Origin of the sequence: Paenibacillus sp. SN-8-1 (assembly GCF_050995535.1) — a bacterium.
Lineage (GTDB): Bacteria > Bacillota > Bacilli > Paenibacillales > Paenibacillaceae > Fontibacillus.
Genome location: NZ_CP194782.1, coordinates 3,567,672 through 3,798,357 on the forward strand (window position 1 = coordinate 3,567,672; position 230,686 = coordinate 3,798,357).

The 230,686-nt window shown below is 48.7% G+C and carries 218 protein-coding genes, 18 tRNA genes, 3 rRNA genes, 4 riboswitches and 1 other annotated feature (2 of these 244 only partly in view); of the genes, 61 read left to right on the forward strand and 178 right to left on the reverse strand.

Translation table 11 applies throughout. The features are described from left to right. The 11 genes from ACRRNK_RS17460 to ACRRNK_RS17510 all read right to left on the reverse strand — a co-directional run. Positions 1–193, reverse strand: the beginning of a protein-coding gene (locus ACRRNK_RS17460) for a glycosyltransferase family 4 protein (protein ID WP_433943948.1). Its footprint begins 842 nt before the window's first position; only the first 193 of its 1,035 coding nucleotides appear in the window; the start codon lies at positions 191–193; its stop codon lies beyond the left edge, outside the window. After that, positions 190–912, reverse strand: a complete 723-nt coding sequence (locus tag ACRRNK_RS17465; protein ID WP_433943949.1) for a glycosyltransferase — start codon at positions 910–912, stop codon at positions 190–192. The genes ACRRNK_RS17460 and ACRRNK_RS17465 overlap by 4 nt, the downstream gene beginning before the upstream one ends. Positions 913–948: 36 nt before the next feature. After that, entirely contained in the window at positions 949–1,536 is a 588-nt protein-coding gene (locus ACRRNK_RS17470) for a class I SAM-dependent methyltransferase (RefSeq protein WP_433943950.1), read from the reverse strand. Between the two features lie 51 nt (positions 1,537–1,587). Further along, complete coding sequence (locus ACRRNK_RS17475; RefSeq protein WP_433946934.1) at positions 1,588–2,304, reverse strand: glycosyltransferase; 717 nt, start codon at positions 2,302–2,304, stop codon at positions 1,588–1,590. Then, on the reverse strand, positions 2,301–3,212 hold the full coding sequence (locus ACRRNK_RS17480; RefSeq protein ID WP_433943951.1) for an NAD-dependent epimerase/dehydratase family protein: 912 nt from the start codon (positions 3,210–3,212) through the stop codon (positions 2,301–2,303). The genes ACRRNK_RS17475 and ACRRNK_RS17480 overlap by 4 nt, the downstream gene beginning before the upstream one ends. Then, on the reverse strand, positions 3,199–4,035 hold the full coding sequence (locus ACRRNK_RS17485; RefSeq protein WP_433943952.1) for a dTDP-4-dehydrorhamnose reductase family protein: 837 nt from the start codon (positions 4,033–4,035) through the stop codon (positions 3,199–3,201). Before ACRRNK_RS17485 ends, ACRRNK_RS17480 begins: the two co-directional genes overlap by 14 nt. Continuing rightward, positions 4,032–5,018, reverse strand: coding sequence for a polysaccharide biosynthesis protein (locus ACRRNK_RS17490; protein ID WP_433943953.1), 987 nt, complete (start codon positions 5,016–5,018; stop codon positions 4,032–4,034). The genes ACRRNK_RS17485 and ACRRNK_RS17490 overlap by 4 nt, the downstream gene beginning before the upstream one ends. Next, positions 5,011–6,102, reverse strand: a complete 1,092-nt coding sequence (gene wecB / locus ACRRNK_RS17495; RefSeq protein WP_433943954.1) for a non-hydrolyzing UDP-N-acetylglucosamine 2-epimerase — start codon at positions 6,100–6,102, stop codon at positions 5,011–5,013. Before wecB ends, ACRRNK_RS17490 begins: the two co-directional genes overlap by 8 nt. 103 nt (positions 6,103–6,205) lie before the next feature. Further along, the gene (locus ACRRNK_RS17500; RefSeq protein WP_433943955.1) at positions 6,206–7,744 is read right to left on the reverse strand and encodes a glycosyltransferase family 4 protein; all 1,539 of its coding nucleotides are present in this window, start codon (positions 7,742–7,744) and stop codon (positions 6,206–6,208) included. 68 nt (positions 7,745–7,812) lie between these two features. After that, positions 7,813–8,949, reverse strand: a complete 1,137-nt coding sequence (locus ACRRNK_RS17505) for a CgeB family protein (RefSeq protein ID WP_433943956.1) — start codon at positions 8,947–8,949, stop codon at positions 7,813–7,815. Positions 8,950–9,005: 56 nt separating this feature from the next. Beyond that, positions 9,006–10,100 carry a CgeB family protein gene (locus tag ACRRNK_RS17510; protein ID WP_433943957.1) on the reverse strand — a complete coding sequence of 365 codons (1,095 nt, stop codon included), beginning with the start codon at positions 10,098–10,100 and terminating at the stop codon, positions 9,006–9,008. Between the two features lie 91 nt (positions 10,101–10,191). Between ACRRNK_RS17510 and ACRRNK_RS17515 the strand changes: the two genes are divergently transcribed. The 3 genes from ACRRNK_RS17515 to ACRRNK_RS17525 all read left to right on the forward strand — a co-directional run bounded on the left by ACRRNK_RS17515 (position 10,192) and on the right by ACRRNK_RS17525 (position 11,496). After that, on the forward strand, positions 10,192–10,440 hold the full coding sequence (locus ACRRNK_RS17515; RefSeq protein ID WP_433943958.1) for a hypothetical protein: 249 nt from the start codon (positions 10,192–10,194) through the stop codon (positions 10,438–10,440). 419 nt (positions 10,441–10,859) lie between these two features. Continuing rightward, the gene (locus ACRRNK_RS17520; protein ID WP_433943959.1) at positions 10,860–11,273 is read left to right on the forward strand and encodes a hypothetical protein; all 414 of its coding nucleotides are present in this window, start codon (positions 10,860–10,862) and stop codon (positions 11,271–11,273) included. 1 nt (position 11,274) lies between these two features. Beyond that, positions 11,275–11,496 (forward strand): type II toxin-antitoxin system HicA family toxin, encoded by a 222-nt coding sequence (locus ACRRNK_RS17525; RefSeq protein WP_433943960.1) that lies wholly within the window; start codon positions 11,275–11,277, stop codon positions 11,494–11,496. Between the two features lie 252 nt (positions 11,497–11,748). Here ACRRNK_RS17525 and ACRRNK_RS17530 read toward each other — a convergent pair whose 3' ends face one another. From ACRRNK_RS17530 to ACRRNK_RS17580, 11 genes are all read right to left on the reverse strand, one after another. Next, positions 11,749–12,141 carry a Yae1 family protein gene (locus ACRRNK_RS17530; RefSeq protein WP_433943961.1) on the reverse strand — a complete coding sequence of 131 codons (393 nt, stop codon included), beginning with the start codon at positions 12,139–12,141 and terminating at the stop codon, positions 11,749–11,751. After that, entirely contained in the window at positions 12,141–12,446 is a 306-nt protein-coding gene (locus ACRRNK_RS17535) for a hypothetical protein (protein WP_433943962.1), read from the reverse strand. Before ACRRNK_RS17535 ends, ACRRNK_RS17530 begins: the two co-directional genes overlap by 1 nt. After that, entirely contained in the window at positions 12,443–12,793 is a 351-nt protein-coding gene (locus ACRRNK_RS17540; RefSeq protein ID WP_433943963.1) for a restriction endonuclease subunit S, read from the reverse strand. Before ACRRNK_RS17540 ends, ACRRNK_RS17535 begins: the two co-directional genes overlap by 4 nt. A 24-nt stretch (positions 12,794–12,817) precedes the next feature. Next, positions 12,818–13,105 carry a nucleoside-diphosphate sugar epimerase gene (locus ACRRNK_RS17545; protein ID WP_433943964.1) on the reverse strand — a complete coding sequence of 96 codons (288 nt, stop codon included), beginning with the start codon at positions 13,103–13,105 and terminating at the stop codon, positions 12,818–12,820. A 122-nt stretch (positions 13,106–13,227) separates the two neighbouring features. After that, a complete protein-coding gene (locus ACRRNK_RS17550) occupies positions 13,228–14,622 on the reverse strand; it encodes a glycosyltransferase family 2 protein (RefSeq protein ID WP_433943965.1) in 1,395 nt (464 codons plus the stop codon). Between the two features lie 201 nt (positions 14,623–14,823). Beyond that, on the reverse strand, positions 14,824–15,813 hold the full coding sequence (gene rfbB / locus ACRRNK_RS17555; protein WP_433943966.1) for a dTDP-glucose 4,6-dehydratase: 990 nt from the start codon (positions 15,811–15,813) through the stop codon (positions 14,824–14,826). Beyond that, entirely contained in the window at positions 15,810–16,541 is a 732-nt protein-coding gene (locus ACRRNK_RS17560; RefSeq protein WP_433943967.1) for a sugar phosphate nucleotidyltransferase, read from the reverse strand. The genes rfbB and ACRRNK_RS17560 overlap by 4 nt, the downstream gene beginning before the upstream one ends. A gap of 30 nt (positions 16,542–16,571) precedes the next feature. Next, positions 16,572–17,312: a glycosyltransferase family 2 protein gene (locus ACRRNK_RS17565; protein ID WP_433943968.1), complete on the reverse strand. Its 741-nt coding sequence runs from the start codon at positions 17,310–17,312 to the stop codon at positions 16,572–16,574. Further along, positions 17,309–18,427: a glycosyltransferase family 2 protein gene (locus tag ACRRNK_RS17570; RefSeq protein WP_433943969.1), complete on the reverse strand. Its 1,119-nt coding sequence runs from the start codon at positions 18,425–18,427 to the stop codon at positions 17,309–17,311. Before ACRRNK_RS17570 ends, ACRRNK_RS17565 begins: the two co-directional genes overlap by 4 nt. Beyond that, on the reverse strand, positions 18,424–19,251 hold the full coding sequence (locus ACRRNK_RS17575; protein ID WP_433943970.1) for a glycosyltransferase family 2 protein: 828 nt from the start codon (positions 19,249–19,251) through the stop codon (positions 18,424–18,426). Before ACRRNK_RS17575 ends, ACRRNK_RS17570 begins: the two co-directional genes overlap by 4 nt. A 228-nt stretch (positions 19,252–19,479) precedes the next feature. Beyond that, positions 19,480–20,658, reverse strand: a complete 1,179-nt coding sequence (locus ACRRNK_RS17580) for a glycosyltransferase family 4 protein (protein WP_433943971.1) — start codon at positions 20,656–20,658, stop codon at positions 19,480–19,482. Between the two features lie 186 nt (positions 20,659–20,844). On the opposite strand from ACRRNK_RS17580, the gene ACRRNK_RS17585 reads away from it, so the two are divergent. Next, positions 20,845–21,933 (forward strand): YheC/YheD family protein, encoded by a 1,089-nt coding sequence (locus tag ACRRNK_RS17585; protein WP_433943972.1) that lies wholly within the window; start codon positions 20,845–20,847, stop codon positions 21,931–21,933. Positions 21,934–22,053: 120 nt separating this feature from the next. Here ACRRNK_RS17585 and ACRRNK_RS17590 read toward each other — a convergent pair whose 3' ends face one another. Next, the gene (locus ACRRNK_RS17590; RefSeq protein WP_433943973.1) at positions 22,054–22,725 is read right to left on the reverse strand and encodes a VOC family protein; all 672 of its coding nucleotides are present in this window, start codon (positions 22,723–22,725) and stop codon (positions 22,054–22,056) included. A 206-nt stretch (positions 22,726–22,931) separates the two neighbouring features. Then, positions 22,932–23,010, forward strand: a riboswitch (cyclic di-GMP riboswitch). A gap of 36 nt (positions 23,011–23,046) precedes the next feature. Here ACRRNK_RS17590 and sda point away from each other — a divergent pair. After that, positions 23,047–23,211 carry a sporulation histidine kinase inhibitor Sda gene (gene sda, locus ACRRNK_RS17595; protein ID WP_433943974.1) on the forward strand — a complete coding sequence of 55 codons (165 nt, stop codon included), beginning with the start codon at positions 23,047–23,049 and terminating at the stop codon, positions 23,209–23,211. On the opposite strand, the gene ACRRNK_RS17600 is transcribed toward sda, so the two are convergent. Next, complete coding sequence (locus ACRRNK_RS17600) at positions 23,203–23,625, reverse strand: PH domain-containing protein (protein WP_433943975.1); 423 nt, start codon at positions 23,623–23,625, stop codon at positions 23,203–23,205. The two genes, sda and ACRRNK_RS17600, sit on opposite strands and share 9 nt — an antisense overlap. A 325-nt stretch (positions 23,626–23,950) precedes the next feature. On the opposite strand from ACRRNK_RS17600, the gene asd reads away from it, so the two are divergent. Continuing rightward, a complete protein-coding gene (gene asd / locus ACRRNK_RS17605; RefSeq protein ID WP_433943976.1) occupies positions 23,951–24,739 on the forward strand; it encodes an archaetidylserine decarboxylase in 789 nt (262 codons plus the stop codon). A 56-nt stretch (positions 24,740–24,795) separates the two neighbouring features. Here the strand turns inward: asd and ACRRNK_RS17610 are convergent, their stop codons facing one another. The 3 genes from ACRRNK_RS17610 to ACRRNK_RS17620 form a co-directional block, all read right to left on the reverse strand. Further along, positions 24,796–27,228 carry a family 43 glycosylhydrolase gene (locus ACRRNK_RS17610; RefSeq protein WP_433943977.1) on the reverse strand — a complete coding sequence of 811 codons (2,433 nt, stop codon included), beginning with the start codon at positions 27,226–27,228 and terminating at the stop codon, positions 24,796–24,798. A 536-nt stretch (positions 27,229–27,764) separates the two neighbouring features. Next, complete coding sequence (locus ACRRNK_RS17615; RefSeq protein WP_433943978.1) at positions 27,765–28,550, reverse strand: helix-turn-helix domain-containing protein; 786 nt, start codon at positions 28,548–28,550, stop codon at positions 27,765–27,767. A gap of 184 nt (positions 28,551–28,734) precedes the next feature. Then, positions 28,735–30,297, reverse strand: a complete 1,563-nt coding sequence (locus ACRRNK_RS17620; protein WP_433943979.1) for a PLP-dependent aminotransferase family protein — start codon at positions 30,295–30,297, stop codon at positions 28,735–28,737. Positions 30,298–30,449: 152 nt separating this feature from the next. On the opposite strand from ACRRNK_RS17620, the gene ACRRNK_RS17625 reads away from it, so the two are divergent. From ACRRNK_RS17625 to ACRRNK_RS17635, 3 genes are all read left to right on the forward strand, one after another. After that, positions 30,450–31,067 carry a pyridoxamine 5'-phosphate oxidase family protein gene (locus ACRRNK_RS17625; protein WP_433943980.1) on the forward strand — a complete coding sequence of 206 codons (618 nt, stop codon included), beginning with the start codon at positions 30,450–30,452 and terminating at the stop codon, positions 31,065–31,067. 103 nt (positions 31,068–31,170) lie between these two features. Further along, complete coding sequence (locus ACRRNK_RS17630) at positions 31,171–32,469, forward strand: aminotransferase class I/II-fold pyridoxal phosphate-dependent enzyme (protein WP_433946935.1); 1,299 nt, start codon at positions 31,171–31,173, stop codon at positions 32,467–32,469. Positions 32,470–32,562: 93 nt separating this feature from the next. Then, entirely contained in the window at positions 32,563–32,685 is a 123-nt protein-coding gene (locus tag ACRRNK_RS17635; RefSeq protein ID WP_433943981.1) for a YjcZ family sporulation protein, read from the forward strand. 90 nt (positions 32,686–32,775) lie between these two features. On the opposite strand, the gene ACRRNK_RS17640 is transcribed toward ACRRNK_RS17635, so the two are convergent. The 7 genes from ACRRNK_RS17640 to ACRRNK_RS17670 form a co-directional block, all read right to left on the reverse strand. Beyond that, positions 32,776–33,990, reverse strand: coding sequence for an ABC transporter permease (locus ACRRNK_RS17640; protein WP_433943982.1), 1,215 nt, complete (start codon positions 33,988–33,990; stop codon positions 32,776–32,778). 4 nt (positions 33,991–33,994) lie between these two features. Further along, positions 33,995–34,741: an ABC transporter ATP-binding protein gene (locus tag ACRRNK_RS17645; RefSeq protein ID WP_433943983.1), complete on the reverse strand. Its 747-nt coding sequence runs from the start codon at positions 34,739–34,741 to the stop codon at positions 33,995–33,997. Between the two features lie 49 nt (positions 34,742–34,790). Further along, on the reverse strand, positions 34,791–36,167 hold the full coding sequence (locus ACRRNK_RS17650; RefSeq protein WP_433943984.1) for a DEAD/DEAH box helicase: 1,377 nt from the start codon (positions 36,165–36,167) through the stop codon (positions 34,791–34,793). A 190-nt stretch (positions 36,168–36,357) separates the two neighbouring features. Beyond that, positions 36,358–37,479, reverse strand: coding sequence for an IS200/IS605 family element RNA-guided endonuclease TnpB (gene tnpB / locus ACRRNK_RS17655; RefSeq protein WP_433943985.1), 1,122 nt, complete (start codon positions 37,477–37,479; stop codon positions 36,358–36,360). Between the two features lie 204 nt (positions 37,480–37,683). Then, a complete protein-coding gene (locus ACRRNK_RS17660) occupies positions 37,684–39,888 on the reverse strand; it encodes a methyl-accepting chemotaxis protein (protein WP_433943986.1) in 2,205 nt (734 codons plus the stop codon). Between the two features lie 255 nt (positions 39,889–40,143). Then, on the reverse strand, positions 40,144–40,941 hold the full coding sequence (locus ACRRNK_RS17665) for an SDR family NAD(P)-dependent oxidoreductase (protein WP_433943987.1): 798 nt from the start codon (positions 40,939–40,941) through the stop codon (positions 40,144–40,146). A 62-nt stretch (positions 40,942–41,003) separates the two neighbouring features. Further along, positions 41,004–41,462 (reverse strand): chemotaxis protein CheX, encoded by a 459-nt coding sequence (locus ACRRNK_RS17670; protein WP_433943988.1) that lies wholly within the window; start codon positions 41,460–41,462, stop codon positions 41,004–41,006. A gap of 266 nt (positions 41,463–41,728) precedes the next feature. Between ACRRNK_RS17670 and ACRRNK_RS17675 the strand changes: the two genes are divergently transcribed. Continuing rightward, on the forward strand, positions 41,729–42,631 hold the full coding sequence (locus tag ACRRNK_RS17675) for a LysR family transcriptional regulator (protein WP_433943989.1): 903 nt from the start codon (positions 41,729–41,731) through the stop codon (positions 42,629–42,631). A 36-nt stretch (positions 42,632–42,667) separates the two neighbouring features. Continuing rightward, positions 42,668–43,477, forward strand: coding sequence for a histidinol-phosphatase (locus tag ACRRNK_RS17680; RefSeq protein WP_433943990.1), 810 nt, complete (start codon positions 42,668–42,670; stop codon positions 43,475–43,477). A gap of 212 nt (positions 43,478–43,689) precedes the next feature. On the opposite strand, the gene ACRRNK_RS17685 is transcribed toward ACRRNK_RS17680, so the two are convergent. The 5 genes from ACRRNK_RS17685 to ACRRNK_RS17705 all read right to left on the reverse strand — a co-directional run bounded on the left by ACRRNK_RS17685 (position 43,690) and on the right by ACRRNK_RS17705 (position 48,393). Continuing rightward, positions 43,690–44,235, reverse strand: a complete 546-nt coding sequence (locus ACRRNK_RS17685; protein ID WP_433943991.1) for a GNAT family N-acetyltransferase — start codon at positions 44,233–44,235, stop codon at positions 43,690–43,692. A gap of 20 nt (positions 44,236–44,255) precedes the next feature. Then, positions 44,256–44,951, reverse strand: coding sequence for an ion channel (locus ACRRNK_RS17690; RefSeq protein ID WP_433943992.1), 696 nt, complete (start codon positions 44,949–44,951; stop codon positions 44,256–44,258). A 226-nt stretch (positions 44,952–45,177) separates the two neighbouring features. Next, positions 45,178–45,939 (reverse strand): succinate dehydrogenase iron-sulfur subunit, encoded by a 762-nt coding sequence (gene sdhB, locus ACRRNK_RS17695; protein WP_433943993.1) that lies wholly within the window; start codon positions 45,937–45,939, stop codon positions 45,178–45,180. Between the two features lie 19 nt (positions 45,940–45,958). After that, on the reverse strand, positions 45,959–47,701 hold the full coding sequence (gene sdhA / locus ACRRNK_RS17700; protein WP_433943994.1) for a succinate dehydrogenase flavoprotein subunit: 1,743 nt from the start codon (positions 47,699–47,701) through the stop codon (positions 45,959–45,961). Between the two features lie 20 nt (positions 47,702–47,721). After that, positions 47,722–48,393: a succinate dehydrogenase cytochrome b558 subunit gene (locus ACRRNK_RS17705; RefSeq protein ID WP_433943995.1), complete on the reverse strand. Its 672-nt coding sequence runs from the start codon at positions 48,391–48,393 to the stop codon at positions 47,722–47,724. A 234-nt stretch (positions 48,394–48,627) separates the two neighbouring features. On the opposite strand from ACRRNK_RS17705, the gene ACRRNK_RS17710 reads away from it, so the two are divergent. Continuing rightward, a complete protein-coding gene (locus ACRRNK_RS17710) occupies positions 48,628–49,530 on the forward strand; it encodes a LysR family transcriptional regulator (protein ID WP_433943996.1) in 903 nt (300 codons plus the stop codon). A gap of 34 nt (positions 49,531–49,564) precedes the next feature. Here ACRRNK_RS17710 and ACRRNK_RS17715 read toward each other — a convergent pair whose 3' ends face one another. Both ACRRNK_RS17715 and ACRRNK_RS17720 read right to left on the reverse strand, forming a co-directional pair. Continuing rightward, entirely contained in the window at positions 49,565–50,233 is a 669-nt protein-coding gene (locus ACRRNK_RS17715; RefSeq protein ID WP_433943997.1) for a potassium channel family protein, read from the reverse strand. Between the two features lie 18 nt (positions 50,234–50,251). Beyond that, positions 50,252–51,595, reverse strand: a complete 1,344-nt coding sequence (locus ACRRNK_RS17720) for a TrkH family potassium uptake protein (protein WP_433943998.1) — start codon at positions 51,593–51,595, stop codon at positions 50,252–50,254. A gap of 104 nt (positions 51,596–51,699) precedes the next feature. Here ACRRNK_RS17720 and ACRRNK_RS17725 point away from each other — a divergent pair, with 104 nt between their 5' ends. Next, positions 51,700–53,391 (forward strand): CPBP family intramembrane glutamic endopeptidase, encoded by a 1,692-nt coding sequence (locus ACRRNK_RS17725; RefSeq protein ID WP_433943999.1) that lies wholly within the window; start codon positions 51,700–51,702, stop codon positions 53,389–53,391. A gap of 42 nt (positions 53,392–53,433) precedes the next feature. Here the strand turns inward: ACRRNK_RS17725 and ACRRNK_RS17730 are convergent, their stop codons facing one another. The 3 genes from ACRRNK_RS17730 to trxA all read right to left on the reverse strand — a co-directional run bounded on the left by ACRRNK_RS17730 (position 53,434) and on the right by trxA (position 56,658). Further along, the gene (locus tag ACRRNK_RS17730; RefSeq protein ID WP_433944000.1) at positions 53,434–53,664 is read right to left on the reverse strand and encodes a hypothetical protein; all 231 of its coding nucleotides are present in this window, start codon (positions 53,662–53,664) and stop codon (positions 53,434–53,436) included. A gap of 433 nt (positions 53,665–54,097) precedes the next feature. After that, a complete protein-coding gene (uvrC, locus tag ACRRNK_RS17735) occupies positions 54,098–56,221 on the reverse strand; it encodes an excinuclease ABC subunit UvrC (protein ID WP_433944001.1) in 2,124 nt (707 codons plus the stop codon). A gap of 125 nt (positions 56,222–56,346) precedes the next feature. Then, a complete protein-coding gene (gene trxA, locus ACRRNK_RS17740; protein ID WP_251376098.1) occupies positions 56,347–56,658 on the reverse strand; it encodes a thioredoxin in 312 nt (103 codons plus the stop codon). A gap of 263 nt (positions 56,659–56,921) precedes the next feature. Between trxA and ACRRNK_RS17745 the strand changes: the two genes are divergently transcribed. Next, positions 56,922–57,077 carry a YqzM family protein gene (locus ACRRNK_RS17745; protein WP_127200150.1) on the forward strand — a complete coding sequence of 52 codons (156 nt, stop codon included), beginning with the start codon at positions 56,922–56,924 and terminating at the stop codon, positions 57,075–57,077. 131 nt (positions 57,078–57,208) lie between these two features. On the opposite strand, the gene ACRRNK_RS17750 is transcribed toward ACRRNK_RS17745, so the two are convergent. The 4 genes from ACRRNK_RS17750 to ACRRNK_RS17765 form a co-directional block, all read right to left on the reverse strand. Then, complete coding sequence (locus tag ACRRNK_RS17750; RefSeq protein ID WP_433944002.1) at positions 57,209–58,603, reverse strand: VPS10 domain-containing protein; 1,395 nt, start codon at positions 58,601–58,603, stop codon at positions 57,209–57,211. 232 nt (positions 58,604–58,835) lie between these two features. After that, complete coding sequence (dnaI, locus tag ACRRNK_RS17755; RefSeq protein ID WP_433944003.1) at positions 58,836–59,795, reverse strand: primosomal protein DnaI; 960 nt, start codon at positions 59,793–59,795, stop codon at positions 58,836–58,838. Positions 59,796–59,825: 30 nt separating this feature from the next. Beyond that, entirely contained in the window at positions 59,826–61,352 is a 1,527-nt protein-coding gene (locus ACRRNK_RS17760; RefSeq protein WP_433944004.1) for a helicase DnaB, read from the reverse strand. 145 nt (positions 61,353–61,497) lie between these two features. Further along, on the reverse strand, positions 61,498–62,700 hold the full coding sequence (locus tag ACRRNK_RS17765; protein ID WP_433944005.1) for a helix-turn-helix domain-containing protein: 1,203 nt from the start codon (positions 62,698–62,700) through the stop codon (positions 61,498–61,500). A gap of 178 nt (positions 62,701–62,878) precedes the next feature. On the opposite strand from ACRRNK_RS17765, the gene ACRRNK_RS17770 reads away from it, so the two are divergent. After that, the gene (locus tag ACRRNK_RS17770; RefSeq protein ID WP_433944006.1) at positions 62,879–64,207 is read left to right on the forward strand and encodes an MFS transporter; all 1,329 of its coding nucleotides are present in this window, start codon (positions 62,879–62,881) and stop codon (positions 64,205–64,207) included. 182 nt (positions 64,208–64,389) lie between these two features. Here the strand turns inward: ACRRNK_RS17770 and ACRRNK_RS17775 are convergent, their stop codons facing one another. Next, on the reverse strand, positions 64,390–64,683 hold the full coding sequence (locus tag ACRRNK_RS17775) for a YuiB family protein (RefSeq protein WP_433946936.1): 294 nt from the start codon (positions 64,681–64,683) through the stop codon (positions 64,390–64,392). A gap of 163 nt (positions 64,684–64,846) precedes the next feature. On the opposite strand from ACRRNK_RS17775, the gene hemQ reads away from it, so the two are divergent. Further along, positions 64,847–65,593 carry a hydrogen peroxide-dependent heme synthase gene (gene hemQ / locus ACRRNK_RS17780; RefSeq protein WP_433944007.1) on the forward strand — a complete coding sequence of 249 codons (747 nt, stop codon included), beginning with the start codon at positions 64,847–64,849 and terminating at the stop codon, positions 65,591–65,593. A gap of 106 nt (positions 65,594–65,699) precedes the next feature. Here the strand turns inward: hemQ and ACRRNK_RS17785 are convergent, their stop codons facing one another. Next, positions 65,700–65,957 carry a hypothetical protein gene (locus tag ACRRNK_RS17785; RefSeq protein ID WP_127200138.1) on the reverse strand — a complete coding sequence of 86 codons (258 nt, stop codon included), beginning with the start codon at positions 65,955–65,957 and terminating at the stop codon, positions 65,700–65,702. Between the two features lies 1 nt (position 65,958). Next, entirely contained in the window at positions 65,959–67,152 is a 1,194-nt protein-coding gene (locus ACRRNK_RS17790) for an NAD(P)/FAD-dependent oxidoreductase (protein ID WP_433944008.1), read from the reverse strand. Between the two features lie 400 nt (positions 67,153–67,552). Here ACRRNK_RS17790 and ACRRNK_RS17795 point away from each other — a divergent pair, with 400 nt between their 5' ends. Further along, complete coding sequence (locus ACRRNK_RS17795; RefSeq protein ID WP_433944009.1) at positions 67,553–68,554, forward strand: NAD(P)/FAD-dependent oxidoreductase; 1,002 nt, start codon at positions 67,553–67,555, stop codon at positions 68,552–68,554. 305 nt (positions 68,555–68,859) lie between these two features. Here ACRRNK_RS17795 and ACRRNK_RS17800 read toward each other — a convergent pair whose 3' ends face one another. Together ACRRNK_RS17800 and ACRRNK_RS17805 are read right to left on the reverse strand one after the other, a co-directional pair. Continuing rightward, on the reverse strand, positions 68,860–69,003 hold the full coding sequence (locus tag ACRRNK_RS17800; RefSeq protein WP_433944010.1) for a sporulation histidine kinase inhibitor Sda: 144 nt from the start codon (positions 69,001–69,003) through the stop codon (positions 68,860–68,862). Positions 69,004–69,307: 304 nt separating this feature from the next. Beyond that, positions 69,308–69,970, reverse strand: a complete 663-nt coding sequence (locus ACRRNK_RS17805; RefSeq protein ID WP_433944011.1) for a YheC/YheD family protein — start codon at positions 69,968–69,970, stop codon at positions 69,308–69,310. Between the two features lie 229 nt (positions 69,971–70,199). Between ACRRNK_RS17805 and ACRRNK_RS17810 the strand changes: the two genes are divergently transcribed. The 6 genes from ACRRNK_RS17810 to ACRRNK_RS17835 all read left to right on the forward strand — a co-directional run bounded on the left by ACRRNK_RS17810 (position 70,200) and on the right by ACRRNK_RS17835 (position 75,595). Then, positions 70,200–70,400, forward strand: coding sequence for a hypothetical protein (locus ACRRNK_RS17810; protein WP_433944012.1), 201 nt, complete (start codon positions 70,200–70,202; stop codon positions 70,398–70,400). Positions 70,401–70,439: 39 nt separating this feature from the next. Continuing rightward, positions 70,440–70,658 carry a hypothetical protein gene (locus ACRRNK_RS17815; protein ID WP_433944013.1) on the forward strand — a complete coding sequence of 73 codons (219 nt, stop codon included), beginning with the start codon at positions 70,440–70,442 and terminating at the stop codon, positions 70,656–70,658. A gap of 301 nt (positions 70,659–70,959) precedes the next feature. Continuing rightward, the gene (locus ACRRNK_RS17820) at positions 70,960–71,622 is read left to right on the forward strand and encodes a response regulator transcription factor (RefSeq protein ID WP_433944014.1); all 663 of its coding nucleotides are present in this window, start codon (positions 70,960–70,962) and stop codon (positions 71,620–71,622) included. 136 nt (positions 71,623–71,758) lie between these two features. After that, the gene (locus ACRRNK_RS17825) at positions 71,759–72,478 is read left to right on the forward strand and encodes a hypothetical protein (protein WP_433944015.1); all 720 of its coding nucleotides are present in this window, start codon (positions 71,759–71,761) and stop codon (positions 72,476–72,478) included. 54 nt (positions 72,479–72,532) lie between these two features. Further along, a complete protein-coding gene (locus ACRRNK_RS17830) occupies positions 72,533–74,080 on the forward strand; it encodes a sensor histidine kinase (RefSeq protein ID WP_433944016.1) in 1,548 nt (515 codons plus the stop codon). 174 nt (positions 74,081–74,254) lie between these two features. Next, a complete protein-coding gene (locus tag ACRRNK_RS17835; RefSeq protein ID WP_433944017.1) occupies positions 74,255–75,595 on the forward strand; it encodes an MFS transporter in 1,341 nt (446 codons plus the stop codon). Between the two features lie 223 nt (positions 75,596–75,818). Here ACRRNK_RS17835 and ACRRNK_RS17840 read toward each other — a convergent pair whose 3' ends face one another. Then, complete coding sequence (locus ACRRNK_RS17840; protein WP_433944018.1) at positions 75,819–76,178, reverse strand: HesB/IscA family protein; 360 nt, start codon at positions 76,176–76,178, stop codon at positions 75,819–75,821. 321 nt (positions 76,179–76,499) lie between these two features. Between ACRRNK_RS17840 and mqnE the strand changes: the two genes are divergently transcribed. Both mqnE and ACRRNK_RS17850 read left to right on the forward strand, forming a co-directional pair. After that, positions 76,500–77,606 (forward strand): aminofutalosine synthase MqnE, encoded by a 1,107-nt coding sequence (gene mqnE, locus ACRRNK_RS17845; protein WP_433944019.1) that lies wholly within the window; start codon positions 76,500–76,502, stop codon positions 77,604–77,606. A gap of 42 nt (positions 77,607–77,648) precedes the next feature. Further along, on the forward strand, positions 77,649–78,710 hold the full coding sequence (locus tag ACRRNK_RS17850) for an NAD(P)/FAD-dependent oxidoreductase (protein ID WP_433944020.1): 1,062 nt from the start codon (positions 77,649–77,651) through the stop codon (positions 78,708–78,710). Between the two features lie 140 nt (positions 78,711–78,850). On the opposite strand, the gene ACRRNK_RS17855 is transcribed toward ACRRNK_RS17850, so the two are convergent. After that, the gene (locus tag ACRRNK_RS17855) at positions 78,851–79,723 is read right to left on the reverse strand and encodes a helix-turn-helix domain-containing protein (RefSeq protein ID WP_433944021.1); all 873 of its coding nucleotides are present in this window, start codon (positions 79,721–79,723) and stop codon (positions 78,851–78,853) included. Positions 79,724–79,967: 244 nt separating this feature from the next. Here ACRRNK_RS17855 and ACRRNK_RS17860 point away from each other — a divergent pair, with 244 nt between their 5' ends. After that, entirely contained in the window at positions 79,968–81,947 is a 1,980-nt protein-coding gene (locus ACRRNK_RS17860; protein WP_433944022.1) for a glycoside hydrolase family 127 protein, read from the forward strand. Between the two features lie 93 nt (positions 81,948–82,040). Here the strand turns inward: ACRRNK_RS17860 and ACRRNK_RS17865 are convergent, their stop codons facing one another. Beyond that, the gene (locus ACRRNK_RS17865) at positions 82,041–82,295 is read right to left on the reverse strand and encodes a YuzB family protein (RefSeq protein ID WP_433944023.1); all 255 of its coding nucleotides are present in this window, start codon (positions 82,293–82,295) and stop codon (positions 82,041–82,043) included. An 80-nt stretch (positions 82,296–82,375) separates the two neighbouring features. Between ACRRNK_RS17865 and ACRRNK_RS17870 the strand changes: the two genes are divergently transcribed. Continuing rightward, positions 82,376–82,621, forward strand: coding sequence for a NifU family protein (locus ACRRNK_RS17870; protein ID WP_068620113.1), 246 nt, complete (start codon positions 82,376–82,378; stop codon positions 82,619–82,621). A 133-nt stretch (positions 82,622–82,754) separates the two neighbouring features. Here the strand turns inward: ACRRNK_RS17870 and ACRRNK_RS17875 are convergent, their stop codons facing one another. From ACRRNK_RS17875 to ACRRNK_RS17910, 8 genes are all read right to left on the reverse strand, one after another. Then, positions 82,755–83,531: an SDR family oxidoreductase gene (locus ACRRNK_RS17875; protein WP_433944024.1), complete on the reverse strand. Its 777-nt coding sequence runs from the start codon at positions 83,529–83,531 to the stop codon at positions 82,755–82,757. Positions 83,532–83,971: 440 nt separating this feature from the next. Continuing rightward, entirely contained in the window at positions 83,972–84,832 is an 861-nt protein-coding gene (locus ACRRNK_RS17880; RefSeq protein WP_433944025.1) for a MetQ/NlpA family ABC transporter substrate-binding protein, read from the reverse strand. Positions 84,833–84,892: 60 nt separating this feature from the next. Then, positions 84,893–85,561 (reverse strand): methionine ABC transporter permease, encoded by a 669-nt coding sequence (locus ACRRNK_RS17885; protein ID WP_433944026.1) that lies wholly within the window; start codon positions 85,559–85,561, stop codon positions 84,893–84,895. Then, entirely contained in the window at positions 85,561–86,577 is a 1,017-nt protein-coding gene (locus ACRRNK_RS17890) for a methionine ABC transporter ATP-binding protein (protein ID WP_433944027.1), read from the reverse strand. The genes ACRRNK_RS17885 and ACRRNK_RS17890 overlap by 1 nt, the downstream gene beginning before the upstream one ends. Before the next feature lie 79 nt (positions 86,578–86,656). Next, positions 86,657–86,815: riboswitch (SAM riboswitch) on the reverse strand. Between the two features lie 90 nt (positions 86,816–86,905). After that, positions 86,906–87,637 carry a Cthe_2314 family HEPN domain-containing protein gene (locus ACRRNK_RS17895; RefSeq protein ID WP_433944028.1) on the reverse strand — a complete coding sequence of 244 codons (732 nt, stop codon included), beginning with the start codon at positions 87,635–87,637 and terminating at the stop codon, positions 86,906–86,908. 26 nt (positions 87,638–87,663) lie between these two features. Next, entirely contained in the window at positions 87,664–89,430 is a 1,767-nt protein-coding gene (locus ACRRNK_RS17900) for a UbiD family decarboxylase (RefSeq protein ID WP_433944029.1), read from the reverse strand. Positions 89,431–89,561: 131 nt separating this feature from the next. Next, positions 89,562–90,491: a COX15/CtaA family protein gene (locus tag ACRRNK_RS17905; RefSeq protein WP_433944030.1), complete on the reverse strand. Its 930-nt coding sequence runs from the start codon at positions 90,489–90,491 to the stop codon at positions 89,562–89,564. Between the two features lie 167 nt (positions 90,492–90,658). Beyond that, on the reverse strand, positions 90,659–91,024 hold the full coding sequence (locus tag ACRRNK_RS17910; RefSeq protein ID WP_433944031.1) for a thioredoxin family protein: 366 nt from the start codon (positions 91,022–91,024) through the stop codon (positions 90,659–90,661). A 163-nt stretch (positions 91,025–91,187) separates the two neighbouring features. On the opposite strand from ACRRNK_RS17910, the gene ACRRNK_RS17915 reads away from it, so the two are divergent. Beyond that, entirely contained in the window at positions 91,188–92,561 is a 1,374-nt protein-coding gene (locus tag ACRRNK_RS17915) for a DUF2515 family protein (protein WP_433944032.1), read from the forward strand. Here the strand turns inward: ACRRNK_RS17915 and ACRRNK_RS17920 are convergent. The 7 genes from ACRRNK_RS17920 to ACRRNK_RS17950 form a co-directional block, all read right to left on the reverse strand. Beyond that, on the reverse strand, positions 92,558–94,189 hold the full coding sequence (locus ACRRNK_RS17920; RefSeq protein WP_433944033.1) for a putative polysaccharide biosynthesis protein: 1,632 nt from the start codon (positions 94,187–94,189) through the stop codon (positions 92,558–92,560). The genes ACRRNK_RS17915 and ACRRNK_RS17920 overlap by 4 nt on opposite strands. A 47-nt stretch (positions 94,190–94,236) precedes the next feature. Further along, positions 94,237–94,716, reverse strand: coding sequence for a DUF456 domain-containing protein (locus tag ACRRNK_RS17925; protein WP_433944034.1), 480 nt, complete (start codon positions 94,714–94,716; stop codon positions 94,237–94,239). A gap of 7 nt (positions 94,717–94,723) precedes the next feature. Next, positions 94,724–95,467, reverse strand: coding sequence for a Cof-type HAD-IIB family hydrolase (locus ACRRNK_RS17930; protein ID WP_433944035.1), 744 nt, complete (start codon positions 95,465–95,467; stop codon positions 94,724–94,726). 748 nt (positions 95,468–96,215) lie between these two features. Beyond that, positions 96,216–98,309, reverse strand: coding sequence for a peptidoglycan D,D-transpeptidase FtsI family protein (locus tag ACRRNK_RS17935; RefSeq protein ID WP_433944036.1), 2,094 nt, complete (start codon positions 98,307–98,309; stop codon positions 96,216–96,218). A 144-nt stretch (positions 98,310–98,453) separates the two neighbouring features. Further along, positions 98,454–100,556, reverse strand: a complete 2,103-nt coding sequence (locus tag ACRRNK_RS17940; protein WP_433944037.1) for a peptidoglycan D,D-transpeptidase FtsI family protein — start codon at positions 100,554–100,556, stop codon at positions 98,454–98,456. Positions 100,557–100,647: 91 nt separating this feature from the next. Then, positions 100,648–101,736, reverse strand: a complete 1,089-nt coding sequence (locus ACRRNK_RS17945) for a transglutaminase domain-containing protein (RefSeq protein ID WP_433946937.1) — start codon at positions 101,734–101,736, stop codon at positions 100,648–100,650. Between the two features lie 110 nt (positions 101,737–101,846). Next, the gene (locus ACRRNK_RS17950; protein WP_433944038.1) at positions 101,847–102,287 is read right to left on the reverse strand and encodes a hypothetical protein; all 441 of its coding nucleotides are present in this window, start codon (positions 102,285–102,287) and stop codon (positions 101,847–101,849) included. Positions 102,288–102,641: 354 nt separating this feature from the next. Here ACRRNK_RS17950 and ACRRNK_RS17955 point away from each other — a divergent pair, with 354 nt between their 5' ends. Together ACRRNK_RS17955 and ACRRNK_RS17960 are read left to right on the forward strand one after the other, a co-directional pair. Continuing rightward, positions 102,642–103,814 carry an MFS transporter gene (locus tag ACRRNK_RS17955; protein ID WP_433944039.1) on the forward strand — a complete coding sequence of 391 codons (1,173 nt, stop codon included), beginning with the start codon at positions 102,642–102,644 and terminating at the stop codon, positions 103,812–103,814. A 351-nt stretch (positions 103,815–104,165) separates the two neighbouring features. After that, positions 104,166–104,510 (forward strand): toprim domain-containing protein, encoded by a 345-nt coding sequence (locus ACRRNK_RS17960; RefSeq protein WP_433946938.1) that lies wholly within the window; start codon positions 104,166–104,168, stop codon positions 104,508–104,510. A 30-nt stretch (positions 104,511–104,540) separates the two neighbouring features. Here the strand turns inward: ACRRNK_RS17960 and ACRRNK_RS17965 are convergent, their stop codons facing one another. From ACRRNK_RS17965 to trpS, 3 genes are all read right to left on the reverse strand, one after another. Then, the gene (locus ACRRNK_RS17965) at positions 104,541–105,134 is read right to left on the reverse strand and encodes an SCO family protein (RefSeq protein WP_433944040.1); all 594 of its coding nucleotides are present in this window, start codon (positions 105,132–105,134) and stop codon (positions 104,541–104,543) included. An 86-nt stretch (positions 105,135–105,220) separates the two neighbouring features. Beyond that, a complete protein-coding gene (cyoE, locus tag ACRRNK_RS17970) occupies positions 105,221–106,111 on the reverse strand; it encodes a heme o synthase (protein ID WP_433946939.1) in 891 nt (296 codons plus the stop codon). A 282-nt stretch (positions 106,112–106,393) separates the two neighbouring features. Then, entirely contained in the window at positions 106,394–107,386 is a 993-nt protein-coding gene (trpS, locus tag ACRRNK_RS17975) for a tryptophan--tRNA ligase (RefSeq protein ID WP_433944041.1), read from the reverse strand. 75 nt (positions 107,387–107,461) lie between these two features. Beyond that, positions 107,462–107,706, reverse strand: a binding site (T-box leader). A 134-nt stretch (positions 107,707–107,840) separates the two neighbouring features. On the opposite strand from trpS, the gene ACRRNK_RS17980 reads away from it, so the two are divergent. The 4 genes from ACRRNK_RS17980 to ACRRNK_RS17995 all read left to right on the forward strand — a co-directional run bounded on the left by ACRRNK_RS17980 (position 107,841) and on the right by ACRRNK_RS17995 (position 110,912). Continuing rightward, the gene (locus ACRRNK_RS17980) at positions 107,841–108,809 is read left to right on the forward strand and encodes an aldose 1-epimerase (RefSeq protein WP_433944042.1); all 969 of its coding nucleotides are present in this window, start codon (positions 107,841–107,843) and stop codon (positions 108,807–108,809) included. Between the two features lie 182 nt (positions 108,810–108,991). Beyond that, positions 108,992–109,231, forward strand: coding sequence for an alpha/beta-type small acid-soluble spore protein (locus ACRRNK_RS17985; protein WP_127200107.1), 240 nt, complete (start codon positions 108,992–108,994; stop codon positions 109,229–109,231). Between the two features lie 118 nt (positions 109,232–109,349). Further along, complete coding sequence (locus ACRRNK_RS17990) at positions 109,350–109,643, forward strand: ArsR/SmtB family transcription factor (protein ID WP_433944043.1); 294 nt, start codon at positions 109,350–109,352, stop codon at positions 109,641–109,643. A gap of 123 nt (positions 109,644–109,766) precedes the next feature. Beyond that, positions 109,767–110,912 (forward strand): MFS transporter, encoded by a 1,146-nt coding sequence (locus ACRRNK_RS17995; protein WP_433946940.1) that lies wholly within the window; start codon positions 109,767–109,769, stop codon positions 110,910–110,912. 105 nt (positions 110,913–111,017) lie between these two features. Here the strand turns inward: ACRRNK_RS17995 and ACRRNK_RS18000 are convergent, their stop codons facing one another. Together ACRRNK_RS18000 and ACRRNK_RS18005 are read right to left on the reverse strand one after the other, a co-directional pair. Further along, positions 111,018–111,425, reverse strand: coding sequence for an O-methyltransferase (locus tag ACRRNK_RS18000; protein ID WP_433946941.1), 408 nt, complete (start codon positions 111,423–111,425; stop codon positions 111,018–111,020). 238 nt (positions 111,426–111,663) lie between these two features. Next, positions 111,664–113,466 (reverse strand): M3 family oligoendopeptidase, encoded by a 1,803-nt coding sequence (locus ACRRNK_RS18005; RefSeq protein ID WP_433944044.1) that lies wholly within the window; start codon positions 113,464–113,466, stop codon positions 111,664–111,666. A gap of 91 nt (positions 113,467–113,557) precedes the next feature. Here ACRRNK_RS18005 and ACRRNK_RS18010 point away from each other — a divergent pair, with 91 nt between their 5' ends. After that, positions 113,558–113,719, forward strand: a complete 162-nt coding sequence (locus ACRRNK_RS18010) for a YycC family protein (RefSeq protein WP_433944045.1) — start codon at positions 113,558–113,560, stop codon at positions 113,717–113,719. Beyond that, a complete protein-coding gene (locus ACRRNK_RS18015) occupies positions 113,716–113,949 on the forward strand; it encodes a hypothetical protein (protein WP_433944046.1) in 234 nt (77 codons plus the stop codon). The genes ACRRNK_RS18010 and ACRRNK_RS18015 overlap by 4 nt, the downstream gene beginning before the upstream one ends. Before the next feature lie 82 nt (positions 113,950–114,031). Here ACRRNK_RS18015 and ACRRNK_RS18020 read toward each other — a convergent pair whose 3' ends face one another. Together ACRRNK_RS18020 and ACRRNK_RS18025 are read right to left on the reverse strand one after the other, a co-directional pair. Next, entirely contained in the window at positions 114,032–114,730 is a 699-nt protein-coding gene (locus tag ACRRNK_RS18020) for a DUF2225 domain-containing protein (RefSeq protein ID WP_433944047.1), read from the reverse strand. A gap of 29 nt (positions 114,731–114,759) precedes the next feature. Then, the gene (locus ACRRNK_RS18025) at positions 114,760–115,146 is read right to left on the reverse strand and encodes a globin (RefSeq protein WP_433944048.1); all 387 of its coding nucleotides are present in this window, start codon (positions 115,144–115,146) and stop codon (positions 114,760–114,762) included. Between the two features lie 473 nt (positions 115,147–115,619). On the opposite strand from ACRRNK_RS18025, the gene ylbJ reads away from it, so the two are divergent. The 4 genes from ylbJ to ACRRNK_RS18045 all read left to right on the forward strand — a co-directional run bounded on the left by ylbJ (position 115,620) and on the right by ACRRNK_RS18045 (position 120,582). Continuing rightward, positions 115,620–116,849, forward strand: a complete 1,230-nt coding sequence (gene ylbJ, locus ACRRNK_RS18030; RefSeq protein WP_433944049.1) for a sporulation integral membrane protein YlbJ — start codon at positions 115,620–115,622, stop codon at positions 116,847–116,849. A gap of 73 nt (positions 116,850–116,922) precedes the next feature. Beyond that, positions 116,923–117,726, forward strand: coding sequence for an NAD kinase (locus tag ACRRNK_RS18035; protein ID WP_433944050.1), 804 nt, complete (start codon positions 116,923–116,925; stop codon positions 117,724–117,726). Positions 117,727–117,910: 184 nt separating this feature from the next. Further along, positions 117,911–119,083 carry a stalk domain-containing protein gene (locus ACRRNK_RS18040; RefSeq protein WP_433944051.1) on the forward strand — a complete coding sequence of 391 codons (1,173 nt, stop codon included), beginning with the start codon at positions 117,911–117,913 and terminating at the stop codon, positions 119,081–119,083. A gap of 26 nt (positions 119,084–119,109) precedes the next feature. Further along, on the forward strand, positions 119,110–120,582 hold the full coding sequence (locus ACRRNK_RS18045) for a S41 family peptidase (protein ID WP_433944052.1): 1,473 nt from the start codon (positions 119,110–119,112) through the stop codon (positions 120,580–120,582). A 28-nt stretch (positions 120,583–120,610) separates the two neighbouring features. Here ACRRNK_RS18045 and ACRRNK_RS18050 read toward each other — a convergent pair whose 3' ends face one another. Both ACRRNK_RS18050 and lipA read right to left on the reverse strand, forming a co-directional pair. Beyond that, on the reverse strand, positions 120,611–121,147 hold the full coding sequence (locus tag ACRRNK_RS18050) for a YutD family protein (protein WP_433944053.1): 537 nt from the start codon (positions 121,145–121,147) through the stop codon (positions 120,611–120,613). 24 nt (positions 121,148–121,171) lie between these two features. Continuing rightward, positions 121,172–122,101 carry a lipoyl synthase gene (gene lipA, locus ACRRNK_RS18055; RefSeq protein WP_433944054.1) on the reverse strand — a complete coding sequence of 310 codons (930 nt, stop codon included), beginning with the start codon at positions 122,099–122,101 and terminating at the stop codon, positions 121,172–121,174. Between the two features lie 163 nt (positions 122,102–122,264). On the opposite strand from lipA, the gene ACRRNK_RS18060 reads away from it, so the two are divergent. Further along, on the forward strand, positions 122,265–123,293 hold the full coding sequence (locus ACRRNK_RS18060) for a M23 family metallopeptidase (RefSeq protein WP_433946942.1): 1,029 nt from the start codon (positions 122,265–122,267) through the stop codon (positions 123,291–123,293). A gap of 405 nt (positions 123,294–123,698) precedes the next feature. On the opposite strand, the gene yunB is transcribed toward ACRRNK_RS18060, so the two are convergent. Further along, a complete protein-coding gene (gene yunB / locus ACRRNK_RS18065) occupies positions 123,699–124,424 on the reverse strand; it encodes a sporulation protein YunB (RefSeq protein WP_433944055.1) in 726 nt (241 codons plus the stop codon). Between the two features lie 418 nt (positions 124,425–124,842). On the opposite strand from yunB, the gene ACRRNK_RS18070 reads away from it, so the two are divergent. Continuing rightward, positions 124,843–128,880, forward strand: coding sequence for a family 14 glycosylhydrolase (locus tag ACRRNK_RS18070; RefSeq protein ID WP_433944056.1), 4,038 nt, complete (start codon positions 124,843–124,845; stop codon positions 128,878–128,880). A gap of 153 nt (positions 128,881–129,033) precedes the next feature. Here the strand turns inward: ACRRNK_RS18070 and ACRRNK_RS18075 are convergent, their stop codons facing one another. The 5 genes from ACRRNK_RS18075 to ACRRNK_RS18095 form a co-directional block, all read right to left on the reverse strand. Beyond that, positions 129,034–130,200 (reverse strand): phosphoribosylaminoimidazolecarboxamide formyltransferase, encoded by a 1,167-nt coding sequence (locus ACRRNK_RS18075; RefSeq protein WP_433944057.1) that lies wholly within the window; start codon positions 130,198–130,200, stop codon positions 129,034–129,036. Positions 130,201–130,252: 52 nt separating this feature from the next. Further along, positions 130,253–130,335, reverse strand: a riboswitch (ZMP/ZTP riboswitch). 83 nt (positions 130,336–130,418) lie between these two features. Next, positions 130,419–131,021 carry a DedA family protein gene (locus ACRRNK_RS18080; RefSeq protein ID WP_433944058.1) on the reverse strand — a complete coding sequence of 201 codons (603 nt, stop codon included), beginning with the start codon at positions 131,019–131,021 and terminating at the stop codon, positions 130,419–130,421. A 164-nt stretch (positions 131,022–131,185) separates the two neighbouring features. After that, the gene (locus tag ACRRNK_RS18085; RefSeq protein WP_433944059.1) at positions 131,186–131,632 is read right to left on the reverse strand and encodes a hypothetical protein; all 447 of its coding nucleotides are present in this window, start codon (positions 131,630–131,632) and stop codon (positions 131,186–131,188) included. A gap of 34 nt (positions 131,633–131,666) precedes the next feature. After that, positions 131,667–132,464, reverse strand: coding sequence for a TrmH family RNA methyltransferase (locus tag ACRRNK_RS18090; RefSeq protein ID WP_433944060.1), 798 nt, complete (start codon positions 132,462–132,464; stop codon positions 131,667–131,669). 17 nt (positions 132,465–132,481) lie between these two features. Further along, entirely contained in the window at positions 132,482–133,147 is a 666-nt protein-coding gene (locus tag ACRRNK_RS18095) for a potassium channel family protein (protein ID WP_127200089.1), read from the reverse strand. 141 nt (positions 133,148–133,288) lie between these two features. Here ACRRNK_RS18095 and sspI point away from each other — a divergent pair, with 141 nt between their 5' ends. Next, complete coding sequence (sspI, locus tag ACRRNK_RS18100; protein ID WP_433944061.1) at positions 133,289–133,522, forward strand: small acid-soluble spore protein SspI; 234 nt, start codon at positions 133,289–133,291, stop codon at positions 133,520–133,522. Positions 133,523–133,635: 113 nt separating this feature from the next. Here sspI and ACRRNK_RS18105 read toward each other — a convergent pair whose 3' ends face one another. The 33 genes from ACRRNK_RS18105 to ACRRNK_RS18265 form a co-directional block, all read right to left on the reverse strand. Further along, positions 133,636–135,219 carry a peptide chain release factor 3 gene (locus ACRRNK_RS18105; RefSeq protein WP_433944062.1) on the reverse strand — a complete coding sequence of 528 codons (1,584 nt, stop codon included), beginning with the start codon at positions 135,217–135,219 and terminating at the stop codon, positions 133,636–133,638. Between the two features lie 149 nt (positions 135,220–135,368). Continuing rightward, the gene (gene zwf, locus ACRRNK_RS18110; RefSeq protein ID WP_433944063.1) at positions 135,369–136,922 is read right to left on the reverse strand and encodes a glucose-6-phosphate dehydrogenase; all 1,554 of its coding nucleotides are present in this window, start codon (positions 136,920–136,922) and stop codon (positions 135,369–135,371) included. Between the two features lie 178 nt (positions 136,923–137,100). Next, on the reverse strand, positions 137,101–137,880 hold the full coding sequence (locus ACRRNK_RS18115) for a hypothetical protein (RefSeq protein WP_433944064.1): 780 nt from the start codon (positions 137,878–137,880) through the stop codon (positions 137,101–137,103). A gap of 132 nt (positions 137,881–138,012) precedes the next feature. After that, on the reverse strand, positions 138,013–138,663 hold the full coding sequence (locus tag ACRRNK_RS18120; RefSeq protein WP_433946943.1) for a response regulator: 651 nt from the start codon (positions 138,661–138,663) through the stop codon (positions 138,013–138,015). Then, a complete protein-coding gene (locus ACRRNK_RS18125; RefSeq protein WP_433944065.1) occupies positions 138,641–139,720 on the reverse strand; it encodes a histidine kinase in 1,080 nt (359 codons plus the stop codon). The genes ACRRNK_RS18120 and ACRRNK_RS18125 overlap by 23 nt, the downstream gene beginning before the upstream one ends. Positions 139,721–139,738: 18 nt before the next feature. Then, on the reverse strand, positions 139,739–140,389 hold the full coding sequence (liaF, locus tag ACRRNK_RS18130; protein ID WP_433944066.1) for a cell wall-active antibiotics response protein LiaF: 651 nt from the start codon (positions 140,387–140,389) through the stop codon (positions 139,739–139,741). A 144-nt stretch (positions 140,390–140,533) separates the two neighbouring features. Beyond that, positions 140,534–141,241, reverse strand: a complete 708-nt coding sequence (locus ACRRNK_RS18135) for a PspA/IM30 family protein (protein ID WP_433944067.1) — start codon at positions 141,239–141,241, stop codon at positions 140,534–140,536. Between the two features lie 2 nt (positions 141,242–141,243). Next, positions 141,244–141,798, reverse strand: coding sequence for a PspC domain-containing protein (locus ACRRNK_RS18140; protein ID WP_433944068.1), 555 nt, complete (start codon positions 141,796–141,798; stop codon positions 141,244–141,246). A gap of 5 nt (positions 141,799–141,803) precedes the next feature. Beyond that, positions 141,804–142,478 (reverse strand): PspA/IM30 family protein, encoded by a 675-nt coding sequence (locus tag ACRRNK_RS18145; RefSeq protein WP_433944069.1) that lies wholly within the window; start codon positions 142,476–142,478, stop codon positions 141,804–141,806. 39 nt (positions 142,479–142,517) lie between these two features. After that, the gene (locus tag ACRRNK_RS18150; RefSeq protein ID WP_433944070.1) at positions 142,518–142,817 is read right to left on the reverse strand and encodes a LiaF transmembrane domain-containing protein; all 300 of its coding nucleotides are present in this window, start codon (positions 142,815–142,817) and stop codon (positions 142,518–142,520) included. 506 nt (positions 142,818–143,323) lie between these two features. Further along, a complete protein-coding gene (locus ACRRNK_RS18155; protein ID WP_433944071.1) occupies positions 143,324–145,738 on the reverse strand; it encodes a YcdB/YcdC domain-containing protein in 2,415 nt (804 codons plus the stop codon). Positions 145,739–145,875: 137 nt separating this feature from the next. Next, positions 145,876–145,955 (reverse strand) — tRNA-Leu (locus ACRRNK_RS18160). Between the two features lie 37 nt (positions 145,956–145,992). Continuing rightward, a tRNA-Arg gene (locus tag ACRRNK_RS18165) sits at positions 145,993–146,069 on the reverse strand. Between the two features lie 41 nt (positions 146,070–146,110). Then, positions 146,111–146,184 (reverse strand) — tRNA-Cys (locus ACRRNK_RS18170). A 5-nt stretch (positions 146,185–146,189) separates the two neighbouring features. Further along, positions 146,190–146,264, reverse strand: a tRNA-Gly gene (locus ACRRNK_RS18175). 8 nt (positions 146,265–146,272) lie between these two features. Further along, positions 146,273–146,347: transfer RNA gene (locus ACRRNK_RS18180), tRNA-Gln, on the reverse strand. Positions 146,348–146,359: 12 nt separating this feature from the next. Further along, positions 146,360–146,435, reverse strand: a tRNA-His gene (locus ACRRNK_RS18185). Between the two features lie 24 nt (positions 146,436–146,459). Then, positions 146,460–146,533, reverse strand: a tRNA-Trp gene (locus tag ACRRNK_RS18190). A 6-nt stretch (positions 146,534–146,539) separates the two neighbouring features. Beyond that, positions 146,540–146,624: transfer RNA gene (locus ACRRNK_RS18195), tRNA-Tyr, on the reverse strand. A gap of 6 nt (positions 146,625–146,630) precedes the next feature. Then, positions 146,631–146,706 (reverse strand) — tRNA-Thr (locus ACRRNK_RS18200). A 17-nt stretch (positions 146,707–146,723) separates the two neighbouring features. Continuing rightward, a tRNA-Phe gene (locus ACRRNK_RS18205) sits at positions 146,724–146,799 on the reverse strand. A gap of 39 nt (positions 146,800–146,838) precedes the next feature. Continuing rightward, positions 146,839–146,915, reverse strand: a tRNA-Asp gene (locus ACRRNK_RS18210). Positions 146,916–146,931: 16 nt separating this feature from the next. Beyond that, a tRNA-Met gene (locus ACRRNK_RS18215) sits at positions 146,932–147,005 on the reverse strand. 14 nt (positions 147,006–147,019) lie between these two features. Then, positions 147,020–147,095: transfer RNA gene (locus tag ACRRNK_RS18220), tRNA-Val, on the reverse strand. 178 nt (positions 147,096–147,273) lie between these two features. Further along, positions 147,274–147,348, reverse strand: a tRNA-Glu gene (locus ACRRNK_RS18225). 12 nt (positions 147,349–147,360) lie between these two features. Further along, a tRNA-Ser gene (locus ACRRNK_RS18230) sits at positions 147,361–147,452 on the reverse strand. A gap of 3 nt (positions 147,453–147,455) precedes the next feature. After that, positions 147,456–147,531, reverse strand: a tRNA-Asn gene (locus tag ACRRNK_RS18235). Between the two features lie 90 nt (positions 147,532–147,621). Beyond that, positions 147,622–150,551: ribosomal RNA gene (locus ACRRNK_RS18240) — 23S ribosomal RNA — on the reverse strand. Positions 150,552–150,781: 230 nt separating this feature from the next. Beyond that, positions 150,782–150,857 (reverse strand) — tRNA-Ala (locus ACRRNK_RS18245). A gap of 22 nt (positions 150,858–150,879) precedes the next feature. Then, positions 150,880–150,956, reverse strand: a tRNA-Ile gene (locus ACRRNK_RS18250). Between the two features lie 32 nt (positions 150,957–150,988). Continuing rightward, positions 150,989–151,105: ribosomal RNA gene (rrf, locus tag ACRRNK_RS18255) — 5S ribosomal RNA — on the reverse strand. Positions 151,106–151,280: 175 nt separating this feature from the next. Then, positions 151,281–152,833: ribosomal RNA gene (locus ACRRNK_RS18260) — 16S ribosomal RNA — on the reverse strand. The 16S, 23S and 5S rRNA genes sit together here with 18 tRNA genes alongside, the layout of an rRNA operon. Before the next feature lie 334 nt (positions 152,834–153,167). After that, positions 153,168–154,022, reverse strand: coding sequence for a nucleotidyltransferase-like protein (locus tag ACRRNK_RS18265; RefSeq protein ID WP_433944072.1), 855 nt, complete (start codon positions 154,020–154,022; stop codon positions 153,168–153,170). A 148-nt stretch (positions 154,023–154,170) separates the two neighbouring features. On the opposite strand from ACRRNK_RS18265, the gene ACRRNK_RS18270 reads away from it, so the two are divergent. Further along, positions 154,171–154,557, forward strand: a complete 387-nt coding sequence (locus ACRRNK_RS18270) for a DUF2614 family zinc ribbon-containing protein (RefSeq protein WP_433944073.1) — start codon at positions 154,171–154,173, stop codon at positions 154,555–154,557. Positions 154,558–154,658: 101 nt separating this feature from the next. Here the strand turns inward: ACRRNK_RS18270 and ACRRNK_RS18275 are convergent, their stop codons facing one another. The 12 genes from ACRRNK_RS18275 to ACRRNK_RS18330 all read right to left on the reverse strand — a co-directional run bounded on the left by ACRRNK_RS18275 (position 154,659) and on the right by ACRRNK_RS18330 (position 165,837). Continuing rightward, the gene (locus ACRRNK_RS18275; RefSeq protein ID WP_433946944.1) at positions 154,659–156,389 is read right to left on the reverse strand and encodes a glycosyl hydrolase family 18 protein; all 1,731 of its coding nucleotides are present in this window, start codon (positions 156,387–156,389) and stop codon (positions 154,659–154,661) included. Between the two features lie 91 nt (positions 156,390–156,480). Further along, positions 156,481–156,906, reverse strand: a complete 426-nt coding sequence (gene perR / locus ACRRNK_RS18280) for a peroxide-responsive transcriptional repressor PerR (RefSeq protein WP_433944074.1) — start codon at positions 156,904–156,906, stop codon at positions 156,481–156,483. Between the two features lie 121 nt (positions 156,907–157,027). Then, entirely contained in the window at positions 157,028–158,836 is a 1,809-nt protein-coding gene (locus ACRRNK_RS18285; RefSeq protein ID WP_433944075.1) for a DUF4097 family beta strand repeat-containing protein, read from the reverse strand. 189 nt (positions 158,837–159,025) lie between these two features. Further along, a complete protein-coding gene (locus ACRRNK_RS18290; RefSeq protein ID WP_433944076.1) occupies positions 159,026–159,484 on the reverse strand; it encodes a GNAT family N-acetyltransferase in 459 nt (152 codons plus the stop codon). 1 nt (position 159,485) lies between these two features. Further along, a complete protein-coding gene (gene gatB, locus ACRRNK_RS18295; RefSeq protein ID WP_433944077.1) occupies positions 159,486–160,925 on the reverse strand; it encodes an Asp-tRNA(Asn)/Glu-tRNA(Gln) amidotransferase subunit GatB in 1,440 nt (479 codons plus the stop codon). Positions 160,926–160,949: 24 nt separating this feature from the next. Continuing rightward, on the reverse strand, positions 160,950–162,404 hold the full coding sequence (gene gatA, locus ACRRNK_RS18300) for an Asp-tRNA(Asn)/Glu-tRNA(Gln) amidotransferase subunit GatA (protein WP_433944078.1): 1,455 nt from the start codon (positions 162,402–162,404) through the stop codon (positions 160,950–160,952). Positions 162,405–162,431: 27 nt separating this feature from the next. Next, positions 162,432–162,719: an Asp-tRNA(Asn)/Glu-tRNA(Gln) amidotransferase subunit GatC gene (gene gatC, locus ACRRNK_RS18305; RefSeq protein ID WP_433944079.1), complete on the reverse strand. Its 288-nt coding sequence runs from the start codon at positions 162,717–162,719 to the stop codon at positions 162,432–162,434. 199 nt (positions 162,720–162,918) lie between these two features. Further along, positions 162,919–163,302, reverse strand: a complete 384-nt coding sequence (locus ACRRNK_RS18310; protein ID WP_433944080.1) for an ATPase — start codon at positions 163,300–163,302, stop codon at positions 162,919–162,921. A 108-nt stretch (positions 163,303–163,410) separates the two neighbouring features. After that, on the reverse strand, positions 163,411–163,605 hold the full coding sequence (locus ACRRNK_RS18315) for a hypothetical protein (RefSeq protein WP_433944081.1): 195 nt from the start codon (positions 163,603–163,605) through the stop codon (positions 163,411–163,413). 412 nt (positions 163,606–164,017) lie between these two features. Then, positions 164,018–164,644 (reverse strand): MBL fold metallo-hydrolase, encoded by a 627-nt coding sequence (locus ACRRNK_RS18320; protein ID WP_433944082.1) that lies wholly within the window; start codon positions 164,642–164,644, stop codon positions 164,018–164,020. A 3-nt stretch (positions 164,645–164,647) separates the two neighbouring features. Continuing rightward, positions 164,648–165,217: a thioredoxin family protein gene (locus ACRRNK_RS18325; protein ID WP_433946945.1), complete on the reverse strand. Its 570-nt coding sequence runs from the start codon at positions 165,215–165,217 to the stop codon at positions 164,648–164,650. A 2-nt stretch (positions 165,218–165,219) separates the two neighbouring features. Beyond that, on the reverse strand, positions 165,220–165,837 hold the full coding sequence (locus ACRRNK_RS18330) for a DedA family protein (protein WP_433944083.1): 618 nt from the start codon (positions 165,835–165,837) through the stop codon (positions 165,220–165,222). Between the two features lie 137 nt (positions 165,838–165,974). Between ACRRNK_RS18330 and ACRRNK_RS18335 the strand changes: the two genes are divergently transcribed. After that, a complete protein-coding gene (locus tag ACRRNK_RS18335; RefSeq protein WP_433944084.1) occupies positions 165,975–166,286 on the forward strand; it encodes a dehydrogenase in 312 nt (103 codons plus the stop codon). On the opposite strand, the gene ACRRNK_RS18340 is transcribed toward ACRRNK_RS18335, so the two are convergent. The 5 genes from ACRRNK_RS18340 to yyaC all read right to left on the reverse strand — a co-directional run bounded on the left by ACRRNK_RS18340 (position 166,227) and on the right by yyaC (position 172,443). Further along, positions 166,227–168,716 carry a hypothetical protein gene (locus ACRRNK_RS18340; RefSeq protein ID WP_433944085.1) on the reverse strand — a complete coding sequence of 830 codons (2,490 nt, stop codon included), beginning with the start codon at positions 168,714–168,716 and terminating at the stop codon, positions 166,227–166,229. The genes ACRRNK_RS18335 and ACRRNK_RS18340 overlap by 60 nt on opposite strands. Positions 168,717–168,951: 235 nt before the next feature. Next, positions 168,952–170,130, reverse strand: a complete 1,179-nt coding sequence (locus tag ACRRNK_RS18345; protein WP_433944086.1) for a class I SAM-dependent methyltransferase — start codon at positions 170,128–170,130, stop codon at positions 168,952–168,954. A gap of 45 nt (positions 170,131–170,175) precedes the next feature. Further along, entirely contained in the window at positions 170,176–170,826 is a 651-nt protein-coding gene (locus ACRRNK_RS18350; RefSeq protein ID WP_433944087.1) for a DUF6483 family protein, read from the reverse strand. A 194-nt stretch (positions 170,827–171,020) separates the two neighbouring features. After that, positions 171,021–171,812 carry an alpha/beta fold hydrolase gene (locus tag ACRRNK_RS18355; RefSeq protein ID WP_433944088.1) on the reverse strand — a complete coding sequence of 264 codons (792 nt, stop codon included), beginning with the start codon at positions 171,810–171,812 and terminating at the stop codon, positions 171,021–171,023. A gap of 46 nt (positions 171,813–171,858) precedes the next feature. Next, positions 171,859–172,443, reverse strand: a complete 585-nt coding sequence (gene yyaC, locus ACRRNK_RS18360; RefSeq protein WP_433944089.1) for a spore protease YyaC — start codon at positions 172,441–172,443, stop codon at positions 171,859–171,861. Positions 172,444–172,558: 115 nt separating this feature from the next. On the opposite strand from yyaC, the gene ACRRNK_RS18365 reads away from it, so the two are divergent. Then, positions 172,559–172,780: a DUF1128 domain-containing protein gene (locus ACRRNK_RS18365; RefSeq protein WP_433944090.1), complete on the forward strand. Its 222-nt coding sequence runs from the start codon at positions 172,559–172,561 to the stop codon at positions 172,778–172,780. Positions 172,781–172,877: 97 nt separating this feature from the next. On the opposite strand, the gene ACRRNK_RS18370 is transcribed toward ACRRNK_RS18365, so the two are convergent. Together ACRRNK_RS18370 and ACRRNK_RS18375 are read right to left on the reverse strand one after the other, a co-directional pair. After that, complete coding sequence (locus ACRRNK_RS18370; RefSeq protein ID WP_433944091.1) at positions 172,878–173,597, reverse strand: pirin family protein; 720 nt, start codon at positions 173,595–173,597, stop codon at positions 172,878–172,880. Positions 173,598–173,799: 202 nt separating this feature from the next. After that, positions 173,800–174,810: an asparaginase gene (locus tag ACRRNK_RS18375; RefSeq protein WP_433944092.1), complete on the reverse strand. Its 1,011-nt coding sequence runs from the start codon at positions 174,808–174,810 to the stop codon at positions 173,800–173,802. A 223-nt stretch (positions 174,811–175,033) separates the two neighbouring features. On the opposite strand from ACRRNK_RS18375, the gene ACRRNK_RS18380 reads away from it, so the two are divergent. The 3 genes from ACRRNK_RS18380 (at position 175,034) to ACRRNK_RS18390 (ending at position 176,185) form a co-directional block, all read left to right on the forward strand. Next, positions 175,034–175,516: a YtxH domain-containing protein gene (locus ACRRNK_RS18380; protein ID WP_433944093.1), complete on the forward strand. Its 483-nt coding sequence runs from the start codon at positions 175,034–175,036 to the stop codon at positions 175,514–175,516. Positions 175,517–175,607: 91 nt separating this feature from the next. Then, complete coding sequence (locus ACRRNK_RS18385) at positions 175,608–175,931, forward strand: DUF5665 domain-containing protein (protein WP_433944094.1); 324 nt, start codon at positions 175,608–175,610, stop codon at positions 175,929–175,931. 29 nt (positions 175,932–175,960) lie between these two features. Then, a complete protein-coding gene (locus tag ACRRNK_RS18390) occupies positions 175,961–176,185 on the forward strand; it encodes a hypothetical protein (RefSeq protein WP_433944095.1) in 225 nt (74 codons plus the stop codon). Positions 176,186–176,258: 73 nt separating this feature from the next. Here the strand turns inward: ACRRNK_RS18390 and ACRRNK_RS18395 are convergent, their stop codons facing one another. The 11 genes from ACRRNK_RS18395 to ACRRNK_RS18445 all read right to left on the reverse strand — a co-directional run bounded on the left by ACRRNK_RS18395 (position 176,259) and on the right by ACRRNK_RS18445 (position 188,274). Continuing rightward, a complete protein-coding gene (locus ACRRNK_RS18395) occupies positions 176,259–177,230 on the reverse strand; it encodes a magnesium transporter CorA family protein (protein WP_433944096.1) in 972 nt (323 codons plus the stop codon). A gap of 106 nt (positions 177,231–177,336) precedes the next feature. Next, positions 177,337–178,107, reverse strand: coding sequence for a sigma-70 family RNA polymerase sigma factor (locus ACRRNK_RS18400; RefSeq protein WP_433944097.1), 771 nt, complete (start codon positions 178,105–178,107; stop codon positions 177,337–177,339). Continuing rightward, a complete protein-coding gene (gene rsbW / locus ACRRNK_RS18405; protein ID WP_433944098.1) occupies positions 178,104–178,556 on the reverse strand; it encodes an anti-sigma B factor RsbW in 453 nt (150 codons plus the stop codon). Before rsbW ends, ACRRNK_RS18400 begins: the two co-directional genes overlap by 4 nt. Before the next feature lie 18 nt (positions 178,557–178,574). Further along, positions 178,575–178,913 (reverse strand): STAS domain-containing protein, encoded by a 339-nt coding sequence (locus ACRRNK_RS18410; protein ID WP_433944099.1) that lies wholly within the window; start codon positions 178,911–178,913, stop codon positions 178,575–178,577. Positions 178,914–179,057: 144 nt separating this feature from the next. Further along, positions 179,058–180,728: a response regulator gene (locus ACRRNK_RS18415; RefSeq protein ID WP_433944100.1), complete on the reverse strand. Its 1,671-nt coding sequence runs from the start codon at positions 180,726–180,728 to the stop codon at positions 179,058–179,060. A 28-nt stretch (positions 180,729–180,756) separates the two neighbouring features. Continuing rightward, the gene (locus ACRRNK_RS18420; RefSeq protein WP_433946946.1) at positions 180,757–181,629 is read right to left on the reverse strand and encodes a CheR family methyltransferase; all 873 of its coding nucleotides are present in this window, start codon (positions 181,627–181,629) and stop codon (positions 180,757–180,759) included. 73 nt (positions 181,630–181,702) lie between these two features. Further along, a complete protein-coding gene (locus ACRRNK_RS18425) occupies positions 181,703–185,362 on the reverse strand; it encodes a response regulator (RefSeq protein ID WP_433944101.1) in 3,660 nt (1,219 codons plus the stop codon). Next, a complete protein-coding gene (locus ACRRNK_RS18430; RefSeq protein ID WP_433944102.1) occupies positions 185,346–186,527 on the reverse strand; it encodes a PP2C family protein-serine/threonine phosphatase in 1,182 nt (393 codons plus the stop codon). Before ACRRNK_RS18430 ends, ACRRNK_RS18425 begins: the two co-directional genes overlap by 17 nt. Before the next feature lie 227 nt (positions 186,528–186,754). Then, positions 186,755–187,096 (reverse strand): general stress protein, encoded by a 342-nt coding sequence (locus ACRRNK_RS18435; RefSeq protein WP_433944103.1) that lies wholly within the window; start codon positions 187,094–187,096, stop codon positions 186,755–186,757. Positions 187,097–187,203: 107 nt separating this feature from the next. Beyond that, on the reverse strand, positions 187,204–187,740 hold the full coding sequence (locus ACRRNK_RS18440; RefSeq protein WP_433944104.1) for a hypothetical protein: 537 nt from the start codon (positions 187,738–187,740) through the stop codon (positions 187,204–187,206). A gap of 36 nt (positions 187,741–187,776) precedes the next feature. After that, entirely contained in the window at positions 187,777–188,274 is a 498-nt protein-coding gene (locus tag ACRRNK_RS18445; RefSeq protein WP_433944105.1) for a DUF948 domain-containing protein, read from the reverse strand. Positions 188,275–188,524: 250 nt separating this feature from the next. Between ACRRNK_RS18445 and ACRRNK_RS18450 the strand changes: the two genes are divergently transcribed. Next, on the forward strand, positions 188,525–188,698 hold the full coding sequence (locus ACRRNK_RS18450; protein WP_433944106.1) for a DUF1328 domain-containing protein: 174 nt from the start codon (positions 188,525–188,527) through the stop codon (positions 188,696–188,698). Positions 188,699–189,001: 303 nt separating this feature from the next. On the opposite strand, the gene ACRRNK_RS18455 is transcribed toward ACRRNK_RS18450, so the two are convergent. Beyond that, on the reverse strand, positions 189,002–189,562 hold the full coding sequence (locus ACRRNK_RS18455; protein ID WP_433944107.1) for a hypothetical protein: 561 nt from the start codon (positions 189,560–189,562) through the stop codon (positions 189,002–189,004). Positions 189,563–189,716: 154 nt separating this feature from the next. On the opposite strand from ACRRNK_RS18455, the gene ACRRNK_RS18460 reads away from it, so the two are divergent. Beyond that, complete coding sequence (locus ACRRNK_RS18460) at positions 189,717–190,085, forward strand: hypothetical protein (RefSeq protein ID WP_433944108.1); 369 nt, start codon at positions 189,717–189,719, stop codon at positions 190,083–190,085. A gap of 232 nt (positions 190,086–190,317) precedes the next feature. On the opposite strand, the gene ACRRNK_RS18465 is transcribed toward ACRRNK_RS18460, so the two are convergent. Both ACRRNK_RS18465 and ACRRNK_RS18470 read right to left on the reverse strand, forming a co-directional pair. Continuing rightward, on the reverse strand, positions 190,318–191,115 hold the full coding sequence (locus ACRRNK_RS18465; RefSeq protein WP_433944109.1) for a C40 family peptidase: 798 nt from the start codon (positions 191,113–191,115) through the stop codon (positions 190,318–190,320). A 238-nt stretch (positions 191,116–191,353) separates the two neighbouring features. After that, positions 191,354–192,307, reverse strand: a complete 954-nt coding sequence (locus ACRRNK_RS18470) for a cation diffusion facilitator family transporter (protein WP_433944110.1) — start codon at positions 192,305–192,307, stop codon at positions 191,354–191,356. Positions 192,308–192,382: 75 nt separating this feature from the next. On the opposite strand from ACRRNK_RS18470, the gene ACRRNK_RS18475 reads away from it, so the two are divergent. Then, positions 192,383–192,571, forward strand: a complete 189-nt coding sequence (locus tag ACRRNK_RS18475) for a hypothetical protein (protein WP_433944111.1) — start codon at positions 192,383–192,385, stop codon at positions 192,569–192,571. A 53-nt stretch (positions 192,572–192,624) separates the two neighbouring features. Here the strand turns inward: ACRRNK_RS18475 and ACRRNK_RS18480 are convergent, their stop codons facing one another. Together ACRRNK_RS18480 and ACRRNK_RS18485 are read right to left on the reverse strand one after the other, a co-directional pair. Further along, positions 192,625–194,259: an ABC-F family ATP-binding cassette domain-containing protein gene (locus tag ACRRNK_RS18480; protein ID WP_433944112.1), complete on the reverse strand. Its 1,635-nt coding sequence runs from the start codon at positions 194,257–194,259 to the stop codon at positions 192,625–192,627. 133 nt (positions 194,260–194,392) lie between these two features. Then, positions 194,393–195,373, reverse strand: coding sequence for an MBL fold metallo-hydrolase (locus ACRRNK_RS18485; protein ID WP_433944113.1), 981 nt, complete (start codon positions 195,371–195,373; stop codon positions 194,393–194,395). Positions 195,374–195,819: 446 nt separating this feature from the next. Between ACRRNK_RS18485 and ACRRNK_RS18490 the strand changes: the two genes are divergently transcribed. Both ACRRNK_RS18490 and ACRRNK_RS18495 read left to right on the forward strand, forming a co-directional pair. Next, positions 195,820–196,965: a virulence factor gene (locus ACRRNK_RS18490; protein ID WP_433944114.1), complete on the forward strand. Its 1,146-nt coding sequence runs from the start codon at positions 195,820–195,822 to the stop codon at positions 196,963–196,965. 135 nt (positions 196,966–197,100) lie between these two features. Further along, a riboswitch (Lysine riboswitch) is annotated at positions 197,101–197,297 on the forward strand. 107 nt (positions 197,298–197,404) lie between these two features. Continuing rightward, a complete protein-coding gene (locus tag ACRRNK_RS18495; RefSeq protein WP_433944115.1) occupies positions 197,405–198,868 on the forward strand; it encodes an amino acid permease in 1,464 nt (487 codons plus the stop codon). A 226-nt stretch (positions 198,869–199,094) separates the two neighbouring features. Here the strand turns inward: ACRRNK_RS18495 and ACRRNK_RS18500 are convergent, their stop codons facing one another. Continuing rightward, positions 199,095–200,222 (reverse strand): transglutaminase domain-containing protein, encoded by a 1,128-nt coding sequence (locus ACRRNK_RS18500; RefSeq protein WP_433944116.1) that lies wholly within the window; start codon positions 200,220–200,222, stop codon positions 199,095–199,097. Positions 200,223–200,516: 294 nt separating this feature from the next. Between ACRRNK_RS18500 and ACRRNK_RS18505 the strand changes: the two genes are divergently transcribed. Then, positions 200,517–200,714: a hypothetical protein gene (locus tag ACRRNK_RS18505; RefSeq protein ID WP_433944117.1), complete on the forward strand. Its 198-nt coding sequence runs from the start codon at positions 200,517–200,519 to the stop codon at positions 200,712–200,714. A 190-nt stretch (positions 200,715–200,904) separates the two neighbouring features. Here ACRRNK_RS18505 and ACRRNK_RS18510 read toward each other — a convergent pair whose 3' ends face one another. The 15 genes from ACRRNK_RS18510 to ACRRNK_RS18580 form a co-directional block, all read right to left on the reverse strand. Beyond that, on the reverse strand, positions 200,905–201,138 hold the full coding sequence (locus ACRRNK_RS18510; RefSeq protein ID WP_433944118.1) for a glutaredoxin family protein: 234 nt from the start codon (positions 201,136–201,138) through the stop codon (positions 200,905–200,907). 44 nt (positions 201,139–201,182) lie between these two features. Next, positions 201,183–202,124: a thioredoxin-disulfide reductase gene (trxB, locus tag ACRRNK_RS18515; RefSeq protein WP_433944119.1), complete on the reverse strand. Its 942-nt coding sequence runs from the start codon at positions 202,122–202,124 to the stop codon at positions 201,183–201,185. 174 nt (positions 202,125–202,298) lie between these two features. Then, complete coding sequence (locus tag ACRRNK_RS18520) at positions 202,299–204,242, reverse strand: heavy metal translocating P-type ATPase (protein ID WP_433944120.1); 1,944 nt, start codon at positions 204,240–204,242, stop codon at positions 202,299–202,301. A 469-nt stretch (positions 204,243–204,711) separates the two neighbouring features. Continuing rightward, positions 204,712–205,626 (reverse strand): fumarylacetoacetate hydrolase family protein, encoded by a 915-nt coding sequence (locus ACRRNK_RS18525; protein WP_433944121.1) that lies wholly within the window; start codon positions 205,624–205,626, stop codon positions 204,712–204,714. Between the two features lie 343 nt (positions 205,627–205,969). After that, a complete protein-coding gene (locus ACRRNK_RS18530; protein WP_433944122.1) occupies positions 205,970–207,262 on the reverse strand; it encodes a homocysteine synthase in 1,293 nt (430 codons plus the stop codon). A 116-nt stretch (positions 207,263–207,378) separates the two neighbouring features. After that, positions 207,379–209,433, reverse strand: a complete 2,055-nt coding sequence (locus tag ACRRNK_RS18535; RefSeq protein ID WP_433944123.1) for an ABC transporter ATP-binding protein — start codon at positions 209,431–209,433, stop codon at positions 207,379–207,381. 72 nt (positions 209,434–209,505) lie between these two features. Beyond that, entirely contained in the window at positions 209,506–210,390 is an 885-nt protein-coding gene (locus ACRRNK_RS18540; protein ID WP_433944124.1) for an ABC transporter permease, read from the reverse strand. After that, positions 210,391–211,332 carry an ABC transporter permease gene (locus ACRRNK_RS18545; protein ID WP_433944125.1) on the reverse strand — a complete coding sequence of 314 codons (942 nt, stop codon included), beginning with the start codon at positions 211,330–211,332 and terminating at the stop codon, positions 210,391–210,393. Between the two features lie 20 nt (positions 211,333–211,352). After that, positions 211,353–213,002 carry an ABC transporter substrate-binding protein gene (locus ACRRNK_RS18550; protein WP_433944126.1) on the reverse strand — a complete coding sequence of 550 codons (1,650 nt, stop codon included), beginning with the start codon at positions 213,000–213,002 and terminating at the stop codon, positions 211,353–211,355. Between the two features lie 61 nt (positions 213,003–213,063). After that, positions 213,064–213,558 (reverse strand): DinB family protein, encoded by a 495-nt coding sequence (locus ACRRNK_RS18555; protein ID WP_433944127.1) that lies wholly within the window; start codon positions 213,556–213,558, stop codon positions 213,064–213,066. A gap of 211 nt (positions 213,559–213,769) precedes the next feature. Continuing rightward, positions 213,770–214,834: an LLM class flavin-dependent oxidoreductase gene (locus tag ACRRNK_RS18560; protein WP_433944128.1), complete on the reverse strand. Its 1,065-nt coding sequence runs from the start codon at positions 214,832–214,834 to the stop codon at positions 213,770–213,772. Positions 214,835–214,856: 22 nt separating this feature from the next. Continuing rightward, a complete protein-coding gene (locus ACRRNK_RS18565; protein WP_433944129.1) occupies positions 214,857–215,024 on the reverse strand; it encodes a hypothetical protein in 168 nt (55 codons plus the stop codon). Between the two features lie 70 nt (positions 215,025–215,094). Further along, positions 215,095–216,378, reverse strand: a complete 1,284-nt coding sequence (locus ACRRNK_RS18570; protein ID WP_433944130.1) for a M20 metallopeptidase family protein — start codon at positions 216,376–216,378, stop codon at positions 215,095–215,097. Then, positions 216,378–217,706, reverse strand: coding sequence for an LLM class flavin-dependent oxidoreductase (locus ACRRNK_RS18575; RefSeq protein WP_433944131.1), 1,329 nt, complete (start codon positions 217,704–217,706; stop codon positions 216,378–216,380). Before ACRRNK_RS18575 ends, ACRRNK_RS18570 begins: the two co-directional genes overlap by 1 nt. A gap of 153 nt (positions 217,707–217,859) precedes the next feature. Next, a complete protein-coding gene (locus ACRRNK_RS18580; protein WP_433944132.1) occupies positions 217,860–218,741 on the reverse strand; it encodes a LysR family transcriptional regulator in 882 nt (293 codons plus the stop codon). 214 nt (positions 218,742–218,955) lie between these two features. Here ACRRNK_RS18580 and ACRRNK_RS18585 point away from each other — a divergent pair, with 214 nt between their 5' ends. After that, the gene (locus ACRRNK_RS18585; protein WP_433944133.1) at positions 218,956–219,636 is read left to right on the forward strand and encodes a GGDEF domain-containing protein; all 681 of its coding nucleotides are present in this window, start codon (positions 218,956–218,958) and stop codon (positions 219,634–219,636) included. A 78-nt stretch (positions 219,637–219,714) separates the two neighbouring features. On the opposite strand, the gene ACRRNK_RS18590 is transcribed toward ACRRNK_RS18585, so the two are convergent. From ACRRNK_RS18590 to ACRRNK_RS18625, 8 genes are read right to left on the reverse strand one after another with little or no spacing between them, the layout of a single operon-like run. After that, entirely contained in the window at positions 219,715–219,993 is a 279-nt protein-coding gene (locus ACRRNK_RS18590; RefSeq protein ID WP_433944134.1) for a hypothetical protein, read from the reverse strand. A 3-nt stretch (positions 219,994–219,996) separates the two neighbouring features. Beyond that, on the reverse strand, positions 219,997–220,314 hold the full coding sequence (locus ACRRNK_RS18595; RefSeq protein ID WP_433944135.1) for a hypothetical protein: 318 nt from the start codon (positions 220,312–220,314) through the stop codon (positions 219,997–219,999). Between the two features lie 28 nt (positions 220,315–220,342). Further along, positions 220,343–221,857: a nitrate/nitrite transporter gene (locus ACRRNK_RS18600; RefSeq protein ID WP_433944136.1), complete on the reverse strand. Its 1,515-nt coding sequence runs from the start codon at positions 221,855–221,857 to the stop codon at positions 220,343–220,345. Continuing rightward, positions 221,854–222,042, reverse strand: a complete 189-nt coding sequence (locus tag ACRRNK_RS18605) for a hypothetical protein (RefSeq protein ID WP_433944137.1) — start codon at positions 222,040–222,042, stop codon at positions 221,854–221,856. The genes ACRRNK_RS18600 and ACRRNK_RS18605 overlap by 4 nt, the downstream gene beginning before the upstream one ends. Then, on the reverse strand, positions 222,032–222,601 hold the full coding sequence (locus tag ACRRNK_RS18610; protein ID WP_433944138.1) for a Rieske 2Fe-2S domain-containing protein: 570 nt from the start codon (positions 222,599–222,601) through the stop codon (positions 222,032–222,034). Before ACRRNK_RS18610 ends, ACRRNK_RS18605 begins: the two co-directional genes overlap by 11 nt. A gap of 34 nt (positions 222,602–222,635) precedes the next feature. Continuing rightward, positions 222,636–223,199: a 4Fe-4S dicluster domain-containing protein gene (locus ACRRNK_RS18615; protein WP_251378754.1), complete on the reverse strand. Its 564-nt coding sequence runs from the start codon at positions 223,197–223,199 to the stop codon at positions 222,636–222,638. Continuing rightward, the gene (locus ACRRNK_RS18620; protein WP_433944139.1) at positions 223,199–225,421 is read right to left on the reverse strand and encodes a molybdopterin oxidoreductase family protein; all 2,223 of its coding nucleotides are present in this window, start codon (positions 225,419–225,421) and stop codon (positions 223,199–223,201) included. Before ACRRNK_RS18620 ends, ACRRNK_RS18615 begins: the two co-directional genes overlap by 1 nt. Beyond that, positions 225,408–226,448: a hypothetical protein gene (locus tag ACRRNK_RS18625; RefSeq protein ID WP_433944140.1), complete on the reverse strand. Its 1,041-nt coding sequence runs from the start codon at positions 226,446–226,448 to the stop codon at positions 225,408–225,410. Before ACRRNK_RS18625 ends, ACRRNK_RS18620 begins: the two co-directional genes overlap by 14 nt. 465 nt (positions 226,449–226,913) lie before the next feature. On the opposite strand from ACRRNK_RS18625, the gene ACRRNK_RS18630 reads away from it, so the two are divergent. From ACRRNK_RS18630 to ACRRNK_RS18650, 5 genes are all read left to right on the forward strand, one after another. Then, the gene (locus tag ACRRNK_RS18630) at positions 226,914–227,375 is read left to right on the forward strand and encodes a GAF domain-containing protein (RefSeq protein WP_433944141.1); all 462 of its coding nucleotides are present in this window, start codon (positions 226,914–226,916) and stop codon (positions 227,373–227,375) included. Positions 227,376–227,443: 68 nt separating this feature from the next. Further along, positions 227,444–228,097 carry a response regulator transcription factor gene (locus ACRRNK_RS18635; RefSeq protein WP_433944142.1) on the forward strand — a complete coding sequence of 218 codons (654 nt, stop codon included), beginning with the start codon at positions 227,444–227,446 and terminating at the stop codon, positions 228,095–228,097. After that, positions 228,090–229,220, forward strand: coding sequence for a PAS domain-containing sensor histidine kinase (locus ACRRNK_RS18640; RefSeq protein WP_433944143.1), 1,131 nt, complete (start codon positions 228,090–228,092; stop codon positions 229,218–229,220). The genes ACRRNK_RS18635 and ACRRNK_RS18640 overlap by 8 nt, the downstream gene beginning before the upstream one ends. Before the next feature lie 194 nt (positions 229,221–229,414). Continuing rightward, a complete protein-coding gene (locus tag ACRRNK_RS18645; protein ID WP_433944144.1) occupies positions 229,415–230,308 on the forward strand; it encodes an ABC transporter ATP-binding protein in 894 nt (297 codons plus the stop codon). Continuing rightward, positions 230,308–230,686: the 5' portion of an ABC transporter permease gene (locus ACRRNK_RS18650; RefSeq protein WP_433944145.1), read on the forward strand. The gene runs 362 nt beyond the window's last position; only the first 379 of its 741 coding nucleotides appear in the window; it begins with the start codon at positions 230,308–230,310; its stop codon lies beyond the right edge, outside the window. The genes ACRRNK_RS18645 and ACRRNK_RS18650 overlap by 1 nt, the downstream gene beginning before the upstream one ends.

Here is a 230,686-nt window from a genome sequence, read left to right on the forward strand (position 1 = left end):
GAAAGTCCTCTGCGTACAGGTCCATATTCCCCGTCTGAATGATGTGAGAACGAACCTCATACTCTACAACGCCCTGTTTGGGCATAACAATCGTCACTTCATGACCAAGACCAATAAGTCCGTTCGTAATCTCAGCCAGCATTCGCTGAGCCCCGCCATGACATAGCGTTACAATTGGAAAAGTAAATTTCATCCCTGGCCCCTCTCTTTCTCAATCAAGGTTCGCAGGGAATTCCCATACTTGCTCTGTATGACCAGCATATCCTGCTGAATCTCATCCCAGTGGTTCAGTGTCCCCATTGTTCCATGTACCCGATATTCAAGCAGACTTTCATCCAGATAGTGAAAATCGAAATGCTGCAGCAGCCGAAGCCATAGATCATAGTCATGGGTATAGCGGCGCTGTTCATCAAACATCCCAATGCGTTCAAAAATATACATATGCAGCATGACACTGCAGCCATTTATAGGACACCCGCTAAGCAGGGTCTCATAGAATTCCTTCTTGGTAGTATAGTTGGCGTGAATTTCCCCCGTCCGTCCTCCTGCTGCATTAATATAATAATAGGCTGTGTGGCTCGCAATCGAACCAACCTTGTTCATGAAGGCAAGCTGCCGCTCGACTTTCTCAGGAACATAGCGGTCATCTGCGCTGAGCCATGCGAAGTATTGTCCTGTGGACTTCGCGATGCCATAATTCAAGGCGCTGGCAGTGCCCCCGTTGGGCTTATAAAAATAGCGGATCTTGTCTTTATAAGGTTCCAACAAATGCTGGTACTGCGTGGATCCATCATCCACAACGATAACTTCGATATTTTTGTAGGTCTGAGCAAGTGCGCTAGCGATGGCCTGATCGATATATTCGCAGTTATAAAATGGGATCACGATCGACACTTTAGGTTGAGCACTCATGTCATAGCACCACTTTCCCGCTTTGTTTTACTGATATTAGTCCTTACCCTTCATCAGCTTCCAAGCAAAGATCGCATCGACAGGCGGATGATCCACCCCATAAGCCTCCACAAATGAGGGGTTCTCCGCATGATGAAAGTTCTTAAATACTTTCACGTTATATCCGAGCTGGAGCAATTCGCCGCTCTCCCAGCCGCTATAATGCTTTTGATATTGCTCCCCACTTAGCCCATAGTTATCTACACCCTCCTGAGGGAAGAAACCACGCGGCGTGAAGACAATAACCTGATCTCTTGCAATATTCTCCGCATCCTTCAGAACCTTAAGCCCATCCTCTTTCGTAAAATGCTCCAGCGAGTCTATGAGCGTCACTGCGGAAATGGAGCGCGGCATGAACAGTTCACCTATTCGTCTGGCATCTGCATGAATCGGAATAGCGCGGCGCGGAAGATGGATCAGGTGCTCCAGATAGGCTCTGTGGATATCCACTCCGATGATGATTTTGCTGTCGTAATGATCCCACATGGCACCGATCCCGCAGCCGATATCCAGTACGCTGTCAGCGAACTTCAGCCGCTCCCGGAGTGCCGATATAAAGCGGGGTTCCTCGGTTTCTTCATACATACACTTTCCCCCTTCGACTCGGTCCGTCATCCACAACTGAAGAATCAGAATTTAGGCTGGCGTAACAGAAATAAGATTTCTAAGCTGCTCTGAATAACGGGAACGGACAATCTCTATTTCCCCGGCAATAGCCGCACTATGACGAACCGTACCCATACCGGTGTGCCAGCGGTACGCAGTCAGATTCTCATTCAAATAAGGCAGCGATAATCCCGCCAGCACAGCCCGCATCCAGAACTCATAATCGTGTGTGTAGGTCAGACTTTCATCAAATAGACCGATCTGCCCGAATAAACTCCGGCGGGCCATCACGGTACACCCATTAACCGGATTGCTGTTAAGGAAGCTGATGTACAGCTGAAGTGGAGTAAGTGGATCGCCCCCTGCCCCGTGGCGGGTTACCACTCCATTTTGATTAATATAATTGAAGTTCGTAAATGAGATGGAAGCCCCCGTCTGCTTCATGAACTGGACCTGATGCTTGATTTTATTTTTGTAAAATAAATCATCCGAGCTGAGCCAGGCAATATACTCTCCCGATGCATGCTGAATTCCGTGATTCAGGGCGGTTGCCGTGCCCCCGTTGGCTTTGCCTAAATAATAGACACTCTTCATGTAGGGCTTGATCAGCTTCGTATAGCTTGTAGAACCGTCATCCACCACAATAATTTCGATATTGTCATAGGTTTGCTTCAGGGCACTCTTAATCGCCTGCCCAATATAAGGGCAATTATAAAAGGGAATCAGAATGGATACCTTTGGATTCACAGCCACTCAGCCCTTTCCGCCCGAAAATAGTCCAGGATATCGCCCAGGGACTGTCTCCAGGCATATTCCGGCTTCCATCCCAGTTCCCATAAACGCTGAGGCTGAACAGCTTCATCAGCACCGCTTCCCGGTGCATCTCCAGCTACAATAGCCACGTCCGCAGTCGATAAAGAGGTATAAAGCTCTGCAACTTCGCCAAGTCTGCGCTCTTGGCCTGAGCATACCGGGGTAACACTCCCGGTCTCCCCATGTTGAAGAAGCACCTCGTAGGCTGCAACGGCGTCCCGGACATCAAGAAAGTCTCGGCGTTCCTCAGCCGAGGAAAGGCGAAAAGGCTTCTGCTGTTCTCCCTGCTCCGCGTTCACGATATACTTGGCGAGCAGCGCACATATACCGGTGGATGGGCCTGGTCCTATCAGATTGCCCGGTTCGGCAACCAGCACGTCCTGATGGAACAGCTTCCCCCAGGACAAAGCAGCAGCCTCTTGTATTGATTTGCTAAGTGCATAAGGATGTGTGGGAGCCAGCGGCTGGCTAAGTTCGAACTTGAGCCGTGAACCGGCAACAAGGACACGGCTTGAACAACCTGATTCCCGAAGTGCTTGAAGCAGATACAAGCTTCCCATAATATTGCTCTCCATATATAGCAAGGGTTCTCCCCAGGATTCCGGCACTGAGTTCTTGCCGCCCAAGTGCAGAACATACCTGGGATTAGCCTTCTTGACCAGCTGCCAGACCTGCTCCTTGCTGGTAAGATCACAGGAGATATATTCCACGCCCGGCTCACCATGTCTAGCCGAATTACGGACGGCGGCAATGACATGATAGCCTTTGGCTACAAAGTAACGACAGGCATGACGGCCGGTAAATCCGGCCGCGCCTGTGATAAGCACATTAATTTGGCTCATAACGACTCATCCATTCTGCAAGCTCCCGCAGCATCACAGGATAAGCGGGAAGCTTAAATTTGACGTCAGGTCGGGTAGATATCAGAGTTCGGTCTAATATAGGCTCATCGGCAGGGATAATACGAATATCCGACTTGTTCCAAGTCTCCTGGAACATCTGCAGCAGCTCATACTTGCTGACGATATCCGGATGGGCCAGATGAATAAGACCGGAGAGCTCCGAATCTAGTGAGGCATCTATAACTTTTGCCAATTGAAGCGTGGTCACTCCGTTCCACAGCACATGCCGGTAGCCTGATACGTCTCCAGCCTGATTCAGGAACCATCCGAGAAGACCAATACCCGAGGGGCGAATCTCCGGCCCGATGATCGAGGTACGGATCGTCAGATGCCCTTCGCTCCGAATCTCTCCCAGCGCCTTGGTTATGGCGTAAGAGGAAGTGCCGTCGGGTTCATCCTCCTCCGTGTATTTGCCGCGGGTGCCCAGGAAGACACAGTCTGTACTGATATGAATCAGCCGGGCGTCTATGGAATCAGCCGCGCGCCACAGCCGATGAGGCAGGAAGCCATTGACGTGGTAAGCCCCGATTTTGTCAGTCTCCGCAGCCTGGTTCAGTACCCCTACTGCATTAATAATGACATTCGGACGGACAATCTCCACCGCCTTCTCTACGGTGGTCAAGTCGTTCACATCCAGGATGAGACCCTGCGGATCCTGCGGGTTCCGGGTTGTATAGAACACCTGATGCTTGCCCTGCTCTTTGAAGTAGCGGACCAGCAGGTGACCGGCCATCCCGCTTCCGCCAAATATGAGCAGCTTCATGACAAGAAGCCTCCCCGTATGAGGATGTCCTTAATCTCCTCTTTGGTCATAAGATTCTTCTCGGAGCTGAAGCTTGAGAAGGATACCTTCGGAGAGTGCTGGTAATACTCTTTCAAATTCGGAATGTTCAGCGTAGGGAGTATCACCAGATATTCTTCGTCGTAGACAACGGTGGTCTGGCTTTCGAAGTCACTCATAAGGATTTCGTGAATCTTCTCACCAGGACGAATTCCTGTTTCAATGATCTCTACATTCTCCTTGCCAGAGGCTTCAATCAGCACCTCGGCAAGATCGACAATTTTGCATGTCGGCATAGTCATCACAAATATTTCTCCGCCAAGGCTCTGAGCTGAAGCTTTGAACAGAAGCTTGATCGCATCAGGCAGGGTAAGAAAGAACCGGGTCATATTCAGATCCGTAATTCTAACCTGTCTCTTCTGCTCAATCTGGTTCATGAATAAATGAACGACACTGCCGTTCGTTCCAAGCACATTGCCGCCTCTGACACAGACGAACTTGGTCCGTGTGGGAAGCAGGTTCGCATAGACAATAAGCTTCTCCCCGATAGCCTTGGTCATCCCATAGAAATTGGACGGATTGGCCGCCTTGTCGGTTGAAATATAGATTACTTTCTTCACGTCATTATCCATCGCGGCATCAATCACATTCTGAGTACCAATGACATTCGTCTTCAGCGCTTCATAGGGCTGGTCTTCACAGACAGGTACATGCTTCAGCGCCGCCAAATGGAATACGTAATCGACATTTTTGCAGGCTGCTGTCAGCGCCTCCTTGTCCCTGATATCACCGATACGGAAAGTCAGACGATCATCTTCAAAGGCACGGCTCATGGCTACCTGGGTCGATTCGCTTCTGGAGTATATAATAATCTCTTTGGGCTGCTGTGGGAGCAGCTGCCTGATCAACTCATACCCCCAAGAGCCGGTCCCGCCTGTGACTAATATGACTTGATTATTAAACATGCTGTTTCCCTCCAAGCAAGAATTTAACTACCTTCTCCGAAACGTGATCTGCCAAATAACCTTCAGGGCATTCCCAATTGCAGTCCATTTCCGTCATTAGCCTTACAGAATCCGCAATGCGGTCCGCATTCAGTCCAGAGATAATATTACTGCCGCAGTCGACAGTCTCGGGACGTTCCGTTGTCCTGCGGAGCGTCACTGTCGGCACATGCATAATGCAGCACTCTTCCTGCACCGTACCGCTGTCTGTCAATGCGCACAGGGTGTGCCGCTCCAAATGAACAAAATCAAAGAATCCGAACGGCTCATGAAATTCAACAAGTGGATTCATCTGCAGCGTGAAGTCCTTCTCTATACGGGACTTTGTCCGGGGATGCAGACTGCAGATTAACCGGCGGCCGTAGTTTTCCGCTACCTTATTAAGGCCCTTCATAATCTCAAGCAGATGCTCCGGACGGTCCACATTCTCAGCCCGGTGAGTTGTAACCAGGAAATAGTCCCCAGGCTCAACATCCAGCCTCTTCAAAATATCACTGCCTAATATTCGATCTTCATAGTGCTTCATGACTTCGTAGATGGGATTGCCGGTCAGCACGATCCGGTTGCTGGGCACTCCCTCCTGTATTAAATGCCGCTTGCTTTGCTCGGTATAGGGCATGTTAATTGTCGAAATGGCATCAATAACCTTACGGTTCTTTTCTTCGGGTACATCCAGATCAAAGCATCGGTTGCCTGCTTCCATATGCACGACTGGAATTCCCATGCGCTCAGCCAATATTGCACACAGAGCACTATTCGTATCTCCAAGCAGCAGCACCTTATCGGGCTTCTCCTTCTCAAGGATCGCTTCGGCTTGCAGGAACATGGCCGAGAGCTGTCCGCCAAGGGAAGCCTGCCGATCCTGCAGCACATAATCAGGAGAACGCAGACCGAGCTGGGTGAAGAAAATTTCGCTCAGGCTGGAGGTAAAGTTCTGACCCGTGTGCACCAAGACATGCTTGTCGGCATATCGGTCGAGCATAGGAATAATCAGACTCAACCGAATGATTTCAGGACGAGTTCCCAAAATCGTCATAATCCTCATGTGCTCAGCTCCTTTTCCATTATTTTGAGCTCATAGAGGCGAGAGCAGCTTAAATAGATACACCCTACGGACGATTCACAGCACCCTCGCCGTTCCTGCTGAATCAGGCCGTCTTCCTGGACCGCTTCTTACGTTTATGAGTGCTGGACAGACTTTTCAGTCTACCTCTTGGGCGCTTGTTAGCCGACTTTATCGACCGACCCGCCCTGGATTTTCTCTTGTGGGTCTCTCTCTTGGAAGCCCTCTTCCGCCTTGCCCGCAATACTCTGCCCTTCCCTTCGTGTCTTCGGCGGGGCCCCAGCTTACGGTGCTTTCTCTTCCTGTGCCTGCGCGTAGCTTTAGCTGCATTTCTCGATTTCCCTGCTCCAGCATGATTTGGCTCTGCGGCTTTCGCAGCTGCTGGCCTAACCGAGATACAGCGCAGACCATTCACACTTTCCTCAAGCCCAATAAGATCTGGATGCTGCAGGGACCACTGAATCAACAGCTGCCTGAGTCTCTCTTCATAAGCTTGAGGTCCAAAAACCTCATTCACCCGCTGCAGATTCATAGCAGCCGTTCCAGCTGCAAGCGCTGAATCACCAAGCAGGAGATTTACTTTATCAGCCAGGTCAAGGGTATTCCCGGGTTCTGCCAGCAAATACCCTGAACCCGCTGTCTCCAGAATTTCCCGAAGTCCTCCTGAAGCATAGGCAACCACCGGCTTCCCATAGGTCATAGCCTCGAGTGCCGTTAACCCAAACCCTTCTGGCATGAGACTGGGCACAACCACAATGTCCATCGCACAATAGGCAGCCTCGACCCATTCCTCGAAGACTACGAAGGTAAAGCGATCCTTATGATTAGATACGTTCACTTTGGATAGACATCTGGCGTAGAACTCCTGATCTATAATCCTTCCAATCACGAGGAAATGAGTATTTTTATCGCTCCCACATAAGGACAGCGCCATATCAATGAAATGCTCCAAGCCCTTTTCCTGTGTCAAAAAAGAAGAAATATAGCCGATCAAACGCTGATCTGGTCGCAGCCCGAGCTCGGCCCGCTTACCTTCGCGAATCTGCTCCCACTGCTGTGGATGAACCGATTCCGGATCCCAGGAGGGAAATAGAATCCCCACTTTGTTGGCTGCAGCTGTTCCGCGAAATACGGAGACCGAGGATTCGGAAATGCCCGTAATCCACATGCTGATCTTATCAATCAGGCTTACAGCAAGCGGGGTGAATTCATTAATGACCATGGCCTCTGTAATGTTCCAGATTACCGGGATACCGAGAGAGGATGCTGCCATGGCAGGAAGAATATTTACGCAGGTATTGGTCAGAACAAAGTCAGGCTGCTCACCACGTATCATTTCGGCCAATCTCTGAATTCCAAGACTGTTTCTGAGCCGCTCCGCTTCTTTTTCCAAATTGGCTGACGGGGTATACATTTCATGAAGCAGTGAATAAGCGTGTATCTTTGTTCTTAATCCAAGTTGTTTGGCCCGCTTGGTCAGCTGCCCCTCCTGCGGGGCAACGAGAACACATTCAAAGTAAGGGGACAGTTTTTGGCAAAGTAGTAGCAGCAGCTTCTCTGCACCCGTAATACTTCGGGTGTTGCTCACATGTGAGAACAGCAGCAGCTTCGCTTTATTTCCCATCGCAATAGGTTCACCTTCGCTTAACCGAAGAGGAACGGTTCACCTCCGTCTATACCTGAAGTTCATTTTCAGCCGAAAATAATGCTCAGCATTTCATTGATCCGGTGAGAGTAGGTATGTTCCGCATAAGTTCTCTCGAGTCCTCTTAGAGCAATATCACGCCGCTCCTTCTCATGGGTTAAATAGAAATCTACCTTCTCCAGCAGCTCCTGCGGAGATTCATAGGTCTCAATCTCCACACCCGGCGTATAGAAGCGGGCAAGATCCGCTCTCTGGTCAATGAGCTGTAGTGTTCCGCTGGCTGAAATTTCAAAGGTTCTCGGGTTAGGCGAGTTGGCCGGCAGCTTCACGGCATTGTTATTTATCGTATCGTCATCATGAGCACGGTGAAGATTGATGACGATTTTCGAACCGCTGTAGACTTCTGCCGTCTCCTGAGGTCCCATCCATTTGCCAAGCTCAATACGGTCCGCATATAGAGGGTATTCGGGCAGACGATCCCACCAGATTCCGTTGATCCCGAGCCCTCGCTCCATCAGACTTCCAAGGATGGGAGTCAAGAAATTGATCCGGTTCCAGTAGCCTGAACCTATGAAGCTGATCTCACGGCGGATGGCTGACATCGTGCGAACCGGCTTATAGTGCTCCGTGAAAGCCCCAAACGGCAGGTAATGTACATTCGGGCAGCCAACCTGCCGGTAAAATGCCACACAGTTGAGCTCGAGTGTAAATACATAATCATAGTGGGGGGTGAGATGAACGGTGATGTCAGTGTAGTAAGGATCATCGGTTAACCAGACAGCCGTCTTCACTCCCATCGCCTTAATTGCCTCTACCTCTTCCACCCTCAAATCCATTCCATCCAGCGAAAGGAGAAGATCTGGAGCATGCTGATCTGCCAGCTGAGCAACAGCCTGACGAGGATCGGTTACAATCACTTCGGCGGTAAGTGAACGAAGCGTCGCAATCACAGCTTCATCAATTGGCGAGTAAGGAAATCCCTTACCTGAAGCCACGTACAGAACACGGATGTTCCGCAAAGGAAATGAAGTTCGGTACCGGTTCACGATAACGTCCGCACGGCCCCGTAGGTACCCCTCGTCGTAACCGTCCTGCAGACCCGTGGCTCTTCCCCGGCTTCTCGGATCTGTTCCGAGATCAGCAGGGACACGCAGCGCTGCGGTCTTCACCTGTTGTCTCAACATATCTTCACTCCTAAACCAGTATTGTGCTGCTTAGTAATTGTGCCAGGTGCCCCTGTTCAAGAAGGCACCGCTGCAGCGAGTAGCCTACTGATACGATCCCTGAAAGTATGATGCTTGCGAGTCGTCCAGAGCGATCGCCAGGCCATGGTAATCCGCTCCTGCTCGTGCTCCAGATAGTAGGTGATTTTGTCCTGAAGCTCTTGCTTGCTGGAAAATGTCTCGATATCATACCCGGGGCGGTAATACTTTGTCAGATCTTCACGAATGTCAGTAATCTGAAATGCTCCGCAAGCACTAATCTCATACGTGCGGGGATTGATAGAGCGGCCAGCCAAGTTTCTGCTGTTTCGGTTATCCTGTCCCGCCTGGGTTGGCCGGTGGATGTTAATGACAATCTTGGCTCCATTGTAATAACGGACAGTCTCCTCCGGATCAATCCAGCCATGCTGTACACAAGAGGCAAGCTTCTCCATGTTGCTCAGCCGATCCCAGAAGCCGCCCGCAATGAGCACTCTTTTGCCTTCGAGGAAAGAAGCCATACTGTCAAATAACTCGACTCTGTTCCAAAAGGCGTTACCAATGAAACAAATATCATACTGATACTGCGGCTGAACCGGCTGTGGTCTGAACAGATCTGTACTGGCTGCAAGCGGGAGATAATGGACATTCCGGCAACCGATCTCCTTGTACAGTGTTACTCCTGCGAGTTCGTGCGTAAAAACTTCATCGTAATGCAGTGCTAGTGATACTGTATCGTCGGATAAATACGGATCATCCACGAACCAGACTGCTGTCCGAATTCCCATCGCCCGGAGCTCATCGATATGCGCGGCGTGCTCTGGAGGAAATACATGAAGTCCATTCATCACAAGCACGAGGTCCGGACGTACCCATGCAGCCTGTGCCAGCATTTCGGCAGCCTGGGTTACGATACACGCTGCAGCAACTTCTTCCAGCGCACTTATAACTCCCCGGTCTATGGCATCAAATCCCTGCTGCACATACATCACCCGCAGATTACATACCTCCGGTGCTCCCACTGGTATTTGTCCAAGTACAGCCTGACAGCCTCCGAGACGATAACCTTCCCAATAACCGGGAGAGTTGCCATTACGCCGATCAGCTTCGAGCAGAGTCCTCACGGCACTCATCCTATCTGTCTTGGTTTAATGATCCTTATACATATATGCACCGGGGTCACGTGCATCATGGACGACTACCCTTGGAGGGTAAAATTGGCGGGTGTCTAGGTCGCTGCGGCTCCCGGATCATCCCTTCGATCGCTGTTGTCCCCGGATTCCCTTGATTGAGATGGATGCGGCTGGAATCCGGGGACAAAGGCGAACGCTCCGCTTCTACGGGACGATTCCGGGCTCCTCCGCTGCATCGTGCGGACTTCTAGGCTCGATTGCTCTAGTTGGCTCGGGCGGACTATTACTTCCTAGCGGACTAGGCAGCTCAGGCGGGTCTCTCTGTGCGGCGGGATTATAGGCAGAGAGTTACTACGTTGGAGGAACGGCTCCTCTTCTCTTTCCAGCGGGGAAGTTGGGGGACGGTCCATTGAGCTATTCTGCTCAACCGACCTGTGACTGTAGGTAATTCATGAAAGCCCCACTGCTTTATGCGAATCAATATGCTCGATATGCTTGGTTGCACTATACCTAACAAAAGCAATTATAGGATTCCGTCGAATGAGGAAGTTGCTGCAAGTAACGTTCGTGACTTAAACTTTTCCCTAATCAACAGCTGAACGCTGAACGTTAGGACTGGATTAAAATTTATTTTTTAGGATTAATTAAGAAAAAATAAGGATATTAATAAGACATACGGAATAGTACATAATGTACAGAGTGTACACTCTGTACATGTCATGAGATACGTGATACGATAGGAGGCGAGGAGGTATGTTCATGCAGACGTTATTGGCCACAGAGGTTCGGGCAAATATGGGTTCCTTTATTGACACTGTGGTACGTGAGAAGCCTCAAGCTATTCGTCGGAACAGAGATGTGATTGTGGCAACATCACAAAGCCATATGAAGTTCCTTTTAGAGGCATATGAGTTGAATTTCGAATACGAACAAGATGAGGATGACAGATTTTTTGGCAGCCTCGAGGAGATTGATTTTATAGTAGCTGACGGTGCTACATTGGAAGAGCTTAAAGAAAATTTAGCGTACCAGTTAATTGAATATTCTAAAGACTATACCGAGGACTTTCAGAAATATTTCGCTGCCCCTAACACGAAAAAACACGCACCATACGTGCTCCGAGTCTCTCTCCAAGACGACGTGGAATCCGTAGTCGCACTTTTACACGGTTAAAATGCCGAGTTGGAAAGACCAGGAAAGATGGTTGAACAAGAATGGTTGGACAATGGTGAGAAACACCGGACGTGATATCATCTACGAAAAAACCAATCCAGATGGAAGCATTAGACGAACAGCAGTCTCCAAGGGCACGGGAGAAATCGGTAAGGGGCTTTTTAGAACGATATTGAAGAAACAATTGGGAATCGATAAAGATGAATGGGATCGTTTGAAATAAGGACTACGAGCTTTGGTGGACTTCTCGTCCAGCAAGGCTTTTTTTACGGTGCGAGGGGACGAGAGTCCCATCGCCGGGAGCTTCTTCTCCCGGGAACGGCCCTTTCTTTTCCTCAAGAGGTTAAAGAGACACAGGTATGAGCTAGTCTGACTCACATCTTATTGCAGGGCAATAAGAAAGAGACTGGCGGAGAGGTGGGTCTCCTATCAGTCTCTTGGGGATTGGATGGTTATTAGGGGCTGTGGCTGGGAATTAACGATTCGGGTCGCTGTAAGCGAGCCGGTGGCCGTCCTCGAAGCCCTGGGCGAATCCGGCATTGAAGCCTTCCTGGTAAGTTTCGCTATAGCCCTGTTGATATTCACTCACGGGGTCCTCTACTGCTGGAGCTGCTGCGGGAATCACTCGCTGAAGATCTTCCAGACGGCGAAGCCTCTTTTTGCGCCGGGAGCTTCTACGCTTTAGCAATTTGCGCTTCAGCGATTTGTGTTTTAAGACGCTTCTGCGTGTCCGGCGGGCTGTCGATCTGCTTGGACGGACACGTTTGACTCCATGTCTGCGCAGCTTGCGCGAGCGGATTCTAGTTCTCCTCGACACGAGAAGCCTTCTGCTGCGGCGGGCTGCCGAACGCTTTTTCCTTGCTGCCATTAAAATTCCTCCTGTTCTCCCCGGGCTGCATATGCTGCATGATCTAGAGCTTCATTGATCCACGGCGTTGTAGGAGTTCCATAATATTGGCGATTCAGCCTCACGCCGGTCAGCATTTGGGCCATCGCGCTCTGATAATTGGTGAGTATTCTTATGTTCTCATACAGCTGCTTAGACACTGCTTCAGACTGCTCTGTTACATCCGCGATACTGTCCAGAATCCGGGCAAGAGCTTCCTGGCTCCTCACCAGAGATTGAACCAGCTGCAGCTTAATCTCATGCTCGGATGAGCTAGGAGCAATCATTTTTCCATATCCCCAAGATCAAAACCACCGCCTCCGAACATGCCCCCCATACCACCACCGGAGCTATTCGAATCTTCTTGAGGCGCAAGCACCGCTTTCAAGTTGCTGCTTAACCCGGTCTGAAGCTTCGTAATTCCCTCAAGCACCTCGATGATTTGCTCATGAATAGATAGCGGACTCATGAGCTGCTTCTCATGTTCGTCAAAGCTGTGACCATGCAAATGATTCAGCGTCCAGTTCCGCACCTTCTCCGCTTCCACAGCCTTCGCTTCAAGCATCAACGCCACATTCCACTGGATTTTGGCTGAAGCATCCAGCATATTCAAATAGGCTTGATTCCGGCTCATATCATCGACCCCGCTTTGGTCATTCTATTCTTCATCTTCCACGCTCATTTCTTTGATCACGAGGCCCAAATTTTCCGCAAGAGCCTCCTGAAGATCAGCCATAGCGCTTAAGTATGAAACCATATTTTTGTTCACCCGTCCCGCATTCTCCATCAACCCGTCTATCCCGTCAAAGGACGGCTCTGAATCAGGCAAGTCGTGCACAATCTGAGCCATCCGGACGGCGACCTGTCTCTCAGCATCAATAACCCGTGCCATCTGCTGATGGGAGTGGGACATATGAACAATAAGATCCGTGATTTTCTGCTCCACTCTATTTCCCCCCTGCCGGCTGCCTTCCGAGCTGCCCGGTATTCTTTTCTAGTTCAACATATGCGAGAGCAAAAAGGTCCGTTCCAATTAGGAATATTCCTTACAATAGATTGCATCGTAAATTATAAATGATCTGCCGTCAGGCAATTTCGGGGCAATATAGGAAGGCCCTCCTGTAAATTCCGAATCTCCTCCGGCACTTCGTCCAGAAACTGTCCGGTTAATCCCCAGCTGTCCGCCGCATAACCGGTAATGAATTCCCTATATTTATTCTGCTGAACCTGAACCAGCCGCCCATCCGGTAGACGGTACAGGACCTCTTCATATCCTTCCTTCTGCAATTTACCGGGGCCAAGTCTCAATCTCAGTTCCTCAGCCCGAATCGGTCTTCCCATTACAAGCTGCCTTAAATCCAGCATAGATACCTGAACCGGGACCGGTAATCCATCCATTTGTGGTATATAGTTGACCACGGGCCGCTTGATCCCATGCTCCAGCCAATAGCTCCTTCCCTTCGAATCGCTTACCAGGATATGAGCCGGAAAGTAATCCGTCGACTTCATTGCCGGGTTCAGCATTCCACGACTACTTAGAGTATGCAGCCACTTATGTGGATCTCCCCATTTGTCCAATAACTCTCGGCGGTTCTCATCATTGACATGATCTTGCTCGAGGCTATCTGCTACACCAGTTGGATTCGTCACATGATGAATGAAGGTGTCTTCTGCAATGAACATTACCCGTCCAAGATAACGGAGGCGTATCATCCAATCCTCGTTCCCCGCTTTTTGGCTGTAACCCTCATCGAAATATCCGATCTTCTCCAGAAACTCCCGCTTCATCAACACACAAAAGCTTGCAAGCCGATCCGTAGGTGCCCAGCGCCGGCCTCCCATCTGGTTATACCCAGCGGCGAAACTCCACATTTCAGATACAGTGCTGTAAGAAACCTTCATCCCCTGCGGTCCTTCAATATGGTTCGTAACCGGGCCGACCGCTCCGATATCCGGCCTGCTCTCCAGACACAGGAGCATGTTATTCAGCCAATGCTTCGTAACCAGCGTGCGCGGGTGAAGCCATACCACATTTTGCCCTTTGGACATCATGAGTCCTGTATTCACCGCTCTGGCAAATCCCAGATTAGCCTGGTGGACGCCAACCCGAATACGTCCCCCACGTCTGCGGAGAACTTCTACCGTTCCATCGGTGGAAGCATTGTCTACAACGATAATCTCATAAGGCATCGGCGTATTTGCCTCTATACTATCTATACAATTCATCAACAGCTCCCGGCTGTTAAAGGTCGGTATTATGATGCTGGTCCCTTCAAATCTACTTGCGAAAGTTTCCTGCCCCAATCTAACTCCCTGCTCATACCCGGCCTTCCACCCCCGGCTGAATTGCTTGCGGTGACGCGGACCCGATGCGGATTTGGGAGGTATGGATGCAGTTACATGCTTTGACACCCTTACTTTGTGTCCTGCCATACTCGGCTTGGTTCTGACTCTGTGCGGCATAGGGTGGCCCTCCTTAAGGTAAGCGCTGTACAACCTTGGCAGCTAACTTCCCTGATTAAATATCAAGCGCCCTGAAAGAACAATAATAAGGAGGAGATGCCTTCCGGCTCTGCCTCCCCATCCTTAACACCTCCGAAAAAAACTTATATAAGATGCAGTTAGAAAAATGACATGCAGCGGAGGCGTAATTTCTGTTTACCGTCATAATCCCCCGCGGTATTCCCCGCTTTCAATCCTGCGGATCCATTCTTCTGACTGAACATACCAACTTACCGTACTCTTCAGACCCTCTGCCAGATAGATCTCCGGCTCCCATCCTAGCTCCGCCTGAATCTTGGAGGGATCTATCGCATACCGTCTGTCATGTCCCAGCCGATCTGTTACAAATTCCAGCAGACCAAGCGGCTTGCCCAGCAAATTCAGAATATGTTCAGCCAGCTTCAGGTTGCTCATCTCGTTATGCCCGCCAATATTGTATACCTCTCCCGGATTTCCCTGATGAAGCGCCAGATCAATGGCCCTGCAATGGTCTGTGACATGAAGCCAATCCCGGACATTCTTCCCGTCGCCGAATATAGGAATCCTCTGGTTCTTAAGAGCCCTTGTAATAATCGTTGGAATTAGCTTCTCCGGGAACTGACGCGGACCATAATTATTGGAGCAGCGGGTAATGATTACAGGCAGCCCATAGGTATGATAATATGACCGGGCTATAAGATCAGAACCCGCCTTGCTTGCAGCGTAAGGACTGTTCGGAGCAAGTGGAGATTGTTCCGTGAAGAATCCATCATCACCGAGAGTTCCATACACTTCGTCTGTTGACACATGAATGAACTTCTTCACATGATGTCTTCGGGCTTCTTCGAGCAGATTCAGAGTCCCTATCACATTAGTCTGGGCAAACAAATCAGGAGTCCGAATACTCCGGTCTACGTGCGATTCGGCAGCGAAATGTACAACCCCATCGATTTGATCCGCAAATGCCTGGCTTATCTGTTCCACAGACCTGATATCTCCCCGAATCCAGCGATAACTTGGATTATTACGGAAGGATTCCGTATTATCCGGATTTCCGGCATAGGTCGCCGCGTCGAGATTAACAATGTGAAGGAAATGGTATTTCCCAAGCATATACTCAATAAAATGACTTCCTATGAAGCCGAGTCCTCCTGTAACAAGCAGACGAGTCACGGCTGAACCCCCTTCATCTGCTGGCCAGCTTCTTCCAAAGATTCGAACGTTCCCGCATCTCCCCACCATTTTTGCAGGATATCAAATTCAAGCTTGCCCTGCCGGGCATATACATTGTTCACATCCGTAATCTCCAGTTCTCCCCGGCTTGATGGAGTTATGCCGCCAATAGCCTCGAAGACCGTATCATCGTACATATAAATTCCTGTAACGCAGTATCTTGACTTGGGATCCGCGGGCTTCTCCTCAATATACGAGATCAATCGGTCATCATGCTCGTTGAACACAGGCACCCCGTATCTTCTTGGATCATCGACCTGCTTAAGCAGCACCCGCGCGCTTCCATAAGGCTGCTGTAAGAACCTGTTTACAAATGGGGTCAAATCATCTAGGAATAGATTATCTCCTAGCAGCACGACAAATTTCTCCCCTGGCGTAATATAACCTCGCGCCAAATCCAGAGCCTCGGCTATTCCCCCGGCAGCCTCTTGTATTTTGTAAGTAAGGCTTACACCCAGTGCCTCTCCGCCTCCAAAATATTCTGTATATAAACCAGCCGACTGTTTTCCGATGACGATGAGAATATTGGTAATGCCTGCCTGGCGGAGTCGGTCAATAGCGTAGCTCACCATCGGTTGCTTGCCCACGGGGAGCAGATGCTTGTTGATAAGACGGGTCAGCGGATTAAGCCTGGTCCCTGTCCCGCCCGCCAAAATCACGCCTTTCATGAACCCTCCTCCTTCGTCACGAATTAATTATTATATAAATATAAGGGGATCTACGCCCCACTTCTCTATGAACAGCTGTCTCCCTCTGCTGACAATATCAGTCCATCCCTCTGGATGATCTGCCTTAAAGCTGGCACTGCCTTCATGATGTATGAAAGCATCGCCACAGATCAGCAGCCTGTATCCGTGGGCTCTTGTCCGATAGCAATAATCATCGTCTTCATAGTGACCCGGACTGAACCTCTCATCCAGCTGTCCCACCACTTCGAATGTGCTTCGCTTCATCAAGAAGCAAAGACCCACAAGACGCATGGATTCCTGCCATTTCGCCGGGTCAGGCAGGTTGTAAGCAGCCGCGAACTTATAGAATTCTTCCGGTCCGCTGTAGCTGCACTCCACCTGCTGTTTGCCGCTGGCATAATTAGTAACCGGGCCTACAATTCCGATATTTTCGGCACTATAGAGTGCCGCTAGTAGATTGGAGAGCCAGCTAGGCCCAACAAGGCAATCATTGTTAAGGAGCATAAGCTGCTCCCCGCTTGCAATAGACAGCCCTCTGTTACAGGCCGCCGGGAACCCCTCATTCGAGGGCAAGGAAATGAAGGTCAATCTCTCCCGCACGCAGTATTCTGCTGTCCCATCATTCGAACCGTTATCTACAACGATGATCTCATAGGGATCAACAGTATGCTTGCGGATCGACTCTATGCATGGAGACAGCAGGTGGAGACCGTTATAGGTTGGAATGATGATACTCGTTAACCTGTTCATACGGAATTCCTCGCTTTAGCCAGCTCGGCCCGCCCTTGAGCGGTTAGTCCCAGACGGGTCCCTCCTCTGCTCATCGCTTCACCGAGTGCTTCTACATGATCGCCCAGAATCATTCTTGATACCCTATTGCCATTTCCGCTATTTCCTGCTCTTATACGATTGTGCTTGATTACATCCACAGCCGAAGGAGCTGTAACTATCAATCCATGCTGAATGGCCAAGGCTTGGGCCTTGGGCGGCACAGCCAGGGCAGCCGTACCTATGGTCTGAATAGCCCGTCTTGAAAGAGCATGAGGAACCGCGGTTAGAGAATTGGCCTTAAGGTCCGGCCTGCCCAGGACAAGATTGAGAAATGACTTGCTGCGTGTGACTTCATCCTGCTTGGAGAAGACAGGAAGCTGAGGAGTGATATTGTTCAGGGCCAGATCAGCCCCCTGATCCACCTCATAGATGAATGCGGCAAGTTCCTCTGCCGGAATGACCAGGTCCCCGTCTGTGAATAGCAGAATATCTCCTTTGGCAGCGGCCGCCCCCAAAGATCGTCCCACATCATGACCTAGACGCTCTGGGAAATGTACCAGCGTGACTCCCTTATGCTTACGGACTTCCGCAAAGCTTCCATCCCTGCATCCATTAAGAACAACTATGATCTCGCAGAGGGGCAGCTTCGCAAGCTCAGACAATACAGCCGAGATTGTCTGAGCTTCATTGCATACCGTGACTACGGCTGAGGTGCTTCTACGAACTGGAACCGGGATACCGGGACGTACATTCCGGGATATGGATGTATATCCTTTACAGTACGCTTTTATTATAGGAATCACACGGGGGAATTGCGCGCCTGTTAATCCGGACCCGGTATGCCATGCAGTGTACGTCATTTGCATATGTTCATCACTTCGTTGTTCCCGAGGGGCAGCAGCAGCCTGAGCCATTCCGGCCCGATAGGCTTTAAGTTCAAGCCTGCTGTAGGCAGCTAGCCGCTTACTTGGAGCTCTTCTTCGTGTACGTTGTCTGGCCGCGAAGCGGGCCCGCGCAGCCTTTCTGGATCTTCGCTGCCCGGGTCTGCGGTAACCCATTTGTCTTCTCCGGTATCCTGTCCGCCTCCTTCTCATCGGAGTCTCCCCCGCTGACGGCCCAAATCGCCATAGCCAGCACGTGGACCCAGCTTGTCAACTAACCAGCGTATGGCTTCCAAATGATCCCCTGCCACAAGAGAAGTAAGTGAGTCGGTACCCTGAATTTGAGGTCTCCGTGCATTTAAGCGCCCTACAGGAACCGGATGAACCGGCTTTATATCAAGTCCCAAAGTCACCGCCATCGCTTGAGCAAGCGGGGGAATTTCCAACGCAGAAAAGCCGAGAGTCTCCACAGCGCGGCGGCTTATCGCATGTGGAACAGCGGTCATCGATGCCCCTTTGAGATCAGGACGTGAAAGAAGAGCGTTCAATGTATGTTTGGCCAAAACTACAGGATGAGCATCCTTACGCCCCACAGGACCGCTGTAATCATTGAGCGCCACATCCGCTCCAGATAATACGGCTTCAACAAAGGGTCTAAGATCCCGTGCGGGAATTACCATATCCGCATCAATGAAGAGAAGGACCTTGCCCCTAGCCGCCTCAGCACCAACACGTCTTCCCACATCATGTCCGAGCGGATAAGGATAGTAAAGGAGCCGGGCACCATGCTTTCCCGCAATCTCCGCAGTTCCATCAGCCGAGCCGTTGGCAACAACGATGATTTCACTGCTCGGATGCACCCGAGCTGCTTCTCGTATTACACCTGCAATGGTACGTCGTTCATTCATCGCGGGAATAATGATGGACACCAGCGGCTGTGGATCATTAACGACATGCCAGATGCGCTTAGTTCTTGTTTTCAATCGTGAACCCCGGCGGCTTCTGTTCATGATCGCTGTCTTCCGCCTGCTCTCCATGGTCATCCACCTCCCTGTGACTGAATTGTTCCATGGAATATACCTTAGCTTATGTCACACCGAACATCTTGTAACGGCAAACGTACAATTGCTGTAGACTGCATTTTAGGGCAAATTGCTGAGGATGATTGTCCTTGCTAGCAAATCAATTCTCCCAATATACAGTCAAAAGGCTGATCGGACCCAGTAAGTGGTGTCCAATCAGCCTTTTGACCTTAGTAAATAAGATTAAACGCTCCAGCTGTGTATCGCCTTTGGCAGCCCGGCACGCATCAGATCTGCCCACCGCACCGCGCAATGCTGCCATCTGAACTCGCTTCTGGCGAGTTCTCTTCCCGCCAGCCCGAGCCTTTGTTTCAGCTGTTCATCTCCAAGTATACGCAGGACACTTTCCGCAAGAGCTTCATTCGCACATCCCTTAGGCAGCAGTATACCCGATTTCTCATGCTGTACAATTTCAGGGATCCCCCCTATCTCTGAAGCAATAACCGGTACCGCCGAAGCCATGGCTTCCAGATTGACCAAGCCGAAGGCCTCATCCTCAAGGGACGGAACAACCACAACATCAGCCAGATTATATAAATCTGCGACATGCGGATAAGGTACATAAGAAAGGAACGAGACATGCCCGCTCATCGGCTCAGCCAGCTTCCTCAAGCTTCTCACATAAGCCGTATCACGGTTCACTCCGTAGAAGGCACTTCCTACTATGAGGGCAAGTGCGCTCTTCTCCTGATCCACAATTCCTGGCAGCGCTGCCAGCAGCCGGTGAATTCCCTTTCCGTGAAGCAGGCGGCCAACAAAAAGGATGATTTTACGGTTCTCCCAGCCATAATCGGATAACCTAGCACGTCTTTGCGCCTCACCAGCAGGTGTCCAGCGCGGGGTGAAGTCTTCCAGACTGACACCCAGCGGATTAACATGCAACGGAGTTCTCAGCTTAGGGAATCGGCGCAGAACCTCCTCACGCAGATACCAGCTGTTCACAATAATTCCGTCTACACTCCCCAGCATCAGACGCGCCTTGCTCTCTGGAAGACAAGATGGGCTGATAAAGGTCGTGGAGTGAAGTGTAAGATTAACCCGGATATGAGGCAAATGCCTCTTCAGCCCATAAGCAATTGCAGGGCGGTTATGCACATCGGCCGTGTCCGGCATCCAGTTCTTCAGATGACGCAGAATGCCGGGCAAATATGCGGCACCTCCTGGAATACGGTAGCAGGGCACTGTCCCGAGCATGCCCTTGGCCGGCAGGTGGCCTCCCGATCTGCTGAATACCCGTATATCGAACCCATCGGGTACAAGGGGCATCGTCTTCTCAATGACGCGCTCTACGGAACTGCTTCGCCCTGAAGGAATGACAAATACCCCCGGCGTAATTACGGCCACCTTTTGCTGAACTGACAACTTAAGTCCCTCCCCTATCCGGTTTCACATTCTCAATATATTGGGAGAAGTGAGCAGGTGTGACACAGTCCCAAAACAGGCTTCTGTCGCGGCACAGTCGTCCACTCCTTTTAAGAGTCTATACATAGACTGACATAAGACACTATTCGAACAGGGAATCACCGAAGATGAAGAGGAGGACCGGGCATGAGCTATAGATATGTGGGTATTCTGCTTAATGCTGCGATGTACCGCGGGGTACCTAGGCGAAAAACCGGACAGGAATCACTCTCGAACTATGAAAAAGCGGCAGCAGAATTCGGCTTGATCCCTGTGTTTATCCATATCGGCGATATCAATATCCGCAAGGGCCGAACAGCTGCCTACATTTATCAAAACCATCAATATGAGCAGGTGTCCATGCCCATACCTGATGTCATTCATAACCGCGCTATATTTCAGGAAATTTCCGCCCAGCGGAAAATCGAGGCCCTCATCTCCAAAGGCATAGATGTATTCAACGTGAATAATCGTTATGGCAAAGATGTCATACACCGTCTGCTGTCAGCCGACCCCTTCCTTAGAAGCAGCCTGCCCGATACAGCCGTGTTCTCCTACCCAGCCCTTCGCCGCTTCATGGAAATTCATGACGATCTGATTCTTAAGCCATGCCGGGGTACAGTCGGAAGAGGGATCATGCGATTACATCGTGAAAAGTCCGGGTGGAGAATCACTTATCCCTCATCTATACGTAAGCCAACATGGATTCAGCACAAGCTTAGGAGAGGCGAGCTTCCTTCTTATGTACAACAATATCTGCTCCAGGTTCCCTATCTAATTCAGGAACGGATTCCTCTCGCCGAAAGCAAAGGCCGCTCCTTCGACTTTCGTGTTTCAGTACAGCGGGGAATGACAGGGGATTGGGCTGTAACCGGCATGTTCGCCAAAAAGTCTCCGCCTGGTATGTTCATCTCGAATCTTGCGGGAGGTGGGAAAGCTTGCCCCGTACCTGAGCTTCTTTCCGAGGTCATGACCTCTTCCCAAGCCTCTCTAGTTATAGATCAAGTGGAGCATTTATCCTTAACCATAGCTGGTTACTTATCTCTGAAGCTTCCGCTTCTTGCCGATCTCGGTCTCGATATTGGAGTAACTGAGGATGGCAGAATCTATTTCATCGAATGCAACGGACGTGATCAGCGGTACGGCTTCAGCAAGGCCGGAATGAACGATACCTGGAAGGCATCCTATCGTGAACCTATGGCTTTCGCCTGGTATTTGTATAACCGCCGGGAATGAATGATTATTCGGTGCCTTGTCCTCACAGGAATATTATGCTCGGCAACAAAAAAGACGTGAGCCCTTAAAGGGACTGCACGTCTTTTTATCATGTATATCTGTGTCTTGAATCCACATTAATCAGGACTTGATGACATAACCTTCGTCAATTATGAATTCATTTCCTGTTCTGCCATCAGAAATATCAATGGTAACTGGAAAATACTTTGCAGCCTTATCCGAAGCGAACCAGATTCTCCCCACAGCCGCAAGGATGAACAGCCCTTCTTCGTCACCCAATGGAGTGAATGTCGGCCCTGACGACTTATACACCTGAAGATCATACTTATCTCTTAGGACTTCGCTTACCGCTATTACATCTTGAGCGGGAAGACCTATTTCGCTTATATTCTTAATATCCGCAGCTGTAAAAAGGGTCGCATCCTCATCCTTTAAATCATGCCTGGCGATGAATTCAACGATATTCCCCACAGAATCATAGAAGTAAATCGAATCGGAATTCCAACTCTCGCTATGCTCTATCTCATGCCCATTGGCCGAATGAACGGATATCCCCTTTTGCTTCAACCAGTTCAGCGCCTGCTCACATTTCCGCTCAGGAATGTTAAACGCAAAATGATAGTACGGAGACTCGCTTTGATCGGAACGTGTAAAAGTAAGTATCGACTCGCCTATCTTCAGCGAGATGACATCCTCCGATTCTTGTAGAACCGCCTGTTCAAGCACTTCATGATAAAATGATCTAACGGCTTCGATCGAACCAGTCAGCAGCTTCACCTCTCTAATTCGCATGACTGTACCTCCGTTTTCTCTATTTTTTCTATCTTGATCATAGTCTTCTGGATCCATATGCACTGTAGACTCATATCCGAACTGAAATGTACAACAGACAGCCTACATGATCTCTCTGGAACTGACTGAATTTTAGTATTCTTATCATAGTTCCTAATTCTCAATATTTTGCTGTCCAAATCCGATAAACTATATAAAATAATGTCTGTTCGAAAACGCAAACTTACTGAGAGGTAAGGACGCAAAGCCACAGGCCAGAACTAAAGTGGCGGCTGGGTTGCCGAAAACAGCAATTACCTTACTAAAAGGAGAATTTGCTGTATGATCAATGAACTGGGTCTATCACAAATGAGCTATGAAACCTTAATTAAAGCATACCAAAATGCTCTTAGGCTTGGGCTGAATCAAGAGTTCCTTCAACTGCTTGAAGAGGAGATTGAACGAAGAAATACGCGCAAAGAAAGCGATCCATCCACATCACTTTAATTGCAAGTGCGGACACCGCTGCTTGAGTTCTCTCAGAAAAATTTCCTGATCCAAGGGAGAGATTTGGATATACTCATATTTGTCATAACGAATTTCAATACGGTGAATTGAAGTTGCTGTACTGGCCGCCCTTGAGCGAATAGGCTTGGCTATACTAATACTTCCGAGAGGAATTGATTTGGTAGCTGGGCCGGTACGTATAAACAAATCGTTCTCACCAATGATGTAGTACGTAGATATCCATAACCAAGCTATTAATCCCGCCACCGAAATACAGAGCAGGAACAGTAAGACTCCGCCAATCAGGCTCAATCCTCCTACAAATGCAGGAGACAGGGCACTGCCAATGAGGATGATAATACTGGACCAAATGACGATAGATAGAAAGGGATCTCTTCGGGTCTGAAATTTCATATACAAGGTCCTCCTTAGCAATAGCAGATGCTGAAGCTGCCAACTCCTTGGCTTTGTTTCCCCCTGCCTCACCTGCGTCTTCCATGTTCTGAAATTTAAATTTATACACCTCTAAGTTAACCCCAATGCTATTTCCACGATTTCAAGTCTTCTTCTCTCACCTGCTATATAAGTTGAACTTAAGAAATTCCCCGCCCCCAACATACACTATTTTCCATATGGTATTCAAGTATCTCTGGATCAAAATACGGGTTATAGGTTGATTTCAAGCAGGTTCTATGTCAATATAAGCTTTGTCTTATCTGTTTGTAAGGAGGATGCCCCCATGGCAAAAAAAGTGATGAGGCTGATGACCGAGCTTTCCTCCCGGAAATGGATCTCTCAAATCATGGGACACTTTTCCCATTCCGGATTCAGCCGTCACATCATTCCCACATTTGCGAAAACCTACAATATTCCGCTGCACGAAGCGGAGAAAGATATTAGTGAATACCGATCCCTGAATGAATTCTTCTCCCGCCGCCTGAAAGCGGGGATGCGTCCGATTCCTGATGCTCCAGATGCCCTGATCAGTCCCGTGGATGGCCTGATTACCGGTATGGGACCTGTCAATGCAGGCCTAATCCCAGGCGTTAAGGGCCAAGACTATTCACTGGCTGAGCTTCTGGGCCATTCTCCGCATATGGAGACCTATAAGAATGGGTACTTCTTCGTTCTCTATCTGAGCCCGACTAACTATCATCGTATTCATGCTCCGGTTACGGGACAGAAAGTAGAGAGCGAGCACCTGAAAGGCCGGGTATATCCGGTCAATGATTTTGGACTGACCCATATGAAGGGCGTTCTGAGCCGGAATGAACGGCTGATTACCTACATCTCCCATGAACTGGGTGAGGTGGCCGTTGTTAAGGTCGGGGCCATGAATGTCAGCAGCATCAAATATACAGACGACACCGCCAGCTCCTGGAATCGTGGAGATGACATGGCTTATTTCGAATTTGGATCCACGGTTGTCCTGTTGACGGAGAATGGAACCTTCGAGCCTTTGCCTGATCTGGCCATCGGCACTCCCGTGAAGCTGGGCACATTGCTGGGAAGATTCTACCGGAATTAGAGAACCGAATATAGAAGCACAATGAGCAGCCTCAGAAGAGACTGCTCATTTCTTTTTTATTTCTCAGACAATGTACTGATCTCCTGCTCAGTCAGGGCCTTGTTATAGAACTGAATATCATCCAGACGTCCTCCGAAGTAAGCATCCGCCGCAAACCGGCTTTTACCGAGATAGGCTTCCACTGCCTTTAGCTCCTTAGGGTTAAAGCTCATACCCGTATTCGTGGCCACGAGCTTGCCGTTCACATACAGCTTGCCTGTATTACCCTCCAGGGTCACCGCCACATGACTCCATTCATTCTTGGGTAGGGGCGTGGCTGACAGCAGGCTCTGATCGATGCCCTGCTCATGAATGGTGAATTGAAGAACGCCGCTGTATTGCGACGGAGTAAGGAACATGAAGGAATTCATCCCATTTCCGATATCGAAAATACGCTGCCAGTCACTTCCTCCCGCCCAATTCACCCATGCGGCGAAGGTAAAATCCTCTGCGTCGGCAAGAGCGCCAGACAGCTGAACATAACCGTCCTTACCGCCAAAGTTAAGGGAACCGCCCCTTGCCTCATTCACACTCTGTGCATCCCAGCTTACTCCACCGTTCAGCTTACCCTGATAATGATTTGGGGAGCTGTCCTGAATGAGACTGCCCTTATCTTCGTCCAAGGAATAACTGGCTACCAGCGGACCTTTACTTTGCTGAAGCACCACTACCTGCACGTTTTTCACTTCCCTTGCCTTGCCTTTGGTTATAACAGCCTTCAAGGTGACCGTGGCATTCCCGGATCCAGCAGCAGGGCGGTTCACAGTCCCGTTCGCGGATACAACCTCAGGAGCCGAGGAGGTCCAGGAAATCACGGAGCCTTCCGCCCCTGATACAGGAAGAGCAAGATCATTATAGATGCCGCTGGTATCACCCAGATTAAGATCCTTTTGTACAGCCTCTACAATTTGCTTGTCACTCCGGTTCATGATCCGGCTGCCCCAGATCGACTCCCCCTTGTTCGATAGAGCGCTGAAAGTGAGCACATTCTGCTGATTATCCGGATTCCACTGATAGGTAAATACACCACTGTATTGAACTCCGTCTACCGTAATTTCTGCCTTATTGCTGCCGGTTATCTTCCATTTGCCGGTGACATCACCGGTAATTCCACCTTTCTTATCCAGTACAATGGAGACCGATTCCTTAATTACCGAGGTGATCTCTTTTCCATGATTGATAAACTTGTATTCCCCCGCGATATCATTCTTGTTGATTGGCTTCGCGGTCATCTTATCGCTCACATCTCCAGCATACCGATACGGGGCTACTACCGGCCAACCGTTCGCATTCATATACATTTCATGGACGCGAATCTCGTGCTCCTCTCCTCTGCTGGGGAATCGCGAGTGAAAGATCAGGTAGTACTTCCCCGTCTTGCTGTCATAATAGGCCGAATTATGCCCCGGTGAGACATAGCCGGTACCTATTCCCTGTCCAGGATCGCCGAGGTCTCGTTTGAACAGGTAATTCCCCATCAGCTTGACCCCGTAAGGTTCAACCGATCTGTCATCAAAGAGCGGCAGACTTGGATTCGCCTTCGCTTGAAGCATGTCATTCCCGTCAGCGTCCAGGAAAGGACCATCTGGTGTTCTCGAGCGGGCTACGCGCATATTGTAACCACCGTTCGCATCCAGGCCGCCAAATGACAGGAATAAGTAATAATAGTCCGTCTCCGGACTGTAGAGCATATAAGGTCCTTCAATGCGGCTGTGATTGCCTCCGGTCAGCTTTTTGCCATAACCCTGATCCGGCAAAGGCTTGCCGGTCGAGGGATCCATTCTAAGGATGAAGATCCCCCCCGAATAGGAGCCATACACCATCCACAGCTTCCCGGTTTTATCGAAGAAGACATCCGAATCAACGACATTAGGATGCTTGGTCGCATCATAAATCGTTCCATCCGCACCTGTCTCGCCCCACATGCCTGATTTCAGAATAATGCCGAGGTCTTTATATGGCCCCTCCACGTTATCCGCTACGGCCACACCCAGGGCCGAACGGGGAGAATCCCCTTTACAGGCGTTGTAATACATATAGAATTTCCCGTCTGCAAGCTGGATCACATCCGGTGCCCACAGCGTGTCCGATTGTGCCCAGGAAAGGGTATCCTTGAGCTCCTCTGTCACGTTAGGGATTAGCTTATTGCCATCTTTCACCCCGGACGCGATCATGTCCCATTTCATGAAATCCTTGGTTTTGGCTGCGGCCAAATGAGATCCAAATACGTAAAAGGTGTCTCCCACCTTGATCACAGAAGGATCGTGTACAGATGCCTCCTGAAAGACTGGGGCCTCGGATAGCTTCTTCGCCGTATTCTCGGCAGACACCTCCGCTGCCACCGCTTGTGACGAATTCATAAGTCCCGCCCCCGGTTCTAGAACAGCAGCGGTTAATAGGACGGCCATACCTGCGGTCATGGTTAATTTACGTACACTCTTTTTCTTCATGTTGTTCTCCTTTCATTTGGAAGACGATTTTTTGTAAACCCTTACATTTGTTCTTACAAAAAAACTTGTTGCTCTTGCCATTTGAGGATGCCACACAATAGAGCGATTTTTATTTATTTCATATAAAACTAAATAAGTTTATAGTTTATCGTAAATAGTATCTATTTTCGTCGTTTTATTGTCAATGGTTTATATTTATTTTACATTTATATAAAGTAAATATTTATACTTGGAGATCTACACACAAAAAAAGACTGCCGGGTATCCCCGAGGCAGCCTCTTGACAGCACTAAGTGCCGAATATGTGATTGACTTGACATACTTAAGTATTAGAACCAGAACTCTTCACGTTCAGCAGCTGGCCGAACCCGGCGCATACGATTCCGAAAAATGCTGCAACCTTGAGAAAAGCCTCCTCTGCTGCGCACCCGCCGTCTTCTGCTCATAAGTGACACCTCCTCCCTTCTATATAAATTTAACATAAATAACCATTACCCCGCCACCGTTCTCTTGAAACAGGCCTTACAAAATAAAATTTACCGGATCTCCGAGGGACTCTTGCCCGTATACTGTTTGAACTGGCGGCTGAAGAAGAAAATATCCCGGTAGCCAAGCGCATCAGCCACTTCGGTCACGTTCATACCCGCATGCAGCAGAAGATGCTGCGCACGGTCAATTCTGCACTTGATAATATAGGATTGAACGGAAGCCCCCGTCAGCTCCTTGAACTTGATCGAGAAGTATCTGGCTGAGAGACCAGCTCTAGCAGCCAGATCTTCAACCCGATGAGGCAGACCAGGATGCTGAAGCACATAGTTAGCTACCTCGTGAATGACCTCTGTCAGCTGATTGCTGACCTTTCTCTCCACGGGCTCCTCCCGTTCCTGCCGAAGCAGATAGATCATCAGCTGCTTCAGAATCAAGCGGGCCTCCTCCTCGGCCGCATAGGCCTTGATTAGAAAGAGCCGTACATAACGGGACAGCATATATTCGAAATCGAGTGTATCTTCCAGTACCCGGTAAGCTCCAGGCACCTCGGATACAGGCTCGTCAACATCAAAATGAATGTAAGTCAGCACCAATGGCTTTTGCGGATTATGCGTTGCACTAGTATGATCGCCCGGGCGGAACAGGAAGCAGCTTCCCCGGCTAACCGGAATCTGACGACCGTTCAGTACCACAGTCCCCTCGCCGCTCCATACATAGAACAAATCGTAATTCTCCAGCGGTTTCTCCCGCTTCTGCCATTTCCAGCCGGGCTCACAGACGATTTTGGCAAAGGCAGGCTTCAGCACAAATGAAGACGTAGAAGCGTGAAGCATGACATTCCCCCTCTGAATAATGACATTCTCTTGCTTATTAATTATATCTTGCTTACAACTTGCTATATATAAGACACAATTGAAATATTCCAGTTCGTGCTTACAGTCGTAACTACGGGGAATGCTTGGGTGTCCCCTCCGTTACTCCTTGCTTACATGTTATTTTTTTAACTGCGTCTTATATTTAATTATACCTTGTATTGAGCTTTTCTTGTACAAGCCTCCAGGATTTCATTAACCGCCGAATCCCCTCGGCAATCTCATCGATCTGCAAATGGGCAAAGGAGAAGCAGGCCGCGGGTTGAGACGGGGTCAGCCCGTAAGTGCGGGCATCTCTGAACATAACGCCGTTCTGGACGGAAAGCTCGCACAGCTGCTGGAATTCCTCCTCAGAGCGGCGCCACTGCGCATAGATATGCAGCCCGGCATCCGCGGGCAGCACACGGAACAGCTTATGCATCTCACCCGCAGACAGGAGGCTGCACAGCGCATCATACCTTGCGTGGTAGATTCTCCGCATACGGCGAAGATGCCGGTCATACTCGCCCCGAGTCATGAACCGGGCGAGTGCCCGCTGCTCCAGCGCTCCCGGCGGGGTCGGCTCATACAGCGCCTTGGCGCAGCGCATCGGCGTGATCAGACCCGGCGGCAGCACGGCATAGCCGATTCGCAGCGAAGCAAACATCGTATTCGTGAACGAGCCGACGTAGACAACCCGCTCGTCCTTGTCGAGCGCCTTGAGCGGCTCAAGCGGCCGCCCGCCCCAGCGGAACTCGCTGTCATAATCATCCTCGATGATGACAGCATCCTTCCGGCGGGCCCAGGCCAGCAGCTCCTGCCGCCGCGGCGAAGACAATACGGCGCCGGTCGGGAACTGCCGGCCCGGCGTAACGAAGAGCAGCCGCGCCGGCCAGTCCTGCGGCACAATGCCGCTGCCGTCAAGGGCAGCCGGCAGCGGCCTGCCGCCGCAGGCGCGAACGGCCTTGACGATCCCGTGATAGCCGGGATCTTCCACCACGGCCGGCTCTCCTTCCCCCAGCAGCAGCTGGGTCAGGAGAGCAATGGCCTGCATGGAGCCGCTGAAGAGGCAGATTTGCGCAGGCTCCGCGGTAATGCCGCGGCTCCTGCGCAAATGACCAGCTATCGCGGCCCGCAGGCTTTCATCCCCGAACGGATCGCCGGGGATGAGAGCCGCCTCGCTTGCCGCCGCTTCCCTGCCGGCAAAGGCAAGCGCGCTTCTCCACTCGGCATGCGGGAAATGCCGCATGTCCCCTCCGCCTTCCGCAAAGGAGAGATGGCCAGGCCGCCGCTTCCCGCGTCTGTTATCCGTTTCCTTTGCGGCTGCCTCGCCATTTCTCCATCCCCCCGGCTGGCTTAAATCCGGTATCCTATCATTATCCCGTATATCCGAGTGCCAATCCAGCATTCGCTGACCCCATGCCGATAACGGCAGCTCAGCCTGAGCGGCAGTTCTCTCCGTCTCCTCCGTAATTAAAGGAGCCACATAAGTACCCCGGCCTATTTCTGGCAGCACATATCCTTCGGCAAGCAGCATATCGTATGCCTGGGATACACTGCCTCTGGATATCCCATACAGCTGCGCTAGTTCACGGCTTGAGGGCAGTCTCGCCCCACCGGGCAGCGTCCCCTCTCGAATAGCTGATCGAAGTGCGTGATAAAGTGCCAAATATTTGTAGCGGTACTGCTGCAGGCAGGCTTCCCAGGGGAGTATCAAATCCAAGGTCATCAGCCTTTCTATATCTAGAATGAATTCAGTATTCCTAAATGGACCAATAAATTTAATGTAAATTGGTTCTTTTTATATGTCAATTTCAGTTTTATGCTGAGTATCAACATAAAGCAGTGCCTGCCAATCTATTTACTTAAGGGGGATTTCAGATGAGACGGAAAGAATTCACAGTAACCGAGGAGCAGGAAATCGAACAATTCCTGTTCTCGCAGAGCTTTGGTTTTCTGGGGACAACCGACCAGGACGGGTGGAGCCGGGTCACCCCGCTTAATTTTGCCTACGGACAAGGTGTCTTCTATTTTCACGGGAGTCTGGCTGGTGAGAAGATGAAACATCTGAAAGCCGATAACCGGGTCAGCTTCACGGTGGCGGAGGAATTCGCACGGATCCCTTCCTATTACACCGATCCGGTTAAGGCTTGTCCGGCCACAGCCTTTTTCAAGAGTGTGATGGTGAAAGGCAGAGCCGAGAAGATCACAGATCTCGCCGAGAAGGCTGAGGCCCTGACGTTATTTATGAAGAAGCTGCAGCCCGAAGGAGGATATACTCAAATTGATGCGGAAGACCCGGCGTATGCCGGGGAGCTTAAAGCGGTATCTGTTGTGCGAATCGTCCCTGAGCAAATAACCGCCAAATTCAAATTCGGGCAAAATATGACCCAGGATAAGCGAAACCAGATCACACAAGGTCTCATGGAGCGCAACCAGGGCAAAGATATGGAGACGGTGCGCTTGATGACACAATTTTGTCCTTTTCATACGGAATAAGTGCCTTTTTAGTCCGTGACGGTTCCGTGGATAGGATGTTATAATGTTAGGCAGTAAAAACCGGAACTATGGAATCCAAACAGACTGGAAGGATGAAAGCGCGATGAACCCACTTGCCGAACAGTTAAACGAGAATATTAAAGCTGGTAATGCCAATGTGTACGAGGTGCTCTCGACACTTGGAAGAGAAATCTATTTTCCCAAGGAAGGAATCCTGAGTCAATCGGCTGAAGCCACAGCGAATGCCAAGAAATATAATGCGACCATCGGGATTGCAACCGAGAACGGCGGCCCGATGCACCTGGGCGTATTTCAGGAATCGCTGTCTGCATTTAATCCAAAAGACCTGTATCCTTATGCTCCTCCGGCTGGTAAGCCAGAGCTTCGCAAGGTATGGCGCAGCAAGATGCTGCAGGAGAATCCTTCTCTGGAAGGAAAGAGCTTCGGGAATCCTGTTGTAACGAACGCTCTCACGCACGGACTCAGCATAGTCGCGGATCTCTTCGTGGGTGAAGGCGACGCGGTGATCTACCCGGACAAGAACTGGGAGAACTACGAATTGACTTTCGGGATCCGCCGTCACGGTCATATCGTGAACTACCCGCTTTTTACAGAGCAGATGACCTTTAACAGTGCTGGTCTGCGTGAGGCCCTGCTGGCACAGAAGGATAAAGGCAAGGCGATCGTGATTCTGAACTTCCCTAACAACCCTACTGGCTATACTCCTGGGGAAGCTGAGGGTAAGGAAATTGTAGACGCACTATATGAAGCTGCTGAGGCCGGCATCAATCTGGTTGTCGTGACTGACGATGCTTACTTTGGATTGTTCTTTGAAGATTCCATGCATGAATCCTTGTTCGGCAAGCTAGCGGGTCTTCATCCGCGCATCCTTCCTGTCAAAATTGACGGAGCAACCAAGGAAGAATACGTTTGGGGCTTCCGCGTTGGCTTCATTACTTTCGCTTCTGACAATCAGGAGGTGCTCTCCTCGCTGGAACAGAAGACACTCGGAATTATCCGGGCGACCATTTCAAGCGGCGCTCATCCTTCCCAGACTTTTGTTCTTGAAGCACTTAAGTCTCCTGAGTTCGAATCACAGAAGGAAGAGAAATTCGCGGTGATGAAAGGACGCGCCAACAAAGTCAAGTCCCTGCTTGACAGCGGCAAGTACGGTGAGGTCTGGGATTATTATCCGTTCAACTCGGGTTACTTCATGTGCCTTAAGCTGAAGGATGTCTCTGCCGAAGCCCTCCGCCAGCATCTGATTCATCAATATGGTGTCGGCACCATTGCTCTAGGAGACCATGATCTCCGGGTGGCCTTCTCTTGTATCGCAGAAGAGAATCTGGAGGAACTGTTCGACCTCATCTATCAGGCTGTCCAAGACCTCCGGCAATCCTAAGCAATATCCAGGCACCGGCCCAAGCACAGAACCCATCCCTGTCATAATATACCGTGTATCTACACATTAGCACAGGGAAAGGGGATTACTTTCATGGGTGAAGTTAAAGAAGCAAGAGGCGGTTACGGCGGAATTGGTGGTGGATTCACAAGCACAGGTGCAATCTTAGTCCTGTTCATCCTGCTTGTTATCATCAGCCGTACCATTCTCTTCTAAAATAAGCTCGGAGATCAAGAAAGGCAGCCTCTCTCAGTATGATACTGAGGGAGGCTGCCTTTTTGTATTCCAAAAATATATCTTCGGTCATCAATCTTCTTCTTCCATCCTCCAGCTGCGAGCAAACCGGCCTCTAAGCAGAACCACCAAAATAATCCCGGCTGCCAGACTGAACAAGAGCATCATTGGCTGGGTGTATCCAAGCACAAGCATAGGCAGCCACATTATTACAGCCAGGGCAGTTTGAACCCGGAACATAAGGCGCAAGGCTGCATCAATAGGGGCCCCCTCTGGTACCGGATAGAATGAGGCTGCCGGAGAATCACGATGATATTGCCGAAGCGTACTAAGCTGCATGCCTGCCGCGAACAGGAAGAACAGGTAAATGATCGGTCCCCAGAGTGAATTGCCCGTCCACCACACCAGCACCATCGAGAGCAGGGTCAATCTGATAATAATGCCCAGGAGCTCACTGCGTACGAAGGTCTTGATGAGCAAATAACGGAAGGAAGCTTCTTGTCCCCACGTGACCGTGTTCCCGACACCGGACAACCAGCGGCGGGTGTGTACCTTCTGCCCTTCTGCCGGTACATCAACGAACCAGCCAAGCAGGAGCATCACCCGCGAAGCCTGTGACTTCTCCGTCGCAATAAGCGTCTCCCACGGAACTTGATGCTTAACGACCAATCGTAGGGATAATACATAATTGATCCCTACCAGAATGGTGAAGAGTGTGCTTCGAAGAGGTGACTGCCAAATCCACGCCGCAAGCATAAGAATAACGAGACACCAGCGCAGAAGGCGGTATCCGCTTCTGGCGCGGGCGGAGCTCATTCGCAGCTCCTGCCAGGCGCCATAAGAGCTGATAATTTTTAGAACAACAAGCACAAGTGCCAACAGCCAGAGCGGCTTAGGGTCCGGGCTGCTGCGAACATACAGCGGCCACACTGCGATAAGAAGGATGAAGAGCCCGATCAGCTTATAAATTACCCCGCTCCGGTAAGCCGGGGTGAGATAAGGCTTCATCCTGTATTCCTGAGGCAGCAGGAAAGTAAGATCCGCGGGCTGCAGATACGTTCTGAAGCTGGCATACACGGTGAGCGGAGCAAGCAGAATTAACATAATCCAGCGGATCGGGAGGTCAGGTGGTATATGCTTCAGGAATGAGGTATACCAGGCAGCAAAGGCAATGAACAGGATAAAGGTGAGTACGGCCACACCGCTCTGCACGACATAAGGGAAGTACGGGACGATCTTCCCCCAGAAGGCCGCTTTCCGGCGGCTGCGCAGTGTTCTTAAATCCATAGCCTTACTCGCCGCCCTTCACTAGAGCATAGAAGATATTTTCCAGCGATGCTCCCGGTGCGTTCGCTTGCTGCGCAATCTCGCTCAGCGTCCCCTGTGCAACTACGGCTCCCCGGTGAAGAACTATGAATCTGTCGCAATAATTCTCAATCGTTGACAGAATATGAGAGCTGAGCAGAATCGATGCGCCGCTATGTTTCATCTCTAGCATAAAGTCAAGCAGTGAGCGAATTCCCAGCGGATCAAGCCCGAGAAAAGGCTCATCGATGACATAGAGCGGCGGACGAGCCACGAATGCACTCATAATCATTACCTTCTGCTTCATCCCTTTGGATAAATGCATGGACAGGCTGTCTGCTTTCTCCCTCATATGAAACAGATCCAAGAGCCTCTCCGAACGCTCGCGGTAAGCTTCCGGCTCAACGCCATAAGCCCGGGCCGTGAACTCCAAATGCTCACGAACCGTCAATTCCTCATAGAGGAGCGGTGATTCAGGCACGAAAGCGAGTGAAGACTGGTAGCTCTGCGGCGATTCATCTCTTGTCTTGCCCTGCACCAGGACTACACCCTTATGAGGTGCCATTAGACCAAGAATATGCTTCATTGTCGTACTCTTCCCTGCTCCGTTCAGACCGATCAGACCGACCATTTCACCCGGCTTCACATCAAAGTTGATATTGTGAAGTACCGGCTTGCCAAGGCTGTAGCCTCCGCTAAGCTCCTCAATCTGCAGTACAGGTGTTTGTTCCATGCACAGCTCCCCCTTTACCTAATCAATTCAATTGCCGAACAAGGAATCCCTACGAGCGGGGCGGTTGTTTATCCTTGAGCCACTTGGGAGCGCCTTTATTCTTGCGGTCCCGATGACGGTCCAGCTTCCGTTCGCTGGTAGGCGATTCACTACGGTTAGCTTTTGCTGCTCCGCCTGCTTTGCGGCTGATTGAACCATTCTTGTCCTTGTTGTCATAACCACCTGCCGGTCTGCCGCCACGTTCTGTGCGCGGTCTTCCGGCAGAACTTGTTCTTGCTGCTCCAGCTTCGCGAGGCTCAACGATGCGTCCACCATAAAGGGCGCGCTGGATAAACTCTATGCCAAGCTCCTTCGAGAACTTGCGGATGATAAATTCCTCACGTGGGGTAACAAGAGAGACAGCAAGCCCCTTGCGCCCCATTCTCCCTGTCCGTCCGGAGCGGTGCACATAATGATCTGCATCCATCGGCGGGTCATAGTTGACGATGAGGCCTAGATCCTCAATATCAAGTCCCCTGGCGGCTACATCACTAGCAATGAGCAGCCGGATACTGCCTTCACGGAATCGCCGAAGCACCAGGCTTCTTGTTGTCTTGTCCGCATCGCCGTACAAGGCTTGTGCATGAAGACCTACGAAGTTCATTTTGGCTTCAACTTCACCGATGTCTTGGGTATTGTTAACAAACACGATAGCCTTTGGGGCGTTATAGGTACGAACGATACGCCGCAGCGTATCAATTTTCTCCCGTTCCTCAGTGACAAAATACACATGCTCCAGCGTCTTGGACGTACGCTGTTCAGGTTCGATTCCGATCTCCGCCGGCTCCTTCATCTCCCGGTAGGCTAAGCTTCTGATCTCCGGGCTTACCGTCGCCGATAAGAAGAGAAGCTGCCGATCCCGCAGTGCTGCCCGGATAATATGCTCCACATCCCCTGAGCCGCCAAGCTGAAACACCTGGTCTACTTCATCCACGACCAGGGTTTTAACCTCATGCATCTTCAGCTTCTTCACTGCCAGCAATTCCTTAATCCGTCCAGGCGTTCCTACAACAAGCTGCGGATGAAGCTTCAGCTTCTCAATTTGCCGTCCAATCGCCGCTCCGCCAATCAGAGCCTGCGCGTGGATGCCGAGCGGTTCACCATAGCGCTGACTTTCCCGCAGAATTTGCATAGCCAGCTCTTGGGTTGGCGCAAGAATCAGAGCTTGAAGCGATTTGACAGAGGGATCGATTCGCTGCAGTATGGGCAGCAGATAAGCCAAGGTCTTCCCGGTACCGGTCTGTGACTGGGCGAGTACGTCCCTGCCTTCAAGAATAGCTGGAATCGTCTGGGCTTGTACCGGAGAAGGCTCTGTGATCCCAAAATCGGCCAGCCCCGCGGTTAATGCTTCATTTACGCCGATCGAGGGAAATGTATTTATTGTCATGTAAGTATCATCCTTTATGATTAAAGTCATTTAAGCATTATGCATTCACCGAAATGCGCGATATTTCCATTATATGCGAAACCCTCGATACCAACAAATCAAGATATTTGAACTACTCACACTTAACACCCTACGGGTCGTTTGAAGTGGGAGATTCCTAAGTACGAAAGCCTATCGGCTTTTAATTTGATTAGGCTATCCCCGTAGTCCCTACGGTTAGAAGTCTTATAGCTTCATTTTTAAGATTCTGTCCTGCGTTAATATCCCTGTCGTGATGTGCTCTACAAGAAGGGCAATCCCATTCACGAAGGTTTCGATGTTTAACGTCTTTGTTTTTATAGCCGCAGCACGAACACAATTGAGAACTAGCGAAGGTTTTAGATACAGCAATCACTTGCTTACCATACCATTTTGCCTTGTATTCTAACATCTTGTGGAATTGCGACCATGACACCTCACTAATGGCTTTGGCTAACTTAGGATTCTTCAACATGTTCGTGACTTGCAATGTCTCAATGCCAATGACATCGTGGTTTTTGATGATATCCGTAGAGATTTTTTGCAAGTAGTCTGTTCTTGTATGGGTGATCCATTCGTGGAGTCTTGCAACCTTGATCCGCTGTTTGTTCCAATTTGAACCACCCTTCGTACGTCTGGAAAGAATACGTTGTGCTTTTGCTAGTTTCCCTTCGAGTGTACGAAACCATTTCGGGTTAGAGAATACCTCTGCTGTACTCAGGATAGCAAAGTCCTTCAGCCCAACGTCAACACCAACAGAAGAACCTGTTTTTTCTAATGATTGCACTTTTGTTTCTGCAAGAATAGAAATGAAGTACTTTCCGCTGGGATTACGCCTAACGGTTGCGTTAAGAATACGCCCTTCTACTTCACGACTTTTAGCAAAGCGAACAAGACCCAGTTTAGGCAATTTAATTTTGTTGCCTACAACGGCAATATTTCCGTTTGTTTCCTTTGTTGTGTATGACTGCACTGGATTTTTTTTAGACTTGAAGCGAGGTGCATGGTTCTGCTTTTTAAAGAATCGTGTATACGAATCGGCAAGGTTTTTCAGTGAGGATTGAAGGGCAATGCTGTCCACTTCTTTTAGCCAGACTAATTCTTTCTTTAACTGTGTCAATTCAACAGAACATGAATGGTAAGTTAATCCTTTTCCTGTTTCTTTGAAGATATCCGTCCATTGTGCTAAAAAACGATTAAATACAAAACGACTACACCCAAATGTTTTAGCAATTAGGAGTTCCTGTTCTTTCGTTGGATAGATACGAAATTTGTATGCTTTGTTGACTAACAATACGTTTCACCTCACTATCACCAGAACCTACGTTCTCATTATACCATGTTCAGGTAATTTTTGGCTATTACCAACCGACATTCATCCCCTCCCTACTCATTAGGCTTCGCCCTCCACATTCCTTGAGGAAGGGGTATTCTGTCGGAAGGTCGATAAAAAAACCGACTTCACTACGGAAATCGGTCATTCGAATAATTTAAATGTTCACCCCGCCCTATTCTCTCTGAGCTGGAATTGGTTCACGAGCTGCAGCAGCGAGCTTGTAATGGATTCCACATTTCCAGTTGTGCTCCTTACTTGCTGCATGTCCCTGCTAAGGAGCTGAACCGTATCCTCCACCTCCGTAGAGATCTTTCGGTTCTCTATGCTGACTGCAGCGATCTTCTCCATTAAGCTGACCATTTCATCCACAACCCGAGTCTTCATGGAGTCAGAGGCTCCTGCCAGCTGAAGAATCTGTGCAGCTGTAGCTACAAGCTGCGTTCCTTCTTCAACGACCCGGGTGCCTTCCTCCATCGTCTGGAACGACTCTTCCGCTTTCTCATCAATCCGTTTCAATGTCTCGCTAATACTTGCAGTGGAACGACTTGTCAGCTCCGCAAGCTTGCGAATCTCTCCAGCTACCACGGCAAATCCCCTTCCGTGTTCTCCCACTCTAGCCGCCTCAATCGATGCATTAAGCGAGAGAAGATTCGTCTGGGTTGAAATTTCCTCAATCACCTTCAGCATGCCGGCAATTTCTTTGGTCGTCTCGGCAAAATTACGCAGGGTGCGGTTCGTCTCTTCTACCTTGAGATGAATATGCTGCATCTTGTCCCCGATTCGGACAACCTCGTTCTGAGCGACTGCGATTTGTTCCGAAGCCTGCTGCTCCAGCTCCTTCAGGGTACCACTCATATGTAAGGATACATCCTTGGCCATATCGATATCCGCCAGCTGCTGCCGGATGCCTCTGAGCATATCATCGACTTTAGTACCAGCTGCATCTGTCGATTGTCCGGTCGAAGCTGCCGAAGCATGCAGCAGACGCTGACTCAGTCTCACATCGTCAGCCGCACGCCTGATGTGAAGCATAATTCCCTCAAGACTATCGATCATGTTATTTATCCATTTTGCCAATTCCCCGGTCTCGTCTTGCGGAAAGCTGCCGATATCCAGTCGTTTCGTCAAGTCCCCTTTACCCTCTGCGTTAATCCGGATAAATCGGTTCAGTCTTCTGAGATGTGAAGCTGCTTGCAATGTTTGTCTGCGCTCAATCCAATACACCCCTGAAGCGCCATACAGCACGTTCATGACTAAGAATGCGGCCGCCGTAATCAAAGGATTAGTGACTCCTCCAAGAAGAAAGGACATCAGCACATTCATGAGTGCAAAGCCTGTGATCAACCACAGATGCATCACCTTTACTTTCCAATGCAGACTGCGGACCCGATACACCTCCTCCAGATCCCCTTCACACATCATTCCCCACAAATCTGGACAATGGGGTAACTTGAAGGTAATGCCTTTACCGATTACCGGGATGTGCCTGTAATCCGAATAGCCTGGAAATTCTACGAACAGATTACTGCCATTTGCGATGGTTCCCGCAACCCCCGGATGAAGCTCACCGGTTGCAGGGTCCACAAAGACGAGTTCCAATTCGGTATGGTTCTGTACCTGAACTACCCCGAACTCGGTCCTTACGCCCTCTTTCAGATTGTCTCCATGTGTAAAGGTGAAATCCTCAAATCTACTGCGGGAAAGGGCAGTCCCAGGTTCAATATTCCTGTGCAGCTCAGGCCTCGCCATAAATAAATAGTTATCACCTGAATCGGGATAGACGTGTCCGGATTCACGCTGGATCAGGTCCCCAAGAACATCATTCGGTACCCGCCCGCACAACACACCAAGCAGAGTACTGCCTTCCATCATAGGGTGCATGAACATAAGTGTCATTTCATCATGGAACCGAGATGTACTTGGACCTATCTGAAGAGTAACCGGATCTGCATACGGGCCAACCAAGCATTTGTCTCCATGGCTTACACGATGGTATGCTTCGGACATTACGCTATGGACAAGCATACTTTTGCCTACATTATTACTGTATGTAGAGATAATCACTTCTCCGCTTGAATCAATCAGGCTAATCTCCGAGAAGTCCTCAGCTCGTCTATTGCACGAGGCGAATAATCCTTCAAGATGATGAACAGTTCCCGATTCTTTCTCCGGAAAGCCAGCAGCTTTAAGTTGATCTTCAAGCCTCGTTAAATGTCCCCAATAATCGTTAGCCCAAGTTTCAAGCAAGTCTCTTCGAGTAGAGGCGATTCCTTCAAAAATTTCTTCAACGTCCTCTTTAATCCCCTTATTAATCTGGTAGGAGAACCAAAGTGGCAATCCTTTTCTGAATCCAAGCCAATCGAACATGTAAATCCCCCTCTCCAATACATAACACAACATGTTATATAACTTAACAAATCTATTATTGATTCATTGTACCCTAAGAAATGGAATTACACAATGAATTTGTAGGTATTTTCACCCAATAAATTATAAAGACTAGGGATTAAGATCCAGTGACACCGATAATAACCGGAGAGAGACAATCACAGCCTTTCTTTTCTTATATAATCAAAAAAAGGCCTCCCACTCCATGCTGAGGAGTAAGAAGACCTGGAATTCTCATTTTTTATTTAAAAGTTTATAGCTAAGCCTGTCTGCCAAGCGGGGAAACAATTGATACAACTTGGTGCCAATACCTGCGAACCACGGCAGATCTACTTCCGCTTTACGCTTCTCAATCACCGAGACGATAGCTGATGCTACCTTCTCCGGCTTCATCATGAACCATTTCACATTCTTCACATAGGCGCCACCTGGATCCGCAAGATCAAAGAAAGGTGTGTCGATCGGACCCGGATTAACCGTGGATACCGTAATTCCGTATTCCTTCAATTCCTGTCTCAAAGCGTTGCTGAATCCTAGAACCGCATGCTTGGTAGCTGTATAAGCTGTGGATTTGGAAGTACCCAGCTTACCCGCCATAGAAGCAATATTCACAATTTGGCCAGTGCCCGCTTCCTTCATGGAAGGCAGTACGGCTTTGGTACACCGAACGATCCCCATATAGTTCACATTCATCATATCCGCAAATGCCTGGACAGGCATTTCATCACAATACTCAAATAAGCCATAACCGGCATTATTCAGAAGCACATCAATCCGTCCGTAGGAATCGAAGATCTTCTTGAATACCCTGGCCACGTCGTCGTCACGGCTGACATCCAGTGGAATAATCTCATACCGGCCCTGTAGTGAAGCACCCACTAGCTCAAGCTTGTCCACTGAACGAGCAGTTAGAATTACGATGGCTCCACGTTCTGACAGCAGCCTTGAAGTCAAGGCTCCTATTCCGCTTGACGCACCCGTCACAACAATTACCTTATCTCTCAACAAGATACACCCGCATCCTTTCCCCATTCGGCGGTCTATCTCCGGATCTGGAACCCCCTGTTCCCTACGCCGCCGTAACTGGTTCTATTCTACGAGATCATGACTTGAATATCCAGTTCACCAACACCATTAATGGTAAGTGGGATGAACAGAACCTTGGAGGATGCATTATCGGCACTGTCATTTGATTTAATGATTTTAGGTGGCGTAATGTCTACTGTGAAACCTTGATTTGAAAGTATAGTACTCGCGTTACCACTGATCATATTGCCAAGCTCTGAAATGGCGCTTGTCCCCATTTCATCCATCTCTGTGATCACAAATCCGCCCATCATGAGAGAAACGATTCTTAAAGCAACATCCTCCTGCAATCCGAAGAGCACATTACCGCTAAGCTGTCCCGTCATGCCGACTTGAATCCATATGTGGTTATCAATATGAACAACATCCTTAATTCCAAGACTTCCAGCGGAAGGTGAAATTTGGATCACTTGTTCAAGTACAAGTTTCGCGGATTCTAAAAAAGGATTGATCACTTCTGCCTTCACATAAATGCGCCCCTTTGCTCTGGGAAGTCCTGTTTTCACAACAATAGTCCCATCTTTTGGTTAGTTAATATTATACTTTATTCCTAGAAATAAATCATTACAAATTCATAAATACAAATCCTGCGGATGGAAGAGATTAATACATGAGCACATGACCTTGTGATACATTGCCCTGATGAAATGAATAGCCTATAATTATTAGGAAAAGATTACATTTCTATGATACGGATCAAGCAAGTGTGTTCGAGCATTAAGGAGGAGTCCAGGTGAACATAAGTCAATTGGAGACGCTCATCACCATCTCCAAAACAAAGAGTTTTCGCAAGGCCGGTGAGCTTCTGAATTTGACCCAGCCTGCAGTATCAGCTCAAATCAAGAGTCTTGAGGACGAATTTAAAACGGTCCTCGTCAATAGGAATCAGCCCGTCACTTTAACAGACCGGGGTCAGGTGTTTCTGCAGCATTCTGAACGGATTGTTGATATTGTGGAAGAATTGAAGCAAAAGCTCTCCGATATGGAACATATTCCGCAGGGCCACATCGTGCTCGGTACTACCACATCGATTGCGATTCAGATTCTGCCTCGTATCCTTTCCTATTTCCAGGATCAATTCCCGCTAATCAAGACAAGCATTCAGTCCATGCCATCTTCCCAAATTTATCAGAACGTGGAGAACGGGCTTGTGGATGTAGGAATCGGTTATTTAATCGAGCGAAATCCGCAAATTCATGCCTCAGCGCTGTACTATGATACCTTCGAACTCGTTGTCTCCCCTCTTCATCCATTGGCGCAGGCAAGGAACCCCGTTCTGAAGGATCTGCAAGGTGTACCCTTGATTCTTCTCTCACCGGATACCGTTGGACGCAGATTTGTGGAGGATGTATTCAAGCAGCATAATATCGAGCCTAATGTAGTGATGGAGCTTTCTAGCAGTGAGGAAGTCAAGCGGATGGTGGAAATCAACCTGGGTGCCGCGATTATCTCCAAGCAGTCCATTTCCCGCGAGCTTCGGCTTGGCACACTACGCATTGTTCCTATCATCGAGCTTGAGGTTACCCACCCGGTGGGCGTCATCTATAAATCCAGTCGCTATATCAATTCGGCCATGCAGCAATTTCTTAACGATCTAAAAGGAATGCCTGAGACTCATTTCATCAGTTCAGAGTAAACAACCACTTGGCCCATTGAAAGGAGTATACAACTTATGAAATTCGATCTGCACACTCATCATTTTCGGTGCGGCCATGCCGACGGAAATATTCGGGATTATATCGAGGCCGGGATTGCCGCAGGCCTTCAGGTCATTGGCATTAGCGATCATACACCTTATTTCGGGAGTCCTGAGGAGCAGCCTTTTCCCCGGATTGCAATGGCCAAACAAGAATTTGTTAACTATGTGAATGAAGTGCTTGCACTAAAGACCGAGTATGAGGGGAAGATCGACGTTCTACTGGGGATTGAATCTGATTTTTTCCCGGAGCATGCAGAGACTTATCGCCAGGTTCTTAATTCCTACCCGTTTGATTATATTATCGGCTCGGTTCATAGCACATTTAATAGCAGCATCTTCAATAAATCCCGCTGGAAGGGTCTTGGGGACAAAGAGAGGATTGAGCACAAGGAAGAATATTACAATCTGATCCGGCAGTCCGCACGAAGCGGGATGTTCCAGATCCTCGGTCATATCGACGCCATGAAAGGCAACTATCCCGCATTCTCTGATATTCCGGCTGAAGCAGCAATCGAGGATACCCTGAAGACCATTGCAGAATCGGGTGTCGCTATCGAGATTAATACCTCAGGCAAGACCAAGCTCAGCGGCGGCTGGTATCCATCAGATGCCATTTTGGAGCGTGCTTTGTTCCACGGGGTTAATGTTACCTTCGGATCAGATGCCCATAAGCCTTTCCGGGTTGGCGATGAGTGGGAGGAAGTCGCTAAGCGTCTTAAGGAGATCGGGTTCAAGGAATGGGTATATTTCAAAAACAAACAACAAATATCCGTGCCTCTCTAAAGCGCCACGTAATGATTCCAGCCCCCCTCCTTGTCCGGAGCGGGGGTTAATTTGTGACCTGGCAAAAAAAAGAGAACCCGAGAGATTCGCCTCATCAGGTTCCAAAAGCATTCATTATATTCAAAAGGGGGTCATGTTCTTATCTTAACCGCTTTCTGTTAGGGTTTAATAACAGTAATATTTCATTTGTGTAACAAAGCGTAAAAGAAGTGTTAAACCTGAAGAACAAATGAAATCAAGCCGGGATTACCAAGCACATCCATATTATCCTGGGGCTCATCCTCTCTAACCATACCGCAGTTCAACATGACCTGCCGTGAAGCTGCGTTACCTTCCTCACATCTCCCCCGGATCTTCTTGAGACCCAGCTCTTGAATTCCAAATTCGATCACAGCGCGAACAGCCTCGGTCGCAATCCCCTTGTTCCAATAGGGAGGAGATATACAATAACCTAGAATTGCCGTCCCTTTCTCGTCATCCCATTTCTGGAGTGATACCAGCCCAATCAGACTCACATCCTCATGCAGACAGATTGCAAAATGCAGCGTAGACAGCGTTCGGTTCGACTCCTCAAAATAACGGTATAAACGTGAAGGAAATAAAGCCGAAAAGGAGTGAAGGCCCAGATGTGGATATACAGAAGGATCTGAAATGCAATTATATAGATTTATTTCGTCTTCTGGCCCGATTTTTCTAAGCACAAGCCGATCTGTACGAATTATGGGATAGTTCCTTCGGATGTCTGTTCTATTCAGCATATTTCTTACCTTGATAACTGCTAAATCTCTTCAATTCCCTCATCCGATTCCTCGCCTCCATCACTTTTCACAGGATCATTGCCGGGGCCTCCGAGTGGTCCACCTAGAGGTTCTTCCTTAAAAATTTGGCGGAATACCCCTATCATGGATAAAGCGTACGCCACCGTTACAAAGCTGAATAACACTTCCATAATCACTACCAGACGCGCGGTATTATCCACCGGCCTAATATCACCATAACCTACCGTAGCGAAGGTGGCTACGCTGAAGTATAGAAATGAGATCAGCTGGGAAATCAAGTCTTTACCGATATTATCGCCCATAAAGGAACTTTCGCCAAATGTTTTGTAGATCGAGGTATATACCACCATGAAGAACAGAATACACATCAAGGTGGCGATAAATATACGGATCACCGTTGACTTAAGCTGTACCTCCTTATTCACGGACTGCGCGATTTTGGTGAAGATGAATGTGATATAAAAGATCACCGAGAATAGGACAAAAAGCAGAATAAATGCTCTTAGTAAGGCAGGGGATGCTAGGACTGAGGCGAAATCGATGATCCCGAGCAAATCTTCCAAGCACAAAGCGATATAGATGATTAGGGGGGCCAGCAGGATGACCCTTCCTGTAATTCGTTTATCCACCCTGTAGAAGAAAACAGCCAAAATAATCAGGCCAATTACATCTATCCAAAGCACTGCCGTCTGCATAAAATCACCCTCCCTTCAGGATACTGACATGAGAATCATTACCCTAAACCAGACACCTCTGTACCACATTGGACATGCGCCAGCACTGCTAATGCCAGGGTACAGATTAGAATCTTCTCCAAGTAAGGGAATAATATGTTGACCCAGGATGGAGTTCGTCTTGTCTTTCTGTATAGCAAAAAAAGGCTGCCCCTTTGATAGGAGCAACCCATATTTAACCTCACTTCTATACGCTGAGCCAGCGTTTGAACATATGCTTCGTTGTCTGCTTATTCATCTCAGCAATGGATGTCGTAAGCGGAATGCCTTTCGGGCAGGAACGTACACAGTTCTGCGAGTTGCCGCAGCCCTCGATACCCCCGTCCTCCATCAATGCATCCAGACGCTCTTCCTTGTTCATCTCCCCGGTTGGGTGTGAATTGAACAGTCTTACCTGCGAGATCGCAGCTGGACCGATAAAGTTCGTCTTCTCATTTACGTTCGGACAAGCCTCCAGGCAGACCCCGCAGGTCATGCATTTGGACAGCTCATACGCCCACTGACGCTTCTTCTCAGGCATCCGTGGTCCTGGACCGAGGTCATAGGTTCCGTCAATTGGAATCCATGCCTTTACCCGCTTGAGTGCATTGAACATCCGGCTGCGGTCAATGACCAGGTCACGAACGACCGGGAAGGTCTTCATCGGTTCAACACGGATCGGCTGTTCCAGCTTATCAATCAAGGCTGCGCAAGCCTGACGCGGTTTGCCATTGATAACCATGGAGCATGCTCCGCATACCTCTTCCAGACAGTTGGATTCCCAACATACCGGAGTTGTGTGCTTGCCGTCATGATTGACCGGGTTACGCTGAATCTCCATCAGCGCACTGATCACGTTCATACCCGGGCGGTATGATAATTCGAACTCCTCTGTATAGGGTGCCGAATCCGGCTGATCTTGGCGTGTGATAATGAATTTCACTTTTTTAGCAGCTGTTGTCTGCGCCATAGCCTGTTCCCCCTCCTAATTAATCCTTCGAATAGTCTCGAACGCGCGGCGGGATTAAGGAGACATCCACGTCCTCATATGAAATTTGAGGGCCTTCCGGCGTCCATGTAGCTTTGGTAGTCTTCAAGAATTCTTCGTCATTACGATCAGGGAATTCAGGTTTGTAATGGGCACCGCGGCTTTCATTACGCAGCAGGGCTCCAAGTGTCATCGCTTCAGACAGTTCGAGCATGTTCCACAGCTGACGGGTAAACGCCGCGCCGCTATTGTTCCAGTTCGAGACATCATTGATATTGATGTTCTTGTAACGGACCTTCAGTTCCTTGATCTTATTGATCGTTGCTTCCAGCTTGCTGTTGTAACGAACAACTGTCATGTTGTCTGTCATCCACTCGCCAAGCTCCTTATGAATGACATACGCATTCTCCGTACCATTCATGGCGAGAATGTTGGTGTACTTCTCTTCCTGCTGCTTCTTCGCACTGCTGTATACACCAGGCTGAACATCTTCAGCTGACTTCTTAAGGCCGCGGATATATTCAACCGCCTTCGGCCCAGCCTGCATGCCGCCGAAGATCGCGGATACGAGCGAATTCGCGCCAAGCCGGTTGGCCCCGTGATATTGATACTCACATTCTCCAGCCGCGAACAGGCCGGGAATGTTCGTCATTTGATTGTAATCAACCCACATGCCGCCCATGGAGTAATGGACTGCCGGGAATATCTTCATCGGAATCTTGCGCGGGTCATCGCCCATGAACTTCTCGTAGATCTCAATAATACCGCCAAGCTTAACATCAAGCTCTTTAGGGTCCTTATGGGACAGATCGAGATATACCATGTTCTCGCCGTTGATGCCAAGCTTCTCATCGACACATACATGGAAAATCTCACGCGTCGCGATATCACGCGGCACAAGGTTACCGTAAGCCGGGTATTTCTCTTCAAGGAAGTACCAAGGCTTACCGTCTTTATAAGTCCAGATACGTCCACCCTCACCGCGTGCGGATTCAGACATCAGACGCAGCTTGTCATCCCCTGGAATGGCTGTCGGGTGAATCTGAATGAATTCCCCATTCGCATATTTAACACCTTGCTGATACACAGCACTTGCCGCTGTACCTGTGTTAATGACGGAGTTCGTGGTTTTACCAAAAATAATACCAGGACCCCCTGTTGCCAGAATTACGGCATCAGACATAAATGTCTTGATCTCCATCGAACGCAGATCCTGTGCACAAATCCCGCGGCATACGCCTTCATCATCCAAGACAGCCGAGAGGAACTCCCAGTGCTCATGCTTGGTAACAAGACCTGCCGCCTCATAGCGGCGAACCTGCTCATCCAGGGCGTAGAGAAGCTGCTGCCCGGTAGTGGCACCGGCAAATGCCGTACGATGGCGCTTCGTGCCCCCGAAGCGGCGGAAGTCAAGCAGACCTTCCGGGGTCCGGTTGAACATAACGCCCATCCGGTCCATCAGATGGATAATTCCCGGCGCCGCTTCACACATCGCCTTAACCGGCGGCTGGTTCGCCAGGAAGTCCCCGCCGTATACCGTGTCATCGAAATGCTCCCAAGGCGAGTCGCCCTCACCCTTGGTATTAACTGCTCCGTTAATTCCACCCTGTGCGCAGACGGAGTGTGACCGTTTGACCGGCACGAGGGAGAACAGCGTTACATGAACTCCCGCTTCCGCAGCTTTGATGGTGGCCATCAAGCCGGCTAGACCGCCGCCGACAATGACAATACTTTGTTTAGCCATAATCTATCGTCACTCCCTTTTTATCCGATGAATGTTCTAAGGGTCTGAAGCAGTGCTTCGCCGCCCGCCTGGAATTCCGCATTACGGAATGCAAACAGCGACCATACGAACATAACTGATACGATCACAAACAGACCCATGCAGATGTTAGATGATACACGCTGGGCACGAGGACCTACGGTTACCCCCCAGCTGATAAGGAACGACCACAGACCGTTCGCAAAGTGGAACGAAGCTGACAGGACCCCAATCACGTAGAAAACAAAGTACACCGGATTGGTTACAATGTCGTGCATAACGCTTCCCAGCTGTTCATGTGTAACATGCCCTAGTGCTACCTGAACCCGAGTCTCATACAAGTGCCAGATCACAAAGACAAGCACAATAACTCCTGTTACCCGCTGGAGCAGATAACGTAAATTCCGCTCATTGCGGAATCTGCCGTTGTTCGGCTTTGCTTGAAACGCAATGTAGAGTCCGTAGATCGCATGATACATCAAAGGCAGGAAAATACCAAAAATTTCGAGAATCAGCACTAACGGCAGTCCGTTCAGGAAAGCAACACTATCCTTGAACCCCTGCGACCCGCCCTCTACGGCAGAAAAATTCGTAATCATGTGTTCCAGAATGAAGAAACCTAACGGTATAACACCCAGCAGCGAGTGCAGTTTTCTGGAATAAAACCCTTTCATAATTGCGCGTACCCCTTTCCGGTATCCATCGTTGTCCGTTCATGGCGCATGATTGTCATGCCCTCTGGCCGGTTGTAAATGATACAATCCACACTCGTAAGCGGCAGTACCTGAGACTGACCGATACCATGTGAACAACTTGTGTCAGTTTTTATGTTACTCCTTTTGAACTTATAATGGAATTGCAATATAATTATTAAATGTTATGTCATTTGCGCATAAGGAGGCCTGACCATGTTTGAGGATTTGCTTGTCTATATTACGGTGGTGGAACAATCGAGCCTTAACAAAGCTTCTAAGCTGCTTAATCTGTCCCAGCCCGCTCTTTCCCGCAAAATCGCAAAGCTTGAGGAAGAACTGGGAGTCATGCTCTTCAACCGTAATGGCAAACGGCTGGAGCTCACCCGTACAGGACAGCTTGTCTATACGTATGCGGTTGAGCAAAGACAGCGGCATGTACAGTTTCTGGAGTCGATCTCCAGATACAAGGAAGCCGAACGGAGCGTCCTGACTCTTGGAGCAAGTCTGACCACCATACAGACCACTCTCCCCCCGCTGGTCGAGGCGCTTATGAATAAATATCCGAATACGGAGCTGAAGCTGGTTACAGGCAAAACCCATGAGATTGTATCCCACGTCCGGGATAAAAAGGTCGATTTCGGCGTTGTAGCTTCATCCATTGAAGAACAGGGACTGCTGTGCATTCCACTGTTTGAGGATCATCTTGAACTCGTCGTTCCCAGCCAGCATGAACTGCTTCAGGAGGATCTGATTACGATGGAGGATCTCAGCGGACAGCCGATGATTATATTCTCCAAAGGCACCTGGTACCGCAGAGTGATTGATGAGCTATTCGCCAGACATAACGTCATTCCAGACATTCGAATGGAGATCGATTCCTTTGAGGCCATTGTCCGCCTGCTGCCGACCTGCAAAGCAGCCGCTCTTTTGCCAAAATCATACCTCCGAACTCCTCTGCTTGATAAGAACGAAGTCGTGACCATTCCAATGAAGGAACTGGAACAGACCCGGAGAAGAACCTGTCTGATCTTCGGTCAGAAGACGGATCTGAATGCCGAGACACGCCAGTGGATCTCCGAGATGAAAAAAGCCCTCTCCAGTGCCCTGTCCATATAAGCCGGCTGACCAGCACTTGGGAGAGGGGGCTTATTTAGTCTCCTTGATTGACCGCTTCTTCAAACTCCTCGATGTTCTCGTTAGAACCTATAATCACCATAATATCGCCCGTTTGAACCTGGTCCATTGCCGTCGGAGCCACAATGCAGCCGTTCGGCTTTTGAATCGCCACGATGCTGCACCCAAAGCGGGCTCTCGGGTTAAGATCACTTAGCATTCGTCCATCCAAGGACGTCGGCACCTTCAATTCAACAATGCTGTAATCCTTCGACAGCTCGATATAATCGATCAGATTCGGATTCACAAGCTGATGGGCTACCCGTACTCCCATATCCCTCTCCGGATATACCACCTTGTCCACGCCCAGCTTCTCAAGAGCGCGTCCATGGAGCGTGGAGATTGCCTTGGATACCACCGTTCGGATTCCCATCTCTTTCAGCAGAATTGTTGCCATGATGCTCGTTTGGATATCATCGCCAATAGCTACAATGCCGCAGTCGAAATTACGAATTCCAAGAGATCTGAGCATCTCCTCATCCGTTGCATCGGCAACGACAGTATGGGTTAAAAAGCTGCCCATATTCGAGACGACCTCTTCGTTCCGGTCTACCCCTAATACCTCGTAGCCTTGTTCAATAAGCTCCATTGCAAGACTTGAACCGAAGCGGCCAAGTCCAATAACTACGAACTGTTGTGTCTTCATAGTACGCTGTATCTCCTTTTAACCAATAATCATTTTACCTTCCGGATGTCTGTACAGTTCTTTCTCCTTCTTAGGCCCAAGTGCATAGGCAAGCGTCAACAGCCCAAGTCTCCCTGCGAACATGGTTAGAGAGATCAGCACCTTGCCGATTACGGACAGCTTTGCTGTAAGCCCCATACTAAGACCCACGGTTCCGAACGCGGAAGTCGTCTCGAACAGAATACTCATGAAGCTTGCGTCCTCCGTAGCTGAGAGAATCATCGTTACCGTAATAATCAGGAACAAGGCGAACATTGTAACCGTGATGGCCTTATGGATACGCTCCTGCGCAAGGCGGTAACGGAACAGTACAAGCTCCCCTCTTCCACGGATCATGGCCAGAACCGCGCCAACCAGAATCGTAAAGGTTGTTGTCTTAATTCCTCCACCCGTGGAGCCTGGTGATGCCCCGATAAACATCAGGATAATGATAAAGAACTGGGTGGCCTGTCTTAAAGCTCCGATATCCAGCGTGTTGGCTCCAGCGGTCCTTGGAGTAACTGATTGGAACAGAGCACCCCATATTTTGCCCCCCCAGCCTAAAGGCGCCAGCGTCTTCGTATTCGTAAATTCAAAAACGAAAATCACCAGAGTACCTATCACAATAAGGGCTGCCGTCATAGAGAGCACGACCTTCGAATGAAGCGAGAGCTTCCATTTCTTCCGATTAGTACGGAAGCCGGTAAGATCAGAGATAACAACAAACCCGATTCCTCCGGATACGATCAGGAACATGGTGACCAAATTAACGACAGGATCATCCACGAATTGGGTCAGGCTCCGGTACTCACCAAATAAATCAAAACCCGCATTATTAAACATCGACACAGCATGGAAAATACCAAAGTATATAGCCCGTCCAATCGGCATATCAAAGGCCCAACGCACAGAGTAGACCAGCGCAGCGCACAATTCGATCAGCAGGGAATAGGTTAATACTTTCCGGATGAGCCGCACGATCCCCTCCATCGTATTCTGATTCATAGCCTCCTGAAGGAGTAGGCGGTCCTTCAAGGAAATTTTGCGTTTGAATACCATAGCGAACAAGGTAGCCATTGTCATAAATCCCAGTCCGCCCACCTGAATGAGCAGCATAATGACAACCTGTCCAAACCTGGTGAAATCAAGGCCGGTATCCCTGACGACTAGCCCTGTTACACAGGTTGCTGACGTTGAAGTGAACAGCGCATTAATGAATTCAAGCGATTTCCCGTTTGTATTAGAAATAGGGAGCATAAGGAGCAATGTGCCAAGCATAATAATAGCAGCAAAGCCCAGCACCAGGATTTGAGGCGGGGATAGCCTCGGTGTTCTAAACTTCAAAACATGCTCACCTCTTCATTAAGATTAGCAATTGTGTTATCTTTACTGTGGCTTAAGTTCATTTCATCTATTTACATATTAATATAAATCAAAGGAGTTTGCTCATGAAAGCTGAAAGGCCGAAACACAAGCTGCCATTTAACAACAAGACGTTATGGATCATGGCCGTCATTGGACTGGTTATTTTCCTGTACGTTCAAGTATTTCCCCTTACTTCCACAGACGGACTTCAACAGGAGCCTCCTGGCAAAATCATCAGCAAAGATAAGGCAATACAGGCAGCAGATCAATTCGCACAGACAACGCTCGGTCTTGACCACATAGACACAGGCGTGAAGCCTCTGGTCACTTACCAATCTAATTCTGAGTTCTATGGCTACTTAAGCAAGAAAAATCTACTTAGTACGTATAACAATAAATACGAGAAACGATTTCCCTATGATACTTACCGTGTCAGCTTCTCGAACCCTGCTTCATTTATCAAGCAGCTTGATGTAGATATACATATGACTACAGGTGATGTTGTCGGCTTTGAAGCCGTCCAGCTCTACTCCCGCAAAGACCGGGAGGTCATGCTGGATCAGAATCGAGCGGTCGCCTTGCAGACCTTGCAGCAGCTTGAAGGGAATCTTTCTCTTACAGACAAGCAAAATAAAGCGATCCCCTTTCTCGAAGCTTTGGGCTACAGAGCTCAAGAGCTGGATCTGGTCAGCGGCCAGAATGATTTGGGTCTAACATACCGGGTTAACAAATACACGATCGGTGATTCGCATGCTGAGCTGCGGTTCCAGTTCGAGTATGGCCAAGTCTCTTCCTTGGAGTCGGCCTTCAGCGTCCCTCAGTCTCACGTGGATTATGTAAATAAGCAGACTCGTCTCGCCAACTGGCTTTATTTTGGCGGATATACCCTGTTATCTTTTGTGCTGGGAATTCTCGCTATCATCTATAGTGCTAGGACTCGCCCGTATGCCTCCTTTGGAAGAGGTATCTTTCTGACTATACTCTACTTTGCAGTCAATATCTTCAGCGTCTTTAACCTGATGCCTGTCCTGCAATCCCAGAATATGTCCAAAGGGACGTTCACCATTCTTCTTGTCGTACAATTCCTGTTCACATTGATGGTTACCGCTTCAATCTATTTCTCCCTTGTAGGCGGAGATGGATTATGGCGCAAGCAAGGAATCAACATGTGGATGCGTGCGAATGAGCCTGGGTATGGAAGCCACGTTCTAAATTCAATGATTCGGGGTTATGCCTGGGCTTTGATCCTGCTGGGGGCCCAGTCCATTATATTTGTGCTGCTCGAAGGAACTATCCATTCCTGGTCCACAACCGATGCCACACAGTCAACCTACAATATGGTATACCCTTGGTTATTCCCTCTGGTAGCCTGGACTGCCGGCATTGGAGAAGAAGCTGTGTATCGATTGTTCGGCATTCCTATGCTGAAGAAAATATTCCGCAGCACCTGGATTGCCAGTCTGATCTCATCATTGATCTGGGCATTCGGCCATACTCTATATCCGATCTATCCCGTCTTCTCAAGACCGATCGAACTGGCCTTTATCGGCCTGCTGTTCAGCTTCATTTTCCTTCGCTCGGGTTATATCACCGTTCTCTTCGCTCATGTCATCTTTGACAGTGTTCTCATGGGGTTGAGCCTGATGATCATGGGGGATATCGGTAATATTCTGATAGGCGTTGTCTACATTCTGCTCCCTGCTGCAGTGGGTTCCCTGATCTATGTATTCAAGCGGCGGAAGCCCGGATCACCTGCGTTAGTCCTGGAAGATTAACTACTTTGGCAAATGGCAAATAGCAAATGGCAAATGAAAGGGTCATTCACCATAACTGCCCTTTCTGCCCGAGAGACGCTGCGCGAACGAACCATTCCTCCAATCGCTGTTGTCCCCAAATTCTCTGAATAATTCCTCAGCGGAATAAAATTTGGGGACAAAGGCGACCGCTGACGCTTTTCCGGAATCGCTTCGTTCTCCCCGCTGCTTCAGTCTTGGTCCAAGGCAAAGAATCAGAGCTGGATCTAGTTCATACCTCTCTATCCTCTTCATTGAAAAAGAGTGGGTGGCTCATCTGAAATCACTCTATATAAACCACAGTTAAAATGTTCACATTTGTGGGTACAATCGTAACTACGGGGAATGCTTGGACTTTCGGCCGCTGCCCGCCTCCAGATTTCTTGATTTATACCGCAGGGCGGATAAAATCCGGAGACAAAGCATATGCTTCCGATGCAGCTTTCTTTCAGAAAGCCAAAGTATATGCTTCCGATGCAGCTTTCTTTCAGAAAGCTTTTAGGCGATCGCTTTCGCTCCTACAGTTCCAAGCTTCCCCTCCGTTACGCCTTACCCTCAAGTCAATTTTTAACTGCGTCTTATATAGACACTATAAATTTCAAAAAAGAACCAGGCCACCCAAGGAGGAATCCTCAGGTGGCCTGGTTTCATTTCTTATAGATTATCTTCATTTGTACTAACCTAATAATTACTGAGTTCTGCTCTCATCCTCATCACGAAGAGCAGCTATAATCTGTCTGGCAAGCTTATCACCTATGGATAATGGCCGAAAGTCTTCAATCGAAGCTTCTTTGATCTTCTTAAGGGAACCGAAATGCTTGAGCAACGCCTTTCTTCGCTTCTCGCCAATTCCCGGAATCGAGTCCAGACGCGAAGTGACCATCGACTTGCCGCGCTGCTCCCGGTGGAAGCTGATCGCAAAGCGGTGAACCTCATCCTGAATACGCTGCAGAAGATAGAACTCCTGGCTGTCTCTGGGAAGATTGACCGGTTCAGCCGGATCTCCAATCATAAGCTGAGCTGTCTTGTGCTTCGTATCCTTCACCAGACCGCCTACAGGAACAAATAGCCCAAGCTCATTCTCCAAAACATCAATGGCAGCAGAGATTTGCCCCTTACCTCCATCGACCACAATCAGATCAGGGAGCGGCAGGTTCTCTTTGAGCACCCGCTCATACCGCCTGCGAATGACTTCGCGCATCGTCTCGTAGTCATCCGGTCCTTGTACGGTCCGTACTTTATATTTCCGGTATTCCTTCTTGTCTGGCTTACCGTCGGTGAAGACCACCATAGCCGATACCGGATTGGCGCCTTGAATGTTGGAGTTATCGAACGCCTCGATACGCCGTAGGGATGACAGACCGATCCAGTTCCCCAGACTTTCCGATGCTTTAGATGTGCGCTCTTCATTACGTTCAATCAATTGGAACTTCTCGTTCAAGGCTACCCGAGCGTTCTCGACTCCCATCAGGACCATTTGGCGTTTCAGACCGCGCTGAGGCACATAGACTTTAATTCCAAGCCACTGCTGCAGTGAAGCAGCCCCGCTAACAGCATCCGTCAGTCCGGAAGCGGCCCGTTCGGCTGAGTCGGAATCCACATTCTTCGTACTCGGTTTATCGTCAGCCTCCTGTCCGGCCGATCCTTCCCGATCCATTGTGGATTCCTCATCGCCGGCCGCATCCTCTTCCGAAATTTTTGCTGCAAGCGCTTCGGCAGAGAGGAACAGGGGTTTGGCCTCACCTTCTTGGGATATATCATTATTAGCTGCGGTCAACGTGCCTTGCGTCTCACCTGCTTCGCCGCCAGCCTGCCTAGGTTCTTCCCGCTCTTCGCTCTCTTCCATACCCGGCAGCAGAATTTCCTGTGGCAGAGCGGGATTATCGCTGTAGTACTGAGTTACAAAGGAGAGGAAGTCAGAGTAAGCATCTCCATAGAACGGAAATATGGAAGCATGGCGCTCAATCATTTTGCCCTGGCGCATATACAGGATCTGTACACACATCCAGCCTTTATCCACTGCGAATCCGAAGACGTCGCGGTCTCTTGAATCGGCCATGGAAATCTTCTGCTTCTCCATTAGCGCGTCGATGTTAATGATCTGATCACGCAGCTCTTTGGCTCGCTCGAAATACAGATCCTCCGCTGCCTCTTCCATTTTGCGCCGAAGCTCATTCTTGATCTCTTCATGTCCACCGCTCAGAAACCGTGTAATTTCCTGGGAAATCTCGTCATAAGATGTCTGGGGAACTTCCTGTACACAAGGGGCCATACACTGTCCCATATGATAATACAGGCATACTTCCTTCGGCATGACATTACATTTCCGGAGTGGATACATCCGGTCCAGCAGCTTCTTGGTCTGTTGTGCCGCGTATCCATTTGGATAGGGACCGAAGTACTTCGCTTTATCCTTCAAAATCCGCCGGGTTACTTCCAGACGCGGATGTTCTTCATTCGTAATTTTTATATACGGAAAAGTCTTGTCGTCCTTCAGCAGCACGTTATAGCGCGGCATATGCTTCTTGATCAGGTTGCACTCCAGAATGAGTGCTTCCATATTGCTTGCAGTTACGATATATTCGAAATCACGTATCTCGGTTACAAGGCGCTGGGTCTTCCCGTCATGGCTGCCTCTGAAGTAGGAGCGGACACGGTTCTTCAGCACTTTGGCTTTACCGACATAGATGATGGTACCTTCTTTGTTCTTCATTAAATAACAGCCGGGAAGGTCTGGAAGCAGAGCCAGCTTGTGGTTAATCGCTTCCAGCGCTTTCTCCTGCTCGTTCCATTCCTGGATGAATTCGTCCACGCAATTCTCTCCTCTCCGCGTGAAAATCCTGAATTGGCGGGATGGACCTTACCTTACTTGCCCCAATCAAACGAAAGAAAACGCCTCCGGGGTAATACCGGAGGCGTCTGGCTTACAAGAACAGATTACTGATGCTTTGCAAGCAGATTCTTGAGTGATTCTTTGGAGTTCAGACCGACAACTTTATCGACCGGCTGGCCGTCTTTGAAGAAGATCAATGTCGGAATGCTCATCACGCCGAAACGGGAAGCCGATTCAGGATTCTCGTCCACATTCACTTTTGCAATCTTAACGTCAACTTCACTTGCCAGTTCATCCAGAATTGGAGCCAGCATTTTGCAAGGTCCGCACCATGGCGCCCAGAAATCAACAAGAACAGTTCCCTGTCCTTCTACTTCAGTACTGAAGGATTGGTCCGAAACATTTACGATAGCCATGTATATCTCCTCCTTATGTTTTAGAACATAATATGTTGTAGATAAAATCAGTCCCCTGAATGGAATTAAAGGTATGATGAGTGCCTTAGTCCTTCCATATAGCGACAATTTAAGTATACCACATTTTTTTAGTAAATGGGAAACAGTAAGAGCCTGTTGTTCTTTACAAATGTTTTGGCGTTTGGTTATACTAATAATAACCCAAAACGGTTTTGTCTATGACTATTTTTATGGATTAATTTTGACGAGGAGGCCCCGGCACCATGGAGACCCCAATTCGCGTGAATGACCCGCGGCAGCATATTAACGAAGAACCCCGTAATGACTTTGGCGATCTCATGTTTGGTTTTACAGGCATGTTCGCGCTGATGTTTGTAATTTTCTTCGGCATGGTTATTTGGAAGTTCATTGCCAGCTAAGGCCCTACCACTGAATATTGACATTATTTATGAAGAATAAGCGAACACCTTCCACGTTATATACGTCAGGAAGGTGTTTGTTATTTTACGGAAAGATATGAATCACTGTTCTCGTATATCCCCAGGGCTCTCTAAATAATTACCCACGTGGTGCCGCCATCCTCTGTCTTAAGGAGCCTTGAATGCTCCCTGCCTGCTGATGCAAGCAGCATCCAGCCGTGACGAGCATCGGTGAACTGGAGATCCATCATTTCCGGAAAAGAAGCCAGAGACTTGGTGAATTCCGAATTCACCTTCAGCACCTGCCAACTCTTGCCCCCGTTCACGGTAGCTTTAAGCTCCGTTCCATTCCAGAACCACCCCTGGTCTGGAGATACGAAGACGGGTCCTGAATCCATTGCATTGCTGCTCTCAGGGATGTTCTGTTCAAATGGAATGTAGGCCCAGCTTTCTCCGCCATCCGTTGTACGGAACCCGCCAACATCATAGGCATTATTCTTATGAATAGAGAGCGGCATCCAGCCTTGCAGACGGTTCGTCCCGAAAAATTCAGGAGCCGCGGTAATTTGAGGATTCCCGTTCCAGTTCGCTTTCTGCGACAGGTCTACAAGCTTCCAAGTCACTCCGCCATCCCGGGTACGGACCAGGTGAGGAGTTCCCTCACGGGATTGCATAGGCGCCCATCCATTCTTGGCATCACGGAAGGATACCCCGTATCCGGTGAAGCCGTACTGGGGCATCAATCCTTTCTTTGCCTCCTCTTCTTTTGAAAGGCTTGCCTCTGAGTTATCCATTACCTTCTTCCAGGTTGCCCCGCCATTCGCAGTCTTATAGAAGGCTTTACCCGAGTGTCCCATAGCGGCATCACTCTCGATCAGCAGGTATCCCTGTGTAGATGAGATAAAGGCTGTCTCTGCGTTAATCGCATATGGAAGCGAGGGACCGCTTGACCAAGTCTTCCCCCCATCCTTGGAATAGACGACTTTGCGAGTTCCGTCATTTTGAGATGGAAGCAGAAGCAAATGACGTTCATCCGAGGCCGTAAAAGTGCTGTTATCCATATCCATAGCTGCTATCGCAGGAGTGGGACTGATATCCGTCCAGGTCTTCCCTGCATCATCGGAACGATACACCCGAAGCGACCCCTTCGCGGCCTTTCCCCATGTGAAGACGGTCCGGTCCCCAACAAGCTTGAAGCCGGTAAGCAGCGCCTGAATTTGTGCAGATTTAGCTCCCTTTGCACTTGGATGATCGGCCGCTGTGGTCTTGTTTCCGCCGGACTCTGAACTGCTCTCTCCTGTGCCTTGATCAGTGCTTTGTTCCGGGCTCTGCTTCACGTCCCCCGCACCCTGGCCCGTGCTCTGACCTGATCTTTGGCCAGCAGCGCCGGTCCCCTGATTACTTTTGGTATTCTGAGCCGTGGTGCTTACGCCGTTGTTAGAATCTCCAGCGCCCGAGCATCCAGCAGCTGTTACAGCCATCGACAGTGTGAGCAGCATATACATCCATTTCAAATTCAACTTCATATCAAGTACCTCCTAAATGTCATGTGGGGTCCCTATTCGATCTCCTTATACATTCCAAACGTGCTCGAACTCTGAAATGTTCCCCCATTATAGCGGCACTGAATTTAGGGTGCGTGTCATTATTGTAAGATTACACCAAAAAAGGCCTGCCTACTCCCTGCAGGGAGCACGACAGACCTTAGTACACATCATCATTTGGTGGATTAAAAAAGTATTACAATACTTACATAATTCATTTATTCCGGCTTCCCCGTTTGTTCGTTCCATTCACAGCTACAACATCAACAAATGGAGCAATCCGGTCCATAAGCCGCTGACCTTTATGGGCCTCTTCTCCATCCTTGCTTGTGAAGCTTAAGTGCTTCTCCAGAGCCTTTAGATCATAATTCGAGGTGTAAAAAGTAGGCTTGCGGTTCATACGGTAATTCAGGATCGCGCCCATTACGTGATCGCGGACCCAAGGATTCAGATTCTCTGCTCCAATATCATCAAAGATCAGCAAATCGGCTTCCTTCATAATCTCTACCGTTTCCTTCAGCTTCTGACTGTCTTGAAGCATAGACTTCAGATCTTCCACAAATTCAGGCATGTAGACAATGACGCCCGAATGTCCTGCCTTGGCTAGTTCATGCAGCAGATACGTCATCAGGAATGTCTTGCCTGTTCCAAAATGGCCAACAAGATACAACCCATGCGGAGACAGACCGTTCTCTCTGGTCTCGTTAATATACCGGAACACTTGTGCAACCGCAGGCGAACGCATGCTGTCCTTGGACATGATCTCTACCATGTCATAGCCTTCCTGCAGGGCCCGTTCATCCACATAGAAGCTGTGAATCCGCTTCTTGACCTCAAGCTCCCGTTCCCGTGCAAGATGCTTGGAACAAGGAACCTGTCTGTCGTACAGCTGGGGTCTTCCTGTCACGGTCTCCACCGTAAGCCGGGTGAAATGCCCCTGAAAATCATTGGGACACATATCCAGACCAGGACAAGCGCCGCAGTGCCGGTTGTCATTGACATATTGGTATAGCTTGCTGAGGTTCAGTGTAAGCTGATCCTCACTGATTTCGGGATGACGGGAACGCAGTTCTTCAATAAGCGGATCATTAAGCAAATTGTTCAGGATTTGCTCCGAACGCTGCCGAAACTGCGGACTTTTCATTTGCTGAAGCATTTCCCCCAAAGACTCCATTCACTCACTCACCTTCATTCTGTTCCATTCTTAATTTCCGTTGTTCTTGCTCGCCTGCATCATTTCCGCCATCTTGATCAATTCAGCAAATTCTTCTTCCGATACACCGCCGTCCTGATCAGCTCCGGCACTTTGCACAATGGGGATGTCCGGCTTTAACTTGGCACTCCTACTGGAGTAAGATCGTGTCCGGCCCGCTGAGGCACCTGCCGCAGCTGTCTCGTTCTTGACCTTCACTTTAGCTTGTTCCCGGATATAATGTACTGCCTTCTCATAGGTATTGACCTGTTTCATCAACATATTGGAGGCAATCGCGTTCACAAAGTTACGGTTGATTCGCTGTTCGCCACCCGAAGTCAGAAGAGCCATTAAGTAATGAATCAGTACGTTGATAACTTCACTCGGCAGCTTATAATTGTGATCAATGTTCTCGAAGATATCCAGCAAATTATCAGGTATAGCACCAGGGAAAAAAGTCTTAAGCAGCCTTGTATAAGGCTCATTCCGCAGCATCATATTATATTGGTGAATATCGCATTTCTCCATGAATTGAGGCGGCACCTCAACATAGAATTCCATCTGCACCGCATGCTCCAGCGGAGCCTCGTTCGTCTCTGCATGTTCCTGCTGTCTAAGGGAGATCACCTTACCGCCCTGAACCTGACGCTCTTCCTTGCGTTTCTTCCCCTGCCTGAAAGAAAGGTTGGCCTTGTGTTCAAGCTCATCCTGCAGGATACCGCCATCCGGGCCAAATACACCATCTTCATCTAACAGCCGGCATAGATCCTGAACGGATAAATCATATTTGCGAGCCACGTAATTCACGGTGCCCAGCTGTTCTGTATTATAGCGAAGCCCCTCAACATAAGACCGGTTAGCCGAATTGCGCGGAAAGCGCAGAATAATATCCGCGTAATTGAATCCATCCTCCTCAGCCAGCCTAAGACCAGGCTGTCTGGAAATAGATACCTCGGCGATGGCCTGCTCAAGCTCATAATCGATCGAATGGGCATTCAGCTCGAAGATCTCATAGAAAGGAACCGAAATATTCTCCTTGTTCATGGAACGCCCGGGGAAATCTCCATTCTCCTTACTCCACAGCTGTTCCTGAAGAGAGAGCACAGCAAATTTGCCAATCTTGTCTCTAAGCAAAAGCGTCAAATGCTGGGTCTTGAAGAAATCTGCTGGTGATAGAGGGGCTTGAAGTTCGTATTCATATAAATAATCATCATTCTCGGGCAAATAAATCCGGCTGGTCTGCAGCAGACCGACAGCTTCCAGCTTGGACGTCAGTTCAACCAGGAACTTTCTGCCCTTCTCGCTTGGTTCAAGTCCAAGTGTGAGAAATAAGCGTCGCTGCTGCTCTACCGAGGAGTAGCCGACTTTCTCCAGCGGAATCTGCTGAACCAGAAGATGATATAGTGAAATCGCAAAAGCGCCTACCATTGGCTGGTAGACTTGACTTAGCATAGTACCGTCTACGGTGCCAAGACCGAAATCGCGATATACGCAGAATGAGTGATTCTCTGTGAAATGATGTAAATTATTAATGCGCATAACTTATCGCTCCTTCCATGGCGAAATGTAGACTTTATCTATTCTAGCATAAATCTTTCTGACCGGAATCGTTAAAAGATTACAAAATTCGCCGATATTGGCTGATTACAAGCGAGCGTATAATAGCTTACGTCACTTTTGCCAATTATTCAGACTTGTGCAATTCCAGATAAGTATCATCGATAAAAGCGCGAGCTCTATTATGTGGAAAATCCTTGACCTTCTCGCGCGCCCGCGCGGATAGTTCCCTGGCTTCTCTAATCTGCCCTTTGGCAGCGTACAGCCTCGCCATATAAGCATCCGCAGCATACAAATACGATTTATCCGAGGGATGGTAGGCGGTCTCCGGCATGACAACCCGGCTGAATGCGTCAAGCGCTGCTTCCGCCTGGCCCGTGTTATAGTAATAGACTCCCAGCTCCCGCCAATATACAGCACTCTTCTTCTGCTGAATCCGGGCAACGTTCTCAATATGTGCGAGCGCTTCTTCATAACGCCCCTCGCGATTCATGACCCTGGCTTCCGCGATTTCAATATAAGCCAGATTATCCTGATTCCCGGTAAATTCCGCGAATACCCTTGCCTTGTTCCTATACTCGGCTGCTTTGTCCTTCTCGCCGCTTTCATAGAATTCATTGCTTAAGATACGCAGAAAATGGTCTGTCATATAGTACACTTCCTGCTCCTTGGACAAATCGAGCGCAGCGAGCATGGCGTCCCTGCTCTCCTTGTTGAGCCCCAAGGCGGATAAGGAGACCGCCTCCGCGTAGTAAAGATCCAGCTCAAAGATCACGTCTCTACCAATCTTCTTGTGCTCATATTCCCGTCTAACCTCCCGAATCAGATCCAGCGAGGAACCATATTTCGCCTGGGCAAAGAGATGCGCGTAATTCAGATACTTGGCCTTGGCGCTCTCCACATATAATCCGAACCGTTTATAGATCTCCACGGCCCGCTGAACCGCCTCTTCGCCGCCCCGATGAACGGTATGAAAGCAAGCCTCTGCATAAAATTCCATGATCCGTGCCACATCAATGGTCATAGGAAGCTTCGTGTCCAGCAGCGGCTCTACCTTACGCACGACTTCCTCGTAAGACTTCCTCTTGCTGTCCATCTCAATCTCCCGGACCAATTCAGTAATCCCATGCTCGTCTTCCTCACCCAGGAAATACCCTGCGTCCTCGCCGAGCTTCTCAGCCAAATATTGAAGTGTCCTCATCGAAGGCAGCGCCTTGCCATTCTCAATCTGACTGAGCATACTCTTCGTCATATGCTCCCCGGCAAGATCCGTCTGTGTCATACCGTGCTGCTTGCGCAGTTGCTTGATACGTTCACCGATTATCGTCATATCCGTTCATCCTTATCTTGTTTATAAGTCCAAGTATAGCGCAAGATGAGCCGTATGGGAAAGTGGAATCAGGGGAGTGTAAAGTTAAATATAAATTAACTTTATGATTGAAATGAGGAAATTACTAGCATACAATAAGTTTAATTATATTTAACTTTGTAACAAAGGAGTGCGATAAATGACGGACGGAGCCGCCTTACCGACACAGGATTCCCGTAATATTCTTCTGATGTTCTCAGGCAAGCTTGTCTCCTTGCTCGGAGCAAGCATGTACACCTTCATTTGTGGTTTATACATTCTCAAATTAACTGGCTCAGGCAGCCAATTTGCGGTCACCCTGATCTGCGGGATGCTGCCGCGGATTATCCTTGGTCCATTTGCTGGTGTGCTCGCGGACCGGTTGGACCGCCGTAAGCTGATTATTGGAGCGGATTTGGCAAGCGTGGCCGTGATGCTGGCCGGGTTGGTGGCTGTTGCCCTTGATGGATCCTCTGCGATATGGATCTATGCCACACTGATCATGCTGTCGGTATGTTCTACCTTTTACAGCATTAGCCTCACTTCCTCACTCCTTGTGCTGGTGGAGGAGAGCAGCATTCAGAAGGCTGGCTCACTGAATCAGATGGCGACTTCGATCGGTAATATTCTTGGTCCGGTATGCGGAGGATTCCTGTATGCTTTCGTATCCCTGGACACTTTTATGCTGATGAATGGTCTTGGATTTCTCGTTTCATCCCTCATGGGCTTCGCGCTTAAGTTTCGTAGTTCTGCGGTTCCAGGCACTGTACCGGCTGAACCATCTGCTGGCACAAAGGCACCCGGCGGTTCTGTCCTCAGGCAGCTGTTTGGCAGCTTATCCGAAGGCTTCATCTACGTCAGACAGCGGCGTTTCCTATGGTCTCTTCTGCTTATTTGCTTCTGGATTAACTTCTTCTCCAGCGCGCTCGGAGTTACTCTTCCCTACATTATGGTTCATTCGCTTGGGATGGAATCCAGGGAATATGGCGTGGTTGAAGCCTCACTTGCGGTCGGCATGCTGGCTATGGCAAGCGTTCTCTCTATCCGTAAAAGCACCCATCACCCTCTTAAGCCACTGCTGAGCGGGCTGATTATCCTGGCCTGCCTAATTGCCGCCATGTCGCTTCCGTACATTCCTATCTTTAGCAAGCCATCCGCTTACTTGTTCTATATCGCTCTTATGGCTGCTATAGGGATTGTTATTATTTCAATTAATATCCCTCTGCAAATCCTGTTTCAGACTACAATTGATCCAGAATATCGGGGGCGGGTATTCGGGATTGTTGAGACTATGGCTGGAGCGATTGCTCCGCTCGGCACGGTGCTGTTTGGGGTTCTGCTGGACTTTCTCCCAACCTACTACCTGCCTGTCTTCTCTGGAATCTCGCTGCTTATCGTGACACTGATCGGCGGTCGTACTCTGCGGCGCGAATACCAGTCTGGACCTGAAGGTAACGCTGAACATTCCTCAATCTCCGTATCTGCCTAAATTAACCGTGGGCACCGCTTGGAAGAGGGGGATGCGGGAGGAAAAAAAAGCAGGAGTGCAGAGGATTTCTGGAGTAACAGAAGCGGAAATTGCTGGCCTAATTCCTTCAGCAGCGGTATGGAACCCGCACAAAAAAGACTGCATCTGTATGAGATGCAGTCTTTTCTTTACCCCGAACCAACTTAGAACATTTTATATCCGCCAAGCCGAAGCTTCTGAATAGTCCAGCCGCTGAGGATGGCTCCCGCAAGACCTGCAACCGCTGTCAAATAATCTACCAAGTGGAAGGACTTCAGGTAGGCTCCCATTGGCTGTATATGATCCCACAAAGAGTATACGACAATAGGCAGAATAACGATGATAAAGATATAACTAGGAAACCATGTCGTCTTCATCAACATATTTAAAATAAATCCGATGCCGAACATCATGACAAAAAACAATACCATTAATATAAAAACGACGATAAATCCCAGTCCCATGACTCCTTCGTACTCCCCTCATTCAACATTACTGTCAGTGTACTAAAAAATTGCAGGCCCTGCAATGAAGTTTATGAAGACCTGATGAAGCCATTTGCCCGCCTAGCCTCAATTAGCTACAATGGAAGAAGAGCATGAAATAATTAGGAGTGATAAGATGAACGAAGCAGCTTTAACACTAGAAGGATGGTACGCACTTCATGATTTTCGTGCCATTGATTGGACAGCATGGAAGGCAGCGGATGACGAAGAGCGCGCCGTAGCCCTGGATGAACTACACGTGTTTTTACAAGAATGGGGAGCGATCGAAGAAGCCAGTACAGGAAGTACGGCGGTATATTCAATCATTGGACAAAAGGCTGACTTCGTGTTCATGTTCCTCCGCGAATCGCTGGAGGAGATCAATCGAATCGAAACAGCTTTCAATAAAACCACCTTTGCTCAGTACACCACCAAAGCTTACTCCTACGTCAGTGTGGTTGAGCTGAGTAACTACCTCGCTTCAGGCGAAGGAGATCCAAGACAGAAGCCGGAGGTTATCGCCCGGCTTCAGCCTGCACTTCCGAAATCCAAGCACATCTGCTTCTATCCCATGAACAAGAAGCGTGAGCTTGCCGATAACTGGTATATGCTTTCGATGGAGGAACGCCGCAGCTTGATGCGCAGTCATGGCCTTATCGGACGGGGTTATGCTGGCAAGGTGAAGCAGATCATCACCGGTTCTGTCGGATTCGATGATTGGGAATGGGGCGTAACCTTGTTCGCAGATGATCCTCTTCAATTCAAGAAGCTCGTCTATGAGATGCGCTTCGACGAAGTCAGCGCAAGATACGGAGAATTCGGCAGCTTCTATATCGGCAACCTGCTGACTGATGAATTATTCGCTGAAATGCTCAAACTGTAAAGCTTTACAGCGAGCGATATGCCGCTACACGCAAAAGGGTGCCCGTGGAACATTATTGTTCCGTGGGCACCCTTTTTGATTATATGGAGGTTAGCCGTGCTTCAGCTTAATCCTCATCCTCTTCTTGCTCCAGACGCTTCAGGGATTCGAGGAACTCCGCCGTTGCCCGGTCCCGGTCCCTGCTCTTCTCCTTAAGCCGTTCAATCGCAGGAAGAATTAGTGTATCAATTTCCTTTTGTACATGGTAAGCGAGGTCATATCTCTGCTGGCTTTCCAGGAAAGACCCTGCTTCGATCAGTCCGTTATAACGATCCAGCTCGTCACGTGTAAGTAATCCGCGTACCTGAACACTGCAATGGCGCATCTTAGAAGAACCGTCCTTTTCTCAGGACTAGCGGAATACCGCCAATAATGAACAGATAACGCAGATCTACCAGTTTCTTAAGCTGAGCGGCCGTCCATCCCTTGAACTTCTTGGTTCCTACCATTCCAATCGCTTCGCCCTTACCCAATGAAGCCACCGTACCTTTATTGCTGAAGACGAACTTCTTAGGCTGTTGATTACGGATAGATGCCACGACGTTGTGAGCACAAATCACACCCTGCTGCATAGCAATTTGGGCGGTTGGAGGATACGGTCTGCCTTCCTCATTGAACATCAGCGAATTGTCTCCAATAATAAACACATTCTCATGTCCGGGAGCACGCAAATATTCATCAATCTTCACACGGCCCCGCATGGTCTCAAAGCCAGCGGCATCCACCAAGCGATTGCCCCTGATTCCTCCCGTCCAAATGACGGTCGCTGCCTTGATCTCCTCATCCGTTGCAAGGATAACCCCCTTCGGAGTACATTCCTTGATCGCCGTTCCCAGCTTGAAGGTAACTCCCTTCTTCTTCAGAACATCCATAGCGTACTCCACAAGTTCCGGATCAAAGCCCGGCAGAGCTGTCGGAGCGGCCTCCACATTATAAATATGTACCAGTGCGGGATCGACATCATACTCCTTGCATAGATCCGGAATCCGGTCCGCCAGCTCAGCAACAAATTCAATTCCACTAAAGCCGGCGCCGCCAACAACGAAATTAAGCCGGTCCTTACGACTCTCATCAAGCTTATACTGTGCAAATTGGTATTCAATATGCTGGCGAATCAGACGCACTGAATTGATACTGCGGATCGTCATCGCATGCTCTGCAAGTCCCGGAATCCCGAACGATTCCGGTTCACCGCCCAGAGCTATAATTAAATAATCATAGGACAGCGTTCCATCTTCCAATATAACTTTTTTATCATACAAACGAATTTCTTGTACGTTAGACTTAACTAAATCGATCTTAAATTCATCAATGAGCTTGGAAATCTGAACCCGTGTATGATCTATGGAATCCGTCCCTGCAGCAGGCATGTGCAGATGCGTGGTGAAATAATGATAATCATGGCGATTCACGAGGGTTACATCGGCTTCGTTATAATTTAACTCCTTCTGAAGTTTCTGAGCGGTGAGGATCCCGCCGTAGCCAGCACCCAGAACGACGATCTTTGGTATGGAACTCATGTGTTTGTTCTCCTTCCAACTGCTTCAATCTATATTTGTTCAAACCGCCAAAATTAATTGTGAAATTATACACATAAAATCTTAGGGTATTGTTACGGTAAAATGAACATCTTAATAATGCTCCTGAGATCTTATGTCGTTCTCTGCAAAAAAAGGCCAAATTTAACTTAATTTCGCTTGATTTTTCGCTGAATTTGCCTAAGTCGGGCTTTTGACTCTTTTGAATAATAAAGGCTTTAAAGTAAAAGATCAAGTCTTAATTTCGGTCTGCTTTTTGCCATATTTCCCGGCTTTAAACGGATCGTTTTCTGAGTTTTTTCAGAAAAATTTGCAAGAAATGAAAGCATCATTATAATTAAGTGATATTGACTCATGTTTATATTTCGGAGGTGCTTATTTAATGTCAGACCTTAATCAAAACAGTGAATTTACGGATCTTCTAATCATCGGCGGTGGCCCTGCGGGCATGTTTGCTGCCTTTTATGGCGGAATGCGTCAAGCATCCGTGAAATTGATCGAAAGTATGCCTCAGCTTGGAGGGCAGCTTGCCGCGCTCTACCCTGAGAAATATATTTATGATGTTGCAGGCTTCCCTAAGGTTACGGCTCAAGAGCTCGTAAATAATCTAAATGAGCAGATCAAACATTTCAATCCGGATATCCGGCTTGAAGAGAAGGTTATTAATGTAGAAAAAAAAGACGAGCGCCATTTCATCGTTACAACCGATCAAGGTGAGCATCATGCGCGTGCCGTAATTATCACGGCGGGTGTAGGCGCATTCGAGCCCCGCCGTCTGGAGCTTGAAGAGGCTGCCCGATTCGAAGGCAAGAACCTGCATTATTTCGTAAGTGATCTAAGCAAGTTCGCCGGTCGTAAGGTCCTCATTAGCGGCGGTGGTGATTCAGCTGTAGACTGGGCGCTTATGCTTGAACCGATTGCCGAGCAGGTTACACTGATCCACAGACGGGATAAGTTCCGGGCACATGAACACAGTGTTGAGAATCTTATGTCTTCTAGTGTGCAGGTAATTACACCAACCGAAATTACAGCGCTACGCGGGGATGACAGCATTGAACGCGTAATTCTGACCCATACCAAATCAAATGAGACGCAGGAAATTGAAGTTGATGATGTCATCATCAATTTCGGATTCATCTCTTCCCTCGGTCCAATCGCTGAGTGGGGCATCAACATTGAGAGCAATTCCATTGTCGTGGATTCCCGGATGGAGACCTCCGTACCCGGCATTTTTGCAGCTGGAGACATCACAACCTACCCTGGCAAATTAAAGCTAATAGCCGTAGGATTCGGCGAGGCTCCTACAGCGGTGAACAACGCCAAGGTCTATATCGATCCATCCGCCAAGTTATCACCGGGACACAGCAGTAATCTCAAGCTCTAGTACACATTTTATAACACAATAAAGGGTATCTTAACTTCTGAACACATCGTTCCAAGAAGGAGAGATACCCTTGTCTTATATATGCTCACTATGTAATGGCCTGTTCACTCTGTCAGCAGGTTGTCCAGCTTGTGGACAACTTCTAGAGGATAACGGGAGAGTAGAGGATTATAAAGGTCCCTACAGCCCCTACAACTCAGTTGACCAATATTCCGGGGCCACTTCTCTTCAGTCAGGCTGTGAACATATCGTGAGTTGCCCGCACTGCGGAGAACAGTATATTTACCAAGTTGACCTTCGTCTCTTTAATGGAGTACAAGCCCTATCTGCGGATTAAGATTTCTTTTATGGATTTCGGCTAACAGGAGTGCGATGAATTCCCTGTCTAATTGGAGCTCTTTGGCCATATGGTAAGAATCCAGCAGCATTTCATCTGTTAATGTTGCCATTAGTATCACTCCTTCCTAAAATTTTCCTGTTATTATCATATCAACAATAGAGTAGCAGAACAAGCGTTCTTGTTATCCACATGTTACTGTGGAGATCCTGTGAATAAGTTGTTAGTAATCTCCGAAATTATTGTCAGACAATTGAGGATATTGTGGATAAAAGTTATTCACAGGATATTAATGTGCTGGAAATCTCCAAAAATATTTTTTGGCAACTCATTTTGCTAGACTTTTACAGCTTTTCAATTACATTAACCTGACAGGGCCGGAAATAAACCTGATTTCTCATGTTTGTACAAAGTTATTATTGCGGACGAGTATTAACCTCGAATATCCAAATTCGTCCTTGTGTGTCTATTCCATAATCAAATCCCAGCCTACCAAGTCCCGGGAACCTCCGCTCGAGAATATCAATGCATAGGTTCGTCAATTCACGCATCTTGTGCCGCTGCTGCTTTCCCGATGATTTGGTTAATGATCTTGTCAAAGCCTCCTTGGCTGAAAGCTGGGTCCCCCCCTTACACAAATTAGTGACGAACAGTCCCGGTTTGGCAAGCCGTCCAACCATTGCCCGGTACTCCCAGCCGCGCGCACTCTTAGCCACCTTCACTCTATAATCTATAGGTCTTCCTGCGATGGTGGCCAGCTGGATTCCCTGCTGAATAAGATATGGACGTCTGACTTTAATCCGGTTCAATGATCTCTGCATAGCCTCAAAGCTTTTGAATGATTTCGTATCCATCATATGTGTAAATGAGTATATACCGCCCGAGTATGCGACCTTAATTACTCCATACCCTCCACCGCCCCGGATTGGCTTAATCACCACCATCCTGTGCTTTCTGAGCATATGCTTCAGTTTAGCCGCACTGTACATGCTTGTCTGTGGAATATGTCTACGCGTCCGCTTATCTGTGAGAAGCGCTTGTGTCTTAAGCCACTTATTGGCGAGCTGTCTTCCCGACATAGATCTCTCCCCTTTCTTTGCAAGGCTCGTATAGTTCAACTTTTGTGTATGGTTATTACTACTCAGGACAGGGGTATTGTTCTTGTATCCTTGTCTATCAAGCTCGCCTGATTCCACAGAACTCCGTCTAAATTCCGCTTTTTGAGTGTTTATCGGCTACACTCTTTTCAAATAAATCGTTCTAGTATATAGTAGACCCGTACCTATAGTTAATAGGAGGATTCTTCTGTTGGAGCAATTTTTCGGAGTTCTGTATTGGATTGCTATGATTGCAATGTCCATTGTGCTGGTTGCAGTTACGATCGCGGTATTTGCCATAGGTGTACGATTTTTCAAGGATTCCCGGAAAGGTCTTGGCACATCTTGCATGGCTTTCTCCATCGTTGCAGCCGGAATGATCTACCTTATGCTGAACAAACAATTCTTCTAGTCGTCGGTCCTGTGAAACTTACTGTAAAGGAGTCAGGGAATGAACCATACATTAACCGCAGATATCGATTTCTTCGCTGCGGCGCTGTCCCAGAAGATCATCTCCGCCTGGCAGGAAGATGAAGCTGGTGTATATTGTGAAATTGGTCGTGGAATTGTTGAGAAATATTCATCGGATTATGTTCGTATCCGTAATATAGAAACGGGCAAGCAATCGCATTATGCCCGCGATATGACGATGTTTAGTACAGCTGAATAAATAGAAGATCTCTCCAATTTTTTTGGAGCTAATATCCCCTTATGGGAGACAACGAAGCAAGAGTTCGTCCTGAATGAACTCGGCACGGTCTACCGTAGGGGATTTTTCTTCTGCAATGCTAATGACTGAATACCGGAAATAAGAAATGATATATTTATGTCATTTATGGCTGTCTGTTCTTTCTTCCCAGACCGAAAGAAGTTTACGGTCTGCCGAAATACAGTTTTCGTGGTCACCCGGCAAGTGGTATGCTACCATATCGATAAGTTATTATAGGCTCGACGGGAAGTAGGGAAATACCATGATTCGTATTTTATTGGTTGACGATCATCCCTCAGCCAGGGATGGTACCAAATTTAGACTTGAAGAGGAGCCAGATATGTCGGTAACCGCCGTCCAGTCTGGGATGGATGCGATCGCGCTTATACAAGCTGGCGAAAGGTTCTCCATTATGCTCTTTGATCTTCACATGCCGATAATTAGCGGTCTAGAACTTACACGCAGGATCATAGAGATTCATCCTCATGCGAACATTTTAATCTATACGGGGTATGATATTTTGCCCAACTTTAATATTCTGATTGAAGCTGGGGTAAGTGGCTTCATAAGCAAAGCCTCTTCCTGGGAGTACCTCGTGCAATCGATTCGTTTTGCGCTGCAAGGCGAGTCGATTCTTCCAACGGCGTTGTTAAAGCAGCTTCGGAGGAGTGATGTCGTCTTGCCTATAGCTGACCACTCAGGGCTCCCGGAATTAACCTCAATCACTCAAAGAGAACAAACCATATTGCAGGAGATTTCGCTTGGTAAAAGTAACAAGGAAATCGCTGAACTGTTATTCATGAGCCAGCGTAATGTCGAGTATCACTTGTCTCGTATCTTTGAGAAGCTGCATGTACGCTCCAGATTCGAAGCTATTGCCGAGGCCAAAAAGTATGGTTTGATAAAAAACTCTGAGCTTTTATAAGCAGCCTGTTAATGAAAGTAAATTTGCAACCCTAATTCCTTAGAGAATTGGGTTTTTTTCCTTTTTTTTCATTTCTCATTAAAATTTCCCGTGATACTATTTATGGGAAACTTAGGGCAATTTAGGTGGAGGGTATATGTACTTACGAATTCGCAGTGGATATCTCATCATGCTTCTTGTATTTGTTTTAGCCTTGTATTTCACATTTATTGGTCTTAGATATCCATATCTAGGGCTTAGTATAGAGCAGACAAAAGCTGGTGTATTTGTTATTACAAAAGAGCCTGATTCTTCGGCATGGACAGTCGGAAAGGTAAAGATAGGCGATACAGTCAGAGAGGTTGACGGAGTCTCCCCGGAGCATAACCCTTTGATTATAAAAACGGAACACATTGATATGGCAGATGAACTACTTCTTGAACGCAATGGAAACTTAATTCGATTGAAAATTCCTCCTTTTGATTCCGCTAGTACGTTCAGTACGCATATACTTGCTCCATTTACTATCTTTCTGGTCTTATTCCTCCTCAGCTGGCGGGCCTATCAAAGCCGGAAAGAAGACGTCGATACCCGGCTTCTCATCGCTTTTTCTTTATCTGTTGGTCTGAGTGTTCTCTGCGCTGCGGCCTCGTCGAGAGCTGAACTGCTTAGCCTTATCATGGTCCGTCCCTTGCTGGTCTCAGTTCCGGTATTCCTCCTGCATTTTTTATTCGTTTTCTTTGCTCAGCGCCAGAAGGAAACCTACTTTCCTTTTATAACAATTAGATTTGGTTATACTTTAGTTGCGGGGTGGCTGTTGTTCCAGTCGTTATTCGTACTCACCAACTTACTGGATCAAGTCTCCCACAATTTGTGACGTAATCTGGTTTTAGTTACATTTCTACTTTTTCAAGCACTTGCCTTTGCAGCAATGAGCATCAATTATATTCGCTGCTCAGGCCGGGAACGTCTTCTCCATACCTTTATTTTAGTGGGTCAGATCGCTGCATTTTTTCCGTTCATATTCTTATATGCTTTGCCATCCGTTCTTTTCGGTACATACATTATTCAAAGTGAACTGGCGACTTTCTCGCTTCTATGTATTCCGGTCATTTGCTTCTATCTCATGAAAGTTAAAGAAATCATCGATATCCATTTTGTGCTCTATCGGCTGCGTTACTATGGACTTATGGCGCTTTGGCCATCGCTACTTATTATCGGATTGCTTGTATTGATCATGCAAGGACCCGAACATTCAGGGATCAAATGGATTCAGTCTTTCCTTATAATCTACATCTCGATTGTCGTGTTCCTATATATTAAAGACTTCAAAAAGTCCCAGCACCGTCGTGTAATTAAGACGAACCCATTCTCACACGAACAGCCACTCGACCTAATGAGGAGGCTGTCCAAGGTTATGAGTGTTATAGAGCTAGAGAATACGCTAATCAAGGAAATTGAAACCGTATTGAAGGTAAGCTCAATAACAATTGTTGAGTGTACCGATAATTCACACGAGTTAAAGATCAGCCAGGGTTCACGCCCGGACTACGAGACTTTGCAGGAGATTTGCACCGCTGTCCTTGATCATCCAGAACCGGGTCGCTTTATACCCGTAGGGGCGGGTACTTGCTTATTATATGGTGTCAGCAACGGCCGGTATCAGGTATTATGGTTCGGCAGCAAATACAATCAGACACGGTTAAATCCTGGTGAGCTTAACTGGCTTACTAATCTGCTGAACTATGCCACTTTGCTCTATGTAAATCTGCAGTTGTCCGAAGACTTTATGGGTGAGTTCGAGAAAAACATCGCATCACCCAATCAGACACCAGCCTGGTTGCTCAGACTTCTGTTCTCGATATCCGAGAACGAACGAAAAAGGCTTGGTGCGGATCTCCATGATTCAGCCCTGCAGGACCAGCTTCTTCTTTATAAGAGATTGGAGACCCTATTGTCGCGGGCTAATCTTGAGAAGCCGATCCGGGATGAGCTTGAATTCGTAAAGGAGACGATACTTGATGTCGCCGGACAAATCAGGGAGATCTGTAATGAGCTTCGGCCTCCGTTCTTGAAAGAAATCGGGATGGTTGAAGCGATTCAGAATCTGCTCACCCAAGTCAAACTTCGCACCAACTTTAATATCGAGTTCGACACGAAGGAATTTAAGGCTCAATTGGATGAACATCAGGTGTTGACCTTATATCGGATTGTCCAGGAGCTTCTCCAAAATGCGAGTAAGCACGCAATTGACGCAACAACGATCGTATTGCGTATTCGAAACCTTACAAATGTGATTGAACTAAGCTACCGGGATGATGGTGTAGGAATGGATATGAATAAGCTAAAATCGTCGTTTACACATATGGGGCTATGGGGAATTCAGGAACGGATAGCAAGCCTGGATGGAACCATGAACCTGACAACTGGACCCGGAGAGGGATTCAGCCTGGATCTCCAGATTCCTTATAAGCACTGATTCCATTGACTTTAACCACGATCCATCCGCCAAGTTCATATATTTTTGCTAACACCACCCTTCCGCAAGGAGTTTGCGGTAAATAGCAGTAGGAATTTCGGTGACGCTATTAAATCAGCGGTGTAGTATAAGCAAAGATATTACAAGTACGATTTGAGGAGGGGATTGAAAGGCATGGAATCAAGAGTTAACCTGAGTAATCCATTATCGCAGACCGATGTGGTATCCCGAACCCTGGTGACGTTTACGTTCTTACTAGGAATCTTCATGGGTGCATTGGATCACGGTATCGTGGGGCCAGCACTAAGCTCCATTATGAACACTTTCAATATTTCAGCATCATGGGGAGTTTGGAGCTTCACCGTTTACACCCTTATTTTTGCAGTCAGCATCCCGGTGATTGGTAAGATGTCTGATCGTGTAGGACGCAAGCAGGCATTCCTATTCGGAATCATAATGTTCGGTATCGGTTCGCTTATTGCTGCTTTTGCGCCAAACTTCATCGTTTTTCTGCTTGGAAGAGCGGTACAGGCGATTGGCTCAGGGGGAATATTCCCTATAACGGCAGCTCAAATTGCAATGTCTTATCCTCCGGAACATAGAGATAAGGCAATGGGGTGGATTGGCGTAGCATTCGGACTTGGGTCAATACTTGGACCAACGGTAGGAGGATTTATCATTGCAACCGCAAGCTGGAAGTGGATTTTTTTGGTCAATATCCCGGTATGTGCGTTGATCCTTTTGCTGATAGCGAAGTACAAGCCCAACCAGACTCGCGTGGTCAAGCCAATTGATGTTCTTGGAATCACGCTGTTAACCTTATTGATTCTTGCTGTGATGCTCGGTATAAGACTTCAGAATTTCTGGCTCATTGCACTCGGGGTGATTTGTATACCGCTGTTGCTGCTCGTTGAGAAGAAGCATCCAGACCCTATTATGAAAGTTAAATATTTCACGCGTTCCAGAACGCTTGCCCTGTTGCTTGCCTCTGCCGCATCTGGTTTTGTCATGGCCACGGCAGTCAATTTTATCCCACTCTTCGCTGAAATGAATCTTGGCCTAGCTAAGGGGAGCTCTGGATTTGCAGCAACGCCGCTTGCTATAGCTTCTATGGCGGCATCCTTGATCGGAGGGATGCTAACAGATCGTTTAGGCGCTAGACGAGCACTAATGGCCGGATTTGGACTGGCTCTAATCGGTGCCGTGTTCTTGATATTAGGAATGCAGTCCATCGTTCTGCTGATCTTGACGATTATACTTATGGGCTTGGGTATTGGGATCATCATTGGATCTCCATTAAATGTCTTAATGCTGCAAGCCGTTGAGCCTTCCGATACAGGGATGGCCGTTGGATATCTAAGTCTCTTTCGTTCCCTCGGATCCACTGTAGGGCCAGCGTTAGCCGGGGTATTCATTGCGAACTTTACCAATGGTTTCTCCCCATTGTTTATTACCAGTGCTGCGTTATCACTGGCAAGTATGGCAATTGTACTTGTCTCTGCAAAAGGACGATAATTACCGGCCCATTAGTCATGCGATGACTTGTTGTTTAGTGACACAAAAGACCTCTATAACGGATAGCTTCGCTGCTATCCCGCTATAGAGGTCATACTTTTTACAAGCCACATATGGTTCTTAAGCATAAAGAGCATGTTATCAGGGTTGTTACTATTCCGTTTTAAGGTTGCGGACAGCTCTTTTTACTGAATAATCCGCATTTCCCGCATCACAGCAACTCTTAGCACTGCTCCGGTGCAGGCTGTCCCGCATCGTCACGAGTACGGAAGCTTGAGCCACATCCACAAGTAGCAATGGCGTTCGGGTTATGGATGGAGAATCCACCGGACATGCCCGAGGCTTCATAATCGATTTCCAGTCCGTTCAAGTACTTCAGACTGTCCTTCTCGACAACTACCTTAAGTCCTCCTACTTCCATAAAAACATCGGCATCGGATTCCTCATCATCAAATCCCATTCCATATGAGAAGCCGCTGCATCCTCCTGGCTGTACACCAAGACGAAGGAACATATTAGGTGTTTCCTGCTGTGAGAGCATTTCTTTTATTTGAGCAACTGCTGCATCAGTGATATTAATCATTGTGTAAATCCCTCCTTATCCTTACCTCCCCCAATTATACTCCACATTGTACCTCCCCTCAAGGGATGTTCTCCTGCAGCTATTATCGACTATACTTATTGCCCGAATAGAAAGTGAGGTTTATAATGGTATGGATGCATTCGTTTGTCACAATTTTGACAACAACACTTAAGGCCTTATTATCCGATAACCTGTTCTAAATTTCACAATGATAGTTTCCCGCTGTAACTCAGCAAAGCGTCTAAGATTAAGACGTTATTTATAGCCATCAGGCATAAGGTTATACACAAGATTCACCGACCTAGATTGGAGGATATTCCTATGTTAGTAACTGCAACTCCTCACACAGACCAGAGAATGGCTGAGATTATTGAAAAGGTACGCCGCGGTGAGCGGCTAACCCTTGAAGATGGGGTATATTTGTATGAAAGCGACGATCTGCTTACGATCGGTCAGCTTGCGAATGAAGTTAACCTCAAGAAGAACGGCAAGAAGGTCTATTTTATCGAAAATATGAGTCTGTATTTCACCAATGTGTGTGAGTCCTATTGTGCTTTCTGCAACTTCCGTAAAGATCAGGGAGAAGAAGGCTCCTACACCCTGTCAGGTCCAGAAATGGTTGAATATGTGGAACAGCACATTCACCCGGGTATCCGTGAATTTCATATTGTGGGCGGGCATAATAACCATGTCCCTTTTCAATATTATGTGGATTCACTTCAAGCTCTACACGAGCGTTTCCCCGAGGTTGCTCTTAAAGCCTATACCGCTGCAGAGATCGACTTCTTCACCCGGATTAGCGGCCTGAGCATTACAGAAGTTCTTCAGGAGCTTCAAAAAGCCGGATTACAGTCCCTAACTGGCGGGGGCGCTGAGATCTTATCCGATCAGTACCGGGAGAAAATGAAGGTCGATAAAGCAAACGTAGACCGCTACCTGGAAGTACACCGCACCGCTCACAAGCTCGGTATCAGAACGGGTACAACTATGCTGTACGGATCGATTGAAAGCCATGAGGACCGTATTCGCCACATGATTCAGATTCGTGATCTTCAGGATGAGACGAACGGATTTATGGTATTTATCCCACTTTCCATGCAGCCGAAAAGCAAGAATGCCAGCATTATGCGGCGCAACTCGGCTTATGAAGACCTTAAGACCATTGCCATCAGCCGGTTGATGCTGGACAATATTCAGCACATTAAAGCTTATTTTATTAATATTGGTACCCAGTTGACCCAGGTCTCTCTGAGCTTCGGGGCCTCCGATGTTCATGGCACAATTCTCAAGGAAAAGATCAGCCACGCCGCTGGAGCGAATACGCCTGAAGGATTGACCCGCAAGGAATTGATCTGGCTCGTGAAGGGCGCAGGGCGAATTCCCGTTGAAAGAGATACTTTTTACAATGAGATTGAAGTATTCGAATAGAACAGAATATAACGAGCTGGAGAAGAAAGGAACCGATAAAACATGAAACATTTTGTTATCCTGGGTGGAGGTTACGGCGGTGTCACAATAGCCAATACGCTGCTAAAAGGAAATATGCCAAGCGATATTCGACTTACTATGATCGACCGGATGCCTTATCAAACAATGAAGACGGAATACTATGCACTCGCGGCCGGTACAGCCTCGGATGTAGAACTGCGTGTTCCCTTCCCCGTCCACCAGAATTTGAATATGAAATACGGAGAAGTCTCTTCTGTTGACCTCGAGAACAAAAAAGTGATCATGGAGAACGATGACCCAGTTTATTATGATCAGCTCGTTATTGCTCTTGGGTGTACAGACCGCTTCCACGGAATTCCTGGAGCTGAGGAATACGCCTGTACGATTCAGACCATGAGCGCTGTTCGTGAGACATACCGTATACTTAATGACACCAAGCCATATGGCCGTGTAAATATCGTTGGCGGAGGTCTGAGCGGCGTTGAAATTGCAGCAGAACTCAGAGAGAGCCGGCCGGACCTGAATATCGCTCTTATAGACCGGGGCTCACGTGTGCTTTCGGCTTTCCCGCCGAAAATGTCTGCTTACGTTGAGAAGTGGTTCCACGAGCATGATGTGGAGACCCTGTCTCATATTTCGATTACTTCCCTTGAACCCGGCGTGATTCACACTACCGGAGATGACATTATTTCAGATGCCACGGTCTGGACGGCAGGCATTCAGCCTGTTGAAATTGTACAAAAGCTGGATGTTCCCAAAGATCATCAGGGACGTGTCCTGCTTAATGAATATTATCAGATTCCTGAGCATCCGGAAGTGTATGTATGCGGGGACTGTGCCAGCCTTCCCTTCGCCCCTAGCGGTCAAGCTGCCGAAGGTCAAGGTGAGCAGATTGCTCACATCGCGCTGGCGCTATGGCGCGGGGAGACTCCGCGTCTGTCTCCAATCAAGCTGAAAGGTACTCTCGGTTCTCTCGGCAAAAAAGCGGGCTTCGGCCTCATGGGCAAACGCCAGGTTATGGGCCGGGTACCGCGGATTCTGAAGAGCGGTGTGCTCTGGATGTCCAAGCATCATTTCGGATAATCAAGGGGAGAAAGTCGCTGTAAGATGATACTGCTTTAAGATGGCTTCTGAATTTATCAGAAGTCATCTTTTTTATGTCCATTGGAGGCGCCAGGAGATAATCCACACTGTTAATAAATATTAATGCCCCCGAAAAGTATTTAGCGTGAATGCCGCTGTCTGAATCGTATTGGTGAAACGCCAAAGCGTTCCGCAAAGCGGCGCGAAAAGTACGGGGCAGTCTCAAAACCAACCTGTTCCGCTATAACCGAAATAGGCTGCTCCGTGCGGAGTAGCAGTAACCGGGCTTGCTCCAATCTGCAATCCGCCAAGTATTCCATTGGTGTCAATCCGTACACCCGCTTCATGCAGCGGGTCAGATAGTTATAGTGAAAATGAAGCTCTTCCGATAATAAGGGGCTCGTCAGCGGCTCCATATAATGGGCACGAATATAACTCTCAGTCCGCTCGGCGACCAGCGCTGCCGGGCTGCCAGACGGATCACGCTTCTGTACATCGAGTGAGCGCAGCAGTTCTTCGAAGATTCGTTGTCTTTCCCATACAGCACTTAATCGAGGCCGCTTCTCTAACTGAAGCAACCGCTCGCCTTCCCCTCCTCCCCGTGATGACACGGGTAACTTACCGAATTGAGGTAGCCGAATGGTTACAGGCAATGTACCGAAACGGGAGATGTGTTGGTCTCGATCGGCAAATACGGGTTCACCTTCTGCAGCGATCCATTCCCCTATCGTCCGGAAATGAATCCACAGAAACCGTGTCTCTTCTTCGCAGGGCTTGACTGAATAATGATATCGGTCTGGCAGCAGCAGTATTGTCTCTCCCGCACTCACCTCCCAACGCTTCTCCTCTTCACCAATGAATAGTTTCCCCGTCTCTACTAGAATTAAATCAAATACTGTTATATCCCTGCGGTTAGGATGGCTTTCGCCCGGAGCGTAGACGGTTCTACCGCATTCCATGAAATAGGGAAAAGGCGGCGCAGCCAGATGTATATATGTCTGTGCTGTCTCCATGCTTAATCTCTCCTCCTCTTTAACTCTATTGCACGTACCTGATCACCGCTGTACATGATTGTGATTCATGATCTACCTTCGCCCCGAATTGAGTGTGAAATCGGACAAAAAATCGGGGGATTCTATAGCTAACACCCCTCAATTCTACAGAATATAATGGGATTGTACCAGGATGAAATCACGCATTTCGCCGGATTCTCCGGCTCTGAATGACTGTCCATCATCTCGAAGGGAAGAGAACCTAATGAATCCAATCACTAGTAACAAATCGAGCATTGATTATGGCTCTATACCAGGCACCGTATACCTGCGTGACGAATTCTGGTCGCGCTATTTAGAGCTTGCCAATGATGTTATCATTCCTTATCAGTATGACGTACTTCACGATCAGGCGGTGAACGCTGAACCGAGCGGGGCTGTCCGCAACTTTGAGATCGCCGCCGGCCGAGTGGAAGGCGAGTTCCACGGTTGGGTATTTCAAGACAGCGACCTCGCGAAATGGCTTGAAGCTGTTGGTTATTCGCTCCAAATCCGGCCCAATCCCGACCTGGAGCGCCGTGCTGACGAGCTTATCGATCTAATCGCCGAGGCACAGCAACCTGATGGCTATCTCAACACATATTTTACAATCAAGGAACCCGGCAAACGATGGACCAACCTGACCGACTGTCACGAACTGTACTGCGCGGGCCATATGATTGAAGCAGCTGTGTCTTATTATCAAGCGACAGGCAAGGATAAGTTACTCGGAGTCATGCGCCGGATGGCTGACCATATCGACTCGGTTTTTGGACCTGGCGACAACCAACTGCACGGCTACGACGGCCATCAGGAAATTGAACTGGCGCTAGTTAAACTGTACGAGCTGACAGGCGAAGAGAAGTATCTAAAGCTTGCTGCTTTCTTTATCAACGAACGCGGCACCGAACCGAACTATCTACGCAATGAGTGGGAAGGACGAGGCCGCCAAGGACATTTCAATCCGCTACCTGCAGACCGGATCGATCTTTCATACTTGCAAGCCCATAAGCCGGTGCGTGAACAGACTGAAGCTGTCGGACACGCTGTCCGCGCGGTGTATATGTATACGGCAATGGCTGATCTTGCTGGTCTGACCGGAGACGAAGAATTACTCGCAGCCTGCCGCAGGCTGTGGGGCAATGTCGTGCAGAAGCAGATGTATATAACCGGAGGGATCGGCTCTACTCATCACGGGGAAGCATTCACCTTTGATTATGATCTTCCGAACGATACGGTGTATGCGGAGACCTGCGCTTCGATCGGCCTCATCTTCTTTGCACAGCGTATGCTCAGGATTGAACCTAATGGTGAATATGCGGACGTGATGGAACGCGCACTTTACAATAATGTAATCGGTTCCATGGCTCAGGACGGACGCCACTATTTCTATGTTAATCCGCTTGAAGTATGGCCACAGGCCTGCTCGCACAATCCAGGACGCCAACATGTCAAAGCCGAGCGTCAGGCCTGGTTCGGCTGCGCATGCTGCCCACCGAACGTTGTTCGCCTGCTAATGTCGCTCAATCGTTACGTTTATACACAGCGAACCAACACGCTGTACGTTAATCTGTACATCGGCAGTGAACTGACGACTGAGCTGGGCGGTACATCCGTCAGCATTAGACAACAATCAGACGTACCGCATGGGGGTAAAGTCCGCTTTGAATTGAAACCCGAACGCCAAGCGAAATTTGCACTCGCTCTTCGGCAGCCAGGGTGGTGCTCAGAGATGAAGATCTCGATCAATGGTACGTTGACGAAGTTCTCTGGGCTCCATAGTGGTTATGTCATGCTCGATCAGGTTTGGAATCCTGGTGACATTATTGAAGTTGATCTAAGTGTCGAGACACAGTTGGTCTATGCCAATCCGCGGGTGCGTGCCGATGCGCACAAGGCCGTCATCCAGCGCGGGCCGCTTGTCTATTGCGTCGAAAGCGTGGACAACGGAGATCTGATTGCCTCGCTTCAATTGAACCGCCAGGCAGGCTTTAAGGAACGGTCGTTGGAAGACCTCCCCCTCGGAAGCATCGCTGTGGAGACGAACGGCTTCCGAGTCTCGGCCGACGATTGGGAGGATTCGTTACTTTACCGTACAGAACCTCCGCGTAGCGAAGCTGTTCGCATTACAGCCATTCCGTATTACCTTTGGGGCAATCGTGGACGCGGCGAAATGAGTGTATGGCTCCCGGTATGCGAGGGATAGCATTTGTGAATAAAATTCAAAAACCCGCAAGAAGGACAATTTAGTAAAGTGTCCTTCTTGCGGGTTACAGTTCAATGGTTTCCCCGATCTTTTTTAATCCAAATCAAGCTCGGACCAGGCATCTATTTCTTTGATTTTGTCCATAATACGTTCGTACAGCAGCTCAGCGCTTTCAGCTTCTACGTATTCCCCGTTCACCAGGGCAAACGGAGCCAGGAAGCATTCCCCGCAATGGGTCAGGCATCCATATTCCAGGACATCATAATCGGGATTCTGCTCGAGCTTCTCCATGACTTCGTCGGTGCCAAAATGCATATTGTTAACACAAAATTCTATAATCGGTCTCATTCGGGTATGCCTCGCTTTACTAATGCCATTTAAATTTCATATCGTTTGTAATATAATATATAAGAAAGGAGTTGAGAAATATGAGCCAAAATGCACAAGATACTTTGTATGATGAAGTTCTGGAAGTGCTTGATAAACTTCGCCCTTTCCTGCAGCGCGACGGCGGTGACGTCGAACTCGTTGACGTGGAGGATGGCATCGTCAAACTTAAATTAGTGGGTGCTTGCGGCAGCTGCCCAAGTTCTACAATCACGCTTAAAGCAGGGATCGAACGCGCTTTGTTTGAAGAAGTCGAAGGCGTTCAAGAAGTTGTACAAGTATTTTAATTTATACACATAAGCTATATCTTCATAGCAGCCAGCCTTCGGGCTGGCACTTTCAGTAAGAGTCCTGGTCACCCGGTATACCGGTTAGCCAGGACTCTTTTCTTTTCATTGCAGAATGCTGCAAAGTCTAGATTTAAGTCGATGGTTTGATCCAGGGGCGGATCGGATCAAGTCCTCCTGAAATATCCATGATATTTCCGGTAATGAAATCGGACTCGGGCTGGCACAGAAAAGCAATCACGCGAGAGATATCCTCCCCGCTGCCCGGTCTGCCCCGGGGGGTCTCCCCATCCGCCTCTCCACTGACCTCGGCGATTGATTTCTCCTTATTCACACCCCGGATATCTCCGGGACAGATCATATTGACTGTGATCCCGTAAGGAGCTTCCTCCACCGCAAGCGTCTTGGTGAACGACACAAGCCCTGTCTTCGCAGCGGCATATGCTGCCCTGTGAGGCCAAGCACGGGATTCAGCAGCATGACCAAATCCAAAGTGGATAATTCGTCCCCAATTCTTCTTCCGCATTCCCTCAAGCACCATATGATCCAGCAGCATAGGCCCAACCAGATTGCCCTCAATTAAAGATAGAATTTCTTCCCTGCTGTATTCCGCAAATAATCGCCGTTCCCGAATAAATGGGCCCGCATTATTAACCAAAATATCTATTGTACCCAGCTGACTCTCTACCTCCGAGACCAGCCTGGCTATGTCCTGTGAACTCGCTACATCCGCCTGAACCGCAATACAGCGGACACCTTTATCGCTGATGACTCCTTGAAGCTCAAGTGCTTCAACTTTGCTGTGTACGTAATTCAGAGCGATGTGACAGCCTTGATCCGCCAAGGTGAGTGCCGTCTTCTTCCCTAATCCTTTAGCACTTCCTGTTATCAGAGCAATTTTACCTTTCAAAAGCGGATCCCCTCTCCCAACAAGGCGTCAACCTTATCTCATACTGTAGTTCACTTCAAGTATAAAAGATTTACTCCCTCCTCACAACTTGATGAGCTAATCTGAATACATTCAGAATGTAAAGCAGCTATATAAGTTGAATTATTGATTTACACGTTAGGCAGCCATGTGAAATGTTCTTACGATCGCTACGCTTCTTCAGAATCATTTCACACGCTTGCCTATGGGTAATTCTTAAGTTCATCTTATACAGCAGCACAAAAAAAGCAGTTCCTCAAAAGAAGGAACTGCTCTTGGATTCGCACAATCGCCCTGCTTAGAACGCTGGGATAATTGCACCTTGCACAATTTCACTGCTTAAAATGCAGGGACAATTGCACCTTGCACAATTTCACTGCTTAAAACGCAGGGACAATTGCTCCTTGGCTCAATTTTCCTGCTTAAAACGCAGGAACAATTGAGCCTTGATACTTGTCTTCAATAAACTTCTTCACATCAGGGGATGTGAGGGCTTTAGCGAGCTTCTGGATAGCTTCAGAATCCTTGTTGTCAGGACGGGCAACCAGAATGTTGGTGTAAGGTGATTCTTTATCTTCGATAAAGAGCGCATCTTTAGTTGGAACCAGCTTCGCTTCAAGCGCATAGTTCGTGTTGATCAGTGCCAGATCTACCTCGTCAAGCACACGTGGCAGCATTGCGGCTTCAAGCTCTTTGAACTGTAGGTTCTTCGGATTGCTGGCAATATCCTTCACGGTTGCATTGATTCCCACGCCGTCTTTCAGCGTGATCAGGCCATTCTTAGCAAGAAGCAGAAGTGCGCGTCCACCGTTGGTAGCATCGTTAGGGATAGCTACTTTTGCACCGTTAGGAATTTCGTCTTTAGTCTTGTATTTCTTGGAGTAAGCGCCAAATGGCTCAACGTGAACGCCAACCACACTTACAAGGTTGAAGTTATTCTTCTTGTTCTGATCGTCAAGGTATGGCTGGTGCTGGAAGAAGTTCGCATCCAATTGTTTCTCGAATAATTGAGTGTTTGGAAGCACGTAATCCGTGAATTCTTTAACTTCCAGATCCACGCCTTCTTCTTTCAACTTTGGTTTGATGAAGTTAAGAATTTCAGCATGAGGAACTGCAGTTGCCCCTACGACAAGTTTAACTGGTTCTGTTGTAGTTTCAGTTGTAGCAGAACCTTTGCTGCTTGTATCCGAAGATCCCTGGCTAGTCTCTTGTGGTTTGCTGCCGCAAGCCGCAAGTACCAGTACGAGTGTGAGTAGTAGAAAAGCTGTTGACCATTTTTTCATTTCCAGACCTCCAATATGTTTTTTTGAATAAGGATTATGATTTATATATATAGACTTTCCTTATTTCCTTGTAAAATGTGCCACTAGACGGTCGCCAATCATCTGAAGGAGCTGAACGAGTACGATCATTAGAACAACCGCCACGATCATAACTTCCTTCTCATACCGCTGATATCCATAGCGGATAGCCAAGTCCCCGAGACCGCCGCCGCCGACCATACCCGCCATCGCGGTATAAGAGACCAGCGTAACAACCGTTATCGTCATCCCGGCAATCAGACCCGGCATCGACTCAGGCAGCAGGACCTTGCGGATAATCTGGAACGTAGACGCTCCCATTGAGGTAGCTGCCTCAATCACACCGCGGTCCACTTCGCGCTTCGCTGTCTCAACAAGCCTCGCGAAGAAAGGAGCTGCGCCTATAACCAACGGCGGAATAGTTCCCTCAACCCCAATGGATACCCCGAAGATAGAGCGGGTAATCGGAATCAACGCCACGATAAGGATGACGAAAGGTACGGAGCGCAGAATATTAACGATAAACGATAGAATTCTGTATATGAACCTCAGCAGAGCGGAATTGGATCGCGCAGTGATGAACAGAAGTACACCAAGCGGAAGGCCTATAATAAAAGTTAATAGTGCCGATGCGCCGAGCATCTTGAGTGTATCTATCGCAGCCTGGCCCATCTCTTCCCAGTCAACCATTGAGAAATCAAGTCCCCACATTAGTTCATCACCTCCACATCTAGATTCCGTTCTTGCAGCAAGGTGATTGTCCGGTGGATATTTGAAGGATCGCCTTCAAACGAGACCAGAAGCTGCCCATACGGCATATCCTTGATAGTGGATATAGTTCCCTGAAGGATGGCAAAATTCACACCTGTCTCACGAACAATTTGTGAGAGCAAAGAGTCGTAAGTCTGAGCTCCCAGGAACGTGATCTTTACCTGTCTGGAAGATTCAGAGTTAGTAGTGGACAGCGCGAGCTTAAGGGCTTCCGCCCCAGTTGTCTCCCGGTTGATGAATTCCCGGGTTACCTGATGCTTCGGCTTCAGGAACACTTCGGTTACTGGCCCCTGTTCCACAATTCCGCCCGCGTGAATGACCGCGACCCGGTCACACACACTCTGAATGACATGCATTTCGTGAGTAATCAACATAATTGTAAGATTAAACTTCTGGTTAATATCCAGCAGCAATCTGAGAATGGAATCCGTTGTCTGCGGATCGAGCGCCGAGGTGGCTTCATCACAGAGCAGTACATCCGGGTCACTCGCCAAAGCCCTTGCGATACCTACCCGCTGCTTCTGTCCGCCCGATAACTGAGCAGGATACTTGTTCTTATGATCCTCTAGTCCGACCAGTGCTAGAAGCTCGCTGACCTTCTTCTTGATGTCCGCTTTAGGCGTGTTCGTCAGTGTCAACGGAAAAGCGATATTGTCATACACGGTTGCTGATGACAGAAGGTTAAAGTGCTGAAAGATCATGCCGATTTTGCGGCGATGCTTCTGAAGCTCACTTTTACCCAGTGCGGTCAGGTTAACTCCATTCACCCATACCTCGCCTGAAGTAGGACGTTCCAGCAGGTTAATACAGCGAATCAGCGTGCTCTTCCCTGCGCCCGAATGACCGATTACGCCGAAGATTTCACCCTTTTGAACTTCAAGATTCAGCTTCGAGAGCGCCGTTGTGGACTTCTTCTTCGTGCCGTACGTCTTAGTCAATTGTTTTAGCTCAATCAAAACTTCGATCCTCCTCTATATCGCAAAAAGAAAAGAGCCCTCAGCAGAATTGTAGGGCTCTCGTAATTGAGATTGTACCTTCTCATCTGCCAGAATCGTAACAAAATACGCTTCTGAAGGATTTAGCACCATGTCATTTTAGCTCAATTCAACAGGCTCTACCTGAACTTGATTGAATTGTGCACAAATCGGTTGCCGGGCTTCATCGGGCCTGTCCCTCCGCCACTCTTGATAAGAAATATGAAATTTTTCATTCCTAAATTGAAATCTTTTCTGAAACTGATACTCAGTATAGTGGCTTTTATACCGTTTGTCAAAGACAATTTATTCATTTTTGCATATTATTCCGATTTGATTGGTTGCTTATATAAAATAGGGTATATTTAAAGGCCGTGTGAAGCGATTCAAGCACCATTTGGTAGCTTTCTGTAAGGTCTGCCAGATGCTCGTCAAGGTTCTCTACTTCAAGCCTGCCCTGCATCGCTTGATGCTTATGCCACAGATCATCCTGCATCTCCGCATTCATATAGTGAATCTCCATATTCCGTCTACGGCGCAGGCGGGAGACATAATCTTTGCGCCCCTCATAAATGGACGTCAGCTTATTCCCAAGATCACGATGTACTTTGAGATACTGGAATTGGCGAAGCACCGTAAAATAAGAATAATGCGGCTTAACTTTGGCGGTGTTCAGTTCATACAGCTCATTAAGGAGGGTACCCAGCTTATCCAGCAGGGAGAAGACCCGGATAAACCCGTCTTTGTAGAAATACACATAGCGAGCATAGTCCCCCTTCTCCTCAGAGCCCATATCATTCATCAACCTGGTATGTACCGCCCTGCGGAAGAATGCAGCCGCATACGTACACTGCTCCAATTCGTCAATCGATGAAATCAGCCCGTAAGTCCACACCTGAAGCTTGAAATAATCCTGCTTCTGTTCAAGGTGCATGTCCATTGCATTCCGGAACAGCCCAGCAGTACGTTCCATGGCTTCAAGCGTGTCCGCGAACAATCCCTCATTCTTCCGAGGCGGTTCTCCCAGCAGGCTGCGCAGCATAGGCTCCCCCCCTTTCTACTCACATTTTATGCAAAATAACTCTTCCAGCGCTGATCCACCAGCTTCACAATATCCTCACGAGGGAACAGCTCATCCGGATAGCCAGGCTTCATCCGGGCATCAATCACAATGGGAAGGCTGTAAGCCAGGTGATGCTGCCGGATCTCCGCATCCGCATACATATCCGAAGCGGGATTGAACCGGGTGAAGACAGTCCAAGTGAACGCGTTGGAGCTCTTCGCCACTTCCTCCGCATGATCAACCAGAACAACAAGCGGCCAAGCCGTTCTCTTCTCCCTGAGCCGGGCCAAAAGCCTGATCGGAAGCTCCGGTTCCTGTTCATACGCAGCACCGGATACCACAAGGCATCCATCGTGGAATACGGCAATTTCATCGATTTCGGCAATTTCACCTTCTGTGTATTCCCGTGGCAGCTCTCGAACGGGATCACCCACGCCGATAAGAATCGCTTTGCTGCCGTGATTCAGCTTAAGTCCAGTATAATCAAGCGTATCATTAGAAGTCTTGTTAAATATAAATAAGTCCGTCTGCGGATTGAACCGTTCCAAGATGGTCTTCAGCGTGATTTTGATATCCGCCAAATCAACAGAAACATTCGTAAGCATTAAGAATTTAGTCAAAGACAGCTGGCCTTCACCGAGAATCCGGAATCCGGCAACCAAGGCTTCCCGTGAGTAGCTCTCCCGGACGACTGCGGAGGCCAAGGCATGGAAGCCGCTCTCGGAATAGGTCCATAGAGACCGGACACTTGGCATAACTACCGGAAATGCCGGAGAGAGAAGCTTTTGCAGGAAGTCACCGATATAATAATCTTCCTGACGCGGCTTACCCACAATGGTTGCCGGATAGATCGCATCCTTACGATGCCACATATGGCTGACCTTAAGCACAGGGAACTCATGCTGAAGAGAATAATAACCGAAGTGGTCACCGAAAGGCCCTTCAAGTCGCCGCTCATGCGGAGGGACGAAGCCTTGAATCGCAAATTCGGCTTCTGCCGGAATTCGGTGGCCGCCCATCGGATTCACCGCCATAGGCAGCTTTTCCCCTAGAATGAAGGAGGTCACGAGCAGCTCAGACACATGCTCCGGTACCGGTGCGATCGCACCGGCTATCAGGGCTGGAGGGCCACCGAGAAATACGGATACCGGGAGTGCCTCTCCACGCTTCTCCGCTTCATGATAGTGGAAACCGCCGCCTTTCTGAATCTGCCAGTGAACCCCTGTGGTCTGGTCATCGTACACCTGAATCCGGTACATGCCCAAGTTATTATCCTTGGTTTGAACGGGATTCTCGGTATATACCAGCGGCAAGGTCACAAACGGACCTCCGTCTTCCTGCCAGCTTGTCACTTTGGGCAGATCCGCAAGCGGACGATCCGTCCGGCATACCTGAAGAATCGGCGCCTCGCCCTTGGGTACTGTCTTCATACCTACCTTTAACACTTCCCGAATTAGTCCGCGCTCATTCCACAGCGCTTTGGGAGTTGGTGGGAGCAGGGTGTTCATCGCCCCAACCAGACGGTTCGCCAGCTCCTCCGGCCTCGGTCCGAAAGCCATTTCTACACGGCGCGGAGTACCAAACAGGTTGGTAACGACCGGGAAGGGTGTTCCTTTCACATTGGTGAACAATAGGGCCGGTCCTCCCTCTTCGATAACCCGGCGGTGAATCTCGGCAAGCTCCAGATAAGGATCAACCGGCGCATCCACAACAGCCAGCTGCTTGTCCTTGCGAAGAGCCTCAATCCACTGCCTTAAGTTCCTGTAACCCATAGACCATACCTCCTCTAATAATTAAAGCGATTCTTCTGCTCCTAAACTTATGTAAAGCTCCGCAGCAAATGCGGAGCTTTAGATCAAGGCCTATTACTTTTACTTACTTTACTGTAGAGCACTTATATCCGCTATTCCTTCGTCCTGCTGAGCAGCCAGGTTCTGATGCTCATATAACTAAGTACGCCGAACAAGCAGGACAGCACGAAGATGTGTGACAAGGAAGCGAAGATATACATCCGCGGATTCGTAAGGTTCATGACGAGGAAAGCACCTGTGAAAATTTGAACGATTACAAGCACAGTCGCTGCAACTCCCAGTGATCTGATCTCCTTGTTGCCCGGATGCTTCCGATAAGCAAAGTGACCAAGAATCCCGATGACAATGAACAGGGTCATGGCGCCCAGACGGTGAATGAACGCGATAGCCACACCACCAGTAAGCTCGGGAATTACTTGCCCGTTACAGAGCGGCCAGCCGCTGCAGCCTCCGGCTGAATTCGTATGACTGACATAAGCTCCTAGATACACAACGATATAAGTATAACATGTCGCGAACCACACCAAGTTGCGAAATGTTTTGCTTACAGGGCTGGATGGAAGCTTCGGCATGTTGGCTTCTTCCCGTTCCTGCTCCCGCATTCCGAGCGCGAGCATCAATGAGCTGGCAAAGGCAATCAGCGAGAACCCGAAGTGAAGAGCCATAACGGCAGAAGATTGAGAGAACACGACCGCAAAAGCCCCCATGATCGCTTGGACCACAACGAAGATCAGTGCGAACAGTGCATACAGCCTCAAATCACGACGTTCCTTGCGGTAGAGCATAAAAGCAACAAATGCAGCGAGTGCAAATAGCCCCGCAGCCCCGCTAACTGCCCGGTGCGACCATTCGATCAGCGACGACAACGTATGCGCGGGAACGAACTTCCCGTTACACAGCGGCCATTCCCGGCCGCAGCCAAGGCCCGCATCCAGCTTGGTTACTGCGGTTCCGCCCAGGGTAGCCATCAGCATTACAAAACTGGAGGCATAACTGAGCCATTTTAGACGTTTGGTATTCAAGATTTCCTCACCTGCTATATTAATTTAATTTAGGCAATTCGGAACTGCTCTTTCATTATAACCGATGAGTACGTACATATCATAAGTCACTTGTGACAAAATGTTCAAATCATAAGGACGGCGCCACCCCTTTTAAGGATGGCGCCTGTGACAATGATTACTGCGATTTAATTCTCCTTGCGTTCCGCTGTGTCGTGAAGTGTGCGGTATACATCCAGGGCTTTGCTCAGGAAGTCCTCAATCTCTTCGCGGGATTTACGCGCTTTATTGACGAATCTGACCAGCTCGCGACCATCGGTATAGGCAACGAAGCTCGGAATTCCTAGAATGTTCTGCTCTTGACTCACGTCTCCAACCTTATCTACATCCACCTGGAGAAACGTAATGCGATCCCCGTATTTCTCCTCAACTTCAGGCATAAATGGATCGATAAATTTGCAATCACCGCACCAGTCAGCTTTGAAGACGGCAACGACCAAATTACTGGACTGTGTTTCAACCGTGAACGCACCTGCAGATGTTACTTCTTTCATGAGCTTCATTCCTTTCCTCTAGTTATCTCTCTTAGTCAATCAAAATGAAGAGTGGAAGTCAAACTTTTAGGCCATAATGTGACTAAAATCTGCTTTGTAACGAAAATATCACCTATCTGTTTCAGATTGACGAACGCACCCTAAGCGAAAGAGAGGAATCTTCATGAATGAGCCTCTTCACCCGGATGGCTCCAAATCCCCCGGCCTTGCTGCCGTACTCAAAGAAATGCTGTTCACTTTCCCTTCCATGGTAAGTGAGGTCGTGAAGAGCAAGACAGCGGGAATTGCCGGTTCATCACGTCTTCGGGAGGAGCGGGTTAGCCTAGATTGGAATGAGGCTTCGGCCCGGACCGTCTATACAGAAATTGAAGACCTGCTTCGCCGAGGAAGTCAGGGCAGGAACTTGGATGAACATCTTGCTGTATCTCATCTTCCTGATGGATTGACCCCGGCAGACAAGGAGATTATCCAGGAAATTGAGGAATTGGTCAGCCGCAGCAATGTCAGCAATCTGACCCGGACTGAAGCCTATCTTAAATGTTACCAGGCTTATCCTGAGCTTCACTGGTCCTTCCTGGCTCATATGGTATCCCGCAATGCGGGCTGGAATATGAGTGATCTGCGCGGGGGTCAGATGTATCCTCTGCTCAGCGAGACAAGTAAGGAGTCCACGTACCGCTTTCTGGAAAGGTGCAACGCACTTATATTCCAGGACGCTTATCCGCAGCTCCTTCTGTATATGAAGAGCCGGGAGATCGGCTCAAGCCTTTTTTACCTGCTTCCTCATTTCCACGTATCCCGCTTCATGCAGCCTTTCTGGGAACGCTTCTGGCTGGAGAGGGGCAGCGCCCTGCTTGCTGTGGGGCTGATTATCAACGAACAGAATTATATTGAGAAAAGGGTCGTCAGACACCCGTATTTTCAGAACCGTGTAACCGATAAAGCCAGTTTCCATCTCCACAGCTGGGCCGGCCTCAATCAGATTATCTTCCCTCTGCTAGAGGAGGAGGATATGCTGATTAAATCTGACGCGGAACAATCCGGCTCTGAATCGCTATGTCCGAATGGTCATATTCCTCGGCTTGCGGGTCGGATTCTTGGTGACTTCTCAAGCCTCACCGCGCGCATTACATTCGGAAAAAGTCTGTACGCCCTGCTCTTCGGCTTGACCTCCTTGCGTAAAGGAACTGAAGCCTTCGCCTCGCGTATCCCCCATACCGGTTCCCGGGCAGATTATTGGCCGGGGCTCTTCACCCCGAACAAAGAAGAAGCCCTGACCACCGGTTTAGAGGGGGCAGAGCTTCTTGAACAAGGGAATCTTCCACCAGGCAAGCGCCTGTACGCGCCGCAGCTGCTTGATGCCTGGGGAGACACGAGCTATGAGCCGATCTCCCGTGAAGACTGGATGCAGGACCACAGCGCACTGGATGGGCTGAGCAAGCCGCAGCAGCCTTATTTATGTGACATCAGCTTTGAGCATCGGCTGGGTATCATTAAGACGGCGTTCGCCCATGATGCTGCGGGCACGGCCCATTAATGAGCCGAAGTGCCTGATTCCCGCTGGAGTCTCATCAACGGCCGAAGTACCTTTTGCAATACTCGTGGGTAACTGCCCAGCTCATCTCTGCGAACGACACGCAGCAGCACCAGCATTACAGGATATAGAATCAGAACAGCCACACCTACCAGGCAGCAGGCCAGGAAGAAGCCGACTCTTGGAGGCAGGAATGAAGTTGTCAGATCACCCACATAATTCAGTCCGTAACCGGCGCCAAACAGAATGACCACGGTCAGCAGGAAGCCCGTCCAGCGTCCGCGCATAATATCAAATGAGACCATTTGTTTCATGGAACGCAGATTAAGCAGGGTAATAACCAGGAAGCAGATCCCGGTGGCACCGATGATACCGTAGATGCCGAATATAGCTGCCAGCGCGAAGCTGGCGATCAGCTTAACGATAATCCCGACAATAACGTGACCCATCGATAAATTCACCTTGCCAAGTCCGATCAGGATCGAACTTGTGATGGACATCGTGATCTGGAAGATGGTTCCCAAAGTCAGCAGGCCAATAATCCCGCTGCCTTCCAGGCTGCTGAAGAGCATGCCATTTACTGAATATGCCGCTGAACACAGAATGATTACAATGGGCATACCCGTAAGGATGGACACACGCATAGCCAGCGTGATCTGTCGCTCCAGATGCGGGCGGTCTCCCCTGGCAAAAGCAGCCGCGATGACTGGAAGGAGCGAAGCGCTAAGCGCAATGGACAGAATCGGCGGGATCCCCGCGATACTCTGAGCCCGGCTCCCAAGAATCCCTAAAGTATTCGTGGCGGCCAAGTTGCCCATCTGATTGATCAGAAGCGGCTTGACCAGGGTTCCGTCAATAAAGTTAATAGCTGGTACAGCAAGAGATGAGAGAACAATTGGAATAGAGAGCTTGAAGATGTCCCGGTAAATACGCATCAGCGGGATCTGCTCATCCCCTGCGGACAGATCCTCCAGCTGCAGCTTCCGGTCATCTCTGCGCATCTTGATGGAATACCACAGCATAATTCCAAAGGCAGATATACTTCCGAGGACCCCACCGAAGGATGCCCCTGCGGCTACCCATTCATCTGAATAGCTGGCATGAAGCAGGAAGAAGGCAAGTCCAATCCCGGTGATTACTCGCAGCACCTGCTCCATGATTTGGGATATCCCGTTAGCGGCCATGTTCCCTCTTCCCTGGAAGTAGCCTCTCATCATAGCAATGGTGGGGAACAGCAGGAGAGCTGGAGCTATTGCCCGAATCGCAGGTGTCGCTTCAGGCTGTTTTGTGTAGTGCGCATAGACAGGAGCCAGCACATAGAGCAGCACCGTCATGATTACACCGATAAACACGGAGAAGATCAGTGCCGCTTTGTAGACCCTGTTCGCCTCTCCCGGGCGCTTAAGAGCATAGCGTTCCGAGACCATCTTACTTAGTGTGCTCGGGATTCCTGCCGTCGCGACGGTCAGCAGCATTAGATATACATTGTTCGCCACGGTATATGACGCGTTGCCGACCGCTCCGAAAATATGCTCTAGCGGAACCCGCTGCACCAGGCCGAGGACCCTTGCCACTAATGCGGCTGCGGCCAGGATCAGCGTACCTTTGATAAAAGATTCTTTCTTAGCCAAACTCATTTCCCTTCTTTCTCATGATCCAAGTCACAGCATTAACTTTCCTATACAATCCAGATAAAGAACAGGATAATCATCACAATTTCAAGGAGAATCTTGACGACCATGCTGCTGAATAGACCTACAACAGAGCCGAATCCCACCTTAAGTGATTTCTGAAATGAGGAGCCCGATAGCAATTCCCCTGCCACTGCTCCCACGAACGGTCCAATAATCAGCCCGAACGCGGGAATCACAAAAGGCCCGATGATTGCACCTATGGTACTCAGCCATACGGATGCTTTGCTTCCGCCAAACCGCTTAACTCCCCATGCGCCAACCGCATAGTCCGCTGCCAGTAGAACGATGACAATAAGCGTCTGGATCGTCCAAAATCCCCACCCAAAATGTTCGAAGGTGAAGAACCATCCATACACCAGAAAAGCGGCGTAGACTGCAATAACACCCGGCAGGACGGGAATTACCGCTCCCGCGAGTCCAACGATGAACAGACCGATAACCAGTATCCAGCCCAGGATATCCATCCAGGCATCACTCCTCCGTCAAAATAAACTTCTGGATAACCTCCGCAATCCCATCATCATTATTGGATGATGTGACGTAGTCCGCGTTCTCCTGAACCGCGAGCTGAGCATTCCCCATAGCTACGCCAAGACCCGCGGCCTGAATAGCCGCCAGATCGTTCAGGCTGTCGCCTACGGCGATTACTTGTGACATATCTAGCCCTAACAGTTCGCATACGGTCTTGATTCCTGTGGCCTTGTTCACGCCCTGTGGATTAATCTCGTAATTGTACGGTGACGAGTTCGTGATCTCCAGGCCATCCATCTCCTGAAGTCGCATCAGAATCTTATGGCGGAGCTCCGCATCCTCCGTATGATAACCGAATTTAATCCACTGGTTCGTATCCAGCAGCGCAGGGTCCCAGTTCCTCTCATTATATGTACCCTCAACAGCATAAGCCCAGAACCAGACTCCATACTCGGCAGCTATTGCATGCATCTGGGCGATGAGCTCTTTATCAAACAGCTCTCTACGGTACAGTTCGTGGGGCGTCTTCCAGACCTCACTTCCATTTACAGTCACCATCGGCGTCTTCAGCCCAAGCTGATCTCCAAAAGGGACAGCTTCATCAAAGGATCGTCCTGTGGACAAACAGACATGGACGCCGGCAGCTGTCGCCTTGCCGATCCATTCCGCTGTTCGCGGTGAAATTTCGTGGTTGTCAGTAAGTAAAGTCCCATCCATATCGAGTGCAAGCAGTCGGTATCTCATCCGTTCATCCTCCATCTTTAGTCTATATATAGATGTACTTGAAATTTTAACATTTGAACGGTTGTAACTACACGGAATGCTTGGACTTCCGGCCGCTGCCCATCTCCAGATTTCTTAATTCTTACCACTCTTAGCGGTAGAAATCCGGATACAAAGCATATGCTTCCGATGTAGCTTTCTTTCAGAAAGCTTGTAGGCGGTCGCTGGCGCTCCTGCAGTTCCAAGCTTCCCCTCCGTCACGCCCTTCACATGCTAATTTTAAAGTGCACTATATAGTTCTCTGTATTTTCTCTTACACATATCTTAGTCATTCTACCACAGGTCCAACTGACCAACAAAGAACACCATCCCCAAACAAATAACCGCGCTTCGGCCAGAAGGCTGAAACCCGGTTATTTGGCAATTATGTCTATACTTCTTGAACTCCACCTCATCCTGCCAGCACAATGAACGCCAGAACACTAAGCGTAATTTTGGCCCGCTGAAGCGGACTCTTCTTCACTTTAATCTCCATGGGTTACCCTCCTTAATAAATGGTGGATATGACGGCGGTCAACAGAACATTTGCAATAAGTAAATAATGTTTCCTTAATGCAAATTTTACCCAAAATGATTCCGATAAGCAAGGGGAAACCTCCCCAGCTTCGAAAATAATCAGCCTAATTTTGAAGATACAAACGCTTATTATAAAAAGACGACCCTGACAAGACTGCAAAAGTCTTGTCAGGATCGTCATCACGTTCAAGCCTTATCGAGTTGTTCCAGCATCTTGGCCTGTTTGGCCCTTTGTCTCAGCCGCCTTACCAGCTGCCCCATCCTCAGCTTTCTTCAGCGTTTTCTTAGGAGTCCCATCCAGGCCATACTCCATGTCATAAGCGTCGAAGATTTTCCGGGCAACCGGCGCCGCACTTTGCGCTCCGAATCCTCCCTCTGGAATCACAACTGCTACCGCCAGCTTCGGATTATTCCGGGGAGCGAAGGCGATGAATACCCCGTTATCAACAGGTTTTCCACCAACACTTTGGGTCGAGGTCCCTGTCTTACGAGCAAAATCGTAAGGGAAGTTGCCAAAGGCGGCCCTGACATCAGTAGCCATCCCTTTTATAATTTCATCCCAATAAGAGTTCTTGAATTTCTCTTCGCCAAGAACCTTTGGTTCGAACTTCTTCACAATGTTCCCTTTGGCATCCTTGATCATGTTGACCAGATGCGGCTCCATTCGTTTACCGCGGGAGGCCAGCATGGCTGTATACTGGGCAAGCTGCATCGTTGTATATTTCCCTTGCTGTCCAAAGGAAGCGAAGGCAAGCCGGGATAATACGGTTTCCTTCTCATTCGTATACTCCCGGAATCCGAGATATTCATTAGGCAGATCAATGCCTGTAGATACACCAAGTCCGAACTTTTTCATGTATTTGTCCCACAGATTGATCCCTTCCTCCCCAAATTTCCGATAGAGCCGCTTCCCGACCATATCAACCATAAATGCATTGGAAGAGTGGCGAATTGCATCTGCAGGGCTTCTTAGATTCTCGTATACGTGACCCTGGGAGTTCTGAACCCTTGACGAGTCGTTCTTACCGAAGGTCGCGTAACCTTTATCATAGTAGGACGTGCTTGTCGTGAACAATCCTTCGTTCAGACCGATCAAGACCGAGAGCGGCTTCACTGTAGAACCGAGCAGAACTACCGATTCGGGATGTTGACCTTTCTGGCCTGAGCCGAAGGATCGGATGGTCCCGTTCTGGTATACATTCTTGATCTTGTCATAGTCGTCACTAGAAATTCCCCCGGTGCGCCATACATTCGGATCATAATCCGGCATACTCGCCATGGCGACTACATTTCCTGTGTTCACTTCCATCGCCACCGCGAATCCTGTTCTAGCTTTCATATGGTAATCACCGCTGACCTGATGCGTGTGCAGCCAGCTCAACTGATCCATAATCGCCTTCTGCGCAGCCAATTGAACATCGCTGTCAATGTTCAGGTAGAGGTCATGCCCTTTCTCCGGCGGGGTTACGTCAGCCACGCCGCTGGCCATGTTCCGCGGATCAACCGACACGCTCTTGAATCCGTTTCTCCCACGCAGCTCGTCTTGATACCGAAACTCCAGCCCGTCAAATCCGACATCTTCCGTATCGGTGTACTGAAGAGCCGGATCGTCCGCTTTCCCGGTCTTCTGCTTATAGAAATCCAAGCTGGTCGATGCCCCTTTGAATTTCTTGATATAACCGACAGCCTGAACCGCCAGTCCATTCACCCCCTCCTTCGGATTGGTGTAGTAGTTACGAATACTCTCCTCGACCACGTCGATCCTAGGATATTCAGACTTATGCTCCACAAAATAAGCAATTTCCTTATTGGACAGGCCCACCTTCAAGCGACGAGGTGTAAAGCCGCCGCTAAGACGAGACTTGAGATCCATGGCTTCTACAATCTGGTCTACGGTCAGCTTCTCGCTACCCTGGTCCCCCAGTTCGTTGAACTTGGCGACCAACTTCCTCGCCAGCTCCTTCGCATTCGCTTCATTTCTCCCGGTGTATTCATTCGTCAGGGTCATATACAGCGATTGAACTGGTGTGGAGTAAGCTAATTTGATACTCTTCCGGTCGTAGATCGTTCCCCGGATTGGAGGCAGCGGAACATCAATAATATTGGGGTCTCCTCCCTGCTGCTTAACGATCTCAGGACCTTCTACAAATTCCAGAACAGCCAGACGGATAATAATAATCGTGAAAATAACAAAGGAACCAAAGAAAAACAGGTTGAGCCGCTTAATCAGATCTCTCTTCTTAAATGCTTCCTGTTCCTGCTCACTGGGGTTAGCATGTACACGCATAGGAATAGGGGACACCTACCTCATCTTAAAAGGAATTATTTTCCTTATTATCATATGCATATCCCTACGGCTAAAGCAAATTAATAAAAACAACGATCCTGACAAGACTGTGAAAGTCTTCTCCGGATCGCCTTAACTTAAACCTTAGCGAGTTGTTCCTGTTGTCTGGCCTGTTGAGCCAGCAGCTGAGCCATTAGTTGAACCCGCTGCCTTGCCGGCTGCTGCATCCTCAGCTTTCTTCAACGTTTTCTTAGGAATACCATCTAAGCCGTATTCCATATCATAAGCGTCAAAAATCTTCCGGGCAATCGGCGCTGCACTTTGCGCTCCGAATCCCCCCTCAGGAATAACTACCGCTACCGCAAGCTTCGGATTGTTCCGCGGCGCAAAAGCGATAAACACCCCGTTATCGACAGGTTTTCCGCCAACGCTTTGAGTCGAGGTCCCTGTCTTACGGGCGAAATCATACGGGAAGTTGTCAAAGGCGCTGACATCGGTCGCCATTCCCTTCAGAATTTCATTCCAGTAGGAGTTCTTGAATTTCTCTTCGCCCAGAACTTTAGGTTCGAACTTCTTCACGATATTCCCTTTGGCATCCTTGATCATATTGACCAGATGCGGCTCCATTCTTTTCCCGCGGGTGGCCAGCATGGTTGTATACTGGGCAAGCTGCATCGTCGTATATTTCCCTTGCTGTCCGAAAGAGGCATAGGCAAGTCGGGATAATGCAGTCTCCTTCTTATTCGTATACTCCCTGAATCCGAGATATTCATTAGGAAGATCGACGCCTGTGGATACGCCAAGACCGAACTTCTTCATGTATTCATCCCACAGATCGATCCCTTTCTCCCCATGTTTCTTATAGAGTCTCTCCCCAACCATATCCACCATAAATGTATTGGAAGAGTGGCGGATCGCATCTGCCGGGCTGTTCAAATATCCATACACGTGACCCTGGGAGTTCTGAACCCTTGAAGAGTCATTCTTACCGAAAGTCGCATAACCCTTGTCATAGTAAGGTGTACTGGTCGTGAACAATCCATCATTCAGACCGATTAAGACAGATAGCGGCTTAATCGTAGATCCCAGCAGGACAACCGACTCGGGATGCTGCCCCTTCTGGCCTGAGCCGAAAGAGCGGATGGTTCCGTTCTGATACACATTCTTGATCTTGTCATAGTCGTCACTGGAAATTCCACCGGTGCGCCATACATTCGGATCATAATCCGGCATACTCGCCATGGCGACTACATTTCCTGTGTTCACTTCCATAGCCACTGCGAATCCTGTTCTGGCATTCGGGTGATATTTACCGCTGACAGGATGCGTGTGCAGCCAGGTCAGCTGTTCCATAATGGCCTTCTGGGCAGCCAACTGAACATCGCTATCGATATTCAGGTAGAGGTCTTGTCCTTTCTCCGGTGGTGTCACTTCCGTAACGCCGCTGGCCATGTTCCGCGGGTCAACCGAGACGCTCTTGAACCCGTTTCTACCGCGCAGCTCATCCTGGTATTGATATTCCAGGCCGTCAAAGCCGACATCCTCCGTATCGGTATACTGCAAAGCTGGATCGTCCGCCTTACCTGTCTTCAGCTTATAGAAATCCAAGCTGGTGGATGCTCCTTTGAATTTCTTAATATAACCAACGGCCTGAACGGCTAGCCCGTTGACGCCATCCTTCGGATCGGTGTAGTAATTTCGGATACTCTCCTCAACTACGTCGATACCAGGGTATTCGGACTTGTGTTCCATGAAATAAGCGATTTCTTTGTTCGAAAGGCCTACCTTCAGACGACGGGGTGTAAAACCGCCGCTTAGACGCGACTTAAGATCCATCGCTTCAACAACCTGATCAACTGTCAGCTTCTCGCCGCCCTGGTCCCCCAGTTCGTTGAACTTGGCGACTAGCTTCTTCGCCAGCACCCTCGCATTCGCTTCGTTCTTCCCTGTATAGTCAGTCGTGAGGGTCATATAGAGCGATTGAACGGGTGTGGAGTAGGCTAATTTAATATTCTTCCGGTCATAGATCGTACCACGGGTTGGCGGAAGCGGGATATCCTTGACCGCCAGATTGCCTCCCTGCTTAATCAGACTCGGTCCTTCAACAAACTGTAGAATAGCAAGACGAACAATGATCACTGTAAAAATGGCAAAAGCACTGAAAAAAAACAGATTAAGCCGGATATTAAAATGACGCTGCTGCGTCGCTTCCTTCTCTCTCGGATCATCCTGGTAATTCTTTTTCATCGGTTCCTCCTACTTACTTTGGAAAGCTTGGTGTTCTCTGTATTTTAACATAGCGCTATCCCGTCTCGCGAATTCTTTAGGATCGGATCACTTAGATAGCCTTGTCAGCGATATGCGTCTCGTTAAATGCTTTGGGATTGAACCAGTCTCCACTTTGAGCCCAGGTTGGATCAAGCGGGACCCACTTCCCGGTTTCACTCAGATATACCTCATTCCATGCATGAGGGCCGTACCCGCCTTGACCGTTATAGCCAAGTCCCGTAATCACCTTAACCTTAAGTCCTTGTGAACGGGCCATGACGGCATACAGACGAGCATAATCAATACATACCCCAAGCTTGGTATCGAACGTCATCTGCGGAGTTTGTTCATGCCAGATTTGCTTTTCTTCGTAATCCTTCACTTTATTATAATCATAGTTAACACGTGTCCCTACCCACTCGTAGAGCTTGCGGGCCTTTTCTTCATCGGTTGAAGCTCCCTTGACCACGGCCGCGGCAGCTTCATCAATATTGTCAGGCACTTGTGCGTCGATAACCTCGTATCTACGCTGCATAATTCCGTTAAGCTCTTCTTCGACACTGCGTGTAAATACAGGAAGCTTGTCTTTGATCAGACTTCCGGATATCGGTTCAATAATGGTCTGGGCACCTTCGCGATATACCGGTGAAGCTTCGACATAGTGACTAAACTGGCTGTTCGGGTACAACGTCACAATGATGAATAGTGCCGCGATCACCACAATGCAGCGTGCACCGCCAATCACCGCACCTATTCCGGCCCCTATAAGTCTGCTTAGCACCGAAGAAGGTCTGTCCCTGTCTCTTCCGCCCCACCCGCTGAATAGAGCCGTTCCTCCGAACACCAGCGCAGCCAAAATCCCCAGAATGGAACGAATGACCCAGTATCCAATAATGAAGACCACGGCGAAACGCATAAGCGGGAACTCACGAATTGCTGTAATAAGTGTATAGTAAATCTGTTCCCATTTGCTTAAATCCCGGGCCGGCAGAACAACCGCCGACAACCATTTCTGAACAAGGGGCGACAGCCACATCGCAAATGGAATAGACAAGGCGATTCCCACCAAGGACAATACCCCTCCACTAATCAGAGAGAACAGACGTCCTGCGGATCTGGAACCGCCCCGAAAGAGTCCCTGCAGAACAGAGACTGCCATAATCAGAATTAACAACAGATTAACAAAATTATAGTTTTGCACATTTTGAACCCAGCCTTGCACGTTCAGCAAACCCCTCTCTTGATCGCTTGGACTCAAAATGGTATTTGTTATTTCGAGTTCCCTTTAGCTTCTTGAATGAAAGCATTCAGCGCATCGCTTCGGCTCCATTCGCCGAGAGATACATCCCGGAATGTAACTTTAACTTTATCACTGTCAGCCTTACCTGTGACTTCCAAATTGGGAGACTTGATCACAAAGGTTCCATCCGAATTCTGTGTGAACTTGGCCTCTTTAGCTTCGCTTGTCATCATCTTGATCGCTTCACTCTTCACCGCATCGGTCGTCTGAGTAGTGAGGGTCGATGCCACTTCTCCAAGATCCTTCAATGAAATTCCGCTGTATATGACTAAGAAGGCCACAATAACCAGGATCAGCCCCCATTTCACCACGGTCTTCACTAAATTTACAATTAGCAGCAGAACTACCAACGCAATAACAAACACCAGCCAATTCTGCTTGAAAAAATCAATCCAAACTTGCACGTCCATCCTATTTATACACTCCTAATTTCGTCAATTTGTGGAGCCTGACCGGCAAAACGCCAAGTTGCTCTATATATTATACATGATGGCCATATGGGATGTCAGCCTAACCCCCTAGGGGTTTCTATCCAGTGGATTTATGGAAATGTGTAAAAATTAGCATAAGTTCGTCCCACCCAACGTACAAGTATATGGATTGAATTAAACGACTGAGTTACTGCTGGTCTGGTCAGCCGTATGAAATGTTCCTACGATCGCTACAGAATCATTTCACACTCTTGCCTATATGTAATTCTTAAATTCAACTTATATATGCTTTCGAAGTAAGTTTTACTTCGTAAAACTTTGAGGAGGGACGGTATGAAGATCGCATTTTGGCTGTATTTCTTTATGTTCATCGCCTTTTTTGACCTGCACGCCCAGTATCCGATCCTTACACCGTTCGCTCTGTCTTTAGGAGCCGCCCCTACTTTTATCGGGTGGATGATGGGGATCTACTCCATCACTCATCTACCGGGCAATCTGCTCGCGGGCAGAGGTGTAGACAAACATGGCAGCCGCCGCTATCTCATTTTCAGCCTGATCTCTGCAGGGATCATCCTGCTTGTTCAGGCCCATGTTACAGCCCCTTGGCAGCTGCTCGTGCTTCGTTCGCTCAGCGGCTTCGTGCTTGCCTTTCTTGCCCCAGCCTGCCTGGCGCTCCTTGCATCCCTCTCCGATGACCGGATCAAGCAGGGCAAGCTGATGGCCGGGCATGGCGTGATGCATACGCTCGCATCGGTGGTGTCCCCGGCAGCAGGTGCTTTCCTGGTCGCAAGAGCGGGCTTTGGCTTAACCTTTCAATCCCTGGGCTGGCTCCTGATCGGAACCGGGATTATTGCGGTCTTCATTATCCACGATCGACAAGGAAGCAGCCCGGAATTGGCAGATCCCGTATTAAATGCTTCTGGTAGTGGATACACCGGCTTTAGAGTTATTCCGATGAGATTTTATTTGCTGCCGCTCTTTGTTGCCTGTGCCCAAGGCATCCTGTTCTTCGAGCTCCCTCTGCAGGCTGGCGGGATATCCGGAATTCTGGACACCGGGATTTACTTCTCTCTGCTTAGTTTGGGTGCACTAGTGACTTTAAGCATGCTTTTTCTGCACCGCTACTCTCCTTACGTGAGAGCAACCGCGGGCGTACTTGGAATGGCCCTGGCTTTCTATTCTATGGCTTCTGCCTGGAACGTGCCTCTAGCTGTATCCCTATTCTTTCTTGGCATGTCCAAAGGCGTGCTCTTTCCGGCAATGGCCTCTCTCTTCATTGAACTGAGCGGCGGCAAGAGACTGGGTACCGTCTTTTCCCTGCAATCCATCTCCATGTCGCTTGGCGCTTTTCTTGGTCCGGTTGTGGCGGGGCAGATTCGACATGTCTTCTCACCTTACTTCCTGGCCTTTCTATTGCTCATGATTCTACTCGTCACCGTCCCCCCACTTCGAACCAAATCCGTATCTTCAGGCGGAACCGGCAAGACATCGACTACGGTTGTATGATGGCACAAAAAATTCACTTTATTTAGGCTGGTGCACAAGACACTACAGGGCAAAGATCATATTTTGTTTATGTACTAACAACCACTTGAAGGCAGGTGAATTAAATGGGTCACGTGGATCATTGTGGTCCTGGACCAGTCGGACCAGGTGTAGGATTCTGGACATCTACAGGTACTATCCTTGTTCTGTACATCTTGCTGGTCATCATCCTTCGTACTCCGTTCTTCTAAGAATAATGTCAACATGACAGGAAGAGGCTTGCCGCTTTAGGGCAGGCCTCTTTGGGCTTTGCATGGAAAACGAAGTTAGGTTTACACTATAGAGGAAGCCAAGCATGAGAGGTGAGCCATCATTCCTGTATACATCATTGTTGAAGGCAAGAACGACCGCAGCAAGCTGCGCCGGGTGCTGAATGAGGAAGTTGAAGTCCTGTGCACCTTTGGAACCTTGAACAGCCAGAAGCTGGAGACACTGCGCAAGAAGATCAAGGACGAAGAGACCTATCTCTTTATGGATAATGACGCTTCCGGCAAAAGAATTCGCAGCATCCTAAGAGACGCATTCCCGGATGCCGGACACATCTACACCCGCCGGGGCTATGCCGGCGTCGAGGGTACCCCTGATGAATATGTCATTCAGCAATTAGAAAAAGCCGGTCTGGAGGAATACATTCTGTATCCTCCACCCGGCTTCTAACGGACAAGTCTCCAGACTTGTCTCTTTGCCCTATTCTTTAGCCAGTCGTTCAACCTCTTCCGCTATTTCCTCGGCGCTCACGTCGCTTTTATAATATTTGCGGTATTTTCCTTCCCGGTCAACGAGTGCAATCAGGTCGGAGTGCGCGAAATTGCCGTCCCTGTCTTTATTAATGATGAACTGGAACGTATTCATCGCGAATTCAGCCGTCTTCTTCTCGTCTCCGCGCAGGAAGTACCAGCCGCTGTAATCAGCATTAAATTTATCCCCGAATTTCTTGATCTCCTCACGAGTGTCCCTCACGGGATCGAAGGTAACCGATACGAAGCTGACATCCTTGCCGAATACTCCGTCCTTCTTGAGCTGATTCTGGATCTGAGACATCTTGAAAGTGGAAATAGGACATACATCAGGACAATTGGTAAAGAAGAAATAAAATAGCCGGACCTTTCCATTCGTATTCTGCAGAGTAACCGTCTTCCCGTCCACATTCTCCATTGAGAAATCCTGAACAGGACGAATCACCGGGATTTTGGGCTTACTGTATGTATCAACTAAAAGATATCCTGCCAGAATTACGCATATTGCAAGCAATATCCAGGTCCATTTGTACTTTCTAAGCATCGTTAAAGCCACTCCTCCTTGGATTATAATCTTAAAAAAAGAATCCCATGCTGCCATGGGATTCTTCAGGTCTTCGGGTAACTGGCTTATTGATGAACTGTATCCAGAATCATAACAAGCAGGGTGATCATTAAGTAACTGATGGAGAACAGAAATACTTTCTTCGCCCAAGTATCTGTGTCTGCCTTCTTGCTAAAGCCCATTAAGGACATGAACAGCCAAATTACTGCCACTGCCTCACCAATGATCAGGAACCACATCCCTGTATATCCATACGCATACATGAGTGGCGGAATCGGCAGCAGTAGAGCCAGATATGGGATCATCTGAATCTTAGTTCTTGTAATTCCCTTAACAACAGGTAGCAGCGGGAAACCAGCTGCCCGGTACTCTTCAACCCGGCGAATGCCGAGAGCCCAGAAATGGGGTGGCTGCCATAAGAACAGCATAGCGAATAACAGGATCGCTCCAAGGTCAATCTTACCCGTGACGGCCACATAACCGATCACAGGAACAGCCGCACCTGAAACAGCGCCAACTGAAGTACTCCAGGTTGAAGTACGTTTCAACCATATCGTGTAGATCCCTGCATATACGACGAAGCCCACAACTCCACATAGTCCGGCTAACAGGCCGGAGAATGCGAACAGGACGCCGAATCCGGCAATGCCCAGAATAACTGAATACCAAAGCACAACGGAAGGTGCAAGCTTACCCGTAGGAAGTGCACGCCCCTTCGTCCGTTCCATCTTGCTATCAAGCTCACGGTCATAATAGTTATTGAAGACGCAAGCAGAAGCCATGATAAGAACTGTGCCAAGAAGGGTCAGTAGAAGCTTTCCATATTGTAAATTCCAACCGGATGCGAGCCAAAATCCTGCAAAAGCGGCAATCAGATTGGAGCGAAGGATTCCGGGCTTGGTCAAAGCTACAAAATCTCTCCATGTGGCAGTATCGCCGGTAGGTGTTGGTCTCATAGCTATAGCTGGGGAATCCGAAGGAGCAGTGTAACTATATTGTTTACCCACGCGGATTGTTCCTCCTTATTTGGTCATAGCGGGACAACTATTCATCCTCTGCTATAAACTTTATCATATCAAAATGCTCAAGTGTTTGACAATTACCGAACAATCCAAGCTATTGTATGACAATTCAGTGACACAGATCAGGGACATAGATGAAGCCGGACACGAGGTCCGGCTTTACTCTTCATTATCCTTCTTACTTACCATTTTAGGATTTATTTGCCCTAAGTATACCTAGGCTTTGGGTAAGAAGCCCATTCTCTTTTGTACTTCGGCAAGAGTTTTGGCAGCCATTTCTTCAGCCCGCTCTGCGCCCTGACGCAGAATGTCGGTAATTTCACCAGATTCCCGAATCTGGCGGTAACGCTCCTGAATCGGCTCTAGCTTGGCGACGACGACCTCGGCAAGATCCTTTTTAAACAAGCCGTACATTTGCCCCTCATAGCGCTCCTCAACCTGTGCAATTGATAAGTCCGAGCACTGGCTGTAGATGCTGATTAGATTGCTGACCTCCGGCTTATTGGCCGGGTCATATTTCACTTCGCGACCGGAGTCTGTTGTAGCCCGGCTGATTTTCTTGCGAATCTCGGCAGGAGAATCCAGCAGCGCGATATAGCTGCCTGCATTCGGGTTACTTTTACTCATCTTATTAGAAGCATCATCCAGCGACATGACCCGCGCGCCCACTTTAGGGATATAAGGCTCTGGGATTGTGAAGAAATCACCATATCTGTGATTGAATCGTCCCGCCAGATCACGCGTAAGTTCCAAATGCTGCTTCTGATCCTCCCCTACCGGAACCAGATCCGCATTATATAAGAGAATATCGGCTGCCATCAGAGACGGGTATACGAACAGCCCGGCGCCTACGGAATCTTTTCCAGAAGACTTATCTTTGAACTGGGTCATACGCTCCAGCTCGCCCATTGAAGTCAGTGTCGTCAGAATCCAGCCAAGCTGGGCATGCTGCGGAACATGGGACTGCATATACACATTTGCTTTATTCGGATCAATGCCTGCTGCGATGAACAGAGCGGCTACAGCCTCTGACTGCTCACGGAGAGCGGCCGGCTCCTGAGTCACCGTAATCGCATGGAGATCAACCACCATGAAATTGCAATCATATTCGTGCTGCAGCTGGACGAAGTTCTGCATCGCACCAATGTAGTTACCCAAAGTGAGTTTGCCGCTTGGCTGAATGCCGGAGAGAACGATCTTCTTTTTCATCTGTAAATCCCCCTTATGATGATGTATTCCAATTTATCTTGATAGCCTTAAGAAAACACAAAAAAACCCACATCCGAAAGGGACGTGAGATCGTGGTGCCACCCTAATTCGCTGCAGACTCTGATTGAACAGGCTCCAGCCTTAGATTCCTGTAACGGGGAATACCGTCCGGACATACTGGGACTCGCCGCATACGGCGCTTCCGTTCCTTCCAGCGCTCCAGGGTCCATTCCTCATGAAGCTGCCTCACCGGTTCGCATCATCCACCGGCTTTCTGCAGAAGCCATCTCCAGAATACTTATCCCCATCAACGCATTGCATATCTTTGAAGTTTATGTTTCCATATTAAATGTGCAAAACCAAATCTGTCAAATCAGATTTTCCGTCCTCAAACAAAAGTGTTATGATAGGTCTAGCTTTGAATTTTGATTATAGTGGGAAAAGGAGCAACGATATGAAAAAAGTGACCAAAGGGCAATGGAACGGCTACGACACATATATTTTACATAGCCGCGAACTTGAAGTCACACTGTTGCCACGGCTCGGGAATAACGTTATCGGCCTAACTGATAAAGTGCAGCAGCGTGAAGTGCTGCGGCGGCCCGAGGAGAATGAACTCGATTTTTATCTGCAGAAACCTTACCACTTCGGCATTCCTCTTCTCATTCCGCCTGGAAGAATCCGCAGAGGACACTTCGAATATGCCGGACAACATTATCAATTTGATCGTAATACTGCGAATGACAACCATATTCACGGACTCCATCGTACACAGTGCTGGCGGGTCAGTGATATTGAAGAAGATGAAGAAGGCTGTGCAATTACAACCGAATTTCTGACCTCTGATGATCCAGAATGGATCCGGCAATATCCTGTACCCCTCAAACTTGAAATGACTTTGAGACTGCAAGGGACCTCGTTATCCCAAACATTCAAAGTCACACAACTGGGGGATAATCCAGCTCCTTTCGGTCTGGGACTTCATACATGGTTCCTGCTTGATGGACGTCCTGATGCTTGGACATTACGTCTTCCGGTAACGGAGACCTACTTGCTTGATGAAGAGAATGTGACTACCGGCGAAGCGGCTCCTTTGGGTGAATTCGACCGTCTTAACACCGGATTGAACCTGAAAGGTACGAATTTTGATACGATGTTTAGTATCGGCGGCAAGCCGGCTGAAGCACTGCTGCAGCGTGAAGACGGGTATGCCATTCGTTACTCGGCTAGTCCTGAATATTTCAAACACTGGGTCCTCTATACCAAAGGAGAGGCCGATCAATTCTTCTGCATTGAGCCGTATACCTGGCTTCCCAATGCACCTAACCTGAATCTGCCTAATGAAGTTACAGGGCTAATCGATCTCCAGCCTGGGCAGCAGCTGACCCTGCAGGTTAATTTGGATATCGTATACCCTTCCTAAGAGAGACTATACCTATGACAAGACGGTACCGCTATCCCGCGGTTACCGTTTTTTTATGTTCTCCTTAATTGAAATCCCCACGTTACTGTAATATTTACCACCTCTTATACTCTAATTTCTTGTGCATATTTTATGAGTCTGAAACCATACTAACATCACTAAGGTCAAAGGAGGTGACAAACATGGCAGGTTCAAACAACCGTGGCGGAAGTCGTCGCAGTAACAACCTTATCGTTCCTCAAGCGAACCAAGCATTGCAACAATTGAAATTTGAAGCAGCTCAAGAGCTTGGTGTAACTATCCCTCAAGATGGTTACCTTGGAGATAACACTTCCCGTGAGAATGGTTCCCTTGGGGGCTATATCACAAAACGTCTCGTGCAATTGGCAGAACAGCAATTATCGGGTCGTTCTAACCTATAATTTGCGTTCTATCCTACTTTCGATATAAAAATAGGCGGTCTGCTCTGAGCAGGCCGCTTGTTTTTATGTGAATGCAACAGCCTATTGACAAAGATCTGAATTGGAATATTATAGTTGTATGACTATTGAACAACGTAAATTTACCGATGATACCCGGGTACATATCTTCAAAGCACTAGCTGATCCTACACGTCTCCAGATTATTCGCACATTGCGTGACAGTAACACCGAGCTAAGTTGTGGTGAAGTTGGAGACTTGTGCGAGGCCTCCAAATCCAATGCTTCTTACCACTTCCGCACTCTCCGGGAAGCCGGATTGATCCTTGTCCGAAAAGAAGCTCAGACGAAATACATACAGATTAATCACGGCACATTCACCACGTTTATTCCTGGATTCCTGGACTCTTTGTAATCCGGGTTTTTTTATCTCTTGTTGTTCAATAGTTATTGAACTAATGAAGTAATTCTTGTATCAGTCACTTTGAAGGAGGAAGTCCAGTTGAAGAAATCCGTTATCGTCTTGTTTTTCGCAATCATGTTCGTAATCGGTACAGATACGTTCCTGATCAGCCCGCTTCTCCCGTTGCTGCAACAGACTTTCCATATTAAAGCTGGGCAGGCGGGGTGGATGGTGAGCAGTTATGCCCTGGGATATGCATTATTCGCTTTAATTGCCGGCCCCTTATCCGATCGACTTAACCGCAAGAAGGTCATGCTCGGCGGACTTGCTGCTTTTGCCATTTCAACTGCGCTCTGCGCCTCAGCATACAGCTTCTCTAGTATGAATATCTTCCGCTTCGCTGCCGGGGTTAGTGCAGCTTTTGTAACGCCTCAAGTCTGGGCGTCCATTCCCACACTCTTTCCAAAAGATAAAATTCTCAGGGCCATGGGCATCGCTACTGCGGGTCTCTCCATCTCTCAGCTGCTTGGCCTTCCTTTGGGAAGTTATTTGGCTGCAATCAACTGGCGAATCCCTTTCCTCGTGATCGGATTTCTGGCTCTTTTGCTTGTAGGTGCTGTCTGGTCTGTTTTTCCGAATATTCTCCCTGAAGAACAAAGAACATACATTTCTAATCCGCGTTCTCTGCTCAAGCCTTACTTACAGCTCCTAAGGTCTCCCAAGGCAGCTCTCGCCTTCACGGCATACTTCTTATTTCAATTCGGTAATTTCGCCGCGTTCTCGTTCCTCGGTTCGTGGCTTTCAGTATCTTACCGGCTGGATGTCTCGGAAATTGGAGGTGTTATGCTGTTTCTGGGACTTGGAAATACGATAGGAAGCATTTGGGGAACCTCATTAGTTGGCCGAATTGGAGCCAAGAATGCGCTGCTAATCGGAGTTATGTTCAACGCGCTGCTCTACATCCTTCTGGCGTCTGTCAGTAATTTGACTGTTGTTAAGGCAGGTCTATTCTTCATATTCAGTATCGGGGGGACGCTCTTTCCTGTTATGATCAGCTCTCTGCAGACCCTGTCTTCTACTGCCAGAGGCACAATTGCGGCTCTTACTAATACCCTGATGTATTTAGGTACTACACTTGGAGCAGCCGCGGCGGGTGAGCTGTTTGAAGCTACGGGAAGCTTCCTCTCCATCGCTATACTTACCTTTATCAGCTTGATGCTGTTTCTTGTAATATTCACCATCAGCGGAGTACTGCCTAAGCGAATTAAGCAGCAAGCCTGATTTGTAAGGCTGACAACTTAAGTAAAAGCAGGGCTCTCCTGATCCGCTTCATGCGAATTGGGTAAGTCCTGCTGATCATTTGTTAGAGATTCAGTTGTTCATGAATTAAGAGTGCTCTTGATATGTATGGGTAGCTTCTTTTCTTGGATAACGAATCATTAGGTTGGCCATATTATAATTAGATTCAAGTGTGGCATCGACAATAACCATGTCCTTACGAAGCGCAAACTCATAGCTGATTTCACCATGTGTCCAGTTGCGTTTGAAGTTGAGCGATTCAATAGCCATCTTTCTAAATGAAGCTTGCTGGACCGAAGTTAGTCCCTGATCCTCCCCTGATAAATGTCCGTTTCTCCCACTAATCGGATTTTGGCGGATACCGAACTTGCCAATAACATTGTTCCGGATCTGTACAAATACGGTACCTGATGTAAGTCCCGCTAACTCTCCCTCTAGTTCTCTAAATACAAGATCCAATTGTCTTGCTAATGAAAATTGCTCTGTCTTCACAATATCCACCCTCCTTCCCTTAATAATTCCCTAATATAGGGCTTACGTCTCATTATATTCCATTCTAATATACCCATCAACAATAACCTACAAAATTGGGTAATTATGCCTATATAAATATAATTTTCAATTTTTTCTTCTTTCAACTTTCGCCAGAGCTCCTTAAATTACGACAAAAAACCACTCGGAAAGACAGATATGATCTGACTATCCGAGCGGCTAGAATTTGTATCCAACTACTTTATTCTGTCATTTCAAGGAACATCTCCACATCGGCAACAGCCAGGGATACAGCTTCCTGCCAGAAATCCGGCTGGGTCAGGTCTACATTTAGATGCTTCTTGGCCAGGTCTTCAACCGTCATCCGGCCGGTATCCCGCAGCAGCGCATCGTATTTCTCGGCAAAAGCATCACCTTCACGTTGCGCCCGGGCAAATATCCCTGTACTGAATAGATACCCAAAGGTATAAGGGAAATTATAGAACGGGACATCTGTAATGTAGAAATGAAGCTTCGAAGCCCAGAAATGTGGATGATAGGAAGCCAGTGCTCCTTCATAAGCTTCTTGTTGAGCTTCTACCATAAGCGCGGAGATTTCCTCCGCGTTCAGCAGGCCTTCCTTACGCTTCTCATAGAAGCGGGTCTCGAACAGGAAGCGAGCATGAATATTCATAAAGAAAGCGACACTTCGCTGGATTTTGTCTTCAAGCAGCGTAATCTTCTCTTCCTTGCTTGCTGCATTCTTCACCTGAGCATCCGCCAGAATCATTTCGGCAAATGTAGAAGCGGTCTCGGCCACGTTCATGGCATAATTCTGATTAAAGGTTGGCAGATCATCCATGACATGCTGATGGTAGGCATGACCCAGCTCGTGAGCGAGTGTGGATACATTGGAGGCCGTGCCGCTGTATGTCATAAAGATCCGTGTCTGCTTGCTTTCAATCAAAGAGGTGCAGAAGCCGCCCGGACGTTTGCCTTTCCGGTCTTCGGCTTCAATCCAGTTCTTGTTAAAAGCATCCACCGTGAAGTCCGCCAATTTCGGACTGAAGGTCCTGAATTCTTTTACAATTTCTTCAGCCGCATCATTATATTCAATCTTGGTGTCCACACTCCCCAGCGGAGCTTCCACATCAGCCCAGCTAAGACGTTCTACACCCAGCAGCTTGGCTTTGCGCTCCAGGTATTTCACAAATACCGGTTTGTTCTGTGAGATTACCGCCCACATCGTATCCAATGTTGCCTGGGACATCCGGTTAATGCTGAGAGGTTCTTTGAGAACCTGATCCCAGCCGCGCTTCTCATACAGCTTCAATCTGAAGCCGGCAAGACGGTTGAGCGTATCCGCACAGTAATCACTGACTTCTTCCCAAGCATTCTCCCATTTCTCGAAGGTCTCTTCACGAACCTCACGGCTTCTGCTGTGCAGCTTGTTATGCGCTTGACCTGCGGACAGGGCAACCTCTTCCCCATTGTCCTCTTTGAATGGAATGCTTACTTTACTGACAATTGTATCGTAATGTTCCCCCCAGCCGTGGTATCCGTCTACGGCCAGATCTAGAACCAGACTTTCCTGCTCGGGAGGCAGCTTCTCACGGGTTCTTTCACGGCTCTCATTCAGCGAGAAGGCAATAGGTGCAATCTCCGGCCGCTTAATCCATTCGGCAAATACTTCATCTTCTGTTGCGCGAAGAATACTTTCAAATACCGTAGAGAGACCCTGCAGAGCAGCCCTAAGGGAGGTTACCTTACCCGAGAGCTGTACCGCCTTCTTGTCCGTTGTATCTTGGGCAGTCAGGCATCCCACAAAGCTTCCCGCTTCAGTGATACGAGAATAAGCGCTCTGAAGCGAATCAATGAAGCTGTCCAGAGATGCCGTATCCTGGACCGTTTTGGGAGCTTCCAATTCCTTCACTTGCTGCCCAAGCTTCACAATATCCTGCTCCAGCTTGCTGAGAAAGGCTTTAAATTCTGCTGAAGAAGAACCCCCAGGGAACAAAGACTCCAGATCCCAGGTCAAGGAAACAGGCTGTCTCAATTGTGTCATGCTAATCATCCCTTCTATATCTGTTGATTGATTAGAGTCCAAAAGTGTATAACTATTATATTAGCCCCAAGGGCACACAAGGAGGAGCCAAATGAAACCACTACAAATTTCAGCCGAAACCGCTGTTAAATTAGCCGAGAAACTCGGAGTCCCTTTGGAGAACCTTATGCATATGCCGCAGCATATTTTACTGCAAAAAATTAGCGAGCTTGCGAAGGAAGATGCAGGTTCAGCGGATAAACCGAAATCATGATTCCTTTTGAGAAGGCACTTCCCTATGATATCGTGATGGGAGACATCTATGTACAGGAGTGCCCTTTCTGCGGCAGTGAGCATGTTCTGTTACCCATGAAACCGCATGAAATCCAGAGCGTCCGCGAAGGCAAAAAGAAGCTTCTTGTCTTCCCGTGCTGCCATACCCGGCTCACGATCCTCGATAGTGACTCTGACTATCTTCTAACCAATAAGGTTGTTCGTAAATAGCTCCCTCTATACTCACTTACAAAAGGGGAATCACTGCCTAGGATGCAGCGGTTCCCCTATTTTGTCATGAGCAGCAGCGAGGCTATCCTCGCATTTCCTCAGGAATTTCCAGCTTGGCTGCCAGCATGTCCTCTCTTAGCATTGCCCATTGTTCACGGGAAGCCCGGATCATCGCCGCATCCATAATCTTCTTGTCATTAATTACGCGCGAAAACCAGCGCACAGCTTCCGAATATTCGCCCAGACGCCTGTTCAGTTCCCCAATTAGGTACATCAATCTGGCATCGTTAGCCCCGGCTCCCTCAAGCTCATACACGCGTATATAAGATTCAAGGCTGAAGCGCAAGAAACGAATCTCCTGTTCCTTCAGGTCTTTGTAACGGTAGAGCCATGCGATATGATGAAGCAGACTGGAAATAATACGTTCCTTCTCATGAATAGCCTGTGCGCAGAGCAGGGCTAGCTTATAAGTCTCAAGCGCTGTATTCCAGTCTCTCGGACCGCCGAAATCACGGAGCACAATCCGGTTCCCAATCTGCTTCTGGAAGTCGGTCCGCTGAGCATCCTTCAGTCGCTCGTCAAAATTCTCGGAAAATGCAAATCCACATGATGGGCATACTCGAACTACATAAAAATCAGGATTCTCCTTGGCATAGTAACGGCAGAAATCAGTATCCGTCTTCACTGCTCTCTTGAAGCTTGGTCTAACCCTTGATGTTGTAAATTCATGTTCGCATTGTATACAGGTTACCTTGATCGTATAGAGCGGCTCTAATTCCAATGTGCCATTCTCCCTTTCATTTATTCCATTTAACTAGGAGTGTTTATAAAATGGTGGGCAGGTCCTGAAAGACGTTGAAGCACGAAGGACTGAAGCGGATCCTCTACCCCAATCTCATCCAGTGCCGAAGCCATACAGGAAAGCCAGGCCTCCGCACGTTCTTCCGTAATTGGAAAAGGCAGGTGCCTTGCACGCATCATCGGATGTCCGTATTGATCGGAATACAGTGATGGTCCCCCAAAAAATTGAGATAGGAACATAAACTGCTTGTCCATCACAGGTGTAATATCCTCTGGAAACAAAGGTCCCAACAGAGGGTTAGCCTGTACTTTCGGATAGAAAGCCTCAACCAGCTTGCGCAGGGTACTTTCCCCACCAAGATTCTCATATATGGACAGACTTGGATTGAAATTCATTTACTTCTCGCCAACTTCCCTCTAAAATCTGCAGATCATGAACAAAGAACCCAATCCTAACGTTCATTCCCCTAATCCTACTGTACCATTATACCAAAAAACGGGCCTCTATGTACGCTCATCCGTATAGACAAAAAAGACGCTAATGGGCATTAGCGTCCTGGCGTCAATCAAGTTATTTTAGTAGCTTCGCCAATCCTCTTCACCGGAATGGACAAGAGAGGCGCGTATAACATACACAAAGGCGCATACGAGAACACCGGCAACAAAACTCATATCCATCACTCCATCCATATGAATTAAATTCAGGCCGAAAGGTCGGGCGCATCTTGTATTTGTATTTTATCATAACCATGCGAAAAAAACAGCCCAATCTGTAATCGCTTTCTCGTGTTTTTTTGTACTGTTTGTCCATAGAATTTCATATGTCTAATCTATAAGCTGAGGCAAATACCTAGGGAGGCCGTATGCGTATGAGTCTGAAAAAATGGAGCGTTCTGCTCCTGTTAATAGGCTTAACCTTATTATTTGGGCTTATGCTCACATTCCCGGATTATTCCTGGAAAGCGGCCGTCCGCGGACTCGCCATTTGGTGGGACGTGCTGTTCCCATCCCTCTTTCCCTTTTTCGTGATCTCGGAGATGATGCTTGGTTTCGGTATCGTCCATTTCATTGGGATGCTCCTAGATCCCTTGATGAAGCCTTTATTCCGTATCCCGGGAAGCGGCGGATTTGTGGCAGCCATGAGCTTCGCCTCTGGTTATCCAGTCAGTGCCAAGCTAACCTCCAAGCTTCGTGAACAGCAGCTGCTCACCCGGGAGGAGGGAGAGCGACTGGTCGCCTTTACAACAACGTCTGATCCGATCTTCCTCATCGGCGCTGTATCTGTCGGATTCTTTCATAATCCACAGCTCGCAGGCACACTAGCAGCGGCTCACTATGGAAGTTCTCTACTGGTAGGACTTCTCATGCGCTTCCATGCGCCCAGAGCCATCCCCAGCCCGGCGCCAGCCGCGGCCCGTTCCGGCTTTAGTCTCCGCTCCGCTCTGAAGGCCATGCATGAAGCACGGCTTGCGGACGATCGTACCTTCGGCGAGCAACTAAGGCAGTCTGTAATCTCGGCACTGCAGCTCATGACGGTCGTAGGGGGACTGGTAGTCGTCTTCTCCGTCCTGCTTGAGGTTCTCAGCGCATCTGGACTTATGACTCAGCTGTATGAGCTGATCCGGCAGGTCCTCTCTATTCTTCATCTACCTCCCGCTCTTGCTGAACCTTTTGTAGGAGGCGGATTTGAGGTAACACTTGGCGCTAAGTCGTCAGCCGAGGTTCCCGCGTCCGTACCACTGGCTTTCAAGGCCTCTGCCGCCGCCTTCATCTTGTCTTGGGCCGGCCTGTCCGTCCATGCTCAAATTGCGAGCATACTGAGCGGAACGGGTCTGCGTTATTTGCCATTCCTCTTGGCTAGAATGATTCATGCGGTGCTTGCAGCACTCATGGTTCTTTTCTTGTGGCCGCTCACTGGCCCAGATACCGAGGTATTCCTGAGCTTCGGAGATTCACCGGGGCTCCATTCAGGCTGGAGTGGACTGCCATCCGCTGGTCTTCTTACTTTGGAAGCCCTATCTCTACTGCTTATTTTGTCCTTTTTCATTAGTATCATTCAGCATCTATGGAACAAACCAAAAGCCCTCAAATGGAAATGAAACATTGTTTTCTGTCCTATAATTGATTATGATCGGTACAAGACACAAGACATAAGGCAAAGGAGCTTTCATCTTGAGATATTACGTTCTTGACCGCGGAGATCAATTATCTGTCGAGTTAAGTGAGCAATTTCATAAGCTGGCGGCCGAAAATGGTTTTGAAATGGATGCCGAATCCCCGGAGATTGTCATTTCTATCGGTGGTGACGGAACGATGCTGCACGCCTTCCATACTTTTATTGACCGGATTCCCTCGATCGCATTTGTCGGGATCCACACGGGGCATCTCGGCTTTTATGCCGACTGGAAGGCAACTGAGATCCCTGAGCTGATTCAACTCATGGTAGGTCACAAGACTCCCGAACAGCCAAGGCCCCGAATTGTCAACTATCCTCTGATCGATATACAGGTGCAAAAGAAATCGGGGACTTCGTCATATATTTGCGTTAACGAGTTCACTCTCAAGGGAGTCGATGGTACCGTCGTTGCACAGGTCGATATTAATGATCAGCAGTTCGAGATGTTCCGTGGTGACGGAATATGTGTATCTACGCCGGCCGGAAGCACGGCTTATAACAAGAGCCTCGGCGGAGCGATCATTCATCCATCGATCGAGGCTCTGCAGATTACCGAAATCGCCTCAATCAACAACCGGGTATTCCGGACTGCCGGATCACCGCTGGTGCTGCCCAAGCACCATCACTCAGACATCTATTCCCGCAAAGACCAGCGGCTGCTGCTGACAATCGATCATATCAACCATCCGGTTGACGATCTGATTTCGGTTCGCTGCCAGGTTGCGAAGCAGAAAGTAAGCTTTATCCGTTATCGTCCTTTCCCGTTCTGGAATAGGGTACGCAACGCCTTTCTGGGCTAGGGTTATTAAAAAATGCAGATCTTGTAGGGGCGGCCCAAAAGGGCGGCCTCTATTTGTCGTTCAACGCTATTTTCTCATTCTACGGATTATGGAAATAAATACAAAAATAATCGTAGACTTTAACACGTAGCAGTGGTATAACCGATCTATCTGCTCAAATTTGACCGCAAGGAGTGCTCCATTCGTGAAACGTATTACTTCCGCACTAACTGTATTCGCTCTATCTCTGGCCCTATCTTTACCGGCCCATGCTGCTTCCAAGACCACCCAGGTCTACATTGATGGCAGCCCAATCCGCTTTACTGCTGGAGCCCCTTTTACCCAGCAAGGTACGACACTTGTTCCATTCAGGACCCTATTCGAGAAGCTCGGACTTAAGGTCGATTGGGACGCCAAAACACAGACTGTAACGGGAAAGAAGAACGGACTTGTTATCAGGCTGACGATCGGCAGCAACCGGGCCACGGTTAACGGGGTCGTGAAGAAGCTATCTATCTCTCCAGTCACAGTTAAAGGCACTACCTTCATCCCGCTCCGCTTCATTGGAGAAGCATCCGGTGCCGATGTGGAGTGGGACAGCGACTCCAATTCCATCTACATCCATACAGCCGCATCAACGGCACTCGATGAGCAGCAAATTCGAGGGGTTCTTAATCAAAGCGTCGAGTACTTCAACAATAAAGACATGGCTAAAGTGATAAGCCTCACTTCCTCGGATTCTCCAATTAAGAATGGAGAAGAGTCCATGCGGAAACAGGCTGAGACCTACCCCCAAATCAGCAAGATCGTGGATTTCAAGATCATTAATCTGGATCCAAAATCGGGTGAGGCCGTCGTCCAAACCACCGAAGAATCTACCCGCACCGGAGGTGTCTATACCCCGGATACCCGGATTAATTATGTGTACACTTTGGTGAAGGAAGATGGGTCATGGAGGATTTACGATTTCAATTCTCAGCGTGTAGACTACCTGCTTCCCGCGGATGCATTGACCAAATCCATTAATGTCCCAACTGCTGACGAGACCAGCTTCAAGCAGCTCATTGACACTTATTTCAAGAACCTGAATGATAAGAACCTGGACGGCATGCTCACCGCGCTTGAGCCAAGTCTTGCAACAGATGACTTCAAGGACTCCATCAATTCTTATTTCAAAGATAACGACTTCAAAATTTCCTTACCGAAAGTCAAAACCATCTACTATACTGCTGAAGAAGCTGCTGTATATGTGGAAGAGAACGAGACTTATAAGGTTGATAATGAATCTTACCAACAAACCTACAAAGAAGTCTATGTTATGGGCAAATCCAAGTCAGGCAAGTGGCTGATTACGAATACTTATGGCTTGGCTGAATAATTAATTAGTAAAGGAAGACAATTCATATGACCAAATTTTCAATCCGAAATGCAATTATCAGTACAACTCTTACACTCTCTCTTCTTCTGCTTCCAGGAGCTGCGTTCGCCGCCGATAGTCAGCAGACTACCACCACAGGGACTGCCGAAGCTACCCAGGCTTCAGCTTCAGACACCCAGCTTATTCAGGAAGTGCTCGACTACATTAGTAAGTACAACGTATCAGGCGTTAAGAAGGATGAGCTCATCCGCGCGGCAATTGAAGGAATGATCTATCAGCTGGATGATCCATACACCTCCTACTTCACAGCAGATGAACTCAAGCAATTTCAGGATTCCATCAACCAGGATTATGTGGGCATCGGTGTCACTTTATACTTTGAGAACAACAAGCTGTATGTGGACAGCGTAATATCAGGATCACCTGCTGAAAAAAGCGGCATTAAGGCCGGGGATATCATTACGGGGATCGATGGAGTAACTGTGACTGGACCGGAGACCGCAGGTGGTCTGGCCGGCGAGGAGAATACTTCGGTTAAATTAACCGTGCAGCGCGGCGGCATCACCAAGCTTTTTACAGTGACCCGCGCTGAAATCTACCTGCCTACGGTAAATGCGGCAATTAGTCACAGTAAAATCGGCTACATACAATTGACCAGCTTCGCTGATAATGCGGATGAGGACTTTGCCGATGCTCTAAGCAAGCTCCAGGCTTCCGGCATGAAGTCACTTGTCCTGGACCTTCGTGATAATGGGGGCGGTTATATTGATACCGCTAATAATATTGCCAAGCATTTTATAGATAAAGGGATCTTAATGTACACTCAGGATCAGAGCGGATTATTAGTTCCCCAAGTAATTTCAGATGGAGTTAAGATCGGAGTACCTGTAGTCATTCTTACGAACGAGAACAGCGCCAGTGCCTCCGAGATTCTGACAGGCGCGCTGCGGGATAATCACGTGGCCACCACAGTGGGAACAACCACTTACGGGAAAGCCCGCATCCAGAATGTGATATCCTTGTCTAACGGAGACGCACTTAAGCTGACTACAGAGAAATATTTGACCCCAAGCAAGGAAGACTTCAACAAAATCGGTCTTAAGCCTGATTTCGAGGTGAAGAATAGCACAGCTCAGTTGATTACCGCTTTCTCTCTCGCAGGACTGAAGAACATCAAAGTCAGCGGGGACAGCCATTCTCTCAGCGTTGATGGAGAATCCTTTAACGGGGTACTGGATATGATTAAGAAAGGAAATTCCATCTATGTTCCCTCACGTGTGCTGACTTCACTGGTACAAGGGGAAATTGCTTGGAATGCGAAGGACAAGAAAATTATTGTAACTGACGGAGCGGGACGGCGAAATGGGTTCACCGTGGCATCAAATCAAGTGGTGTTCCAACATGAAGAGAGCTATATTGAGATCCATGCCTTTGTGAAGCAATACCCTTCGTTAAAATGGAGCTATAGCCAGAACAAGCTTACGCTCAGCACCCCATAAGCGAACAACAACAACAAACGGTTCCCGATTATTCGGGAACCGTTTTGCTTTGCTGCTGTATGTTCTTGGCGGGTTCTGTATCTTGTATAGATCCTTCCCCGGCAGTCTGGCTCTTGGAGTGAGACTCAGCTGCTTGTACGGGTTGTACAACCTGCTCCTTAACGCGGTCCTTAGCCTGGTGGGCGGGTTTCGGAGCGGATTTCGTCTCTTGAGGTTCTTCTCCCGGCTTGTCCTTCGACTGTTCTCTAGGTTCGGAGTTCTCCTTGGTTACCGGTTGAGGATCCCGGGGAACATCCTTCACTCTTTGAAGCACAAAATAAGGACAACCAAAATTGCAGTATTCATTAATATAATCCATAATTCCGGAGATCGAAGAGTCCTTGTTCACTTTGGGATGATTATCCCGGTAGAACCCCTTCAGACGAAGCTGATTATAGCCCCAGTCCCCGATAATATAATCGTATCGTTCAAGCACATCGCTGTATCTTTGCTTAAATGCCTCAGGATCCCAGCCATTTCTGTTCTCCTGAATTACTTCGTAACTTTTGCCATTAACCTGGATCAAAAGAACGTTCCCCCTCTACTCCCCTTAAGCTGGCGTATGAATGCCTTTCTGATTGCTCTTGGCCGATTTGACCTGCTCATGGGCATGATAAGAGCTGCGGACAAGAGGTCCGGATTCCACATGGCTGAAGCCCCGTTTCAAGCCTTCTTCCTTGAGCTTGACGAATTCCTCAGGACGATAGTACTTCTCTACATCTAAATGCTTCGGAGACGGCTGCAGGTATTGACCGATCGTAAGGATATCGACATTCACCTCGCGCAAATCATCCATAGCCTGAAGAATTTCATCCCATTCTTCTCCCACACCCAGCATGATGCTGGACTTCGTTGGGATTTCAGGCTGCATTTCCTTCGCTTTCTTCAGAAGCTCTAGTGAACGGCGATATTTCGCCTTCGCCCGAACACGGTCAGACATCCGTTCAACGGTCTCGATATTGTGATTCAGAATGTCCGGCTTCGCATCCATCACAATCTTCAACGATTCCGTATCCCCAAGGAAGTCCGGAATTAGAACCTCCACACTGCAAAGCGGCAGACGGCGGCGTATCGCATGAATGGAGCCTGCAAAAATTTGCGCTCCCCCATCCTTAAGATCATCACGAGCCACGCTTGTAACAACACAGTGCTTCAGATTCATATTCTCTGCGGCTTCTGCAACGCGCTCAGGTTCTTGAAGATCGAGTTCTGTCGGCATCCCCGTATTCACAGCGCAGAAACGGCAGGCACGTGTGCAAATGTCACCCAGAATCATAAAGGTAGCGGTACGATTAGCCCAACATTCATATATATTTGGACAGCGCGCTTCCTCGCACACCGTATGTAGTGTTTTGGAACGCATCATGTTCTTGATATCCTGGTAATTCTCTCCGGTAGTCAGCTTAATCCGAATCCAATCCGGTTTTGGCTCTTTCGCTTGTTTAGACAACGGTCTGACCTTCCTTCTTTTATAGTTCAATCCATATCCTGCCCATTATTATACCATGAAAGTAATTGAAATACTTCTCAGAATAAAATAACATGACTTGTTCCACATTAAAGGAATCAGACTTACGGCCTGAATCCATTACCCCTCAGGCAGCAGGAGGAGGTCATACTGCGTGCATAACAAAAGTTCACTAATGAGTCAGGTTCGCCCTATTCTTCTTGGTTTGTTGGCTCTTACCCTGGTCTGGAACGCTCTAGGATCTCGTGCTTCAGCAGCGGAGGCCGCAGCCAGCACTAAAGAAAATACGAAGCAAGACCCCTATCTCGCCCGTCGTCAGCTCTACGAAGAAATGGGCAGTCTCCTGCACATACCCTGGTATAGGCTCGCAGCAGTAGATCAGTATGAACGGACGCTGACCCCCAGCTCCAAAGAAGCTAAGTCTGAGGAGAGATTAACCAGGATATCCTTTCTCTCTCCTGTCTGGTCAGGCTGGGTTAATCCTGAACCTCAAGATACGAATCCCGTATCGATTGCTTTGTTCGGCGGTATGGGGAAAGATGCGACAGGCGATGGGGTTGCAGATCCAAAGAACGACCGGGATGCGCTTTTCACGATAGGACGTTATATCACAAGCTTTGGTTATGATGAGGATGACTTCCGTATTGCTCTATGGAAATACTATCAGAATGACCGGGCTGTTCAGCGGATTAGTCAATTTGCCCGGATATATGAAGCCTTCAATCGGCTTGATCTGTTCGAGAATGCATTCCCGCTCCCGATTTCCAATTCATATAGCTACAATGATACGTGGGGGAACTCGAGGCATTGGGGAGGCTTCCGGATTCATGAAGGCAACGACTTATTCGCTCCTTATGGAGTCCCTGTTCGAAGTGTCTGCTACGGTATTGTGGAGATTAAAGGCTGGAATCCATTTGGCGGCTGGCGGATTGGAATCCGGGATCTGAATAACCGGTATCACTACTATGCCCACTTAAGCGGATATGCGAAGAATATTAATGTAGGCGATATGATGACGCCAGGCCAGGTAATTGGCTGGGTAGGAAGCAGTGGTTACGGTCCCCCGGGGACACAAGGCAAATTCCCGCCGCATCTTCATTTTGGAATATACCGTGATAATGGCAAGAGCGAGTGGGCTTTCGATCCGTACCCGTTATTAAAGAGATGGGAGAATGCCGAAAGAGCCCGCCTTCGCAAAAAATGAGAAAGGAGCCGTCCCAAAAGACGGCTCCTGATTTTGTTAGGAGTTCAGTTTGTGCTCTAAAAGCTCCGAGAACGAACGTTACTCCCATCGCTGCCTGTGCTCGGATATATAAAATTATTTTCAGTGGAAAATATCCGAACACAAAGGCGACCGCTATCACTTGTCCGCAATCGTTCGTCTCTCCGCAGACTTTCGGCGAAATTTCAACGAAACCATAAAAAAGAAACCTTCCTTTGGTAAAATGGAAGTACGACCAACCATTCACAAAAGGAGAGGTTTCTTCACCAAAGTCATTCTCTACGCTTACACTCAGCGCATCTATTCGTCCCGACTGATCGCTAAAGCCGTGCGAGAGACCATCCCTTTCATGTAACTGGCCGGGTGCCAGTGGCCCACTTCAGTCTTTTATCCCGAAGGGTGCGTCGGAAGCGTAATATTCGGTGCATTTGGACTGTTCTCGCCAACCGGATTGCCGTTATTGTCATAATAGTACGTCGGCACGTCCCCCACCACCAGCAGATAAGAGACAGGAATCTCTGTCTCCACAGACTGGGGAACCATATCAAATGGAACTACGACGGATACCTCTGTCTTCACCCGCAGGTACACCTCGACCAGAATCATATTAATCCCCGCATTCTGCCTTCGGGTATTCAGATCGACCTTCACATCGCTCTTCGGTTCAATCCGGAACGGAATCTTGGGACCGAAGGAAGCAAGAATCGGACTTCCCAGCGCCTGACCGAGAGGGATATTCTCGGACAGCTTAGAGATCCGGTCCAGGGTGGACTGGACCGTGTGAATGGTATCCGAAGTGATCTTCATATGAGCAGAGTAATTAATGACGAAACCTTTTATTTTCCCGGTATCATCGGTCTTCCATTCGATTAAATCATCAAACTGCTTCTGATCCTTCACTTGGGCTGTGATAGCTTCATTAATAGATTCTGTAGCAATCTGCTTAACCCGGACTTTCGCCAAATTGCCAATCGGTTCCTTCATCTGACGTTCGACATACACGAAAAATTGCAGCATGCACACCAGGGCGATGATCACGGAGATCAGCCAGACCTTCCGTCTGCTGACCCGCTTTCTCCTCCGACGGCTGTGCCATCTCCGTCTTCTCCACACTGACAGGCCCCCCTACTAACGGTCGATCTTTTCTAGCTATATGGATTGAACTAAATTCTTGATTTTCTTTAATTCATTCCATATAGGTTATGCGGGACAGCTCCGAAAAAGAAGAACAAGACTTAGGCCCGGCCGATACACTGGGGACCGTCTATATTTATCTGTGCATACCTTATTTTCTATGCAGGATTCAATGAGTTCTAAGCCACATGTCAATATAATCCTCCTTTTCTAGCAATTTATTACGTTGTTTATCATAAAAAATCACCTTAGACTATTGGTGTAAACGTTTGCACACTGGATGAAATCATCACACGTGTGAGTCTCCCGTCCCTTTTGTCCACTGAATGACAAGCTTTTTGCCCGTCGCTCCATACTTTCTAGAATCTTATTCACAATGGTTCAAATCAAGAGGAGGATGATCTGTTTGCACGTTACCAAGGCTACAATGAAAAGAGGCTATTTATTTACATTAATTTTCTCACTAATCTTCTCCACATTCCTAACGCCTTTCACCAACACAGCGAGGGCTGAAGTAGCGAATGACTTTCAGGCTTCTGTCATGGCCCCGTTGACCAAGGTTACTGACTGGAATGCGTTCAAGAATCAACTCAAAACCTTGAAAGACAATGGTGTCTACGCCCTTACAACCGATGTGTGGTGGGGAGATGTAGAAGCTGCTGGCGACAATCAATTTGATTGGAGCTACTATAAGAAGTATGCAGATGCGGTGAGCGCATCGGGCCTCAAATGGGTCCCTATCCTCTCTACTCACGCATGCGGTGGAAATCCTGGGGATGACTGCAATATCCCAATTCCATCATGGCTCTGGAGCAAGGGATCTGCGGATGAAATGAAATTCAAGAGTGAGACTGGCTATGTGAACAACGAAGCCCTCTCCCCTTTCTGGAGCGGCATCAGCCAGCAGTACAACGAACTGTACGCTTCCTTTGCCTCCAATTTCGCAAGCTACAAGGGTCTGATTGCCAAAATCTACTTAAGCGGCGGACCATCCGGTGAGCTTCGCTACCCGTCCTATTATCAGTCAGCAGGCTGGAGCTATCCGTCACGCGGGAAATTCCAGGTCTATACGGATACTGCCAAGAATGCTTTCAGAACCGCAATGATTAGCAAGTACGGTTCATTAAGTGGAGTTAATCAAGCTTGGAGTCTTCAGTTAACAAGCGAAAGCCAAATTAACCCTCCAAGCGACGGGGATTCCTTCTATTCAACTGGAGGTTATAACACTGCCTACGGTAAAGACTTCCTGTCCTGGTATCAAGGCGTTCTAGAAAATCATCTTGGTGTTATTGCAAAAGCTGCACACACGAATTTCGATTCTGTATTCGGTGTACGTATCGGTGCCAAAATCTCCGGTATTCATTGGCAAATGAATAATCCATCCGCCCCGCACAGTGCCGAGCATGCCGCAGGGTACTATGATTACAGCAAGATCGTTCAGAAATTCAAGGATAGCGATCTCGATCTTACCTTCACTGCTCTGGAAATGCACGACAGCGGTACAGCACCAGCTTATTCGCAGCCATCCACGCTTGTGGACACCATCTCTTCTATAGCCAACGCTAAAGGCGTTCGTCTCAACGGGGAGAATGCACTTCCTACAGGCGATTTCCAGAAGATTGAACAACAGCTTACGAAATGGAACTACAATGGCTTCACTCTGCTACGTTTCGCAAATCTCGTGAATCCGGACGGTTCTCCTACAGGCAATATGGATGGCTTCAAGCAATACGTAATTAGTCACGCTAAGCCTCCAGTTAATCCAGACGGAAATAAAGTAACGATTTATTACAAAAAAGGCTTCACTACGCCTTACCTTCACTATCGCCCAGCTGGCGGAACTTGGACTACTGCACCGGGTGTAGCTATCCCGGACGCCGAATCAACCTACCCTGGCTATGGCAAAATTACAGTGGATATCGGTTCAGCTACCCAATTGGAAGCCGCCTTTAATAATGGCAGTGGGACTTGGGACAGCAACAATACGAAGAATTACTTCTTCGGTACAGGCACTTCCACTTATACGCCTGGCGCTAACGGAGCCGCTGGCACTATTGCTCCTGGAGCACCGGTTATAGATCCAGGCGGTGATTCAACCGTTACGATTTACTACAAAAAGGGCTTCACTACTCCGTACATTCATTACCGTCAGGAAGGCGGAACGTGGACTACGGCTCCAGGTACAGCAATGGCAAATGCCGAAGCTGCTTACCCTGGATATGCCAAGATCACACTGCAACTTGGATCAGCAAGCCGCATTGAAGCTGCATTCAACAACGGCAGCGGAACTTGGGATAGCAACAACACGAAGAATTACTTCTTCAGCAAAGGAACTTCTACTTATACACCGGGCACTAACGGAGCGGCAGGTACTATTGCTCCTGGAGTACCGGTTGTAGATCCAGGCGATCAAGGTTCTACTGTCACCATTTACTACAAGAAGGGCTTCACTACTCCTTATATTCACTATCGTCAGGAAGGCGGAACCTGGACTACGGCTCCAGGTACCGCAATGACAGATGCCGAAGCTGCTTATCCTGGTTACGCCAAGATTACATTGCCACTGGGAAGCGCTAGCCGCATCGAAGCCGCTTTTAACAACGGCAGCGGGACTTGGGACAGCAATAACACGAAGAACTACTTCTTCAGCAAAGGAACTTCTACTTATACGCCGGGTGCGAATGGAGCCGCTGGGACAATTACTCCTGGTGCGCCAGATGGTGGTGGGGACACTTCAACCGCTACAATTTACTACAAAAAAGGCTTCACCACTCCGTACATCCACTATCGTCAAGAAGGGGGAACCTGGACTACAGCTCCAGGTTCCGCTATGGCAGATGCCGAAGCTGCTTACCCTGGCTACGCCAAGATTACACTTCCTCTAGGATCAGCTTCCCGCATCGAAGCCGCCTTTAACAACGGCAGTGGGACTTGGGACAGCAATAACACGAAGAACTACTTTTTCAGCAAAGGAATCTCTACTTATACCCCAGGCTCTAATGGAGCTGCAGGCACCGTTACATCCGGAACACCTGATCTGGACGGCGGTAACACAGGCACCACCGACTGGAGCAAACAGAGCATTTACTTCATCATGACTGACCGTTTCAGTAATGGAGATACCTCGAACGACAACGCTGACGGCTTTGCATCTGACAAGAACGATCTTAAGAAATGGCATGGCGGTGACTTCCAGGGGATTATTAATCAGCTGGATTACATCAAGAACATGGGCTTTACGGCCATCTGGATTACACCGGTAACGGCTCAGAAGAGCGCTTATGCTTATCATGGCTACCACACGTACGACTTCTACTCTGTAGACGGACATCTGGGAACAATGGATAAGCTGAAGGAACTTGTGAACACCGCTCACAGCAAGCACATCTCGGTTATGCTCGATGTGGTTCCGAACCACACTGGTGACTTCCAGCCGTATGACGGGATAGCTAAGGCTCCATTCAATAATCCTGATTGGTATCATCACAACGGAACGATTACTAAGTCAGATTACGATAACAACGATCAATGGAAAATTGAGAACGGCGACGTTGCGGGTCTGGATGATATTAATCAAGAGAACCCAGCTGCCGCGAACGAGCTGAAGAACTGGATTAAATGGATGATTGGCGAGACAAAAGTCGATGGCCTGCGTGTAGACACGGCCAAACACGTACCGAAATGGTTCCTGAAGGATTTCGATACTGCTGCCAACACCTTTACGATGGGTGAAGTCATGGATGGTGATCCAAATAAGATTGGCGATTACTCCAACTATCTGGATGCCGTACTCGACTTCCCTATGTACTACACGATCAGAGACGTATTCGGTCATGATGATTCTACAACCAAGATCAGAGACCGTTACAATCAAGACGGCAACTACCGTGATCCTAAACTTAACGGAGTATTCCTAGATAACCATGACGTGAAGCGGTTCCTGAATGAGGCTTCCGGCAATCCTAGCAACCGTTCGGATAAATGGCCACAACTAAAGGCTGCACTCGGCTTCTTATTAACTTCACGCGGTATTCCAATTATTTACCAAGGCACTGAGCTTGGATACGACGGTGGTGAAGATCCTGAGAACCGCAAGGATGTTGTGCAGAACCCGAATCATGATCTGTACAAATACATTGCCAAGCTTAACGCGGTTCGCAACAGCCACCCGGCTCTGCAAAATGGTTCCCAAAAAGAGAAGCTCGCCGACGGCTCATTCTACAGCTACCAGCGCTCCAACAACGGGGATGAAGTGGTTGTTATCATCAACAATTCCTGGAGCACTGCAACTCGCACTGTCTCAAATATTGACAATCTGTCTAACGGAACCAGCCTGAAGAATCAATTGGGTACAGATTCCGTACAGGTTAATAACGGTTCAATTAACGTAACCCTGGGACCAAAAGAAGTGAAAATTTTGGCGAAGGCTAGCTAATTAAGAGAAGCCCTTCCTCTCCTTTTAGAGGAATGTCAGAATTGCTAGAAGATTTAAATTACATCTAACAAGCAACCCCCATCCGATTTGGATGGGGGTTGCTTGTTAATTTTATATAAAAAATCCTTAGTAGAATTGTTTGAGTATAAGAAATTAATGATGGAATAACCGCACTCCAGAGAAGGCCATGGCAATGCCGTATTCGTTAGCCGCCTCAATAACTTCCTTATCCCGCGAAGATCCGCCCGTTTGAACAATATATTTGGCACCACTTTGGGCTGCCCGGTCAATATTATCCCTGAAAGGTAAGAATGCATCCGAAGCAAACGAGACCTCTTGGAGCCCAAGTAAATACTCTCTTTTTTCATTAGGAGTAAGTCTGTGAGGTACTTCCTCGTAACACTCCTCCCACGCTTTTCGTTCTGGAACTGTAAGATCATCACAAAGCCACTTATCTATGGCGTTATTCTTCTCCGTAGGTGAAATCCCCGCGCGGAATTTCATTGAGAGAGCTGTTGGATGCTGCCGCAAGTACCAGTTCTCTGCTTTCGATGCAGCGAGTCTCGTACAATGTATACGGGATTGCTGCCCTGCTCCCACACCAAGCGTCTGCCCATCCTTAGCAAAACATACCGAATTGGACTGTGTATATTTCAGTGTGATTGCGGAAATTAATAGATCTCTCTTTGCTGAATCTGGAAGGAACTTGTTCTCAGTCACTATATTGTTCAATATTTTCTCTGTGATTAACACATTTTTTCTATCCTGTACTAGGTTAACTCCAAATAAAGTTCTTTCCTCTATCGGCTCAGGCTCATAATCCGGATCGATCTCAATAATAAGATACTTTCCATTTTTCTTAAGTTTCAAGATCTCTAGAGCATCATCATCATAAGCAGGTGCCACAATCATGTCGGAAATTTCTCTCTTCAGTAATTTAGCAGTAGAAAGATCCACTGTATCACTTAGTGCCGCACAATCACCGAAAGAAGATATGCGATCTGTTCCCCTTGCTCTCGCATAAGCGACAGCCAGATGTGATAGCTCCATACCGTCAACACCATAAGCCTTAGCCAGTTGATCGCTTAATGGACTATATACAGCGGCCCCTGCAGGACTTACGTGCTTGAAAGAGGCTGCCGCAGGTTCCCCTATAGCTAATTTGAGCTCCCTTACAAGCTGATAGGCGTTGAGAGCATCGAGTAAGTTGATGTAGCTTGGCTCCCCATTAAGAATCTTGAAAGGCAGCTTCCCAGGCGATGTGACTCTTGCATTACCTTGATTCGGATTAATACCATACCGCATTTTGATCTCTTCCATTTGTACATTCACCCTTTCATAGCAAATAAAAAAAAGCGTTTGATCAGATCAAACACTTTGCCCAGGCGAACGGCTTATATATCCATATGCTCCCCCGTGGTAACCCACGTTTACTCGCCAGTAGCACATAGTAACAGTCTTTTTTACAAGGTTAATTTTACCAAAATATACCTGTATGTTCAAGAAAATAAATCAAATATCTAGGCTACTGAACAGCCTCAGGCTTGGTTTGCTTTCGGCTTTCTTTTCAGATACCAGATAAGGATGAGAACCAGAACAAGAAGCACAAAAACAAGCAGCAGATACTTATGAATGGCCTCTGTGACGGCTAGCCAATGCTTGCCGAGATAAGTTCCCAGCGTGATAAAAGCGAACGCCCATAATATCGCTCCCGGTGCAGCATAAGAGAGAAATGTACGGTAGGGCCACCCGCTGATCCCGGCAAAATAAGCCGTGAGATGCCGAACACCAGGTACGAAATAGCCCAGAGTGAGCGCGAACTTGCCAAATTTCTTGAACCAACGCCGGGTATGATCCAGCTTCTCCTTGGTAATTCGGATCTTGCGGCCATGCTTCTCAAGCAGCGGATACCCGAACCGTCGCCCAATGAAGTAACTAACGCTCATTCCAGCGAAGCTGCCCACCACCGCAATTAGCAGTGTCAGGACATAAGACAGCCTCCCCTGCGAGATGAGGTATCCCGAATAGGTCATCAGGACTTCGTCCGGTACGGGCAGACCAATAATCCCGAGCACCAGTGTTCCAAAGATTCCGATATAACCATAATGTGCGATGAGATAAAAGATTTTGTCTTGGAGCATCTGGATGGACTCCTTCTCTTGATGCCATCAACTTGGCAGGTTGGTTAGGTGTGAAAGTGAGGGAGAGAAATGGGTTTTCTCCTCTTCTTTACTTTAACCAATTCTTTGTCGGAAATTTCGGATTTAACAGGGGGCTTGGTGGAGTCATCCATTTTTAAATTCTTTTATATTCGATTTAGCTCATTAACATCCGCAACAATTTTATACTCTTCACTCGGATCTATCTCATAACTTTCTCCATTAAACAACGCTTCCCATATCCATACAAAAAAGTCTCGAGGATCTTTCGGTGGGTCAAATGGTGGAAGACAAGATTCAAATATCCGTTCAAAATCCAACTCTGACCTAGATAAATAATAGCTTAACGCCAACTTTGCTTTGCCCTGATTTTGTTCATTCATTCCTAGATAATAATCTATAAATAATTCATTAATTATAGTTCTATAGTGAGTCTCATCCGAGGAGTCTATATACTTATATTTTTCTACCTCCTCATCATCATCCCCTCGACCAGTTATTGGCCCTAATAGATCAAGTAAAAAGTAAGGATTTACAATTTTCATACTTTCCTCCACTTTAAAATATGTCCACTCAAAAAAAGAAGAAGCCATTCAGACAGCTTCTTCCCTCAAATAAACCCAACCTCTATCCCTCCGAGAACTCCCGCTGCCTAAGCGCCTCATACAGCAGGATCGAGGCGGCCATGGCCACATTCAGGGACTCCGCATGGCCCTTCATCGGGATAATCAAGGCATCGTCAAGCTCTGCTTGAACAGACGCTGACAGACCGCTTGCTTCGCTGCCGAACAGCAGCCATGTCGGGCCCCTAAAATCATACTCGTAACATATACGAGCTGCCTGGAGGCTCGTTCCTGCCAGGCGGACTCCCTTCTCCTTCGCCTTGGGAAGGATTTCGTTCAAGTCTGCTTCAATCACCGGAAGATGAAATACCGAGCCCATTGTCGATCTCAGTGTCTTTGGATTATAGATATCCGCACACCCTGGACCCACAATAACCGCACTAGCCCCAGCGGCATCCGCCGTACGGATAATCGTGCCTACATTGCCCGGATCCTGTACTCCGTCAAGCACCACGACCAGGCCGTTATCCTGCTCAATCAGAGCTTCCCATGAACTGCGATGCTTGCGGATTACGGCAAACACAGGCTGCGGCGATTTGGTATCACTGCACTTTGCGATAACGGCTTCAGACACCCCAACCCACTCGACAGACAGCTTTCCTGCCCCGGCCTGAACAAGCTCTGGAGGGATGCCATGATCCAGCGAATAAGCGATCACTTCAATCTCAGCCTCCGCCTTAAGGGCCTCTTGCACCAAATGAATGCCTTCTACAAGGTACCGCTGCTGCCGGTCCCGATGCTTCTTCTCTAATAGCTGTGCCCACTCTTTAACACGCGCATTCTGCGGCGATATAATGTCCATATTCTTCATCCTAGCTTCTAAATTTGGGAATAAGCAAGCTCAAGCTTGGTTAAGTCACTCTTCTCACCGACAATGACGAGAATGTCGCCTTCAATTAATCGGTACAAGGCATCCGGTGAAATATTCATTTTCGTTCCGTTCTTAATGGCCATGACGTTGCATCCAAACCGGGCGCGAATATTCAGCTCCTTAAGGTTCTGGCCAATCATAGCCGAGTTCGCTCTAATTTCCAGAATACTGTAATCGTCTGACAGCTCAATATAATCCAGAATATTAGGCGAAGCCAAGTGATGCGCAACCCGCTGACCCATGTCCCTCTCCGGATAAATGACCTTATCCGCACCAATTTTCTGAAGCACCTTTCCATGAAGTTCGTTCTGGGCTTTCACTACGATCACAGGTCCACCCAAATCCTTCAAGATTAAGGTCGTCAAAATACTGGCCTGAATATCCTCACCAATCGCGACGACCACCACATCGAAATTTCGGATTCCCAGCGCCCGAAGCGCCTCTTCCTCCGTAGAATCCGCTGACACCGCATGGGTAACAATATGAGATACTGCCTGGGTACGCTGCTCGTCCGAGTCGATCGCAAGTACATCAAATCCCATAGTGCTTAGCGAATTCGCTACACTATATCCAAATCGGCCCATTCCGATTACCGCAAACTGCTTCTTAGCCACGATTCAATCTCCACCTGCCCGGCATTTATAATGCAATTAGTATACCATACTCCAAAGTGAACTTGAATTTGCAAAGGTCAGTTCGGGAACAGTAAGATGCGGCCCTTTTACACCATCGTCTACATTAAAGGAGGAATTCGTGTGGGAATCATGCTGGATCTGAGACAAGCGGTCATTCATAAAGTTCATGGTCAGGATAATCAAGGTCTTCGGAGCATGATCGAAGGCTCCGTGGATGGCCCGGAAGCTGCTCTTCCCGGTCTCGGTGTCATGTTCGAGATGATGTGGAAGCAGCTTGACAGAACTAAGCAGGACGAGCTGATCGGTATCGTTAGTCAGCAGTTGAAGACCGCCGAGCTCAAGCCGCTTTTGTAAAAAAAGAGACTCCAGAGTCATTAGCCCAGCCCCCGATACCCCAGCTGCAAAAAAATCCCTCTCCCTTGCTTTCACAAGGGGAGGGATCATTTGGATTCACATGCCAATACCGATTATGGAGCAGTCTCCAAGAACTTGGCTGTTGGATTCTTCTCCATCGCTGTTCTCATCGCATACTCATTCTCGAACAGAACTACATAATTGTCCTTCTTGTCTTTCACAAGAATGGAGTTAATCCGGAATTTGGATGGATCGATCTTATCATCAACGATCCAGCGGGCAAACTGATAAGGGACGCGCTGCAGCTGCACATCTACCCCATATTCCCCCTTCATCCGGTACTCGAACACCTCGAACTGGAGCTGTCCAACCACGCCCAGAATCGTATCATCGAAGCTAACCGTGTTAAATACCTGAATCGTACCTTCCTCCGTCAGCTGGTCGATACCCTTCTGGTACTGCTTATGCTTGAGTGCGTTCTTAACCGTTACCTTGGCAAAGATCTCTGGTGAGAACGTAGGAAGCTCATCGAACACAACCTCGCTGCCCTGACTGAGAGAGTCTCCAATTCGGAAGATGCCCGGATCGAACAGACCGATGATATCACCCGGATAAGCCTCGGACACGATGTCACGATCTTGAGCCAGGAACTGCTGCGGCTGGGAGAGCTTGATCTCCTTGCCCACCCGCACGTGCTTCACAGACATTCCACGCTCAAATTTGCCGGAGCAAATACGCAGGAAGGCAATCCGGTCGCGGTGAGCCGGATTCATGTTAGCCTGAATCTTGAACACATATCCGCTGAATTTCTCGTTCGTCGGCTGGATAAGTCCTGCCGTGCTCTGACGAGGCTCTGGCTTCGGTGCAAGCTCCAGGAAGTTCTCCAGGAAGGTCTGTACCCCGAAGTTATTGACCGCACTGCCGAAGAAGACCGGCGTCAATTCCCCGCGTCTTACTTTCTCATAATCAAAAGGATCTCCAGCCACATCCAGCAGCTCAATGTCCTGGCACAGCTGATCATGAAGATACTCTCCCGCCATTTCGCGAATCGCAGGGTCGTTGTAATCTTCGACCTTCTTAACTTCGATGGAGGAGTGGTCATCTCCCTGAAACAGCTCCACCTGGTTCTTCATCCGGTCATATACACCGCACAGCTCACGTCCTGAGCCGATTGGCCAGTTCATAGGAACCGAACGGATTCCCAGCACTTCCTCAATCTCTTCCATCAATTCAAATGGACTGCGTCCTTCGCGGTCCAGCTTGTTGATGAAGGTGAAGATTGGAATCCCCCGCTTGGCGCAGACCTGGAACAGCTTCACCGTCTGTGCCTCCACGCCCTTTGCTACGTCAATCAACATGACTGCACTGTCAGCGGCCGTAAGCGTCCGGTAGGTGTCTTCACTGAAGTCCTGGTGACCTGGCGTATCCAATATATTAATGCGGTGTCCCTGATAATCGAACTGCATAACCGAGGAGGTTACGGAGATCCCCCGCTGTTTCTCAATCTCCATCCAGTCACTTGTTGCATGCTTGCTTGCTTTGCGGGCCTTAACCGATCCCGCCGCCCGAATGGCTCCCCCGAACAGCAGAAGCTTCTCCGTCAATGTCGTCTTCCCGGCATCCGGGTGGGAAATAATCGCAAACGTTCTACGTTTGTCTACTTCCTGCTGCAGCACTTCTGACAATGCTTTGCTCATTTCTCACTTATCCCTTCGTTCCACAAGTCATGTTTTATATTGTAACATATTTTATCCGCCTGTACGCAAATCATCCTCATGCATATCATACATGAGGACAAGCTGCTCAGTGCTCTTTAGTTATTGGAATGTCTCAAGATTTGGGTAGGTTACCCCTGATTCTTGATCCAAATTACATTGTCTTCGTCCTGCCCATTAACCGGCCACCAGTGGAAGCCGTCTTTGGCCAGTAGATCATGCGCTTCCTGCGGTCCCCATGATCCAGCTGGATAGTGCTTGATATCTCCCGGGTTCTGCTTCCAGGCCTCTGCGATACGGTCGATAAAGGACCAGGCTGTAGCCACTTCATCCCACCGTGTAAAGTAAGTGGAGTCGCCTTCGGCAGCATCATGAATCAAGCGCTCATAAGCTTCAGGTGAGTTAATCCCCACTTGACAGCTTTGGCAGAATTCCATAGCCAGCGGCTCGATTTGTGATTCTGTGCCAGGTTTCTTGGCATTGATCTTGATATAGATGCCTTCCATTGGGTTAACCCGAATGACAAGCAGGTTAGGCTCCAGGGTATGCTTTTGCCCCAGATACACGTTCGTAGGCATATTTTTGAATTCAACCACAACCTCGGTCGTCTTAACGGGAAGACGTTTGCCTGTACGGATGTAGAATGGGACTCCCGCCCACCGGAAGTTGTCCACAAATACTTTTGCGGAGAAGTAAGTCTCGGTATTGGAATTAGGATCAACCTTGTCTTCCTCACGATATGCGGGCAGCTTCTGATTCCCGCTCTCCCCTTGTGTGTACTGTGCCCGAACCACATTCTCGGCAACTTCCGCTGCGGAATCGTAAGGGCGGAGTGAGCGAAGAACCTTCACTTTCTCATCACGGATATCCTCAGGCAGCAGACGGCTTGGCGGCTCCATAGCGATCATCGTCAGCATTTGCAGCATGTGGTTCTGACCCATATCACGCAGGGCACCCGCATGGTCGTAATAGCCTCCACGCTCTTCTACACCGACGGTCTCACTCAGCGTAATTTGTACGTTCGCGATATGCTTGTTGTTCCATAGCGGCTCAAAGAAAGCATTTCCGAAACGGATGACTTCAATATTTTGAACCATTTCTTTGCCCAAATAGTGGTCAATACGGTAGATTTCTTCTTCTTTAAATACATGACTGAGCTCTTCATTCAGCTTTTGAGCGGACAAAAGGTCGTAGCCGAATGGCTTCTCGATCACAAGACGGTGCCAGCCGGTGCTGTCCAGCATACCACCCTTTTGCAGATTAACGGATACACTTCCGAAGAGTTCTGGAGCAAGCGCCAGATAGAACAATCGGTTGCCTGGAATTCCATAACGCTTCTCCAAGCTTTCTGTTTGTTCCTTCAGTTCGTGGTAGCCGTCGATATTATTAATATCTAAGGATTTGTATTCGAAATGCTCAGCAAATCGGTTCCAGTGTGCCGTATCAAGCACCTTATATCTGCAGAACTCCTGAATCGAGTTATATAGATCATCATGGAATTCTTCCTTTGAACGCGGACGACGTGCTACACCAATGACTGCGAAGTCCTCAGCCAGCTTGCCTTCACGATACAGAGAATAAATTGCAGGGAACAGCTTACGCCGTGCAAGGTCACCAGTTGCTCCAAAAATAAAAAATACAGCTCCAGGGGTCTTTAGTGCATTTAAATTTTCTTGTTCTGCCATGGCTCCTCATTTCTTTCTATGTAGTATAGTTGTATATTTATGCATAAAGCATAGTGTATTTCGCATCCATTTATTTCATTCGTGTTGATTAATTTTAGCATATTCATTCCGATGATGCTATCTACTACCATTGTGATCAGATAACTATTACTTACCTATCCGATAAAAAGATATTATATTAATATTCCACCGTTAAAACAGGAGAGCCAATCGACAATTCCTTTTTCCCCGTCCCGGTGTTCAAATGAACCGCCATCTGCAGCCCGATCTCCGCGCCCCCGCTCCGCACAGATATCGGAAAGTTCGGCACCTCGTAAGATTCCGATGCGGTGTACTCATCCTGAAATCCCTCCACCCGGTGAAGCTCGAAGAAATTGCCTGCTTGGCTTTCCACCTGAGTCAGCAGCTTCATCACATCTTTCCCTTGACTACTTGTTGTTCTCTTCCCAATCGTAGAGACATTACCTTGTACAGCCGCATTCCACTGTATATCCACGCCAAGTCTGCTAAGCTTCCGTCCAACATCGGACTGAGCCAGCTTCAGATCCGAAACACCACTTTGGCTGATACCATCGATTTGTGCCACTACATATAATCCCTTTTCCCTATCGGTTATAGAGAACTTGACCGGGACCCGATCGACTTGTCCCACCGAACGATATACGAGATGATTCTGCACCTCCACACTTGACGGCTCGGCTAATCCCAACTCTGCCGCAATAAGTTTAGCCCCTTCCTTGGGCTTATAAGTAGTATTCCAATTCCCCTGCCATTTTATGATGATATCCAGCGGCTCACGAGTAACAGAATTGCCGACCGATAACACCACATCCAGCTGCCTCTCCGCATCCCTTACATAGTCCGGGCTATCCTTTGAGGCCTCTCCTCCATTTTCAAATCCCAGAACACCCACTACGAGTAAAATAATAATAACGATAATTCCCCGCCCTTTGATCATCTTGATAACATCCTCCCCTGACGAATCTATCAATCTATGAATTAGGATGTCCTTACCCTGAACTCTTTATACTTCTTATTTGCCCACAAAAAAACCGGGGACATCCGTCCCCGGTCTGTTTCTGTCTGCCTATTACTCGGCCAGCCCATTCTTGTAGGCATAAATAGCTGCCTGTGTACGATCTTCCACATGCAATTTCGCGAGAATGTTAGTCACGTGAAATTTCACAGTCTTCACGCCGATGATCAATTCATCAGCAATATCCTGATTAGACTTACCTTGTGCTACTAATCGGAGCACATCCATCTCCCGCTCGGTCAATTCTTCATGAGCCGCCGCCTCGGCCTTAGGCTGACGGAATCGATTCATCATCTTGGAAGCTACTTGCGACTCAAGTACCGATTGGCCTCTCGCTGCGGCCCGGATCGCCTCGGCCACTTCGGAGGCTCTTGAAGTCTTAAGGAGATAGCTGAAAGCCCCTGCTTCAATGACCGGATACATCTTTTCATCATCCAGATAGCTGGTCAGCACAATTACTTTGCATTCGGGGTACAGCTTGAGAAGCTGACGCGTAGTCTCAATCCCATCCATGCCCTCCATCACCAGATCCATCAGAACTACATCGGGCCTGTATTCCTGGGCCAGACGAATGCCTTCCTGCCCGCTGCTGGCTTCACCGACAACTTCAATTCCATCCTCGGTCCCAAGGACAGCGGCAAGGCCAATTCGAACCATCTCATGGTCATCAACCAGCAATACTTTAATTGGAATCTCCGTCTCCATCGTTCTCATTCCACCCGCCTTCCTCAGTCATTAGGGGTACTGTAATTTCGATTCGGGTTCCAGCGCCCGGTGAAGTCATGAATTGAATGGAACCGCCAATTTCATGTACTCGCTCCTGCATCGTGGATAGCCCATATGATGTCTGCTTCTTCTCATCCATTTGAAATCCAATTCCATTGTCTCTGAGGATAACTTTGACCGCTTCCGGACGCTGATGGATACGAATCTCCATCTTGTCGGCCTTGGAATGCCGAAGCGTATTGGACAGAGCCTCCTGGATGATCCGAAACAGGTGATTCTCAATTCCTTTGACAAGCTTGATGTCAGGATCAAGCTCCAGCGTAATATCCATAGGTACTTTACTCTTCAGCTCTCTAACCAGGTCCGCTACCCCTTCGGAGAGCGCTTTACCTTCCAGGTATACCGGCCGTAAATGGAGCAGCAGTGCTCTCATCTCCGATTGAGCCACAGATGACATCTCCTCAATCAGCTCCACCTGTCTCTGCGCCTTGTCAAAATCCTTCTCGAGCGTTCGGCCTACTGCGGTTGCCGTCATTGAAATGGCGAACAGCTGCTGAGATACAGCGTCATGGAGTTCCCTTGCCAGCCGCTGGCGCTCTTCTACAATCGCGGATATCCGCGCCTGTTCTGCTAACTGGGCATTATGTGTGGACAACCGCTGCAGAGAGTTTACTTGCTCTTCCCATCTTTTACCGATACGTTCTAATTGTTCACCTAGCCGGCCGATCTCGTCTCCACCCAGCTCTGGAACCGATCTCGACAAATTGCCTTTCTCCCATTGCAGCAGAGAATCTCTGAGCAGGTCCATCCTTCTCTTCACGCTATAAATCTGATAGAGTCCATAAGCTGCTCCGACCCCAACCAACAACAGGCCTCCCGTTAAGGACGCCTGAATTACCTTCGTCCAGGATGAGGCAGGACTTAAATAACCATATGTATTAAGCAGGTACAGAATAGCGCCACACAAAAAGAAAGACAGGAGAATCCCGTCGCGCATACTGCGGGAAATCATGTTCACCGGTTTTTTTCGTCTCATCAGGGACTCCCCTCCTCTCTACGATAAACGTATATCAATATCTCCTACGAGGTAAGAGATCATAATTTTCACTTTTTTCTCCCGCAATTCATAATTAGGCGAACGCCAGAACAATCGATTCACCATGCCGGTCTCTTTATCAGGCCCGAACTCAATTTGACCAAACATAACGAAAGCTTCAATCTCAACGCCATAATCTTCCGAGATCACGAGATCTATATCTCCAACTACACCTTGGAACATGATGATATTCTCACGCTCTTCCACAATGGCCAGAGACAAATCAATATCATGCTCACCAAGCACATGCCACATACTGATACTTTGTAGCACCCAAGGATCTCTGTCCCAGTGTACACCTGCAATGAAATTTTGCTTCTGAATATGGTCTCCCCGGGGGAGCATCTTCTTGACTTTAGCATAGAACAATCCAAGTGAAATCAAGATTACAGCCACAACGAGCATCAAATGTTCTAGCAGAATAAGTCCACTACCTACCGCTAACAGAATATAGCCGGTTCTGACCTCATCTCCCTGACGGATTTTGTAGACTCCGTAGACTAGAAATAGCAGGGCCGCGATGGTAAGGAAGTTGAAGCCTTGACCAAAGAACAGAAGAAGTCCAAATCCGATAAGCATAATGGCCAAAAATGATTTCCTTTTATCCATGCTGCACCTCCTGTCTAAGTATAAAAGATCCGTCTGTCCAAATATAGAGTCTTGGCTACAAAAGCTCGGAAAAGCCATGACGGTATCTGCATACCGTATGGCTTCACCTCAACTAGAATATCATATTCCGCTAATGGACGGTAGTTATTCTTTGGATGTTGTTTCAGTCTTGGCAGGTGGATTCAGCTTGGATTTAAGTGCATTCAGCTGCTCTTCTACGCGGAGCTGCTTCTCTGCATCAGCCGGGCTGATATAAGAACCTGCACTCGACGATGAACGGTATGGAGTACCCAGTACATCCGCTTCGGCTTCCATTTGAAGAATTTTCTCTTCCATACGGCTGAATCCTAGCGCTGCGCCTCCACTTTCAATCGTGTTCAGCGGGTTAGCCTGGGACAGCTGCTTCTTGGCCTTGGCCATTTGTGCTCTGGCTACAAGCTCATTGCGTTTGTTACGCAGCTTATAGAACTCATCCTTCATATCATGGAGCTGCTGTTGCAGATCCGATGCATGAATTTCCGCTTGGGCATGAAGATCTCTAAATTCTGTTTGTTTTTGATCGAAATGAATTTTCTCTTCAAGAAGACGGCGGGCAACTTCTTCCTGACCGTTCTTCAGCGCCACCTCAGCCTGGGCTTCACGCTGTGAGGATACACGGTAAGCTTCTTCCAGACGCTGTTTCATCCGGCGTTCATTCGCAATTTGCTTCGCAACCGTTACCTCGGCATCGCGAATCTCCGCTTCCATATCCCGAAGATATTGGTTAAGCATAACAATTGGGTCTTCCACCTTATCGAGCATTTCATTAACCGACGCTTTAGTAATATCTTTAATTCTTTTAAATACTCCCATAATTACAAATCTCCCTTCTCATATTTGGAAAGCTTACGGCGAAGCTCATCCAATTCTTTTTTCATAGCCTTTTTCTCAATGTCATCCATCATGGAATCTAAATTTGAAGCCTCATTCGGTCCTTTAAAAGAAGAGCTAGCTGGCCGCCCGCCTGTAGATGCGTTGCCCTGGAACGGGTTGCCTCCAAAAGGATTGCCCCCAAATGGGTTCCCGCCGAATGGGTTATTTCCGTGCTGACCGTTACCATATTGGTCATTTCCGTAAGGAGGACGCTGATTGTACCGTGGATCTCTGGGATCATAGCCGCCAGGACCTGGTCCATATTGTCCGCCGCCCTGCCATCCACCCTGGTGGTAAGGATCATAGGGAATATACGGCTCTTTAGATATAACAAGTGACGCGATCAGGTAGATCAGAATCGTGGTGCCACCGGAAAAAGGAATACTTACGACTGTTAGCAGTCTAAGCACACCGACGTTTACGCCAAAGGTCTCTGCAAGTCCCCCGCACAGACCTGTAATCCATCGGTCGCGCCGGGAACGATATAATGTGCCCATCGCAATTACTCCTCTCCTCGTTTGTTCAGCTTCTGTTTAAGACGCGCCAGCTCCTGTTCCAGAGTAGATTGAATCGCTGTTCCCGCCTGATTGAACAGATCCTGTCCTGCCTTGCGAAGGTCTCGCAGGCTTCGGGCTTCCCATTCCATATCGGAGACTCGATCTTCTAGACGATTGAACATCTTAGGTACATCCTGTGTGCCATAGCTGCCCATGCGCTGATTCATTCTTTGCTGGAGACGAAGGGTTTCCATTCTGGCATAGTAGTACTGCCGCTTGTTATATACCGATTGATATTCGGTCTTAAGTTCATTCATTTGAGCTTCGAGCTGGCTAAGTGCCTCAAGACTCTGACTGTAAAGCTCAGAGTACTGCTCTAACTTTTCTTCATAGAGCAGTTTCTCCTGAAGAGCTAGCTTTGCTAAATGCTCCTCGCCTGCTTTCAGTGCCAGCAACGCCTGCTCTTCTCTTTTGCTAAGCATAGAGCTTGCATGATCGACTTGCTGCTTCAATTGTCTGGTATGTCCGGAATATTGGTGATGCAGCTTCTCAGCCTCTGCAATCTCTTGCCGGGTCTCAATCAGAAATTGATCGATAAGCTGCACAGGATCTTGTGCTTGCTCCAGACGTTCATTTAAAGTAGCTACCGTAATATCTCTTACCCGTCTAAATACACTCATGATTTCTCAGTTCCCTCCTAACCTTATTAGTACTGTGTATTAGTAACTCCGTTTATTTCTAAGTGAGGAAATGCCATATACAATCAGCCCGATACCGAGTAGTGGTACGATGATCCAAGCCAGCTTGGAGATCAAGGAGACTACACCGATAAACAATACAATCCATCCAAAGAATGCGTTACCTTTGCGAATACCGTAATATCCTAGGGCAATCATAACGATGGCTACCAGAATACCGAACAGACTGCCGAAGAAAGGCGTCAGCTTGCCTAACAAGATCAGTACCCCAAGTGCAATAAGCACGATTGCAAAACCGCTTGGTTTGTTATTTGTTCTCATTTCTTTCACCGCCTCTCTTTAAGCTCAACCTTATGTCTTTATTCTAGGCCTAATCGCAATTTCCCAAAACGGACCGGGGACGGTATTTTATACTGGACTTAGGTCGAGGATAGGCTGGGGCCTCAGATAGAGCGCGGCCTGGCTGTTCTGCGGTAACCCTTCTGAAGGGTTGGTTCGCACAGCATGCGTGACCCCAGGATATTTAGTGCTTGGTAATCTGATATTAAAAAACGCTCTGACCGCATCGGACGGCTGTACTCATTAGATAGCCACGTGCAACTGCCTATAGCAATCCAGGACTGCCTGTCACCGTATCTCCTCCAGCTATACCTCCTTTGAGAGTGTATGAACACTCTGACGCTGCCAGCTTATGCAGCTAAGATATTGTAATGGCTGCGTGTATGTGGGGTTGTGTGTATGTGGCTCTACAGCGACCCTCATAACCAAACAGCCCTGGTCGGTAAGGACCAGAGCTGTCAGATATTTACCTTATGCTGGTTTATGAATTAGTAATAATATTGATTTAGGAAATTGTCAGTTCGCCCAACCAGGTCTTTAAGGCGCACCAGCACATCCGCGGCTTCCGCACGTGTAACCAGCGCATCAGGCGCGAACTTTCCGTCCTTCAGATCCAGCAGCTTCAGCTTCAGAGCAATCGCAGCTGCACCTTTGTTGGTAATACTGCTTGCATCAGATGCTCCACCGAGATCGGTAGGCTGATTATAAAACTGAGCCAGCTTATTATACTGCAGCATTTCCACTAAATATTTGGCAAGCTGATCGCGGGTTAGCTTAACATCCAAGGTTAACGTATGGCTCGGGTCCGGATCAACAGTCAGCCAATTGTTATTAATGAATACCTGCAATCCTTGGTAATACGGGCTATCTACCTTCACCCCGGCAATTGGACTATCGTCTAGTGCATAGTTATATCCATAATCGGGATACACAGCTCTTGCCGCCATATTAATCCACTCCCCTTGGGTAATCTGTTCATTAGGGAGTACTAATCCATTATCATCCGGGAGGAGTACACGATACTGGACAGCTTCGACTAATGACTTCTCTAGAGGATGACCTTTAATGTCCGCAGCCTCTTTAGCCTTGACTCCCCCATATGGAACGTAAATTTCGCGACTTTTCCCCGTAATGGCATCGATTGGAGTAAAGGCCATATAACCATTTCCGAGCTCTGAGCTCTTAGGCACTGGTCCATAGACCAGTTTAACGCTTACAGGAGATAAGCTTCCATCTGATAGGTTTATACCGCCAAGTCGTTCATATTTCAGCTCCATTTTCCAATCATTCAGATAATTATTCTTAGCTTCCGCTTGAGAAACGACAGGCTTGCCATCTGGGAAAACAGCAGCATTCGCTTGAGTCCCAGCAGAAAACGAACGAATTACACCATCAGAACTAAGGCTAAGATCAATTGAATCATTCATAACCGGAATTCCATGAATATATCTCTTAAAGCTGTATTGATATGTCGATGTTGAGACCTTCGAGTCTCTATCAATCGTAGAGGTAAGCTTATACTCACTCGCAGCATTTGGAACCAGTTTCTTCACGATCTGAAGAGCCTTCTCTTTGGCTTCCTTAGAATTTAGAATTTTACCTTTAGGCTTATATTCCTTCGCCGGAGAATTATAGATATAATATCCGAAACTAACAATTTGACCCGTGCTTGCTTCGACTTCGGCATTAATACCCTCATCTGGTACACCGTTTGCCGCTTTGTCTCTAAGTGAAATATTCCATACTTTCTGATTAGGATTATTCCATCTTCTCGACAACTGCTTGTATTCAGTGGTGAACTCGGGAGGGATAGGTATGAACGATTTAATCCGTTCTAGAGCCTCATCACCGTCCTGAATTGCTTCCTTGGATGGAGTGAAATTACTACCACCTGAAGGAACATCCTCTGCCTTCTGAATGCTCTGAACTGAACCCACTTGAGGTTCCGTCTGTTTTCCTGTAACTGCGTCAATACTATTCATACTTCTATCAACCGGTAAATACCCCAAGAAGTACTTGGTTGTTTCTCTAGAATCAAGTCTATCTGGAATATAAGACAGTTCTACATCAAAGCTATCCTTGAACTTCTGCTCTGCACTCTCCAGCGTAATTGCTGGCTTAGGGGAAGGATACACCGCGTAAGCCTTACTACGATTATACACCGTTACCTCACCGTTATAGTTAACCCCAACCTGGACCGACTCAAAGTCCGAATAAAGGCCATTTACCGGCACCTTAAAATTGAAGTAGTAATCTTGCGCCGTAAATAGGGAACCACTTTGCCGATTATAGCTATTGTCTTCTTTAAGACTTTGGACATCTAATCCTTTAACTTTGGCACTCAACCAATCTAAGGCAATCTTCTTGGCACTGGTCTCATCAACTTTGGAGGCTCCTTCTTTGGTATACATCTGGATTAGACGACCAGGCAGACTAACATATATTACTTCACCGGTCACTCCATCCACTTGAGCACTGAATGAGGTGCCCCAATTACCTATCTGAAGATTATATTGAAGCTCCCACTTCTTATCGTAATCCACTGGGTAGCTATTCTGATTGCCAAATTCTGCGGAGCTCAGTGTCACCTTAGAAAGCAGCGGAAACATTTCCTTTACCGCCTTGTCAGCTTGAGCAGAAGTAATTTTAGCCCCATTTGGCAATTTATCACTAGTTCCATTTACAGATGTAGATGTAGATGCAGAAACCGTGCTGCCTGAAGCCCTGGAATCCTTAGTGTCAGATATGATCACTGTATTGTCTGCCCAAGCGGCTGTAGGACCGCTTAACATTAGAAGCACTAACGTACATGCTGCAAAAACTAGTGGCCTATTCTTTCGAGCATATGTACCCTCCCTAGAAGTTTGAGTTAACTGTTCCTTGCTGCTGTTCTTATTGTTCATTACTGCTTCCCCTTCCCTCTCCACGTGATAGATGATTCTTATAATAAAGAACACACTCTAACTGGAAAAGTTTGGACGAAGTAAAAAATAAAATAAAAAAACCATGAACTAATGTTCATGGTCTACTTTAAACTATATGCCGGTGAAGGGACTCGAACCCCCACGGTTTCCCTCACGATTTTGAGTCGCGCGCGTCTGCCAGTTCCGCCACACCGGCATGGTGTGTAATTCTTCTCAATAGATTAATGAGAATATGGCGCGCCCTAAGAGATTCGAACTCCTGACCTTTTGATTCGTAGTCAAACGCTCTATCCAGCTGAGCTAAGGGCGCAAATATTTAATACGGTAAAACTGTCTATCAAAGTTTAAGAATGGAGGCGCCACCCAGATTTGAACTGGGGATAAAGCTTTTGCAGAGCTGTGCCTTACCACTTGGCTATGGCGCCATAAATGGAGCGGACGACGGGAATCGAACCCGCGACCCTCGCCTTGGCAAGGCGATGCTCTACCGCTGAGCCACGTCCGCATATTAAATGGCTGGGGATATAGGATTCGAACCTATGGGTGACGGAGTCAAAGTCCGTTGCCTTACCGCTTGGCTAATCCCCAATGTAAAGTTAATGGGGCGATCGAGGGGACTTGAACCCCCGAGTGCCGGAGCCACAATCCGGTGCGTTAACCCCTTCGCCACGACCGCCATAATACTTACACATTATGAAATTGGCAGGGGCAGCAGGAATTGAACCCACACCAACGGTTTTGGAGACCGTTGTTCTACCTTTAAACTATGCCCCTAAAAACTGGTGGAGGCTGATGGATTCGAACCACCGAACTCGTAGAGAGCAGATTTACAGTCTGCCGTGTTTAGCCACTTCACTAAGCCTCCAAAAAATGGTGCCGGCGAGAGGACTTGAACCCCCAACCTACTGATTACAAGTCAGTTGCTCTACCAGTTGAGCTACACCGGCACGGTGTAAAAGAATCATGGTGGCTCGGGACGGAATCGAACCGCCGACACGAGGATTTTCAGTCCTCTGCTCTACCGACTGAGCTACCGAGCCATAATGCTTACTATTACATATTAAATTATAAGATTTAAATGGCGGAGCCGACGGGATTCGAACCCGCGGTCTCCTGCGTGACAGGCAGGCATGTTAGGCCTCTACACCACGGCTCCACACTATGTAAATCAATTGCGGGGGCAGGATTTGAACCTGCGGCCTTCGGGTTATGAGCCCGACGAGCTACCGGGCTGCTCCACCCCGCGTCAGTATAACAATATGGTGGAGGCTGAGGGGATCGAACCCCCGACCCTCTGCTTGTAAGGCAGATGCTCTCCCAGCTGAGCTAAGCCTCCATATGTTAAACATAATCTTTATTTTAGCAGATACACTGCTATAAAATCAAGTGTGAATAATGGTGACCCGTAGGGGATACTCGTTCTTCGAACGAGACTGCAATGTATTCCTAACGAACCAAATGCTCCGACGAACCCTGATGGGTTCTCATCCCCACTTGAAGCTGTTTAATGAAAGTGGTGACCCGTAGGGGATTCGAACCCCTGTTACCTCCGTGAAAGGGAGGTGTCTTAACCCCTTGACCAACGGGCCTTACAATAATAGTGGCGGAGAGAGAGGGATTCGAACCCTCGAGACGCTTGTGACGCCTACACGATTTCCAATCGTGCTCCTTCGGCCAACTCGGACACCTCTCCATATGGCTCCCCGAACAGGACTCGAACCTGTGACAACTCGATTAACAGTCGAGTGCTCTACCAACTGAGCTATCAGGGAACATTATTCAATTCAGGCTTGATCGCCTGAAAACTAGATACGAAACGAACTTGCGTATGCTCTTCTTGGACTGCGTCCTTCCGAGCTGTGTTGGATAAGCCCTCGACCGATTAGTACTGGTCAGCTCCATGCATTGCTGCACTTCCACCCCCAGCCTATCTACCTCGTCGTCTTCAAGGGGTCTTACATACTGGGAAATCTCATCTTGAGGGGGGCTTCACGCTTAGATGCTTTCAGCGCTTATCCCTTCCGCACGTAGCTACCCAGCTGTGCTCCTGGCGGAACAACTGGTGCACCAGCGGTGCGTCCATCCCGGTCCTCTCGTACTAAGGACAGCTCCTCTCAAATTTCCTACGCCCACGACAGATAGGGACCGAACTGTCTCACGACGTTCTGAACCCAGCTCGCGTACCGCTTTAATGGGCGAACAGCCCAACCCTTGGGACCTACTTCAGCCCCAGGATGCGATGAGCCGACATCGAGGTGCCAAACCTCCCCGTCGATGTGGACTCTTGGGGGAGATAAGCCTGTTATCCCCAGGGTAGCTTTTATCCGTTGAGCGATGGCCCTTCCATGCGGTACCACCGGATCACTAAGCCCGACTTTCGTCCCTGCTCGACTTGTCAGTCTCGCAGTCAAGCTCCCTTATGCCTTTGCACTCTTCGAATGATTTCCAACCATTCTGAGGGAACCTTGGGGCGCCTCCGTTACTCTTTAGGAGGCGACCGCCCCAGTCAAACTGCCCACCTGACACTGTCCCCATACCGGTTCACGGTACCAGGTTAGAACTCCGATACGATCAGGGTGGTATCCCAACGTTGCCTCCACAGAAGCTGGCGCTCCTGCTTCTTAGGCTCCCACCTATCCTGTACAAATCGTATCAAAGTCCAATATCAAGCTGCAGTAAAGCTCCATGGGGTCTTTCCGTCTTGTCGCGGGTAACCTGCATCTTCACAGGTATTAAAATTTCACCGGATCTCTCGTTGAGACAGCGCCCAAGTCGTTACGCCATTCGTGCGGGTCAGAATTTACCTGACAAGGAATTTCGCTACCTTAGGACCGTTATAGTTACGGCCGCCGTTTACTGGGGCTTCGGTTCATAGCTTCGGGTTACCCCTAACCACTCCCCTTAACCTTCCAGCACCGGGCAGGCGTCAGCCCGTATACTTCGCCTTGCGGCTTCGCACAGACCTGTGTTTTTGCTAAACAGTCGCTTGGGCCTTTTCACTGCGGCCCCCTCGTGCTATTCACACTACCGGGGCACCCCTTCTCCCGAAGTTACGGGGTCATTTTGCCGAGTTCCTTAACGAGAGTTCTTCCGCGCGCCTTAGAATTCTCTTCTCGCCTACCTGTGTCGGTTTGCGGTACGGGCACCTTCTCCTGACTAGAGGCTTTTCTTGGCAGTGTGAGATCATGACCTTCGCTACTGTAATTTTCACTCCCCATCACAGCCCAGCCTTAACGGTGTGCGGATTTGCCTACACACCAGCCTCACTGCTTGGACAGACATCCATCAGTCTGCGTCACTACCCTGCTGCGTCACCCCATCGCTCATAACGGATTACGGTGGTACAGGAATTAGGGCCTGTTGTCCTTCGACTACGCCTTTCGGCCTCGCCTTAGGTCCCGACTTACCCTGAGCGGACGAACCTTCCTCAGGAACCCTTAGGCTTTCGGCGGATCAGATTCTCACTGATCTTTTCGTTACTCATACCGGCATTCTCACTTGTATGCTGTCCAGCGCTCCTTACGGTACACCTTCAACCTACATACAACGCTCCCCTACCCCTGATGCAAAGCATCAAGCCATAGCTTCGGTGGTGTGTTTAGCCCCGTTACATTTTCGGCGCAGAGTCACTCGACCAGTGAGCTATTACGCACTCTTTAAATGGTGGCTGCTTCTAAGCCAACATCCTGGTTGTCTGTGCAACTCCACATCCTTTCCCACTTAACACACACTTGGGGACCTTAGCTGATGGTCTGGGCTGTTTCCCTTTTGACAATGGATCTTAGCACTCACTGTCTGACTCCCGGATCTAAGTTTATGGCATTCGGAGTTTGACTGAGCTTGGTAACCCTTGGCGGGCCCCGCACCCAATCAGTGCTCTACCTCCACAACTCGTTATTCCGAGGCTAGCCCTAAAGCTATTTCGGGGAGAACCAGCTATCTCCGAGTTCGATTGGAATTTCTCCGCTACCCCCACCTCATCCCCGCATTTTTCAACATACGTGGGTTCGGGCCTCCAGTGCGTGTTACCGCACCTTCACCCTGGACAGGGGTAGATCACACGGTTTCGGGTCTACGTCCACGTACTATAAGTCGCCCTATTCAGACTCGCTTTCGCTGCGGCTACGGCTCTTCACCTTAACCTTGCACGGGAACGTAACTCGCCGGTTCATTCTACAAAAGGCACGCCATCACCCATATAGAGGGCTCTGACTTCTTGTAAGCACACGGTTTCAGGATCTCTTTCACTCCCCTTCCGGGGTGCTTTTCACCTTTCCCTCACGGTACTGCTTCACTATCGGTCGCTAGGGAGTATTTAGCCTTAGCAGATGGTCCTGCTGGATTCATACGGGGTTTCACGTGCCCCGCACTACTCGGGATCCGTCTCGGAGGGATCAGACTTTCGGTTACAGGGCTTTTACCTCTTCTAGCGGGCCTTTCCAGACCTCTTCGCCTACCCTAATCCTTTGTAACTCCATGTGAGACGTCCCACAACCCCAAGGGGCAAGCCCCTTGGTTTAGGCTGTTCCGCGTTCGCTCGCCGCTACTGACGGAATCACTCTTGTTTTCTCTTCCTCAGGGTACTTAGATGTTTCAGTTCCCCTGGTCTGCCTCTTCGCAACCTATGTATTCAGTTACGAGTGACTGCGAATTACCACAGCCGGGTTTCCCCATTCGGACATCCCCGGATCAAAGCTTGCTTACAGCTCCCCGAGGCCGTTTCGTTGTTCGCCACGTCCTTCTTCGGCTCCTAGCGCCTAGGCATCCTCCGTGTGCTCTTAGTAGCTTAACCATATGCTCCGGTTTGTGGGCTGCTGGCTCTGTTGTCCGTTCATTTCCTGATCTTATAGAACCCTACAAGGAGGAAATGAACTTCCAAAGGATCCATCATCCCACAAACCTTCGCGCTACCTTAGATACTTCACTTGTTTGCACAAGTTCAGCTTAAAGGAATTCTAATTTACGCAAATTCGTTTCGTTATCTAGTTTTCAAGGATCAAACATAACTAATAGATGTGATTATGGTGGAGCCAAGCGGGATCGAACCGCTGACCTCCTGCTTGCAAGGCAGGCGCTCTCCCAGCTGAGCTATGGCCCCATATAGAGATATTAAATTTGAATGGTGGGCCTTAGTGGACTCGAACCACCGACCTCACCCTTATCAGGGGTGCGCTCTAACCAGCTGAGCTAAAGGCCCTTATTCTTAAATTGTAACCCGTAGTGGGTTGCGCTTGGCGACGTCCTACTCTCCCAGGACCCTGCGGTCCAAGTACCATTGGCGCTGGAGGGCTTAACGGTCGTGTTCGGGATGGGTACGCGTGGAACCCCTCCGCCATCATCACCAAACGCTTTGTGAAAGAGGCTTGCTCTCTCAAAACTGAACAACGAAGTGAGGTGAAAACTTTACGAAGTAAAGTTACTTCGAAAGCATAAGCTTGCTTTGCGATGCAAAGCGGGTCCGGCTGCCTTGCGGCAGACCGTGTATTTGAATGCTTCCGTTGCAGGAAGCGATTCTCCATAGAAAGGAGGTGATCCAGCCGCACCTTCCGATACGGCTACCTTGTTACGACTTCACCCCAATCATCTACCCCACCTTCGGCGGCTGGCTCCTTGCGGTTACCTCACCGACTTCGGGTGTTGTAAACTCTCGTGGTGTGACGGGCGGTGTGTACAAGACCCGGGAACGTATTCACCGCGGCATGCTGATCCGCGATTACTAGCAATTCCGACTTCATGCAGGCGAGTTGCAGCCTGCAATCCGAACTGAGACCGGCTTTTCTAGGATTCGCTCCACCTCGCGGCTTCGCTTCCCGTTGTACCGGCCATTGTAGTACGTGTGTAGCCCAAGTCATAAGGGGCATGATGATTTGACGTCATCCCCGCCTTCCTCCGGTTTGTCACCGGCAGTCATTCTAGAGTGCCCACCCAAAGTGCTGGCAACTAAAATCAAGGGTTGCGCTCGTTGCGGGACTTAACCCAACATCTCACGACACGAGCTGACGACAACCATGCACCACCTGTCACCTCTGTCCCGAAGGAAAGGTCTATCTCTAGACCGGTCAGAGGGATGTCAAGACTTGGTAAGGTTCTTCGCGTTGCTTCGAATTAAACCACATACTCCACTGCTTGTGCGGGTCCCCGTCAATTCCTTTGAGTTTCAGTCTTGCGACCGTACTCCCCAGGCGGAATGCTTAATGTGTTAACTTCGGCACCAAGGGTATCGAAACCCCTAACACCTAGCATTCATCGTTTACGGCGTGGACTACCAGGGTATCTAATCCTGTTTGCTCCCCACGCTTTCGCGCCTCAGCGTCAGTTACAGCCCAGAGAGTCGCCTTCGCCACTGGTGTTCCTCCACATATCTACGCATTTCACCGCTACACGTGGAATTCCACTCTCCTCTTCTGCACTCAAGTCACCCAGTTTCCAGTGCGACCCGGGGTTGAGCCCCAGGATTAAACACCAGACTTAAATGACCGCCTGCGCGCGCTTTACGCCCAATAATTCCGGACAACGCTTGCCCCCTACGTATTACCGCGGCTGCTGGCACGTAGTTAGCCGGGGCTTTCTTCTCAGGTACCGTCACTCCGGTAGCAGTTACTCTACCGGACGTTCTTCCCTGGCAACAGAGCTTTACGATCCGAAAACCTTCATCACTCACGCGGCGTTGCTCCGTCAGACTTTCGTCCATTGCGGAAGATTCCCTACTGCTGCCTCCCGTAGGAGTCTGGGCCGTGTCTCAGTTCCAGTGTGGCCGTTCACCCTCTCAGGTCGGCTACGCATCGTCGCCTTGGTGGGCCGTTACCCCACCAACTAGCTAATGCGCCGCAGGCCCATCTGTAAGTGACAGATTGCTCCGTCTTTCATCACTTCACCATGCGGCAACGTGAATTATCCGGTATTAGCTACCGTTTCCGGTAGTTATCCCAGTCTTACAGGCAGGTTACCTACGTGTTACTCACCCGTCCGCCGCTAACTATCAGGAGAGCAAGCTCTCCATCAAGTCCGCTCGACTTGCATGTATTAGGCACGCCGCCAGCGTTCGTCCTGAGCCAGGATCAAACTCTCCAAGAAAGTTGATAGCTCATTTTGAAACTGACGAGAATTTCAATTCTCTTCGGATGAATTACTTCATCCTTTATTTTGAATCTCACCGAAGTGAAATTCACTCACTCGTTGTTCAGTTTTCAAAGATCAAACTCTTCATTTCGTTACCGCGTTGTCTCAGCGGCGACTTTTATAATATATCATGTTAGCTGGCTATCAGTCAAGAACTTTTTTTTAATTTCTTTTAAGATGATTATTCATCTATAAGTTCGTGCCTTTTTAGCAGCGAGTTATAATTTATCATAGACCCCGTACATAAGTCAACCATTATGATAAAAATCCGTCTCCCCCATGGTCTAACTTAATTAGCCCAATAACGGATTTGTCTCATAGCTGCATTGCTGCTCTGGTGGCCTGAAGGCGTCTCTCTTACTAATGAACGATAGACCAGCTTTCTTAATACCATTGGCAGTTCTTCACGTACAAGAACAAGATCTGGATGCTTTAAAAGCTCCTGAATCGTCCATGGTTCATGTCTACTACTTAGGATTTTGAGTAAAAATTTACAACAATCGGCCATTTTGGACATCACAGAGAAATCACATGCAAGCAGAACAAGCTCTACTCTTTGCTCTAAGGTCTCTCTGCTCTCGGTTAATTCCTCATAAAGCTTATAGACCACAGAGCCTAAATGACTGATTTGTTCCCATACCCTCTGATCCGGGTTGATTCCCTTCTCGATCAGTTCAATGCAGGCATAGTGATAAAGAGCGTCTACCACACTGCGGTAAGCATCCATGAAATGTCCATCTTCACTGTATCTCTTGGCTTCTAGATATCTGCGAAGAAATCTGGAGAATTCTCTGAACATGTATTGCTCTTGCAACGTCTGTTCCAACTCCATTATCTGTGAGCGCAGACTAACCACCCTCCTTTGTACATCCCAAATAATCTCACCCTGCAGGAAACATGTAATAATCTCTTGATGCTCCCCGTCAGCAACCCAGCCTAACAGATCCTCACCGCTAATGTACATAATCTGACACTTCAAATTACCTTTAATGCAATGATCCATCTGCTTCTTTAACTCATTACTGCTGCAGATCACGATAACCAGTAGCTCAAAGTCATGCAGAAGCGAACCATGAAATCCTCCGCCGGAATGTCGGTAACCGATGGCGCCTATCGCATGTTGTCCTACCGTTTGCTCATTCACTATTGAAAAAAAGGTAGATTCCACAGCAACCTCCAACCTTGGCGAGCTCTCGCCGATTCGATATAATATAGTTCTACACGGCAATTGAGTTTCCTTCTTCCTGGATAAAAGTGAATCCTAATCTAATTTAGAATTGAGGGTATTGATTATGTTGTTTAAATCTAGCAAAATTAATGAGTTCCGACTCTGGGGACTACTGCTTACGATGCTTGGTATGGGACTCATGGTTCTAGGTACAGCCGGGATCGTATTCTGGGGTCATTCAGGCAGAATTGTAGCAGCAATCGGACTCGTAGTCGGTCTGATCAGCATGATGGGGAGCCTCGGGATTTACTTTTGGGCCGGAATGCTCTCGACCACCGCGGTCCAGCTTGAATGCCCGGAGTGCCATAAGCTTACAAAGATGTTGGGGAAAACGGACAGATGTATGTTCTGTAAAACAATTCTTACTCTTGATCCTTCTAAGGCGAACATTACAGCTGATGAAATCGAGCTTCAACAATCCAAGTCCATTCAGGATATTAAAATGAATTGAACAACGATGAAATACTTTCGAAATTGAAATTGTATAAAAAGGACAGGCTGCAGCAATGCAGACCTGTCCTTTATTGTTTAGAGATTATTTATAATTGCTGATTACTTCAATATTTCCTTCAACCCTTCCCAAGCTTCCGAAGAGGCAAACCCACGTGTCCACGACGCCACACCGGCCAAGTTGAGCTCAGCTGCAAGTTCTACCCGCTGCTTGATCGAAAAGGAATCCTCCAGCCAAATCTTCTTCAGTATTCCGTTCTCAGTATACTCCACATAGTTCTGACCAGTAGACTCATCCAACGTTGGAGTTAAGCTGAATGCCTTGACAATATCCTGAGCTTTCTTCATCCCAATCGCTTTCGAGCTGACGGTTGTCTTCCCATCCTTCGTCTCTTCACTCCAGACACGGGTGTAGAGCGGGACACTCAGTATTAATTTATCAGGAGGGACCTCATCTTCTGTGAGCAAGCGTTCAACGCTCGCACGTGTCCATGGCAGCGAAGCCACAGACCCTGCTACCGGACTTGCCGCCCAGTGCTCGTCGTAGGCCATGAGCATCATGTAGTCGACCATTTCCCCAAGCGCCTTCCTGTCTAGAAATAGGGACCACATCTCACTATTCGACTTGGGCGTAACGTCAATGGAAATCACAAGACCCTGCTCTTTAGCCAGAGGCATGAGCTCTCGCACGAACTGGGTTACATTATCCCCGTCCTTGGTGTATACATTCTCAAAATCGATATTAATTCCATCCAGTTGATATAGCTTCGCATAATGAAGAATCTGAATAATGGCGCGAAGCCGGTTATCGAATGTAGAGAGAGCTTTAGTCGTCCGTTCTGCATCAAATGCATTGCTGAACAGCGCCCATACTTGCATATTATTTTTATGCGCCCATTTCACGTATAGGTCGTCGGCTTTGCTCTGAACATTACCACTTCCGTCCATGATTTGAAACCAGGTGGGGCTTACGACATTAATCCCAGGCAGATTACCGATGGTACTTGGATCAGGCTGCTTTTGATATACAGCTTCCCAGGTAAGATTCACCTTCTTAGAGTTCCATTTTTGACGGGCAATATTCGGAATTCCCTTCACTTCAGGAACCTTTCTGGTATCAGTAAGGGTAAGGTTCTTCATGGAGACGTAACCTACATATCCGTTATTCATCTGAACGATTGTCCAATCTCCTTCATTTCTGATCACTCGAACAGCAGTTCCCGGAGTCATATCCTGAAGTATGGGTGAATGAATACTATCCCTCTCTCTTAGGGAGACTGTATCAGAGGATGATCCTCCGCTCACCTTTGCCGACTGAATCTCCTCTCCTGCCTTGAAGACGATGACTGCACCTGTAGACTTGTCCTCTGTCCACTCTATTCCGTAGATCTGCTTGAGTAAAGAAATGGGCAGATACTGTATCCCCTTCTCGGTTACAGGCGCAAATAGAAGCTTTATTGGCTTATTATTAAGCTTTGCATCTTTATGATCTATCGTGAGATGAACAAGCTCTTTGGAAGTGGTTATGATGACAGACTCTGTTTTCTTCTCATAACGGATATTAGGATCAATCTCCTGCTGGATCACAGGCAGCGGAAGCTTAAGACTATCACCCGTGCCCGACGCTGAGTACTTCATGACTTCTCCTTGGACAAAAATCGGCTTCTTCATGGACTTCCACTCTGGCTGAGCATGCTGCCAATTTGGAATAATGAAATATAAAGCTGCCAAGGCAACCAGGGCAATGAACACGATAGAAAGAAGCATACCAGCCTTAGACTTTCTTCTCCTTCCGGGCCTGAAAGCCTGCCGTTTCACACGATTCCTCAATATGCTATACCTCCATTATTTATACTGCTGTGGGAAAATAAAAAAACGTGGAGAACTCCCATGGGAATTCTGCACGTTATATGGGTCACTGCGCTCAGTGGTCTCGGCAATCATCACAAACACCATAGAACTCCATCCGGTGTCCAAACACTCGAAACCCGGTGCTTTCTTCCGCTTTACGTTCTACTTCTGTCAAAGGTTCATACGAGAAATCCTTTATTTTACCGCAAGTCTCGCATATCACATGATAATGATCCGATACATCGGCATCGAAACGACTGGAGTTATCACCATAAGTAAGTTCCCGAACCATACCGGCCTCAATGAACATCTTAAGATTGTTATACACCGTCGCTACACTCATACTTGGAAACCTCGGCTCCAATGCCCGGTAAATCTCATCCGCAGTCGGATGCCCCATGGATTCCATCAGAAAAGACAAAATGGCGTGACGCTGCGGCGTGATGCGGACACCGTTGATTTTCAATTGGTCTAGTGCATTCTGAACGCGCGTAGTCATGAAGTCCACCGCCTTTATCTACTACTTAAGTCCTGCTCAATTACATTTAACTATAACTTTATTGTACGTTTACACGAATTCTTTTGTCAACGGAACATGACACACTGCGTAGGCCGCAGCATTAGTTCGTAAATTTCCGGACATTCAAATCGCTGTTGCCCTCTACATCAATTTTGTACTTACCTTCAGCAGACTCGCCCTTAATCGTCTTATTATCGATATCAAAAGGTAAATTTGTATTGATCTCACCATATCCACTTGATCCTGTTAGAGAATAATCCCCAAGTTCCGGAATCTGCAGATCAATCTCCCCTACAGCACTATAGATTGTCCAATCTCCGCCTATTATGGGCGATCGAATCACGATTTGGCCATTTAGAGACTCGGCCTGCAGCTTGGAATAGACCCTGTTTACAGAAATATTGCCATTCCTTGTATTAGCGCTTATGTCATTATCAGCATGAATGATTGAGATATCCCCAATCATCGTATTAAATTTAACAGGGCCAAATATATCCATGCCGATCATTTTCCCACCCAAGGTCTCAAGATCTACCTTCCCTGTTACATTATGAAGCTCAACTCTGCCGCTTAAGGTCTTCCCGGTAACATCGCCTACGACGTTATTTAAGTAGATGTTACCTCTACCAGTCTGGAGGGAAATATCTGACACGGCCTGAAGATTAACCAGTGAGATTCCACCATTGGTTGTGCTTACGTTAAAGTCGAATTTTCGGTTCTCCGGTATGACAACCGTCAGATTCACTCTCGGATGCCGGCTGCCAGAGGATCCATAAGTACGATCTTTCACCGTTATTCCTACCTTCGCTCCTTCGGAGGTCTGAACGGTGGTATCCTTGGCGATTTTCTGGGCTTCCTCATCCTCGGCTCCATCGATCCAAATCACAGGTTTTACGATAATATCTTGGGCAGGACCCCGCTCAATCGCAATTCGTCCATTAATCCCATCGATGACGACTTCTGAAGATTTGATATCAACAGGAACGAGGATCGGATCCCGTACCTCCGTATAGCCCTTCTCATCACTAAATTCAGAGCCTGCTGCCGTCAGGTCAAGGCTGACCCGATTCCACAGATGCAGATATTGATCCTGCTGGGTAACCGCAAAGACGGAGATGCCGAGCAGTAGCGAGATCATTAGCCCACTGAGATCAAATCGAAGTCTTCGATCCTGATTAGACCGCCTAACCCTTTTCCATAAAAAAAGAGCAATATACTCAATTCCGATCATGACTAACACGAGAGGCCACCAATTTAGTAATGAAAGGAGGTAATCCTGCTCGAGCCATTGATCCAATATAAGCAGAACTCCAAGTGCTATAAAGATTAATGAGGCTGTGAAGCGGCCTGTGCGAATAAGCCTGCGCTGAAGCTCACGAATAATCATCCCTAAACCTAAGACCATTAACAAGGCTGCCATAAAGTAGCCTGCATTATACTGAAAGAACCCATTCAGCCAGACAGGCCTCAGATGAAAAGCAAACACCAGCAGCCCCCCAGCGATAAGCAAAAGCCCTAATCCCAGATGGCCCACGATTCTCTTGGGTTCAGCCGTATCCTCACGAGGACTTCTTCCGTTCATTGCATCGGTATTCTGCAGAACATTATAGACACTGTAAAAATATACGACGGGAATTAGGAGCGCCAGCAAAATGAGCAGCGGCACGTTAACCCCGAAGCGTACGGAAGAAAAATACAAAATTGCTGAGACATCTATCACAATGAAATAAATCAATAGTATTCCTGTACGAAACATCCGTAGATAAAGATGACCGAGGCCTGGAAAAAGTGCTGCCAGCAGTCCGGCAATAAACTTGCGCTTCCGTCGTCTTGGCTTGAAGCCCGCACTGCTCTTGGCAGGTTGGCCTGCCACTTCTCCCTCAGACGCCTCTGGAAGATTCAAGGACATATATCTTCACTCCTCTCCCATGTGTTGACTCTCTCATTGTCTCTCTCCCTATAGATAATACCCGATAGTACTCATACAAGTAACTTGGAATTCTATGGGGAAAATAAAAATCCCCGGAGTGAACATAACAAGGAAGAGGTTCTAGTTCTCCTTGTTACATTCCCGCCAGGGAGATTATGGATTGCACAATCATCCATCCCGCTGCATCAATATAAGTTCAACACCCAAATCCGCCGTATAGGATTCTACAGGAGCAAATCCAAATTTCTGATACAGCGCCACGGCCGGAGTGTTTCGTATGCCGGCATTCACCATAAATCGCTTGATGTGGGAATGATGCATAAGCACATGCTGCAGCAGCCTGCTTCCGATGCCCTCACGGAGATGATCTGGCTGAACCATCAGCCTTGTAATCGTCAGTATCCCTGGGGATTTCTCAGCAACGGCAATAGCACCCAGTAAATCTCCATCTTCCGTAACTTCACCGTAGAACGTCTCAGCTGAATTTGACAGCGACTCAAAGGTCTCAGGCAGTGGTGGTATCAGGCGCAGTCCAATAGCCGAGGCCTCAAGACGAAAAGCCAAATGTTGAAGCAGCCAAACCTGTTCCACCATGTCCGGATCCTGCAGCGAGATTATGGATATCATGTTATTTCTTAAGGACATCCACCAGAAGCTTATTAACCAGCCCTGGATTGGCTTTGCCTTTACTGCGTTTCATAACTTGTCCTACAAGGAACCCGATAGCCTTATCCTTACCGGCTTTATAGTCTTCGACAGAGGCCGGATTCTCGGCAACGACTTCGTTAACAATCGCAAGTATCGCGCCTTCGTCGCTGATTTGGACAAGTCCCTGCTCCTCAACGATGGTCTGCGGCAGCTTGCCGCTGCTGAGCATTTCCTTAAATACGGTCTTCGCGATCTTGCTGCTGATTGTCCCCTTCTCAATAAGCCCGATCATCTCACCCAGTCCTTGACCGGTGAGCTTCACTTCAGACAGCTCCTGTCCTGTACTGTTCAAATGTCCGAGTAGATCACCCATAATCCAGTTGGCTACGGACTTGGCATCCGAGGTATAGTTAAGGCTTTCCTCGAACAAATCAGCCACAGGCTTGGATGAGGTAATTACCTCAGCATCATAGCTTGGAAGTCCAAGGTCATTGGTATAACGGGCTTTACGCGCATCCGGCAGCTCAGGAATGGTCGCGCGGATACGGTCTTTCCAATCTTGATCGATATAGATCTTCACCAGATCCGGGTCTGGGAAATAACGATAGTCATGAGCCTGCTCCTTGCCGCGCATGGATAGAGTCTTGCCCTGGGCTTCATCCCAGCGGCGGGTCTCTTGAACAATCTCTTCACCTTCATCCAAAGCTTCGGCTTGGCGGAACTGCTCATATTCAAGACCGCGCTGCACACCGCGGAAGGAGTTCATGTTCTTGAGCTCGGCCTTGGTGCCAAGCTCTTTCTGCCCATGAGGACGAAGGCTGATGTTCGCGTCACAGCGAAGCGACCCTTCCTCCATTTTGACATCCGATACATCACAGTACTGCATAATTGCACGCATCTTCTCCAGATATGCCCGCGCTTCTTCAGGAGAAGAAATCTCCGGCTCGGATACAATCTCAATCAAAGGAGTTCCTACACGGTTAAAGTCAACCAGGGAAGCATATCCTCCATCGACATGCGTCAGCTTACCCGCATCTTCCTCAAGATGCAGACGGGTAATGCCAATCCGCTTCGTAGTTCCGTTCACTTCAATATCAATATAACCATTCAGGCCGATCGGCTGATCGAACTGGGAGATTTGATAAGCCTTTGGTGAATCTGGATAAAAGTAATTCTTCCGGTCGAACTTGCTGACATCGCCGATCTCGCAGTTCAGCGCCATTGCCGCCTTAATCGCGTAATCTACTGCCTGACGGTTCAAGACAGGCAGTACACCGGGATGTCCCAGACATACGGGACAAGTATGGGTGTTAGGGGGAGCACCAAATTCAGTAGAGCAGCCGCAGAAGATTTTGGACTTCGTATGCAGCTCCACGTGCACCTCCAGCCCGATCACCGTTTCATATTTCGATGTTGACATGGGATACCTCCTAATACCTCTGTATTATAGAACCGGGCGCTTCTTATGATGCTCGGTGTGAACTTCGTAAGCGTGCGCAGTCCGCAGAATTGTACTCTCATCGAACGCCTTGCCGATAATTTGCAGTCCGACAGGAAGCCCGTCTGCAAATCCGCATGGAACACTTAGCGCTGGAACTCCTGCGAGACTCACCGGAATAGTCAAAATATCATTCAGATACATCGTAAGCGGATCATCCACCTGCGACCCGAGCGGGAATGCTGTGGTTGGTGCAGTAGGTCCAATAATGACATCGTACTTCTCGAACGTCTGATCGAAATCTCTCTTGATTAGAGTCCGCACCTTCTGGGCCTTCAAATAATAAGCATCATAGTAACCGGAGCTAAGCGCATAGGTTCCAAGCATGATCCGGCGCTTCACTTCAGGGCCAAAGCCCTGACTTCTGGACTCATGATACAGATCCAGCAGATTGCCGGCATGATCGGCACGAACGCCGTATCTTACCCCGTCGAACCTGGACAAGTTAGAAGAGGCCTCGGAGGATGCCAGCAAATAGTACGCGGCAACCGCATATTCGGTATGCGGCAGGGATACCTCTTCCCATACAGCCCCAAGGCTTTCAAGCACGCGCAACGCTTCAAGGACAGCTTCTTTGACTTTCGGATCGATGCCTTCAAGGTACTCCTTCGGCACCGCAATGCGCAGCCCTTTAATATCTCCGGTTAATGCGCTGATATAATCCGCAACCTCTACGTTCGCAGATGTGGAATCCTTGGAATCATAGCCTGCGATAGCTTGAAGCACGTAAGCGGCATCTTCCACATTCTTCGTAACAGGACCGATCTGATCCAGCGAGGATGCAAAGGCAACCAAGCCATACCGGGACACACGTCCATATGTTGGCTTAAGCCCAACAACACCACAATAGGATGCTGGCTGGCGAATAGATCCGCCTGTATCAGAGCCTAAGGTGAAATAGGCTTCACCCGCGGCAACCGCCGCGGCAGAGCCACCGCTGGAGCCCCCAGGCACACGGCTTAAATCCCAAGGATTGCGGGTAGGCTGGAAGCTGGAATTCTCATTCGATCCCCCCATGGCGAATTCATCCATGTTCAGCTTGCCAATGGTGACAGAATCCGCTTGTTTCAGCTTCAGCACCGAGGTGGCATCATAGATCGGGTTGTAATTAGACAGGAACTGGCTGGCACACGTGGTGCGCAGGCCTTCTGTAACCATGTTGTCCTTGATTCCGACCGGAAGCCCGAACAACAGGCCCTTCTCTTCACCGGACACAAGCTTGTTATCAAGACGTGCCGCCGCAGCGCGCGCTCCTGCTTCATCCAGTGTAAGATAGGCTTGAATTCTTTCATCCCTCTCTCCGATCGCAGTAAAAGCTTCCCCTACCAGATCGGATACAGACAACTCCTTGGCATGAAGCTTGTTATGTATCTCCTGCAAACGCAAATCAAATAATGACACGTTAAATTCCTCCCTTCATTCTTCCTTCTATTCGAGCACGGCTGGTACTTTGAACTGTCCGTCTTCTTCGTCAGGCGCGTTCAGGAATACCTTCTCTGCCGGCAGGCTGTCCTTCACGACATCCTCGCGCATCACATTGCTGAGATGCAGGACGTGTGTGGTTGCCTCAACGTCATCCGTGTTCAGTTCATTCAATTTCTCAGCATATTGTAAAATGGAGTTAAGCTGTTCTGTGAATGTCTCTTTCTCCTCTTGAGTCAGATTCAATCTTGCCAGCTTCGCTACATGTTCAACATCTTTTGTCTGGATACTCATTTCGGTCGTTCCCTCCTAATGATTTCTGATCGGCCGAGCCTGCTTCATATTGTACAGCATGTCCATTCTCAAAGTCTTTAGCGCAATCCATATAATCCGTATAATTATATTGTAGATAAGCCTATATTTCAATTGGAACCATGCTCTGATCAGCTCTGCACAACAAAAAAGAGCCCGCATAAGCAGGCCCTTCTTAAAATTAAATCCAAGCACGCAAATTTACCTGTTTGATAAATTCCGCCTGAGACATAGCTTCCTGTATCGCTTCCTCTTCTTCTTCCGACCGCTCTATCTCTCCATTCATAACTTGAAAGAATAGTTTCTCATTATGAGTGCTAAGAGCGAAGTCAATCAGCGCTTCACGTTCTACGCGATCTACTTCCTGTTGAATCAGATATTGCTCTGACTCAATATCGCTCGAAGGAACGAAATAATTCCGATTGGTCTTTGGAGATCGGACGACATAATCGAATGCGTTGTCCGGATTACGATCGTAAGCAATGATATAACCGTATCCTCCGACAGGAAGATTCTGCTCAAAGGCGTCAGCGACGATAACAATTTTCTCTCCTAAACGCAGCATCGTCTACCTCCCTGATATATGTTCGTGTTATTACATTATCCTACTAAAAATAAATAGGAATGTCCACGGAAAAGGGAGAAAGATGTCGGCTATTTTTTGACGGTTATATTAACGTTTATAAAAAGTCGCGCTCCGATAACCCTCCAGCTTCTCAAACCACGGCTGCGCAATCCCCTTGCTCGTGCCTACAGCCTGCCTCCAGCCGGGCATCCGCTTATCCGCAGCGGTTAGATCCAGTCTCCTGTTCCAAGTCCGATCCATCGCCATTCGCCAATCAAATGAAGATGTACGTTCAAATTCCATAATGACTCCTCCAATAGAAAATCAGTATTTATGTCTATATAAGACAGTTAAATGTTCACATTTGTGAGTCAGTCGTAACTACGGAGAATGCTTGGACTTTCGGTCGCTGTTGTCTCCAGATTTCTTGATGTATACCAAAGTAGGGATGAAATCCGGAGACAAAGGCGATCGCTTTCGCTCCTGCAGTTCCAAGCCTCCCCTCCGCCACGCCTACCCACATGTCATTTTTAACTGAGTCTTATATAGGCAAAAAAAAGAACGCAAACCGGGATTGATTCCACAGCTTGCGTGCTTCGCGTAGTTAATAACATTTAATTAATATACATTCTAACAAAGGAAGTTATGGATGTCCAGCTTTTTTACCCTTTTTTGACAAATGAAAGTCGTAATCTGACATTACACCGGGCATTCGCTATGACACATAAGGATTGTTAGACTTCTCAAAACCAATCGTTGTCTTCGGCCCATGACCTGGATAGACCTTGACTTCGTCCGGCATGCGGAACAGCTTGCCCTTGATCGAATCATACAGGTCACGTTCACGTCCGCCTGGCAAGTCCGTGCGTCCAACGCTCATTTTGAAGAGCACGTCGCCTGAGAACAGATCGTTCCCCGAGAGAAAGCTCACACTCCCAGGAGAATGCCCAGGGGTATGATATACCGTAAATTCATGTCCGATCAAGGTCAGCTTCTGTCCCTCTGCAAGATCAAACTCAGCGGGATCTGTCGTTATAGGATCTGTAACCTCCGTCCAGCGCATCGATCCGTTCAGCTTGGCATTGATTAACCATTCAGCTTCCAGTGGATGAAGGTATACCGGACAATTCTTCGCTTTGCGAATTTCGTCCACTCCGCCAATATGATCAAAGTGTGCATGGGTCAACAGAATAGCTTCAATCTCAAGATTCTCAATCCGACGAACCAGAGCGGCAGGATTCATTCCAGGGTCGATGATAATAGCCTTGTTGTCTTCTTCCCCACGGATTAGATAGGCATTGGTCTGGAGGGGGCCCAGAGAAAAGCTCTCAATTCTCAGCATGGCTTATAACCCGGATATAAGGTCACGCAGCTCATCTACAATCACAGCATGGACCTCATTGCCTTCCCCGTATTTCTCCAACATCAGCTTGCGTGCCTGTAACATATTCTCTTCGTAGGTAGGAGCTTCACGGTCCGGATTCTCCTGCTTGAACTGAATCATGACCTCCTGCACATGCTTAGGCCGAGGTCCCCACTGTCCCAGCACATGTCCACCTGTATCCGCAAAGATCACAACAGGTACGGAACGTCCGCCCATAGTCAGGAAGTTATCCATAAGATCCAGGTTCTCTTCCAGAATCAGCACCTCAACAGGCCATTCCGTTACTTCAAGCGCCCGGAACACTACCGGAATATTACGAACCACATCTCCGCACCAATCCGCTGCAAGAATCAGTACCCGTATGTCATCCCGGTAATTAAGGCTTTCAAAAAACTCTTTATCCTCTTCACTCGGCCATTCAAACTGGTTGTAGCCGGATTCAAACGCTTCCTTGTTCTTGGTCATTCCGTCCATGAACTGCTGCGGGGTCAAGCCAGTCCGGAATTTATAGCTTACATTATGTTTATTGATGCTCATACAGCATCTCCTCTCTTCTTCTTATTGGAGTACCATTTATATAGTACATACACAATCAGAATAGCAATGGCAACAAGCAGAATTGGCGTTACATAAGGCGCGGCCTTCTCATGGATATGCTCCCATTGGTTACCGAGAGCCTTACCGAGGTACACAAATAAAATAGACCAAGGAATAGATGCTAGCACGGTTAATACGGAGAACCGGAAAAGTGACATTTTGGCGATACCAGCCGGAATCGAGATGACCTGCCGCATGACTGGAACAAATCTTGCCGTAAAAACAATGCCTGATCCATATTTATTGAACCAATTCTCCGCAATATCCATATGATGTGGCTTTATCTTGATGTATTTACCGAACTTATCCAGGAAGGGACGCCCTCCGAACCGTCCGATAAAATACAGAATCCACTGCTGTACCAAAGCCCCTACTGTACCGAAAAATACAGCCCAAAAGAAGTTGAGGTACCCCTGATACACCAGAAATCCGCCATAAGCCAAAACAATTTCACTTGGAATGACTTCGATGGCCAGACCCAGCACAATTCCAAAGTAACCTAGTCCGCGAATCACTTCAAACAAATGCTGAATTACGTTAGATATGATATCCACTTTCGACCCACTCTCTCATTATATTCTATTTGAAGTTTATTCTATCATAGCCCGGTACATGCATTCTACTGTACAAGGCCAGCCGGGTATCCATAGGAAAGACGGGCGCATATGCTGTGGGGAGAGGAGTTGATCATATGCCAGCTTTCCAGGATAAGCATAAATCCGCCCTGCCTTCTCCGCGCAAAATACGCCGCGGCTGCAGTAAAGAGTTGTACCGGACCGTAAAGCGAATGAAAACCTATATTCCTGAAGCCAAGATCAAAGAAGGCGAAGACATCTATTACCGCAAAGTCATCGGCAACCTGCTGTGGATTCACGAGAACAGCAGCAACCGGAAGGTGCTGGCCAACTGGTGGGATGAACAAGTCAGCGGGGAGCTTGCAGCCCTATGGGAGGTTGACCGGACGAAGCTGTGTGAGGCTTTCAGGGATGCCTTTGGCGGCTAGAACGCAGGCCATTCGGAATGGCCGCCCTGAAGAGCAGCGCTCAAGGAGCAGCGCTTCTTGTCTTGCCGCTTCAGTAATACGAAATTTGCGGTCATTCCGTATGTTCCTTACGCGCTCGAGTGCATAGGCCAGAAGTTGATCACGGCGAAATAAAGTGAGCCCGGACTGAAGCGCATGACTCGATTCGCTAAAGTGTCCCGACTGATCCAGCCTCAGAGCCAGCGCATTAAATTCCCTTAAGACGGCAGTATGAAGTCTGCTGTTGTAACGATCCAGCAAAGCCGCCTTCTCCATAATGGGAATGGCTGCGGGGTCACCCTGCTTCGATTGGACTCTCCCCAGTGCCCACCAAAGCTCCGCCTGCAGCGGGTTATAATTAATTCCCTCCCGCAGCCATCTCTGCGCATCAGCGGAATCTGTTACGGACGAAAGAACAAGCCTGGGAACGAAACGATACCGGCCCAGCTGTACGGCTCTCTTCAGCAGGTCCCTCGCCTCGGAGGTACGATTCAATCTGATTAGCTGAAGAGCCTCCCGGGTTAACTGTTCACTCTTCATCAATTCCAAGCTCGATATACTCATTAAAAGAAAGACTATTGCGACGGTTCCTGCAAACAGCCGGAAAGCTAAATTAAAGGAATGGTTCCCTTGCCGTAGTCTGTGTATCTCCTGCGGGATATGAAAAAACATACGTGTCCTGGTGCTGATCCAGGTGTACGGATGAATCCACTGAATGTGAATGGGGTTACGCCTTGGCAGCAAAGGAATTCGGAACTTCATAGATGGAGCTCTCCTCCGCTGAACGGACCCCTCGTTCGTTCCAATCACCGCTACCCAGATCAAGATCATCCAGAAGAGACCATAGCTCATATCGAAGTCGAGCCCTGCATGCAATACAAGCACAATAAAGGGAGCGAACCACCGGCTCCTCCTCTGGAGCAGCAGAAGACCTATTCCTATTATCCATACAAGAGCCACAAGCAGGCCAGTGAATCCAAGATTCAGCAGCATATCGATATACCCGCTATGTACCTGGGCACCTACATAAGGCTGGCTCTGGATGCTTCGGTATACCGACCTCCAGACTTCACCTCCGCGGCCCCACAGCGGGGTGTACCCGATCTGATCCAGCGCGTCACGGTACATCAGCAGCCGAGCCGATACCGTGCTGGTTCCTGTGCGGACAAGCCCTGCTCCTCCGCTGCCCGGCACAGGGAGGGTAAGCGCCGCTCCCGCCCATGTGAAGCAGACGGCCGCCACCACCCAGTGGCGAAGACGCTGGAACGCGGGCGGGGCATTGCGGGGCGAGCGATGCGGCGCGGGCGAGCCGGGGCCTCGCGGGCGGTCCGGCACGGGCAGGCCGTTGCTATGCGGGCGGTCCGGCGCGAGCGTGCCGGGGCCACGCGGGCGGTCCGGCGCGGGCGAGCCGAGGATACGCGGGCGGTCCGGCGCGGGCGAGCCGTAGCGGCTCGCCACGCAGGACAGCGCCAGCGTGCAGGCCGCTGCGCCCGCCAGCTCCGCCAGCCCCGGCAGCTGCGCCGGGGCAAGGCCAGCTCCAGCGAGCTGGCGGTACACCCACAGACCGCCTCCGCCCAGGATGGCGGTCTGCAGCAGCAGCTGCCGCCGGGCTGCGCGCCCGGCCAGGGCTAGCGCGGCGGCCCAGCCGGCCGCCGTGCACAGCCAAGCGCCGCGCGACTCCGTCAGCAGAAGGCTGGCGGCGCAGCAGAGCGCAAGCGCGGCACCGAGCGCCTGGCGAAGCTTTGCAGCGCGGTGATCCGCGCGCGAGAGCGAGGCCAGCCGCTCGAGCAGCAGTGCCCCGAACACAGCACCCAGCGTGTTCGGGTACTCGAGCAGTCCGCCGAGCCGCGCTCCGGCGGCGGACAGCTCTGCACTTGCGGTGCGCAGCACCGCATGCGGCAGCTGCGCCAAGCCGTACACCGCCGCAAATCCTGCGGCGGTGAGGGTGACGGCGCAGACCGCCGGGCCGGCGCGCAGCACGGCGCGCGCGGCGGGTAGCTTCACGGCCGAAGCGAGACCGGCCGCGAAGACGCCATAGAAGGCCCAGCGCAGGGCCTGATCCAGCGTGCCCTGCATCGACACAGGAGATGTGAGCAAGTGCGCCCCATAAAGGCCGGCCAGAATAAATGGCGGGATCACTAGCATCACTTCTACGAACCGGCTCCTCCCACTTTCGCTGCGGGCAGTGTCTGATCCATGCATCTTTTTACTTGATCCCGTACTTTCCTCTAGATTGCTCTCTTCTCTCGGCCTTGCCGCCCAATGTCCTAATATCACAGTCATGATAAGGAATCCTGCTGCCATCCACGGGTACATGCCCCTGCCCTCATAAAATCCGGTATAAACACAAGAAACAACCAGCAGAAGTATATATCCTGCTGCTATCCCTACTTGCAGCTGCCTGCTTCCCATCTTACTCCCTCCAACTAAAAATGAACTGAATGTTAGCAATCAAACATATTAAGAGCTTAGTCTTGGCTGTCAGCACAAAAAAGGCCAACTCTGTCTCCAGTGTTGACCTTAAGCCGATATTACAAACCGCGTGCTATATAAGTTGATGTACCTTTCCACTCTCTTACCTATTCATAACTCTTAATTTCAACCTGCATTCCCTTATATGCCATATTTCCATTTCACTAAATAAGGATTACATCCGATCCGCTTCACCTGGCAGCAAATCCCGGCAGGCCTTCTCCAGATATGGGGAAGCATGGAGGAAATCGCGAAATGCGCTATATTCAGCCCAGAGCTTTGCCGGATCTCCAGCCGAGCCCTTCACGGCTCGAATCAGGATGTTCTTAGGCGTGTGCTCCATATCGATAAATTCAAGCAGCTGTGTCTTGTAGCCCATAATATCCAGAAGCTTGGCCCGAATAGCGTCGGTAGCAAGCGCTGAGAAGCGCTCCTTCAATATTCCATGAGACAGCAGCGGGTCCAGCACCGGAGAATCTACTTGAGCAAACAGCTCGTGCTGACAGCACGGTACTGACAGAATGACTGAGGCGTTCCAGCGGATTGCCTTCTCGAGCGCCGCATCTGTAGCCGTATCACAAGCATGCAGCGTTACAACCATATCAACCTGGGACAGCTCATCATATTCGGCAATATCACCGACCAGAAACCGCAGATTGGAATAATTCAGCCGGCCTGCCAGTGCACTGCAGTGTTCAATGACATCGGCCTTCAAATCAAGCCCGACCACATTCAGAGTTCTCCGCTGTTCTACGGACAGGTAATGATACAATGCGAAGGTCAAATATGACTTACCGCAGCCAAAATCAACGATCGTCAGCGGACGGTCCCCGGGCAGATGAACAATAATATCCTGCACCATCTCCAGGAACCGGTTGATTTGCTTGAACTTGTCGTATTTCCTTGCAAGCACCTTGCCTTCCTCATTCATAATGCCGAGCTCTACAAGGAAAGGAACCGGGCGCCCTTCCTCTAGGATGTACTGCTTCTTCCTATTATGGGCAAGCGAGGTGCTTTTCTTTGAAGGCGATTTGGTTAGGATCGATACTTTGAACTTCTTACTGATCAGCACCTGATAATCCGCGTCTACCGTACAGATCAGACCTTGACGGAACGTCTCCTCAAACATGGTCATTAACCGATGCTCCAACTCCGAAGCAGGTATATTCTCATGAGTCACTTTATTCTCATAATAATAAGCGAATTGGTAATAGAGTGACTTTTTAAGCTCTACAGGTTTGATCAATACTTTTGTATAGAGTACTTCTCCCGCTTTGCGGCGCTGACTGAGCGTAGCAGAAATCAGACTCTTATCCTCTGCTAATTGATGTACGAGTTTCCGCAACGATTCCATTATGATTGACAGCTCACTTTCCAGTTATCATTAATTCATATCAGGTTATTTCTTAACACGGCTCAAGTTCGCAAGACCTTCTTCCACTTCGTTCAGCGGCAGACCACCCTTGTCCAGCTGCTCCGGGCTAAGCTTGAGCAGACGTTCATAAAATTCCCGAGCCTCTTCCGGCTGTATTATACTCCGTTCAGTCAAACGGTACAATGCATTCTCTGCACGATCATAGCGTCCCCGCTCTTCCTCATATCGCAGCAGCAGCTTTTCTGTCTCTGAGGGAAGCTGATATCCGTTCACCATGGATTCCAGCTCACTTACCTGGGCCTCCAGGTTCCACAGAGAGCGGTCCGCGCCTTCAAGAGCCGCGTAGAGAAACAAATGAAGGGATTTGATGGATCGGATAAGGCCGATGTCTCTTTCCTGATTATCCATGTAGACCAGCGCCTCTTCCTTCATGAGGAGGGCAGCGCTCTGCAGCCTGTCCGCTTCTATGATCCCCCCGTAGCGAAACATTTCGATGATATCGCGGATAGACAGTGAATTCAGCATCTCACTGGTTAGACGAAAATGCCTCTTATATTGTTCATCCAGCGCCCAGAGTATCTCTGTACGCTTCTTCTGCTGCCTCAAACCGAGGAATGTGCCAATCGCTTCGGACATCTCTTCTATCATCCGAAGGAGATAATCTCTTCTCAACATTAGCTCCCCCTCCCCTTCCCACATCATCAATCCGCCTAAATATTTTATATTATTAAAATTTTAATTTATTTGCAGTGTGATTACCAGCTTCTCAAAGTATCCCGCAATTGAAATAAGCCGGGGAACCCTTTGGGCTGCCCGGCTGCACATCAATTAACCTCATAAACGACCAAATTCATTAGTCATTCTACAAATCAAGCATGAACCTGCTCCAAGAAATCCGTAATAACCTCAGCAAGCTTCTCTGGTGCTTCGTACATACTCATATGTCCAGCCCCTTGAATAAGGGCTTCAGTTACATTGTCCCCCTTGGCTGTGAACGTCTTGTCGGAAGGAATGATATGATCCTTCTCCCCTGCAATCAGAAGGCGGGGCAATGTTGAGGCAGACAACACGTCGGTACGATCTGGTCGTTCCCGCATGGCCAGAGCGGCTCCGGCAGCCCCTTGTGGAGGAGTCCTGTAACCAATCTCCTTTGCTCTGGTCACTTCGCTCTCCAGCTTCTCTACATTCTCTGTAGCGAACAAGCCCGGCACTAGACCCTCAACAAAAGTGGTGATTCCCTCGTTTTGAATCGTGGAGACAGCCTTCAGCCGTTTCTCCTTGGCCTCCTCACTATCCGGGTAACCTGTAGAATGGAGCAGACCGAATCCATTTAGCCGGGAAGCATATCGCTGTGCAAGCGACAGGGTGACATACCCGCCTAAGGAATGGCCGAGCAGGGTATACTTGCTTACCCCTAGAGCTTCAAGCAGCCCTGCAATATCATCTGCCATCTGTTCGATCGTATACGGGCCAAGAGGAGCATCCGATGCGCCATGTCCACGAAGATCAGGGGTTATCACGCGATACTTCTTAGGCAATAGTGGAATAATTCGTTCAAAGTAGGCTGAGCTTCCACAGAACCCGTGAATCAGAACCAGTACTTCACCTTCACCACGGTCATCGTAAGCGATGACCGTTCCATTCACATTTGCTTTGTCCATTGTATATTCCTTCTTTCGATTATATGTAATGAGTTTATGATTACTATTAATCTAATACTGCCGGCTCTGAACCATGCTTGCTTGCCAAATCAGGAATCAGACCGAAAGCAGCTGCCGCCGCGCTTGCGATTTCTTCCGCCATACACATGACCTGGTACAGCGAAGTCATCTGCAGGGAAGAGTAAGGCTTTGGTCCCTTTACATTTACAATCGCTGCCACACTATAATCTCCTACCGGAGGAAGCGAACCTCCAACAGACTGGGCTGGCAGCAAGGGTTCATGAGCCAGAATGTAGTGCCCGACAGAGGGAGCCGCTCCCAGACAAGCATCTATGGCAACTATCCGGTGATTCTGAGGAATCGCTTTCAGCCGATCTTTGAAGTTTGTTGAATCACATGGCTGTTCCAGGGTTCCAATTACATGACGGAAGCCGTACTTGGCCAGCTTGCTGCCCGTCAAAGGGCCCAGCGCATCTCCAGAAGAACGGTCTGTACCAATACATAGGAAGGTAATTTTCTCCTCTTGATTCTGATTCCAGACTTCCTTGAAGAAGCCGTTCAATTCACTCCCTGCCGTCCATTTCCGGCGTGCCAAGGCCTCATCCAAGGCATGGCGTTTGCTTGTTCTCATGCGTTCTACTCTTCCCCCCAGCCTGAATTACTCTATTGCTATTGTACCTTATCTTCTCTCGCTGCCGCAAAAGTGATACAATACCGATATTACGCTGCTTGAGAGGATGAGAGGTTTGGATCTAACTCAGAAAACCCAGGAAAACGTTGAATATATGATCGAAGCCATCAAGAACAAGCTTAGAATGGCAACCGGTGCCGCGATGCAGGCTTCCGCTTTCTCCATTGACCGTTATGATGATATCTTCGAGGTATATGAAATCGTAATGAATAAGGAAAGACTGAGTATTTCAGAGGTTGAAGCCATTGCCTCCGAGCTTGGCAGCCTCAGAGGCTAAATCATATGACTGCAAACAAGAGTCCTCTTCGGGTGCTTTAATACACGACCTGTGAGGACTCTTTTCATAACAGATTATTTGCTATATAAATTTATAATTATGGCATATCTACAATCAATAATTCCGCCGTCTCGTCATTCCCCGTCCCTTTGAAAGTAATCTCACAGTTTTTTCTGATCCGGGCAGCGTCACCTGGCCTTAGCGACAACTCCTCCCCGCCACAGTTCAAATCGGTGTGCCCATCAATCAGGAAAACGTGAGTCCTTCGTTCACCCCGATGAGGAAGGCTCACTTCCTGCCCTGTCTCAAGGCTGCAAAGGTAGATGCTTACCTCTTGATTAATAGGCAGCGTGCCTTCGGTTCCATTACCCGCTACTACGGGAAGCAGCTTGTTAAGCCTGTGTTTCTTGTTGAAAGAATGGGCTCTCCAGGCTGGAGACTCGCTCCTCTGATCCGGCAAAAACCATAGCTGGATAAAACGGACGTCTTCATTACTTGAAGGGTTCCTCTCTTCGTGCCGCACACCGGTCCCTGCACTCATGACCTGAACATCACCTGGTCTAAGCTGATGAGAGTTACCCAGATTATCACGATGTTCCAGCGTTCCCGATACTACATAACTTACTATCTCAAGATCATGATGGGGATGCCTCTTGAATCCTTGCTGTGGCTTCAAAATATTCTCATTATGGGCAAGCAGACATCCGAAGTGAGCGTTACTTGGATCTTCATAGTCAGAGAATGAAAAGCTGAATTCACTATGAATCCATCCGCGGTCTGAAGTATGGCGTTCATCCGAAGTTATCACTTTAATCATAAGTCTCAACCTCCACGGCCCCCTATAGCAGGACCTCATATATGAGATGCGTGTCTTTAACTGTCTATGCAGCTCTTTCTTGCTATTCCTTACCCTTAAGACTAAATGGCTAATCATAGGCATTTGGGGTTTATTACCTTCCTTTAATCCGCTATCTGGCAGCAAAAAACCGACCTCCGTAGAAGTCGGTGCATGATCTATATTAATGAGAAGCTGACAGTTCGAAATTCGCTTCGGCATACCCTACTTTTCTTCCCGCATCATTAAGGATCTCTTTACTGAATGCTGCTCTAAGCCGAGCTAATGTAGCTTCATTGTTGTAATCGAGCTGCTCCAAAATCCTCAGTACAACCAGACCCCACTCCTCTTCGGAACCATCGAGAATTTTCAAGGCCACGCCAAGCCGCTCCTTCTTCAAGCTGAAGCAGTATACGCCCTTGAAGCCACCTTTCGCCACAATATTGGAATCCTGCAGCAGGATGGAATCCACGCGGTCACTGCCGCCGACAAGAACAGGATGAGCGTTCATAGCGGCCGTAATCTTTACTACCGCTTCGCGGGTAGCCGCATCTTGAATTTGATCTGGGCAAGCCAGCTTCAAATAGGCTCTGGCCAATGATGACAGCGGGAGAGCAAATACGGGGAAGCCGCAGCCATCTGTTCCAAGACCGATATCCTCCTTAGGCATCTCCGCAAGCGAAGCCAACGTATCTATGATCTCCTGCTGAACCGGATGCTTAGGATTGTCATATCCCTGAAGCGGGTAACCCATCATTTTACAGTAGGCGAGAACCCCGAAGTGCTTACCTGAACAATTGTGGAACAGCCTGCGCCGTTGACCGTCCGCTCGCAGCAGCTCCTCCCTGGCTGTCTCATCAAGCGGCAGGCTTGGCGCGCAGACAAGGCAGTGCTCCCCGATGTCTATTTTGCCACTTAACCGCTCAAGTGTCTGTACATGTACCTCTTGTGAACGGTGGGAAGCGGTCATAATTGCCACTTCTTCTCCTGTAAGATGGTAGTGGTTAATCAAGCCCGCGCGTATAGCCGGGATCGCCTGAAAAGGCTTGGCTGAGGAACGTGTGAAGGCTACAAAATCGGGATCTCCCGCGGAATAAACCACGTCCCCCTTCTCATTAACTATACTTATATGACCGCTGTGGGCACATTCTAGAATGCCCGCGCGAAACTCCTGAACCAGGACAACCTCATTCATTCCTACTCGTCTCCTTATCTTATCGGATCTTACATCCACGCTGTCTACAGTATATTATACTTGTTTGTTTCAGCCAAAGGCATGGAGTTTATATACAAAGTAAGCTGAGCGACACTTTAGAGCCTTAAGAATTAACTCTCCAAGATACAGACTGAACTAACCAATCTGGCTCAGATTACATCGTTTGGCCTGTATAACATAAATCCATTAAGGAGTGATTAGAATGAATAAAGCAGAAACAGAATATCCGGTACAAAGCGGTTCGACTTTCACAAAAGGTTTGATCATTGGCGGTCTTCTCGGTGCAGCTGCAGCTCTTCTCTACGCTCCAAAAACAGGTCGTGAAATGCGCAGTGATCTGTCAGAAAAATGGGGCACAGTATGTGATAAATCCAAGGATGTAGCCTCTGTTGTTACAGATAAGGCTGCCAATCTGGCGAAGAATGTAACGGCTAAGACATCAGATCTTGCAAAAACGGTTGGATCTAGTGCAAGTACACTTGTATCCAGTGTTAAAACAGCTTCTTCCATGGTTGGAGACGAAATGAAACAGGCAGCTGCCAATGTGTCAGAGGATGCTAAGGACTCTGCGAGTGAGGTGGCTAGTGAAGCAAAAAATACCTCAAATGAGCTTTCGAGTGATATTCGCAAGGCTTCCCAAGATACGGCCCGTGAAGTTCATAACAAAACAAGCGCATCTTACTAATTCTTCATAGATGACTCTTGTGAAATAGCCAGCTTCCTTCAGCTGGCTATTTCCTATCCCTAACATTATCGAAAGGATGGTGAATTACCAAATGGGAGAACTGAAGCAATATGACACCAAGGATCATCCTTTTGAACTCAGGCACGAGGTCAAACGCCTTAATTCACGCCTGGATGATATCGCTGATGCATTGGAAAGATCCGACTTCAAGGATATTATTGAGAATTATACAAATCCTAAGAAGCGGTTATTCTCCAACTTCACCTCCGGTTTGGCCCGGGGACTTGGACTAACGATTGGAACCGCATTGGTTCTGGCTCTGTTCGGTTGGATCACAAGTTTCTTCGTCTCGATGCCGCTGATTGGAGAGTTCCTGGCCAATATTCAGCATTATATGGACGCCTATAAGAAATAACATTTTACTTAGGAAGGAGGAACTCTATCATGAGCACAACAAACCCGAAAGATGAGCAGGAAAAGTATACTCGTGATCAAATTATGGATGCAGCGACGGGGAATGTACCCAGACACAAAGACATTGATGAAGCTGAGAACGGCTCCATGGTGAATGATATGAAAGATCTGAAACGCTTGGGCGAAGAAATGGACCAAATGGACACCGTTACGGAGGACAAAGAAAAAGGGTTGGAGAATGATCCCAAACAATAAAAAGAGCACCTGTTTGGTGCCCTTCCCTAAGGCCTGAGCTGCTGCCAGGCTTTATTTTATTTGTTCGTTTTTCTCACAGATTGGACTCCTCATCTTCAACCTCCAGCAGATCGCCGGTCCACCCCTTCGCTTTGAGCCAAATTCCCAGCGCTATTGTACTAAGTAAAATTATTGTGATAATTAAGGCAAAGCCCCATACTCCGGTCTTGATCCAAGGCAAATAGTCAAAGTTCATTCCCCATATGGCGCCAATCACGGTAGCGGGGGTGAAAATAGAAGCAATAATAGTAAGAGTCTTTGTAATCTCATTTCCCCGGAATGCAGAGATCGCATCATCTATAGAAATTAGGGTATCAATCTCCCGCTCATAATGGATGAATAGCTGTTCCACCCTCTCCAGACGGTAAAAATACCTCTTAAAGTAAACGCTGCTGTCAATCTCCTCTAAATAGGCTTCGCGTGATGCCGTCAGGAGTTCCTGAAAAGGAATAAATAAATTGTGCCAATAAAGAAGCTCAAATCGGGCATTGAGTATGCGGTCCATAATATTCTTCTTATTCCGCTTCCGCATAATATCCTCGACCCGGCGGAGATTCGCCTCAAAGTTATCCATACCGGTATGGAAGTAATGAATCAGGGTCCTGCCCAGGATAAACAATCCATCACTTGGATGAGAACATCTTCTCAGGATGTTCAGACGTTCCTCCGTTGTCATTATGCTGCGGGTATCCTCATCGAGGTTGATCGTTATGAATACATCATCACTTAGAAAAAAGTGAAATTTACTGCAAGACTGAGAGGAATCGATTTCAAGCTTTACCGAGTACAGCAATGTACCAAATATAATCGGACGATCATTGTCAGCCAAGCGCACGGAAAGATAGCTGGTCTCTACCCGAGGAATCTCATGCAGCCATTCGTCAGCCAAATGATATTTCTCTTCCAGCTTCTTCATCTCAACTGTATCCCATTGCTCCCTATCCAGATCAATCCACTTCCAGCCTTGGTCCATGGTCCACTCCTGCACCTTCAACTCTTCCCCCATATCCTGCCCCCCCTTCACAATTAAAATGATTACTTTCAAAAAAGACACGCCTCATTCTTAATGAATGGCGTGTCTTCATGAGTCATTGCTGTCTATAAAGAACATATTAGGAACCCGAGTTAGACATAATCTGCTTAAGCTTCTCGGTCGCGCGTTTTTGGATCCGGGATACACTCATCTGGGACACTCCAAGCTTCTGTGCAATCGCACGTTGAGATTGACCATCCTGGAATGCCAGAAGCAGCACACTTTGCTCCTGTTCCTTCAATTGGCTAAGCGCCTGTTGAAGGTCCATTCTCTTCTCGACCGTATCAAAGTCATTCGCATCGGAGCTGATCAATTCTCCGAGAGTCGCAGTACTCTCATCCTGGGAGAGTGGTGAATCCAGGGAGACATAGTGATAGCATTCCCGGCCGGCCAGTACTTCAACCGTCTCCTCCACGGAGAGATCCAGAAATGAGGCAATCTCCTTCACGTCCGGAGACCGCTCTAGCTTCACGGTAAGCTCATCAATCGCTTGCTGAACCAAGGCCCCCTTCTCCTTAATTCGGCGCGGCACCTGGATATACCAGGATTTATCCCGCAGGAAATTCTTCATATGGCCAATCATACTCTTCATAGCGTATGGCTCAAAGGGAATCCCGAGATCAATGTCATACTGCTGTAGAAGTCGGATCAGAGCCATTTGCCCCACCTGATATAGATCCTCGTATAAGTCCGGACGGTTGCGGGCAATCTTGCCGGCAGCCATCTTCACCATAGGCTCATATTTCTTGATGAGCACGGTGGCAATTTCATTATCTTTGGTCTGCTGGTATTCCCAGATTAGACCGATTGCTTCATTCATCGACTCTGGGGGAGTCAGTCTATCCGTCATACCGTCTCCTCACTGCGAGCGAGATTACGGATGAGGACCACTTTTGTTCCTTTCCCTGCTTCGCTCACAACGCTTACGTCGTCCATAAGCGCCTGCATTAAATAGAAGCCGAGACCACCAATTTGGGCATCGTCAAGATTTTTATCATGAAGCGTTACCCGATCGTCTGTTTTGTCCCACGAATCAAAGCTCTCCCCTTCATCTTTGACCGTAATTGACAATGAATCCGGCTTGATTTCAAAAGTAACCTCGACCGTGCCATCCTCCTGCTTGTAAGCATAGAGGACGGAGTTATTACAGGCCTCAGAGACCGCAACCTTCATATCTTCAATATCCTCATAGGAGAAGCCCATTTTGGAAGCAATTCCATACAAATTCAATCTAACAATATCGACATAATCCGCTGTTGCCGGTAAATGTAATATAACTCTTTGAACTTCGTCTTTCATTCTAACTTCGATCCTTTCCTATTGGGGATTCTCCTGTGAGACAAAAAATTTAGCTATTCCGGTCATGTCGAACAACTTTTGAATTTGGGCCGGAACTTCCCGGACAAGAAACTGCGCACTCATGCCATGTCGTGCCTTCAGTATAGATAACAAAATACCAATTCCTGTGCTATCAATATATTTCAGATCTTTGAGGTTAATCACTAAATCAAGTTCCCCATCCCCAACAAGGGGTTCCATCACCTGTCTAAAGTCCGGAGCCACTGATAAATCCAGCTCTCCTCTTAAATACACCGTGCATGTGCCGTCTTGTACTTGGGTAGTAGCATTGAACTTATCATTCTTATTTGTATTCATAGACACTCTCTCCTGAAATATGTTTTCTTTTTTTAATTTTACAGCCAATTCTATATTCATTAACCCAAAAGTAAGCCTATGAAACAAAATGGAATGGCTTAAAGACTGGATATCTTTAGTACATTCCATAGATGTGACCTCTATTTAGCTGCCTTTAAGCTGTTCAAATCCGTCCACAGGAACACCGGTCTCCGTATATTTGTTCAAAATCTTCTTCAGACTGCTAAGCTTAACCGGCTTGCTGACGTAATCGACCATCCCCGCATCCAGACAGCGGCTTCGTGTCCCTTCCATTACATCAGCTGTCATGGCAATGATCACCGGAGAATGATCTGCCTCCGAATCCGCACAAATTCTTCGAGTAGCTTCTAATCCATCCATAACCGGCATCTGCAGATCCATGAAGATATAGTCATAGCCTCCAGGCATTTGCACCATCTTGATCGCCCGTTCTCCATTCTCGGCAACATCCGCCGTGTAGCCAAGCTTACGAAGCATGCTTAGCATTAGCTTTTGATTAATGGGATGATCGTCTACAATCAAGACACGCCTCGGAGCAAGTAATTGAACAAGGTCGCCCCGGTCCTCCAGACTTTCATTGCAATCATCCCCGGTATGGTCCTCATACTTCCCCACTTCCACAGTGAAAATGAAGGTCGCACCATTCTCTTCCATCGACTCTACACGGATCTCTCCGCCCATCATCTGAACCAGCGTACGACAGATCGCGAGTCCCAGTCCGGTTCCTCCGTACTTTCGGGTCATGGACGAATCAAGCTGGGAGAAAGGTTTAAACAGCTTATCAATCTTCTCTGCCGGAATACCGATACCCGTATCTTTTACCGTGAATTCGAGGGACATACGCTCAGCTTCTACATTTTTTGGCGTAACCACCAGATAAATCCCGCCATGGTCTGTAAATTTGATCGCATTTGAGATCAGATTGATCAAGATTTGACGCATACGCCCCTGATCCCCGTAGATCACTGGAGGAATCTGCTCGTCTATGAAGTAGACCAGCTCAAGATTTTTACGGCCTGCATCCACCGAGAACAGATTGAATACCTCCTGGATGCCGCTCTGCAGCTCGAATGGATTCTCTTCAAGCTCCATCTTGCCCGACTCCATCTTGGTGAAATCAAGAATATCATTGATTACCGTTACCAGAGCATCTGCACTCTTACGAATGATATCCGTATATTCTTTTTGCTCGTCCTTAAGCTCTGTCTCCATCAGAAGATCGATCATGCCAATGACCCCGTTCATTGGCGTACGGATCTCGTGACTCATCATGGCCAGGAATTCTGTTTTCGCTTTAGCTGCAATCTCTGCAGCCTCCTTCGCCTTGACCAATTCTTCATTAATCCGTTCCAGCTCCTGGGTCTTCTGGTGAAGCAGCATGGACTGAGTCTTATGCTTCTTGTTCGTCAGATACATACTGACAAAGCCTTCAATTTTGGATCTTAGAATCTGGGGAATAAACGGCTTCACCATATAATCGATAGCACCCGCTGAGTACCCTGCGAACAATTGGTCCGCTTCTTTGCTGTTGGCCGATATGAATATAATAGGGATATCCTTCGTCTTGTCACGGGCTTTGATAAGTTTGGCCGTCTCGATCCCATCCATACCCGGCATCTGAACGTCAAGCACGATCACAGCGAATTCATCCTTCAGCAAATGTCTAAGAGCCTCTTCCCCCGAGGTTGCTTTAACCAGATTGTACTGCTCACTATCGAGCACCGCCTCCAGAGCGAGCAAATTCTCGGGGCGGTCATCTACCAGCAATATGTGAATTGGTTCGTGATACCCCATGGAATCCTCCTCAAAAATGGTGACAAATTTATTTGATCTTCCGATAAATTTTCTCTGTCATGTCCATTGGTTCATAGCAGTCCGCGAAATCCGTAAAATGAATAGATTCTTTCGAGCCTAACACAAGTACACCAAAGTGATTCAAACTTTCATGAAACAATTTATGCACATGATTCCGAAGCTTGTCGTCAAAATAGATCATGACATTGCGGCAGAAGATCACGTTGAATTCATTAAAAGAACCATCGGTAGCCAGATTATGCTCCGCAAAAATCATGTTCTTCCTAAGAAACGGCTGGAAAATTACAGAGTCATATTTCGCTGTATAGTATTCTGAAAACGACCGGTTGCCCCCGGAAGCCAGATAATTTTTGGTGTAGAGCTGCATTTTCTGAATATTGAATATCCCTTCCTTCGCCTTGGCCAGGGAACGATCATTCATATCAGTTGCATAAATTCTTGATTTCTCATACAAGCCCTCTTCATGCAGCATGATGGCCATAGAGTACACTTCTTCTCCTGTCGAACATCCTGCATGCCAAATCCGGATGTAAGGATAGGTTCTAAGGATTGGAATGACTTTCTCTCGGAAAGTCTTAAATAGCTCAGGGTCCCTGAACATTTCTGTGACCGGAATGGACAAGTTATATACCAGTCTATCAAAACATGCACGGTCATGCAGCACCTTCTCCTGCAGGCTTGAGACCGTGTGCAAATTCTCAGCATGGACGGAGTGCCATATGCGCCGTCTGAGAGACGGCATTGCATAATTACGGAAATCATAACCGTAGAGCCGATGAATTCCCTCGAGCAGGAGTTCGATTTCAATCGTCTCCCGTTCATGGATATCTATTTCTAGAGGGGAGTGAATATCACCTTCTAATGAATGGTCTGGTGTCATGAATTTCATTCCCTGCCTTCTAATTCTTCTTGTCACACAACCTAAGTTACTTCTTATTACCCTTAAACCCGGCTCACGAATACAACCACACTCTCATTAATGATAAAAGCTGCTCCGTCTGAATAGGCTTCTTCATATAATCTGATGCCCCGGCCTCGATACATTTGAAGCGGTCATCCTTCATCGCCTTCGCGGTAAGGGCAATGATAGGAAGCTTCTCGAACTGCGGGATCTCCCGAATTCGGCGCATCGCTTCATAACCATCCATCTCCGGCATCATCATATCCATTAAGACAAGATCGAAGTCGCCATGCTGCTGCAGGAGCTCGATTGCCTCCCTGCCATTCTCGGCAAACACAACATCCATTTGATATCCTTCCAGCACACTGGATAGTGCGAATACGTTCCGGACATCATCATCGACCAGCAGAATTTTCTTACCTTCAAACAACTCTTCCTTGTTATGAAGCTTCCGCAGAATTTCACGCTTCTCCTCAGGGAGATTAGCCTCTACCCGGTGAAGGAACAAGGTGGTCTCATCTAGAAGACGCTCAGGCGACTTCACATCTTTGATAATAATAGACTCCGCATATTTTCTAAGCTCTGTCTCTTCCTTGCTGTCAAGCTCTTTCCCTGTATAAATGATGATCGGCAGATCATGGAGGTTCTCATCATCCCTGATCTGATCAAGCAGCGTGAAGCCGGTCATATCGGTCAGCATCAAATCAAGCACCATACAGTCGTAATGCTTGCTATGAAGCTCGCGAATAGCTTCCGCTCCTGACGATACGGCCGTAATGATGACATCATCATGGCCTACCAGTTCGATAATTGCTTGTCGTTGTACCTCATCATCTTCTACCACTAACAGATGTTTCAAACTCTTATCCATATAAGATTCTATATGCGAGAATGCTCGCTCAAGTCCTTCTCGTGAAGAAGGCTTCTGGAGATAAGCGATAGCCCCCATCTTCATTCCCTGCTTCACATCTTCCACAACCGAAATGACATGGACCGGAATATGGCGGGTATCCGGGTTGCTTTTCAGTTCTCCGAGAATGGACCACCCATCCATGACAGGCAGCTGGATATCAAGAATAATGGCATCCGGCAAATAAGTTCTTGCCAGCTTCAGCCCTTCATCGCCTTGGGATGTAGTTAAAGTCTTAAAACCATAAGTTTTCGCCATATCGATAAGTATCTTCGCAAAATTAATGTCATCCTCGATAATGAGCATAACCTTGTCCTGTGAGGTAATGCTATTTCGATCATCAGGCAAACTGATGCTGGCCTCTCTCTCCTCGCTTATGCTTGTGGAATCCTTTTCTTTAGAAGCTTGCTCCATCACTGACGAAGATGATGCCGCAGGAGTACGAGAATTCAAAATTGGCGTAATCCCATCCTTCGGAATATACAAGGTGAACTCGCTGCCTTCCCCTTCTTTTGTCTTCAAGGAAATTCCACCGCCGAGCAGAGAAGCCAAGCCGCGGCTGATAGACAGACCCAGACCCGTACCTCCAAACTTGCGGCTGGTGGTCCCATCCGCCTGCTGGAAGGCTTCAAAGATCAGATCAGTCTTGTCTTTCGGTATACCGATACCCGTATCTTTAATAGTTAAGGCCAGATATTCTTTATCGTGATCAAGATAGTATGGAAGCTGCGAAGCCTTAGCCTTGGCCACTTTAAAGCTTACTTCACCCTCGGCCGTAAATTTAAAAGCATTCGACAGCAAATTCCGAAGAATTTGCTTGACTCTATAACCATCTGTATTGATATTACCCGGAACATCTTCCTGAACTTCAGTCTGAAGCTGAAGGTTCTTCCTCAGCGCTACTTCTCTAAAGTTAGTCTCTACAAATCGTTCGAGTTCAGAAATGCTGACCGACTCTTCATTAATCTCCATCTTACCCGCATCTACTTTGGACAAGTCAAGAATCTCATCAATCATCTTAAGCAGGTCCGCGCCGGACATATAGATAGTCTGGGCGTACTCTTTCTGCTTGGTCGTCAAATTCTCTTCCTTATTCTCTGACAGAAGCTGGGATAGAATTAACAGACTGTTAAGCGGTGTCCGCAGCTCATGTGACATATTGGCAAGAAATTCAGACTTATACTTACTGGTAAGGGCAAGTTGACTGGCCTGCTGCTCCAGCTGGATCTTCGTCTTCTCGATTTCTTCGTTCTTCTCTTCAACTTCCTGAACCTGTTCCTGCAGGGCATGCGTCTTCGCAACCAGCTCTGTATTGAAATGCTCCAGCTCTTCCTGCTGACGCTGAAGCAGTTCCTCCGAGCGCTTCAGCGCCAGGGTCTGCTCTTCCAGATTCTCATTGGAGCGGCGAAGCTCCTCCTGCTGACTTTGCAGCTCTTCAGACTGACATTGAAGCTCCTCAGCAAGAGTCTGGGATTCCCGAAGCAGCTCTTCTACTCTTAACCGGCCGATAATATTATTAAGAATGATACCTAGACTTACGGACAGTTCCTTCAGGAGCTGCTTCTGCAGGTCGCTAAAATGAAGGAAGTTAGCCATTTCTATGACACCCAGAAGCTGATCTTCAAATAAAACAGGATAAATCATAACTTCAGCTGGCTCAGCTTCACCAAGCCCAGATCGAATAGAAAGATAGCTGTCCGGCAGCTTGGTGAGAGTCAGAGGTTCTTTCGAGAGAGCCACTTGACCGACAAGCCCTTCACCCAGCTTAAACGATTTGTTCGGACGTCCTGCCTCGTCCATAGCATAGGCAGCAGCCAGGTGGACCTCGTTCGGACCGTGTTCGTCACTTCGTGTATAAAGCGCACCATACCGTCCCCCAAGTATAGGTGTAAATTCATTAATGAACATTTGTGCCACTTGTTCAAGCGAATTTATACCCTGGAACAGCTCTGTAATTCGAGCCAAATTGGAATTGACCCAGGTCTGGTCCTTCTGCGCCTGCAGATATTTCCTCTCCAGCTCCTGTTTCTCCTCCAAATCCTCAGATAGCTCCTGAAATACCCGGGCGACATCCCCAATTTCATCCTTGTTGGTCACCTTTATACGCCTAACCGCCTTGAGCTTTCCATTACCGAAGCTGGTCATCATTTGTGACACGGTATTGAATCCTCTGGTGATGCTCGGTATGATCCACAGCATAACTCCAAGAGCGAGCAGCAGGCCAGCGGCCATAACGGTAACTGCAATTTGCACGGATTGCTCATAAGCGTCCTCGGCAGATTGGACTTCCTCTTCAATCCTCAAGTCTTGATACGTGCTCAGTGAGTTAATACTATTAACTATGTTATTCTGTAGATCAACACCGGTAGCGTTGCGGAAATTTAACGCGCGGGTCCTATCGTTTTGGTCGAATAAAGTAAACTGTTTGTCTAAATACAACTTGTACTGATCCCATGCATTGCTCACATTGGAAATTATAAGCTTCTCCTCAGCACTGGAACCCTTATTCTTCTTTAGGGCGGTCAAGCTTGCATCTGCCTTGCTTACAATTTTCATAATTTCAGGTTTGGCGTTATCTAAAGAGACGGAAGGATTAAGCAAAAGATCCGCCAGTCTCTTTGTCACTTCGTTAACCTGCCCGCGCATATCGCCCGAGCTCCGTACGTTCATATATCTCTGTTGATAGACTTGATCAATCTGCTTCTTCATGAAATCCATTCGGTCATAACCGATAAAAGTCAAGACCAGAAGAATTGCCATGATGGACCCGAAGCCGATCATCAGCTTACTCTTGATTCTCATTCTGGCCTTCCCCTTCTTTTAGTGATATCCAAACCAGACATTTATCGTCTTCGCGCTCCTGAGGCACGTTATCGTCAAAGAACATTTCCTGCATTCTCTCTATATCAAGCATGTGGCTGGCGGCCAGATTTCTGGCGAGGTAATCGATCTGCTCTTCCTGAGTGCCTTCGACAGCTTCAAGCAGCCCATCCGTGTACAGAACAATATGTCCTTTGCCGTTATACGTGATAGAACGGGTCTCTGCTTCGATTTTATCAAACAGGCCCACAGGGGGACACCCCGTCTCCAGCATATTCAGCGAGCCATCTTCCATATATAGAAGCCCAGGCGGATGACCGGCATTAACGTAATCAATGCGTTTGAATTTGGTATCGACAACCAGATAGATCGCTGTGAAGTAATACTGAACTAATTGGCTGTCAATATGAAGCTGGCTGAATCTTCGATTGAGCTCCTGAATGACCTTCTCCGGCTCAACATAAGTATTGACGGTATCTTTCAGGACAGAGGCGATGAACATGCAGAACAAGGATGATGAAATTCCATGCCCCATCATATCCAGCAAAATAATGCCATACCTGCCCTCACCTAGAGGATACCAGGCATATAAATCTCCGGCCAGCTCAAATGAAGGTTTATACAGGGCATTGACTTCGAAGAACGGATCATCAATAGGGGCGCTCAGCACCGCATTTTGCACAAGTCCTGCCAGCCTAAGCTCTTCCTGTAGGCGTTGATCGCGTTCCTTATGCCAATCTTTCTCCTGTTTCAATCTCAGAGCGAGCCGGATTCGGGCCATAAGTTCAACTTTATTAATTGGCTTGGTGACGTAATCGACAGCCCCTGCATCCAACGCCTCAGCCAATTTCTTGGAGTCACCTACTGCCGTAACCATAATAATGGGAATATCTCTAAGCTCCTCATACTGCTGAACAATACGACAAGCTTCTATACCATCCATTTCGGGCATCATCATATCAAGCAGAATCAAATCTATATCAGTAGTTGAGGTTACCGCTCCCTGTCCGGTATGATCGAGCCCCAGGCTCTGAAACATTTCGAACGCGGAAGATACAGCAACCGTATCCCGGTAATTTTCTTTTTTCAGTATTTCTCTAACGATGATAATATTTGTCGGATTATCATCCACAATTAAAATTTTCATATCGCTCTCCTTGCCTTGGTGAAGATTTGCGAAATGCTGCTGCTACATTAAGTTAAATAATGGAGCTTCGATCCATTTAACTATACCATTTTCTTCACATACAGCCCAAAAAAGTTATAGTTTCCTTCCAAGTTGAACACATATCCAGAAATATAGATAAGGAATGAGGGAAAATCCCCATTCCTTATCTATATAAGCGACAAAATTCTCTATGCTTCTATTCTTAATTAATTCCGGACAGCAATGACAAGCACCTTGCCCTGATCCAGTTCTTTCTCATAAAATTCAGCCTCGGTCTCGGTGAAGCCCAAGGATACTATCTTGGAGCGCAGCTCGTCGCCGCGGGAGCGGAATAAGTTCGCCAAGGAATGAAATATTCCTTCTTCCTTGATGCCGACCTCATGGGCGTCCGCCGCATCAATGATTCGGTCCGTGCGATCTTGATCATGGGCCAGTACATAAATGTTCTCAGCGTTATAACCTGTAGAGCCAAGCTCTCTGACCGTTTCAACCGCCTGAACTCCGTTTTGCACTACTTTTGCATAAGATTTAGTACTTTCTATACTCATGATAATCCCACACTCCTTTGCTTACTACAGTCCATTCATTATTGAATACCTACATAGCCATTAACCTAATTCATTGTCCGGTGAATCACCCTTACAGAAATCACCATTTAATCAAATGCTGAAGAATCAAACAGTTCGATTCCCTGTACATTTCCTGTGGGATCCCTGTAAATTTTTATGGCACTATATCCCCGGGTATATACCTCGCCGTCCTCGGCGACATAATCCGCAGGTCCAAAAGCGCGATTCAGAGAGGCTGATTGAAGTGCAATCCACTGCTTATTTACCTTCATCTCCTTAACATTAGCGCCCAAATGCACATAGTACACCTGGTCCTCAAACAACCCGACTGTGACATCCTTATAGTGATATTCCGTATAACCGGTGAGCTTATCGTGAGTTACCCTATCAGGCTTCCCTTTCTTACCGGTTACATCCTTCAACTGATCACTTAGTGAAATGTCATTCAGTGTATCGAACTCACCCACCCGTTCGGACCTCGTTCCAATATGCGAAGATGAAGCCTGCACTACTTGGGAAGCGTCCGACTGGATAGACAAATTCATTACCTTATCATGAGCTGTGGGCAGTGGCCCATTAAGGGGAGAAAGTAGTCCGATTAGCAGCAGCATTGCATTCAACATCAAGCTCACCCTTTCTTTGAACTGCCGGCCTTTCGATTAACGGCGAAATTTCTGCCAGGTTCCTGCGGCAAGATCAATCCATTTTACCCAGTTACCTGAGTTTTTCTTGGAATATGTGGCCTCATAGCTTTGCACCGTCTTCTCGGAAGGCGTCTGCAGCGCAGCTCTTGCGGCATCCTTGGTAGATACTCTGGCCTCCGGCGGTGTCTTGAATCTCTCAATTAAAGCGGTAGATACTTGCTTGGCGCTAAGCGTAACCTCGTTTAAGATTTCGCCAACATTTTTCACCGTTTCAATAACCGGATCAATTTGTTTCATTTTGTGCTGTACATCTTCTGTAATCCCGTTCGCATGTCTAAGTACCTCTTTTACCTCATACGTAAGTTCATCAATCGTCTTCTGGACTTCCTGAAGCGTTTGGGATGCTTTATCAAGAGAATTCTCCGCCGCCTTTAACGTTTTAATTAGGAAGATAACCAAGGCTACAAACGCTAAAGCAATTACGGCTACACTAAGCTGCCAAATAAGTGACATCGACATTACCTCTCTTTCTTTCCTCGTAAGCTGTGTTATCCCATAGTTACCCCGAGCCGTTTTGGACGAAACAAAGGAAAATGTTGTCTAGACTTATGGTAAGCGCAGTTGTTTCAATCCAAAAGAGCTCGGTTAAAAGTCAATACGAGGCGGGAACAACCCGCATCTAAGCGTTTTTGAAATTCCAGTCCGAAACGCTGGACTTTCAAAAGCGGCTTTACTAATCTTCTATGAAAGAAGGATGATCTTCATGTTAAAATGGTCAGTTATTTTTCTGGTCGTTGCCCTGATTGCAGGAATATTCGGATTCTTCAATTTGGTGGTGGCAGCAACAGCTTCTATAGCAAAAATATTGTTCTTCGTCTTCCTGGTTCTGTTCATTATCTCTCTCTTCACTGGACGTAAGGGACGTCGATCGCTTTAAATGGAGCAGATCGGGCATAGAGCAATATAAGTTGAACTATTGATTTACTCGTAAGGCAGCCGTGTGAAATGTTCTTAAGGGTCGCTGTTGTTCCCAGATTTCTTAATTGAATTATAGGGTAGAAATCCGGTCACAAAGGCGAACGCTTCGCTTCTCCAGAATCATTTCACACTCTTGCCTAAGGTAATTCTTAAATTTAACTTATACAGCATAAAAATAATGCAAAAAGGCGGTAATAACTAAGTGCCCAGAGGACCTTAGTCATTACCGCCTTTTGATCTGTTAACATCCTTAGCCTGTAAGTTACAACAACCTCATGATTTCCAGCCAGTTCAAGCTCAGCCTCGCTTCAATGGAATCCTCGTGAAAGATCATATCCTTAACCTTGATCATCTCGGGCAGCTCCTTGCCCGGTGGCACACTCACCTGCTTAAGTCCAAGCTGCTCGGGGGTTAAGGTAATCCCCCTAATCTGCACAGAGACCGGAGTCATCACAACGAGCCCTCCTGAGAAATCCATATTATAAGTTGCCTTCGCTCCGAAGGGAATAATTCCCCACTTTCCGTTAATATCCGCTTCAACCCGGTTACCATGCTGCTTAAACTCCGCACCTGTAACATCAACCGGAAGTTCTCCCTGGGCTAAATATTTGACCAGCTTCTGCTTGGCCATTCTATTGAATTCCTCAGCGTTAATCTGGATCACCGGTTCACGGGTCTCGATCATCTCTGTAATCTTCGCTTTCCAATCAAGTTCCGTGTAGTTGAGATCCAAATCCTTAGTCGGACGGATGTATAGAATAACCGCTATAACTGCCACAATAATCAAGATGAACGGGGTTAAGAACAACCACTTTTTCCTCATACTCTCCACTCTTTCTCTAATTAATCTTGTACATTCCGTTAACAAAAATCTTTTAGCCCTAAAAAATAGTTACCATAATTTGATTCTTAAGTCGCTTGGCTGGTTATTTAAAATATACAAAGCAACACCAAACATATCCTAGGGAGGAAATACAATGAAAAAACTAGCAGCAATCACAGCAACACTGGCTTTATCCGCGGCTTTCGCAACTGCAGCATCTGCAGACACAGCTCCAGTGACCACAACAAATTCTACAGGAACGTCGACAACTACGTCCACGCCTGTAGTTACTTCAACTACAGTAAGCTCTCCTATCATCGTACCTGATCTTATTGTAGCCAACCCTCCAAAGAAATGGGAAATCTTGAAAGTAACTACATTCTATAAAGACCCTAACGGCAAGGCATGGGGTAAGCTTGACCCGCAGGTGCTTGAGCCAACCGGTCAAATTATCGGAGATTGGGTGGAAATCTACACTTGGCTTGGTAAAGGTTGGGTATTTGCGCCGGAATATACTAAATAATATAACATAAAGTAAAGATCAACCAAACACAGCCTCCCGGTGATTACATAAATTGAAACCAACCGGCCGGCTCCCATAAAATAACGCCCTGCTCTGGCGAGAGACTGGATCTCTCTGCGGGAGTAGGGCGTTTTGTATGAAATACGAATGTAATCTATAATGTGAAATTCTATATTCAATTAAGAAATCTGGGCAGAGCAGCGACCCTTAAGAACAATTCACACGGGCCGAACTATTGAAGCACACTTCCCCCAAATAAGAACCGCTTGGCCCACGAGCCGGTTAATGTATCTATACGTACGCCTCCCGAGCTGACCGAATAGGTCTGGATCATTTGGCCATTGCCGAGGTATACTCCCACATGGTTGATCCGTTCGGCAGCCTTATTAATTCCCTGGTACGCAGTATCCGAGGAACCCTTATAGCTCATGAAGAAGATCAGATCGCCCGGGCGCAGCTCATTCATATTATACACAGCTTTACTGTTAGTCTTAATCCACTCGCCCTGCGCTCTTGAATCCGCCGGCAGGATGATATTCAGAGCTTCCCGGTAGATCTGCCTTGAGAAGTCCGAGCAATCGAAGGTGTCCGTCGTATTTCGGTCCGAACCAAATTCATAAGGTGTACCGAGGTATTTCTTGGCCGTCTGGAACAGAAGCTCCAGCTTGCGATCCCGCTCTAACTGAGCATCCGATTGCTGAGTATTCCCCGATTTGACCACTGTATCGGAGTTCAGCTTTATGTATTTCTCCGATTTACTGACGTAACCTGCCTGACCGCTAGATGTGAGCACTTTATAGAAGTAAGGATTATCCTTCGCGGTGATGCTGACGGTCTCTCCAGCTTTCAGCATTTTGATGATACGGGCAGAGGTTGAAGGGCTAACCCGAAGGTTCACGCCATATTGAACGGTTCCACTAAGTCCGGCCTTTTGAACAGAAGCCGCTGCCTGCACGTGAGATGAAGCAAGTATACCTGCATTACCTAATAAAAGAGTGGTGATAAGTCCAATCGCTAAGCTCTTCTTCATGTTGAATCCTCCCTGGGACTGTTCTGAGTTGTATGTCTGAAATGGTACTTGTCCCATTTTATCGGTATTCTGGAGTGGACTCAATATATGTCTATTTGCACAAAATTCGGAATAATGCTAACTACCTAACTTCACACGAGAACAGGCCTTAATACCTATACAACAAAGAAGCTATTCCCTGGTCAAATGACCCTGAAATAGCTGCAAGCTCGTCACACCTCTTATCATTCCTATTCGCTTAAGCTTTGCCAGCTCCAGCTGGATGCCCTTCGGGCTGAGCACCCTCCTGCCTTGGCTCCACATGAACATGAACATTCATGACATTGTGGCGCTCTACCATCCGCGCTTCTATGAGATCGCTGATCTCATGACTTTCCGTTACGCTAAGTGCGGGGTCCACCTCAATAACCACATCAACAAGCACGTGATTCCCATGTACTCGCGCCTTCACATCCTTAATACCTTCCACACCCGGGATACGGGCAATCGAGCTTCGCAGATCCTGCAGCTCATTCTCATCGAAGCCATCGGTAAGCCTATAAGTAGCATCCTTGAAAATATCCCAAGCTGTCTTACAGATAAGCAGGCCTACGGCAATAGCCGCCACGGTATCAAGCCAAGGGAGACCAAACTGAGCCCCGAAAATGCCTATGGCTGCACCGATACTTACAAATGCATCAGACAAGCTGTCTTTGGCCGTTGCCATCAGCGCCTGATTATTAATTTTCTTGGCCAATCTTCGGTTATATACATAGACGCCGAACATGCCGGCCGCGCTCACAAGTGCGATGACCGCTGACAAGGGATCCGGGGCGGCCTTTCTTCCTTCAAACAGTCCTCTGCCCGCTTCAATCAACACCTGAATCCCTACCGTGGCCATAATGAAGGAAGCCAGCAGCACAGCTACCGTCTCTGCCCTGAAATGTCCATAGGCATGGTCCGAATCAGGCGGTTTCCTGGAGATACGCAGCCCGATAAGAATGGCCGTCGATGCAATAATATCGGTGACATTGTTGAACCCATCCGCCAGCAGGGCGCTGGAATGAAATAAATAACCACTAATCAGCTTAAGCGCCGACAGCAGCAGGTATGCGGCAATACTGATCATTGCGCCGCGTTCTCCTTGCCTTATTTCTTTGTATGTATCCACTCCAAATGTCACCTCCGCGCTAGCAAAAATCAATATAACCATTATTCCCGTTGTCCGATGTTTTAAAAACGTTTAAAATGAGATCAGCGCTCCCATCACGCAAAGGAGATGATAACAATGACTGAAGAGAATAAAGAGCCCAAAAAAATCGACCTTGCAGAAGCCATGCGGCTGAAATTACAGCAAAAAAAGCAAAATCAGGCTTCCAATAAACAAGGCCAAAGCAACATTCATTCCACCAAAACACTTAAAAGCCAAAACACAAAAAAACCGAACAACCAGCGCCGCCGCACTGGCGGGTCATAGGAGCTTTTAAACAAAATGCTGTCCCTTAAACCAAGGGACAGCATTTTTTATACTTATGAATTCAAAGTTCCTGCCGGATACATCTCTTTGCGGAGCTGCTGAATTTCCTCATTCTCCAGATACTCATCATAGGACATTTGGCGATCAATAATACCATTAGGAGTAATCTCGATAATCCGATTGGCAATCGTCTGAATGAACTGATGGTCATGGGAGTCGAACAGAATAGTTCCGTCGAAATCAATCAGACCGTTATTAAGAGCTGTAATAGATTCTAGGTCCAAGTGGTTCGTAGGCTCATCGAAGATCAGTACGTTCGCACCGTTGAGCATCATCTTAGCCAGCATACAGCGCACTTTCTCTCCCCCGGATAGTACACTTGCTTTCTTCAAGGCTTCCTCACCAGCGAACAGCATACGTCCAAGGAATCCGCGCAGGAAAGTCTCATCCTGATCATTCGAATATTGGCGCAGCCATTCCACAAGGTTCAGATCAACCCCGTCAAAGTAAGCCGAGTTATCCTTAGGGAAATATGCCTGGGAAGTTGTTACGCCCCAGTTATACTCACCTGCATCCGCCTCGGTCTCGCCCATAATCACTTGGTACAATGTTGTCTTCGCAAGTCCATCTGGGCCCACGAATGCAATCTTGTCACCTTTGTTCACCACAAAGCTGATGTTATTTAGCACCGTTTCGCCTTCAATCGTCTTGGTGAGGCTGTCAACTGTCAGAAGCTGCTTACCTGCTTCACGTTCGGCTTTGAAGTGAAGGAACGGATACTTCCGGTTAGAAGGACGGATATCATCCAGAGTAATCTTGTCGAGCTGCTTCTTACGGGAAGTTGCCTGCTTCGACTTCGAGGCGTTAGCCGAGAACCGCTGAATGAACGCTTGCAGTTCCTTGATCTTCTCTTCCTTCTTCTTGTTGGCATCACGGGTCAGCTTAAGAGCAAGCTGGCTGGACTCGTACCAGAAATCGTAGTTACCCACATACAGCTGGATTTTACCGAAATCGATATCCGCAATATGAGTACATACCTTGTTCAGGAAGTGACGGTCATGGGATACCACGATAACAGTACCTTCATAATCAAGCAGGAAGTTCTCCAGCCAGCCGATGGAATCAATGTCCAAGTGGTTGGTAGGCTCATCGAGCAGCAGGTTATTCGGAGTACCGAACAACGCTTGAGCAAGCAGGACACGTACTTTCTCGTTACCGCTGAGCTCGCTCATCTTCTTGTCATGCAGATCTTTCTCGATCCCGAGACCAATCAAGAGTGAAGCCGCATCGGACTCTGCATTCCAGCCGTCCATCTCCGCAAATTCGCCTTCCAGCTCACCTGCGCGAAGACCATCTTCTTCGGAGAAATCCGCTTTGGCATACAGCGCATCCTTCTCCTTCATGATGCTGTACAGACGGGCATGACCCATAATCACCGTCTCAAGAACCGGATATTCATCGTATTCATAATGGTTCTGCTTCAGAACCGCCATACGCTCGCCCGGAGTCATATGAACCTCACCTGTGTTAGGCTCTATTTCTCCAGACAGAATCTTCAGGAACGTGGATTTGCCGGCGCCGTTCGCACCGATCAGTCCGTAGCAGTTCCCTGGTGTGAACTTTATATTTACATCTTCGAAAAGTGCTCGTTTTCCATAACGGAGCGTTACACCATTTGTACTGATCATTAATCATTACCATCCTTTACATCTATTATCACGAATCTAAGATGGAATGAACTAAAGAGGCAATTCATCACTCAGTCTTTAGTTCATTCCATCTAGCTCATCATTATAGCATAGAAATCCCCTTGGCAGGGAACTAACCTTGGCGGGATGATGTATCGGATGGTTTAAGCTTCGGATAGCGGAGGGTCTCCCCATAGAGCAGCACACGAATCGCCTCTTCCGGGATGCCCCGCTTCTTGCGTTCGGCTTCCATTCGATCCAGCGCTTCACGTGCCGTATCATCGGCCAGCTTGAAGGTACCGTAATGCATCGGAACCATCGTCTTGGCCTTCACATCCAGGAAAGCCTGAATGGCCTCTTCGGGATTCACGTGCTGGGAGGTCATGAACCACTCGGGTTCATAGGCCCCTATCGGCATGAGTGCAACATCAATGTTGTACCGCTCCCCAATGTCCTTAAATCCTTTGAAATAACCGCTGTCTCCCGCAAAATAAATAACAGGATCCCCAAGTCCCTTCTGGTCCGGAGGATCAATCTCCATAACAAAGCCACCCCAATGGGAGGTGTTCGTATCGAAAGGCGTCCTGCGCGTCCAGTGCTGGGTCGGAACGAAGGAGAATTTGACGTTCTTCACCGTCAGGTCCTCCCACCACTTCAGCTCCTCACAGCGGCTAAAGCCTTTGCGCTCCATCTTTCGCTTCAGTCCCACAGGTACCAGGACGGTCGTGTGCTCCCCGTATAACCGGCGGATCGATGAGACATGCATATGATCATAATGAGAGTGAGAGATCAGAATGACATCCACCTCGGGAATTTCTTCAATCGGAATCCCTGGAGATCCAAGCCGCCGCTGAAAAGCCATTCTCGGGGCCCATACCGGGTCAGTCACAATGTTGAGTCCATGATACTGAATCAAGAAAGTCGAATGCCCGATCCAGGTGATCGTGGTGTCTTCCCGGTTGTTCTTCAAATATTCAATCTCCGGTTCGGAGTTAGGTATAACATAAGAATAATCCTTCTTCTTCTTGCGACGCTCTTCGCGCCATTGGCTGAACTGTTTGAGTGTTTTGTCTGTACTCACATTATCGATATTGTTAAAGCGGTGTCTGGGCATGAAGAGGGCTCCTCCCTTCCTATTTTCCCTGTATAGTCTAATAAAAGGTCTCCCTGTTCCATCGCCTTTCCCTCATCTTAACCTACTATTACCCCGATTTCCAAATTCATTAGCAGCTTCCGATCATCCTTAAGAACAGCCTGACTTCCCGGTATTCATAAGCAGAAATTTAACGGTTCAAGCGGGCCGCTAGCCGGGGAGCATACCTCATCATAAAATGCTAAGTCCTATGCTTATGACCCTTTCATCTGCCTAGTACGAGTTCCCTTCACTCCGCAAGGGCCATGACAGGCAGCAGCACTTCTGCCAAGCCATTTATATGAACAGCCTCCCTATTTATTCCACAAAATTCACGGTTTTACACGGATATGATGTCCTTACTTAGGAATACACCCGCAATTGTTGTAAAATAGAGGCAAGACCCAAAAAGGAGATGTCATTCATCCATGAAAATTAAATTTATCGAACCGACCCCGAGTCCCAACACGATGAAGCTTCACCTTGACGAGACTCTGGCTCCCGGCCTGCGCAAAACATATACGTCTGACAACGAACGCTCCGCTCCAGCCTGGATTCAGCAGCTGCTCCATATCCCTGGCGTAAAGAGCATTTTTCATACCGCGGACTTTATAGCCCTCGACCGTAAAGGCAATGCCGATTGGTCCTCCATTCTGGCCAGCGTACAGGAGCAGTTCGGCCAGGAAGGCATGGAATCCGCCTGGAAGCCGGATGAAGAGGTCCAGAACACCGGCTACGGCGAAGCCCAGGTGTTCGTTCAGTTCTTCCGCAGCATTCCGATGCAGGTCCGTGTGAAGTCCGGCTCCCGTGAGGAGCGGATCTCCCTATCAGACCGCTTCGTGAATGCGGTGACCGAGGTCGCCAGCGCGACCCTGATCAAAGAGCGCAAGCTCGTCGATTATGGCGTTCGTTATGGCGAGCTAGAAGACATTGCCCGCGAGGTCGAGCAGGAGATCGAAGCGGCCTTCCCTCCCGAGCGGCTTGCGGATGTCATTCGCCAGGCCATAGCCCATGGCCGCAGCGAGAACGAATTCGTTGAGGAGCGCCGCGAGCTCAGCTTGAGTGAGGTGCAGGAGCGTATGCAGAGCGAGGACTGGCGCGTGCGCTATGCCGCGCTGGATGCGCTGCAGCCAAGCGAAGAGGCGCTGCCGCTGCTTGCGGAGGCGCTGCGGGATTCGCAGATGCAGCTGCGGCGGCTCGCCGTGGTCTACCTCGGCGACATCCGGACGCCGGGTGCCATGGCGCTGCTCTACGAAGCGCTGCGCGACAGCTCTGCCGCCGTGCGCCGCACGGCGGGCGACACGCTCTCGGACATCGGGGACCCGGCAGCAACCGGGCCGATGATAGAGGCTTTAACCGACCGCAGCAAGCTGGTGCGCTGGCGGGCCGCGCGCTTCCTGTATGAAGTCGGCACGGACGACGCCAGAGAAGCGCTTGAAGCGGCAGCGGATGACCCCGAATTCGAGGTCAGTCTGCAGGCTAGAATGGCGCTCGAGCGCATTGAATCAGGTGAGCAAGCGGCCGGAACGGTATGGCAGCAGATGGCCCGCCGGGGCGGGAATGGAGCGTCTTGATTCCAGCCGATTTTGCATAAATTGTCTGTTGCTGTTCAGTTTTTGTTGATTTATACTGGATGAAGTTTCAGATTAAAGATGAAGATAGTTAGCTGGAAGATACAATTGAATATTACCTCATCATTTCCTGGATACAGATGAGGTAGAGGTCGCGGCAAGTGAAGAGTAGACCGGGGAAAGCGTATAAGGACGCTGTCGATCCCGGGGTGAAAGGCACTGCCGCCGAAGCAGAGTTGTTCCTCTATACCAATTCTGCTGGGGCTGTTACCGAAAGGGACAGAACTGTCACGTTCATCAATACCAAAGGATGAACGTGTTGAGCTATCTTGTTTGAAGGTATGATGCGGGTATTAGATATGAAGCCGCGGAAATTTCTTCCGCGGCTTCTTCGCGCTTCCTTAAGACATATCTCTTCACTTCATAGTTAAGGAGAATTTGTATGAGCAACCGTAAAGTAGCTACTGTATCGCTCAAAGCCGGACTCAAAGCCCGCCACATGACGATGATTGCCCTTGGGGGCTCCATCGGAACGGGACTGTTCTTGGCGAGCGGAGGAGCCATTGCTTCCGCAGGACCCGGAGGTGCCCTTCTGGCTTATGCCGCAGTCGGCATCATGGTCTATTTCCTGATGACCAGCCTTGGGGAGCTGGCCACTTATTTACCCGATTCCGGATCGTTCGGCACCTATGCCACAAGGTTCGTAGATCCTTCGCTTGGCTTCGCCCTGGGCTGGAACTTCTGGTATAACTGGGCGATTACCATTGCGGCTGAGCTATCCGCGGCCACGTTAATTATCAAATACTGGTTCCCTAACAGTGACTCATTCTGGTGGAGCCTGCTGTTCCTGGCGGTGATATTTGCCTTGAATTTCCTATCTGTCAAAGGCTATGGTGAGTCCGAATACTGGTTCGCGATCATCAAGATTGCTGTCGTTATTATATTCCTCGTGGTCGGTGTACTGATGATCATCGGGATTATCGGCGGGGAGACCGTTGGATTCAAGAACTTCACCATCGGGGATGCTCCGTTCCATGGCGGCTTCTTCGCTTTCCTTGGCGTGTTCATGGCCGCAGGCTTCTCCTTCCAAGGCACAGAGCTGATCGGGGTTGCCGCTGGAGAGAGTGAGAACCCTCGTCAAAATGTACCCAGAGCGATACGCCAAGTGTTCTGGCGTATTCTAATCTTCTATATTCTGGCGATCACGGTGATCAGCTTGATCATTCCTTACACGAATCCGAACCTGCTGAAGAGCGGCGTGGATAACATTGGAGTCAGCCCGTTCACCCTGGTATTCGAGAAGGCAGGGCTTGCTTTTGCGGCCTCGGTTATGAACGCGGTCATCCTCTCCTCCGTGCTGTCAGCTGGTAACTCGGGAATGTACGCATCCTCCCGTGTTCTGTATGGCCTTGCCAAGGAAGGGAAAGCCCCGAAATTCCTGGCCAAGCTGAATCACCGGGGAATTCCGGTTAATGCGCTACTGATTACAACTCTGGTCGGCGCGGTTGCATTTCTGGCCTCTCTAAATAAAGACCAAGTCGTATACAATTGGCTGTTAAATGCCTCCGGGATGTGCGGGTTTATTACCTGGCTCGGCATCGCGATCTGTCATTACCGCTTCAGACGGGCCTATGTGGCTCAAGGAAAGGACTTGAACAAGCTGCCTTACAAAGCACGCTGGTTCCCGTTTGGCCCTCTGTTTGCTCTTGTACTCTGCTTCATTGTTATTCTCGGTCAGAGCTATAGCGCCATCTCGGAGAACGGGATCGACTGGTATGGCCTTCTTGTCTCTTATGTCAGCATACCGCTGTTCCTGATCGTATGGCTCGGTTACAAATGGATCAAGCGCACCAAGGTCGTTCCACTGGATCAGTGTGATGTGACCACAGGCGCCAACATAGATTAACAAATTCTTCATACCCACTTACATTAAAGGGAATGTCTACAGGCCGCATGGCCTACAGACATTCCCTTTAATTTATCACTTAAATAACATATCTAACCTATATAAGGCGCAGACAAATGCGATTCCTTTCGCTCCTCCAGTTCCAAGCTTCCCCTTCGTTACGCCCTACCTGCATGTCACTTTTTAACTGCGTCTTATATGGTAACCGGAGCAGTCCGCATTCCCATTAATCCTCCCAATTCACCCTGACCTTAAGATCAGAGGTATCCTCAAGAGGTTCATTGTAATAGGTAATATGGCTAATGTCCAAATCATACAGCCGGGTGAGGTCACTTGTCAGCTGCTCTTCTGTGCCCGAATAACGAATAGTCGTCGTTCGTTTTCCCCGCCTGATGGCCTCCAGCACTTTAGCTTTCAGCCCTTCAGCTGAGTTCACGGCGGTTCCTGCCTGATATAGGCTGTATCCCAGATCCTCCCGAAGGGATTCATAGATCGCTTTACTGGCTCCGTTTGCTGAATTCAAGAGCGATTGCAGAGTATCCTTATAAGCTGTTCCAGCACTCGGATAAGAGCGAGTCCAGCTGTGATCCTGCTTCATTTGCTTATCGGTACGGAGATAATAATTATAATGCACCTGTCCGGCTGAGTCCGGTGTCGGATCATCCCATGTGGTATCCATGTGATACCACTTCCCCTGCAGCTTTAGAAGATTCCAGGCATGCAGCTGGCCGCCAGCTGTCCCTTCCACTATGAGATTCGGTATTCCCGCCTCGAGTAATAATTTATATGCCAGTAGGGAGTACCCCTGACATACCGCCTCTCCTGTCTTCAGACCTTCATAAGCTGTATATTTACGTAAGGTTTTATCATATTTTAAATGAAGAACTATCCAGTCGTGCAGTGCTTTTACCTTTTGGTGATCATTCATCCCTGGCTTGACCACACTTTTCACAATTTGCTTCACGCGGCTGTTCACATAATTCGTCTGTGCAGCCGATTCCCGGTATACGAATCGCACCGTCACCGCCGCGGAAGTCGATGTCCCCCGCCAGCTGAACGAGTAGCTGTCTGTGACATACTTGGTATACACATCTGACTCAAGAGCCCCCGTGAGCGCCTTGCTTAGTAGTGACCGAAGCGCGGAAGTCTGGCCTTTATAGGTGAACGTAATATTGCTGAGCCGAGCCTTCGCTGCGCTCGTCAGCTTGCTCTGAATTTGGTCAGCGGTGACCACCGTGCTCTGTTCCGAGCCTGCATATACAACGGTTCCCCAGTTGGGTGCCGAGGGAATGAATCCAAGAAGAAGCGAGCCTGTCAACACGATCATTGCACATTCCAACCAACGTTTCTTCATTGCCGCTTCCGCCCTTCTCTAGACTGCTGTCTTCGGAGGTCAGAGCCTACTCTATATCTCCCGAGACTACTGCTTGGCAATATTGTACCATAGCTTGGCAGGTCAAAAGCCTTCTAGTTTTGTCGATTGCTCGGGACACGCTGTAGCAGTTTGTTCATACAATAGACGTATTTCGGCCTAATTTCATCTTTAAAAAACATCCCAAAAAATCCGATTTTCGTTATAATAAAGTTAAAAGTGTGATTTATTTCATTGCATAAGTCTGAAACTTAAAGAAGCGGAGTGAAGAGAGCCATGACGATCCCGAATATTTCCGACATTTCCGTGCAAATGTTCGTTACAGTATTTTTCTTTCTGCTGATTATAGCGCCGCTCTTCAGCCTGGGCGCTCTTCGTCTGTTTCAATCGAGAAGGAAAGCGGGATTCACCTTGATCGGGGCCGGTGTAGTAGGCTATTTGATCTTTATGCTTGTTATTAATCTCATAACCTGAATGCGGTTGCAAGGGGTATACCTGTATAACACAAAGGGGATAACTTCACCATCCATCCTGGATCTGTGAGCTATCCCCTTCTTATTTTCCTTCGTCCTAAGCAAGAAGCACCTTTGCCATCAATATCAAAAATAAAAAGGCACTTCCAGCAGAACAGTCATGCCCTGCATGGGAAGTGCCTTTTATATTGTTAATTAGCGGCTAGTGCCTTATCAAATTGCAGCTTGTTCATTCCTACAATTTTGAAGTCGCCGATCAAGGTAACCGGAACCGCACGCATGCCCATATCAAAAACCTGCTGGGCATATTCATCATTTGTCTCGACATTGCGTTCCTCGAAGGATACGCCTTTCTCTGTCAGGAAGCTCTTCACCTGCTTGCAGTGAGGGCAGTTCGTGCTTGTATATACAATCGCTTGTTCCATGGTTCATTCACTCCTGTTCTATTATTGTTTGATTTAAGCTTATATTACAGAGCTGCCGTATCATGCTCCAGACTCTCAATATACTTCTCCGCATCCATCGCAGCCATACATCCGCTGCCTGCCGCAGTGATCGCTTGACGATAACGGGTATCCTGAACATCACCACAAGCAAACACACCTTTAACATTTGTCTCGGAGGTTCCTGGGTTCACAACGATATATCCGTTCTCATCTGTAGTGATTTGACCTCCAAGGAAGCCGGTATTCGGATGATGGCCGATGGCTACAAATACCCCGCTGGCTTCGATAATTTCTTCTTGGCCAGTAACGTTATTGAGCACTTTCAGACCCGTTACCCCGCGTTCTCCAGCAATAACTTCAACCGGAGTTCGGTTAAGTGCCCATTCCACCTTCTCATTCGCGCGAACGCGGTCCTGCATAATCTTCGAAGCGCGCAGCTCCTCGCGGCGGTGAACCAATGTCACCTTGGAAGCAAAACGGGTCAGGAAGCCCGCTTCCTCGAGTGCCGAATCCCCGCCCCCAACGACAATGATTTCTTTGCCGCGGAAGAAGAATCCATCACAGGTCGCGCATGTGCTGACTCCGCGTCCCACATTGTCCTGCTCCCCTGGAATTCCAAGATATTTGGCGGTAGCGCCCGTTGATAAAATCAGGGTCTCAGTTACCAGTTCTCCAAGGCCCTCTACCTGAAGCTTGAATGGGCGGCTGCTTGTGTCCACACTGTTCACCCAACCGGTACGGAATTCAGCGCCGAAGCGTTCCGCCTGCTTGCGCATGTTGTCCATGAGCTCAGGGCCCATAATCCCTTCAGGGAATCCAGGGAAATTCTCAACCTCCGTTGTGGTTGTCAGCTGTCCACCTGGCTGAGGTCCTTCAATAATGAGTGGGCTGAGATTGGCGCGAGCCAGGTAAATAGCGGCTGTCAGACCAGCAGGTCCAGTTCCAACAATTATAGATTTATACATAAAAATCGTCTCCTTCATATTGCTTGGAATAAGCACGAGTACAATTATGCTTCATTTTTCTGAGTAATTATGAGCTGCTTACTTTATATCATAATTATCTTAAATCCTCCATGGATCGTCAACGTTCCTAGCGGACACGTTCAGTGAAGGTTAAATGAAGGTATGATGAAGATGCTACCTAAGCAGCCTTAGTCCATTGAGAATGACAAGAATTGTACTACCCTCATGCCCGATAACCCCTAGCGGAAGCGGGATTCCCTGTACAAAGTTGCCGGCAATTAGAAGCAGAATCACACTGATCGCAAAAACTATATTCATCTTCACAATCCTCCGTGCCCGGCGGGACAAGGTAATGGCCTCAGCAATCCGCTCCAGGTCATCGTTCATCAGGACCACATCCGCAACCTCGAGCGCGGTGCCGCTTCCGCTTGCCCCCATCGCTACACCTACCGAGGCCGTAGCCAGAGCCGGGGCGTCATTAACCCCATCCCCGACCATGACGACATGGCCATACTTCTCGCGCAGTGCCTTAACATGCTCCACTTTACCTGTAGGCAGCAAGTCTCCATATACTTGATCGACACCAGCTTCACGGCCAATAGCCTCGGCCGTTGTATTATGGTCGCCTGTAAGCACGGCAGACTGTATACCAAGCTTGCGCAGCCGTGCAACGGCTTCCCTTGCCTGCGGTCGAATGTTGTCTCTTAGTGCAAGAAGACCGACCGGGATCTCTCCATGTACAACTACAGACACAGTCTTCCCTTCCGACTCCAGCTTGAGCACTTGTTTCTTACACCATTTAGGCAGCTCCAGTTCGGATTCCAAGACAGAAGGCTTACCGATCTTCCAGACCTCCCCGTCGATTCGGGCTTCAATCCCCCAGCCGGCAACACTCTTCATTTCTTCTACGGGCAGCAAATCCAGTCCTCTCACACCAGCTTCCTTCACGATAGCCCTTGCCAGCGGATGATCGGACAGATTCTCCGCCGAAGCACAGTAACGCAGGACCTCATCCGGTTCATATCCATCTTCTACGACCAAATCTGTCACTTCAGGACTCCCCAGCGTAAGCGTACCGGTCTTGTCGAAAGCCACGACTGAGGCATAGCCCAGATTCTCCAGATGGGCACCGCCCTTGAACAGCAGCCCCTTACGGGCTCCATTGGATATCGTGGACAGCATCGCCGGCATAATGGAAGAGACAAGCGCACAAGGTGATGCGACCACAAGAAAGACCATCGATTTGTAAAAAGTCATTTCCCACGTCCACCCCAGCAGCAGCGGGGCCAGTACAATCATACACAAGGTGGCTCCCACGACAATTCGGGCGTATATGCCCTCGAACCGCTGAATGAACCTCTGGGTTGTGGGGACCTCGCTCTGAGCTTCCTCTACGAGTGTAATAATCTTTGAGAACAAGGTGCCTTCAGCAGGACAGGTTACCTCGATATACAGAGCACCCTCTCCGTTCAAGGTTCCTGCGTAGACTCCCGCGCCTGCTACCTTATCAACCGGAATGGATTCACCGGTAATGGACGCCTGGTTCACGGCAGAGCTTCCGCTCTCAATGACCCCATCCGCCGGGATGACTTCCCCGGGCTTAACGAGCAGCAGATCGCCGACCTGAAGCTCGGATACAGGCACCAGCCTCATCCCTCCTTTTTCAATACGAAGTGCGGTCTCTGGTTTCAGGGAGATTAAGGCGGAAATATCTTTGCGGCTTCGCTCGGATGCGAACGACTCCAGGGCCCCGCTGAGAGCAAAAATAAAGATCAGCATGGCCCCTTCGTTCCAATATCCAATGGCCGCGGCACCCATAGCGGCTGCGATCATCAGCAGATTCACATCCAGATCACGATCTTTCACAAGCGTCTCAATACCGTCCCTGGCCTTGCCCCAGCCGCCAACCGCGTAAGCTATGACATAGACAATGATAGAAAGCAGCGGGGCCCAGCCATGCATCCCCCAGGCGATGAGCATCAGCGCTCCGCTTCCAAGTGCTTGCAGCATTTCCTTGTGGCGAAGCAGACTTAGCAGAGTCTGCCGTTTGTTGCGCCGGGGATTGGGCTGATTAGCCATCTTGTTCGCTGCGGGGATTGATTTGTGAATAGCTTGCATATGAATCACGTTCCTTTCTGAATTTGATGTCTCTATTCTCTTCTAATTGAGAATGAGAGCCGTTATTAATACCCTTAAAACAGCACATGCTGCTCCGGGAACCCCCGAAAGCAGCATGCTCATTGAGAATGATAATCATTTTTGTATTAGTACAATATTGTTTCCTAGTTGCAACTTCAAATTTATAGTAATCCTTTCCTCTTAATTTGTAAAGGGCTTGAGGTCAAACCCCTTAACGATCGTGATGAATACTAAATCTTATCGTTCTCGAAGGGGGCGGTCTGTACCCTAACACTAAGCAGGCTGAAAGATGAGAATGCCCCTGAAGATCATTCCCGGGGCATTCTTTATTGATCTAGTCTTTTTAAAGGCGAAACGCTTCGCTTCTCCAAAATCCTTCACCCTCTTGACCAATGTGATTCTTAAGGTCAATTGATATAACAATCATCTCAAATGGCCTTGGGCCTTGTTACTTATCCTCAGCTACCATACGGTTACTCAGCGAGCCCAATTTCTCAATCTCGATGGTCACGAGGTCACCCCCCTTAAGATACACCTGCTTCTCCGGCGGGTAACCCAGCACGACGCCCTCCGGCGTTCCGGTCAGAATAATGTCGCCTGGCACCAGCGTCATATGCTGGGAGATGTAGCTGACGATCTCACTCACTCCAAAAATCATATCCGACGTGTTCGAGTTCTGACGTACCTCCCCGTTCACCATACATGTAATATCCAGGTTGTTCGGATCACCGACTTCATCAGCTGTAACGAGATAAGGGCCAAGCGGGGCGAACTTGTCACAGGATTTGCCCAGCAGCCACTGCTGCGTACGTATCTGCAGATCACGCGCAGACAAGTCGTTGGCGGCACAATAGCCGAACACATAATCCAGCGCCTGCTCTTGTGGAACATACTTGGCTTCTCTGCCGATCACAACAGCAAGCTCCGCTTCATAATCCACCTTGTCCGATACTTTGGGAAAAGGAATATCCTCGCCGCTCGCGGCTAATGCATTGTTGAACTTATTGAATAGAATCGGGTATTCCGGAACCTGGGCATTAGTCTCTTCGGCATGCTTGCGGTAATTCAGCCCCACACAGATGATTTTGCTTGGGTTCGTCACACTTGGCGCCCAATCCAGCTCCTTCTCCTGAAGCCATAACGCGGAACGCTCGGAATCACCCGCAGCCAGTTGTTCGATATATCCTTCCAGAACACGCACCGCTTCTTGACCGCCTTCAATCACTTCATGTATAGAAACTGGAATAGGGGCATCTGACCCTGCGGGAACTGTACCCAGTGCCTTCGCTACATCCAGCACTCCCCGCTCTGTCAGAACGCCTAGCCGTATACCGTTGTCTATTTTGAAATTTAGCAGCTTCATTTAATTAGCCTCCTTAAGTGTAATGCCGGGCAAGATCTATCCACCGCTCCCCGAAAAAATAAAGTGGTGTTTACTATGTACGATGACTGTAGCGCTTTCTCAGACAAATGACAAGCCGAAGGTGCGACTAGCGTCTATCATGCGGATATTCACTCCAAGGTGGAATTAGCAGCATAAATGTTATTAAATCCTACTCTGGGTTATTAAATCCTACTATTGCTTGTACAGGCACATTAGCGGCACTTTAATGGGACTTTAAAAGGCACATTAAAAAGCAAAAAACGCCGCGCTCCTCTTCAGGAGCAGCGGCGTTTGCGCATAGTTATATGAGTCCAGCCGATCTTTAAGCCTGGCTTGCCTTGATGGCCTGTTCCAGATCATACAAGATATCATCAATGGACTCCGTACCAATTGACAATCGGATCAAGCCTGGAGTTACCCCGGCGCTAGCTTGCTCTTCTTCCGTAAGCTGCAGGTGAGTTGTGCTTGCCGGATGAATAATCAAGGATTTGGAATCGCCGACATTAGCCAGGTGAGAGAACAGCTTCACATTGTGAATCAGCTTCCGTCCGGATTCAATGCCGCCTTTGATTCCAAAGGTTAGAATAGCCCCTTGACCTTTAGGCAGATACTTCTTGGCGAGCTCATAAGATGCATGGCTTGGCAGGCCTGCGTAGCTGACCCATTCCACATCTTCATGCGCTTCCAGATACTGTGCAACCTTGAGAGCATTCTGACTGTGACGCTCCACTCTTAGGTGAAGAGTCTCTAGTCCTTGCAGCAGCAGCCATGAATTGAACGGAGATAGTGAAGCTCCGAGATCGCGCTGGAGCTGCACACGCGCTTTGATAATGTAAGCAAGAGGTCCAACCGCATCGGTATAGACAACCCCGTTGTAGCTTGGATCCGGCTCAGTCAGACCCGGGAACTTGCCGCTTGCTTTCCAGTCGAACTTGCCACTGTCCACAATAACGCCGCCGATTGTCGTACCATGCCCGCCAATGAACTTGGTGGCAGAGTGAACAACAACGTCAGCTCCAAATTCAATTGGACGCAGCAGATAAGGGCTTGGGAACGTATTATCCACGATCAGTGGAAGGCCGTTCTCATGAGCGATCGCAGCAACCGCTTCGATATCCAGCACATCCCCTTTGGGATTACCGAGGGTCTCCGCATACAAAGCCTTGGTCTTATCCGTAATCGCTGCACGGAAATTCTCCGGATTGGAGGCATCCACGAAGGTTACTTTAATGCCAAGCTTCGCAAGCGTAGTTGAGAATAAGTTATATGTGCCGCCGTAGAGTGTCGATGAAGATACAATCTCATCCCCTGCACCGGCAATGTTCAGAATGGAGAATGTGATCGCAGCCTGGCCAGAAGAGGTTGCAAGCGCCCCTACTCCGCCCTCCAGCTCGGCAATCCGCTTCTCAAACACATCATTCGTCGGATTCATGATACGGGAATAAATATTGCCGAATTCTTTCAGCCCGAACAGATTGGCTGCATGCTCGGTATCACGGAAACCATAAGAGGTCGTTTGATAGATGGGTACCGCACGAGATTGCGTAGTTGGATCGATTTCTTGTCCACCGTGAATGGCCAAGGTTTCAAAGGCGAGTTTGCGTTCTTCTGACATGAATAAAATCCTCCTTTTCAAGTAACAAAAACCGTATAATGAAATGCATTTTCCATATTCTCTCACACAATATGTTATTTGAAAAGACTATTCCGACAAAAATAGTGTGTTTTTTTCTATAAAGGATAATGACAAGCCGCTAAATGCCCACTCCCAATTTCGGTCAACCTGGGTGCCTGCTCCCGGCATAGAGCCGTTGCAGCCGGACAGCGGGTATGGAACCGGCACCCTCCAGGCGGGTTGGCTGGAGATGGAATCTCCCCTTGTATTGCTGAGAATTCCCTTTTCCTTGAGGGATCGGGCCATGGAATGGATGAGATTAATGCCGCCGTATAATGATGAGCAGGATGGCGGAATAATTCTTCAGCAGGCGCAACCTCAACTAGGTTACCGAGGTACATGACACCAATGCGCGAGGATACATGCCTGACGATATTCAGACCGTGCGCAATGAATACATAGGTCAGTCCCAGCCGGCTCTGCAGCTCCTGCATGAGATTTACGATCTGGGCCTGTACAGATACATCCAGCGCTGAGACCGCTTCATCCGCAAGGATGAAGCTCGGGTGAAGCGCGATAGCTCTGGCTATGCCAATCCGCTGGCGCTGTCCTCCGGAGAACTCATGCGGGTAGCGGCTGGCCCATGCCGGATTGAGGCCGACCCAGCCAAGCAGCTCCTCCACCCGGCTCTTTCGCTCTGCGGCGCTTAGCTTCTGATGCACTTCCAGCGGCTCTGCAATGGTGTCCCCAATCGTCCAGCGGGGATTAACCGACCCATAGGGATCCTGGAAGATCATCTGCATGTCGCGTCTGAGCATCTTGCGGCGGGCAGGCTTCAAACCCGTAGTAAGCTCTTCTCCCTGGAAAAAAATCTGTCCGCCCGTCGCCTTCTCCAGCTGGATCAGGACACGGCCGAGCGTGGACTTGCCGCTGCCCGATTCGCCGACAAGGCCGAACGTCTCTCCTTTGTGAATGGAGAACGTCACGTCATCCACGGCGTGGATGACGGCCTTCGTCAAGCCTAACGCGTTCTTGACAGGATAATGCTTGGTAAGGCCTACCACATCGAACAACAGCCCTTGTTCAGCCTCCGGCAATTCCGGCTTGGCTTCACCAACCGGCTGTGGCTGAATACCTAATCTTTGCGGTTCTGGATTGATCTTCTCTAATTGAGGAAACGGAAATGGCGTCTCCTTGAGCAGTTCGTCCGTATGCCAGCATGCAGCTTCATGACCGTCACTACCCAGCAGAGGAGGAGCCTCTTCCCTGCACTTGGCTGTGGCCAGCGGGCAGCGCGGATGAAACCGGCAGCCTGCCGGAAATTCCGTAACGTTCGGCGGGGCGCCTTCAATGGTGTACAGCGGAGCGCTGCGATCGCTGTCCATGGTCGTGATGGAGCGCAGCAGCCCTGCGGAATAAGGATGCCTAGGCTGTGCGAAGAGGCGATCGGCTGGAGCCTGCTCGACAATTCTGCCGGCATACATGACGATCATGCGGTCTGCGATCTCGGCTGCAATGCCAAGATCGTGGGTAATGAGCAGGATGGACATGCCGAGCTCGGTCTTGAGCTCCTCCAGCAGGTTCAGAATCTGAGCCTGAATGGTGACATCTAGCGCCGTGGTGGGCTCATCTGCAATAAGCAGCTCCGGACCACAGGCAAGAGCCATCGCGATCATTGCCCGCTGAAGCATGCCTCCTGACAGCTCACTTGGATATTGATCCATCCGAAGCTTTGGTTCAGGCAGGCCCACTCGCTGCAGCAGATGCACAGCATGCGCCCGCGCTTCCTGTAGTGTTCGCCTGTCATGACGGCGAATCGTCTCCACCAGCTGGGCACCTATTGTGAATACAGGGTCAAATGCAGCCATGGGCTCCTGAAAGATCATAGACATTCTTTTGCCCCGAAGGGACCTAAGCAGGCTGGCAGGAAGGGTCGTGAGCTCTTCACCATCCAGCTTGACACTGCCTGATTTGATTCGGCCGCGTTCGAAATCAATCAACCGCATAATCGCCTTGGATGTGATCGTCTTCCCGCTGCCCGATTCTCCTACAAGGCAGACGGTCTCACCCCGGCCAATGTGAAAAGACACATCCGATACCGGTTCAAGGAAATTCCCGGATTTCTCAAATTCCACCGACAAGTCTTGGGTGGCCAATAAGGGTTCCGTCATAGGCTGCCTCCTGCGATTAATTCGGAAAATTCTAATGGTGCATCATATTTCCTGCGGCCCACTCATGTATACTTAATCGCCGCTTTTTCTCGGATCCAGTGTGTCACGGACTCTATCGCCGATCACATTCACAGATAGCACAAATAGCGCAATGGCAGCGCCAGGAAAGGTACATATCCACCAGGCTACTGTCAAATAACCTCTCCCCTGTGACAGAACGGTTCCCCAATCGGGAATCTCCTTGATCACCCCAAGCCCCAGAAAGCTAAGACCTGAGCTCGTCAATATGGAGCTCCCAATACCCACCGTAGCCATTACCAGGAACGGGGACAGCGAGTTAGGGAGAACATGCTTCAGGAAGATACTCAGCTCTGAGCTCCCAATGGAACGTGAAGCCAGCACGTAGGGCTTGTTCTTGATTGTCAGGACCTGACTTCTCATCACTCTTGCATAATTAGGGATGACCCCTGCGGATACCGCCAGTACAATGTTGAACAGACTGGGCCCCACTGCGGCTGCAATGGCCAGAGCAAGCAGGATGCCCGGAATGGACATCAAGATCTCGATCAGCCTCATCACAATGACGTCCACCCATCCCCCTGCATATCCGGATAGAGCACCTATAGCTCCTCCAAGTCCGCCTCCCACAAGAACAGAAGCGACTCCGATAAACAGTGAATCCCGGGCACCATATACCACCAGACTGAAGACATCTCTTCCAAAGTAATCTGTTCCGAGCAAATGGACCGCCCCCGGAGGCTGCAGCAGCTGATTGGGATCCATAACCTCAGGTGAATAAGGGGCTATCCACTGCGGCACTATCGCACACGCGGTCATAAATACGACGACCAGGCAAGCTGCATATAAGAAAACCCTGGATGCGCTAATGCGTCTTAATGACACATTCGCTTTCCAGGTTATTTTCCTAATCGGCTTAAGCGCCGTTACTTCCTTCATCTACACTCCTCCCTTAAGCTGCGAGCGTCTAACCCGGGGATCGATGAACGAATACGAAATATCCACGATAAGATTGGTCAAGACATAGATCATGGCCGTGAAAAAGATAACTCCCTGCACAACCGGGATATCCTTGGACAGGATAGCATCCGCCAAGATTCTTCCGATTCCCTGCCGGGCAAAGACGGTCTCGGTCACCACAGTTCCGCTGAGCAGCTCCCCCACCGTTAGCCCGATCATGGTTAGGGCCGGAATCAGGGAATTGCGCAGAGCATGACCATACATGACAGACCTCTCAGAGAGCCCCTTGGCCCGCAGCGTCAAAATATACGGTTCTCCGAGCACCTCAAGCATCGTATTGCGTACCATCCGGACGATGAATCCTGCACCGACAAGCCCCAGGGTGAGCCCTGGAAGGACCAGCGTCTTCCAGCCGTCAGAGCCCATAGCGGGGAACCATCCAAGCTGGATAGAGAACAGCAGCAGAAGCAGGATTCCCGTCCAGAACGCAGGCATCGAGATTCCGAACAGCCCAATGAACCGGGCCGCGAAATCAATAACTCCATTCCGGTGTATTGCAGAGAGAACACCAAGAAGAATCCCTACAACCAGCGACACGGACACGCTGACAAGGGTCAGGGTCAGCGTAGCCGGAAGATGTTCCAATATCTTCGGAAGGACCAGGTCCCCATTTACTCTGGAGACCCCGAAGTCCCCCTGAAGCAGATGGATAAAATATCTGTAAAACTGGACATAGAACGGTTGGTCAAGTCCAAGGTGGCTCTTCAAGCTGGCGATAGCTTCCGGTGAAGATGCATTGCCGTCAAGCATGATCAGCACCGGATCACCGGGCAGCAGATACATAATAATGAACACCAGCATCGATGAGCCAAGAACAACGAGCAAGGAGGAGAACAGACGGGTTGTGATGGCTCCAGTCATTGGATTCGCTCCCTGCCTGTCTATTTGCGAATCGTTACGTCGTAGAATTGCGGATAGCCCAGAAGATCAAACTTCAACCCTTCTACGCTGTTCGAATGGGCAACGGTATAAGGAAACACATAGATCGGAAGCGCGAGCGCATTCTTGATCACATACTGCTGAATCTGCGTATAGGCCGCTTTCCGCTTCTGCGAATCGGTCTCTTGATAGCCTTGATCCAGCAGCTTATCGATCCCAGGGTCATTCAGCTTCACGAAATTAGTACCGCCCTTGCCGTATACTCTATCCGAGCGGAACAGATTACGCAGAATATCCGGGTCAGCCTTAACCTGGGAATTGCCAAACAGATCATACTCGCCTTGGGTCAGCGGCGTAACAGTATCCTTGGTAATCGTCAGCTTGACATCCACCCCGACCTGCTTCAGCTGCTGCTGGACAATCGCGGCAATATCATTGCGCTTCTCCCGGTTGGGTGAAGATTCCAGGTACCGAAGCGTCAGCTTCTTGCCGTCCTTCTCACGGATCCCATCTGCACCTTTCGTCCAGCCAAGCTCATCCAGCAACTGGTTCGCTTTTGCCGCGTCAGCCTTCACGCTATTCTCGAGTGACGCATCATAACCAAGTATGCCGGGAGTCAGAACAGACCAAGCCCGTTGATACGTGCCCAGATACAGGGTCTTCACAATCGTGTCTACATCCACAGCGGTTCTCACAGCTTCCCGCAGCTTGAGGTCGCTCCATGGCGCATTGCTTGTGTTGAAATATAGAGTGTACGGTGTACCATTGGTTACAGCCGTCTCCAGCTTAATATTAGGATCGTTCTTCAAAGTCAGAATGTTCTGCGGGGGCACTGTCTCTGCGGCAAGCACCTGTCCGCTCTGGACACTGCCAATCCGGGTTGCTTCTTCAGGGACAATTTTGAAAGTCAGCTTATCCAGATGTGAAGCTCCTTTGTTCTCCGCAATTGGCGGTCCCCAGTTATACTCTGAATTCTTCTCAAGTACAATCTGGTCGTTCTCGGACCAGCTTACGAACTTGAACGGGCCAGTTCCCACAGGATGCTTACCGTATTGTTCACCATACTGCTGAAGTGCCTTAGGTGAGGATATCCCGAGAAAAGCGGAGCTTAACCCGCTAAGCAGCGGCTCAAAGGGTTCCGTGAGGTTCACTTTGATCGTATCCTCGCTAATGACCTCGGCGGATTTATAAGGCCCAATCAGCGTGCGCGCCTGCCCAGTTAAGGTCTGGGTATGATCGAGGGTGGCCTTCACCGCTGCCGCATTAAAAGGAGTCCCGTCATGGAACTTAACGTTGTGGCGCAGCTTGAAGGTATAGCTCTTGCCATCCGCCGACTTCGTCCAGCTCTCAGCCAGCCATGGCTTGAAGGTGCCGTCAGGCAGCTCGGATACCAAGCTGTCATAAATATTACGGAACACCCTATGAGATACGGCGTAGCCGCTCTTGCCAGCGTCCAGAGAATCCGGTGACGTTGCCAGCGCATAAGTCAGCTCGCCACCTGATGAAGAACTGCTGCCGCTCCCTTCAGCCGCCGCCTTGGACGTTCCGGTATCGCCTGCTCCTTTACTTGAAGCGCACCCGGTAAGTACAAGTACAAATGCGGCAGATACTAAAACAAATTTCATCCAATTCGAAGCTCTTCTCTTAATCAATATGTTCTCCCCCTCTTGATAAATCTGAATGTGAACAGCAGCAGTCTACTTCGCAGATCTGTTAGACCTGGGGAACCTCATCCTGTGTAGACCTAGCTGCTAACGCCTCTTTGATCCGGTTAATCTGACCGATATGATGATGCACATGTCTGATGAACCCTGATACGATCGCTTCGGCTGTTACCGTCTCCCCTTTGAAATTCACGCCGGTCTTCTTCCAGTCACTATCCGTCAAGCGTTCAAACAGCAGGCTGTTATACTGAAGCAGCGCCTGATAAACACCCAAAATGTCTTCAATACGGCTCTCATTCGCCTTCTGACCGTATACCCAGGCATCCTGATCGAAAGCAGGCAGCTGAGCTGTCGTTCCGGCTAGCACATCACGAATCCGGAAAGACACAACGAAGTTATGATCGGCCAAATGGGCCAGCACTTCGGTGATGCTCCACGATTCGGGTGATGCTTTCCATTTCAGTTCCTCAGGGCTAAGGCCCGTGGTGGCTTGTTCTAACACTCGGTAAGTATCCAAATAGTCTGGAATATGGATGGTAGACATGATAAGTTCCTCCCGAAATATAATTTAATTTTATTTAACTCATAGAATTAGTCGGATTTATTAGAGCACAGGGTTCGCTGAGCTAAAAAATCTCCAGAATTCCACTTAAATAAATTTAACTAAGAAATCCAGGCAATAGTGCGTGGAAGAACATTTCACAAGGCGGATTTCCGTGCAAATCTCTTCCGTGCATTTCACATAGCTGGTTCATTTAGTTCAAGCTTGGTTCCAGCACCGACGAAGATCCCCATACCGTGCTCGGGATTTCCCGCTTCAGCACGGGAATAACCTCAGAAGCGAAACGTTCAACCTGCTCAAGCTGCTCAGCCTCGGTCAACCCGTCTACACTGATGCTGAGCACTTGATGCCCGTAGGCCTCATGATATTTCATAATTTTCTCTATAACTTGGTCTGCACTTCCGACCAGGGCGGGTCCATTCGCGATATTGTCCTCAAGGTCTTTGAAAGGAGACTGGTTATGCTTGGCGGAATCTGTGGATTGGAAGGAATCATAATAAGGACGATATCGCCGGATCGCTTCCTCATTCGTATTGGCAAGGTACAAGCTGCCTCCGCCAGCACCAACCACAGCAGCCTTGGGATCATGTCCATAGTAGGCCAGCCGCTCCCGATAATGGTCAATTAAGGCTTTGTACTTGGCCATGGGGTGAAAGGTATTGGAAGAAAAGATGGGCTCCCCGTACTTCGCCGCAAGCTCCGTAGATCTCGTGCTCGATGCGCTGCCGTGCCATAGCGGAATTGTCTTCTGAAACGGTCTCGGCTGTGTTGTAACCTGATCCAGCGGCGTACGGTATCTTCCCTCCCAGCTGACATCTTCCTCTCTCCACAAGCGCCGCAGCAGCTCATACCGCTCTGCAAGCGAGTCCCACTGCTCCTCTTCGGTAATCCCGAAGAGCGGATAGTGGCGCGGGTCATTCCCTTTGCCAATAATCATCTCCAGCCTCCCTCCCGAGAGGTGATCGAGCGTAGCATAATCCTCGGCTACCCGAACAGGGTCAAGCACACTCAGAACGGTCACGGTACTAAGCAATCGAATCCGCGAGGTTCTTGCAGCTATGGCTGTCAGCACTAATGGCGGAGAAGAGGACAGAAAAGGAGCACCATGGCGCTCGCCAACTCCGTATGCATCGAATCCGAGCTTCTCAGCCAGAACTGCCTGGTTCAGCACGTTCTGGAATTTCTGCTGTGCCGTCAACGTCTCCCCGGTTACGGAATTGGGAATGTTCATCATCAGGCTGAACAGGGCAAATTTCATATGGTCTATTCCCCTTTAGATATTAATGTTCTCCTTTTATAGGGACCCCGAATTCTGCTTTAAGGGCCAGCCTTATAAAATAATCAAAGCTTGGGTTAGTGTCTCTCCATGTCTCAGGCTGGGTACGGGTAAGCTCGTTCTTCTCCATGTCATAACCAAAGATCGGACGTGCTGACTTCCTTCTTCGCATGGTTGTAGACTCCCTTCCTTCACAAGATTGGCAATTCAACGCTTAAAAGCGTTAAAGAATCCATGTAGACTTAAACGCCCCGGCTTACTCCTGCTGGCAGTGCTGCTGTAAATGCGCTCCCCCGCTCTTCCTGCTCTGCCCGTTCTTCCCCCAAAGCCTCCAACACGAACTGTGCATGGAGCTTCGCACCCAAGGTAAGTATCGATTCATCCAGCCCGAACTTCGGGTGGTGTATCGGATAGACTGGGTCACAGCCTTCCCGCGACGATCCCAGAAAAGCGAATGCGCCCGGAATCTGATCCGTATATAGCGCGAAGTCCTCCCCGGCCAGGATCGGCCTAAGCTCCTGAACACCGTGCTTCCCGAACACCACATGTCCGGCTTGCTCCGCCAGCTGTCGAACATGGCTATCGTTGCTCAGCAGCGTACCGGTACGCTGAATCACCTCAGACGTACCTCCATGCTGCATCGCGACCAGTTCCGCTGTTCTTTGAATCCTGTGCGTAATTTTGTCTACCACAGCCGGATGGAAGGCCCGGAATGAGCCTTTAATCTCACTATGATCGGCAATAGCATTCAAGACAGTGCCTGCATTCAATGTTCCAAAAGACAGCACTGCAGGCTCCAGCGGATCCACCACGGTGGTCATGGCCAGCTTGATCTCATTAATGAATTGGGCGGCCATAAGGATGGCATCTGCCGCCAGGTGCGGCGAGCTGTGATGCCCGCTCACGCCATGGAAGCGGACCGTGAAATGCGAGGAAGCCGCCATGGCCTCCTTCTTGTGCAGCCCAAGCGTTCCCGCCGGCAGATCGGGCCAGACATGTATGGCGAAGCACGTGTCCACGCCCTCCAGAATGCCGGCCTCAATCATGTCCCGGCCGCCGCTGATCAGGCGGCCGTCAGACTCCAGCTGGCGCGTGCCCTCCTCGGCCGGCTGGAATACGAACTTCACCGTACCGTGAAGTTCGTTCCGGAATCGGCTGAGCGCTTTGGCTGCGCCCAGCAGCATGGCTGTGTGCGCATCATGCCCGCAGGCATGCATGATGCCCGCGTGACGGGAGCTGTATTCCGCTCCCGTCTCCTCCTGGATCGGCAGGGCATCCATATCCGCCCTCAGCAGAACCGTTCGGCCCTCCTTACTTCCATGAAGGAGGCCGACAACCCCGCTGCCGAAGTGGCGGCCTACCTGCCGCTGCACTTCAAGGCCATACCGCTCAAGCAGCTCGGCTACCTTGCCCGCCGTTCGCGGAACATCGAACAGCACCTCCGGATGCTGATGAATATCCCGGCGAATCCTGATAAGTTCCTCCTGTAGAGTATCGATGTAGGCAAGAATAGGTGCTGTGTCCATTAACTGTTCACTTTTTGCTTGGCATACCGGTTCTCAGGAATAGGAACCTCCAGATTTCCTCTCAGCGTATCAGCCTCATAATCCAGTCTGTAAAGGCCGCGTTCTTGAAGAATAGGAACGACCAGATCCACAAAATCGCTCAGTCCGCTTGGCAGCTCGGAATGAATGATGAACCCGTCAGCAGCCCCCTCCTCATACCAGGCCTGGATCTTATCTGCAACCTGCTCAGGTGTCCCGATAAATCCGCTTCTCGGAGTTGCGGACTGTAGGGCAGCCTGACGAAGCGTTAAATTCTGCTCTTTCGCCTTTTGCTTGATCTTGTCTGTGCCGCTGCGGAAGCTGTTGGAACCGAAATCTCCAAGCTCCGGGAAAGGCTCATCCAGCGGATATTGCGAGAAGTCGTGATGCTCGAAGAACCGGCCCAGATAATTAAGGGCGTTCTCGATGGTCACTAGCCCCGCGAGTTCCTGATATTTGCGCTCGGCCTCTTCTTCCGTTCTGCCTATAATTGGCCCTATACCCGGCAGAATGAGGATGTCCTCCGGCGATCGTCCGAACCGGACTGCGCGCTCCTTCACATCCTTATAGAACGCCTTGGCCTCCTCCAGGTTATCCTGTCCGGTGAATACGGCATCCGCTTCCTTGGCCGCCAGATTCTTCCCGTCCTCCGAAGATCCGGCCTGGAAGATGACCGGCTGTCCCTGCTTGGAGCGGGCAATGTTCAGCGGGCCCTTGACCGAGAAGAACTCTCCCTTGTGGTTCAGTGTATGTAGCTTCTCCGGATCGAAGAAAACTCCCGACTCTTTATCCCGGACGAACGCATCATCTTCCCACGAATCCCATAACCCTCTGGATACCTGCAAATATTCTTCAGCGATTTTGTAACGCTGCGGGTGGGAAGGATGCTCCGACCTGCTAAAGTTAAGAGCCGAGCCCTCCAGCGGAGAGGTGACTACATTCCACCCGGCACGGCCGCCGCTGATATGATCCAGGGAGGCAAACTGCCTGGAGACGGTGAACGGTTCACTATAAGAGGTAGACAAAGTTCCAACCAACCCGATTCGCGAGGTGACCGCAGCAAGCGCGGATAGAATGGTAATAGGTTCAAAACGGTTCAAGAAATGCGGAATCGATTTTTCGTTAATATATAGACCGTCAGCAATAAAGACCAGATCGAACTTGCCTTCCTCTGCCTTTAAAGTCTGACGCTTATAGAATTCAAAATTCACACTGGCGTCTGTAATCGCCTCCGGGTGCCGCCACGAGGACATTGAACCTCCTACCCCATGCACAAGCGCGCCAAATTTTATTTTTTTAGAACTGGCCATCAACTTCTCCTCCTTCTGTAAATTAATTTATATAATTCCGATAAGTTAAATCGTATTTATGGCGATAACTATACCACCCGATTTTTCCCTCCGTCAATCAGGCAGCTAATCAACTCTTTCTATTCATTAATAGATAACTTCGATATGAATTTGCTAATGAAGCAATGCCTCTCTCCCGGCCGCCAGAAAAGCTTTGGCAAGCGAGGTACTCTCCCCTATGCGCGAGATAATATGGGTGTGCAGGGCGTTGCCCGAAATCTCCGGAACCGGAACGGGTATCAGTCTGCCCTCTTGAATTTCCTTCTTCGCACACAGCTCCGGCAGGAAGCAGATTCCCGCACGGTTCATGACGAGCTTCTTGGCCGTCTCCAGATTATCAACCTGGTAGTTGATCCTTGGCGGCTCGGTCAAATTTTCGAAGGAGCGCTGGATCCTAACCCAGTCCAATGAACCGCATTCAAAAAAGATGAACGGCTCATTGCTGAGCAGCTCAGCAGACACACTCTCAAGCTTTGTAAAAGGATGACCTTCATAGACAAATAGCTTTATCGGGTCCTCTAACAGCTTCAAGGAATGTATTTGCGGATGAATTACATTTCTCACGAGCCCCAGATCGCTCTCGTTACTGAGCACACGGCGAAGAATGAAATCACTAGCAGCCGTTGTAAGTCTGATATCGACTTCCGGGAACTCCTCTTTAATCCTTGGGAGAATCTGTGGAATTATATAATTAGATACCGAGATCGTACAATCAATTCTCAGTTCACCCGTCACTTCTGCCGCCCTGTGCAGGTGTTGCTTGGAGCTTTGGTAGATACGGAGAATCTGCTGTGCATCCGGCAGAAACCGTTGGCCCTTATCAGTAAGATTGATTTTCTTACCCATTCGGTCGAATAACTGGCAGTCCAAATCACGTTCAAGTGATTGGATTCGGGCTGTTACCGAAGGCTGTGACAAGAATAAGGCATCCGCTGCCTTATTAAAGCTCCCATAATGAACGACGTACACAAACGCCTCAAGATTATCTAGATTCATCCTTTCAGACCCTCCCTTATCGATAATACACATTTAACATATTAGTTAACTCGGATTTAAATGTGCATCTCTTGGTTTAGGGACGAGTATACGGCACTCTGCTGCCAGCGTCAATTAGAAATCTCCTTATTTATCTATTATTCTTGCCTGAGAGTAACTGGAAATAATATGATAGGAATAGGTCTTAAGTCCATTCCAAAATGAGGTGTCATCTGTGGGCTTCAAAGGTAGGATTGCCGCAGTTTCAATTACATTTTGCTTTCACACCCTATTTGTACTCTACGATGTATCAAGGTATGGTCGCCTTGATGCCTTGATTCTGTCAGCTTACCTGCTGATTCTGCCCGTTGCGTACTGGGCAGGCTTTCAATTTGACCGGATTAAGGCAGAATCCGAGAAGGACCCGCTTACCCGGCTATATAATCGGCGTTATGTACTGGATTCCTATTCCAGGCTTACGATGCGTGCCAGCAGACAACTAGGTAAGCTGTTCGTGCTCATGATCGACTGCGACAATTTCAAAACGATCAACGACAGATTAACGCATGAGAAAGGAGATCTTGTTTTTCAAAGGATTGCCGCTCTCCTCAGAACACATACCCGTTCTACTGATATTGTATCCCGCTGGGGCGGTGACGAGTTCCTGGTTATTGGTGAGTACAACGGATCAGAGGCACTTGCCGCCATGCTGAACAGGATTGCAGGTGAACTTGAGAATCTGTCTCTTGAAATGGGTATTCCTATTTCCGCCACAATTGGATCAGCTGTATACCCGGACGACCACCACCACATCAATGAGCTAATTAAGATTGCAGATAGAGAGATGTATTCCTACAAACCTCGTACGAAGGAAGAGGATGCCTTCCTGGCCTACGATTTGATTGACCACCTTTGATACTATGCAATACACCACCACAAAAAGACGCTCCCTGAATTCATCATTCAGGAGAGCGTCTTCTGCATAATATTAACCTTATAAACGTTTTATGCTATACACGAGCTTGCCTTCTGAATCGGTAGAAGTGAACTCTTCCTCTGTAAGCTCTGTCAGCTGCTCGAATACAGGAACGGCCAAGAACTGCCAATCGCTGATATAAAAGCGGATATATCCGCCATCCGAATCCAGTTCTGTGCGTGCCAAATCATACGTCTTGGGCGGTGCAACCGGATCAAGTCCGAGCCGGTCGCTGATTCTTACTTCAATAGGATGACCGTGCCATTCTATCAACTTGTTAACCATAATCGGGTCCATTCGTTATGCCTCCTTCATCTGGCAGCTGCCCGCATCCTCTTGGGGGATCACCTGCAGAGAGTACCCGCTGAGCCAATCCCAGCACGGGGAATTCAAGCGGGGATCTATGAAAGTCAGAAATTGGTCTTCGGTTTCGCAGACTGTGAGGCCTTTGCCTTCGGCGACAGCTATAAGGAGTCCATCCTGCCTCTTCAGTTCCACGTACCAGGCGATATGGTCATCCAGCCCGGCAAGCTCATCTTCAATAATGTCCTTGAGATCCGGATGAGCTTCCGCAGCGGCTATAAAGACCAGATCCCAATTTAACTGGCTTATGTTCACAGAAGATCCCCCCTAGGTTTGTCAATCATTAAGCAAGCTTTGCCCTGCTGCTTGTAATATCACTGAACATTCCGGAATAGTTCGTAACCTCACCCGCATCATTTCTAACGGCACTAATCGTTAACCATTCGAGATATATTTCCCCGTTCTTCTTACGGTTCCATATTTCCCCCTGCCAATATCCATGTGCACGAATGTTCTCCCACATATCGTTATAGAACTCACGCGACTGCTTGCCGGATTTAAGGACACTCGGCATCTTACCGATCACCTCAGCCTCCGTATATCCGGTTAATTTAGTGAATGAAGCATTAACTGAAGTAATCGTTCCCTTCTCATCCGTAACCATGATACCTTCCACGGTATTCTCGATAATAGAGGCAGCCAGCCCAAGCTTCTCCTGATAGAACATCCAGATGACCAGGATCAAGCTGGCAAGTGCAATTTCAGATAAAGCCATGAACCCGATTGCGTAATGTCCGGTTGCCTTGAACAAGAGGGTCAGCATCAGCGGTGGGAAGAAGCCCCCAAGTCCGCCCATAGCCGAGATGATTCCGTTCGCGATCCCCGCCTGTTTAGAGAAGTAAAGGGGTACCAGCTTGAAAATGGCTCCGTTTCCGATCCCTGCACAGAAAGCAACGGTCAGACAGCCGACCGAATACCATGCAAGCGTTGGAGCGAATGACAGCAATACCGCAGATGCAGTCAAACCCGCGAATACAAACATGAGCAGCTTATAAGGGTTCATGATGTCACCCAGCTTACCGCCGATTGGGCGCATCGCTGTAGCCAATGCAATGAAGCCAGCTGTGCGTAGCCCTGCATCCACTTTGGACAGATTGAAGTAACTGACCAGGAAGTTAGGCAGGTACACGGTGAACGCAACGAATGAACCGAACGTAATGAAATAGAACAGACACAATAACCACAGCTTCTGATTGCGCGAAACTTCCTTCACCTGCTTAACAAGTGAGGTCTTAACCTTTGCCTGTGGCTCCTTACGGTCACCGAGCATAAAGTTCAATACAGCCATCCCGATCAGCAGGATTCCATAGACCAGAACGGTCTTGGACCAGCCGATCTGATTCGCGACCAGCGGCGCTCCGAATGTGGAGAAGGCCGTCCCGATATTACCAACCCCGTAGATCCCGTTCACAAAACCGTGCTTTTCCTTGCCATAATATTTAGGGAGCGAGGTTACTCCGACCGAGAATACAGCTCCTGATGTTCCGAGGAAGAAGCCGCCGATGATCAGGTCCCAAAATGAATCAGCCTGGCTGACCCAGTACAGCGGAATCAGCAGCAGGATGAAGCTGAAAGCAAACATTCTGCGTGCGCCGATTACATTCGTCCAATAGCCGAATGGTACCCTCATAATGGAGCCCATTAGTACAGGAACTGCCGTTACCCAGGTTAGCTGGGTGGCGGTTAGATGGATATCCTCCTTAATGAAAGGCATTAAAGACGACAGAATGACCCAGACCATGAAGCCGGTAACCAGACTTACCGTCTGCAGAGGAAGTTGAAATTTTCTATTATTCATTTAACGTCACGCTCCCGAAAATAAATCCATAAAGCAATTGGAAACAACACGATGTTAAGAACGGCAAAGAGCACCACACGTTCATAACGATCATAGAAATAGGAATTCACTGCTTGCTGGGTACAAATAATATTGAGCAGCAGTACAATGCAGAGCAGAATGACACCACGGTAACTACGTTTCATACCGCTTCACTCCCGTCGCATAGATTGCTCCCTGCTCTTTGGAGAGCACCACTTCAGGAAGGGGGCGCTGCGGAGGACCCGCCGTTGGCTTCCCTGTCTTCACATCGAAGAATCCGTGATGGCACGGGCATACCAGCCTGCCCTCTTCCTTGCTCCAGAACACGGGGCACTTGAGATGTGTACACGCGTTCTGATAGGCCTTGAACTCATTCTCTCCCAGGCGGACCAGCAGTGCGGCATCATGCTCGCCAGGGTAAGCAAATTCAATGGCTTCCCCGATTTTCAAGTCATTCGCATTAGCCAGCTTTTGCTTCGGGTGGGACTTGCTGCCGAGTCCGGTTAATTCCTTCACCGCAAGCGCCCCCCAAGGCATGGTGGATACTGCGAAGATCCCTGCCGCGCCTACCATCGTCTTCATGAATCCCCGGCGGTCCAGTCTCCGCTCTCCAGCCTTGCGGATGTTATGGGTATAATTATTCTCATCAAATGGAATCTTGTCGTTGTTATGCTTGGTACGGCCTAGATCATCTCTCTTGTTATTCTTGATATCCTCACCCATGTGAATCCCTCCTTCTTCAGCGGTACATTCTTGATCAGAATAACTTCTCTGTGCCTTGTAAAATGCCCGGTAGGTTGATCTTCACGTGGGTCTCCCCTTCGAGCGGGTTCTCCGGCAGCCGGGAGGACATCCATTTACCCAGCCGGTGCTTTTCCTGCTTCGCAGCGAACTCCTCTTCTGTAATCCATTGGAGTGTATTGGTCGGGCAGACCGACGCACACATCGGAGGAATTCCCTCTTTGGTACGGTCATAGCACAGATCGCACTTGTACATCAGGTTCTGTTCTTCGTCAAATTTAGGAATCCCGTAAGGACAAGCAATCGTACAGTTCTGACACCCGATACATTTCTCAACAAGTGCTGAGAGAACTGCGCCCTCTTCAGTTACTTGAATCGCCTGTGCCGGACAGCTGCGCGCACAAGCTGGATTCACACAATGCAGGCACATTAGCGGAATGGTCTGACGATTCACAAGCGGATTCACATCATATACATAGTTCCGATTGCGTTCGTCATGTCCGCCGCACTGGGTGCAGGCAGCGAGGCAGCTTCGGCAGCCGATACAATTGTCCATTTCAATATAGAGCAGCTGTTTCATCATTGGTGAACGGCCTCCTTCTCTGCCTTCTTACCGCCTACTGTTCCCGCCTGCCCATTCGGGCGTTCAACTCCGAGCTTATCTATCTCAGCCGCACATACCTTGAACTCCGGCATCCGCGACATGGGATCGAGCGCTGGAATTGTGAGCAGGTTCACGGAGCCTTCATGACCGAAATGATACGGTACGAACACGGTATCCTTACGAATGGCTTCTGTTATCTTCACTTTATATATACACTCACCGCGGCGGGTTCTAAGCCGCACTCTCTCTTCATGCTCAATTTCATACTTTGCAGCCGTCTCAGGATGTACTTCGACGTAAGGTTCAGGACACATATCCAGGAGGAAAGGAATTCGTCTGGTCTGGTTACCGGATAAGTAGTGATATACGACCCGGCCTGTAGTCAAGCGAAGCGGATAGGCTTCATCCGGCTCCTCCGCTGGAGGACGGTATGGCAGGGCGCACAGCTTGGCTTTGCCATCCGGATGATAAAATTTCTTATCGAGGAACATATGCGGCGTCCCTGGATCATTCTCATCCTTGCATGGCCAGAAGACCCCATCTTGCTTCTCGATTTTGTCCCAGGTTGCTCCGTAGTAATCCGCATATCCGCCTTTGGAAGCTAAGCGGAATTCATCGGCTACGTCTCTGGCTGTCTTCAGATGACTGAAATATTTACCACGTCCCAGCCTTTCAGCCAGCTCCACGGCGATCTGCCAGTCCGGCTTGCTCTCGCCCAGAGGCTCCTGCGCCTTATTGATTTTGATGATACGGCCTTCAAGGTTCGTTACCGTTCCCTCATCCTCTGACCAGGTCACGGATGGGAGAACCACATCTGCGAATTCAGCGGATTCGGACAAGTACATATCCGAGCAGACCATGAAGTCAAGCTCCTTCAACACTTTCCGGACATAATTCAGGTTCGGTGCCGATACAGCCGGATTGGAGCAGAGTAAGTACAGTCCACGAATCGTCTTCTGCTCCATTAATTCGAACATTTCATAAGCGGATACACCAGGCTGTGGCATTTCCTCCGGTGTGATCCCCCATACCTTACATACTTCTTCCACATGCTTCGGGTTCGTGATCTTGCGATAACCTGGCAGCAGATCCGACTTCTGACCGTGCTCACGGCCGCCTTGCCCGTTGCCTTGACCGGTAAAGGTGGCAACTCCCGACTTCGGACGTCCGATCTTGCCGGTAACCAGCGGCATATTGGTATAACCGGATACATTGTCGGCTCCCTTATGCTGCTGCTCGATTCCCCGCGCGAACATGACAACCGCTTCTGGCGCTTTACCGTAGATCTCAGCTGCGCGAATCAGCTTCTCTGGCGCAATTCCTGTAATCTCACTTGTATATTCAGGTGTGAACTCCTTCACGACCTCTACCATCTCTTCAAATCCGCCTGTATGCTCCCTGATGAAATCCTCATCAGCATATCCACCTTGAATGAGCAGGTTCACCATACAGTTGGCCAGCGCCAAATCCGTACCCGGGCGCAGATCCAGATGAATGTCCGCTCTTCTGGCGATTGGAGTCTCCCGCGGATCGGCTACAATGAGGTAACCGCCGCGGCTTTGAACTTCCCATACTCTGAACATGGACGTAGGATGGCATTCCGCTGTATTGCTTCCTGCAATGAAGAGACAATCCGTCTCATGCAGATCCGTCCACGGAAGGGTTGATCCCCGGTCTACGCCGAAGGTACGAAGGAATCCCGCCGCCGCGCTTGACATACAGAATCGGCCGTTATAATCGATGTATCTGGTCTGCAGGGCCACACGGGCGAACTTCCCGGTAAGGTAGCATTTCTCATTCGTCATGGATACCCCACTGAAGACGGACAAGCTGTCCTTCCCATACTGCGCCTGCATTTCCTTGAACCGGCGGGCAATCAGATCATAGGCTTCATCCCAGCTGGCCTCCCGGAAGCCTTCCTTGGTTCCCTTCAGAGCCGGATTATCCCGGATAAGCGGCTTCAGTATGCGGTCTGGATGATTCGTCTGCTGATAGGCGGTTACGCCTTTCGGACACATTTTCCCCAGAGTTACCGGCCAGTCATAACGCGGTTCAACCCCGATAATCGTGTTCGAAGAAGTATCCACGCGCAGGTTCATCCCGCACTGCATTCCGCAATAGGAACAGTGTGTGGGAACCAGCTTCTCACCCGGGTGAACCTTGTTCTCTATAACCTTAAAGAATTTATCCTTTGGCATTCTGGTTGGCCTCCTTCACAGGGATCTTGTGTGTCTGAATGCCAGTGAACCGGGACATCCGGTATTTACGGCGGCAGGGCAGGCACAGCTCAGCAAGATGGTATCCCTCTTCTGTCTGGAATTTGATGTCGTTCTGTCCAAGCACATTAATTACGTCGCTCGACTGCTCGGCGGAGACAAATCCGGTACCGCACACAGCACATTTCTTCGTCTCTTGCTCCGCATAATGCTCACGATAATTCCTCGCAAATACACTAAGCGGCCGGAATGGAATATGAGCGAGCTTGCCAAACGGTATATAGATCATAGTCATAATAACCGACCACTGATGAATCAAGGTAATGATGGGATGCCCCTTCCCGTGAAGGAACATATTGGAGAAGGTGAGCGCAAGACCTGTGATACATACGAACAGCAGCAGATAGAGCGGCAGGAAGTCATAAGCAAATGACTGTTCAGCTCTTGCCTGCATGTTCTTGACTCTGCGGTACAGGGCCATGCATACCCCGCCAATGACCATAAAAGCCGAGATATTTAAGGCGTTATAGAACAGGTAACCCAGCAGCCCATCCGCCTGGATGCGCAGCACATCAATCCCGAAGAATACCACCCAGTAATATCCGTTCTCTGCCATGGTGAAGTACATCCATCCGAATACAAGCGGGAATGTAACCAAGCAGGAAATGATGCATCCCCAGCCCAGCAGCACGTGCTGAGTCCAGCGGTACCAGCCCCGGTTCCAGATGAATTTGTAAGTCACCAAATGATTGGCCGCTGTCTTCGGCGTACTCTTTCTAAAGAGCAGCTTGATCCCCTTCTTGATGATAATCTTTGTTGGAGGTCTTTCCCCCCAGGCAATGAATCGATAGAAAAATCCACATATAAATACCAACGTTCCTACCATGTAGCCGTATAAGGCCAGATCCACATGGGTGAAAAATCGTGAGCCGATATAGATCAGCACCAATAGGCCTAACACGGTCAGAAATACCGATTTTGCAAATTTGGAAGCGAATGCCCGATCCATCTGTTCATATCCCCTTTCGCGCCTGTTCCTCGGAACCTATAGGTTCTCAATTCAGCCGCTTCATTCACGCACTATGCTTCTTTCTTATTCATCATAGCTTGAATACCGGGAACACGTTATCGGGGGAATACCTGATATTTAAGGGGGCAATTCCCTTAATTAATGACATCCTTCCTGAGGATCTGCAATGTCAAGCTCATTCTGCTAGTGAGCTATGCTTCTCACCCTGCGCCTTAAGGGGGTTATATTAATTCTGCTATAAATGACAGATATCATATTTAATATTTATAAAATGATATACCTTTAAAGATATCAACCCCGGAGATTCAGTGGCCACCTCTTAATAAATAGGGGTATTCCCTGACTTACAGACGGGTATGGAGAGGGTACAATAATATCAGACTTAATGATAAAAGCAGGACGTTACTGAAATGTTCCTATACATTCCTAAGGAGGTGCCAGCCGATGATCACAATAAAGGATCATATCGAGCAGGAGCTGGACTCCCTGCGCGCACGAACAGGCAGCGATTTCTCCGGCCTGCTCCTCATGGACACCCCGGACACAGGACTTCGCTGGCAATTTGTCTCAGGCCACAGGAGCAGCCGCAGCAAGCAGATCATTCTGCGGCCGGGACAGGGACTGCCAGGGCTAGTCACGAGACTCGGCAGACGGGTCGTTCTTGATGAATCCGTCCAGGATATTCGCAAATTGCGGTTTGACAATCCAATTATGCTGGCTGAGAATTTGCACGCCGTTGCCGTTATTCCGATTGTTAGAGAACGAGAAATTCTCGGTCTGCTCATGATTGGCAGTCGTAAGCCTACTCTCTACTCATCTCAAATCATTGAGATGGTTGAGCAGGAGGCTGAAATCTTAAGTCCGGTTATCTACGGACTGAAATCAGGCACTATCTCTTCGCGGTGAACCCCTTGCTTATTGCTGGGGTTCATTTTTTTTTATATGATACAAAGACGAGGGGGTAGGCTCATTAAATGATTAGAATTCTGGTAGTAGATGACCATATTGTAGTCCGTTCCGGACTCATGGCACTCCTGAACGGCAAGAACGGAATGGAAGTCATCGGAGATGCAGCCGATGGGCACGAAGCCATTCAGAAAGCGCAAGAGCTGAAGCCTGATGTCATCCTGATGGACTTTAGCATGCCGCAGGGCATGGACGGCCTCACTGCAACCCAGGAGCTGAAGAAGATACTTCCTGATATATCGGTGCTGATTCTGACTATGCATGATGATGAAGAATATTTGTTCCGCGCTATTCAATCGGGCGCATCGGGCTATATATTGAAAAGCGCGCCTCATGATGAGCTGGTAACCGCCATCCTATCCGTGGCCACAGGAAGTGCTTATCTCTATCCTTCCGCAACCAAGCGTCTGATGAATGAATACCTGGATGCGATGAAGAACGGGGAATCCCAGGGCGCATTCGATACCCTTTCCGACCGGGAACGGGAGATTCTATCCTGGGTAGCCAAGGGTTATTCCAACAAAGAAATTGCCGAGCACCTTATTATTAGTGTAAAGACGGTAGAGACACATAAGAGTAATTTGATGGAGAAGCTAGGTCTCAAAACAAGGCCCGATCTGGTGAAATACGCCATGAAGAAAGGAATGCTGAATTTTGAATAAAGATCGCTCGTATCGTGACTCAGGAGATATTTTGGGCAAGAGTGTGAATAATCTGCTCGACCAGCTAGGCGAACATCTCCATGATTCGGCCTTCGCGGCGGAGCTTAAGGATTCTCTTCAGATGCTGTCGGATCTTAAATTCGCGCTCGATGAATCCTCCATTGTAGCCATGACGGACAATCAGGGAGTCATTATCTATGTGAATGATAAATTCTGCGATATCTCGCAGTATTCCCGCAGCGAACTGCTTGGACAAGATCACCGCATCATTAATAGCGGCTATCATGATAAAACATTTATACGCGATCTCTGGCGGACTATTAACCGGGGACAAGTATGGCGCGGGGATATTAAGAACCGTGCCAAGGACGGTTCCTTCTACTGGGTGGATACCACTATAGTGCCTTTCCTCGGGGATGACGGACGGCCCTACCAATTTCTCGCTATACGTAACGAGATTACGAAGCAGAAGGACTCTGAGGAGGCTTTGCAGTTCATGGTCACTCAGGTTATGAACATTCAGGAGAATGAAAGGAAACGCTTCTCCCGGGAGCTTCATGACGGAATTGGACAGAGTCTCTTTTCTCTTGTTATCCAGCTTGACCAGCTTATTGCGGCCGGTCATTCTCCAGACGAACTGGAATCGCTGCGCAAATATGTGACAAGTATTATGGAGGATGTCCGGGGAATGGCCTGGGAGATGCGTCCCTCCGTACTCGATGATCTCGGGGTTGTACCTGCTCTTCGCACGTATATCGATAATTATTCCAGACATTACGGCATGTCTGTCACCTTTAATTGCACGCTCAAAAGAAGACTGGATGTGAACGAGGAAACGACCATTTACCGCGTCATTCAGGAAGCGCTAACCAATATCGCCAAATACGCAGATGTATCCGAAGCGGTCGTATCCCTGCTTGATGAAGACCACGAAGTGCTTGTCCTTATTCGTGATGAGGGTATGGGCATTGAGAGCCGCCATGAAGGGGGCGGAGTAGGTCTGCTCAGTATGGAGGAGCGGGCGCGCAGTGTGGGCGGCACATTGCTTATCCAGTCTGAACCGGGCAGAGGCACTGAAATCCAGCTTCGTATCCCCAAACATTCACCGGATTCTGCAGATTAATCTCCCCTATCCTTTGCACGATCCAACCGGAAGCTGCCAGCTTCCGGTTTTTTGGCGTCCCCTCCATTCACTTCCCTTGTACACAGCTTAATACCTGACAAATGTCATATCCAGATTGTGACATTCATGAATGTTGACTGATGGGAAATCCAGGTAACATAAAAGCATGAAAACACACACGGGAGGAAACAAAGATGCCATCAGTAATCACTATGGAACATGTAGATAAGGAATACAAAGGAACACATGCTGTTAAGGATTTATCTCTACATATTGAGGAGGGCACCGTCACCGCCCTGCTCGGCCCCAACGGGGCAGGCAAGACAACCACCGTCTCCATGCTGCTAGGGCTGCAGAAGCCGACACGCGGACAAATTCGTATTCTCGGTGGCGCACCCGATCAGCCTGAGGCACGGCAATCCGTCGGTGCCATGCTGCAGGACATCAGCGTGATTGACCGCCTTACCGTCCGCGAGACGATGGATCTGTTCCGCAGCTACTATGCGAACCCGCTTCCGCTAGCCGAATTGCTCGCGATGTCAGGACTTGAGAAAGAGCAGAACAAATTTGCAACCTCCTTGTCCGGCGGGCAGAAGCGCCGCCTCGACTTCGCCCTGGCGATGGCAGGGGATCCCAAAATCCTGTATCTGGATGAACCAACAGTAGGGATGGATGTCGGCTCCAGACAACTGTTCTGGGAAAGTGTCCGGGCCATGGCCGGCAAAGGGCGTACCATTATTCTTACTACACACTATCTGGATGAAGCGGACAGCATCGCAGACCGCATCGTTGTAATTAACCAGGGGAAATTGATCGCTGATGGAACTCCAGCCGAAATTAAATCCGCGCAAGGACGCAAAATGATTACTTTTACAGCAGGAGAACAGCTTGTCCCGGATTCCTTGAACGGACTCTCCGGAATTGTGGACACGGTATGGAGCGGCCGCAAAGTGAAATTAACCAGCACGGATACCGACCAGCTTATCCGCACCCTCATCCAGCACAACCTCGATATTCGTGATATCGAGATCACAGCCGGGGGTCTTGAAGACGCCTTCCAAACTTTAATTCAAGGAGATGCTAAATAATGATGAAATCCATGATTGCCCAGTGCAAAGCCGAAGTTCTTCGTACGATCCGTAACCGCAGGTTCATTGTTTTCTCCATCGTCATGCCGGTCATGTTCTACTTCATCTTCACCAGCACCATGGGTGATATTCGTGTGGGCGGAGTGGACTGGAAAGCCTACTATCTGATGTCCATGACCGCATTCGGGGTCATTGGCGCCAGCATCAATACACTCAGTGTAAGATTCGCTCAGGAAAGAACACAGGGCTGGGTAAGATTGATCCGAATCACTCCTTTGCCAAATGGTGCATATGTGCTGTCCAAAATTTTGTCCCAATCTGTAATTAATTTGGGAACGATTGTCCTGATGTTTCTAATTGGTCATTTCGCGAAGGGAA

Bases quoted from the DNA above. Each gene is read 5' to 3' on its own strand.
- ACRRNK_RS17650 (WP_433943984.1), bottom strand. From the start codon at position 36,167: ATGACAATAAATACATTTCCCTCGATCGGCGTAAATGAAGCATTAACC.
- ACRRNK_RS18355 (WP_433944088.1), bottom strand. From the start codon at position 171,812: ATGGACAAAGCAAATGTGAATGGAACGGTCATCGCTTACGATGACCGT.
- ACRRNK_RS17470 (WP_433943950.1), bottom strand. From the start codon at position 1,536: ATGTATGAAGAAACCGAGGAACCCCGCTTTATATCGGCACTCCGGGAG.
- ACRRNK_RS17525 (WP_433943960.1), top strand. From the start codon at position 11,275: ATGCCGAGTTGGAAAGACCAGGAAAGATGGTTGAACAAGAATGGTTGG.
- ACRRNK_RS18620 (WP_433944139.1), bottom strand. From the start codon at position 225,421: ATGCCAAAGGATAAATTCTTTAAGGTTATAGAGAACAAGGTTCACCCG.
- ACRRNK_RS18625 (WP_433944140.1), bottom strand. From the start codon at position 226,448: ATGGATCGGGCATTCGCTTCCAAATTTGCAAAATCGGTATTTCTGACC.
- ACRRNK_RS18060 (WP_433946942.1), top strand. From the start codon at position 122,265: ATGAGTCAGGTTCGCCCTATTCTTCTTGGTTTGTTGGCTCTTACCCTG.
- ACRRNK_RS17820 (WP_433944014.1), top strand. From the start codon at position 70,960: ATGATTCGTATTTTATTGGTTGACGATCATCCCTCAGCCAGGGATGGT.
- ACRRNK_RS17990 (WP_433944043.1), top strand. From the start codon at position 109,350: ATGACTATTGAACAACGTAAATTTACCGATGATACCCGGGTACATATC.
- ACRRNK_RS17860 (WP_433944022.1), top strand. From the start codon at position 79,968: ATGAATCCAATCACTAGTAACAAATCGAGCATTGATTATGGCTCTATA.
- ACRRNK_RS18270 (WP_433944073.1), top strand. From the start codon at position 154,171: ATGTTGTTTAAATCTAGCAAAATTAATGAGTTCCGACTCTGGGGACTA.
- perR (WP_433944074.1), bottom strand. From the start codon at position 156,906: ATGACTACGCGCGTTCAGAATGCACTAGACCAATTGAAAATCAACGGT.
- ACRRNK_RS18115 (WP_433944064.1), bottom strand. From the start codon at position 137,880: ATGATCAAAGGGCGGGGAATTATCGTTATTATTATTTTACTCGTAGTG.
- ACRRNK_RS18315 (WP_433944081.1), bottom strand. From the start codon at position 163,605: ATGGAATTTGAACGTACATCTTCATTTGATTGGCGAATGGCGATGGAT.
- ACRRNK_RS17680 (WP_433943990.1), top strand. From the start codon at position 42,668: ATGAAATTCGATCTGCACACTCATCATTTTCGGTGCGGCCATGCCGAC.
- ACRRNK_RS18510 (WP_433944118.1), bottom strand. From the start codon at position 201,138: ATGGAACAAGCGATTGTATATACAAGCACGAACTGCCCTCACTGCAAG.
- hemQ (WP_433944007.1), top strand. From the start codon at position 64,847: ATGAACGAAGCAGCTTTAACACTAGAAGGATGGTACGCACTTCATGAT.
- ACRRNK_RS18580 (WP_433944132.1), bottom strand. From the start codon at position 218,741: ATGAATCTAGATAATCTTGAGGCGTTTGTGTACGTCGTTCATTATGGG.
- ACRRNK_RS17950 (WP_433944038.1), bottom strand. From the start codon at position 102,287: ATGGACGTGCAAGTTTGGATTGATTTTTTCAAGCAGAATTGGCTGGTG.
- ACRRNK_RS17550 (WP_433943965.1), bottom strand. From the start codon at position 14,622: ATGCCGCACAGAGTCAGAACCAAGCCGAGTATGGCAGGACACAAAGTA.
- sdhA (WP_433943994.1), bottom strand. From the start codon at position 47,701: ATGGCTAAACAAAGTATTGTCATTGTCGGCGGCGGTCTAGCCGGCTTG.
- ACRRNK_RS17835 (WP_433944017.1), top strand. From the start codon at position 74,255: ATGGAATCAAGAGTTAACCTGAGTAATCCATTATCGCAGACCGATGTG.
- ACRRNK_RS18470 (WP_433944110.1), bottom strand. From the start codon at position 192,307: ATGGTTATATTGATTTTTGCTAGCGCGGAGGTGACATTTGGAGTGGAT.
- ACRRNK_RS18480 (WP_433944112.1), bottom strand. From the start codon at position 194,259: ATGATCAGTACAAATGGTGTAACGCTCCGTTATGGAAAACGAGCACTT.
- ACRRNK_RS17745 (WP_127200150.1), top strand. From the start codon at position 56,922: ATGGAGACCCCAATTCGCGTGAATGACCCGCGGCAGCATATTAACGAA.
- ACRRNK_RS18645 (WP_433944144.1), top strand. From the start codon at position 229,415: ATGCCATCAGTAATCACTATGGAACATGTAGATAAGGAATACAAAGGA.
- ACRRNK_RS18590 (WP_433944134.1), bottom strand. From the start codon at position 219,993: ATGGACCCGATTATGGTTAACAAGTTGATAGAATGGCACGGTCATCCT.
- ACRRNK_RS18535 (WP_433944123.1), bottom strand. From the start codon at position 209,433: ATGACGGAACCCTTATTGGCCACCCAAGACTTGTCGGTGGAATTTGAG.
- ACRRNK_RS18610 (WP_433944138.1), bottom strand. From the start codon at position 222,601: ATGGGTGAGGATATCAAGAATAACAAGAGAGATGATCTAGGCCGTACC.
- ACRRNK_RS18085 (WP_433944059.1), bottom strand. From the start codon at position 131,632: ATGGCTTCTTCTTTTTTTGAGTGGACATATTTTAAAGTGGAGGAAAGT.
- ACRRNK_RS17900 (WP_433944029.1), bottom strand. From the start codon at position 89,430: ATGGGTTACAGGAACTTAAGGCAGTGGATTGAGGCTCTTCGCAAGGAC.
- ACRRNK_RS17750 (WP_433944002.1), bottom strand. From the start codon at position 58,603: ATGAAGTTGAATTTGAAATGGATGTATATGCTGCTCACACTGTCGATG.
- ACRRNK_RS18155 (WP_433944071.1), bottom strand. From the start codon at position 145,738: ATGAACAATAAGAACAGCAGCAAGGAACAGTTAACTCAAACTTCTAGG.
- ACRRNK_RS18080 (WP_433944058.1), bottom strand. From the start codon at position 131,021: ATGCTCCAAGACAAAATCTTTTATCTCATCGCACATTATGGTTATATC.
- ACRRNK_RS17840 (WP_433944018.1), bottom strand. From the start codon at position 76,178: ATGATTAATATCACTGATGCAGCAGTTGCTCAAATAAAAGAAATGCTC.
- ACRRNK_RS18105 (WP_433944062.1), bottom strand. From the start codon at position 135,219: ATGAGCAAAGCATTGTCAGAAGTGCTGCAGCAGGAAGTAGACAAACGT.
- ACRRNK_RS17705 (WP_433943995.1), bottom strand. From the start codon at position 48,393: ATGAAAGGGTTTTATTCCAGAAAACTGCACTCGCTGCTGGGTGTTATA.
- ACRRNK_RS18140 (WP_433944068.1), bottom strand. From the start codon at position 141,798: ATGGGCACATTATATCGTTCCCGGCGCGACCGATGGATTACAGGTCTG.
- ACRRNK_RS17630 (WP_433946935.1), top strand. From the start codon at position 31,171: ATGAACCCACTTGCCGAACAGTTAAACGAGAATATTAAAGCTGGTAAT.
- ACRRNK_RS18450 (WP_433944106.1), top strand. From the start codon at position 188,525: ATGTTAAAATGGTCAGTTATTTTTCTGGTCGTTGCCCTGATTGCAGGA.
- ACRRNK_RS18425 (WP_433944101.1), bottom strand. From the start codon at position 185,362: ATGAGAATCAAGAGTAAGCTGATGATCGGCTTCGGGTCCATCATGGCA.
- ACRRNK_RS17645 (WP_433943983.1), bottom strand. From the start codon at position 34,741: ATGGAACAAACACCTGTACTGCAGATTGAGGAGCTTAGCGGAGGCTAC.
- ACRRNK_RS18025 (WP_433944048.1), bottom strand. From the start codon at position 115,146: ATGAATTTCAATCCAAGTCTGTCCATATATGAGAATCTTGGTGGGGAA.
- ACRRNK_RS18075 (WP_433944057.1), bottom strand. From the start codon at position 130,200: ATGGAAGAGATCAAAATGCGGTATGGTATTAATCCGAATCAAGGTAAT.
- ACRRNK_RS17770 (WP_433944006.1), top strand. From the start codon at position 62,879: ATGACGGACGGAGCCGCCTTACCGACACAGGATTCCCGTAATATTCTT.
- ACRRNK_RS18490 (WP_433944114.1), top strand. From the start codon at position 195,820: ATGAAAATTAAATTTATCGAACCGACCCCGAGTCCCAACACGATGAAG.
- ACRRNK_RS18135 (WP_433944067.1), bottom strand. From the start codon at position 141,241: ATGGGAGTATTTAAAAGAATTAAAGATATTACTAAAGCGTCGGTTAAT.
- ACRRNK_RS17870 (WP_068620113.1), top strand. From the start codon at position 82,376: ATGAGCCAAAATGCACAAGATACTTTGTATGATGAAGTTCTGGAAGTG.
- ACRRNK_RS17825 (WP_433944015.1), top strand. From the start codon at position 71,759: ATGTACTTACGAATTCGCAGTGGATATCTCATCATGCTTCTTGTATTT.
- ACRRNK_RS17540 (WP_433943963.1), bottom strand. From the start codon at position 12,793: ATGAGCCGGAATCAAGCCTATTTGAATATGCTGGATGCTTCAGCCAAA.
- ACRRNK_RS18045 (WP_433944052.1), top strand. From the start codon at position 119,110: ATGACCAAATTTTCAATCCGAAATGCAATTATCAGTACAACTCTTACA.
- ACRRNK_RS18120 (WP_433946943.1), bottom strand. From the start codon at position 138,663: ATGGAGACGGAGATTCCAATTAAAGTATTGCTGGTTGATGACCATGAG.
- liaF (WP_433944066.1), bottom strand. From the start codon at position 140,389: ATGGATAAAAGGAAATCATTTTTGGCCATTATGCTTATCGGATTTGGA.
- ACRRNK_RS18340 (WP_433944085.1), bottom strand. From the start codon at position 168,716: ATGGGAAGCAGGCAGCTGCAAGTAGGGATAGCAGCAGGATATATACTT.
- ACRRNK_RS17925 (WP_433944034.1), bottom strand. From the start codon at position 94,716: ATGGATATCCTGGGCTGGATACTGGTTATCGGTCTGTTCATCGTTGGA.
- ACRRNK_RS17965 (WP_433944040.1), bottom strand. From the start codon at position 105,134: ATGCTTAGAAAGTACAAATGGACCTGGATATTGCTTGCAATATGCGTA.
- ACRRNK_RS18370 (WP_433944091.1), bottom strand. From the start codon at position 173,597: ATGATTAAAGTGATAACTTCGGATGAACGCCATACTTCAGACCGCGGA.
- ACRRNK_RS17885 (WP_433944026.1), bottom strand. From the start codon at position 85,561: ATGTGGGGACTTGATTTCTCAATGGTTGACTGGGAAGAGATGGGCCAG.
- yyaC (WP_433944089.1), bottom strand. From the start codon at position 172,443: ATGAGAACAAGCAAACGCCATGCCTTGGATGAGGCCTTGGCACGCCGG.
- ACRRNK_RS17570 (WP_433943969.1), bottom strand. From the start codon at position 18,427: ATGAGAAGGAGGCGGACAGGATACCGGAGAAGACAAATGGGTTACCGC.
- ACRRNK_RS18385 (WP_433944094.1), top strand. From the start codon at position 175,608: ATGGGAGAACTGAAGCAATATGACACCAAGGATCATCCTTTTGAACTC.
- gatC (WP_433944079.1), bottom strand. From the start codon at position 162,719: ATGAGTATCCAGACAAAAGATGTTGAACATGTAGCGAAGCTGGCAAGA.
- ACRRNK_RS18390 (WP_433944095.1), top strand. From the start codon at position 175,961: ATGAGCACAACAAACCCGAAAGATGAGCAGGAAAAGTATACTCGTGAT.
- dnaI (WP_433944003.1), bottom strand. From the start codon at position 59,795: ATGGAGTCTTTGGGGGAAATGCTTCAGCAAATGAAAAGTCCGCAGTTT.
- ACRRNK_RS17715 (WP_433943997.1), bottom strand. From the start codon at position 50,233: ATGAAGACACAACAGTTCGTAGTTATTGGACTTGGCCGCTTCGGTTCA.
- ACRRNK_RS17535 (WP_433943962.1), bottom strand. From the start codon at position 12,446: ATGATTGCTCCTAGCTCATCCGAGCATGAGATTAAGCTGCAGCTGGTT.
- ACRRNK_RS17590 (WP_433943973.1), bottom strand. From the start codon at position 22,725: ATGCGAATTAGAGAGGTGAAGCTGCTGACTGGTTCGATCGAAGCCGTT.
- ACRRNK_RS18010 (WP_433944045.1), top strand. From the start codon at position 113,558: ATGAAACCACTACAAATTTCAGCCGAAACCGCTGTTAAATTAGCCGAG.
- ACRRNK_RS18285 (WP_433944075.1), bottom strand. From the start codon at position 158,836: ATGTCCTTGAATCTTCCAGAGGCGTCTGAGGGAGAAGTGGCAGGCCAA.
- ACRRNK_RS18350 (WP_433944087.1), bottom strand. From the start codon at position 170,826: ATGTTGAGAAGAGATTATCTCCTTCGGATGATAGAAGAGATGTCCGAA.
- wecB (WP_433943954.1), bottom strand. From the start codon at position 6,102: ATGAGGATTATGACGATTTTGGGAACTCGTCCTGAAATCATTCGGTTG.
- ACRRNK_RS17585 (WP_433943972.1), top strand. From the start codon at position 20,845: ATGAGCTATAGATATGTGGGTATTCTGCTTAATGCTGCGATGTACCGC.
- ACRRNK_RS18145 (WP_433944069.1), bottom strand. From the start codon at position 142,478: ATGAGTGTATTTAGACGGGTAAGAGATATTACGGTAGCTACTTTAAAT.
- asd (WP_433943976.1), top strand. From the start codon at position 23,951: ATGGCAAAAAAAGTGATGAGGCTGATGACCGAGCTTTCCTCCCGGAAA.
- ACRRNK_RS17485 (WP_433943952.1), bottom strand. From the start codon at position 4,035: ATGAAGCTGCTCATATTTGGCGGAAGCGGGATGGCCGGTCACCTGCTG.
- ACRRNK_RS17795 (WP_433944009.1), top strand. From the start codon at position 67,553: ATGTCAGACCTTAATCAAAACAGTGAATTTACGGATCTTCTAATCATC.
- ACRRNK_RS18615 (WP_251378754.1), bottom strand. From the start codon at position 223,199: ATGAAACAGCTGCTCTATATTGAAATGGACAATTGTATCGGCTGCCGA.
- ACRRNK_RS18575 (WP_433944131.1), bottom strand. From the start codon at position 217,706: ATGGCCAGTTCTAAAAAAATAAAATTTGGCGCGCTTGTGCATGGGGTA.
- ACRRNK_RS18420 (WP_433946946.1), bottom strand. From the start codon at position 181,629: ATGACACCAGACCATTCATTAGAAGGTGATATTCACTCCCCTCTAGAA.
- ACRRNK_RS18605 (WP_433944137.1), bottom strand. From the start codon at position 222,042: ATGAAACGTAGTTACCGTGGTGTCATTCTGCTCTGCATTGTACTGCTG.
- ylbJ (WP_433944049.1), top strand. From the start codon at position 115,620: ATGAGTCTGAAAAAATGGAGCGTTCTGCTCCTGTTAATAGGCTTAACC.
- ACRRNK_RS17505 (WP_433943956.1), bottom strand. From the start codon at position 8,949: ATGTTGAGACAACAGGTGAAGACCGCAGCGCTGCGTGTCCCTGCTGAT.
- ACRRNK_RS17480 (WP_433943951.1), bottom strand. From the start codon at position 3,212: ATGAGCCAAATTAATGTGCTTATCACAGGCGCGGCCGGATTTACCGGC.
- ACRRNK_RS17465 (WP_433943949.1), bottom strand. From the start codon at position 912: ATGAGTGCTCAACCTAAAGTGTCGATCGTGATCCCATTTTATAACTGC.
- ACRRNK_RS17765 (WP_433944005.1), bottom strand. From the start codon at position 62,700: ATGACGATAATCGGTGAACGTATCAAGCAACTGCGCAAGCAGCACGGT.
- ACRRNK_RS17985 (WP_127200107.1), top strand. From the start codon at position 108,992: ATGGCAGGTTCAAACAACCGTGGCGGAAGTCGTCGCAGTAACAACCTT.
- ACRRNK_RS18395 (WP_433944096.1), bottom strand. From the start codon at position 177,230: ATGGGGGAAGAGTTGAAGGTGCAGGAGTGGACCATGGACCAAGGCTGG.
- ACRRNK_RS17640 (WP_433943982.1), bottom strand. From the start codon at position 33,990: ATGGATTTAAGAACACTGCGCAGCCGCCGGAAAGCGGCCTTCTGGGGG.
- ACRRNK_RS17850 (WP_433944020.1), top strand. From the start codon at position 77,649: ATGAAACATTTTGTTATCCTGGGTGGAGGTTACGGCGGTGTCACAATA.
- ACRRNK_RS18525 (WP_433944121.1), bottom strand. From the start codon at position 205,626: ATGAAGCTGCTAAATTTCAAAATAGACAACGGTATACGGCTAGGCGTT.
- cyoE (WP_433946939.1), bottom strand. From the start codon at position 106,111: ATGAGACCAACACCTACCGGCGATACTGCCACATGGAGAGATTTTGTA.
- ACRRNK_RS17760 (WP_433944004.1), bottom strand. From the start codon at position 61,352: ATGCGCATTAATAATTTACATCATTTCACAGAGAATCACTCATTCTGC.
- ACRRNK_RS17710 (WP_433943996.1), top strand. From the start codon at position 48,628: ATGTTTGAGGATTTGCTTGTCTATATTACGGTGGTGGAACAATCGAGC.
- mqnE (WP_433944019.1), top strand. From the start codon at position 76,500: ATGTTAGTAACTGCAACTCCTCACACAGACCAGAGAATGGCTGAGATT.
- ACRRNK_RS18500 (WP_433944116.1), bottom strand. From the start codon at position 200,222: ATGAAGAAACGTTGGTTGGAATGTGCAATGATCGTGTTGACAGGCTCG.
- ACRRNK_RS18430 (WP_433944102.1), bottom strand. From the start codon at position 186,527: ATGAAAATTTTAATTGTGGATGATAATCCGACAAATATTATCATCGTT.
- ACRRNK_RS18445 (WP_433944105.1), bottom strand. From the start codon at position 188,274: ATGTCACTTATTTGGCAGCTTAGTGTAGCCGTAATTGCTTTAGCGTTT.
- ACRRNK_RS18320 (WP_433944082.1), bottom strand. From the start codon at position 164,644: ATGCTGAGAATTGAGAGCTTTTCTCTGGGCCCCCTCCAGACCAATGCC.
- ACRRNK_RS18380 (WP_433944093.1), top strand. From the start codon at position 175,034: ATGAATAAAGCAGAAACAGAATATCCGGTACAAAGCGGTTCGACTTTC.
- ACRRNK_RS18570 (WP_433944130.1), bottom strand. From the start codon at position 216,378: ATGGACACAGCACCTATTCTTGCCTACATCGATACTCTACAGGAGGAA.
- ACRRNK_RS17945 (WP_433946937.1), bottom strand. From the start codon at position 101,736: ATGGCAGTCTCTGTTCTGCAGGGACTCTTTCGGGGCGGTTCCAGATCC.
- ACRRNK_RS17855 (WP_433944021.1), bottom strand. From the start codon at position 79,723: ATGGAGACAGCACAGACATATATACATCTGGCTGCGCCGCCTTTTCCC.
- ACRRNK_RS17500 (WP_433943955.1), bottom strand. From the start codon at position 7,744: ATGGGAAATAAAGCGAAGCTGCTGCTGTTCTCACATGTGAGCAACACC.
- ACRRNK_RS17940 (WP_433944037.1), bottom strand. From the start codon at position 100,556: ATGAAAAAGAATTACCAGGATGATCCGAGAGAGAAGGAAGCGACGCAG.
- ACRRNK_RS17800 (WP_433944010.1), bottom strand. From the start codon at position 69,003: ATGGCAACATTAACAGATGAAATGCTGCTGGATTCTTACCATATGGCC.
- ACRRNK_RS17660 (WP_433943986.1), bottom strand. From the start codon at position 39,888: ATGTTCGATTGGCTTGGATTCAGAAAAGGATTGCCACTTTGGTTCTCC.
- ACRRNK_RS17610 (WP_433943977.1), bottom strand. From the start codon at position 27,228: ATGAAGAAAAAGAGTGTACGTAAATTAACCATGACCGCAGGTATGGCC.
- trxB (WP_433944119.1), bottom strand. From the start codon at position 202,124: ATGTATAAATCTATAATTGTTGGAACTGGACCTGCTGGTCTGACAGCC.
- ACRRNK_RS18375 (WP_433944092.1), bottom strand. From the start codon at position 174,810: ATGAATGAGGTTGTCCTGGTTCAGGAGTTTCGCGCGGGCATTCTAGAA.
- ACRRNK_RS17490 (WP_433943953.1), bottom strand. From the start codon at position 5,018: ATGTTTAATAATCAAGTCATATTAGTCACAGGCGGGACCGGCTCTTGG.
- ACRRNK_RS17815 (WP_433944013.1), top strand. From the start codon at position 70,440: ATGAACCATACATTAACCGCAGATATCGATTTCTTCGCTGCGGCGCTG.
- ACRRNK_RS18410 (WP_433944099.1), bottom strand. From the start codon at position 178,913: ATGAATACAAATAAGAATGATAAGTTCAATGCTACTACCCAAGTACAA.
- ACRRNK_RS18455 (WP_433944107.1), bottom strand. From the start codon at position 189,562: ATGAGGAAAAAGTGGTTGTTCTTAACCCCGTTCATCTTGATTATTGTG.
- ACRRNK_RS18540 (WP_433944124.1), bottom strand. From the start codon at position 210,390: ATGAAGGAAGTAACGGCGCTTAAGCCGATTAGGAAAATAACCTGGAAA.
- ACRRNK_RS18460 (WP_433944108.1), top strand. From the start codon at position 189,717: ATGAAAAAACTAGCAGCAATCACAGCAACACTGGCTTTATCCGCGGCT.
- trpS (WP_433944041.1), bottom strand. From the start codon at position 107,386: ATGAAAAAGAAGATCGTTCTCTCCGGCATTCAGCCAAGCGGCAAACTC.
- ACRRNK_RS17935 (WP_433944036.1), bottom strand. From the start codon at position 98,309: ATGCGTGTACATGCTAACCCCAGTGAGCAGGAACAGGAAGCATTTAAG.
- ACRRNK_RS17620 (WP_433943979.1), bottom strand. From the start codon at position 30,297: ATGACCTTGGATTTGATACTCCCCTGGGAAGCCTGCCTGCAGCAGTAC.
- ACRRNK_RS17615 (WP_433943978.1), bottom strand. From the start codon at position 28,550: ATGCTTCACGCTTCTACGTCTTCATTTGTGCTGAAGCCTGCCTTTGCC.
- ACRRNK_RS17955 (WP_433944039.1), top strand. From the start codon at position 102,642: ATGAAGATCGCATTTTGGCTGTATTTCTTTATGTTCATCGCCTTTTTT.
- ACRRNK_RS18545 (WP_433944125.1), bottom strand. From the start codon at position 211,332: ATGACTGGAGCCATCACAACCCGTCTGTTCTCCTCCTTGCTCGTTGTT.
- ACRRNK_RS17625 (WP_433943980.1), top strand. From the start codon at position 30,450: ATGAGACGGAAAGAATTCACAGTAACCGAGGAGCAGGAAATCGAACAA.
- ACRRNK_RS17665 (WP_433943987.1), bottom strand. From the start codon at position 40,941: ATGGGGAAAGGATGCGGGTGTATCTTGTTGAGAGATAAGGTAATTGTT.
- sda (WP_433943974.1), top strand. From the start codon at position 23,047: ATGATCAATGAACTGGGTCTATCACAAATGAGCTATGAAACCTTAATT.
- ACRRNK_RS18070 (WP_433944056.1), top strand. From the start codon at position 124,843: ATGATCTGTTTGCACGTTACCAAGGCTACAATGAAAAGAGGCTATTTA.
- ACRRNK_RS17785 (WP_127200138.1), bottom strand. From the start codon at position 65,957: ATGCGCCATTGCAGTGTTCAGGTACGCGGATTACTTACACGTGACGAG.
- ACRRNK_RS18520 (WP_433944120.1), bottom strand. From the start codon at position 204,242: ATGCAAGCTATTCACAAATCAATCCCCGCAGCGAACAAGATGGCTAAT.
- ACRRNK_RS18015 (WP_433944046.1), top strand. From the start codon at position 113,716: ATGATTCCTTTTGAGAAGGCACTTCCCTATGATATCGTGATGGGAGAC.
- ACRRNK_RS18345 (WP_433944086.1), bottom strand. From the start codon at position 170,130: ATGGAATCGTTGCGGAAACTCGTACATCAATTAGCAGAGGATAAGAGT.
- ACRRNK_RS17690 (WP_433943992.1), bottom strand. From the start codon at position 44,951: ATGCAGACGGCAGTGCTTTGGATAGATGTAATTGGCCTGATTATTTTG.
- ACRRNK_RS18485 (WP_433944113.1), bottom strand. From the start codon at position 195,373: ATGCCCAGACACCGCTTTAACAATATCGATAATGTGAGTACAGACAAA.
- ACRRNK_RS18630 (WP_433944141.1), top strand. From the start codon at position 226,914: ATGATCACAATAAAGGATCATATCGAGCAGGAGCTGGACTCCCTGCGC.
- ACRRNK_RS17880 (WP_433944025.1), bottom strand. From the start codon at position 84,832: ATGAAAAAATGGTCAACAGCTTTTCTACTACTCACACTCGTACTGGTA.
- ACRRNK_RS17575 (WP_433943970.1), bottom strand. From the start codon at position 19,251: ATGGAGAGCAGGCGGAAGACAGCGATCATGAACAGAAGCCGCCGGGGT.
- ACRRNK_RS18600 (WP_433944136.1), bottom strand. From the start codon at position 221,857: ATGAATAATAGAAAATTTCAACTTCCTCTGCAGACGGTAAGTCTGGTT.
- sdhB (WP_433943993.1), bottom strand. From the start codon at position 45,939: ATGGCGCAGACAACAGCTGCTAAAAAAGTGAAATTCATTATCACACGC.
- ACRRNK_RS18555 (WP_433944127.1), bottom strand. From the start codon at position 213,558: ATGTCTACCATCCATATTCCAGACTATTTGGATACTTACCGAGTGTTA.
- ACRRNK_RS18475 (WP_433944111.1), top strand. From the start codon at position 192,383: ATGACTGAAGAGAATAAAGAGCCCAAAAAAATCGACCTTGCAGAAGCC.
- ACRRNK_RS17635 (WP_433943981.1), top strand. From the start codon at position 32,563: ATGGGTGAAGTTAAAGAAGCAAGAGGCGGTTACGGCGGAATTGGTGGT.
- ACRRNK_RS17560 (WP_433943967.1), bottom strand. From the start codon at position 16,541: ATGAAAGGCGTGATTTTGGCGGGCGGGACAGGGACCAGGCTTAATCCG.
- ACRRNK_RS18435 (WP_433944103.1), bottom strand. From the start codon at position 187,096: ATGAGTATAGAAAGTACTAAATCTTATGCAAAAGTAGTGCAAAACGGA.
- ACRRNK_RS17865 (WP_433944023.1), bottom strand. From the start codon at position 82,295: ATGAGACCGATTATAGAATTTTGTGTTAACAATATGCATTTTGGCACC.
- ACRRNK_RS18635 (WP_433944142.1), top strand. From the start codon at position 227,444: ATGATTAGAATTCTGGTAGTAGATGACCATATTGTAGTCCGTTCCGGA.
- ACRRNK_RS17600 (WP_433943975.1), bottom strand. From the start codon at position 23,625: ATGAAATTTCAGACCCGAAGAGATCCCTTTCTATCTATCGTCATTTGG.
- ACRRNK_RS17725 (WP_433943999.1), top strand. From the start codon at position 51,700: ATGAAAGCTGAAAGGCCGAAACACAAGCTGCCATTTAACAACAAGACG.
- ACRRNK_RS18090 (WP_433944060.1), bottom strand. From the start codon at position 132,464: ATGGACATTATATCGCCGCAGAATGCGCGTGTTAAAGAGTGGGCACAG.
- ACRRNK_RS18560 (WP_433944128.1), bottom strand. From the start codon at position 214,834: ATGAAATTTGCCCTGTTCAGCCTGATGATGAACATTCCCAATTCCGTA.
- rsbW (WP_433944098.1), bottom strand. From the start codon at position 178,556: ATGAAAGACGAAGTTCAAAGAGTTATATTACATTTACCGGCAACAGCG.
- ACRRNK_RS17530 (WP_433943961.1), bottom strand. From the start codon at position 12,141: ATGGCAGCAAGGAAAAAGCGTTCGGCAGCCCGCCGCAGCAGAAGGCTT.
- ACRRNK_RS18465 (WP_433944109.1), bottom strand. From the start codon at position 191,115: ATGAAGAAGAGCTTAGCGATTGGACTTATCACCACTCTTTTATTAGGT.
- ACRRNK_RS17830 (WP_433944016.1), top strand. From the start codon at position 72,533: ATGAGCATCAATTATATTCGCTGCTCAGGCCGGGAACGTCTTCTCCAT.
- ACRRNK_RS17685 (WP_433943991.1), bottom strand. From the start codon at position 44,235: ATGCTGAATAGAACAGACATCCGAAGGAACTATCCCATAATTCGTACA.
- ACRRNK_RS17520 (WP_433943959.1), top strand. From the start codon at position 10,860: ATGCAGACGTTATTGGCCACAGAGGTTCGGGCAAATATGGGTTCCTTT.
- ACRRNK_RS17510 (WP_433943957.1), bottom strand. From the start codon at position 10,100: ATGAGTGCCGTGAGGACTCTGCTCGAAGCTGATCGGCGTAATGGCAAC.
- ACRRNK_RS18125 (WP_433944065.1), bottom strand. From the start codon at position 139,720: ATGAGACGAAAAAAACCGGTGAACATGATTTCCCGCAGTATGCGCGAC.
- ACRRNK_RS17895 (WP_433944028.1), bottom strand. From the start codon at position 87,637: ATGCTGCGCAGCCTGCTGGGAGAACCGCCTCGGAAGAATGAGGGATTG.
- ACRRNK_RS18415 (WP_433944100.1), bottom strand. From the start codon at position 180,728: ATGGGGTATCACGAACCAATTCACATATTGCTGGTAGATGACCGCCCC.
- ACRRNK_RS17995 (WP_433946940.1), top strand. From the start codon at position 109,767: ATGTTCGTAATCGGTACAGATACGTTCCTGATCAGCCCGCTTCTCCCG.
- ACRRNK_RS17565 (WP_433943968.1), bottom strand. From the start codon at position 17,312: ATGAACAGGTTAACGAGTATCATCATTCCAACCTATAACGGTCTCCAC.
- ACRRNK_RS17790 (WP_433944008.1), bottom strand. From the start codon at position 67,152: ATGAGTTCCATACCAAAGATCGTCGTTCTGGGTGCTGGCTACGGCGGG.
- trxA (WP_251376098.1), bottom strand. From the start codon at position 56,658: ATGGCTATCGTAAATGTTTCGGACCAATCCTTCAGTACTGAAGTAGAA.
- ACRRNK_RS18005 (WP_433944044.1), bottom strand. From the start codon at position 113,466: ATGACACAATTGAGACAGCCTGTTTCCTTGACCTGGGATCTGGAGTCT.
- ACRRNK_RS18440 (WP_433944104.1), bottom strand. From the start codon at position 187,740: ATGTTGAATGCAATGCTGCTGCTAATCGGACTACTTTCTCCCCTTAAT.
- ACRRNK_RS18150 (WP_433944070.1), bottom strand. From the start codon at position 142,817: ATGAGAACAAATAACAAACCAAGCGGTTTTGCAATCGTGCTTATTGCA.
- ACRRNK_RS18310 (WP_433944080.1), bottom strand. From the start codon at position 163,302: ATGCTGCGTTTAGGAGAGAAAATTGTTATCGTCGCTGACGCCTTTGAG.
- ACRRNK_RS17980 (WP_433944042.1), top strand. From the start codon at position 107,841: ATGAAAAAAGTGACCAAAGGGCAATGGAACGGCTACGACACATATATT.
- ACRRNK_RS18335 (WP_433944084.1), top strand. From the start codon at position 165,975: ATGCCAGCTTTCCAGGATAAGCATAAATCCGCCCTGCCTTCTCCGCGC.
- ACRRNK_RS17910 (WP_433944031.1), bottom strand. From the start codon at position 91,024: ATGAAAGAAGTAACATCTGCAGGTGCGTTCACGGTTGAAACACAGTCC.
- ACRRNK_RS18400 (WP_433944097.1), bottom strand. From the start codon at position 178,107: ATGACGGATAGACTGACTCCCCCAGAGTCGATGAATGAAGCAATCGGT.
- gatB (WP_433944077.1), bottom strand. From the start codon at position 160,925: ATGTCAACATCGAAATATGAAACGGTGATCGGGCTGGAGGTGCACGTG.
- ACRRNK_RS18505 (WP_433944117.1), top strand. From the start codon at position 200,517: ATGACGATCCCGAATATTTCCGACATTTCCGTGCAAATGTTCGTTACA.
- ACRRNK_RS18495 (WP_433944115.1), top strand. From the start codon at position 197,405: ATGAGCAACCGTAAAGTAGCTACTGTATCGCTCAAAGCCGGACTCAAA.
- ACRRNK_RS17805 (WP_433944011.1), bottom strand. From the start codon at position 69,970: ATGTCGGGAAGACAGCTCGCCAATAAGTGGCTTAAGACACAAGCGCTT.
- zwf (WP_433944063.1), bottom strand. From the start codon at position 136,922: ATGGCAGAACAAGAAAATTTAAATGCACTAAAGACCCCTGGAGCTGTA.
- ACRRNK_RS18530 (WP_433944122.1), bottom strand. From the start codon at position 207,262: ATGTCAGAAGAACGCAAACTCGCCTTTGAAACCTTGGCCATTCACGGT.
- ACRRNK_RS18565 (WP_433944129.1), bottom strand. From the start codon at position 215,024: ATGCGAAGAAGGAAGTCAGCACGTCCGATCTTTGGTTATGACATGGAG.
- ACRRNK_RS18290 (WP_433944076.1), bottom strand. From the start codon at position 159,484: ATGATATCCATAATCTCGCTGCAGGATCCGGACATGGTGGAACAGGTT.
- ACRRNK_RS17930 (WP_433944035.1), bottom strand. From the start codon at position 95,467: ATGAGATACCGACTGCTTGCACTCGATATGGATGGGACTTTACTTACT.
- ACRRNK_RS17730 (WP_433944000.1), bottom strand. From the start codon at position 53,664: ATGAAGAGGATAGAGAGGTATGAACTAGATCCAGCTCTGATTCTTTGC.
- ACRRNK_RS17915 (WP_433944032.1), top strand. From the start codon at position 91,188: ATGAATGAGCCTCTTCACCCGGATGGCTCCAAATCCCCCGGCCTTGCT.